A 224,656-nucleotide genomic window follows, 5' to 3' on the forward strand; every position below is an offset into this window, starting at 1 on the left:
CTCGTCTTCGACGCGCCCAAGCGCGGCCTGCCGCCGCGCCACCTCGCCGACCTCTCCGCCGACCAGCGTCGAGAGGCGGTCGCCGCGCTCGGTGAGAAGCCGTTCCGCGCCGCGCAGCTGTCGAACCACTACTTCGGCCGGTTGACCGTCGACCCCGACGCCATGACCGACATCCCAGCCGCCACCAGGGAACGCCTGGTCAACGACCTGATGCCGCCGTTGTGGACGGAGCTGCGCAGCGTCGAGGCGGACGGCGGCACGACCCGCAAGACGTTGCTGCGCGCCCACGACGGCACGTTGGTCGAGAGCGTCCTGATGCGCTACCCGGACCGCGCCACGCTGTGCATCTCGTCGCAGGCGGGCTGCGGCATGGCGTGCCCGTTCTGCGCGACCGGACAGGGCGGCCTGACCCGGAACCTGTCCACGGCGGAGATCGTGGACCAGGTGCGGCGGGGCGCGGCGGCCATGCGCGACGGCGAGCTGCCCGGCGGCCCCGGACGGCTGTCGAACATCGTGTTCATGGGCATGGGCGAGCCGCTGGCCAACTACAAGCGCGTCGTGGAGGCGGTCCACCGGATCTGCGACCCGACGCCGGACGGGCTGGGCATCTCGCAGCGCTCGGTGACCGTGTCGACGGTGGGCCTGGTGCCCGCGATCCGGAAGCTGACCGAGGAGGACCTCCAGGTCCGGCTGGCCGTGTCGCTGCACACGCCGGACGACGAGCTGCGGGACACGCTGGTGCCGGTCAACACGCGGTGGAAGGTCGCCGAGGTCCTGGAAGCCGCCCGCGGCTACGCCGACCGCACGGGTCGCCGGGTGTCGATCGAGTACGCCCTGATCCGCGACGTCAACGACCAGCCGTGGCGCGCGGACATGCTGGGCAAGCTGCTGCGCCGGCACCTGGGCCAGCTGGTCCACGTCAACGTCATCCCGCTGAACCCGACGCCGGGCTCGAAGTGGGACGCGTCGCCGAAGCCGGTGGAGCGCGAGTTCGTGCGCCGGGTCAACGACCAGGGCGTCGCGTGCACCGTGCGCGACACGAGGGGCCAGGAGATCGCGGCGGCCTGCGGGCAGCTCGCGGCCGAGGGCTGATTTCCTCGATCGAGTGGTTTCGGGGGCCAGGAGACCTGGCTCTACCGGACAACTTTCCTGGTTGAGCCACTTTCTTCTCAGAGGAAAGTGGCTGCAGCGGGAAAGGTTTCTTGCTCACCGTAACTCGCTGTGACACCGTATGGCCATGAACGGTCCGACCGGGACAGGGCTCGAGCTCCTGCAACAAGGTCTTGACCACCTGGCCAACGTGCTCGAACCGAACGTACGGCTGGTGCCACGCCTGGACGTGGCGCGGTACGGCGGTGTGGACGCGATAGTCGACCTGCTGCCATCGGACGGTGGTGCCCCGGCGCAGTTGGCGGTCGAAGCCAAGACGAAGTTGACCCCACGCCAGGTGGAGGACCACCTGCTACCGCGTTCGGAGCTCATCAAACAGCTCTACGGCACGAACCTGCTGGTGTTGGCTCCCTGGCTGGCCCGGCGAACCCGCGAACTCCTGCGCGAGCACGAGATCGGCTACCTGGACCTGACGGGCAGTGTCGACCTCCGCGTCTCACGTCCCACGATCGTCATCCACACCGAGGGAGCGGCCAGAGAACCTCGTGGCGGTAACGCGTCGAGCGTCGGGAGCCCGACGCTGGCCGGGCCGCGAGCCGGCCGCTTGGTCCGCGCGCTCGTCGACCACTCGCCGCCATACCGCGCGACGCAGCTCTCGGAAGCGACCGGGCTGAGCCTTCCGTGGGTCTCCAAGCTGCTGGCGCAGCTCAACGACCAGCTGCTGATCCGTCGTGACGGCAGGGTCGTCGTGCACGTGGACTGGGCGGACCTCCTTCGCGCGCGCGCCGAGGCATATGGCCTGCTCCGGCACAATCCGTACGTTTCGTTCGTGGCACCCAACGGGATCCGACGGGTGCTGGACGACATGGCATCGGGCGTGCTCGGAACGTCCGGTGACGAGCCCGAGGTGATCGTCACCGGTCACTACGCGGCCAGTGCGGTAGCGCCATTGGCTTCGGGCGGTCAGTTGATGCTCTACGTCCGCGCCGGCCTGGACACGGTGGACGGGGTGGCGGACCGGTTGGGGCTGCTCCGTGTCGACGCCGACGCCGACGCCGACGTGCTCGTGCTGCAAGCACACGACGATGTCGTCTTCACCGGCCGGCGGGACGTCGGAGGTGTGCCGCACGTGGCGCTGAGCCAACTGGTCGTCGACTGCTTGGCAGGACCGGGCCGGTTGCCCGCCGAGGGGGAGGCGGTGCTGCGGTACATGACCGAACACGAGCACGAGTGGCGTGACACCGAACTGTCGCGCGTCGAACCCCGGTAGGAGTCGCAGTCCATGTCGAAAGCCCCGGATGGTGTTGATCCGGACCAGCTCAACATCACCGCTCGCACAGTGCTGCTCGACGGGTTGGAGGCGCTTGCACCGCACCGGGTCGCCATAACGGTGATCGGTGCTCAAGCGGTATACCTGCGCACGACCCAGGCGACGCTCCGGAGCGCCGCTTACACCTCGGACGGTGACCTGGCCCTGGACCCCGACCTCCTCGGGGACGAGCCGCTGATCAACGAGGCGTTGGCGGAAGCCGGATTCACACTGCGGGACCCGAACCAACCCGGCCTGTGGGTCAGGTCCGAGGTCATCGCCGATCAGCGTGGAGGTCCACGTCGCGGGTCCGGTGGCCCTGCTCGTGGCCAAGGCGTTCAAGATCAGGGACCGTCTCTCGGACGCGGCAGGAAATCGGCCCGACCGTCTCGTCAACAAGGATGCGGCCGACGTGCTGCGGATCATGATGTCGATTCGACCTGCGGAGGTCGTCGCCTCGTTCGCGGCCTTGATCCACGATCCCCGGGTCGGAGAGGTCGCGACCGAGGGCTTGGCGCTGCTGCGGGCGCAGTTCGGCGGCGCGGACACGCCGGGTGTGCGGATGGCCATCGAAGCGCTGGCCGGTGACCTGAACGCGGAGCGGATCCGAGCGCTGGCGCCTGCGTACGTCCGCAGCCTCGACGCGGTATGACGCGGCCGGCCTCCAGCGGCCGTTCCAGCCTCGCGGAGCTCGGGCAGCCGAAGCCGGTGGAGCGCGAGTTCGTGCGCAGGGTCAACGACCAGGGCGTCGCGTGCACCGTGCGCGACACGAGGGGCCAGGAGATCGCGGCGGCCTGCGGGTAGCTCGCGGCCGAGGGCTGACCGGTCGGTCACGCCGGGCGTTCGACGCAGCGCGTCACGAGCGCCCGGCGGTGACGGCGTGGCACCGGCCCGTCGCCGGGGCGAGCGGCCGGGTGGGTCGGCCGCGCGGGGCCTAGCGGCGCCAGGAGGTGCGGCTGCGGACCTGGTCCCAGATCAGCAGGGCGGCCATGGCGGTGCCCGTGGCGATCACCCAGATGTTCTCGGTGCGGCCGTGGTGGTTGCCGATCAGCAGGGCGAACACGCCCAGGGTGGAGAGCCAGCCGGCGATCTTGATGCCCTTGGGGAACGTGCCGTGCCAACCCCACTCGGCCGAAGGCTCCTCGTGGGGGTCGACCGACGGACGCTTGTCCAGTTCCGAGGACGAAGACACAGCCGCACGACCTTCCTGCCCGATCACGTTCATCAACGGCGTCATCGTCCCACACAGCCGCGCCACCCGAGACGTGAGGTGCGCGGCACCGCCGCGGCGTCTACCCTCGGCCCTCGCGCGTGTTCGCCGCGTGTTCGCCGCACCCCGCCAGGCCGGAACGGGCACCTCGACTGCCCAGAAGGGCGACGAGGTTGACCGAACAGCCGGTAGCGGGCTTCCACCCGGCCGAGGGCCGCACGCCCGACACCTCCGCCCCCGTCGAAGTCGGCCTGCACGGCGTCACCAAGCGCTTCTCCGACCAGACCGCCGTGGACGGCGTCACGTTGCGGATCCACGAAGGCGAGTTCTTCTCCGTCCTCGGCCCGTCCGGCTGCGGCAAGACGACGCTGCTGCGCATGATCGCCGGGTTCGAGGACCCGACGGCGGGCCGGATCGAGCTGGACGGCGTGGACGTGGTCGGCGTGCCGCCCTACCGGCGCGACGTGAACACCGTCTTCCAGTCGTACGCCCTGTTCCCGCACATGTCGGTGTGGGACAACGTCGCCTACGGCGTCAAGCGCAAGGGCGTGCGGGGCGCGCGGCTCAAGCAGGTGGTGGGCGAGCACCTGGAGCTGGTCCGCCTCGACCGGTACGCCAAGCGGCGGCCCGCGCAGCTCTCCGGCGGTCAGCAGCAGCGCGTCGCGATCGCCCGCGCCCTGGCCGCCGGGCCGCGGTTGCTGCTCCTGGACGAGCCGCTGGGCGCGCTGGACGCGGTGCTGCGCAAGGAGTTGCAGATCGAGCTGATGCGCATCCAGCGCGAGGTCGGCACCACGTTCCTCTACGTGACGCACGACCAGGAGGAGGCGCTGGTGCTGTCCCACCGCGTCGCGGTGATGAACGCGGGCCGGCTGGCGCAGGTCGGCTACCCGGAGGACGTCTACGAGCGCCCCGCCACCCGGTTCGTGGCCGGGTTCATCGGCACGTCCAACATCCTCGACGCCGACGTGTCCGGTGTGGACGCCGGGTGGGCGCTGCTCGACGCCCCCGGCGTCACGGGCCTGCGGGCTCCCCTGAACGGACGCGAGGTCCGCCACGGGCAGCGCGTCGCCGCGACCGTGCGCCCGGAGAAGGTGCACCTGCACGACCTCGACGACGAGCCGCCCGCGGGCTGGTGCGTGCTCACCGGCACCGTCCGCGACGTCGTCTACACGGGCGTGTCCACGCAGTACGTGGTGGACGTGCCGGGCGGGGCGGAACTGGTCGCGTTCGTCCAGAACACCCGCCGCGTCGCCGACGCGGGCTCGCCGGGGCAGCCCGTGCGGATGGCCTGGGACCCCGACTTCACCGTGCTGCTGGGGAGCGCCGATGACTGAGCAGAACCTCCGGATCGCCCGCCTCTGGGACACCGGCAACGCCCGGGTCACCCGCCGCGCGGTGCTGCGCTCGACCGCGTTCTTCGCCCTGGCCGCCACCGGGGCGTGCGGTGTCGGCGACGCGCCGTCGACCGGCACCAGCGGCGCGGCGCCCACCTCGAAGGCGAGGGCGACCAACGCGGTGGCCGAGCCGAAGCTGAACTTCTACAACTGGACCGACTACATCGCGCCCGCCACGCTGTCCGGCTTCAAGGACGCCACGGGCATCGACGTCACCTACGACAACTTCAGCTCCAACGACGAGATGGAAGCCAAGATCGCCTCCGGCGCGGCCGGGTACGACCTGGTGGTGCCCAGCGACAACTTCCTGCGCCGGTTCCTGCGCTCCGGGCTGCTCACCCCGCTGGACCACGACCTGCTGCCGAACCTGAAGAACCTGGACCGGCGGTTCACCGAGGCCGACTACGACCCGGGCAACGCCTACTCGGTGCCGTGGGCCTGGGGCACGACCGGCCTGGCGTACTCGACGTCGCAGCTCGGCGACGTGATCGGGTTCTCGGCCTTCGACCTGGCCGCCGCGCAGGGCCGCAGCACGATCCTGGACGAGGCCCGCGACGCGCTGGCGCTCGGCCTGCTCAAGCTCGGCCACGACCCGAACACCACCGACGGGAAGCAGCTCGCCGAGGCCGTCACCGTCCTGCTGGAGCTGAAGAAGAAGCTCGGCCAGATCACCTCGGACGTGATCGAGCCGCTGACCTCCGGCCAGGTGCCGCTGGCGCAGGCGTACTCCGGCGACGCGTTCCAGGCCCGTGCGGCGAACGAGGACCTGGCCTACGCCATCCCGACCGAGGGCGGCCTGACCTACGTCGACCTGCTGTGCGTGCCGAAGGACGCGCCGCACGCGGAGAACGCGCACCGGTTCGTCGACCACGTGCTGGAGCCGTCGGTCGGCGCGGCGCTGGCCAACGCCATCCGGTACGGCAGCCCCAACGAGGCCGCGAAGCCCCTGATCGACCCCGAGCTGCTCAACGACCCGCTGGTGTACCCGCCGGCCGAGCTGCTGGCCAAGCTGCCGTTCACCAAGGACCTCGGCGCGGACGTGGAGGCCCGCTACGCCGACGCGTGGACCAGGGTCAAGACCGGCTGATGGCCCGGCCGCGGTGGCTGGTCGCCACCGGTCTGCTCGCGCCGACCGGGGTGTGGCTCGGCCTGTTCCTGCTCGCGCCGCTGGCGCTGGTGGTGCAGTTCAGCTTCGCCACCCGCGACACCGGCGTGGCGCGCGCCGTGCTGCCGTGGACGCTCCGGGCGTACGCGACCGCGCTGGACCCGGCGTTCCTGCCGATCTTCGGCCGCACGCTGGCGTACGCGGGCGTCACCACGGCGTTGTGCCTGATCCTGGGCTTCCCGCTGGCCTGGTTCATCGCCCGGCACAGCGGGCGGTACCGGACCGCGCTGCTGGCGGCGGTGCTGGTGCCGTTCTGGTCGAGCTACCTGGCGCGGATCTACGCGTGGAAGGCGCTGCTGGACGGTGACGGGCTGGTCAACCGGCTGCTGGGAGCAGTGGGGCTGGGCCGTGACGGCGGGTTCCTGCTGACGCACGGCGCGGTGGTGGTGGGGCTGACGTACGGCTTCCTGCCGTTCATGGTGCTGCCGCTGTACGTGGCGTGCGAGCGGTTCGACCACCGGCAGGTGGAGGCGTCCTACGACCTGGGGCACGGTCGGGCGTCGACGTTCCTCCGGGTGGTGCTGCCGGGCGTGTTCCCGGGTGTGCTGGCCGGGTCGTTGCTGGTGTTCGTGCCGGCGGCGGGTGATTTCGTCACGCCCAAGCTGCTGGGCGGGGTGGACCAGTCGACGTTCGGCAGCGTGATCGACGACCAGTTCCGCGGCGGCAACAACTGGCCACTGGGCTCGGCGATGGCGGTGGTGCTGCTGGTCTTGGTGGCGGTCGTGCTGGTGGCGCGCGGCCGACGCGGCGAGGACGTGCTGTGAACCGCCGCCCGTGGGCGCTGGGCGCGGTCGCCGCGCTGGTGTTCGCGTTCCTCTACGCGCCGATCGCGTGGCTCGCGCTGGTGTCGTTCAACGACTCGCGGTCGCTGAGCCGGGTGACCGGGCTGTCGCTGCGCTGGTACGGCGAGCTGGTGCGGGACGGGCGCGTGCTCGACGCGCTCGGGCTGAGCCTGCGGCTGGCGGCGGCGAGCGCGGTCGTCGCCACGGCCGTCGGCACGCTCGCCGCGTTCGGCCTGCGCCGCGCGTTCCCCGGCAGGGGCGCGTGGACGGTGCTGCTGAGCTTGCCGCTGGTGGTGCCCGAGGTGGTGCTGGGCGTGGCGCTGCTCGGGTTCTGCGTGAAGCTCGCGGGCATCCCGCTCGGGTTCGGCGCGCTGCTGGCCGCGCACGTCGCGTTCTCGCTCAGCTTCGTGGTGGTCGTGGTGCGGGCCCGGCTGGCGGGCACGGACCACCGCCTCGAAGAGGCCGCCGCGGACCTCGGCGCGAGCCCGCTGGTGGCGTTCCGCACGGTCACGCTGCCGCTGGTGGCGCCCGCGGTGGCGGCCGGCGCGGCGTTCGCGTTCCTGCTGTCGTTCGACGACGTGGTGACGTCGAGCTACCTGACCGGTGTCGGCTCGACCACGCTGCCGGTGTTCGTCTACGCCCAGGCCGGTCGCCGGGGCGTGTCGCCGGAGATCGTCGCGCTGTCGACGGCGATGGTGGCGGTGAGCGCGGCCCTGCTGGTCGCGGGCGTGCTCGTGGTCGCCTGGCGCGCCCGCCGCGCGTCAACTTTCGTCGGGGGTGGTCGAGACCAAGGAACGCGGCACGCGGTCGGGTAGGTCTCCTACCGTGGTGCCCTGTGACGTCTGTCGTTCAGCGGCTCCGGCCCGACCTGCCGGACCTGCGGGAGGCGCCCGCCGCGTTCCTGCGCGACCACGCCGAACGCCTCGGCCGGGTCACGCCGTGGCGCGTGGGGCGCGAGGTGCTGGCCGTCCTGGTGTTCCTCGGCCTGGACGTGTTCCCCGGCTGGATCTCGGGCGACTGGCGGGCGTCCGGCTGGACGATGATCGCCCTGGGCGCCGGGTACGTGCTGATCTACCTGAGCCGGCTGCTGTTCCCGGCGCTGGCCCTGCTGACGGCCACGTGGGTCGTCTTCAGCGCCGAGCACGGCGGGATCGCGCTGGTGGTCATGCTGTCCTACGCGGCCGGTTACCGGATCGCGCCGTGGCAGCGCTCGCTGCTCACCGCCGTCCTCGCGCTCGCCCTGCACATGTTCGCGTGGGGCGTGTCCACGCCGGGCCTGTCCGGGCCGTTCGGCCAGTGGGTGATGCTGACCGTCTACTGCATGGTGGTGGCGCTGCCGTACCTGGTCGGCCGGTACGCGGCGCAGCGCAACGCGCTGGTCGCGGCCCTCCAGGAGCGCGAGGAACGGGTGGTGCGCGAGCGGCGGATGGTGTCGCGGCAGGTGCGGCTGCGCGAGCGCAACCGGATCGCCCAGGACATGCACGACAGCCTCGGCCACCGGCTCAGCCTCATCTCCGTGCACGCGGGCGCGCTGGCCATGGACAGCGGCCTCGGCGAGCGCCAGCGCGAGGCGGTGCAGGTGCTGCGCAGCGCGGCCCTCACCGCGATGGAGGAGCTGCGCGGCGTCATCGGCGTGCTGCGGCGCGACGAGGGGCCGGAAGAGGACCAGGTGCGCCGGACCGTGGACGCGATCGACGAGCTGGTCGACGGCGCGCGGCGAGCCGGCGTGCGGGTCAGCCTGGTCCGCGGCGGCCAGCCCGTGCCGCTGCCGGTGAAGGTCAGCCACGCCGCGTACCGCATCGCCCAGGAGGGGCTGACCAACGCCAACAAGCACGCGCCGGGCGCGAGCGTGCAGGTGACCGTGAAGTACGAGCCGGACGCGCTGGTGGTGGAGGTGCGCAACAACCCGCCCCGGGCCAAGCTGCCCAGCGGCGGCGGTTTCGGCCTGGTCGGGTTGGGTGAACGGGTGCGGCTGGCGGGCGGCATGCTGCACGTCGGCGAGCTGCCGGCCGGTGGGTTCCGGATCGCGGCCGTGCTGCCCTACGAGGACACCGCCGCGGCGGACGACGAGCCGTCGGACGACCCGGTGGACGTCGAGGCGCCCGCCAAGCCGACCGGGATACGCAAGTGGGCGGGCGTGGGCTCGATCGTGCTCGCCGGGATCGTGGTGCTGGTGGTCGTCGGCGGCTACACGTGGATAGGGTCGCAGCCCATCACCAAGGTGGTGTCCGAGGAGCTGTACGACTCGGTGTCGGTCGGGCAGCCGGAGGCCGAGGTGATGGCGAAGCTCCCGGGCGGCGCCGAGCCGCCGCTGGGTGACATCAAGTCCGACTCCGAGCCCGAGCCCGCCGGGGCGACGTGCCAGTACCGCGTGGCCGACGTGCAGACCTACTCCTCGCGGGCGACGAAGATCGTGCGGTTCTGCTTCGCGGGCGGCAAGCTCGTGGAGAAGAAAACCCACCTCCAGGGGATGTGAGCGTTGATCCGGGTCCTCATCGCCGACGACGAGCCGCTGATGCGCGCGGGCATCAAGGCCATCCTCGGCACCGCCGACGACATCGAGTTGATCGCCGAGGCCGGTGACGGGCGCGAAGCCGTCCGGATCGCCCGGGAGCGGCGGGTGGACGTCGCCGTGCTCGACATCCGGATGCCGCGCCTGGACGGCCTGGCCGCGGCGCGGGAGCTGCGCACCGCGGCGCCGTCCGTGCGGGTGGTGATGCTCACCACGTTCGGCGAGGACGACAACATCGTCCGGGCGCTGTCCGACGGCGCGGCCGGGTTCCTGCTGAAGGACTCCGCCCCGGAGGAGTTGTTGCGCGCCGTGCGCGCGGTTCACTCGGGCGAGGCGTACTTGTCACCCATGGTGACGAGCCGGGTGGTGGGGATGGTGGCCCAGGTCGGCCAGCCGCGCCGGCAGGAGGCGATGCGCCAGGTGGAGGGGCTGACCGAGCGCGAGGTCGAGGTGCTGTCGCTGCTCGGGCTGGGGATGTCGAACGCCGACGTCGGTCAGCGGCTGCACATGAGCGAGGCGACCGTGAAGACGTACGTGAGCAGGCTGCTGGCCAAGCTCGGCCTCACCAACCGGGTGCAGGCGGCGCTGCTCGCGCGCGACGCGGGCCTGGCCAACTAGGCCGCCCACAGGGGTGTGCCCCGCCGATGTCTCGACGGGGCACACCCGAAGTGGTTATCTGCTCCGAGCGTCATGCCCGAGCGCGGTTGCCTCGGTTGCCGGTCACCATGCGGTAGATGCCGAGCACGATCAGCGAGCCGAGGATGGCGAGCAGCCAGGTGCTCAGGTCGAAGAACGTGTTGATGTCGGTCCCGAAGATGGCGCGGCCGACGAAACCGCCGATGATGGCGCCGACGATGCCGAGCAGCATCGTGATGATGATGCCGCCGGGGTCCCGACCTGGCATGATGGCCTTGGCGATGGCACCCGCGATGAGGCCGAGGACGATCCAACCCAAGATGCCCACGGGGGCTCTCCTTCCTGATGGCCGCGACGGGCGGATCCGTCGGGCGCTTGATCGAGGAATGCCCACGTTCGGGTGAGACCACGCCCCCGTTACCGTTCTGTTATCGAAGTACCGCTGTGCGGCCTATCAGGTCGGCTCGGCAACAATGGTCGGTGATGAGCACACCACGCACGGTCCTGGTCCTCGGGTCAACCGGGTCGGTCGGCACCCAGGCCCTCGACGTCATCGCCGCGAACCGCGACCGGTTCACCGTGGTCGGCCTGGCCGCGGGCGGTGCCGACCCGGCCGCCCTCGCCGCCCAGGCGGTCGACTTCGGGGTCGAGGCGGTGGCCGTCGCGCGCGCCACCGCGGTCGAGGACGTCACCCTCGCCCTCTACGCCGAGGCGCAGAAGCGCGGTTACGCCGAGGGCGCGTTCAAGCTGCCCCGCATCCTGGCCGGCCCGACCGCGATGACGGACCTGGTCGACTCCACGCCCGCCGACGTGGTGCTCAACGGCATCACCGGCTCCATCGGCCTGGCGCCGACGCTGCACGCCCTCAAGACCGGCGCCACGCTCGCCCTGGCGAACAAGGAGTCGCTGATCGCGGGCGGTCCGCTGGTGCTCAAGGCGGCCCGGCCCGGCCAGCTCGTGCCGGTCGACTCCGAGCACTCGGCGCTGGCCCAGTGCCTGCGCGGCGGCCGGGCCGACGAGGTCGCCAAGCTCGTCCTCACCGCCTCCGGCGGCCCGTTCCGCGGCCGCACCCGCGCCGACCTCGACGGCGTCACGGCGCGTGAGGCGATGGCGCACCCCACGTGGTCGATGGGCCCGGTCATCACCATCAACTCGGCCACCCTGGTCAACAAGGGCCTGGAGCTGATCGAGGCGCAACTGCTGTTCGGCGTGCCCTACGACTGCATCGACGTGGTCGTGCACCCCCAGTCGATCGTGCATTCGATGGTCACCTTCACCGACGGCTCCACGCTCGCCCAGGCCAGCCCGCCGGACATGAAGCTGCCCATCGCGCTGGCCCTGGGCTGGCCCGACCGCGTCCCGGACGCCGCCGCCGCGTGTACTTTCGACGTGGCGACGGCGTGGACGTTCGAGCCGCTGGACGACGAGACGTTCCCGGCGGTGCGACTGGCCAGGCAGGCGGGCTCCGGCGGCGGCTGCCTGCCGGCGGTCTACAACGCGGCGAACGAGGAAGCGGTCGCGGTCTTCCTCGACGGCGGCACGTCGTTCACCTCCATCGTGGACACTGTGGAACGGGTGCTCGCGGAGGCGGACGGCTGGGCGCACGAGCCGGTCGACGTCGACGAAGTCCTCGCGGCGGAGCAATGGGCCCGGGCGCGGGCGCGGGAACTCGTGGCCACTTCGGTGGGGTCTGGAAGGGACTGACGTGCTCGTTTTTCTGGGCATCCTGCTGTTCGCCCTGCTCATCGGCATCTCGATCGCGCTGCACGAGCTCGGCCACCTGGCCACGGCGAAGATGTTCGGGATGAAGGTGACCCGGTACTTCATCGGGTTCGGGCCGAAGATCTGGTCCTTCCGCCGCGGCGAGACCGAGTACGGCCTCAAGGCGATCCCGGCGGGCGGCTTCTGCGAGATCACCGGCATGACCGCGCTGGAAGAGGTCGCGCCGGAGGACCGGCACCGCGCGTTCAACCGGCAGAAGACCTGGAAGCGCGTGGTCGTGCTGTCCGCGGGCTCCATCACCCACTTCATCGTGGGCTTCGTCATCCTGTACTTCATGGCCTTCACCATGGGCATCCCGAACCTGCGCGACAGCGCGCTGGTCGCCGAGGTGGCCCCGTGCGTGCAGAGCAGCACCGACGCCGAGTGCGCTCCCGGCGCGCCCGCACCGGCCAGGGACGCGGGCTTCCAGGTCGGCGACGAGATCGTCGCCGTGGCCGGCGCGGCCACCCCCACCTGGGGCGACGTGCTGACCAAGACCCGCGAGCAGACCGGCCCGACCGAGTTCAGGGTGCTGCGCGACGGCGAGGAGCTGACCCTCACCGCCGACGTCGCCCGGGTCGAGCGCGAGATGCAGCGCAAGGACGGCAGCCGCTACACCTCCGAGGTCGGCGCGATCGGCGTCGTCCAGCAGCGCGTCTTCGAGTACAACGCGCTCACCGCGGTCGGCGGCGCGACGAAGTTCACCGGCGTGATGTTCGAGAACACCTGGCAGGGCCTGCTGCGGTTCCCGCAGAAGATCCCCGCCGTGATCGAGGCCATCGGCGGCGCGGAGCGCGACGTCGACAGCCCGGTCAGCGTGGTGGGCGCGAGCCGGCTCGGCGGCGAGGCCGTCGACCGGGGCCTGTGGCAGCTGTTCTGGCTGATGCTGGCGGGGCTGAACTTCTTCGTGGGTGTGTTCAACCTCCTGCCGCTGCTGCCGCTTGACGGTGGTCACATCGCCGTCAACCTGTACGAACGGGTGCGAAACTGGATTCGGAAGCTCCGCGGCCTGCCCGAGGGTGCTCCGGTCAACTACCTGCGGCTGCTGCCGCTGACCTACTTCGTGATCTTCATCGGCGGGTCGGTCACGCTGCTGACGATCACCGCGGACATCGTCAACCCCATCAAGCTCTTCCAGTGATCAACGTGAGAGGTGCCAGTTCATGAGTGACGGCGTCATGCTCGGTCTTCCGGCGATGCCTCCTCCGGTGTTGTCGGAGCGGCGCAAGACCCGCCAGCTCATGGTGGGGTCGGTCGGTGTCGGCAGCGAGTTCCCCGTGTCGGTGCAGTCGATGACCACGACGGTCACGGCGGACGTGAACGCGACGTTGCAGCAGATCGCGGAGCTGACCGCGGCGGGGTGCGACATCGTGCGGGTGGCGTGCCCGTCGCAGGACGACGCGGACGCGTTGGCGGCGATCGCGCGCAAGTCGCAGATCCCGGTGATCGCGGACATCCACTTCCAGCCGAAGTACGTGTTCGCGGCGATCGAGGCCGGGTGCGCGGCGGTGCGGGTGAACCCGGGCAACATCAAGAAGTTCGACGACAAGGTCAAGGAGATCGCGCAGGCGGCCCGTGACCACAACACGCCGATCCGGATCGGGGTGAACGCGGGGTCGTTGGACCCGCGGTTGATGGCCAAGTACGGCAAGGCGACGCCGGAGGCGTTGGCGGAGTCGGCGTTGTGGGAGGCGTCGCTGTTCGCCGAGCACGACTTCCACGACCTGAAGATCAGCGTGAAGCACAACGACCCGGTGGTGATGATCCGGGCCTACGAGCTGCTGGCCGAGCAGTGCGACTACCCGTTGCACCTGGGTGTGACGGAGGCTGGTCCGGCGTTCCAGGGCACGATCAAGTCGGCGGTGGCGTTCGGGGCGCTGTTGCGGCAGGGGATCGGGGACACGATCCGGGTGTCGTTGTCGGCGCCGCCGGTGGAGGAGGTGAAGGTCGGGCACCAGATCCTGCAGTCGCTCAACCTGCGCCCGCGCAAGCTGGAGATCGTGTCGTGCCCGTCCTGCGGTCGCGCCCAGGTCGACGTCTACACGTTGGCCGAGCAGGTCACGGCCGGTCTGGAGGGCATGGAGGTGCCGCTGCGGGTCGCCGTCATGGGGTGCGTCGTGAACGGGCCGGGCGAGGCGCGTGAGGCGGACCTGGGCGTCGCGTCGGGCAACGGCAAGGGCCAGATCTTCGTCAAGGGCAAGGTCATCAAGACCGTGCCCGAGCACCAGATCGTGGAGACGCTGATCGAAGAGGCCATGCGCATCGCCGAGGACATGGGCGAGACCGTCGAGGGCGGCGAGCCCGTCGTCACGGTCGGCTGAACGGCCCCGGAGTCGGCTGAGCGGGTGGCAGACGCGCGGGTAACGGTGTCCATCTGGCAGGCTTGACGGCGTGCTGAGGTTGGCTGGCGCGCGCTTGCTCGACGAGCGGGACCTGTCCGAGGTTCTCGCCGTGCTCGCGGCCGACCCGGTGGCGTCCTGCATGGTCGCCGCCCGGGTCGAGGTCGCGGGCCTGGACCCGTGGCGGCTCGGCGGCGAGGTGTGGGCGTACGACCACCGGTCGCTGCGCGGCGGCCGGGTCGACGCGCTCTGCTTCGCCGGGCCCAACCTGATCCCGCTGCGCGGCAACGCGACCGCGCTGCGCAGCTTCGCCGACCGGGCCCGCCGGCGCGGCCGGATGTGCTCGTCGCTGGTCGGGCCCGCCGAGCAGGTGCTCGGGCTGTGGGAGGAGCTGGCCCCGGACTGGGGCCCGGCCCGCGAGGTGCGCGCCGACCAGCCGCTGATGGCGCTGGGCGGCAGCCCGTCGATCCCGCTGGACCCGCTGGTCCGGCCCGTGCGACCGGACGAGCTGGACCGGTACCTGCCCGCCGCGATCGCGATGTTCATCGAGGAGGTCGGCGTCGACCCGTGCGCCGAGGACGGCGGCGTGTCCTACCGGGCGCGGGTGGCCGAGCTCATCGCGGGCGGTCGGGCGTTCGCCCGGTTCGAGGGCGGCGACGTGGTGTTCAAGGCCGAGATCGGGGCCATGTCGGCCCAGGTCGGTCAGATCCAGGGCGTGTGGGTGCGGCCGGACCGCCGTGGCCGCGGCATCGGCGCGGCGGGCACCGCGGCGGTGGCCGAACGCCTGGTCAGGGGACTGGGCCGGACCGCGTCGCTGTACGTGAACTCCTACAACGACGTGGCCAAGGCGGCGTACCGCAAGATCGGGTTCTCCCAGGTCGGCCAGTACGCCACCGTGCTGTTCTGAGCGTCGGGACCGCACGGCATACTCGGCGCCGTGATCGCGCGCAAGGTGGCCCTCGCCAGGGTGGTCCTTCCCGAGCTGGTCCTTTTTGGGGTGGTCCTGCTGCTCGTCAGCGGCTGCGGCCTGTTCTCCTCCCGCCCCGGACCCGAGCAGGTGGCGGGCGACTTCCTGGCCAAGCTGGCCGCGGGCGACGTGGACGGGGCGGCCGGCCTGACCGACGACCCGGGCGGCGCCAAGGACGTGCTGGGCAAGGTCCGCGAGGTGCTCAAGCCCGAGGGGCTGGACGCCCGGGTCGAGCAGGTGGGCTCGGCGGGCGAGTCGTCCAACGCCGACGCGACCGCGCGGCTGGACTGGGACCTCGGGCACGACCACGCGTGGAGCTACCAGACCAGGTTCGACCTGCGGCGCGCGGAGGACGACTGGAAGGTGCACTGGGCCCCTTCGGTCGTGCACCCCAAGCTCACCGTGCAGCAGACGCTGGGCGCGGCCGAGGTGAAGCCCGCGCTCGCGCCGGTGCTGGACCGCGACGGGACGCCGCTGCTCGCGCCCGAGCAGGTCGTGTCGATCCTGCTCGACGCCAAGGAGGCCGGTGACGTCGGCGCGGTGGCCGACGCGCTGGCCGCGGCGCTCACGCCGATCGACGCCGCGATCACCCGGGCGTCGATCGTGGACGGGGTGTCGAAGGTGCAGGCCGGGCAGGTCTACCAGGTCGCGGCGCTGCGTGACGCGGACTACCAGACCGTGAAGCCCGTGATCTACGAGCTGCCGGGCGTGCGGTTCACCACGCAGACGAGCCTGCTCGCGCCGTCGCGCACGTTCGGCTCCCAGGTGCTGCCCGCCGTGCGCAAGGCGGTGGAGGAGGAGATCGCCGGCAAGGCCGGGCTGCGCGTCTACACGGTGAACGCGGCCGGTGACGAGGTGGAGACCCTGCACGAGCAGGCGCCGGAGCCCGCGCAGGCGATCACCACGGCGTTGAGCCGGACCGCGCAGGCGGCGGCGGAGGACGCGCTGGAGCCCGTGCCGCAGGCGGCGATGCTGGTCGCGCTGCAGGCGTCGACCGGCGAGGTGCTGGCCGTGGCGCAGAACGGCCCGGCCGACGCGGAGGGCCCGGTGGCGCTGACCGGCCGCTACCCGCCGGGGTCCACGTTCAAGATCGTGACGGCGGCGGCGGCCCTGGCGTCCGGGCAGGCCACCGCGGACACGCCGCTGCCGTGCCCCGGCAAGGCGGTCATCGACGGGCGGCGGGTCGTGCCGAACGACCACGAGTTCGACAAGGGCACGATCCCGCTGCACTCGGCGTTCGCGTTCTCGTGCAACACGACGTTCGCGCAGCTCGCGGCCGGGATGGCGCCGGACGCGCTGACCAAGGCGGCGGAGGGGTTCGGCCTGGGCGTCGACTTCGAGGTCCCGGCGATCACCACGATCACCGGTTCCGTGCCGCCCGCCACCGACGTGGTGGAGCGGGCGGAGGACGGGTTCGGCCAGGGCAAGCTGCTGGCCAGCCCGTTCGGCATGGCGGTGGTGGCGGCGACGACGGCGACGGGCAAGATGCCGGTCCCGACGCTGCTGAAGGGCCGGGAGACGAAGGTCGACCGCACCCCGCCGCCGCCCGCGCCCGCCGTGCTGGAGCCGTTGCGGGCGATGATGCGGGAGGTCGTCGAGACCGGCACCGCGCCGCAGCTCAAGCCCTACGGCGACGTGCGGGGCAAGACCGGCACGGCCCAGTTCGGCGACGGCACCAACTCGCACGGCTGGTTCGTGGGCTACCGCGGTGACGTGGCCTTCGCGACCCTGCTGCTGGGCACGAACAGCTCCGCCCCGGCCGTCGACGCCTCCGCCCGCTTCCTGGCCGCGTTGGGCTGAACGGGGCAACACCGGTGTGAAGCCATGTGTCACATGGCTCGCATCGGGCTTCGCGAACTGCGCCACCACACGAGCGAGTACCGGTCGAGCTCGACCGGATGACCACGACCCCGGGCCTCCCGGGCGCGGTGGGCGCGTTGCCGCTGCCGCTCAAGCCCTTCGACGCCGGTTCGGCCGAGCGGACCGCGTAGGGGACACGTGGCGCATGCCTCATCACGCTGAGCCGTAACCTGGGGGCATGTCCGTGCGTGCCGTCCTCCAGCCAGGTGTGCTGTCCCCACGCCGTCCGGTGCCCGCCCACATCGAGCGGCCCGAGTACGTCGACCGGCCCGAACCCCAGCGCAACACCGATCCCTGGGTGCAGCCGCCCGAGGTGATCGAGGCGATGCGCGTCGCGGGCAGGCTGGCGGCGCAGGCGTTGCAGGAAGCGGGCAAGGTGATCGTGCCCGGTGTGACCACCGACGAGATCGACGCGGTGGCGCACGAGTTCCTGTGCGACAACGGCGCGTACCCGTCCACCCTCGGCTACCGCGGTTTCCCCAAGTCCTGCTGCACCTCGCTGAACGAGGTGATCTGCCACGGCATCCCCGACTCGACCGTGGTCGAGGACGGTGACATCGTCAACGTCGACGTCACCGCCTACATCGGCGGCGTGCACGGCGACACCAACGCCACGTTCCTCGCGGGCGAGGTGAGCGAGGAGGCCCGCCTCCTGGTCGAGCGCACCCACGAGGCCACCATGCGCGCCATCAAGGCGGTCAAGCCGGGCCGGCAGCTCAACGTGGTCGGCCGCGTCATCGAGTCCTACGCCAACCGGTTCGGCTACGGCGTGGTGCGCGACTTCACCGGCCACGGCATCGGCCGCACCTTCCACAGCGGCCTGGTCGTGCTGCACTACGACGCGCCGCACGTGCCCACGATCATCGAAGAGGGCATGACGTTCACCATCGAGCCGATGATCACCCTCGGTGGCATCGACCACGACCTGTGGGACGACGGCTGGACGGTCACCACCCGCGACAAGAGCTGGACCGCCCAGTTCGAGCACACGATCGTGGTCACCGCGGACGGCGCGGAGATCCTCACCGTCTGCTGAGCAGGGGCAGCAGCGCCGCGGCCACCTCGTCGGGTGACGTCACGGCGCCCAGGTGGTGGCTGTCCAGCTCCACCACCGGCCAGCCCAGCTCCCGCGCCGCCGCCGCGGCGGTGTCGTAGGCGGGGCTGAGCTTCAGGTACGCGCACGGCCCGGTCCACGCCACGGTGGGCCGGGGCTCCTTCAGGAACGCCAGCGGCACCTCGGGCGCCTCCGACACGATCTCCTCCAGCAGCCGCACGTCCGGCACCATCGCCGACAGCGCCTCGGGCGCGAACCACAGGTCCCAGCGCGGCATCAGCCCGTCGCGCGAGATGGTCTTCAGGCGGGCCATCCGCTCGGCGGGCGCGTCGTCGCGCCAGCTCCGCCCCGGCGTGGGCAGGTCGGCGTCGAGGAACACCAGCCCGCGCACGGGCGTCTCCAGCGCGTCGGCGAACGCGGGCAGCAGCGGTCCGGCGCCGCTGTGCCCCACCAGCACCAGGTCGCCCTCCGCCAGGTCGCCTTCGACCAGGGCGTCCTCGACGGCGTCGGCGAACACCCCGAGCAGCCGCTGGTGCACCGGCGCGGCGTTGACCGTGACCCGCACGTCCAGCAGCACGACGGGGTGGCCGAGCGCGGCCAGCGCACCGGCGAGCGGGCGCAGGCTCGCGGGCCCGAGGTAGGGGCTGTGCACCAGGACCGCCGTGGCGGGGACGTCGACCATGCCGTGGATGATGTCAGCCGGGACCGACAGCTAGGGGACATTGTGCGCAGTGCGTTGCTGGTGGCCGGCACGACCTCGGACGCCGGGAAGAGCGTGCTGGCGGCGGGTCTGTGCAGGTGGCTCACCCGGCGCGGGGTGCGGACGGCGCCGTTCAAGGCGCAGAACATGTCCAACAACTCGGTCGTGACGCCGGACGGCGGCGAGATCGGCCGGGCGCAGGCGTTGCAGGCGGCCGCGTGCGGGTTGGCGCCGAGCGTGCGGTTCAACCCGGTGCTGCTCAAGCCGGGCGGCGACCGCAGCTCGCAGGTCGTGGTGCTGGGACGGGCCGTGGGCGAGGTCTCCGCGCTGTCCTACCGGGAGCGCAAGGCCGAGCTGTTCGCCACGGTCCTGGAGACCCTGGACGGCCTGCGCGACGACTTCGAGGTGGTGGTCTGCGAGGGCGCGGGGTCGCCCGCGGAGATCAACCTGCGGGCGAACGACATCGCGAACATGGGGCTGGCGCGGGCGGCGGACCTGCCGGTGCTGGTGGTCGGCGACATCGACCGGGGCGGGGTGTTCGCGCACCTGTTCGGCACGCTGGCGCTGCTCGACCCGGCGGACCAGGCGCTGGTCGGCGGGTTCGTGGTGAACAAGTTCCGCGGCGACCCGGCGCTGCTCGAACCGGGCCTGCGGCAGCTGAACGCCCTCACCGGGCGTCCCGTGCTGGGCGTGCTGCCGTGGCGGGAAGAGCTGTGGCTGGACGCCGAGGACTCCCTGTCCTACGCGGCGGACGGCGTGATCGGCCGGCCGGAGCCCCCGCACGGCGACCAGTGGCTGCGGGTGGCCGTGGTGCGGCTGCCGCGGATCTCCAACGCCACGGACGTGGAGGCGCTGGCGTGCGAGCCGGGCGTGTCGGTGCGGTTCGTGACCGAGCCGTCCCGGTTGGCCGACGCCGACCTCGTGGTCGTGCCGGGGTCCAAGGCGACGGTGGCGGACCTGCGGTGGCTGCGCGCCACGGGCCTGGCCGACGCGATCGCCGCGCACGACGGGCCGGTGCTCGGCATCTGCGGCGGGTTCCAGATGCTCGGCCGGACCATCGAGGACGCGGTGGAGTCGCGCGCGGGCGTGGTCACCGGGTTGGGCCTCCTCGACGTGGACGTGCGGTTCGAGCCGGACAAGACGTTGCGCCGGCCGCACGGCGACGCGTTCGGCCAACCGGTGACGGGCTACGAGATCCACCACGGCGTGGTGACCCGCAACGCGGAGGACGGCCTGGTCACGCTGCCCGACGGCGCACCGGAGGGCGCGTTGCGCGGCCGGGTCGCCGGCACGCACTGGCACGGGTTGCTGGAGAACGACGCCTTCCGTCGCGCGCTGCTGCGCTGGGCCGCCGGCCACGCGGGCCGGGAAGGATTCACCCCCGCGCCGGACGTGGACTTCGCCGGGCGGCGGGCCGCGCAGCTCGACCTGCTCGGCGACCTGGTCGCCGACCACCTCGACACCGACGCGGTGTGGGAGTTGCTGGAACGGGGTGCGCCACCGGGACTGCCGGTGATCCCCCCGGCGGGTGCTCCGCCCGTCGCCTGACGACGTCCGACCGCGGTGCGCGCGACCGGCAAGTCGCGCGGTGTGCCACCGGTGGCGGGAGTCGGGTCGACGACCGGGTCGCGCGACGGTCCGCGGGTGGCAGCTCGACCGGCAAGCCGGGCGGACCTACCCGCGTCGGCCCGTCGGGGCCCGTGCGGTCGCATCCGTGCGTGGGAGAAAACGGCGTCGTCCGAGTGGGCGCGCGCTCAGTCGTCCGTGGTCACCGGGAGGGACAGGCGGAAGAAGGCGCACATGTCACACCTCCGCTCACGGGTAGTCACACAGTGAAGGTACCGGCGGCGAGCCGGGGGATACGTCGCCCGTTCGGGTCAAGGGGTGTCCCGGACGGCCGTGAGCACCGCCCAGTCCGGCTCCGCCGCCCGCTCCACCCACCCCGCCGGCCACTTCCGCCGCACGTCGCGGGTCCGCGTCCGGACGCCGGTCAGCTTGGCCGAGGTGCGCACGCCGAAGTCCGTGCCGCCCTCGAACTCCGCGCCCCGGAACACGGAGTCGCCGAACTCGACCCGCCGGAAGTCGGCCAGGTCGCGGAAGCGCGTGTCGCGGAAGTCGGCGGTGCCGGTGAACGCGGTGCCGCGGAACGTCGTCGCGCCGACGAACGTGGTGCCCGCGAACGACGCCGACCCGATCCGGGCGTGCGTCAGGGTCAGCTTCACCAGCGTCGCGTGGGACAGGTCGAGCGAGAGGTCGGCCCAGAACGCCTCGGGCCGGTCCGGGCGCAGGTGGGCGGCCAGCAGCGCGGTGGCGGTCTGGCGGACCTCCAGCTCCTGGAACCGGTGCGCGTCGCGCGGACCGACCCGCGTCCGGACCCGCGCCTCGGGCGGCGGGGTGAACGGCATCCGCAGGTAGGCGCAGATCAGGTGCACGATCGTCTGCCGGTGCGCCGGGTTGCCCTGCGCCAGGCGTTCCAGCGCGTACAGGCCGGCCAGCCGCACCGGCGCCTTGTCGCTGCCCAGCTGGTCGGCGGCCTTGCCGTACAGCTCGGTGACCCGGCGCTCGGTGGCGTCGTGGTCCTTCTGCACGAGGTCCAGCTCCGCGTACCGCTGGCGGCGCGCGGTGAGCAGCAACGCCGCCGCGCCGCCCGTGCCGAGCACGATGCTGGACGCGGTGCGGACCACGTCCAGCCGGACGCCGTCCTGCGGATCGCCGGTCCCGAGCGTGACCAGCAGGACCACCACGGACCCCGCCGCCACGACACCCAACCCGACCGCCCAGAGCACGATCGTCCTGGCCGACAGCACGCGGTGCTCCACGTCTCCCAGCCCAACGCACCACCGGCGGGTCGTCAATCACCGATGCGGGCGGTACAAAGGCGTGTGGTCGATCCCGGAGCCGGCGGTGCGCGCGGCGCACGACGCGGTCACCGTTGGTGTCGGCGTTGGGCGAGCTGTCGTTCGGCGACAGCTCGGGCGTGCACGCCGCGTTCGACCTGTCCTACCAGCGGCTGACGCCCACCGAGGCGCGGTTGTTCCGCCTGCTCTCGCTCAACCCCGGCCGGCAGGTGAGCATCGCCGCCGCGGCGGCGTCGGTGGGTCTGGCGGAGGGGGAGGCCGTGGGCGTGGCGAAGCGGATCGGCGACCGGGCCGCCGAGGCGCAGGCCGTGCCGGCCGGCCCGGCTCGCGCGCGAGACGCGCAAGCGCAGCGGCTGTACCGGGAGTTCCTGGCGTTCAGCCGGGAGCTGGGCGACCGGCCCGGCACCGCGCAAGCCCTGCACGACCTCGGCACGGTCGCTCGCGAACGCCGCCACCACGCCCTGGCCGACGAGTACTACACCGCGGCGATGCGGCTGGCGACCGAGCACGGAGACCGGCTGCGCGAGGCGCGGGTGGCGGTGTCGCGGGGCATCCTGGCCTGCCGGGTGCGGGACCACGAGCCGGCGCGCCGCTGGTGGCTCGACGCGATCGGGCGCTACGAGGAGCTCGGTCAGTACGACATGGTGCGCAGTGTGCGCAAGCGGTTGGCGAAGCTACGCCGCCGCTGAGCCGACCGGTTCCGGCTCGGGTCGCGGTGCGCGCGGTGCGCGGCGCTTGATCGTGGTCGCGGCCATGCCGGTGATCACGAGGGCGGCGGCGGCCAGCCGCACGGTGGTGACCGCCTCGTCGAGCAGCAGCCAACCGGACAGCATCCCCGCCACCGGGACCAGCAGGGCGAACGGGACGACGGCGCTGGCCTCGTAGGTGCGCAGCAGCAGGTTCCACAGGCCGAAGCCGAGCAGGGTGGACACCCACGCGATGAACAGGATCGCGCCCACCCCGGTCCAGCTCAGGCCGCGCAACGCGGCCAGGTCCGCCGCCGCGCCCTCGAACAGCAGCGACAGGCCGAACAGCGGCAGCACGGCGACCGCGCTGACCCACACGATGAAGTTGATCGGGTCCGGAGGGCGGGCGTGGCGGGTGGCGACGTTGGCGAGGCCCCACGCCACCGCGCCGAGGATGACCAGCAGGAAGGCCGAGAGCGGGCTGCGCACGCCGTAGTCGACCGCGATCACCACGATCCCCGTCGCCGCCACGCCCATGCCGGCGAGCTGCACGGGTCGCGGCCGTTCGCGCAGCAGCACGGCCGCGAACAGCACGGTGAAGAAGACCTGGCTCTGGAGCACCAGCGACGACAGCCCGGCGGGCATTCCGGCCGCCATCCCGACGAACAGCAACCCGAACTTGGCCACGCCGAGCGCGAGCGCGACCGCGACGACCCACTTCCACGCCACCTTGGGCTTGCCGACGAACCACAGCGCGGGCACGGCGGCGGCGAGGAACCGCAGCGCGGAGAAGAACAGCGGCGGGAAGTCGCGCAGCCCCACTTTGATGACGACGAAGTTGACCCCCCAGATGGTGGCGACGAGCACCGCGATCGCGACGTGGCGTGGTTTCACGCCTCCGAGTCTCAGCGCTCGGACGATTTAGCACCAGCGACGAGTTCTGAAGCTTTGGGTTTAGGATCGCTACATGCTTGATCTCGGACGCCTCCGCGCCCTGCACGCGGTAGCGCAGCACGGCTCGGTCGGCGCGGCGGCCACGGCGCTGGGCTACACGCCGTCGGCGGTCTCGCAGCAGATCGCCAAGCTGGAACGTGAAACGCGCACCACGCTGCTCGAACGCCGGGGCCGCGGCGTCGTGCTGACCGACGCCGCCCACCTGCTGGCGGCCACGGCCAAGCAGGTGCTCGCGCTGGTCGAGCACGCCGAGGTGGCGCTGGAGGAGCAGCGCGGCGCGGCCGTCGGGCAGCTGCGGGTCGGCGCGTTCGCCACCGCCGCGCGCGGCCTGCTGCCCGCGACCGTGGTGCGGCTGGCCGAGCGCCACCCGCAGCTGGACGTGCGGTTGGTCGAGCTCGACCCGCCGGACTGCCTGGAGGCGGTGGCGCGGGGCGAGCTCGACCTGGCCGTCACGCACGACTGGGTCAACGCGCCGCTGGCCGTGCCCGAGCCGGTGTCGCGGGCGCGGCTCGGCGAGGACGTCGCGGACGTGCTGCTGCCGGTGGCGCACCCGTTGGCGGACCGGGACCACGTGGTGCCCGAGGACCTGGCGGGTGAGCGGTGGATCTGCCAGCCGGAGGGCACGATCTGCCACGACTGGCTGGTGAACACCTTCCGCGGCGCGGGCATGGAACCCGACCTGGCCTACCGGATCGCCGAGTACGAGACGCAGTTGGCGTTGCTGGGCAAGGGGATCGGCGTGGCGCTGCTGCCCCGGCTCGGCCGCGGCGCGCTGCCGGACTCCGTGCGCGCGGTGCCGTTCCGGCCGACGCCGACCCGTCGCGTGTTCGCCGTGTGGCGCACGCAGGCCGGTCGTCGTCCCGCCGTGACCGCCACTTTGGCGGCGTTGCGCGACTGTTGGGAGCAACGGGAGACCGCGTGAGGTAACGATCGGGCATCCCGTGGTTGCGGCGGGCCGGAAAGCGACGACTATCGGGTGTGGGTCGTCGGGGGGCGGGGCGTCGTGCGGCCCGGTCAAGCCACTCACCAGGGGGCCTCCTGCGGAAATCCGCCGCCGCGGGGGGCCTCCGCCCCGGCCCGGAAGCCCTTACCGCGCCGGGAGTCCGGTGAAGAACTCCCGGATGTCCCCGGCCAGCAGCTCCGGCTGCTCCATCGCCGCGAAGTGCCCGCCCCGGTCGAACTCCGTCCAGCGCACGATGTTCTCCGTCCGCTCGGCGATCCGCCGCACCGGGAGCGTGATCTCGTGCGGGAACACGGCGACGGCGGTGGGCGTGGACGACGGCCGGGTCCGGCCCCAGGTGGCCGCGGCTTCCTTGTACAGCCGGGCGGACGACCCGGCGGTGCCGGTGAACCAGTAGACCGACACGTTGGTCAGCAGCAGGTCCCGGTCGACCGCGCCCCCGGGCCGGTCGGTGGGGTCGGTCCACTCCTCGAACTTCTCCGCGATCCACGCGAGCTGGCCGACCGGCGAGTCGTGCAGCCCGTACGCGACCGTGTGCGGCCGGGTGCCCTGGATCTGCGCGTAACCGGACTTCTCCCGGAACGCGTCGTGCCCGGCCAACCGCTCGAAGTCGGCGTCGGTGAGCTCGGACGCGTCACCGCCGGGGAACGTGAGCAGCATGGTGAGGTGCACGCCGACGACGTGCTCGGCGTCGATGATGCCGAGCTCCCGCGAGATCGGCGAGCCCCAGTCGCCGCCCTGCGCGCCGTAGCGGTCGTAGCCCAGGCGGCGCATCAACTCCGCCCACGCGCGGGCGATGCGCGGCACGTCCCAGCCGGTGTCGTTGGTGGGGCCGGAGAAGCCGAAGCCGGGGATGGACGGGATGACGAGGTGGAAGTCGCGCGACAACGGCTCGATCACGTCGAGGAACTCCACCACCGAGCCGGGCCAGCCGTGGGTGAGCACGATCGGCAGCGCGTCGGCCTTCGGCGAGCGCACGTGCAGGAAGTGCACGGTCTGGCCGTCGATCGTGGTGGTGAACTGGGGGTGGGCGTTGAGCCTGGCCTCCCAGGCGCGCCAGTCGTAGCGGTGCAGCCAGTGGTCGGCCAGCTCCCGCAGGTACGCCACCGGCACGCCGTAGTCCCAGCCCGCGCCGGGCAGGTCGGTCGGCCAGCGCGCGCCGGCCAGGCGTGCCCGCAGGTCGTCGATGTCGGCCTGCGGGATCTCGACCCGGAACGGCGTGATGGCCTCGGTCGCGGAAGTCGCTGCGCTCATGGCTCCGACTGTAGGCATGATCGCGGACGGTTCCGGTCCGTGATGACGGCGCTCGTGCGGCCCCGCGCGTCAGGGGCACGGGGCGGTCGGGCCTCGCGCGTCAGTCCTTGTGCCGCTTGAGCAGGTCCTCCAGGAAGCCGCCCGCTTCGGCGGCGGCCCGGGCCGCGTCGCGGTCGCGCACGGCGTCGAGCAGACCGGTGTGCGACACCTGGTCGTCCTCGTGGTCGGTTTCCACGGTGGCCGTGATGCTGGCCCGGACCGCTTCGGTGAGCCCCTGGTACAGCTCGGCCAGCAGGGTGTTGTGCGAGCACTGCACGAGCAGCACGTGGAACGCGGTGTCCCGCTCGACCAGCCGCGCCCAGTCCTTGGCGGTCAGCGCCTCGTCCCGCTCGGCCAGCAGCTCCTCGAGCCGGCGGAGGTCGTCCTCGGTGCGGTGGGTGGCGGCCAGTCGTGCGCCCTCGACCTCCAGCGTCCGCCGGACCTGGAGGACCTCGCGCAGCTCGCTGCCGCACAGCCGGCGGACCGCGCCGGACAGCTCGCTGGTCGCGCGGACGAACGTGCCGTCGCCCTGGCGCACCTCCAGCAGTCCCGCGTGGGACAACGCGCGCACCGCCTCCCGCACGGTGTTGCGACCCACGCCCAGGGCGGTGACCAGCTCCGGCTCCGGTGGGATGCGGCGGCCGACCGGCCATTCACCGGCGGCGATCGCCCCCCTCATCTGGTCGATCACCTGGTCGACGAGCCCGGCCCGCCGAGTAGTGGCCAACGGCACAGCGTCATCCTTTCATCCGAACATCCCATGTCTGCGATAGTAGCCGGGTGCCAATCCAGCAGACCCGGCCAGACTGGTCACCGTCGACTGCCCACACTGCCACCGATGGCGGTGCCAATGCGACGATTGCCGACCATCCTGGCCGCACGGCTGCCGGTGTGGTGCGCCGGAACCGCCAAGTTGCCCTGGTCGGCAGCACCTTGTTGGCGATCGGCGTAGCGCTGGCCGCCGCGAACCTCCGCCCGGCCGTCACGAGCCTGGCCTCCGTGCTGGGCGACGTGCGCGCCTCGCTGGGCGTCACGACCGCGTGGACCAGCGTGCTGACCGCCGTGCCGACGCTGTGCTTCGGCTTCGCCGCGTTCCTGGCCCCCTGGTTGGGCCGGCGGCTCGGGATGGCGCGCGCGGTCGCGCTGTCGTTGCTGGTGCTGACGGTCGGCCTGGTGCTGCGGGTCGTGGACGGCCCGGCCGCGGTGCTCGGCGGCACGTTCATCGCGTGCGCCGGGATCGCGGTGTGCAACGTGCTGATCCCGGTGGTGGTGAAGGAGTCGTTCCCGGGGCGCGTGGGGCTCGTGACCGGCGTCTACACGGCCGCGCTGGCGGCCGGGGCGGCGGTCGGCGCGGCCTTCACGCCGGGGCTGGAGTCGGCGTTCGGGTCGTGGCGGCTGGCCGTCGGCGCGTGGGCGTTCCTGTCGCTGGCGGCGCTGCTGGTGTGGCTGGCGGGCGCCCGGCACGGGTTGTCGACGCGCCCGGCGACCCGGTCGGTGAAGGCCGGTCGGTCGCTGCTGCGCAGCCCGCTGGCCTGGGTGATCACGGTCTTCTTCGGGTTGCAGTCGCTGCTGGCCTACACGGTGATGGGCTGGTTGCCGCAGATCCTGGTCGACTCCGGGGTGGACCGGACGACCGCCGGGCTGCTGCTGGCCATCACGATGGTGCTGGGCGTGCCGGTGAGCCTGATCGTGCCGCCGCTGGCGGCGCGCCGGGCCTCGCAGTCGTGGCTGGTGCTGGTGTTGGGCGCGCTGTCGGTGCTGGGTGTGCTGGGCCTGGCCCTCGCGCCCGCGGCGGCACCCGGGTTGTGGGTCGTGCTGATCGGCGTGGGCATGGGCATGTTCCCGCTCGCACTGGTGATGATCTCGCTGCGGACGTCCTCCGGTGCGGACACCGCGCGGCTGTCCGCGATGGCGCAGAGCATCGGCTACCTGATCTCGGCCGCCGGGCCGTTCGCGTTCGGCGTGCTGCGCGGTGCGACCGGGGCGTGGACGCTGTCGATGCTGGTCCTGGTGGGTCTGCTGGTCGCGCTGACGGCGCTGGGGTGGGTCGCGGGCCGGCCGCGGACCGTGTAACCGGCGCCGCGGACCTCGTAGCTGATAACGCCTCGTCTTCACCGTGCGATGTGTCGGTTACGGACACGAACGGGGAGACCCGGTCGCACGAGGGGTACGACCGGGTCTCCCGTTGATCGAGCGCTTGGGCGGCGCTGGTGGGCTCAGTGGGCCAGCGGCAGGTTGAGCAGCGCGTTCTCGATGACCTCGGGCATCGCCGGGTGGATCCAGTACTGGCCGCGGGCCATCGTCCGGGCGTCCAGGCCGAAGCTCATCGCCTGGATGACCGGCTGGATCACGCTCGACGCCTGCGGCCCGATCACGTGCGCGCCGAGGATGAGCCCGGTGTCCGGGTCCGCCAGGACCTTCGCGAACCCCGTGTCGTCCTCCATCGCCCAGCCGTACGCGATCGACGCGTACGCCTGCGACGCGGCCACGTACCGCACGCCGCGCTCGACGGCCTGCTCCTCGGTCAGCCCGACCGAGGCGATCTGCGGCGACGAGAACACGGCGGCCGGCACGAACCGGTGGTCCGACTCGATCGGCTCGTCCGGGTGCAGCAGGTTGTGCTGCACGACCCGCGCTTCGTGGTTGGCCACGTGCTTGAGCTGGTACTCCGAGCTGACGTCGCCCATCGCGTAGATGCCCTCGACGGACGTGCGCTGGCGGGAGTCGACGACCACGCGGCCGTCGGGGTGCACGTCCACGCCGGTGGCGGCCAGGTCGAGCAGGTCCGAGTTCGGCGTGCGGCCGACCGCCACCAGCAGCTCGTCGGACTCCACGACCTCCGCGCCGTCCGGGCCCTCCAGGTGCAGCCGCACCACGCCGTCGACCCGCTCGGCCCGCACCGCCTTGCGCTTGAGCCGCACGTCCCACTTCTCCGACGCGACCTGCGTGAAGCGGGTCGCGACCTCGCGGTCCTCGTGGCGCAGCAGCAGGTCGGACCGCCCGACGACGGTCACCTCCACGCCGAACGACGAGAACACGTGCGCGAACTCCGCGGCCACGAAACCGCTGCCCAGGATGGTGAGGCGACGGGGCAGGGCGTCGAGCCGCATGATGGTGTCGCTGGTGTGGTAGCCGGTGGTGTCGAGGTCGGCCACGTCCGGGATCACCGGGCGGCTGCCCGCGGCGAGCACGAACCGGTCCGCGGTGATCACCTCGCCGGTGCCCGTGTCCAGGGTCTTCGGGCCGGTGAACCGGGCCGTGCCCTCGTAGACGGTGACGTTGGCGTTCTCCTCGGCCCGCCAGTGGCGGCCACCCTCGGAGATGGGGTCGATGCGGCCGAAGATGCGGTCGCGCACGTCGGTCCACCGCACGCCGTCCAGGTGGGCGTCCACGCCCAGCCGCGCACCCGAGGCGGGCGCGGCGGCGACGTCGGCGGTGTGCACGAACATCTTGGTGGGGATGCACCCGACGTTCAGGCACGTGCCGCCGAAGACGCCCTTCTCGACGATCGCGATGTTCCAGCCGGCGAACCGCTCGTCCGCGATGGAGTTGCCGGAACCGGTGCCGATGATGACCAGGTCGAAGTGCCTCACGTCGTGCTGCAACCCGTGCGGTCGGACGCTTGTTCCCGGCGGTGTGACCGGGGTGCGGTCCGTGGTTCGGTCCGGGGGTGGGGTCCGGGCCGGGTTCGGGGCATCAGTGGGCGTAGGTCGGCGCGATGATCGCGCGGGCCAGGGTGTGGAACGCCAGGTTGAAGCTCACCACGGCGGGGGACGCGTCGCCGTCGACGTCGAGCTTCTCCACGTCCACCGCGTGCACCACGAAGTAGTAGCGGTGCACCTGGTCGCCGGGCGGCGGGGCGGCGCCGCCGAACGCGCGGGTGCCGAAGTCGCTGCGGACGTGGAACGCGCCGTCGGGCAGCCCGTCGTCCGACGCGCCCGCGCCGGTGTCGAGCGAGGTCACCGACGCCGGGATGTTCACCACGACCCAGTGCCAGAAGCCGGACGGGGTGGGCGCGTCCGGGTCGAAGCAGGTGACCACGAAGCTCTTGGTCTCCGGCGGGAACCCGGTCCAGCTCAGCTGCGGCGAGGTGTTGCCGGCCTCGAACACGTGCGCGTCCGCCAGGGGTTGGCCGTCGGACACGTCGGTCGAGCTGACCGTGAACGACGCCACCTGCGGGAGCAGCGAGTACGGGTCGGGCGCTACGGGGCGTTCGAGGCTCATCGGGTCCTCCACACGTGATCTTGCGGGACAGACCCGAACGACCCTATCGCCGGCGTGCGGGGGGCGCAGAGGGGTGGTGCGCTGGGGTGGTGCGGTGGACGAGTGGCGGATCGGTGGTGGGTCGGTGTGCGGAGTTGATGCGGAGCTGTGAGCAACCTGAGTGATCCGCTTGGCGTCTCACGTCGAGTGAGCGTCACCTGGATGGGTGACGCCTGGTCGAGGGGGAGCCCGGGATGAGACCCAGGGGAGTGGCGGTTCTGGTCGCCGTCATCGCGGTGGTGGTGGGTGGTTGTTCGGCGCGACCGGAGGCTCGGCAGGAGCCGTCCGCGCCGGTGAGCACCACTGCGACGACAACGACGACGACAACGACCACCGCGCCGCCCACGGCTCTGCCGGGGCCCGGTGGGACCACCATTCCCGTCTTCCAGCAGCCCTACGCCTTCGGCACACCCCAGCAGCAGGCGCCGGCCATCGTGGACGGGATGGTGCCCGTCGTCCGGCGGATCGAGACGGACCGGCCGTACGTGTTCATCACGATCGACGACGGCGCGGTCCGGCACCCGGCCGCGGTGGAGCTGATGCGCAAGAGCGGCGTCGAACCGAGCCTGTTCCTCAACTCCAAGCACGTGGACGGGTACGCGGAGTACTGGAAGGGGTTCGACGGGTTGGCGTCGGTGCACGCGCACACGGCGACGCACCCGGACCTGACCGGCACGTCGTACGAGTTCCAGCGCCAGGAGATCTGCGGCAACGCGGAGCTGCTCCGCACGCAGCTGGGCGCGCGGCCGAAGCTGTTCCGGCCGCCGTTCGGCAACTTCGACCTCACCACGCGGCGGGCGGCGGCCGACTGCGGGTTCACCGCCCTGGTGATGTGGACGGCGGCGGTCAACGACGGGGTGGTGCAGTTCCAGGCCGGTGGGCGGCTCAACGCGGGCGACATCGTGCTGATGCACTTCCGGCACACGTTCGTGGAGGACTTCCTGGCGTTCCTGGAGCGGTGCAAGGCCGACGGGTTGACGCCGGTGGTGCTGGACGATTTCCTGGCCGACCCGAAAGCAACCGTGTGACGTGTGACACGTCTGTTCGGGTGTACCGGTTCGAGCCACGTGCCGGAGCCCTGGAAGCCCCTTTGGAGGGCCGCCATGAACAGCCGTCCCAGAAAACTCGCACTGCTCGTGTTCGTCCTGGCCGCGGTCGGGGTCGTGGTCCCGGCCGCGTCCGTGTCCGCGTCCGCGTCCTCGACGACGCAGACGCCGGTGTTGACCGGCATCCGCACCGGCAGGCACGTCGACTTCGACCGGGTGGTGCTCGACCTCGTCGGCAGCCGCCCGGAGTTCTTCGTCCGGTGCGTCGACCAGCTCCGCTACGACGGGTCCGGTGAGCCGGTCCCGCTGCCGGGCGCGTACTTCCTGGAGGTGCGCCTCGCGCCGGCCGCCGCGCACGACGACGCCGGCAACCCGACCTACACCGGTCCCCGGCAGTTCGGGACGCCCGGGTTGACCAACGTCCAGGCGGTCGCGATCACCGGGGACTTCGAGGCCAACCTCACGGTCGGGCTCGGCCTGCGGAGCGACTCGTGGCACCGCGTGTTCCTGCTCGACTCGCCGACCCGGGTGGTGATCGACGTCGGCCACTGAGGTCGGTGACGTCGGGGTGAAACCACCGTGAACACCCGGTGGTGGTCCGGTTCTCGGTCGGTTCGCCGACCGAGAACCGGTGTGCAGGTGCTGCGGTCCGCGTTGGACTTCCTCGGTGGTCCCGGTCCGGTGCCGCTCGCGATCGGGCTGCTGTTCGCGACGCCGGTCATCGACCGGCTCTTCGTGCGCCGCAAGAGGCTCGGGTTCCGGGTGCTCTACAACTCCAGGATCGGTCTCGGGCCGGAGCGGTTGCACGACGGCACCGACCCGAACTCGCCGCAGCTGCGCGAGCTGGTGCGGGTGCTGGACCGGATGAGCATCGTGGTGATCCGGGTCCGCAACACCGGCAGCTACGACATCGACGCCGAGGACTTCGACAAGCCGCTGACGTTCACCTTCGGCGACCGGGTGGTCTGGAACGCGAGGGTGTCCGAGGCGGGCTCGGAGGAGATGAAGGCCGAGATCCGGCGCAGCCTCCAGTTCTTCGGGTCGGGGGCGAGCCCGGCGAAGGCGTCGCTGCCGACGGTGCGGGAGCGGATGGCGCAGCGCGTGGCCCGGTGGGGCGGGCCGGCGGTGACCGCGGACCCGCCGGGCGAGCCGGTGTGGCGGCGTGCGGCTGGAGAAGCTGGTGCTGCGGCGCAAGCAGAAGTTCAAGCTGCTGGTGGTGCTGCGCGAGCCGGACGCCAACCGGGACGGCGAGCTGGGCAAGGACGTGAAGGTCGTCGGGGACCTGGGCGGCACGGGGATCGTGCACGACGAGCGTCCGGAGCGGCTGATCACCCTGCCCAGGCTGACCGGCGGGCTGGCCGCGGTGTTGGTGGCGGTGCTGGTGCTGGCTTGGCCGCCCGGTTCGACGGACGCGACGGTGGCGTGCGCGACGGGGAAGGTGCGGGTGGAGGGGTCGAGCGTGTTCATGCCGACCATGGCCGCCATCGCCGAGCAGTACGAGCGGGCGTGCCCCGGCGCGGACATCACGACGACCGCGACCGGCAGCATCCAGGGTGTGCGCGAGGTGGCGGGCGCGGAGGGAGGGGAGGGGGTGGTGGCGTTGTCGGACGGCAAGCAGGACGTGCGGGGCGTGTTCGCCCAGCAGTTGGCGATCGTGGTCTACCACGTGGTCGTGCACAGCTCGGTCGGGCTCGACGCCGTCACGGTGGAGCAGTTGCGCGGGATCTACGCCGGTGCGTACACGGACTGGAGCCAGTTGCGGGGCGGGGCGTCGCTGCCGATCCGGATCGTGGGGCGGGGCGGCGAGTCGGGGACGCGGGAGCTGTTCGAGCGGCGGGTGCTGGGTGGGAGCGAGAGCGCGTTGTCGTCCAACGACCGCCGGGTGAAGGACCGGGCCCCGGAGGCGCCGGTGATCCGGTGCGAGCGGGACGAGAACGCCGATGTGGTGCGGGAGATCGGCGCGGTCGAGGGGGCGATCGGGTACGCGGACGCGCCTTCGGTGGCGGAGGCGCGCAAGACGAACGCGCTGACGGCGTTGGCGTTGGACGGGAAGGTGTTCGACGCGGCGGCGGGGGTGGAGGCCGGGTACCCGTTCTGGACGGTGGAGTACCTGGTCACGCGGTCGGAGCCGGCGGCGGGGTCGTTGGTGGGGCGGTTCGTGGGGTACGTGCGGGAGCACGACGGGGCGCGGGTGCGGATGAAGGATGCGGGGTACCTGCCGTGTTGGACGGCGGGCGGGGTGCCGTTGGAGCTGTGCAATTTGAGGTGAGGGTGGGGCGAGGCGGCTCGGGGGAGAGTCCGGCTCGATGTGACATCGGGCCCTTACGGGCACGATGTCACATCGAGCCTTGTGAGTTGGCTGCGGGTGCGTTGTGGGTGGGGTGATTAGGCGGCTGTGGTGGTGGAGATGGTGGTGGTGGCTGGTTCCAGGGCGAGGTTCAGGACTTGTTGGACGTCGGAGACGAGGTGGACGGTCAGTTCGGTGCGGACGGATTCGGGGACGTCGTCCAGGTCGGGTTCGTTGCGTTGGGGGATGAGGACGGTGGTGATGCCGGCGCGGTGGGCGGCGAGGAGTTTCTGCTTGACGCCGCCGATCGGGAGGACGCGGCCGGTCAGGGAGACTTCGCCGGTCATGGCGACGTCGGAGCGGACCGGGCGGCCCGAGAGCAGGGAGGCCAGGGCGGTGGTCATGGTGACGCCGGCGGAGGGGCCGTCCTTCGGGACCGCGCCGGCGGGGACGTGGATGTGGACGTTGCGGTTGGCCAGCGCTTCGGCGCGGTCGTCGTGGGAGCGCAGGTAGGACAGGGCGATCTGGGCCGATTCCTTCATGACGTCGCCCAGTTGGCCGGTCAGGGTGACGCCCGGCGCCCCGGTTTCGGCGGGGGCCAGGGATGCCTCGACGAAGAGGACGTCGCCGCCGGCTCCGGTGACCGCCAGGCCGGTCGCGACGCCGGGGACGGCGGTGCGCTCGGCCGACTCCGGGGTGTGCTTGGGCGAGCCCAGGTAGGTGCGGAGGTCGGGGACGTCGACGGCGACCGGGAGTTCGGTGTGGTCGAGGGCGACGCGGGCGGTGACCTTGCGGAGGATCCGGGCGAGGGAGCGCTCCAGTTGGCGGACGCCGGCCTCGCGGGTGTACTCGCCGGCCAGCTTGCGCAGGGAGGCTTCGGTGATCGTGACGTCGTCGGTGGTCAGGCCGGCTCGTTCGACCTGGCGGGGCAGGAGGTGGTCGCGGGCGATGGTGACCTTCTCGTCCTCCGTGTAGCCGTCGAGCTGGACCAGTTCCATGCGGTCCAGCAGGGGGCCCGGGATGGATTCCAGGACGTTCGCGGTGGCCAGGAAGACGACGTCGGAGAGGTCCAGCTCGACTTCGAGGTAGTGGTCGCGGAACGTGTGGTTCTGGGCCGGGTCGAGGACTTCGAGGAGGGCGGCGGTGGGGTCGCCCCGGTAGTCGGCGCCCACCTTGTCGATCTCGTCCAGGAGGACGACCGGGTTCATCGAGCCCGCTTCGGAGATGGCCCGGACGATCCGGCCCGGCAGCGCGCCCACGTAGGTGCGGCGGTGGCCGCGGATCTCGGCTTCGTCGCGGACGCCGCCCAGGGCGACGCGGACGAACTTGCGGCCCATGGCGCGGGCGACCGACTCGCCCAGGGAGGTCTTGCCGACGCCGGGAGGGCCGACGAGGGCCAGGACCGCGCCGGAACGGCGACCGCCCACGACGCCGAGGCCGCGGTCGGCGCGGCGGCGCCGCACGGCCAGGTATTCGGTGATGCGCTCCTTGACGTCGTCCAGGCCCGCGTGGTCGGCGTCGAGGACGGCGCGCGCGCCCGCGATGTCGTAGGCGTCCTCGGTGCGCTCGTTCCACGGCATGTCCAGGACGGTGTCCAGCCAGGTGCGGATCCAGCCGACCTCGGGTGACTGCTCGGCGGTGCGCTCCAGCTTGTCGACCTCGGCCAGGGCGGCCTTGCGGACGTTGTCGGGCAGGTCCGCGCCTTCGACGCGGGCCCGGTAGTCCTGCTCCTCGGTGGCGGGCTTGCCGTCGAGCTCGGCCAGCTCCTTGCGGATCGCGGCGAGCTGCTGGCGCAGCAGGAACTCCCGCTGCTGCTTCTCGACGCCTTCCTTGACGTCCTTGCGGATGGTCTCGGCGACGTCCAGCTCGGTCAGGTACTCGCGACCCCACTCGAGCAGCTTCTCCAGCCGCTCGGTGACGTCGCTGGTCTCCAGCAGCCAGACCTTCTGCTCGTCGCTGAGGTACGAGGCGTAGCCGGCCAGGTCGGCCAGGGCGGACGGGTCGTCCACCTGCTGGACCGAGTCGACCACCTGCCACGCGCCGCGCTGCTGGAGGATCGTGGTGACCAGCGCGCGGTACTCGCGGGCCAGTTCCCGGGTGTGGTCGTCGACCGGTGCTTCGTCGGTGATGGTGGCCTCGACCCACAGGGCCGCGCCGGGGCCCGTGGTGCCGGTGCCGATGCGGACCCGCTCCGTGCCGCGCACGACGGCCGCGCGCTCGCCGCCGGACAGCCTGCCGACCTGCTCGATCAGCGCCAGCGTGCCCACCTTCGCGTACTTGCCGTCCAGCCGGGGCACCAGCAGGACCTTCGACTGGCCGCCCGCGGCCGTCGCGGCTTCGATCGCGGCGCGGGCCTCGGCGGTGGCGTCCGAGCCGCTGATCCGGATCGGCACGACCATGCCCGGCAGCACGACCACGTCGTCCAGCGGCAGCACCGGCAGCACCAACGTCTCGCCCATGAGTCCCTCCAAAGTTGAGTCTGACTGGCTCAACCAAGGTGAGCCCGGGATTGTTTCCGGTAGGTGTTCGCCCAGAGCGAGCGTCCATTCGGGGGTTGTGCCCGGTTTGCGGCGCGGACACGATCACGCGGTCGACTCACGAGGAGATGGCGCATGGAGCAGGCGAGCTGGGTCCCGTCCTCGGTGGACCTGGACCGGCCGAGCGCGGCCCGGATGTACGACTACTTCCTGGGCGGCTCGCACAACTTCGCGGTCGACCGCGAGGCGGCCAAGTCGGTCGAGCAGATCTTCCCCGGCATGTCCGGCGCGGCCCGGGCCAACCGGTCGTTCCTGCGGCGGGCCGTGCGGTACCTGCTGTCCCAGGGCATCGACCAGTTCCTGGACCTCGGGTCGGGCATCCCGACCGTCGGCAACGTGCACGAGATCGCCCAGCAGACCAACCCCGGTGCCCGGGTGGTGTACGCGGACGTCGAGCCGGTGGCCGTCGCGCACAGCACGGCGCTGTTGGCGAACAACCCGCTGGCCAGCGCGATCCAGGCGGACCTGCGCGACCCGGACTCGGTGCTGGGCAACGAGGAGGTCCGGTCCGTGCTCGACTTCGACCGGCCGATCGGGTTGCTGATGGTCGCCGTGCTGCACTTCGTGCCCGATTCGGACGACCCGCACGCGGCGATCGCCCGGTACCGGGACGTGCTCGCGCCGGGCAGCCACGTGGCCATCTCCCACGCGACCTGGGACGGCGTGTCGCAGGAGGGGCGGGAGAGCGGTGAGCAGGTCAACGCCATCTACCGCCGCACGGACAGCCCGCTGGTGCTGCGCACGGGCGCGGAGGTCGCGGCGTTCTTCACCGGCTTGGACGTCGTGGAGCCCGGTGTGGTGCCGCTGAGCGAGTGGCGGCCGGACTCGGACGACGCCTACATCACCGCGTACGCGGGGGTCGGCCGGAAAGCCTGAGGTGTTCGACCGCCAGCCTGGCGGCCGTGCCGATCACCGCGTCCGCTCGGGGCAGGGTGAAGGCGGTGCTCGCGCTGCGGGTGAAGACGGCCACCGCGTAACGGCCGCCGTCGGGGTACTCGACCACGCCGACCTCGTTGCGGATCGTCGGCAGGGTGCCCGTCTTGCCCGCCACGCGCACGTCGTCGAACGGGAAGCCGGACGCCAGGCGGTGCGGCCAGACCTGGCGCGCCATGGCGTGGCGGATCGGCGCGCAGTCGTCGTGCCGCCACACGTGGCGCAGGAGGGTGGTCAGGTCGCGCGCGGTGCCGCGGTTGGTGTGAGCGGGGTCCAGCGCCCGCAGCCGGGACAGGACGACGGGGTCGGTGAACGCGGCCGGCGGTTCGTCGGGCGCGGCGTCCTCGGCCAGGGCGCGCATGAAGTCCCGCGCCCGGTGGACGACCAGCGTGCGGTGCAGGTCGAGCCGGTCGAGGGCGTCGTTGATCGCGTCGAAGCCGATCAGGTCGACCAGGGCGTCCGCGGCGGCGTTGTCGGAGACGGTGACGGCCAGGTAGGCCAGATCGCGCAGGGACATCGTGACCGGGTCGAGCATGCCCCCGATGCCGGTGGGGCCGGTGCTGCGGTCGTGGTCGAGGGTGATGCGGCGGGTCAGGTCGTGGTCGCTGTGGTGCAGGGCGACCAGCAGGGGGATCTTGAAGACGCTGGCCAGCACGACGGGGTCGTCCGCGCCGACGGACAGCTCGTGGGCCGGGTGGTCGAGGTCGACGGCGTGGAGCTTGCCGGTGACGCCCGCGTCGGCGAACGCGGCGCGCACCCGTGCGGCGGTCACGACAGGTACTCCGCGGCCGGGCGGGGATAGCGCGGCAGCGTGCCCTCGGCGTGGCGCATCCCCTGCGCGGTCAGGACTTCCGTGACGGCGTCGGAGAAGGCGGTGACGGCCGGGGTCTGCCGGCCGCGCGGCCAGGCGGCCGAGGTGCGCCAGAGCAGGGGAGCGCCGCGCAACGGCCGCCAGACCGCGTCCGGCGGTGGTGCGACGCCGTCGTGCAACGCCACCGCGCCGCCCGCCAGGACCAGGCCCAGCGCGAACTCGGGGTTGCCCGCCTGGTGGACCTCGGCGGGCGTGTAGCCGTGCCGGGCGCACGTGGTCAGCACCTCGTCGTGCAACGCGGGCGCGGTGGCGCGGGGGAACAGCACGAGCGCCAGGCCGTTCAGGTCGGCCAACCGGACCTCCGGCGCGGCGGTCAGCGGGTGGTCGCGCGGCAGCAGGACGCCCAGCGGGCTGGTCAGCACCGGGCCGAGGGTGAGCCACGAGACGTCGAACGGGAACCGCAGCACGCCGACGTCCAGGCTCCGGTCGGCCAGCGCGCGCAGCTGCTCGGCGGTGCCGATCTCGCGCAGCTTGAGCTCGACGGGGCTGCGGCGGCGGAACGCGGGCAGCAGCGCGGCCACCGCCCGTCCGCCGAGGTCCGGTGGCACGCCCGCGCGCAGCGACCCGGCCTCGCCGTGCCGGAACCGGCCGGCCAGCGCGCGCAGCCGGTCCTCGCCGGAGAGCAGGGCTCGGGCTTCAGCGAGGATCTGCCGTCCCGCGTCGGTCAGGGCGACGTGCCGGGCGTCGCGGTCGAACAGGCGCACGCCTAGCTCGCGTTCCAGGCGTTGGATGCTCTGCGACAGCGGCGGCTGGGACATGTGCAGCCGAGCCGCGGCCCGGCCGAAGTGCAGCTCCTCGGCCACGGCCAGGAAGTACCGCAGGTGGCGCAGGAGGTCCACGAGCTGCGATGATAGTCGTTCGGATATCGCAGTTGTGGCGATATCGGACTTGGACACGTGCGGTCGGGCGCTGGTCTTGTTGGTGGCATGTGCGTGAGCAGACGACAGGTGTTGATCGGGTCGGCGGCCGTCGCGGTGGCGGGTGCCGGGCTGCCGGGGGTGGCGTTCGCGTCGGGGCGCAGCGGGGTGGGCCTGCGCTGGCTGGGCGTGGCCGGGTGGGAGCTGGTGGTCGGCGGCCGGCGGGTGTTGATCGACCCGTACCTGAGCCGGTTGCCGGTGTTCGACGAGGACGGGAAGTTCATCCCCGACTACCCGTTGGCGGTGCGCGAGGAGCTGGTGGACCGGCACCTCGGCGAGCGGCCGGAGCTCGTGCTGGCCACGCACGGGCACTACGACCACCTGCTGGAGATCCCGTACGTGGTGCAGAAGCACGGATCGCGGGTGATCGGCACGGAGACCCACCGGCACCTGCTGACGGCGCAGGGCGTGCCGGGGGACGACGTCATCGTGGCGTCCGGCGGCGAGCACCTGGACTTCCACGGCTTCACCGTCCAGGTGTTCCGCAGCCTGCACAGCCAGTTCGGCTCGTACGGCTACTTCGCGCCGGGCAGCCTGACCGCGCCGCCGTCCCCGCCGACCACCATCAGCGACCTGGTGGAAGGCGGCTCGCTGGCCTACCTGGTGACCGCCGGGGACTTCTCGGTGCTGTTCCTGTCGGGCACGGCCAACTACGTCGAGCGGGAGATCGCCGGGCTGCGGCCGGACGTCCTCGTGCTCGGCATGAGCGGCCACGCCAACGTCTTCGACTACACCGCGCGGGCCTTGCGGGCGACCCGGCCCAAGCTGCTGATCCCCAGCCACCACGACGACATGGTGACCCAGCTGGACGACCCCGCCCTGCCCCCGCGCGGCAACCCCGCCGCGGCGGCCGAGCTGACCGAGGCGGCACGGCGGATCGGCCTGGCGGCCCGCGTGCTCGACCCGGAGCTCCTGCGCTGGTACGAGCTGTGAGCCGGCCCGTCAGAGCAGACCGGCGCGGGCGGCGGTGAGGGCGGTGAGGGCGGCGCGTTCGGCGGTGGCGCGGTCGACCGGTTCGCCCGTGATGAAGACCCGGTGGTACAGCGGGGCGCAGGTCAGGCGGATCAGTTCGACCGGGTCGGTGTGCGGTGGCAGTTCGCCCCGGTCGACGGCGCGGGTGACGACCTTGGCCGCTTCGGCGTGCCGGGCGGCGTAGAAGGCGCGCTTCGCTTCCTGCGCGCGGGGTGACTGGAGGGCGGCGACGACGATCGCGACCGGCAGGGGGTGGCGGGCGGGGTCGGCGAAGGTGTCCGCGACCTCGGTGGCGATGGCGATCAGGTCGCCTTCGACGGTGCCGGTGTCGGGGACGGGCCACTCGGTCTCGCGGGTGTGGTCGAGCGCGTCGGCGATGAGCACGTCGACCGAGCCCCAGCGGCGGTAGACGGTGGTCTTGTGCACGCCGGCGCGTTCGGCGACCTGCTCCACCGTGAGGCCGGGGTAGCCGCGTTCGACCAGCTCGGCGTGCACGGCGCGGAGGACGGCTTCGCGGACGCGTGCCGAGCGCCCGCCGGGTCGGGACGTCAAATGCAACTCCTGTTGCGTTAAGGGATCGGGTGTGCCACTCTAACGCAACACGAGTCGCGTTAGGAGCCTTCTGCGTTGATCCCCGACCCCACCGTCCTCCACCCGCTGCCGCACGCCGACCGCGTCGTCCAGCTCAAGCCACTGGTGACGTCGCCGAAGATCGAGGTCGGCGAGTACACGTACTACGACGACCCGGAGCACGCGCTGGAGTTCGAGACCCGCAACGTGCTCTACGGGTACGGCGCGGAGAAGCTGGTCATCGGCAGGTTCTGCGCGCTGGCGACCGGCACGACGTTCATCATGGCCGGCGCGAACCACCTCACCACCGGCGTGTCCACGTTCCCGTTCACGATTTTCGGCGGCACGTGGGCCGAGCGGACGATGGACCTGATCACGACCATGGGGACGCGCGGCGACACGGTGGTCGGCAACGACGTCTGGTTCGGCTACAACTCGCTCGTCATGCCGGGCGTCACGATCGGCGACGGCGCGATCATCGCCACCGGCGCGGTCGTGACGTCCGACGTGCCGCCTTACGCGGTGGTGGGCGGCAACCCCGCGCGGCCGGTGAAGCAGCGGTTCGGCGACGAGGACGTGGCCCTGCTGCTGCGCGCCAGGTGGTGGGACTGGCCGATCGACCTGATCACCGAGCACGTCCGCACCATCATGTCCGGCACCCCGGCCGAGATCGACCACATCGCCCGCTCACACCTCCCCACCCCGTGAGTCGAACCCCCAGGCCCCGCGTGTCGAACGCTCAGGACCCCCGAGTTCGACGTTCAGGTCCCCGCATGGGGGTCCTGAACGTGGAATTCAAGGGTCCTGGACGTTCGACACGCGGGACGTGAGCGTTCGACTCACGCGGGAGAAGCCGATTGGTCCAGCGCCACGCCGGCACGTCGCGGGGGATCATGGTGGTGGGAGGTTCGCCATGGCCGAGGACTTCAACCGGTACTGCGACCTGACCATGCGGGGTGGGACGGCCAGTGGGGTGGTCTACCCGTGGGCCGTGGTGGAGCTGGCCGAGCACTACCGGTTCCGGTCGTTGGGCGGGGCGTCGGCCGGGGCGATCGGGGCCGCGTTCACCGCCGCCGCGGAGAAGGGGCGTGACCAGGGCGGCTTCCGCAAGCTGAAGGAGGTCGTGGACTGGTTCGCCGCGCCCGGGTGGCGGCTGGCGCAGCTCTTCCAACCCAGCGAGCACACCCGCAAGCTGTACCGGATCGTGGCGGCCTCCATGCAGCGCCGCGACTCCACCGGCCGCAGCCCGCTCACCTGCCTGCTGCTGGCGCTGATCAGCGCGATCGGGTGGCGGGCCAGGGCATTCCTCGCGTTGGCGCTGGCGTTGTGGCTCGTCGGCCCCATTCTGTGGTTCCTCGCGGTGGAGTGGGGCTCGACGCCGACGTGGGTGCTCGTCGGCCTGACCGTCGTCGCGCTGGTCGCCGTGCCGGGGATCGTGCTGAGGGTCCTGCCGAGGGGCCGGGACGCGTGGTTGCGCCGCGTCGGCACCGCGCTGCTGCTGGTGCTCCCGCTGGTCCCGGTCGCCCTGAGCACCCGGTGGACGGCGCCGAGCCTGGCGAGCGCGGCCACGGCGGCGGTGTGGTGGCTGGTGCTCGGGTTCGCGTTCGTCAGCGCGGTCGCGGTCACCTGCGGCCTGGGTGCCAAGCGGTTCCTCGACCGGATGGCGACCACCATCCACTTCGGACTCGTGCCCGGCACCGGCGGGGTCCGGCCGAACTTCTGGGACCGGCGCTGCGGCGTGCCCGCGTCGACCGGCGTGCCGCCGCTGAGCGACTGGGTCGCCGACGTGCTGGACGAGCTGTCCGGCGCGACCGACCTCACGTTCGGCGACCTGACCACGAACCTGGTCCTGATGACGACGGACCTGTCCGAGGGCCGCCCCTACCGCCTGCCGTTCACCGCACCGCGCGCCGAGTGGCTGTTCTGCCGCACGTGCCTGCGGACCGTGCTGCCGCAGCGCACCGTGGACAAGCTCGGCCACGACGCCACCGCGCACCACTGCCCGCTGCACCCGGACGAGGCCGTCCACGTGCTGCCGGAGAACCTGCCGGTGGCCCTGGCCGTGCGGATGAGCATGCCGCTGCCCGGCCTGATCGCCGCGGTGCCGCTGGTGCGGGCCGAACCGGAGCCGCGGGTGCACTGGTTCTCCGACGGCGGCATCACGAGCAACTTCCCGATCCACTTCTTCGACCACCTGCTGCCGCGCTGGCCGACGTTCGGGCTGAGCCTCCAGTCCTACCCTCCCGGCGACGACCGGGACGTGTGGCTGCCCGAGCAGGACGCCTCCACCGCCGGCACGCCCTGGCGCGGCATCGGCCTGGCGCAGCAGTTCGCGTCGGCCATCCTGAACACGATGCTGGACTGGCGCGACACCATGCAGTCGGCGCTGCCGGGCTACCGGGGTCGGATCGCGCACGTGCGCATCGGCGCGCTGGAAGGCGGCACGAACCTGTTCATGCGCCCCGAGACGATCCTCGCCCTGGCCGAGCGCGGCGCCGAGGCCGGCCGCCTGCTGCGCACCCGGTTCACCGAGGACGACGCCACCAAGACCGACCGCTACCGCTGGATCCGGATGCGGCTGGCCATGCGCGAGTACCAGCAGCTGGCCGGGCAGGCCGACGAGCGCGCCGCCTTCTACCGCGACCTGACCGCCCGCTACCGCGTCCCGGAGGACCTGCACGCCTGGTTCGCCACCCCGCCCGCCGGCACGGACCCGCACGCGCGCGGGATCGGCCTCACCCTGGACGCCCTGGGCGCGGTGCCGGACGGCCCGTTCGACGGCGAGCCGCCGATCGACCCGGACCTCCGCCTCACCCCGCCGGAGTGATCGCCCGCGATCAGATCTCGTCCAGGAACTCGTCCACCTCGGCCAGCGCGCGCCGCCGCACCGGCTCGGCGGACAGGAACAGGTCGTGCATGCCGCCGTCCACCGGCACGATCCGCACCCGACCGCCGATCTTCGGCCCCCACACCCGCATGTGCTCGACGTCCAGCACGGTGTCCGCGGTCATCGCCTCGGGCGTCCACCGCTTCGCGTGCAGGTGGCTGCGGGCCGACCGCAGCAGCAGCACGGGCACCCGCACGTCCAGCCCGCGGTGCAGCCGGGCGTGGCCGCGGCGGATCGCGCGCAGCCACCCCGCGTGCACCGGGAACGCCTCGATCGGCTTCCACGCCGTGTCGAAGTCCCACTCGCCGTGGTGGTCGCGGTGGATGCTCTCGCCGTACACCGGGCCCAGGCCGGGCTTGAGCACGAGCTTCGGCGCGAGCCGGCCGACACCGCGGACCACCGCCGTGCCGACGGTCCGCAGCAGCCACGGCTCGGCCAGGTCCAGCCACGGGCTGTTGAGCACCAACGCGTCCAGCACGTCGTCCGAGCGGCGCTCGTGCGCCCACAGGCTGGTGATCAGCCCGCCGGTCGAGTGCCCCACCACGACGAGGTGCCGGTAGCCGTCCTCCTCGCGGATCACCCGCGCCGCGGCGTCGATCTCCTCGAAGTGCTCGGCCAGGTCGGTGACGAAGTTGGCCACCTGGCCCGGCCGCAGCGACCGCCCGTACGCGCGCAGGTCGAGGGCGTAGAAGTCGAAGCCGCGCGCGGTGAAGTGCTCGGCGACGTGCCGCTGGAAGAAGTAGTCCGCGAAGCCGTGCACGTACAGCACCGCGCCGCGCAGTGCGGGCTGCGCGCGCCGCCGGACCAGCGTCGCGGTGGCGTCGCCGCCGCCCAAGGGCAGCGCGCGGGTCTCGTAGTCGGTGCCGAGCACGTCTGCGTTCACCCGGTCAGTGTGCACGCAGATTCGTCCGATCGGGGACAGGCGGGGCTCGGGTCGTGGCACTGTGGGAGGCATGAGCAGCGAGGAGATCGAACGGTCGAGCGCGCGTGTGCGGTTCCCCGGCATCAGCCCGCGGGCGTACGAGCACCCGGTCGACCGGGGGGCGTTGGCGGTCTTGCGCGCGGTGCCGGGCATCGGCCCGGTCCTGCAGGCGGTGGCGGGCGCGTTCACCGAGCGCGGTGAGCGGTTGGGGTACCTGGCGTCGAGCATCCGGGTCGGCCCGAAGCAGTACCCGGAGCTGGACCGGCTCCGGTTGGAGGCGGCGGCGACGCTGGACGTCGACCCGGTGCCCGAGCTGTTCGTCAAGCGCGACCCGGTGCCCAACGCGATGACGCTGGGCATCGACAAGCCGTTCATCGTGCTCACGACGGGCCTGATCGAGCTGCTGGACGCGGAGGGCCTGCGGTTCGCCATCGGGCACGAGATGGGGCACGTGCTGTCCGGGCACGCGCTGTACCAGACGATCCTGCAGCGGCTGATGCAGTTGCAGTACGGCCTGGGCTGGATGCCGGGCGGCTACTGGGCGATCACCGCGATCATCGCGGCGCTGCGCGAGTGGTACCGCAAGACCGAGCTGTCCTGCGACCGCGCGGGCCTGCTGTGCGTGCAGGACCCGTCGGCCGCGCTGCGGGTGCACGTGGCCATGGCGGGCGGCATGGACCTCAGCGAGGTCGACACGGCCGAGTTCCTCAAGCAGGCCAAGGAGTACGAGCAGGTCGAGGACGTGCGCGACAGCGTGCTCAAGCTGATCCGCACGTGGCCGCTGACGCACCCGATGGCCGTGGTCCGCGCCGCGGAGCTGCAGAAGTGGGCGGCGGACGAGGAGTACCGGGCGATCCTGACCGGCGCGTACGCGCGGCGCGAGGACGACCGGCCGACCAGCTCGTTCACCGAGGACATCAAGTCGGCGGCCCGGTCGTACAAGGAGTCCGCGGCCCAGTCCGAGGACCCGCTGATGAAGGTGGTCAACGAGGTCGGCGACGTGCTGGTGGGTGCGGCGGGCAAGGTGCGCGACAAGTTCACCGGGGCGAACTAGTCCGCTTGGCCCAGCGGACTGGGCTGTTCTGGCTAACCTCCTCCTGACGCCTTTGATCAGGAGGAGGGGCCGATGCGGCTAGCCGCGTTGTTGATGACGTTGTTGATGGCCTTCGCGGGCACCGCCACGGCGGCGGACGTGGACGTGCGCGTGGTGGGCGGTGAGCGGGTGTCGCTCGCGGACCACCCGTGGGTGGTCTACGTGACCGACGCGAGCGGCAACCAGTTCTGCGGCGGCACGCTGGTCGCGCCGACCAAGGTGGTCACCGCCGCCCACTGCGCGACCATGCGGACGCCGCGCAACACGCGGGTGGTGCTGGGGCGCGAGGACCGCCAGAGCGCGGCGGGCGTGGTCGCCCGGCTCACCGACATCTGGGTGCACCCGGACTACGTGAGCGCCGACCAGGGCTCGGACGTCGCCGTGCTGACGTTGCGCGACGCGGTGGGCTACACGCCGCTGCCGCTGGCGGAGCCGACCGACGAGGTGCTGTACGAGCCGGGCACCAGCGGCCTGGTGCTGGGTTGGGGCCGGACCAGCGAGCAGGGCTCGTCGTCGCGGTACCTGATGGGCGCGACGGTGCCGGTGATGGACGACGGGCACTGCGAGAACGCCTACCCCCAGTTCGACCCGGAGGAGATGACCTGCGCCGGTTACCCGGAGGGCGGCGTGGACACCTGCCAGGGCGACTCGGGCGGCCCGTTCGTGGCTGGCGGGAAGCTGATCGGCGTCACCTCATGGGGTGAAGGGTGCGCCCGTGCGGGCAAGCCCGGCGTCTACAGCGAGATCAAGAGGTACGCCGACGCGATCGAGGCGCAGCTGCGGGTCTGACCGGGCGGCGTGCGGGCCCTCGGGTCGCGGGGGCCCGCACGCCGGCTTGTGGTCGGCCTACAGCACGAGCCCGATCGACATCGTCAGGAACACCGCCGCGCACACCGCGTCCAGCGCCGTGGTCACGCCGGGCCGCCGCAGCGATCCCGCGACGCGCGCCGCGGCCACCACGATGGTCAGCTCCCACAGCGCGGCCAGCCCGAGGAACACCGCGGCGAGCATCCCGAGCTGGAACGCGGGGTCGCCCGCGCCGATGAACTGCGGCAGGAACGCCAGCGAGAACAGCAGCATCTTGGGGTTGGTGATGTTGGTCAGGAACCCCTGCCGGAACGGCCGGGTCGCGGCGACCGGCGCCACCTCGCCGCCCGCGCGCCGCAGCAGCCCGCGGGTGATCGTCACGGCCAGGTAGAGCAGGTACGCCGCGCCGATCCAGCGCAGCCCGGTCAGCACGGCGGGGTAGCGGGCGATGACCACGCCCAGGCCGGAGATGACCAGCGCGACCTGGACGAAGGCCGCGGTGTGGATGCCCGCGAGCGCGAGCAGCCCGGCGCGGGTGCCGGACCGCATCGAGGTGCGCAGCAGGAGGAAGGCGTCAACGCCCGGGGTGAGCACGACCACCGCGCAGGCGATCAGGAACGCGGGTAGCTGGGTGAAGTCCAGGTGCATGGAAACCTCCCTCATGTTCCGGACAGACCTCCGTGATCTGTCTCACTGGCCGTCGAATCTTCGGCGCTGCAGCACTCTAACAACAGATTTTCCGGATCTCATACCCCGCTCTCCCGCTCCTGGGCGTTCCGCTACCTTCGGTGCCCGTTCGACCACATGTCGTAGAGGGGTGGTCCATGCGCATCAGCGCGCCGATCTTCGCCGTTCTCGTGCTGGTCCTGTCCGCGCTGCCCGCCGACGCGGTCGTGGGCGGGCGGGAAGCGCCGCCCACGCCGTGGGCGGTCGCGCTGTTCGACGGCGGCACGTTCTTCTGCGGCGGCGCGCTGATCGCGCCGGACAAGGTGGTCACGGCCGCCCACTGCACGCTCTCCCGCAGCGCGCTGGGCACCCGTGACCGACGCCCGGCCGACCTGACCGTCGTCGCCGGTCGCGCCGACCTGGACACCGCGGAGGGTCGGGTGGTGCAGGTCGCCGCGCTGTGGCGGCACCCGGCGTTCACCGGGGTGTCCGCGGGTGACGACGTGGCCACGCTCACCCTGGCCGCCCCGCTGCCGTACCGGCCGGTCCGCGTCGCGGACGCCGCGTCGGGCCTGGCCAAGGTCTATGGCTGGGGCCGGACCGGCGAGCTGGACGCGCCGAGCCGGCGGCTGCTGGAGGTGGACGTGCCGATCCGGTCGGACGCCGAGTGCGCCGCCGACGTGCCCGACTACCGGCCGGGGGGCATGCTGTGCGCGGGCTACCCGGAGGGCGGCAAGGACGCCTGCGAGGGCGACTCGGGCGGGCCGCTCACCGTGGCGGGCGAGCTGGTCGGCGTCGTGTCCTACGGTCGCGGCTGCGCCCGGCCCGGCCAACCCGGCGTCTACACGCGGCTGAGCCGGTACCGGGACGAGATCTGAGACTGTGGTACCACAGTGGGGTGCGCTCACACCCCTACCCGGCGACGCTGCGCCGGCAGTGGTCGGCCGACCTGACGCCCGACCAGCTCTACGCCGTGCTCAAGCTGCGCTCGGACGTGTTCGTCGTCGAGCAGAACTGCGTCTACCCGGAACTGGACGGGCGTGACCTGGAACCGGGCACCCGGCACTTCTGGCTGGACGCCGACGACGCACCCGGCCCGCAGGCTTACCTGAGGCTGCTGGAGGAGCCCGGTGGCACGTTCCGCATCGGCCGGGTCTGCACGGCCCGCGCCGCCCGGGGCCGCGGGTACAGCCGCCGGTTGATGGAGGCGGCGCTGGCTGAGGTGGGGTCGGTGGCGTGCGTGCTGGACGCGCAGACCTACGTGGCCGACTTCTACGCGTCGTTCGGGTTCGAGCCGCAGGGCGCGGAGTTCATCGAGGACGGGATACCGCACCTGCGGATGCGCCGGTCTCCGTGATCACCCGCACGGCCCGCTCGACGTCGCCCTCGGACAGGTCGGCGCGGGCGGTGAGGCGCAGCCGGGAGATCCGGTCGGGCACCGACGGCGGCCGGAAGCAGCCGACGACCACGCCCTGGGCCCGGCACGCCTCGGCCCACTCGAACGCCGCTTCGGGCGACGGCGCCTGCACGGACACGACGGCCGCGGTCGGCGAGCTGACCCGCAGGCCCTTCTCCTTCAGCCGGAACGCCAGGTCCTGGGCGACGTCCAGGGCCCGCGCGGGCCGGTCCGGCTCTTCGCGCAGCACCTTCAGCGCGGCCAGCGCCGCCGCCGCGCTGGCCGGCGCGAGCCCGGTGTCGAAGATGAACGTGCGCGCGGTGTCGACCAGGTGCTTGATCACCCGGCTCGGCCCGAGCACCGCGCCGCCCTGCGCGCCCAGCGACTTCGACAGCGTCACGGTGGTCACCACGTCGGGCGCCTTGGCCAGCCCGGCCGCGTGCACCGCGCCGCGCCCGCCCTCGCCGAGCACGCCGAGGCCGTGCGCGTCGTCCACGACCAGCGCCGCGTCGTGCTCGCGGCAGGCGGCGGCCAGCTCGGCCAGCGGCGCGAGGTCGCCGTCCACGGAGAACACCGAGTCGGTCACCACCAGCGCCCGCCGCTTGCCGCGCGTGGCCAGCGCGTGGGTGACCTGGCCGACGTCGCAGTGCCCGGCGACCACGACGTCCGCCTTGGACAGCCGGGTGCCGTCGATCAGGGACGCGTGGATGTGCTGGTCGGCGACGATCGCCGTGCCGGGACCGGACAACGCGGTCAGCGCGCCCAGGTTCGCCGCGTAGCCGGAGGAGAACACCAGCGCCGACTGCGCGCCGCAGAAGTTCGCGAGCTCGTACTCCAGCTCGGTGTGCAGCTCGGTGGAACCGGTGACCAGCCGCGACCCGGTCGAACCCGCGCCCCAGCGCAGCGAGGCCGCGGCGGCGGCGCCGGTCACCCGCTTGTCGCGGGCCAGGCCGAGGTAGTCGTTCGACGCCAGGTCGAGGTCGGTCGAGTCGGCCGGTCGCGGTCGGACCCGGCGGGCCAGGCCCGCCTTCGCGCGGGCTTCGGCACGCGTGTCGATCCAGTCGAACACCGAGTCACCTGTGCGCACACTCACGCCGGCAGTGTCGCATCCGACGGCTACCGTGCCGGCGTGGACCTCTTCCAGCCGGAGCCTGCCGACCTGCGCTCGTTGCGCGAGGACGCGCCGGTCCACCGCGACGAGCGCACCGGGATGTGGCTGGTCAGCCGGTACGACGACGTGCGCGCCGTGCTGGCCGACCCGCGCCGCTTCCACCCGGACAACGCGTTGACCGCGGTGGTCCCGATCGCCGGGCCGGTGCTGCGGGTCCTGGCCCGCGCCGGGTTCTCGCTGCCGCCGACGCTGGCCAACAACGGCACCACTACGCACGCCGACCTGCGGCGGCTGGTGGCCCGGTTCCTCACCCCGGCGCGGGTGGCGGCGGTGGGGCCGCGGATCGCGGAGCTGGTCGCCGAGCGGCTGGACGGGGTGAGCGGACGCGTCGACCTGCACCCGGCGCTGGCCCGGGACCTGCCCGCGATCGTGCTGCTGGAGGTCATGGGCATCCGGGACGTGGACGTCGACGCGCTCAAGGCGTGGAGCACGGCGTCGCTGGAGCTGTTCTGGGGTGACGTCACGCCCGAGCGGCAGCACGAGCTGGCCCGGCCCGCCGCCGCGTTCCACCAGTGGCTGACGGCCCGGATCAAGGCCGCCGACCCGGCCGGCGACGACCTGTTCGCCGCGCTGCGCGCGCAGGGCGTGCCGATCCGGGACGCGGCGGGGCTGTGCTACTTCCTGCTGATCGCGGGGCAGGAGACGACGACCCAGCTGCTGTGCGCGGCGTTCCACGCCGTGCTGCGCGAGGACGGGCTGTGGTCGCGGCTGGGCGATCCGGGCGTGGCCGCGGCGTGCGTCGAAGAGGTGCTGCGGCGCGACCCGCCGGTGAGCACGTGGCGGCGGGTCACCGCCGAGCCGGTCACGCTGTCCGGGGTGGCGGTCCCGGCGGGCGCGCCGCTGCTGCTGATGCTGGCGGGCAGCGGCTCGGACCCGGAGGCGTTCGCCGAGCCCGAGCGGTTCTGCCCGGCCCGGCCGAACGCCCGCAAGCACCTGGCGTTCGGCTTCGGCCGGCACTTCTGCCTCGGCGCCGGCCTGGCCCGGCTGGAGGCGGAGGTGGTGCTGCGGGAGACCGCGCGCCGGTTCCCGCGCCTGCGCCTGGCCTCGACCGCCCGGCCGCCGATGCTGGGCCTGCTGTCGTTCCGCGCGCCGTTGAGCGTGGAGGTCGAGCTAGGGGACCAGCACGACCTTGCCGGTGGTGGCGCGGCTCTCCAGCAGTTCGTGGGCGCGGGCGGCGTCAGCCAGCGGTAGCGCCTCGCCCAGCACCGGGCGCAGCCCGAGCGTGAACGCCCGCCGCACGTTGTCCGGCGTGGTGGGGATGCCGAACCCGAGCAGCGCGACGCCCTTGCGGAACACGTCCGCCGCCGTGACGTCCAGCGGTCGGCCGCCGGCGAAGCCGAACACGGCCATCCTGCCCACCCCGTCGCGCAGCAGCTCGAACGACTGCCTGCCGATCGCGCCGCCGACCGAGGAGAACGCCACGTCGACCGGCTCGACCAGGGACGGCCAGTCCGCTTCGCCGTAGTCGACCACCTCGTGCGCGCCCAGCTCCCTGGCCAGTTCGAGCTTCCGCTCCCCTCGGGCCGCGGCCACGACGGTCGCGCCCACGCGTGCCGCGACCTGCACGAGCAGGCTGCCCACGCCACCGGCCGCCGCCTCGACCAGCGCCCGCTCGCCCGCGCCGAGCCGGACCGCGTCCACCGCCGCGAACGCCGTCGCGCCCTGGAGGTACAGGGCCAGCGCCTCGTGGTCGGACAGGTCGTCGGGTACCTCGACGGCGTCCTCGGGCAGCACGGCCAGCTCGGCGTAGCCCTCGCCCAGCGCGAACCCGATCAGCCGCCGGCCGTCCGCGGTGACGCCGACCACCTCGCCGCCGAGCGCGCCGGGTGCGAGGTCGTACCAGGGCAGCACGTCGGTGACCCGGCCCGACCGGATGAGCGTCTCGCCGTAGTTCACGCCGATCGCCGTGACGCGGACCAGCACCTCGCCCGGACCCGGGACCGGGTCGGGCACCTCCTCGACCCCGAGCACGTCCGCCGGGCCGAACTCGTGGAACCGCACCGCTCGCACAACGCCTCCCGTGATTTCAAGCGGACCGCCGGTCCGCTTCCTCTCGGCTACCATACGGACTGCCGGTCCACTTTTGTCAAGGTCGAGGAGGTCGGCGATGCGGAAGGACGCCGAGCGCAACCGCGCCGCGATCCTGGCCACCGCCTCGCGCCTGATCGCCGAGCACGGGCCCGACGGTTTCTCGATGGAGGACGTCGCCGCCGCCGCGGGGGTGGGCAAGGGCACGGTGTTCCGCCGGTTCGGCGACCGCGACGGGCTCGTGCGCGCCGTCGTGGACGAGACGTCCGAGGCTTGGCGGGCCGAGTCCGAGGCGCTGCTGGAAGCGTCGGCGGTCCCGGCCGAGGAGCGGGTGATCACGTTCGTGGCCACCCTGTTCGACCACGTGCTGGCCGCGCTGCCCCTGGTGACCGCGCTGGAGCGGGTGTCCTCGCGCAGCATCGCCTGCGACTCGAACTCCGACCTCACCCACCGGCGCCTGGTGGCGCTGATCACCCGGGTCCGGCCGGGCGCGGACGCCGAGTACCTGGCCCACGCCCTGCTGGCCCAGCTCCGCGCCGACGTGCTGCACCACCTGGTCCACCAGTGCGGTCTCGGCGTGCCCCGGGTCCGCGCCGGCGTGCTCTCGCTGGCGCGGGACGTGCTGGCGGGCAGGTAGGTGGCCACGCCGCGCCGGTCGTCGGAACCGGGCCGGGGAACGGCACGGGATCGCCGGTGTGATCGTCCTCGCCCGCCCGGCGCTTGGACCACGCCCCCGGAAGTGCGACGATGCCCAGGCTGTAGAGGGGGTGCGCGAGGAAGCCGGTGCGAATCCGGCACGGTCCCGCCACTGTGACCGGACCGAGGAGCCGGGAGTCAGGAACTCGACCCCCGACTCATCGACCGGACACGGGCGTGGACACCCGAGGAAGGACACCGCCGCATGGGCGCGCGTTTCCCCTTTTCCGCTGTCGTCGGCCACGACGACCTCCGCACGGCTCTGCTGCTCAACGCCGTGCACCCCGGTATCGGCGGGGTGCTCGTCCGAGGGGAGAAGGGCACCGCGAAGTCGACCGTGGTCCGCGCGCTCGCCGCGCTGCTCCCCGGGTTGGACGTGGTGCCCGGCTGCCGGTTCGGCTGCGACCCGGCCGTGCCGACCGACTGCCCCGACGGGCCGCACGGCCACGCCGCCGAACGCCGTCCCGCGCGGCTGGTCGAGCTGCCGGTCGGCGCGACCGAGGACCGGCTGATCGGCTCGCTCGACCTGGAGCGCGCGTTGACCGAGGGCGTGCGCGCCTACCAGCCGGGCCTGCTGGCCGCCGCGCACCGGGGCGTGCTGTACGTGGACGAGGTGAACCTCCTGCACGACCACCTCGTGGACCTGCTGCTCGACGCCGCCGCCATGGGCCGCGCGCACGTCGAGCGCGAAGGCGTGTCCGTCTCGCACGCCGCGTCGTTCCTCCTGGTGGGCACCATGAACCCGGAGGAGGGCGAGTTGCGCCCGCAGCTGCTGGACCGCTTCGGCCTCACTGTCGCGGTGCGCGCGTCGCGGGACGTGCCGACGCGCACCGAGGTCGTGCGGCGGCGCCTGGCCTACGAGGCCGACCCCGAGGGGTTCGCCGCCCGCTGGGCCGAGGCCGACCAGGAGCTGGCCCGGCGGATCGTGGCCGCGCGCGAGCGGCTGGGGGACGTGGTGCTGCCGGACGCCGAGCTGCGCCGCATCGCCGCGATCTGCGCCGCGTTCGAGGTGGACGGGATGCGCGCGGACCTCGTGGTGGCCCGCACCGCGACCGCGCACGCCGCCTGGCGCGGAGCCGCCGAGGTGGCCGAGGAGGACGTGGAGGCGGCCGTGCGGCTGGCGTTGCCGCACCGCAAGCGCCGTGACCCGTTCGACGAGCCGGGCTTGGAGGAGGAGCAGCTGGAGGACGCGCTCCAGCAAGGCGCGGAAGCCGCCCAGGACGGCGAGCCCGAGGGTCCGGACGACGACGGTGGCGGCTCGTCGCTGCCCGACGAACCGTCGGAGTCCACATCGGACGGTGCCGGTGCCGGCGGTGGCTCGGCCGAGCGGTCGCACGCGCCCGCCCCCGCGTTCCGCGCCCGGTTGTTGCAGGTGCCGGGCGTCGGCGAAGGCGCGCCGGGCAAGCGGTCGCGAGCCCGCGCCCGCACCGGGCGGGTGGTCCGACCGTCCACAGTGGACGGAACGGGCCTGCACCTGGTCGGCACGCTCGCCGCCGCGGCCCCGCACCAGGCCGCCCGGGGCCGCAGCGGCCCCGGTCTGCGGTTGCGCGGTGAGGATTTGCGGCTCTCCGTGCGGGAGGGCAAGGAGGGCAACCTCGTGCTGTTCGTGGTCGACGCGTCCGGCTCGATGGCCGCCCGGCAGCGGATGTCCGCGGTCAGCGGCGCGGTGGTCTCCCTGCTCCGCGACGCCTACCAGCGGCGGGACAAGGTCGGCGTGGTCACGTTCCGCGGCCGTGAGGCGCAGGTCGCCCTGCCGCCGACGAACTCGGTGGACGCCGCGGCGGCCCGGCTGCGCTCCCTGCGCACCGGCGGCCGCACGCCGCTGGCCGACGGCCTGCTGCGCGCCCACCGGGTGCTGGCCGCCGAACGCGTCCGCGACCCGCGCCGCCGACCGCTGCTCGTGCTGCTCACCGACGGCCGCGCCACGGCCACCGGCACGGGCGGCGACCCGCTGCGCGACGCGTTGCGCGCCGCGGGCCTGCTGGCCGCCGACCGGGTCGCGTCGGTCGTGGTCGACTGCGAGCACGGACCGGTCCGGCTCGGCCTGGCCGCACGGGTGGCGGGCGCGCTGGACGCGGCGTGCGTGCGCTTGGAGGAACTGTCCGCAGACCAGGTGGCCGGCGTCGTGCGCGCGGCCCGAGCCGCGTAGGAGCGCCGAGATGCCCCAAGGTCAACCTTCCGTCGTGCCCACCGACGGCCTCACCACCCGGCAGCGCCGCAACCGACCGCTGGTCGTGCTGCACACCGGTGAGATGAAGGGCAAGTCCACCGCCGCGTTCGGCCTCGCGCTGCGCGGGTGGAACCAGGGCTGGTCCATCGGCGTCTTCCAGTTCGTGAAGTCGGCCAAGTGGAAGGTCGGCGAGGAGTCGGCGTTCCGCGCGCTGGGCCGCCTGCACGAGCAGACCGGCGAAGGCGGCCCCGTCGAGTGGCACAAGATGGGCGAGGGCTGGTCCTGGACCCGCAAGCAGGGCACCGAGGACGACCACGCCGCCGCCGCGCGCGAGGGCTGGCAGGAGATCCGCCGCCGGCTGGCCGCCGAGCGGCACGGCCTGTACGTGCTGGACGAGTTCACCTACCCGCTGCACTGGGGCTGGATCGACGTGGACGAGGTGGTCGAGGCGCTGACCGCCCGGCCCGGCCACCAGCACGTCGTCATCACCGGCAGGCACGCGCCGGACCGGCTCGTCGAGGCCGCCGACCTGGTGGTCGAGATGACCAAGGTCAAGCACCCGATGGACGCGGGCCAGAAGGGGCAGAAGGGGATCGAGTGGTGAACCGGCTGGTGGTCGCCGCGCCCGCGTCGGGCAGCGGCAAGACCACCGTGGCCACCGGCCTGATGGCGGCGCTGCGGCGCGCGGGCGACAAGGTCGCGCCGTTCAAGGTGGGCCCCGACTACATCGATCCCGGCTACCACTCGGTGGCCACCGGCCGGCCGGGCCGCAACCTCGACCCCGTCATGGTCGGCGAGCACCGGGTGGCGTCGTTGTTCGCGCACGGCGCCCGCGGCTGCGACCTGGCCGTGGTGGAAGGCGTGATGGGCCTGTTCGACGGGCGGGTGGACACCGAGGGCGTCGGGTCCACCGCGCACGTCGCCAAGCTGCTGTCCGCGCCCGTGCTGTTCGTGGTCGACGCGCGGGGCCAGAGCCGCAGCCTCGCCGCCCTGCTGCACGGCTTCCGGGGTTACGACCCGACCGTGCGGCTCGGTGGCGTGGTGCTCAACCAGGTCGGCTCCGCCCGGCACGAGCACGTGCTGCGCGGCGCGTGCGCCGAGGTCGGCCTGGAAGTGCTCGGCGTGCTGCCGCGCGACGACCGGTTCGCCCTGCCGTCCCGGCACCTCGGCCTGGTCACGGCGGCCGAGCACGGACCGGCCGCCACCGCCGCCGTGTCCGCCATCGCCGACGCCGTCGCGCGCCACGTCGACCTGGACGCCGTGCGCCGCCTCGCCGCCGAAGCGCCCGCGATGGCCGTGCCCACCTGGGACCCGCGCGCCGAGGTCGAGCCGGTCGGCGGCACGCCGACGATCGCGGTCGCGGGCGGCGCGGCGTTCACGTTCGGCTACGCCGAGCAGGTCGAGCTGCTCGACGCCGCGGGTGCGGAGGTCGTCGTGGTCGACCCGCTGCGCGACGAGACACTGCCCGACGGCACGACCGGCCTCGTGCTGCCCGGCGGGTTCCCCGAGCAGCACGCCGCCGAGCTGTCCGCCAACGAGGGGCTGCGCGCCGCCGTCGCCGCCCTCGCCCGCGGCGGCGCGCCGGTGCACGCCGAGTGCGGCGGCCTGCTGTACCTGGCGAACTCCCTCGACGGCGCGCCGATGTGCGGGGTGATCGACGCCGACGGCGCGATGACGCCCCGGCTCACCCTCGGCTACCGCGACGCCGTCGCGCCGCAGGACTCGGTGCTGGCCCGCGCGGGCTCCCGGATCACCGGGCACGAGTTCCACCGCACCGCGCTGAGCGTGCCGCACGGCGCGAAACCGGCCTGGCAGTGGCGCGGCCACGACCTGCGCCCGGTGGCCGAGGGATTCGTCCTCGGCCGGGTGCACGCGTCGTACCTGCACACCCACCCGGCGTCCGCGCCGGAGGCCGTGACCCGCTTCGTGCGGGCCTGCGCGAGCGAGTCCGTGCGCTCCGAGGCCACTCGTTAGTGGATCGCGCTCGCGCGGTACGGTCCTTGCCCACCAAGCCGAACACGTCGTGGGGAGCAGTTGTGATGACTGGTCGGGTCTCCTTCGTGGGCGCCGGTCCCGGCGCCGCCGATCTCATCACCGTGCGCGGCGCGAAGCGGATAGCCGAGGCCGACGTCGTGCTGTGGGCCCCGAGCGTGATCGAGGCGGAGTGCGTGCGCGAGCACGCCCGCCCCGACGCCGAGCTGGTCGACTTCTCCCGCGTCACCGACATCGACGTGGTCGAGGTGTACCGGCGCGCGTCGGTGAGCAAGCTCAAGGTCGTGCGGCTGCACGCGGGCGACCCGTCGCTGTGGGGCGGGTTGCGCGACCAGCAGGACGCGTGCCGCCGCCTCGGCCTGGAGACCGACGTCGTGCCGGGCGTGTCGCAGGTGTCCGCCGCGGCGGCGGCCGTCGGCCGGGAGCTGACCACTTCGGACGTCGCGCAGTCGGTGCTGCTGGTCGGGCCCGAGACCGCCGAGCACGTCGAGGAGTTCGCCGCGCACGGCACCACGATGGCGATCTCCGCGTCCGGCGCCCGTGCCGGTTTGCTGGTCGAACGGCTGCGCGCGGGCGGTTACGCCGATGAGACGCCGGTCGTGGTGGCGTACAAGGTTTCCCTGCCCGACGAGACGGTCGCGCAGACCACCGTGGGCGAGCTGGAGGCGTGCGTGAAGGAGCACAAGCTCTACCGCACCACGCTGTTCCTGGTCGGCGAGGTGCTGGCGCAGCCCGCGTCCCGCCGCCGCGTCGCCGTGGTCGAGGGCGACGAGCCGGTGCGCCGACCGCGGCCCTCGAAGTGGGTCAAGCGGGCGAGCCGGCCGGTGGTGAAGTCGGCGGGCGAGTCGCCGTCGGCGGCGGCGTGGTCGGCGGTGCACGACTGGCAGGAGACGGCGCGCACCAAGCGCTCGGCGGCGAGGCCGAAGCCCGAACCGGTCGGCGAGCCGATGCTGCACCTCGTCACGGACGCGCCCGAGCAGTCGGCGGACGACGAGGCCAAGCCGAAGGCCAAGCCCGTGGTGGCCGCCGCCGCGAAGCGCAACCCCGCCACCGTGCAGGCGAGCACGACCCCGCGCAAGCAGTCCGGGACGCGGGCCAAGAAGAACAAGCGCGTGAACTGACATGGACGTCGTCGCGCTGCACCGCTTCGTCGAGCAAACCGGTCGTTCCTGGGACGACGTCACCGTGGTGGACGCCGGGGCGCTCGGCCTGCGGCACGCGGTGAACGTGTGCCGGGCCCGGCCCGCCGTCGTCGTCTCCGGCGCCGACCCGGCCGAGCTGGCCCGGGACCTGGCCGGCTGGCGCCGTTCCCTGGTGGTCGCCTCGGCCGCCGGGCTGTCCACTGTGGACCCGGCGGACGCGGTCGCGCGCCGGTGGTCCGAGCCCGGCGCGATCCTGTGCCTGGCCGAGCAGAACTTCGCGCCGACCGGCGAGGGCTGGGCCCTGCCCGACGGCGACTTCGCCCAGCGCGACGGCATGATCGCCGTCGCCGAGGTGCGGGCGCTGGTGCTGGCCCGGCTCGCGCCGCGCCCCGGCGTGCTGGTGTGGGACGTCGGCGCGGGCCCCGGCGCGATCGGCGTCGAGTGCGCCCGGCTCGGCGCGGCCGTCGTCGCGGTGGAACGCGACCCGGTGCAGTGCGTGCGGATCATCGCCAACGCCTCCGCGCACGGCGTGGACGTGCGCGTGGTCGAGGCGGAGCTGGGCGAGGCGGGCGAGCTGCCCCGGCCCGACGCGGTGTTCGTCGGCGGCGGTGGCGCGGACGTGGTGCGGCAGAGCGTGCGGTCCGGCGCGCGGCGGGTCGTGGTGGCGACCCCCGACCTGGACCGCGTGCTGCCCGCCCGGGACGCGTTGCTGGAGGCCGGGTACGAGGTCGAGGGCAGCCAGGTGTCCGCCGCGCGGCTCACCGGCGGCACGCTGCTGGCCACCAACCCGGTGACCGTGCTGTGGGGGGTGAAGAAGGCGTGATCGGCGTGTTCGCCGCCGGTGAGCGCGGGCGGCGGGCCGCGGTCGAGCTGGCCGGCTTCCTCGGCCCGGACGCGGTCGTGCCGGACGGGCCGATCGGGCCCGCGCTGCGCGCGTTGTGGCCCCGGCTGGGCTCGGCGGTGTTCTTCCTCGGCACGGAACCGACCGTGCGGCTGGTCGCGCCGCTGCTGCGCGACGAACGGGCCGACCCGGGCGTGGTGTGCGTCGACGGCGGGTTCGCCGTGGCGCTGCTCGGCGGCGCGGACGCCCTGGCCGAACGGGTCGCCGACGTGCTCGGCGCGCAGGCCGTGGCCACGTCGGCGTCGGCGGGTTCGCCGCTGGACGAGCTGGTCGAGCTGCTGGACGCCACGGTCGAGGGCGACCTGGCCGCGTGCGGCGAGGCGGTGCGGCTGGGCGAACCCGTGCTGCTGGCCAACCCGCTCGGCTTCCCGCTGCCCGCGCTGCCGGACAACGTCGTCGGGTCCGGGCACGACACCGCGTGGACCGTGCTGGTGGACGACCGCGTGCCCAAGGGTCCGGTGGACGACCGCGTGGTGCGGGTCGTGCCGCGCACGCTCGTCGTGGGCGTCGGGTCGAGCACCGGCGTGTCGGCCTCGGCGGTGTCGGCCGCGTTGGCGCAGCTGGAGGAGAAGCGCGGGCTCGACCTGCGTGCGGTCCGGGCGTTCGCCACGCTCGACCGCAAGGTCGTCGAGCAGGGCATCGCCGACGCGCTGGAGGACTGGGGCTTCTGGCACGACTCGACCACCGCGCCGCTGCTGGCCTACCCCGGCGAGGAGCTGGCCGTGATCCCCGTGCCGAACCCGGCGGAGCTGGCCATCGGCATCCCCAGCGTGGCCGAGGCGGCGGCGTTGCGCGGCGCGATGGAGCTGTCGGCCGGCGGCCGGGTGGAGATCGCGGCGGAGAAGGTGAAGGGCGAGGGCGTGACCGTCGCCGCCGCCCGGGTCCTGCCGCGCGGCCGGCTCGCGCTGGTCGGCCTCGGACCCGGTGACGCGGACGAGCGCACGCCGCGCGCCGAGGCCGAGCTGAGGCGGGCGTCGGTCGTGGTCGGCCGCGCCGAGTGCGTCGACCAGGTGCGGCACCTGTTGCGGCCGGGCACGCGGGTCGCCGCCGACGGCGCGGTGCGGCTGGCCGAGGCGGGCGCGGCCGTGGCCTTCGTGGAGGCCGGTGCCGGGCCGGTTGTTTCCGGGCCGATTCGGGCGGATGTCGTCCGCGTGACCGGAGTCACTCGTCAACTGTGAAGTTCCGACGGACCGTCGAAAGGCGGTTGTCGCTTTCGTCGTCTTGGTCCTAGCTGGAGGAGCGCCCGCACAGGGCGTCCCCGCACCGGAAGGATCGACATGGCGAAAACCCTGCGTCGCCTGCTCACCGTCCTGGCCGCGACCGTGGCCGCGGTCGGTCTGATGACCACCGCGCCCGCCTCGGCCGAGCCCTCGTCCGACACCGGCGTGTCGCCGTTCATCGTGGGCGGCTCCCGCGTGTCCACCAGCACCTACCCGTGGGTGGTGTACCTGGCCACCAGCACCGGCGGCCAGTTCTGCGGCGGCACGCTCGTCAAGGCCAACAAGGTCGTCACGGCCGCGCACTGCGTCAGCGGGCGCAGCGCGTCGAGCACCCGCGTGGTGCACGGCCGCGACGACAAGCAGAGCACGGCCGGCACCGTGGCCACGGTGAGCTCCATCTGGGTGCACCCCAGCTACCGGACCGCCAGCTCGGGCTACGACGTCGCGGTGCTGACCCTCGGCACCAGCATCAACTCCACGTACCTGCCGCTGGCCACCCCGAACGACACCGCCCTGTACGCGGCCGGCACCAGCGCCCGCATCTACGGCTGGGGCACCACGTCCTCCGGCGGCTCGGCGTCGCGGTACCTGCTCGGCGCGACCGTGCCGGTCACGTCCGACTCGACCTGCCGCACGGCCTACTCCAACTACAGCCCGACCTCGATGGTGTGCGCCGGCTACCCGCAGGGCGGCACCGACACCTGCCAGGGCGACTCGGGCGGCCCGCTGGTCGCGGGCGGCAAGCTGATCGGCGCCACCTCGTTCGGCCGCGGCTGCGCGCTCGCGGGCTACCCGGGCGTGTACGCGCGGATCGCCTCGTACTACTCCGTGATCACCGCGCAGCTGTAACCACCCGCGACGTGCCCACGACCGGGTGTCTTGCCGGTCGTGGGCACGTCCGGCGTGTTCGATCCCGGACCATGCGCCAACTACTCGTGATGCTGGTCCTGCTCCTCGCCGCCCCCGGCGTGGCGGCCGCGGCCGAAGGGCTGCACTCGTGCTCCGCGGCGGTCGACGGCAAGTCCGCGATCGGACGCTGCGAGGGCCGCGGCTCGTTCCGCCTGGTCGCCTCCTGCGAGGACGGCACGACCGTCGACAGCTCGTGGCTCTCCATCAGCAACGGCACCGGCACCACCAAGGTCCGCTGCCGCTCGGCCGCCGCGAACGCCTGGATCGAACAGCGGTAGCGCCGGGACGGGGCCGGCCGGAGTTCGGGCGGCGGCCTCGCCACCACCGTCGAGGTTCCCGTGATGTGAAGCACCCGGGTTGGACAGGACATGTCTGGTGTGGATGCTTCTACCCATGCACGGTGAACAGCACTACCTCGTGGGCCTGGACCTGACCGGCCGGCGGGTCGTCGTCGTGGGCGGCGGCACGGTCGCGCAGCGCAGGCTGCCCAGGCTGGTCGCGGCGGGCGCCAGGGTGGAGGTGATCTCGCCCGACGTGACCCCGGCGGTCCAGGGCATCGTCGACGGCGGCGAGGCCGTCTGGCACGCCCGCGAGTACGCCGACGGCGACCTCGACGGCGCCTGGTACGTGCTGGCCTGCACCTCCTCACCCGAGGTCAACGCGCGGATCACGGCCGACGCCGAGGAGCGCCGCGTGTTCTGCGTGCGCGCCGACGTGGCCGTGAAGGGCACCGCCGTGACGCCGGCGGTCGGCGAGCACGACGGCCTGCTCGTCGGCGTCCTCGCCGGCGGGCAGCACCGCCGCTCCGCCGGGGTGCGCGACGGCCTGCTCACCGCGTTGCGCGACGGCTCGATCGCCGACCACCACGACCAGCCCGCGGGCGTCGCCCTCGTCGGCGGCGGACCGGGCGACCCCGACCTGATCACCGTGCGCGGTCGCAGGCTCCTGGCCAGGGCGGACGTCGTGGTCGCCGACCGGCTCGCCCCCCGCGAGCTGCTGGACGAGCTGCCGCCGCACGTCGAGGTCGTGGACGCGGCCAAGATCCCGTACGGGCGCGCCGCGACGCAGGACTTCATCAACACCACGCTCGTCGACCACGCCAAGGCGGGCCGGTTCGTGGTCCGCCTCAAGGGCGGCGACCCGTACGTGTTCGGCCGGGGCTTCGAGGAGCTGATCGCGTGCGCCGAGGCGGGCGTGCCGGTCACCGTCGTGCCCGGCGTGACCAGCGCGTTCGGCGTGCCGGCCCTGGCCGACGTGCCGGTGACGCACCGGGGTGTCGCGCACGAGGTCGTGGTCGTGTCGGGGCACGTCGCGCCCGACGACGAGCGGTCCCTGGTCGACTGGTCGGCGTTGGCGCGGCTGTCCGGCACGGTCGTGATCCTCATGGGGGTGGAGCGGGCGGCGGCGTTCGCGCGAGCCCTCATGACGGGCCGGCCGGGCGACACCGCGGTCTCGGTGATCCAGGAGGGCGGCACCCGCACGCAGAAGGTCGTGCGGTCCACGCTCGCCTCGCTGGCCGACGACATCGCCGAGCACGGCATCCGCCCGCCCGCGATCATCGTTGTGGGACCGGTTGCCGCGCTGGCGGCGGAACTGCCCTTCCGCTCCTGAGCACCAGGCCCGCCCCGGCGGCGACGACCACCACCAGCCCGCCCAGGGCTGCCCACGTCGTGCCGCCGGGGTGGACCAGCGGCTCACCGCGCAACGCCTGCCAGACCAGCAGGGCGAACAGCCCGCTGTACCCCAGCGCGGCCACCGCCACCAGCCGCGTGCGCACCCGTTCCGCCGGCCCCAGCGCCGCCAGGCCCAGCACCAGCAGCACCATGACCTGCAACCCGTGCATCCCGAAGAAGTGCGGCACCCGCAGGTCCCCGCCGGTCGTGCTCCACCCCGTGAGCGGCATGCCCGGCCCGCCGTCGGCCACGCCGACGCTGTGCCCGCCCACCAGCTCGACCTCGCGCCCACCGGCGTCGACCGCCGCGACGGGCTCGTGCGGCCCCACCATCAGGTACCCCGACGCCATGCCCAGGATCGCCAGGTAGAGCCCGCTGCGCACGGCCGACCGCACGTCCGGCCGCGCGAACCGCTGGAACGACAGCACCAGCGCCAGCACCACGTTGGTCAGGAACATCGCCGGGATCGCCGTGCCGAAGGTCACCTGCACGAACTGGTTCAGCGGGTCGTCGGAGCTGTTGTAGTGCGTGAACATGCCCCGCCCGGCCTGCACGGCGATGAGCCCGACCTCCACGAACATGATCACCGCGATCACCGTCGCCGCCCCGGCCGTCCACCTCCGCGCGCGGTGCGGCAGGGACAGCATCCACGACAGCGTCGCCGAGTAGACCGCCAACGACACGGCGAACTTGAACGGTTTGGCCCACACCGACGCGCCCTGGATCACCCTCCCGTCGAGCACCATCGCCACCGCGCACCCCACCGCGCCCACCGCCATCACCACGGCCAACCACAGGGTGGGCCGGTGCCAGGTCTTCGTCATGTCGCACAGCCTCGCCCGGTGCCCGCTCAAGATCACTGGTGCCGGCCGGACCATGCGAGGTAGGGCAGGCCACCGTCCGGATGGGACAATGGTCGCGGGAGGACGTCGTGGCGGTGTGGGTGCGGCTCGCCGGTGTGGGACTGGCCAGGCTGAGGTTCGCCTACTCCCCGGTGTTCGAGACCGTGATGGCCGTCGACGGCCTGCGCACCCCCGGCACCCACGCCGTCCACCTGCCCTGGGTGCGCTGGGCCCGGGAACGCCTCGACGGCATCCCCGACCTGGACCGCTTGCTGTCCCGGCTGGAAGGCCCGCGGAAACCCGCCGACCTGATGCCCGTCCCGGACGTCCGCATGCCCGACCTGGACACCGAACTGCGCCGCGTCCCGGAACCGGAGGCCACCACCCTCCGCCACTGCCACGACCGCCTCATCGCACCCCACTGGAAGCGCATCACTGCAGTCCTGGAAGCGGATATCGCCACCCGCGCCGCCACCCTGGCGGACAAGGGCGTCGAAGCCGTCTTCCACGACCTCCACCCGGAAGTCACCTGGTCCGACGGCGAACTGGTCCTGCACCGCAAACCGGAGCACCGCGTCGACCTGACCGAACACGGCCTCGTGCTGTGCCCCAGCGCCTTCTGCTGGCCGAAGGCGTGGATCGCCCTGGACCCGGTGGGCCAGGGCGTCCTGCGCTACCCCGCCCGCGGCATCGCCACCCTCTGGGAAGACCGCGAGACCCCCCAGGGCCTGGCCGCCCTGATCGGCCGCACCCGCGCGCACCTGCTCACCCTGCTCGAAGCCCCGAAGAGCACCACCGACCTGGCCACCGCCCTGGGCGTCACCGCCGGCGCGGTCTCCCAGCACATCGCCGTCCTGCGCGCCGCCCGCCTGGTCACCACCCGCCGCGAGGGCCGCCACGTGCTCCACATGCGCACCACCCGCGCCGACACCCTCATCACCTGACTCCCGAAACCTCCACCCGGCCCCGACCCGCCCCTACACCCCGGCCCCACCGCCGAGCCGCAACCCCAACTCCTTCCCCGCCTCCACCACGTGCCCGTGCTCGCACACCGGCACCAGCGACACCTTCCCCCCGCACCCCACGTGCTCCGGCTCCACCGGCGGCGGCCCGTCGGCCAAGTGCTTGTCGCCCCAAGCCATCAACGACATCAACACCGGCCACAGCTCGCGCCCCGCAGCCGTCAACGCGTACTCGTGCCGCTGCCGCGCCCCGAACTCCCGGTACGCGACCCGCTCCAGCAACCCGGCGTCCACCAACGACGACAGCCGACTGCTGAGCACGTTCCGCGCCACCCCCAGGTGCTCGCGCAGGTCCTCGAACCGCCGCACCCCGTTCGACACGTCCCGCACGATCTGCAACGACCACCGCTCACCGAGCAGCACCAACGCCCGCGCGATCGAACACCGGTCGTTCTCGATGACGACTCCCATGCCCCGACCCTACCGCAGGGTTGCCGAAGAAAACTCAGCCAAGCTAAGTTCAGCTGAGCAACTCAGCCTCTAGGGGAGCACGATGCGAATCGAAGACCACCCGACCGTGCGCCAGGTCCGGAAGGCCAACCCCAGCCCCGCCACCCCGAAACCCCCGCCCACCACCGCCTGGCTGCGCGACCTGGCCCACCGGGCAGGCGCCGACGACGTCGGCTTCGTCCCCGTGGACCTCCCGGAGCTGGCCGTCGACCGCGACCACGCCCGAACCGCCCTCCCCGGCGCCCGCACCTACATCGCGTTCTGCGTCCGGATGAACCGCGACAACGTCCGCAGCCCCCTGCGCAGCATCGCCAACACCGAGTTCCACCACACCCTGGACGACGCGGACGCGGTCGGTCACCGCCTCGCCAAAGCCCTCCAGCAGGCCGGCCACCGGGCCGTGCACCCGGCCTCCGCCTTCCCCCAGGAGATGGACGACTTCCCCGGCCGCGGCTGGGTGATCTCGCACAAGCTCGTCGCGCAGGCAGCCGGTCTGGGCCGGATCGGCATCCACCGCAACCTGATCCACCCGAAGTTCGGCAACTTCATCCTCCTCGGCACCGTCGTGGTGGACTTCGAGGTGGACGAGCACTCGACGCCGACCGACTTCAACCCGTGCCTGGAGTGCAAGCTGTGCGTGGCGGCGTGCCCGGTCGGCGCGATCTCCAAGGACGGCGCCTTCAACTTCCTCGACTGCTACACCCACAACTACCGCGAGTTCATGAGCGGCTTCACCGACTGGGTGGAGAACGTCGCCGACAGCACCGACCGCGAGGACTACCGCCGGCGCGTGTCGCCGGCGGAGTCGGCGTCGATGTGGCAGAGCCTGGCGTTCCGCCCGAACTACAAGGCGGCCTACTGCATGGCCGCGTGCCCGGCGGGGGAGGACGTCATCGGCCCGTTCCTCGACGACCGCAAGGGCTTCCTCGCCGAGGTCGTCAAACCCCTCCAGGACAAGGAAGAACCGGTCTACGTCGTCCCCGGCTCCCCCGCGGAGGCCCACGTCCGCAAACGCTTCCCCCACAAGACCGTCCGCCAGGTGTCCAACGGCCTCTCCTGACTTCGCCGCGCACGACAGCGGCACCCCGCCCAACCGGGCGGGGTGCCGCTGTCACATCGGAGAACTAGTGCTGCGCCACCCGACGCGGACGGCCGGCGCCGCTCCGGTCGCGGTCGGAACGGCCACCGCGGAACCCGCCGAAGCCACCCCCGGCGCCGCCGCCACTGCGACGAGGCCCACCGCCACCGCCGCCACGACGGGCACGCACCGGAACCTCCGGCTCGACCACGGGGATGCCGCTCGGCACGCGAGCGCCCGTGATGCGGACCAGCTCCTCGTCACCGGGGCGGACCTTGGTCGACGTCGGCCGGACGCCCGCCCGCGCGGTCAGGCCCTGCACGGTGCGCCGCTGGTCGTGCGTGACCAGGGTGACGACCGTGCCGGACTGCCCGGCGCGCGCCGTGCGACCGGCGCGGTGCAGGTAGTCCTTCGGGTCGGCCGGCGGGTCGACGTGCACCACTAGGCTCACGTCGTCCACGTGGATGCCGCGCGCCGCCACGTCGGTGGCGATCAGCACCGGCATGGTGCCCTCGCGGAACTGGCTCAGCACGCGCGTGCGGGCGCTCTGCGCCTTGCCGCCGTGCAACGCACCCGCGTGCACGCCCATCGACCGCAGCTTCTTGGCCAACCGGTCCACGTGGTGCTTGGTGCGCACGAACATGATCGTGCGGCCCTCGCGCGCGGCGACCTCGGTGACCACGTTCTGCTTGTCCTCGGCGGACACGAACAGCAGGTGGTGGTCCATGGTGGTGACGCTGCCGGTGGGCGGCGAGACCGAGTGGACCACGGGGTCGTGCAGGTACTGGCGGACCAGCTTGTCCACGTCGCCGTCCAGCGTCGCGGAGAACAGCAGGCGCTGGCCGTTCTGCGGGGTCAGGTCGAGGATGGCCCGGACCTGCGGCATGAAGCCCATGTCCGCCATCTGGTCGGCCTCGTCCAACGCGGTGAACATGACCTCGGAGAGGTCGGCCGTGCCCTGGCGCACGTGGTCGGACAGCCGACCGGGCGTGGCGATCAGCAGGTCGACGCCGCGGCGCAGCGCGTCGACCTGGCGCGGGAACGACGTGCCGCCGACGACCGTGCGGCACCACAGGCCCAGCGACCGGGCGAACGGGCTGAGGGCTTCCTCGACCTGCATCGCCAGCTCGCGGGTGGGCACGAGCACGAGCGCGCGCGGCTTGAGCGGCTTGGCCCGACCACCGGTCAGGCGGGACAGCAGCGCCAGGCCGAACGCCAGCGTCTTGCCGGAGCCGGTCTGGCCGCGACCGAGGAGGTCACGACCCGCCATGGCGTCCGGCAGCGTGGCGGCCTGGATCGGGAACGGATCGGTGATGCCCGCCTGCTCGAGCGCGCGGAGCAGCTCGTCGGACAGGCCCAGCTCGGCGAACGAGGGCAGCGGGCCCTCGGGCATGGTGCTCTCGACGTGTTCGGGGATGGTGGTCGTCAGCTCCACGCTGGGAGCGGGACGACGGTTGCCCTGGCCTGGGCGCCTGTTGCTGCGGGGCTTGCGGAACTGCGGGCGCTCGGAACGGCCTTGGGACATTGTCGGCAAAACAAACCTCCGGGACACGGCACGTCTCGAGGATTGCTCTGCTTGAGCAGGCGCGATCGCGGGGACGGGCCCGGCGCGCGGATCGCGCCGATAGTGGTTGGGAAGCACCACCGGCCACTCTGGCGGCCTGGGGCACTCTGTGGCGCCACCGGGCGGTGCACCACTCAGTCTAGCCGATCACCGGCCGTGGTTCGTCATCCCGGCGGTGTTCTCGCGCACACGGGTGGCGGAACGGGCGATCCAGTGCGCCGCGCCGACGATCACCGGGAACCACAAAAGCGCACGTGGGGAGGGGTGTACGGCAACCCCTGCCCGCTTGAGCCGACGGAGTGCCCACCAACTGAACGGAGCAACGACGATCGGCGCGGTGACGACCCCGGGCGTGTAGCCGCGGCACACCGCGCTGCTCGCCACGTGCGTGACGGCGTGCAGCCCGAAGCCGGTCAGCACCGTCTGGAAGAGCTTCGACTTCCCGCAGGTGCGGGCGCCGTCCGCGGCTGCCGCGGCCACCACCGCCCCGACCAGTCCGATGGCGATCGCGGCTTCGGGTGTCGTGGTCGTCGGCACGTGCTTGTGGGCTCGCGTCCAGCGAGCCATGGTCGCCAGCTCTTCGAGGTCGTGCACGACCCACGCGGCGAGCAACCCCCAGGTGACCTTCTTGCTGACCATGTATTTACGTTACATGATGTAACGCATGGCCGGACGACCCCGCAGCGCCGACATCGACCGCGCGCTCACCCAAGCCACCCTCGACCTCCTCCGGGAGATCGGCTTCGACGCGCTGACGCTCGACGCCGTCGCCTCCCGCGCCGGGGTGAGCAGGCCCGCCCTCTACCGCCGGTGGCCGACCAAGCTGCACCTCGTCGCCCACGTGCTGCTGACCGACGTCGTGCCCCTGGCCGACCCCGACACCGGCAGTGCCCGCGAAGACCTCCTGCGCCTGGCGAAAGCGCTGGTCGGCGGCTTGTCGTGGGTGGTGCTCGCGGTGCACGCCGAAGCCCGCCGCGTGCCCGGCCTGGTCGACGGCTTCCTCGCCGAGCGGCACGCGCTGGTCGACGAGGTGGTGCGCCGCGGGGTGGCGCGCGGCGAGCTCCGGGCCGGTGTCGACCCGGAGCTCGTGCGCGACCTGCTGTTCGGCCCGCTCGTCTACCACTGGCTGGCGACCGACGAGACCCGCCCGCCGGAGGAGCTGTTCGACCTCGTCTGGCCGCTGCTCAGCGCAGACCCGCCTCGTCCAGCAGCATCTCGGTGATCTCGCGCGGCTCCGCCAGCTCCGGCGACAGCCCGCGCGCGGTGAACCAGCCGGCCACGTTGCGCACGTCCCGCTCCAGGAACTCGGGCCCGCGCGGGTTCGCCACCAGGTCCACCACCTGCGGCAGGTCGATCACGACCAGCCTGCCGTCGTGCACCATCAGGTTGAACGCCGACAGGTCGCCGTGCGCCAGCCCGACGGACGCCATCACGCTCAACGCGTCCACCAGCTGCCGCCACAGGCCCAGCAGCTCGTCGGGCTCCGGCCGCAGCTGCGCCAGCCGGGGCGCCGCCGCGCCGTCCGTGCCGACGAACTCCAGCAGCAGCTCGGTGCCGTCCCGCTGCACCGGGTAGGGCACGGGCGCGCCGCGCTGCCACAGCGTCGTCAGCGCGGCGAACTCGGCCACCGCCCACCGCTCGGCGATGAGGTTGCGGCCGAACGCGCTGCGGGTCGCCATCGCGCGCATCTCGCGGGAGCGCCGCATGCGCCTGCCCTCGAGGTAGCCCGCGTCCCGGTGGAACAGCCGGTGGTCGTTGCTGCGGTACCGCTTCGCGGCCAGCAGGCACGACCGGTCGGTGCCGGGCATCGCGCGTTCCAGCAGGAAGACGTCCGCCTCCTTGCCGGTCTTCACGATCCCCAGCTCGCGGTCCACCGCGGACAGGTCGGTGACCAGCCACTCCGGGTGCGGCTTGGGGCCCTGGTCGGCGTCGCCCCAGGTGGACCAGCGGTCGCCGTCCGGCGGGGTGTCCGCCGCGACGGCGTCCTCGCGCATCTGGGCGAGGCGGTCCTTGGCCTCCTCGGTGAGCCGGCCGCGACGGCCCGGCTCGACGTCGCCCTCACGGCGTGCGGCGGCCTTCTTCGCCTTCTTGGCCCGCCACCGCAGGTCGTCGGCGTGGTCGAAGTCGGATTCGAACTCGGTGTACTGCTCGTGCTCGCGCACTGGATGGACTCCAGGTGAAGTGGGAGTGATCGCCCCCACCGGCGCGGTGTGGTCCTTCGCGCGGGTTCGCGTCAGGCGAGTGGGGCGAGCGGACGGGTCGGTGCCACGTCCCGGACAGCTGTCGCCATCTGGCACCTCCTCGACTCCGCCGTGGTCTGCCACCACCGGCGCTCTGCGCGTACGGGCAGAGGGTGCCCGGCCGCTCGGCGCGGGCGCAACCGATTTACCGCGTCTCCAGCCGGTAGCTGCCGCGCTCGCCCAACCAGGCGGCCCCGAGCTGGCGGATCACCAGCGAGTCGTGCCGCAGCACGCGCTCGTCGTGCCACTGCGTGGCGCGCGGCGCGACGGCCAGCATCCGCTGCCGGGCCGTGCCGCTGAAGTCGACCAGCGCGGCCACGGCGTCGTCCACCTCGTCCGCCGCGAGCGGGGCCGGGGCGGGGTCGTCGGGGAAGGTGAGCGCGGTGTCGGCGAACGTCGCCGACGTGCCGAGGTCGTGCGCGAGCTGGTGCTCCACCGACTCGGCGTTGAGCTGCCGCTGCTGCCAGGCCGGGGCGGACCGGGCCAGGCGCAGGCCGAGCAGCCGGGCCAGGCACAGCCCCGACCACACCCGCTTGAGCGCTTCCGGCGCGTCCAGCGCGTCCGTCCGCAGGTCCTCGGTGACCCCTCGCAACCGGGCCGGGGTCACCGGCTCCGGGACGGCGGGGAACGAGGTGTCGCCGGGTGTGTCGGGAGTCACCCGGCCATTCTGTCATCACCCTCACGACAGGTGACAAATCCCGACGCTCCGTCACGCAAACGGCGGTCAGCGGTGGGCGAAAGACCGCCGGTAATCCTTTGGCGGCACACCCACCACGGTCGTGAAGTGGTGGCGCAGCAACGCCGCGGTGCCGAAGCCGGAGCGGTGGGCCACGTCCTCCACGGTCAGCTCCGTCTCCTCCAGGAGCTGGCGGGCGCGCAGCACCCGCTGGGTGGTGAGCCAGCGGTGCGGTGTCGCGCCGGTCTCGGCGGCGAAGCGGCGGGCGAAGGTGCGCTCGGACATGGTCGCCCGCTCGGCCAGGCTCGCGACCGTGTGCTCCTGGTCGAGCCGGTCCTGCAACCACGCCAGCAGCGGCTGGAGGCTGTCGGCCCGGTTCGGCGGCGCGGGCAGCGAGATGAACTGGCGCTGGCCGCCCTCGCGCTGCGGCGCGACGACCATCCGGCGGGCGACGGCGGCCGTGGCGGTCGCGCCGAACTCGCGGCGGATCACGTGCAGGCACGCGTCGATGCCCGCGGCGGTGCCCGCGCTGGTGACGATGTCGCCGTCGTCCACGAACAGCACGTCCGGGTCGACCTTGGCGCGCGGGAAGCGCTCGGCGAGCGTGTCGGCGTGGCGCCAGTGGGTGGTGCAGGGCCGGTCGTCCAGCAGGCCCGCCGCGCCGAGCACGAACGCGCCGCTGCACACCGACAGCAGGGCGGTGCCTCGCGCGTGCGCCTCGCGCAGCGCCTCCAGCAGGCGGGGCGGGTACTCGTCCCGGAGCTTCACCGCCGCCACGGCGATCAGGTCGGCGTCGGCCAGCGCCTCGAGCCCGTGGTCGACGACCAGGGACGCGCCGACGTCCGCGCGGATCGGCTCGCCGGGGCGTTCGCCGCAGACCCGGAAGTCGATCAGCGGCACGCCGTCCTCGGTGCGGTCGACGCCGAAGACCTCGCAGAGCACACCGAACTCGAACGGCGCGAAGCCGTCCAGGACGACGGCGGCAACGGTGCGCAGCATGCCGTCACGGTAGTTGGCGGGATTTTGACGCACAACGGCAAGAGTGCCAATTGTGGCTGGATCTTGCGCATCGCACAGTTGGTGCCATGGCTTTCATCCTCATCGCCCTGGCCGTCGTCTCCCTGGTCGTCTACGGCCTGGAGCGCAACCACCGCCGTCAGCCCCACCTCGGCTCCCGCCTGGCCGGCAGCGCCGACGTCGAGGACCGGGACCTGGTCCGCGTGGCCGCGGACGTGCGCGTTGCGGCCACGCACCCGACCCCGGCCCGCGCGACGCGCCACCGCGCGGTCACGTCCGCGCGGGTGAGCCCGGCCTGCTAGTCCGGCACCGGGCCGGACGGCCACCCGGTCGACCTAGACGACCAGGTCGGCGGTCCGGGGGCCGGTCGGCTCCACCCGGAGCCCGGCCCGCACCGCGAGCTTGACCAGCCCCTTGAGGTCGGTCGGCTCGGACCGCGACTTCACGATCGCCTGCGCGAGCCGACCCTTGTGCGCCTTGTTGAAGTGGCTGACCGCGTTGCGCCGGCCCTTGCCGTCCTCGGTCACCACCCGGACCACGGCGGCGTGGGGGATGCGCGCCAACGAGGTGTACGGGCTCGACCGCAGGTCGACCACGAACTCGTCGGCCGCGGCCAGCACCGGCTCCAGCGCGGGCCGCCACAGCGCGCCCAGCGGCCCGACCGACGGCAGCGCGCTGCCACCGGACAACCGGTAAGCCGGGATCGGGTCGCCACCGCCGACCACGCCGAACAGCGCCGACGCGACGGAGAGGCGGGCGAACGCCCGCGACCTCTCGGTCTTCGTCAGCTCGGCGAGCCCGAGCGCGTCGTACAGCACCCCCGTGTACCGGGCCAGCGCGGGCAGCGTGGGGGAGCGGCGCAGCTCGGCGTTGCGCTCCACCTCGCCCGCCTGGCGCTCGGACAGGCCCAGCGCGGCCAGGCTCGCGGGCACGTCGGCGGCGAGGTCGACCAGGGCGTCGACCAGCTTGCCGCGCACCGGCGTCAGCTCGGGGTGCGACAGCCGGTCGAGGTCGAGCGGCGCACCGGAGCCGCCGAGGGCCTTGGTCTCCGACGGGGGGAGCAGTACCAACACGACGGGCAAGCCTATGCGCCCGCCCGGCGACCACCCGTCACGCCTCCTCGGCGCCGTCGCTCTGGCCGACGCAGAACTGGTTGCCGTCCGGATCGGCCAGGACGGTCCAGGTCAGCCCCGGCACGGTGTGCTCGCCGACCTCGGTCGCGCCCAGGGCCACCAGCCGCGCCACCTCGGTCGCCCGGTCGGGCACGTGCGCGTCGAAGTGCACCCGGTTCTTGCCCGGAGTCGGGTCGTCCACGCGCTGCAACCCCAGCTGGGGCCCACCCCCGGCGGGCGGCGCGAGGACCAGGAACTCGCCCCAGTCGTGCCGCACGGTCGTGCCCAGCGCCTCGGCCCAGAAGGCCGCGAGCCGGCGCGGGTCCGCCGTGTCGATGGTGATCATGCCGATGGTGAGGGTCATGGCCGGGCACGCTAGCCCGGACCACCGACAACCCCGGCCGCCCGCGCCCCGAGGGCCAACCCGTTGGAACTGATCAGGGCCGGTTCACTACCCTTTCCCGGACAACCCGCCCACGAGGAGCGCCCCACCGTGATCACGAGGATGTCGTCGCTGTTCCTCCGCACCCTGCGCGAGGACCCGGCCGACGCCGAAGTACCCAGCCACAAGCTGCTCGTCCGCGCCGGCTACGTGCGGCGCGTCGCGCCGGGCGGTTACTCGTGGCTGCCGCTGGGGCTGCGGGTGCTGCGCAACATCGAGCAGGTCGTGCGCGAGGAGATGGACGCCTTCGGCGCGCAGGAGATCCAGTTCCCCGCGCTGCTGCCGAAGGAGCCCTACGAGGCGACGAACCGGTGGACCGAGTACGGCCCCAACCTGTTCCGCCTGAAGGACCGCAAGGGCGCCGACTACCTGCTCGGCCCCACCCACGAGGAGCTGTTCGCGCTCACCGTGAAGGGCGAGTACTCCTCGTACAAGGACTACCCGGTCACGCTCTACCAGATCCAGACCAAGTACCGGGACGAGGCGCGTCCCCGCGCGGGCATCCTGCGCGGTCGCGAGTTCCTGATGAAGGACTCCTACTCCTTCGACCTCGCCGACGAGGGCCTGGCGCAGTCCTACCGGCAGCACCGCGAGGCTTACATCCGCATCTTCGACCGGCTGGGCCTGGAGTACGTGATCGTCTCGGCCACGTCGGGCGCGATGGGCGGCTCGGCGTCGGAGGAGTTCCTGGCGGTCGCGCCCACCGGCGAGGACACCTTCGTGCGCAGCACGGAGTCGGACTACGCGGCGAACGTCGAGGCCGTCGTCACGCCCGCGCCCGCCGAGCAGGACCCGGCGGCGCACCCCGAGGCGCAGGTGCACCACACGCCGAACACGCCGACCATCAAGACGATGGTCGACTTCCTCAACGCCAACACCGACCGCACCTTCACCGCCGCGGACACCCTGAAGAACGTCCTGGTGAAGACGAAGAAGCCCGGTGAGGCGGACTGGACGCTGCTGGCCATCGGCCTGCCCGGCGACCGCGAGGTCGACCTCAAGCGGCTGGAGGCGGCGCTGGAGCCCGCCGAGGTCGCGATGCTGGACGAGGCGGACTTCGCCCGCAACCCGTTCCTGGTCAAGGGCTACATCGGCCCGGCCGCGGTGCAGGCCAACGGCGTGGAGTACCTGGTCGACCCGCGCGTGGTGCGCGGCACGGCGTGGGTGACCGGCGCGGACAAGGCCGACCACCACGTGGTGGACCTGGTCGTGGGCCGCGACTTCACCCCCGACGGCACGATCGACGTGGCCGAGGTCCGCGAGGGCGACACGTCCCCCGACGGCAAGGGCGTGCTGGTCTCCGCGCGCGGCATCGAGATCGGGCACATCTTCCAGCTGGGCCGCAAGTACGCCGACGCGTTCTCGCTGGACGCGCTGGGCCCGGACGGCAAGCCGATCCGGATCACCATGGGGTCCTACGGCATCGGCGTGTCCCGCCTGGTGGCCGCCATCGCCGAGCAGAGCCACGACGACCGCGGCCTGATCTGGCCGCGCAACGTCGCACCCGCCGACGTGCACGTGGTCGTGGCGGGCAAGGACGAGACGCTGCTCGCGGGCGGCGAGAAGCTGGCCGGCGAGCTGTCCGCGGCCGGCCTGAAGGTGCTGCTGGACGACCGCAAGGCGAGCCCGGGCGTGAAGTTCGCCGACGCCGAGCTGATCGGCGTGCCGACGATCCTGGTGGTGGGCCGCGGCCTGGCGAACGGCCTGGTCGAGGTCAAGGACCGCCGCACGGGCGAGCGCGAAGAGGTGCCGGTCGCCGACGCCGTCGGCCACCTGCTGTCCGTCGTCAAGGGCTGAAGCACCACCCGTCCGGGGCGGCCGTGACCGCAGTATTGCCTACTGCCCGCGGCTGCCCGCTCGGGATCATCCCGGTATCGGCGAGCAGGGCGGGATCGAGAACTCGGTGCACGGGCGCGTGGACGCGGTCGTGCAGGCGGGGTCGGTCCGGGACGTCCGGATCGGCGACGACCACGACCGGCGCGGCGTGGTCGCGCTGCTCGTGGTGGTGGTCCTGCTGGTCGTCGCCGGTGTCGTCGCCGTCTGGCGGGTGACGGCCGAGGAGGAGCCGCCCGCGTCGCCGCTGGCCACGACCACCGACGTCCGGCTCAAGAAGAGCTGCCAGTCCGGCTGGGTGGTGCCGGACCCCGGTGACGTGCCGATCCCGATCTCCACCGACGAGCGGCCCGCCGGCGCCGTGCTGGGCAGCGGTGGTGAGGTGGTCGTGACGGTCCAGGGCCTGACCGGCGCGGCCGTGGTGCTGCAGTCGGCGCGGGTCGAGGTCGTCCGCCGGGCGCCCGCCATGACCGGGGCCTTCCTGCCCTCGCCCTGCGAGGTCGAGGTCGAGCCGCGGTACTTCCGGCTCGACCTCGGCGCCGCGGCCCCCGGGGTCGTCCCGTGGGACGACGGGGGCGACCCGGTGGCGCCGTTCCCGTACAAGGTCAACGACTTCGAGCCCGAGCTGCTCGTCATCCGCCCGTACTCGGAGACCGAGGACGTCGAGTGGCGCCTGCACCTGCGGTGGACCTCCGGTGGGCAGGAGGGCGAGCTGCTGGTGGACGACGGCGGCACGCCGTTCCGCACCACGGCGGTCGTCGCCGCCCGGCCGTTCTGCACCGACACCGAGGCGTTCGTCTGGCGCTCGTCGTGCTGAGGTCGGTCGTGCTGTCGCTGCTGCTCCTGGCGGGGTGCGCGGCGGCCTCCGCGCCGACCCCGTTCGAGGTGCCGCGCTGGTCGCCGCACGACCCGGTCGAGCTCCCACCGGCGCTCGCGTCGCTGTACGTGCTCGACGCGGCCGGGTGGGACGGCGGGCTCCTGGTCGCCGGGGAGTACCCCGCGCCGGCGCTGTTCGCCTCACCGGACGGGCACGCGTGGACCGTCCACGCCCCGGAGGGGTTCTCCCTGTTCCTGCGCGGTCGGTCGGTCGCCGCGCACGCCTCGACCGCGTACGTGCTCGGGGGAACGCAGGACGAGGTGGTGGTGTGGCGTACGGAGGACGGCGCGCGGTGGGAACCGGTGCCGCTGCCGGACAGCGCCCGTGACGACCCGTTCATGACGATCGCGGCCGGGCCGCGCGGCGTGGTCGTGATCGGCTACGACCACCCGGCTATGGGGTTCGGCGCGACGGACGACCCCGACGGCTTCCAGGGCTTCAGGGTGTGGCACGCCGAGGACGGGCGGTCGTTCCACCACGCGGCCACGATCGCCGACGACGAGCCCGCGGGCGTGCTCCCCCGGTTGACGGCCACGCGGGACGGCTTCCTCCTGCACGACTCCGACCTCGGCCTGAGCAACGGCACCCCGCTGTTCCGCTCGGCGGACGGGACGACGTGGACCTCCGTCGGCGACGGCCTGCCCGGGGGCTACCGCGATGCCGCGGGGCGGATCGGGTCGCTCACCTTCGTGCTCGGGCGGGACGCCGACGGTCTCCACGCGCGGTACCGGCGTGACGACGAGCCGGGGTGGAGCGCCGGCGGCATCGACCTCGGCCGGTTGCCGGACGCGGGTGTGACGGACCGGGAGCACCAGTGGGCGGTCGACGCGCACCCGTGGGGCCGCGGCGCCCTGGCCATCGGGCGCACCGACGACGGCGCGGCCGGACTGGTGTGGACCTCGCCCGACGGCATCACGTGGACCCGGATGCCGGTTCGGGACCACGGCTTCGACCGGCTCGCCCGGGTTCCCGCGGTCGCGTCGACCCGGGACCGGGCGTTCCTGTTCGGCGTGGTGAACGCGCCACCGCACCAGCAGGTGCGCGTGTGGAGCGCGCCCCTCAGCGGTTGAGGACGGCCCGCAGCACCGCGGCGGTGTCGGACAGGTCGTCCAGGACGACGTGCGCGCCCGCGTCCCGCAGGTCCGCGGCGGTGCTGCGGCCGGTCGCCACGCCGATGGCGATCGCGTCGTGGTGCAGCGCGGCGTCCACGTCGTGCGGCGTGTCGCCGATGACGACCGCGCGGAACTCGCGGGTGTGCTTGGCGGTGGCCAGTCGCACGGCCTCCAGCACCAGCGCGGGCCGGTGCTCGGACACCGAGCCGTAGCCGCCGATCTCGAAGTCCAGGTGCTCGTCCAACCCGAACGCGGCCAGCTTGTGGCGTGCGATCTCCACCAGGTTCCCGGTGACGAGCGACTGCACCACGTCCGGCCGCCGCGCGAACGCCTCCAGCGCCGCCGCCGCGCCCGGCAGCGCGTGGCCCCGGGCCGGCAGCAGCTCGCGTTCGCGGGTGGCCACGTCGATCAGCTCGGCGTGCAGCCGGGCCACCAGCTCCTCGGTCGGCTCCAGGTCGTGCGCGGTCAGCAGCTCGTGGGTGATGGCGCGCTCGGTGCGGCCGGGGAAGCTCGGCACGTGCACGAGGTCCAGGCCCGTGGTCGTCCGCAACGCGGTGCGGTACCAGTCGTGGCCGAGGCCCCGCGCGTCGATCAGCGTCAGGTCGATGTCCCACAGCACCAGCGTGTTCACGACAGCCGCACGCTTCCCAGGATGCGCTTCACGTCGTCCTCCGACGGTCCCTCGGCCACGTGCGGCCCGCCCTCGGCCACGTTGAGCACGAACACGCACACCTTCGCCCCGTCGCGCAGCGCCACCGCGCTGACCGTGGCCTTGGGCGCGTAGCAGGCGTTGGCCGACTTCGGCGTGACCTCGACGCTGAGCCGGACCACGTCGTCGTCGCCCGACTCGACCCGCGGCTCGCCGATCTCCGGCGGCGCGCCGTTGACGGTGTACCCGCCCGCCGCGATCCGGTTCACCAGCTCGGTGGCGACCTGCTCGGGGTCGTCGTCGACGACGGACCCGGCCATCGCCTGCGCCTGGATCATGCTGCGGCCCTGGCACTGGAACGGCCGCGACACGTAGGCGGTGTTCAGCCTGATCCGCCCGGACGCGCCGCCGCCGCTGGACTCCCACGTCGGCGGCAGCTCGTAGGCCAGGCCCGTCTGCTCGTCGTCCACCGGCTGCCAGTCCGGTTCCGGCGCGGCCGACGAAGCCGACGTCGTGGTCGGCGCCGCCCGGTCGTCACCCGTCTTGAGCAGCACGAAGGTCGTCACGCCGCCGCCGATGAGCACGACGGCCACGGCCAGCGCGATCCACAGCGGCGCGCGGCTCGGTCGCTTCGGCGGTTGCTGCTGGTAGACACCCAGCCCCGAGTAGCTCACCGGCTCAGCGGCTTCACGGAGTCGACCATGGCCTGGAGGTCTGCCTCCGTCGGCGGCTTCGGCTCGGCCGGCCCGCCTTCGAGGTCGCCGTTGGCCATGAACACGTGGAAGCCCTTGTCGCCCTTGAGGACCAGGACCTTCACCATGCCCTTGGTGGCCAGGCACGCGTCACCGGAGGTGGTGGCGGTGGCGTCGACCTGGACGCCCTCGATGGTGCCCACCTTCACCGGCTTGGGCTCGCCGAGCTTGACCTCGGACTTCGGCGCGGACTTGTAGTACTGGGTGGCGAGCTTCTGGGCGAAGTCCTTGGCCACCGCGGTCAGGTCGGTCTGCGGCACCACGACACCGCCCGCGCCGCCGCGGGTGTAGTCGTTGCCCTCGCAGTCGTAGGCCCCGGTGACGGTGAGGCCGATCAGCTTCACGTCGTCCATGCCCTCGACCGGCGCCGAACTGGACACGGGCGTCCAGCCCTTGGGCACGTCGTAGCTGTAGGACAGGTTCTGCACGGGCAGGCAGTTCCAGCCCTGCTTGGCGGGCTCGCAGGTGGGCGGTGGCGCGCTCGTCGGCGTCGACTTCGCCGTGGTGGACGGCTTGGTCGTGGTGGTGGTCGCCTGGCTGCTGCTCGTGCCCTGCCCGACCGGGGTCGAGCCGTCCGGTCGGGTCAGCACGTACGCGGTCACGCCGCCGCCGACCAGCACGACGACGACCGCGCCGAGCGCCAGCCACAGCTTGGTCCTGCTCTTCTTCGGCGGAGGCTCGTCACCGCCGGAGAAGACCCCGAGACCGCCGTAGGAACCGCCGTAGTTCTGCGGGTAGACCTGCTGCGGGTAGCCCTGGTCCTGCCGGCCCCAGTCGCCCTGGTTGGGCTGGCCGCCCCAGCCGGACTGCCCGTCACCTGGGTAAGTCACGGAGCGAACCGTACCCAATGAGGGCGACGACCCGGACTGCTCCGACTAATTCAGCGCGCGTTGACTTCATCACCCGATCGGCCGTAGCCTCCAATTCAACGCGTGATGAACTACTGAGGAGGCGCACCATGGCCGCACTGCACGACCGGCCGCCGGCCGTCATCGCGGTGGCCACCGCCGTCGTGGGCGCGGTGATCGCGCTCGTGCTGGGGCTGGTGACGTTCGGCGTCCAGGCGACGGCGCACCCCGAGGGCGTGCCGCTCGCGGTCGCCGTCGGGGCCGACGCGCCACCCCAGCTGCGCGGCGTCGCGGACAAGCTCGCCGGGAGCGGCGCGGCGGAGGTCTCGTGGCGGGTGGTGACACCCGACGAGGCGCGCGACCTGCTGTCCCGCCAGGACGTCTACGGCGTGCTGGAGCTCACGCCCGGCGGCGCGACCGTGGTGCTGTCCGGCGCGGTGAACCCCTCCGGCACGCAGGTCGCCCAGCAGGTGCTCGCCGGCGTCGCGCAGGGCGCGGGGATGAAGGCGGAGGTCGTCACGCTCGACCCGGCCTCGGCGGCGGGCCGCACCGCCCCGCTGGCCGCGACCGCCCTCCTGTGGGTCGCGGGCCTGGTCGCCGGCGCGGCGTTCACCGCCCTGGCCCGCGGGAAGACCGTGGTCGGCAGGCTGACCGGGGTGGCCACCACGACCGTGCTGGGCGTCGCCGTCGTGGCGGGCCTGTTCACCCTGTGGGACTCGTCGCCGCCGCTCGACCGGGACGTGCTCGGCTACCTCGCGCTGGTCGGGGCGGCGTTCGCGCTGGTGCAGGGCGCGCTGCTGCGGCTGCTCGGCCTGCGCGCGATGGCGCTGCTCGGTCCGCTGTACCTGATCGCACCCGCCGTCGCGGGCCAGGCGCCGGAGCTGATCGACCCGGTCTACCGGGCGCTGCTGTGGTCGTGGACGCCGTTCCGGTTCTCCACCGAGGGACTGCGCGCGCTGCTGCACGGCGGGTCGTTGGACACCGCGCAGTTGTGGGTCTTCCCGGGGTTGGCGCTCACCGGCCTGGTCGTGCTGCTGCTACCCGGCGAGGAAGGTCAGCCGGACCTTGCGGACGGGGTTGTCGACGTTGGTGTCGACCAGGCAGACCGACTGCCAGGTGCCGAGCGCCAGCACACCGCCTAGCACCGGGATCGTCGCGTAGGGCGGCACGAGCGCGGGGAGCACGTGGTCACGGCCGTGACCGGGCGTGCCGTGCCGGTGCCGCCACCGCCCGTCGGCGGGCAGCAGCTCGCGCAGCGCGGCCAGCAGGTCGTCGTCGCTGCCCGCGCCGGTCTCCAGCACCGCCAGGCCCGCGGTCGCGTGCGGCACCCACACGTGCAGCAGCCCGTCGCCGTCCACGTCGGCCAGGAAGTCCTCGCAGGCGCGGGTGAGGTCGTGCACGACCTCCGTCGAGCCGGTGCGGATCTCGATCTCTTCGCTGCGCATGCCTGAAGAGCTTAAAACGCGGTGCGGTCGCGCCGCTCGATCAGGCACGATGCCGTCCGTGATCCACACCGCGATCGTCACCGGGGCGAACCAGGGCATCGGCGCCGCGACCGCCAAGGCGCTCGCCGCCCAGGGCGTCAACGTCCTCATCACGTTCCTGCGCTTCGCCCCCGCGCCGGACCCGAGCCTGCCGGGGGAGTACTTCACCGCCCGCGAGTCGGACGCCGACGACGTGGTCGCGGCCATCACCGAGGCGGGCGGCCGGGCGCACGCGCTGGAGATCGACCTCACCGACCCGCTGGCGCCCACCACGCTGTTCGACACCGCGGAACGGCTGTTCGGGCCGGTCGACATCCTGGTCAACAACGCCTCCAGCTGGGTCCAGGACACGTTCCTGGCGGTGGAGACCGACCAGTTCGGCCGGGTGCTCCAGGCCGTGACGCCGCAGACGTTCGACGCGCAGTTCGCCGTTGACGCCCGCGCGGGCGCGCTGCTGATCGCCGAGTTCGCCCGCAGGCACATCGCCCGCGGCGGCAACTGGGGTCGCATCGTCGGCCTGACCTCCGGCGGGCCGCTCGGCTTCCCCAGCGAGGTGTCCTACGGCGCGGCGAAGGCGGCGCTGGACAACTACGCCATGTCGGCGGCGGCCGAGCTGTGGCCGCACGGCATCACGTCGAACGTGGTCAAGCCGGGCGTCACCGACACCGGCTGGGTCAACGACGCGGTGCGCGCCCAGCACGACGTGTCGCAGCCCGAGGACGTCGCGGGCGTCGTCGCGTTCCTCTGCTCGGACGCCGCCGGGAAGGTGACGAAGAACGTCATCACCCTGCACTGATTCCAGCCGACCCGACATTACCCGCTGGTAACATAGCCGCCGTGAAGGCATCCCGTCTGCGCCGCGGCATGAACCTGTGGCCACCGTTCCTGTTCGCCGGCATCCGCGTGGTCGAGCTGTCCGACGACTACCGCCACGTCAAGGTCCGGATGCGGATGCACTGGTGGAACCGCAACTACGTGGGCACCCACTTCGGCGGCTCGCTGTTCGCGATGACCGACCCGTTCTGGATGCTGCTCGTGCTGCACCACCTCGGCCGCGAGCACGTGGTGTGGGACCGGGCGGGCGAGATCGAGTTCGTCAAGCCCGGTCGCGGCACCGTGCACGCCGAGTTCCACCTGACCGACGAGCACCTGGACGAGCTGCGCGCGCGGGCCGAGGGCGACAACAAGGCCCTGATGTGGTTCGCCACCGACGTCGTGGACTCCGCCGGCGAGGTCGTCGCCCGCACCCGCAAGCAGGTCTACGCCCGGCGCAAGCACCGCAAATCGGTGGACGGCGGGGTCGTCGAGACCGTGTGATGATCCCATGCGTTCAGCCTTCGGCACGACCTTCGACGTCCCCCTCGGCTACCTGAACACCGCCAGCGTCGGTGTGCCTCCCACGCCCACCGCCGACGCCGTCGCGGACGCCGTGCGCCGGTGGACGGTCGGCGCGGACGGCCCCGGCGCCGCCGACGGGCACGCCGCCACGGCGCGCGGGGCGTTCGGCCGGCTCGTCGGCGTGCCGTCCGAACGGGTCGCGATGGGCGCGTCGGCCTCCCAGCTCGTCGCCCTGGTCGCGGCCGGGCTGCCCGCCGACGCCTCGGTCCTGGTCGCCCGCGGCGAGTTCACCAGCCTCACGTTCCCCTTCGCGGCCCGCGGCCTGCGGGTCACCGAAGTCGATCTCGACGAGGTGGTGGCCGAGGCGGGCCGGCACGACCTGGTCGCGGTGAGCGTCGTGCAGTCCGCCGACGGCCGGATCGTGGACCTGGACGGCCTGCGCGCGACCGGCGTGCCGGTGCTGCTGGACGCGTCCCAGGCGGTCGGCTGGCTGCCCCTGGACCTGGGGTGGGCCGACTGGGTGGTGGCCATCGGCTACAAGTTCCTGATGTCGCCGCGCGGCTGCGCCTGGCTCGCCTGCTCGCCGTCGGCCCTGGAGCGCACGGTCCCCGTGGCGGCGAACTGGCACGCCGGCGAAGACCCCTGGAGCACCGTGTACGGCCTCCCGCTCCGGCTCGCGCCCGACGCCCGGCGGCTCGACCTCTCCCCGGTCTGGCTGTCCCAGTTCGGCGCGGCCGTGTCGCTGCCCTACCTCGCCTCGCTGGACCTGGCGGCCGTCCGCGACCACGCCGTCGGGTTGGCGGACTCCCTGCTCAGCGCCCTCGGGCAGGCTCCGCGCGGCTCGGCGATCGTCTCGCTGGACCTGCCCGCCGCCGCGGACCGCCTCGCCGCCGCCGGGGTGAGGTCCAGCATCCGCGCCGGACGCGTCCGGCTGGCGTTCCACCTCTACAACACGGCCGAGGACGTCGATCAGGTGCTCAGGGCGCTCGCGTGACCCTCGTCCGTTACCGTGGGTCTTTGTGTCGGTTCCTCCCGAATCACCCGAAGAGGTGACGCAGCGGATCCCGCCCATCCGTCCGTCGGACACCGCGCCGCTGTGGCGGTCGGAGATCGGGCAGCTGGACTCGCTGCTCGGCTCGCCGCCCCCGCCGCAGCCCCCGCGCCGTCCCGCGCCCGCCGCGGCGCGGTCCCGCCGCGGCCTGGTGCTCAAGGGCCTGGGCCTGCTCGGCGTGGCCGTGGTGTCCGGCCTGGTCTGGTTGGTCGTGATGCCGAAGAACACCCAGACCGGAACACCGACCACCACGTCCGCGCAGGCGGGCGAGTTCGCGTTCGCCGTGTCACCGGACGTGCCCGAGCCGCTGAAGGACAGCGACTGCGCCTCGCACGCCTACGGGCAGACCAAGGCGTTCCTGACCGCCACGCCGTGCCAGCAGCTCACTCGCGGCATGTACACGACGACCACACCCGACGGGATGAAGGTCTACACGTCCGTGTCGATCGTGCGGATGAGGACCACCGAGGACGCGGCCAAGCTGAAGGACCTGACCACCCGCGACGGCACCGGCAACGTCAACGACCTGGTCAAGGATGGCGCGGTCAAGGTGCCGAACCTGACCACGCTGGCCAACGGCGGCTTCGCGGCCAGGCAGCAGGACCGCGACGTGATCATCATCGAGTCGGACTCGGTCAAGCACGGCCCCGACGAGGCCGCGCACAACCAGCTGATGAAGCGGATCAGCAACGACGCCTTCCGCCTCGCCGCCAACCTGACCGCCTGACCCGGGCGCCCGGCCGGGGCCTCACCCCACCCCGGCGCCCGGGAACGCGATCGCCGTCGGCGTCACCCCGGCCACCTTGCGCCACCGCGTGGCCCGCACCGCCGACACCGTCAGCGCGTCCAGCGCCGACGCCCGCAACGCCCCGTCGTCGGTCCGCTCCAGCACGCCGCGCCACGCCACGCACGCGTCCGTCTCCACCGTGATCAGCGCCGCGACCGCCGACGCCGCGCTGTCCACCGGCTGGGGCGGCAGGTAGGCCGCCGCCGGGGGCCGGGGCGTCGCGCCCGCGTCGCGCAACCACCGCTCCGTCGCGTCCCGCCGCGCCCGGTGGGCCGTCGCGCCGTCCGCCACCGCCGCCGACTGCTGCGGCGTCGAGATGAACGCGCTCACCAGCCCGTACGCCCACACCGCCGCGTGCTCGGCGGCCAACGCGTCCTGCACCGCGTCCACGCTCACGACAACGCCTCCACCAGGCTCGCGCACCCGGCCGCCACCGAGGCGACCAACCCCACCCGGTGCGACTCCACCGACGCCACCAGGTCCGCGGCCTGCTTGCGCGCCGCCTGCAACGCGGGCACCAGCGCCTCGCGCGTCGCACCCGCGGGCGGCGCCACCGAGGCCGACGTGGTCGGCGGCGCGGACGAGCCCGGCACCCGCGGCGTGGCCCGGTCGACCTCCGCCTGCAACCGCGTGGCGTGCTCGGTGCGGGCGGCGGCCGTCTCCGGCGCGCCCACGGCCGCGGCCAGCGCGGCGTCCGACAGCGCCGCCTTCACCAGCTCCGCCAGCGGGTCCGGTGGCGGCGGAGGGGGAGGGGGTGTGGTGCACGCGACTGCCAACGGCGCCGTGGCCGTCGCCAGCAGCACCGCGCGCCTGCTGAACGCCGTTCTTCCGATCACGTGTCCCGATCCTGCCAGAGCCGCGCGGCCCCCCGGTCGCCGCCGCGCGATCGCCCGTGGCACGTGGGAGGCCGCCGAACGAGATAGTCTGGGCGACCACGGCCGGCGAAGTGCAGCGTCGGCCGGGGTTGCCGTGCCCTCTGCACTCGGAGAGAACTTGGAGTCACCACGTGTCCAGCCCGCCGCGCGGAGAACTCGCCGCGCAGCTAGCACCCGTCGTGCGCGAGGCGGTCGAGGCGATCGGCTTCGACCTCGAGCTGCTCGACGTGAACCAGGCTGGGCGTCGCAGGCTGGTCAAGGTGGTCGTGGACGGCGACGAGGGGATCGGCCTGGACGAGGTGGCGCAGGCCAGCCGCGCCGTGTCCGCCGCCCTCGACGCGCACGAGCACCTGATCGCCGGGCCGTACACCCTCGAGGTCACCTCGCCCGGCGCGGACCGCCCGCTCACCAAACCGCGCCACTGGAGGCGCAACCGGCTGCGCCTGGTGAAGGTCAAGCAGCCGGAGCAGGTGGAGTGGTTCGGCCGCGTCGGCGATGCCGACGACACCGGCGTCGTGCTGCTGGTCAAGGGCGAGCTGCGCCGCGTCGAGTACCGGACGATCGAGCGCGCCGTCGTCGAAGTCGAGTTCAAGCAGCCGCCGGTCGAAGAGCTCGCGCTCCTCGAAGGCAAGCACCCGAAGGAGGAGTCGGAGTGAACGTCGACATCGCCGCTCTCAGGGCGATCGAACGGGACAAGGACATCCCCTTCGACACCGTCCTGGAAGCCATCGAGACCGCCCTGTTGACCGCCTACAAGCACACCGAGGGCCACCACTCGCACTCGCGCGTGGAAATCGACCGCAAGACCGGCGTGGTGCGCGTGCTCGCGCAGGAGCTCAACCCGGACGGCACCGTGGCCGAGGAGTGGGACGACACCCCCGAGGGGTTCGGCCGCATCGCCGCCACCACCGCCCGCCAGGTCATCCTCCAGCGCCTGCGCGACGCCGAGCACGAGCGCACGTTCGGCGAGTTCTCCGCCAAGGAGGGCGAGATCATCGCCGGCGTGGTGCAGCGCGACGCCCGCGCCAACGCCCGCGGCATGGTCGTGGTCCAGATCGGCGACACCGAGGGCGTGCTGCCGCCCGCCGAGCAGGTGCCCGGCGAGTCCTACGAGCACGGCTCGCGCCTCAAGTGCTACGTCGTGGGAGTGTCCCGCGGCGCGCGCGGCCCCCAGATCACCCTGTCGCGCACGCACCCGAACCTGGTGCGCCGGCTGTTCGCGCTCGAGGTGCCCGAGATCGCCGACGGCACCGTGGAGATCCCCGCGGTGGCACGTGAGGCAGGTCACCGTTCGAAGATCGCGGTCCGCACGACGGTGCCCGGCGTCAACGCCAAGGGCGCGTGCATCGGGCCGATGGGCGCCCGGGTGCGCAACGTCATGAGCGAGCTGGCCGGTGAGAAGATCGACATCATCGACCACTCCGACGACCCGGCCACGTTCGTCGGGAATGCCTTGTCACCGGCGAAGGTTGTCTCCGTACGGGTGCTCGACGAGCGCGCCAAGACGGCCCGCGTCGTGGTCCCGGACTTCCAGCTCTCCCTCGCCATCGGCAAGGAGGGGCAGAACGCCCGGCTGGCCGCGCGGCTCACCGGCTGGCGCATCGACATCCGCAGTGATGCGGAGGCCGGCGGGTCCGCTCCGGCGGGCGCGGCGACATCCGGTTCGGCTGAATAAGCAATAGGGGATAGACTTCTCAGTGGTTCAACGTCGGGGATCGGATCTCACGCACATCGGCCCGGTTCGTACGTGCATCGGATGCCGCGCTCGGACGTTGCCCTCCGAGCTGCTGCGCGTGGTGGTCGTGGACGGGGCTGTGGTCCCGGACACACGTCGACGGTTGCCCGGTAGGGGTGCATGGCTGCACCCCGATCCGGACTGCCTCCGCAACGCCGAGAAGCGGCGGGCGTTCCCCCGGGCCTTCCGGGTCCAGGGACCGCTCGACGTGGAACGCGTGCGCGGTCACCTCGTGCAGTGTGGGCAGGAGGTCATGGGATCGCCCCGTGACCAGCAGGAAGCAAGGAAGCAGGTCGACCCGTCATGAGTCAGCCGTGAAGCTGAAGACATGAACGCGCGACGTTAAGACGAGGTCGACGGGACTTGCCCGCCGGCCTCCCTCACAGAGGAGTGCAGTGGCAGGTAAGGCCCGCGTGCACGAGCTCGCCAAAGAGCTCGGTGTCACGAGTAAAGAATTGCTGAGCAAGCTCGCCGACCAGGGCGAATACGTGAAGTCCGCGTCCAGCACCGTCGAGGCCCCGGTGGCCCGCCGGCTGCGTGACGCCTACGCCAAGGGCGAGTCGAAGCCCAAGCCGGCCGGCGCCCGCCCGGCGCCGCCGAAGCCCGCGCCGTCGAGCACGGGTTCGGGCGAGACCAAGAGCGACACCCCGCGTCCGGCGGCTCCCGCCGGCAAGCCGGGCCCGCGCCCCGTGCCGGGTCCGAAGCCGATGGCGCCGAAGCCGGTGGCGAAGCCCGCCGCACCGGCGCCCGCGGCCCCGGCCGCGCCCGCCGCGCAGCCCCAGGCACCCGCTCCGGCCGCGGCCTCGGCTCCGGCGCCCACCCAGGCGCCCAAGCCGGCTGTCGCACCGCAGCAGCAGCAGCAGCCCCAGCAGCAGCAGCCGCAGCAGGCGCCGAAGACCGGTGGCTCCGGCCCCCGTCCCGGCCCCCGCGCGCCGCAGCAGCAGCCCGCGGCGGCGCAGAACACCCCGTCCGTGGTCCCGCCGCGCCCGCAGGCCCCCAAGCCCGCCGGTCCGCGGCCCCCGCGTCCGGGCAACAACCCGTTCGGTGTCGGCGGTGGCGCTCCGGCGCCGCGTCCGCAGGCGCCGCGCCCGGCCGCGCCGGGTGGCGGCGAGCGGCCGTCCGGCCCCAAGCCCGGTGACTCGCGTCCGGCCCCCCGTCCGGGTGGCTCGGGCGGCGCGCCCGGCGGTCCCCGGCCCAACCCCGGCAACATGCCGCCCCGGCCGAACCCGGGCATGATGCCCGGTCGTCCGGCGCCCCGCCCCGGTGGCGGTGGCGGCGGTCGTGGCCCCGGTGGTCCCGGTGGCGGCGGCGGTGGCCGCGGTCCCGGTGGCGGCGGCGGTCGTCCCGGTGGTGGCGGCGGCGCCGGTGGCGGCTTCCGTCCCGGTGGCGGCGGTGGCGGCGGCGGTGGCTTCCGTCCCGGTGGCGGCGGTGGCGGCGGCGGTGGCTTCCGCCCCGGCGGCGCTGGTGGCGGTGGCGGTGGCGCACCGGCCGGTGGTGGCGGCGGTTTCCGCGGTCGTCCCGGTGGTGGCGGTCCCGGTGGACGCGGCGGTGCCGCGGGTGCCTTCGGCCGTCCCGGTGGTCCGGCGCGTCGCGGCCGCAAGTCGAAGCGGCAGAAGCGCCAGGAGTACATGGACAACATGCAGGCGCCGTCGGTCGGTGGCGTCCGCCTGCCCAAGGGCAACGGCGAGACGATCCGCCTGCCGCGTGGTGCCTCGCTGACCGACTTCGCCGACAAGATCAACGCCAACCCGGCCTCGCTGGTGCAGGTGTTGTTCCACCTCGGCGAGATGGTCACCGCGACGCAGTCCGTCTCCGACGAGATCCTGGAGCTCCTGGGCTCCGAGATGAACTACAACGTGCAGGTCGTGTCCCCCGAGGAGGAGGACCGCGAGCTGCTGGAGACGTTCGACATCACCTACGGCGACGACGCCGGCGGCGAGGAGGACCTCCAGATCCGTCCGCCGGTCGTGACCGTCATGGGTCACGTCGACCACGGTAAGACGCGACTGCTGGACACCATCCGCAAGGCGAAGGTGGCCGAGGGCGAGGCGGGTGGCATCACCCAGCACATCGGCGCCTACCAGGTCCGCACGGAGCTGGAGGGCAACGAGCGCCTCATCACCTTCATCGACACCCCGGGTCACGAGGCGTTCACCGCCATGCGTGCGCGTGGTGCGAACTCGACCGACATCGCGGTCATCGTGGTGGCGGCCGACGACGGCGTGATGCCGCAGACGGTGGAGGCGATCAACCACGCCCAGGCGGCCAACGCGCCGATCGTGGTCGCGGTCAACAAGATCGACAAGGAGGGGGCCAACCCCGCCAAGATCCGCCAGCAGCTCACCGAGTACGGGCTGGTCGCCGAGGAGTACGGCGGCGACACCATGTTCGTCGACATCTCGGCGAAGCAGGGCATCAACATCGACGGCCTGCTGGAAGCGATCCTGCTGACCGCCGACGCCTCGCTCGACCTGCGGGCCAACCCGGAGATGGAGGCGCAGGGCGTCGCCATCGAGGCGCACCTCGACCGCGGTCGCGGTCCGGTGGCCACGGTGCTGGTGCAGCGCGGCTCGCTGCGCGTGGGTGACTCGATCGTGGCGGGCGCCGCTTACGGTCGCGTGCGCCGCATGGTGGACGAGCACGGCGTGGACGTCACGGTGGCGACGCCGTCGCGTCCGGTGCAGGTCATCGGTCTGACCTCGGTGCCCGGCGCGGGTGACACGTTCCTCGTGGTGGAAGAGGACCGGGTCGCGCGCCAGATCGCCGAGCGCCGCCAGGCGCGCAACCGCAACGCGATGAACGCCGCGAAGCGCAAGCGCGTCAGCCTGGAGGACCTGGACGCCGCGCTGAAGGAGACCAGCGCCCTCACCTTGATCATCAAGGGTGACAACTCGGGTACCGTCGAGGCCCTCGAGGACGCGCTCATGAAGATCGAGGTCGGCGACGACGTCGAGCTGCGGGTCATCCACCGCGGCGTCGGTGGCATCACCGAGGGCGACATCAACCTCGCCGTCGCGGGTAGCGCCATCGTCCTGGGCTTCAACGTCCGGGCCGAGGGCAAGGCCACCGAGCTCGCCAACCGCGAGGGCGTGGACGTCCGCTACTACACGGTGATCTACCAGGCGATCGACGAGATCGAGCAGGCCCTGAAGGGCATGCTCAAGCCGGAGTACGAAGAGGTCCAGCTGGGCCGCGCGGAGGTCCGCGAGGTCTTCAAGTCCTCCAAGGTCGGCACGATCGCGGGTTGCCTCGTGATGTCGGGCGAGATCCGGCGCAACGCCCGGGCCCGCCTGCTGCGCGACAACAACGTCGTGCAGGAGAACCTGCCGATCAGCTCGCTGCGCCGGTTCAAGGACGACGCGACCGAGGTCCGCGAGGGCTTCGAGTGCGGTCTGACGCTCGGCAACTACAGCGACCTGAAGGTCGGCGACATCATCGAGACGTTCGAGATGCGCGAGAAGCCGCGCGCCTGATCGTCCTCACCCGAGGTGCGGGGCCGTCGCAACCGGCGGCCCCGCACCCCCGGACACCCCTGGTGATCATCTGTGTTCGTCGGTGCCCTTGAGCTGGACGTGCTGTTCGGCGACGTCCACTCGTTGAAGCAGAAGCGGTCCGTGGTGCGGCCGATCGTGGCCGAGCTGCGGCGCAAGTTCGAGGTGTCGGTCGCCGAGGCGGGTCACCTCGACCTGCACCGCCGCGCCCTGATCGGAGTGGCGGTCGTCGCCGCCGACGCCGAGCATGTGAGGGACGTGCTGGCCGCGTGCGAGCGGCTGGTGGCCGGACGCCCCGAGTTGGAACTTCTCTCCGCCCGCCACAGGTTGGTCGGGCCGGAGGACGACTAGCAGACGTCGCCCCGCGGGCGACACAGCGCAACGACAGGAGGGGAGCGCCGTGGCCGACCAGGCACGGGCTCGCAAGCTGGCCAAGCGGATCTCGCAGATCGTCGCTTCCGCGTTGGAGCACGAGGTGAAGGACCCGCGGCTGGCCCGCGTCACCATCACGGACACGAGGGTGACCGGCGACCTGCACGACGCGACGATCTACTACACCGTGCTCGGCGAGAAGCTGGACTCCGAGCCGGACCTCGCCGGTGCGGCCGCGGCGCTGGAGAGCGCCAAGGGCGTGCTGCGCACGATGGTCGGCCAGCAGACCGGTGTGCGGTTCACGCCGACGCTGTCGTTCGTCACCGACACCGTGCCCGACGAGGCGCGCCGGATGGACGAGCTGCTGGCCAAGGCGCGGGAGCTGGACGCCGAGGTGGCGCGCATCGCCCACGGCGCGGAGCCCGCGGGCGAACCCGACCCGTACAAGCCCGCGCGCGAGGCCGAGGACGCCGACTAGCGTTCTCGTCGTGCACAACGATCCGAGCTTGATCGACCCGGGCCCGTCCGGCGGCGCCCGTCCATCCGACGACCTGGCCGCGGACCTCGCCGAGGCCGCTCGCGTCCTGTCCGCCGCCACCGACGTGACGTTGCTGGCGCACGTGAACCCCGACGCGGACGCGTTGGGCAGCGCGTTGGCGCTGGGGTTGGCGCTGCACCGCCGCGGTGTGGCGGTGCGGGTGTCGTTCGGCGCGCCGGACGAGGTGCCGGAGACGTTGCGGGGTTTGGACGTGGCGGGGCTGCTGGTGCCCGCTTCGGCGGTGCCCGCCGCGCCGCCCGTGCTGGTCGCGTTGGACACGGGCAGTGTCGGGCGGCTGGGTCCGTTGGCCGATCGGGTGTCCACCGCCGGTGTGGTGGTGGTGTTGGACCACCACGTGTCGAACCCCCGGTTCGGGCACGTGAACGTGGTGGACGACCGGGCCGAGGCGACCGCGCTGGTCGTGCTGCGGCTGCTGGACGAGCTGGGCGTGGAGCTGGACGAGCCGGTGGCCCGCTGCGTGTACGCGGGTCTGGTGACGGACACGCGGTCGTTCCGGCACGCGTCGGCGACCACGCACGAGGTGGCGGCCCGGTTGCTCGCGGCCGGGGTGGATGCCGAGGCCGTGGCGCGACCGTTGATGGACTCTCACCCGTTCGGGTATCTCGGGATGTTGGCGAAGGTGCTCAGCCGGGCGTCCCTGGAGCGCGAGGCGGCGGGCGGGCTGGGGTTCGTGCACGCGGTCGTGACGCTGGAGGACGCCGCCGGGCTGCGGCCCGAGGAGGTCGAGAGCGTGGTCGACCTCGTGCGCACCACGGCCGAGGCCGAGGTGGCGGCGGTGCTCAAGGAGCTGCGGCCGTCGTCGTGGTCGGTGTCGTTGCGCGCGGTGAGCCGGGTGGACGTGCGCGAGGTGGCGCAGCTGCTCGGCGGCGGTGGCCACCGGCTGGCCGCGGGCTTCACCGCCACCGGCCCGGCCGACGTGGTGCTGGCGAACCTGCGGGCGGCGCTGGAGACCGTGACCGCGTCCTGAGCGTTGAACTCGGGTGTTCCGAACGTAGGACTCTCGCGCTCCGAACGTAGGACTCTCGCGAGAGTCCTGCGTTCGGAACGCGCGTGTCGTGCATTGAGGGGATCGGGTGGAGGAGCGGGTTCCCGCGCGGCGGGTGGTCGGGTTGGCCGCGCCCGCGCTGGTGGTGCTGGCGGCCGAGCCGCTGTACGTGCTGGTGGACACGGCGGTCGTGGGGCACCTCGGCGCGCTGCCGCTGGCCGGGCTGGCGCTGGGCGGCGTGCTGTTCACGCAGGTCGCGACCCAGTTGACGTTCCTGTCCTACGGCACGACGGCGCGCACGGCACGGCTGTTCGGCGCCGGGCGGCGGCGCGAGGCCGTCGAGGAGGGCGTGCAGGCGACGTGGCTCGCGCTGGCCGTCGGCGCGCTGGTGGTCGTGCTCGGGCAACTCCTGGCCGGTCCCGCCGCACGCCTGCTCGCGAGCGGGGGCGAGGTGGCCGACAACGCCGTCTCGTGGCTGCGGATCGCGTTGTTCGGCGCGCCGTTCGTGCTGGTCACGATGGCGGGCAACGGGTGGATGCGCGGCGTGCAGGACACCCGCCGCCCGCTGCGGTACGTGCTGGTCGGCAACGGCATTTCGGCCGTGCTGTGCCCGCTGCTCGTGCACGGCGCGGGCTGGGGCCTGGAGGGCTCGGCGATCGCGAACGTGATCGCGCAGGTGCTGTCGGCCGGGCTGTTCTTCCGGGCGCTGCGCGCGGAACGGGTGAGCCTGCGGCCCGACCGGCACCGGATGCGGGCCCAGCTCGGCCTCGGCCGGGACCTGGTGCTGCGCAGCCTCGCGTTCCAGGCGTGCTTCCTGTCCGCCGCGTCGGTGGCCGCGCGCACGTCGGTCGGCGCGGTCGGCGCGCACCAGGTGGTGCTCCAGCTGTGGACGTTCCTCGCGCTGGTGCTGGACTCGCTGGCGATCGCCGCGCAGTCGATCGTGGGCGAGGCGCTGGGCGCGCGGCGGCGCGAGCAGGCGCGCCGGTTCGCCTGGCAGGTCACCGGGTACGGGCTGTGGTTCGGCGTGTTGCTCGGGGTGTTGTTCGCGGCGCTGTCCGGCCCGCTGCCGCTGGCGTTCACCACCGACCGGGCCGTGCTGGACGAGATCCCGCACGCCTGGTGGTTCTTCGTCGGGTTGCAGCCGATCGCGGGGGTGGTGTTCGCGCTGGACGGCGTGCTGCTCGGCGCGGGCGACGCGAGGTTCCTGCGGACCGCGACCCTGGCGTCGGCGGCGCTGGGCTTCCTGCCGCTGGTGTGGGCGTCCGCCGCGTTCGACTGGGGCCTGGTCGGCATCTGGAGCGGCCTGTCGGCGTTCATGGTGCTGCGGCTCGTGCTGGTGCTCGCGCGGACCCGGTCCGGGGAGTGGGCGCGCGTAGGGGCGGTGTGACCAGGCGTGATGTGGTGAGCGGCACCCTCCGGAATCGTTAACACCTGGCAAGTGTTTCTCGATACTGGGAGTGCTGCCGCACGGAAGCCTAGGAGACCCGCCTTGCCGGTCGATCGTGCCACCAAGCGAGCGTGGCTGATCTGGTCAACCGCCGTCCTCGTCTACATCGCCGCCCTGTTCCACCGGACCTCGCTGGGCGTGGCCAGCCTGGAGGCGGGCGACCGCTTCTCCGTCGGGCCCGCCGCGCTCGGCACGTTCACGGTCCTGCAGATCGGCCTCTACGCGCTGATGCAGATCCCCACCGGCCTGCTGGTGGACCGCTTCGGCCCGCGGCGCGTGCTGACCGCCGCCGCCCTGCTGATGGGTCTGGGTCAGGTCCTGTTCGCGGTCGCCGAGTCCTACCCGCTCGGCCTGGCCGCCCGCGCCGTGCTCGGCGTCGGCGACGCGATGACGTGGGTCAGCGTGCTGCGACTGGCCGCCGCGCACTTCCCGCCCCGCCGGTTCACCCTGGTCATGACGCTGTCCGCGGCGCTGGGCGGTGCGGGCAACCTGGTCGCGACCGTGCCGCTGACGTTGCTGCTGGACGGCGCGGGCTGGACGATGACGTTCCTGATCGCGGGCGTGGCCACGGCGGCGTACGCGGCGGTCGTCTCGTGGCGGGTCCGCGAGGTGCCCGACGGCGTGCCGCAGCCGGTGGTCGAGCCGGTGCCGCTGCGCGCGGTGGGCGCGAAGGTCCGCGACGCGTGGCGCGAGCCGAGCACGCGGCTCGGGTTCTGGGTGCACTTCACGTCGATGTCCACGCCCGCCGTGCTCGGCCTGCTGTGGGGCTTCCCGTACCTGGTCGAGGCGCAGGGCCTGTCGCGGCCCTCGGCGTCGGCGGTGCTGAGCACGCTGGTGCTGGTGGCGATCGTGACCGGGCCGGTGATGGGCACGGTGATCGGCGGCCGGCCGGAGTGGCGGATGCCGATCGTCGGCACGTACCTGGCCGTGGCCGTGCTGAGCTGGTCCGTGCTGCTGGGCTGGCCGGGCGGCGTGCTGCCGACGCCCGTGCTGTACGCGGTGTTCGCGGTGCTGGCGCTGGGCAACCCGGCGTCGGGCGTGGCGTTCGCGCTGGTGCGCGACTACAACCCGCTGCACCGGGTGAGCACGGCGACCGGCGTGGCCAACGTCGGCGGGTTCGGCGCGGTCACGTTCACGGCGCTGGCCGTGGGCGTGCTGCTGGACGTCGTGGAGCCGCACCTGGCCGCGCCGCAGGCGTACCGGGTCGCGTTCCTGTCCGTGGTAGCGGTGCTGCTGGTGGGCGTGTGGCGGACGGTGGTGTGGTGGCGTCGCGCGCGTGCCGCGGTGTTCGCCGCCGAGGACCGCGGCGAGGCCGTGCCGGTGCAGTTGCGCCGCCGCCGGTGGGACGTGCTGGTCGAGGCTTAGGATCCTCGACCGTGTCCGCATCTTCTCGTCCTCCCGTTCCCCCCGGCCTCGTCGTGATCGACAAGCCCGACGGCATGACCTCCCACGACGTGGTGGCCAGGGTCCGCCGCATCCTCGGCACCCGCAAGGTCGGGCACGCGGGCACGCTCGACCCGATGGCGACCGGCGTGCTCGTGCTCGGCATCGAGCGCGCCACCAAGCTGCTCGGCCACCTGGCGCTGGACAGCAAGGCGTACCTGTCGACCATCCGCCTGGGCTCGGCCACGACGACCGACGACGCCGAGGGCGAGGTGCTGTCCACGACCGACGCGTCCGAAGTGGACGAGGACGCGATCCGGGCGGGCGTGGCGAAGCTGACCGGCGCGATCGAGCAGGTGCCCAGCGCGGTGAGCGCGGTGAAGATCGACGGCAAGCGCGCCTACGCGCGGGTCCGGGCCGGCGAGGCCGTGGAGATCCCGGCGCGCCCGGTGACGGTGCACCGCTTCGACGTGCTGGCGATCCGCCGCGAGGAGGCGGCCACCGAGCTCGACGTGATGGTGGAGTGCTCGTCGGGCACCTACGTCCGCGCGCTGGCCCGCGACCTGGGCGCGGACCTCGGCGTCGGCGGCCACCTGGCGGCCCTGCGCCGCACCCGCGTCGGCCCGTTCGACCTGCGCGTGGCCAAGACTCTGGAGCAGCTGGAGAGCGCGCCGGGCCTGTCGCTGGACCTGGACGCCGCCGTGTCCACCGCCTTCCCCCGCCGCGAGATCGCACCGCGCGAGGCCATCGCCCTCTCGCACGGCCAGCGCCTGGCCGCGGGCGGCCTGGACGGCACGTACGGCGTCTTCGGCCCGGACGGCCACGTGGTCGCGCTGGCCAAGGACGAGGGCCCGATCGCCAAGCCGTTGGTGGTACTCGCGCCGGTCGGATGAGGCTTACCGTGGACGCCATGGCGAGATGGGTGTGGCCGGCCGCGGCCGGTGTGGTGACGTCGGCCACGGGGGTGGCGATCAACCTGGCCACGGACGGCGGGGGGAACCCGTGGGCGTGGGTGGCGGTCGGGCTGCTGACCGCGTTGGGCGTGGTCGTGGCGCTGCGCGTGCAGGCGGGGTCACCGAAGCCGCCCGCCCCGGAACCGCCGAGGTCGAGCGTGCGCAACTCCATCACCGGCTCCGTGACCGGGCCCGTGGTGCAGGCGGGCGACATCGACGGCGGCCTCACGGTCAACTCGCCGACGACCGTCAACCAGACCGCGGTCGCCCGCGACGGCGGCACGGTCCACCAGGCCGGCCGTGACATCCGCCGCGACTAGCCCGACCTCGGGCGGCACGGCGGGGCCGACCGCCTAGGCTTGCCCGCGTGCAACGCTGGAGAGGGCTCGACCACCTGCCCGGCGGCTGGGGCCGCTGCGTGGTGACCATCGGCGTGTTCGACGGGGTGCACCGCGGGCACCAGGCGCTGATCGGCCGGGCGGTCGGGTTGGCCGAGGAGAAGGGCGTGCCCAGCGTCCTGATCACCTTCGACCCGCACCCGTCCGAAGTGGTCCGACCGGGCAGCCACCCGGCGCAGCTCACCAGCCTGCGGCGGCGCGCCGAACTGGTGGAGGGTCTGGGCGTGGACGTGTTCTGCGTCATCCCGTTCACCGCCGAGGTGGCCCGCACCCCCGCCGACGAGTTCGCGCACGAGGTGTTGGTGGAGCAGCTGCACGTGGCGGCTGTGGTGGTGGGGGAGAACTTCACGTTCGGCCACAAGGCGGCCGGGAACGTGGAGCTGCTGCGAGCGCTGGGCAAGCGGTTCGGCTTCGTGACCGAGGGGGCGGATCTGGTGACCGACGACGGGGTGACGTACTCGTCCACCTACATCCGGGCGTGCATCGACGCGGGCGACGTGGCCGCCGCGGCGCAGGCGCTCGGCCGGCCGCACCGGCTGGAGGGCATCGTGGTGCGCGGTGACGGCCGGGGCAAGGAGCTCGGCTTCCCCACGGCCAACCTGTCCACCACGCGGTTCGCCGCCGTGCCCGCGGACGGCGTGTACGCGTGCTGGTTCGTGCACGGCTCGGGCCGCCGCCTCAAGGCCGCGGTCAGCGTGGGCACCAACCCGACGTTCTCCGGCCGGGAACGGCGGGTCGAGGCGTTCGTGCTCGACGTGGACGAGGACTTCTACGGCCAGCGCGTGGCGCTCGACTTCGTGGACCGGCTGCGGGACATGGAGAAGTTCGACGGCGTCGAGTCGCTGCTGGAGCAGATGCACCGCGACGTCGCCACGACCCGTGACCTCCTGACGGATCCGGGTGACGCCTGACGGGTTGAACCAGGTGGGTGGAACCGGCCGTGTGACGCCTGACGACCTGGCAAGATGCCTGACACGTCCGTCGGTCAGGGGAGAGGCGAAGGTGGAGGACCACAAGATCGTCCAGCGCAACCTCGCGTTGCAGCGGGAGTGGTACGGGGAACCCCTGGGCGACCGGGTGCGGCGGTTGGTGGTCGCGTTCAACGTCTCGCAGGCGCAGCTCGCCGACGTGCTGGGCATCAGCGCCCCGATGCTGAGCCAGGTCATGAGCGGCCGCCGGGCCAAGATCGGAAACCCGTCCGTGCTCGCGCGGATGATCATGTTGGAGCGCAAGGTCCTCACCCCCGACGTGGCGTCCGGCTCGCCCGAGGCGCTGCAGCTCGCCCTGGAGGACGTGCGGCAGTCCAAGCCGACCGTGAGCCGCGACTCACTGCCCGTGAACGGCAGCGCGGACGACGAGGCCGTGGTGTTCCCGTTCCTGCGCCGCCTGGCCGACCGCCGCGAGCTGTCGCAGGCCGCCGACGTGCTCGGCGAGGACTTCCCGGCCCTGGCCGAGCTGCTGCGCCGCGCGGGCAAGGGCCGCGACGCCTGACCGCCCGCCCCGACCGCTCGTGAGCCTGTTCTCCGCGATCTTCCCGCCCGCCGACGTCGTCGACGAGCTGCACGACGCCCTCCGCCCGTTCCGTCGGGCCCACCCGGGGCTGCGCTGGCAGCACCCCGCCCGCTGGCACGTCACCGTCCGGTTCTTCGGCGAGGCCGAACCCGCCGACCAGCTCGCCGGCCTGGACCGCGTCGCCGCGCCCGTCCTGCGGCTGCGCGGCAGCGGCACGTTCCGCCAGGTGCTGTGGATCGGCGTGGACGGCCCGCTGGCCGAGCTGGGCGAGGCGGCGCGCGTGCCGCCGGACTGGCACCCGCACCTCACCGTGGCCCGCGGGGCGCCGCTGCCGCACGTGGAGTTCACCGGTCGCGAGTGGACGGCGACCGAGGTCGCGCTGGTCCGCAGCGCCCCGGCCGAGGGCTACTCGGTGCTCGACCGAGTGCCCTTGAGCACGTCAAACGCGTAGCGCGTGGCCACTGCTGGTAACCTCGACATTTGGGTCTGGCTGCGGTCCGTGGCGGCCAGCACCGACTACCCCGCTCGCGGGCGGGGCCGCACGGCACTTAACCAGCACAAGGAGTAACGAACACGTGGCACTGACCACCCAGGAAAAGAAGACCATCCTCGCCGAGTACGGCGTCCACGACACGGACACCGGTTCCGCCGAGGCCCAGGTCGCGCTGCTGAGCAAGCGCATCGCCGACCTGACCGAGCACCTGAAGAAGCACAAGCACGACCACCACTCGCGTCGTGGCCTGCTCCTGCTGGTCGGCCGGCGTCGCCGGCTGCTGAACTACCTCCAGAAGGTGGACATCCAGCGCTACCGCGCCCTCATCGGGCGGCTCGGCCTGCGCAGGTGAGACGTGCCGAGGGGGAGTGACCGTCCGGTCACTCCCCTTCGGCGTTATCGAAAACAAGACGAGGGAAGCACGCGCGGCGAACGGGACGACAGTTCGCCGGTCCTCGGTAGTGGCCCCCTGGTGGACGACACCCAGGGGACTTCGATCGAAGACCGGCCTCGTCCGAACCGCGATCCCGCGCCACGAGCGCGCTGTGACCCGCATGACGAGGAGTACCCATATGACGGACATCGAGGTCCACGAGACTTCCGCTGTGATCGACAACGGTCGGTTCGGCACGCGCACCATCCGCTTCGAGACCGGTCGCCTGGCCCGCCAGGCGGCGGGCTCGGTCGTCGCCTACCTGGACGACGAGACGATGCTGCTGTCGGCGACGACGGCGTCGAAGCACCCCAAGGAGCACTTCGACTTCTTCCCCCTCACGGTGGACGTCGAGGAGCGCATGTACGCGGCGGGCCGCATCCCCGGCTCGTTCTTCCGCCGCGAAGGTCGCCCGTCGACCGACGCGATCCTGACCTGCCGGCTGATCGACCGGCCGCTGCGCCCGTCCTTCGTGGACGGTCTGCGCAACGAGATCCAGGTCGTCATCACGGTGATGAGCCTGAACCCGGCCGACCTGTACGACGTCGTGGCGATCAACGCCGCGTCGGCGTCCACGCAGCTCGCGGGCCTGCCGTTCTCCGGCCCCATCGGCGGCGTCCGGGTGGCGCTGATCGAGGGCCAGTGGGTGGCGTTCCCGACCCACGAGCAGCTCGAGAAGGCCGTGTTCGACATGGTCGTCGCCGGCCGCGTGGTGGGTGACGACGTCGCGATCATGATGGTCGAGGCGGAGGCCACCGAGAAGGCGATCGACCTGATCGGCGAGGGCGCGCAGGCGCCCACCGAGGAGGTCGTGGCCGCCGGTCTCGAGGCCGCCAAGCCGTTCATCAAGGTGCTGTGCGAGGCGCAGGCCCAGCTGGCGCAGGTCGCGGCGAAGGCCACCGGCGAGTTCCCGACCTACCCGGCCTACCAGCCCGACGCCTTCGAGGCCGTCGAGCAGGCCGGCGGCGGCGAGCTGGCGCAGGCGCTGACCATCGCGGGCAAGCAGGAGCGCGAGTCCCGCATCGACGAGGTCAAGGCGTCGGTGCTGGAGAAGCTGGCCGAGCAGTTCGAGGGTCGCGAGAAGGAGGTCGGCGCGGCGTTCCGCTCGCTGACCAAGAAGCTCGTGCGCCAGCGCATCCTGCGCGACAAGGTGCGCATCGACGGCCGCGGCCTCACCGAGATCCGGTCGCTGTCGGCCGAGGTCGAGGTCATCCCGCGGGCGCACGGCTCGGCGCTGTTCGAGCGCGGCGAGACCCAGATCCTGGGTGTCACCACGCTGAACATGCTGCGCATGGAGCAGCAGATCGACTCGCTGTCCCCGGAGACGCACAAGCGCTACCTGCACCACTACAACTTCCCGCCGTTCTCCACCGGTGAGACCGGCCGCGTGGGCTCGCCCAAGCGGCGCGAGATCGGCCACGGCGCGCTGGCCGAGCGGGCGCTGATGCCCGTGCTGCCCAAGCGCGAGGAGTTCCCCTACGCGATCCGCCAGGTGTCCGAGGCGCTGGGCTCCAACGGCTCGACGTCCATGGGCTCGGTCTGCGCGTCCACGATGTCGCTGCTCAACGCCGGCGTGCCGCTGAAGGCGCCGGTCTCGGGCATCGCGATGGGCCTGGTGTCCGACGAGGTCGACGGCAAGACGGAGTACGTCGCGCTGACCGACATCCTCGGCGCCGAGGACGCGTTCGGCGACATGGACTTCAAGGTCGCCGGCACCAAGGAGTTCGTCACCGCGCTCCAGCTCGACACCAAGCTCGACGGCATCCCGTCCGACGTGCTCGCGGGCGCGCTGGGCCAGGCCCGCGACGCGCGCCTGACCATCCTGGAGGTCATGGCCGAGGCCATCGACAGCCCGGACGAGATGAGCCCGTTCGCGCCGCGCGTGACGTCGGTCAAGATCCCGACCGACAAGATCGGCGAGGTCATCGGCCCGAAGGGCAAGATGATCAACTCGATCACCGAGCAGACCGGTGCCGACATCTCCATCGAGGACGACGGCACGATCTACGTCGGCGCGGCGGACGGCCCGTCGGCCGAGGCCGCGATCGGCCTGATCAACGCGATCGCGAACCCGCAGCTGCCGAAGGTGGGCGAGCGCTTCCTGGGCACCGTGGTGAAGACCGCGGCGTTCGGCGCGTTCGTGTCCCTGCTCCCGGGCAAGGACGGCCTGATCCACATCTCCAAGCTGGGCAACGGCAAGCGCATCAACAAGGTCGAGGACGTCGTCAACGTCGGCGACAAGCTCCGCGTCGAGATCGCGGACATCGACCAGCGCGGCAAGATCAGCCTGGTGCTGGTGAACGAGGACGCGGACGCGGCCCCGGCCGCCGACAACCCCGCCAAGGACGCCGCACCCGCCGAGGCCGAGGCTTCCGCGCAGTGACGACGAGCGTCAACGGGACGGCCGCGGGTGCTTCCAGCACCCGCGGCCGTCCGCTTACGCGCAGGCTCGGGCACCTGCAGAAGCCCGGCAGCACGGTCTCGCTGGAGCGCGGCGACGCGGGCCTGGCCGTGCGCCGCAGCGTGCTGCCGTCGGGGCTGCGGGTCATCACCGAGCGGATCCCCGGCGTGCGGTCGGCGTCGGTGGGCCTGTGGGTGCAGGTCGGGTCGCGCGACGAGCGGGTCGAGGTCGCGGGCGCCGCGCACTACCTGGAGCACCTGCTGTTCAAGGGCACGGCCCGGCGCACGGCGGCGCAGATCGCGGAGGAGATCGACGCGGTCGGCGGCGAGCTGAACGCGTTCACCGCCAAGGAGCACACCTGCTACTACGCGCACGTCCTGGACGAGGACCTGCCGCTGGCCATGGACCTGGTGTGCGACGTGGTGTTCGACGCGCTGTGCGAGCCGCGCGACTTCGAGACCGAGCGCGGCGTCGTGCTCGAAGAGATCGCCATGCGCGACGACGACCCGGAAGACCTGCTGCACGACGCGTTCCTGGACGCCCTGCTCGGTGAGCACGCGCTCGGCCGGCCGGTGCTGGGCACCGAGCAGTCCATCGGGGACATGGACCGCGACGCGCTGTTCGGCTTCTACAAGAAGCGCTACACGCTGCCGCGGATGGTGCTCGCGGTGGCGGGCAACATCGACCACGCGCAGGTGATGCGCTTGGTGCGCAAGCAGATCGGCGACCGGCTCGATCGCGTCGGCACGCCCGTCGCGCCGCGCGCCGGCCGGGCCCGCATCCCGGGGTCGCGCAAGCTGGTGCTGCACTCCGACGACACCGAGCAGGCGCACCTGATGCTGGGCGTGCGCGGCCTGGACCGGCACGACGAGCGCCGGTTCGCGTTGAACGTGCTCAACGCCGCGCTGGGCGGCGGGATGAGCTCGCGGCTGTTCCAGGAGGTCCGGGAACGGCGCGGCCTGGCCTACCAGGTGTACTCGTCGGTGGGGCTGTACGCGGACGCGGGCACGTGGTCGGTGTACGCGGGCTGCCAACCGGACCGGCTCGGCGACGTGGCCGGTGTGGTGCGCGACGTGCTGTCCACCGTGGCGCGCGAGGGGCTGGGCGACGCGGAGGTGGCCCGCGGCAAGGGCCAGCTGCGCGGCGGGCTCGTGCTGGGCCTGGAGGACACCAGCTCGCGGATGTCGCGCATCGGCAAGGGCGAGCTGAACTACGGCGACTACCTGTCGGTGGAGCAGACGTTGGCGCGCATCGACGCGGTCACCGCGGACGACGTGGCCGCGCTGGCGCGGGACTTGCTGCGACGCCCCGTCGCCGCCGCCGTGGTCGGCCCCTACGCTCACGCCGACGATCTGCCGTCCCAGGTGCACGAGGTGATCTCTTGAGTACTCAGTCCCCGCTCGACCCCCCGAGCAGGTCTTCGGCTGAACCGCTCCGCGTGGGCGTCATCGGCGCGAGGGGCCGGATGGGCGCGGAGGTGTGCCGCGCGGTCGAGGCCGCGGCGGACATGGAAGTCGTCGCGATGGTCGACGCGGGCGACTGGCTGTTCAACCTGGCCGACGCGGGTGCCCAGGTCGCGGTCGACTTCACCAGCCCCGAGGTGGTGATGGACAACATCCGGTTCTGCGTGGACAACGACATCCACGCGGTGGTCGGCACCTCCGGGTTCGACGCCCAGCGGCTGGGCACGGTCTCGGAGTGGCTGGACCAGAAGCCGGAGCTGGGCGTGCTGGTCGCGCCGAACTTCGCCATCGGCGCGGTGCTGTCCATGCGGTTCGCCGAGCTGGCCGCCCCCTACTACGAGTCGGCCGAGGTCATCGAGCTGCACCACCCGCGCAAGGTGGACGCGCCCTCCGGCACGGCCGCGCACACCGCCCGGCTGATCTCGCAGGCGCGGGAGGCGGCCGGTTCCGGTCCGATGCCGGACGCGACGACCCAGGAGGCCCCCGGCGCCCGTGGCGCGCTCGTCGGCGACGTGCGGGTGCACTCGCTGCGCGTTGCCGGGCTGATCGCGCACCAGGAGGTCGTGTTCGGCACCGAGGGCGAGACGCTGACGCTGCGGCACGACTCGATGGACCGCAAGTCGTTCATGCCGGGTGTGCTGCTGGCCGTGCGGTCGATCGCGAAGCACCCGGGGCTGTCCGTGGGGCTCGACAAGTACATGGACCTCTGATCCACCGATGAGGCCAGGCCCGATGAAGCAGGCGCAGTCGTGAAGACCCGCACCGTCGCGTTCCTCATCACCGCCGCCCTGGCGGTGTACTTCGTGCTGCTCGGCGGCCGGGCCGTGGTGCTCCTGGGCACCGGCGACCCGGTCGGCATCGGCCTCGGCGTCGGCGTGCTCGTGCTGCCGCTGATCGGCGCGTGGATCGCGTGGACGAACCTGAGGTTCGGCTTCACCACCGAGCGGATGGCGCGCCAACTCGACGCCGAGGGCGGTCTCCTCGACACGTCGGAGCTGCCGCGCCGCCCGTCCGGCCGGGTGGACCGGGACGCGGCCGACGCGTGGTTCGAGCAGCGCCGGGCGGACGTCGAGGCACGTCCGCAGGACTGGCGGGCGTGGTTCCTGCTGGCGCAAGCCTACGACCTGGCCGGGGACCGCGGTCGGGCGCGGGAGACGATGCGGAAGGCGATCGACCTCTACGAGTCGCCGAACAACCGGGTGTAGACCAGCCGGGTGAGATGCGATTCATTCGGACTTAACGTTCTCTTGCCTTGGATCGTTCGGCGGTCCTGGTTACCGTAGGTGACATGGTCAAAACCTGCGAGAACCTGCGGCTGACCGTCGCCTGCGTGGTCGTCGCCGTCGCCCTGGGCATCGCGCTGACTTTGGGTTAGCCGAGCCGATCTCCTGGGGAAGAATCAGGCGAACCGCCGCACGTCCTCCCCGGGAGTCCCCATGCACTTCGCTCGGATCGTCCGGGCGGCCCTCGCCGTCGCCGCGGCCCTGGTCGCGGTCGGCTCCGCCACCCCGACGGCCGCGGCGCGCGCTGCGGCGGGCTGCGACGTCGACTACTCGATCACCGACCAGTGGCGCAGCGGGTTCGGCGCGCGGGTCACGCTGACGAACCTGGGCGACCCGCTGTCGGGCTGGGCGCTGGAGTGGGTGTTCACCGCCGGGCAGCGCGTCACCTCCGAGACGTGGAACGGCACGTTCAGCCAGTCCGGCAGCACCGTGCGGGTGACCAACACCAACTACAACGGTGGCGTGGGCACGGGCCGGTCGGTGACGGTCGGCTTCAACGGCACCTGGTCGGGCAGCAACCCCGCGCCGACCTCGTTCAGCGTCAACGGCGTGCCGTGCACCGGGGCGCCGGTCACCACCGCCACGACCACCGTCGCGCCCGAGCCGTCGTCCGCGCCCTCGCTGACCACCGCACCCTCCGCCGCCACCACCACGACCACGACGACGACCACCAAGACGTCGGTGTCCTCGTCCTCGGCGTCGACCACGAGCTCGGCCGCGGAGTCGGCGGCGGCCTCCGGGACGTTCGACTGGCCGACCGCGTCGCCGAAGCCCGCGGTGGTGCTGTCCGCGGACGTCAGCCCCGACAGCGGGGTGGACGCGCTGCGGCTGGGCCTGGTCATCAGCCTGCTCGTGGCGACCGTGGGCGTCGCCGTGCTGCTGGTCGTGCGCCGCCACCTCGGACGGGTGGGTGACCACTCCGGCGAGGGACGGTAGGCGGTCACACGACCGGGTGGTTCGCCGTGCGATCGCCCGAATGGCCGGGTAGCCGAAGAGGCATGGATCGTTCAGCGGTGGACCGCCTCTACGACTGCGACGTGCTGGATCGGCACGGCCGGCCCATCGGACCGGTCGCGGAGCTGTGGCTGGCCGGTGGCCGCCCGCTGTGGGCCACCGTGCGCAGCGACTGCGGCACCACGCTGGTGCCGATCCGGGGTGCCCAGGTGCGCGACCGCAGGCTCGTGGTGCCGGTGGAGAAGCGGGAAGTGGAGGACGCCCCGAAGGTCGGCGACCGGGAGCTGTCCGAGGCCGAGCAGGCCGAGCTGCACGACCACTACGGGCTGACGCTGCCCGAGCAGCGGTTGGTGCGCCACCGGCGCGGTGCTAGTGGACCCACCAGCCAGCCACCGCGGCAGGCGAGGCGGCGAGCACGCTGAACCGGGCGAACCGGCCGATGACGCCGGTCGAGATGAACAACCAGGACGACATGCCCGCCAGGCCCGCCAGCACCGTGGTGAACATGAACGGCGGCAGGCCGACCACCGAGCTGACCGCGTGCGTGCCGAACATCCAGTGGGGGTGCCGGTGGCAGCGCAGGCGCACCCACTCCAGCCGCGCCTTCCACTTCAGCCGCCGCGGCGACAGCGGTTTGGCCGCCTTCTCCTTGCGCTTGAGGACCGCGGGCAGGCGCAGCGAACCGCGCGCGGCCAGGAAGTAGAACAACTTGCCCAGCACCTGACCCAGCGCCACCGCGAGCCCGATCCACCACCACGAGATGCCCGGCTGCTGGGTCACCAGGCCGAGCACGAAGAGCTCGATGCTGATCAGGGGTAACAGGGCGGAGCCGAAGGCGACGCTGAACGTGAGGCACAACCACGCGAGCACCCCGGCGACGCTACCCGTGCGGTCAAGGCTCCAGCAGTAGGGACAACCCCCCGGTAACCCTGATTTCGCGCAACGGTCGCCCGCCGGCGTCCAGCGTGCGCACCGTGCCGTCGGCCTCCCACTCGGCCCGGCCGTAGAAGCCGATCGACGCCTTGTCCGCCTCCGGGACCCACGCGACACCCCTGGTCGCACCGGCTTCCCGCAACCGCTGGGCGGCGGTGGCGAGCAACCTGCCGCCGTGCCCGCGCCGTCCCCAGCGCGGCTCCACGAGCAGGTGCAGCAGCGCCGTCGTCGCCGCGTCCTCGGGCAGCGAGCCGTCCGCGCGGGCCACCTCGTCCTCGGGCGCCAGCCCCGCGACGCAGAACCCGACGGTCCACTCGCCCTCGGTAGCCACGAACACCTGCCCGTGCGCGACCGCCTCGGCCCACGCGGGCGCTGTCGTCTCCACGTCGAGCGCGTCCAGCACTTCGGCGGGCACCAGGTCCCGGTAAGCGGTGCGCCAGGTGTCGCGGTGGATGCGGGCGATCTCCGCCACGTCGTCGGGCTGCGCGGTGCGCACGGTGGCGTCGGCCATGCCGGCACCCTATCGGCCGCTCAGCAGGCGGGGAGCGGAGGCAGGTCCGAGATCGGGACCACCGACGGGGCCGCCGCGCCGCCGGCGCCGGTGCGGGAGACGACCAGTCCACCGCCCGAGATCGTCATCGCGGTGGACATCCGGTCGTTGCGGTAGGTGCTGCCGGTCCGGACGTCGGTGACGAGGCTCAGCTCCGAGGTCCAGGCGACCAGGTCGCCGGACGGCTGCGGGAAGCCGATCCCCGGCACTCGACGCGTTCAAGGAAATCGAAGAAGGGGCCGTGCAGCCGTACGCGCTGGGTCGAACGGTCCTGTCGCCGGGGTCTCGGGGTCGCGGCGGAAAACCGCGTGATTCCAGGTGGGTCGGCATGACAGCGTCGGTGGGTGCGTTGGGCAGCGTTGGGCGTCGTGTACGTGGTCTGGGGTTCGACCTACCTGGGCATCAGGTTCACCATCGAGTCGATGCCGCCGCTGGTGTCGGGCGGCGCGCGGTTCCTCGCGGCGGGTGCGGTGCTCGCGCTGGTCGTGGCGTGGCGCGGCGGGTTGCGGATGACGCGGCGGCAGTTCGGGTCGGCGGTGCTGCTGGGGTTGCTGCTGCCGGCCTGGGGCAACGGGCTCGTGGTGCTGGCCGAGCAGTCGGTGGCGTCGGGGTTGGCGGCGCTGCTGGTGGCGGCCGTGCCGCTGTACGTGGTGCTGATGCGGCGGGTCGCCGGGGAACGGCCGCACCGCGTGACGTACGCCGGTGTGGCCATCGGGCTGGTCGGGTTGGCGGTGCTGCTGCTGGACGACATGGGTGACTCGTCGTGGTGGGGGCCGTGGGTGGTGCTGCTGGCGGCGTTCGGGTGGGCGCTGGGCTCGTTCCTGAGCAACCGGCTGGACACGCCCGCGAACCCGTTCGCGCTGTCGGCGGTGGAGATGCTCGCGGGCGGGGTGGCGTTGACGGTGGTCGGGCTGGCCGCGGGGGAACGGGTGTCGCTCGGGGAGATCACCACGTCGTCATGGGTGGCGTGGGGCTACCTGGTGGTGTTCGGGTCGCTGTTGGCGTTCAGCTCCTACGTCTACGTGCTGGGTGAGTTGCCGGTGTCGACGGTGGCGACATACGCGTACGTGAACCCGGTGATCGCGGTGGTGCTCGGCGTGTGGCTGGCGGACGAGAGGTTCGGGCCGTTCCAACTGCTCGGCGGCCTGCTGGTGGTGGTCGCGGTGGTGCTGGTGGTGCGGGCCGAGCGGAAACGTCGTACCCCGGTGGGAGGATCCGTCCGTGCAGAAGATGAGCGCTGACGTCGCCCGCCGCATCGCGCTGGGCGCACAGGGTTTCGCCGACCCCCGGCCCACCTCCGCGCCTTCCCGGCGGCACCTGCTCAAGGCGCTGTCGCGCATCCGGTTGCTGCAACTGGACTCGGTGAACGTGGCCGTCCGCGCGCACTACATGCCGTTGTTCAGCAGGCTCGGCGCCTACGCGCCGTCCCTGGTGGACGACGCGGCGTGGTCGCACAGCGCCCGCAAGCCGCGCCTGCTGGTGGAGTACTGGGCGCACGAGGCGAGCCTGGTGCCGGTGGAGGACTGGCCGCTGCTGCACTCCGGGGCCAAGCGGTCTGGCTGGTGGAAGAACTACACCGGGATCGCCGAGCGCTCGCCACAGCTAATGGACGACATCCTGGCGGTGGTGAAGGAGCTGGGGCCGGTCGGCGCGGGCGCGATCGAGCGGGCGCTGGCCGGTGGCGGGCCGCGGGCCAAGGAGCACTGGGGCTGGAACTGGTCGGAGGTCAAGAAGGTCTGCGAGTACCTGTTCGGCGAGGGCGTGCTGACGACCGGGTCGCGGCGCGGGTTCGAGCGGCTGTACGACCTGACCGAGCGGGTGCTGCCGCCGGAGGTGGTGGCGCGGCGGTTGTCGATCTCGGCGGAGGAGGGCGCGCGCGAGCTCGTGGCGCGGGCGGCGACGGCGATGGGCGTGGCGACGGAACCGGACCTGCGCGACTACTACCGGCTGCAACCGGCGCGCAGCCGGCAGGCGGTGGTCGAGCTGGTCGACGCCGGGGTGCTGGAGCCGGTCGAGGTGCAGGGCTGGGGCGCGCCCGCGTACCGGCACGTGGAGGCGCGGGTGCCGCGCCGGGTCACCGGGCGGGCGCTGCTGTGCCCGTTCGACCCGCTGATCTGGGAACGGGCCAGGACCGAGCGGATCTTCGACTTCTTCTACCGGATCGAGATCTACGTGCCAGCGCCGAAGCGGGTGCACGGCTACTACGTGTTCCCGTTCCTGCTGGACGGCGAGCTGGTCGGGCGGGTGGACCTGAAGGCGGACCGGGCCGCGGGCGTGCTGCGGGTGCAGGCGGCGTACTCCGAGCCGACCGCGGACGTGGGCCGGGTCGCGGTCGAGCTGGCCGCCGAGCTGCGGCACATGGCGGACTGGTTGGAGCTGGACGACGTCGTGGTGGTGCCGAAGGGCGACCTGGCGCCGGCGTTGGGAGCGGTGGTCGGGTGACGTGGTCGGGTGACGTCCGCCACCTGATGGGCTGACAGAAGTTGAAATCTGTCAGCCCAAGTCCCATAGTGGGGTTCATGACGAACTCCACCCCTCGCGTCACCCGCCGTCGGGTCCTCGGCACCACCGGTCCCGAGGTCTCCGCGCTCGGCCTGGGCTGCATGGGCATGTCCGACCTGTACGGCCCGGCCGACGAGGCGGAGAGCGTGGCCACCATCCACGCCGCCGTCGACGCGGGCGTGACGCTGCTCGACACCGGCGACTTCTACGGCATGGGCCACAACGAGCTGCTGATCAGCCGGGCCCTGCGCGACCGCGACCGCGACGACGTGGCGATCAGCGTGAAGTTCGGCGCGCTGCGCGACGCGGACGGCGGCTGGCGCGGCAACGACAACCGGCCCGAGGCCGTGCGCAACTTCCTGGCCTACACGCTGCGCCGGCTCGGCACGGACCACGTCGACGTCTACCGGCCGGCCCGCCTCGACCCGGCGGTCCCGATCGAGGAGACCATCGGCGCGATCAAGGAGGAGGTCGAGAAGGGCCGCGTCCGCCACATCGGCCTGTCCGAGGTCGGCGCGGACACGCTGCGCCGGGCGCACGCGGTCCACCCGATCGCCGACCTCCAGATCGAGTACTCGCTGATCTCGCGCGGCATCGAGGGGTCGATCCTGCCCACCGCGCGCGAACTGGGCATCGGCATCACCGCGTACGGCGTGCTGTCGCGCGGCCTGATCTCCGGCCACTGGACGGCGTCCAGGCAGGTCAGCGACTTCCGCGCCGTCTCGCCGCGCTTCCAGGGCGACAACCTCGACCACAACCTGTCACTGGTCGAGGCGCTGCGCGCGATCGCCGCCGAGAAGGGCACGACGGTCGCCCAGCTCGCCATCGCGTGGGTGCTGGCGCAGGGCGACGACATCGTGCCGCTCGTGGGCGCCCGCCGCCGCGACCGGCTGACCGAGGCGCTGGGCGCGCTGGACGTCACGCTCACCGAGGCCGACCTGGCCCGGATCGAGGCGGCGGTCCCGGCCGACGCCGCGGCGGGCGACCGCTACGCGCCCGCCCTGATGGCGCACCTGGACAGCGAACGCTGACCGGGGACGGGGCGGCCCGCCGGTGCGCGCACAATTGACCGGACGAGCGGGCGACACCAGGGGAGCGGCACGTGGCGGACGGCGCACTGACCGCTGAGGACATCCTCAGCACCACGGAGGACGTCCTGCGCCGCTTCGGCCCGGCCAAGGCGACCGTCGTGGACGTGGCCCGCGCGCTGGGCGTGAGCCACGGCAGCGTCTACCGGCACTTCCCGACCAAGACGGCGCTGCGCGAGGCCGTCACCCAGCGCTGGCTCGACCGGGCGCACGCGGGCCTGGCCGAGCTGGCCGCCGCCGACACCCCGGCGCCGCGGCGCCTGCGCGACTGGCTGGCGGCCCTGTTCGAGGCCAAGCGCCGGAAGGCGCTGGGCGACCCGGAGCTGTTCGCCACGTTCTCCGTGCTGGTCGACGAGCACAGCGCCGTCGTCGCGGCCCACATCGCCGCGATGGTCGAGGACCTGACCAGGATCGTCGCGGACGGCGTCGCGTCCGGCGACTTCACCACCCCGGACCCGGCGGTGAGCGCCAAGGCCGTGTTCGACGCCACGGCCCGCTTCCACGACCCGGCCCACGCCGCCGACTGGTCCGCCCCGGACGTCGACGCCGCGTTCGACGCCGTGGTGTCGCTCCTGGTGGCCGGCCTCCGGTCCCGCGACTAGGAAAGCCGCGGCGCGCGCATCGGGGGTGCGCACGCCGCGGCCTGGTTCGGGGCGGGTCAGGCCGTGGTCGCCGTGGTGACCAGGGCGTCGCCGCTGCCGGTGCGGCCGGTGATGAACAGGGCCGGCTCGTCGGACGGCGGGGTGTCGGAGACGTCCAGGTCGCTGCGCGCCGAGCCGGAGCTGGAGACCAGGTCGACCTGGGCCGCCACGCCGGGCCGCACGCCCACGCGCACGTCGCCCGAGCCGGTGCCCAGCTGGATCTGGCCGGAGGCGGCGTCGGCGATGGTGACGTCCCCGCCGCCGGTGCGCACCTGCACGTCGTTCTGCACGGCTCCGAGCCACACGTCCCCGGTGCCCGTGTAGATCACGGTGTTCCCGCCGACGGACGACACCTCGATGTCGCCGCTGCCCGTCTTCGCCCGCAGCCCGCCGAGCATCGGCCCGAGCCGCAACTTGCCCGACCCCGAGTTGACCTGCGACGACGCCTCCGCGCGGTCCGCGGTGACGTCACCGGTGCCGGTCTGGACCTCCAGCCGACCCGCCGCGCCGGTCACGGTCACGTCCGCCGACCCCGCCTTGGTGATCACGTGGGAGCCGGCCGGCGCGCGCACCGTGACGCCCAACGGCACCGCGCGCAGCGGCAGCGCCTTGGACGAGTGCACCTTCAGCCGGCCGCCGGACAGCTCGACGCGCGCGTCCCGCACCGCGTCCGCCGGTCCGCTCGGCTGCCCCTGCACGCCGCCGAACTGGTTGTTCACCCAGTTCAGCAGCCCGTTCAGGCCCGCCGTCCAGGACTCGCCCGGCGACGGGTCGTGCTTGACCTCGACGTGCACGCCCGGCTCGTCGACCAGGTGCACCCGCACCCGGCCGGCGAGCAGCGCCACGTCGACCTCCACCACACCGTCGACCTCGAAGCTCTGCTGACGCACGACATCCGATTCCATGATCCCCCCTCAGCCCTGCACCCAGCCGCGCACGCGCGAGGACGACTCGCGGCCCGCCTGCTCCTTCGGCGGCCCCCAGTGCTTGTGGCCGCCACCGCCGCCACCACGCCGACCACCCACCGCGCCCTGCACGGCCTGCGCGACGAACGTGTTCAACGACATCCCCTGCGCCGCGGCGGCCTGCTCGGCCTTGGCCTTCAGCTCGTCGAGCAGCCGCAGCGTGACGCGCGTGGCGTCACCGGCGGAGGGCCGGGGAACTTCCTGCGGCTCGGGTTCGTGTTCCTCCCGAGCGGCCGCGCCGGTGACGACCACCTGCACGTCCCGGCCGTCCAACCGCACGTCGACCACGGGGCCGTCGAGGGCCGCGGTGACCTCCGCGGCCAGGTCGGACAGTGCGTTCATGAGCGCCAGCCGCGCGGCGGGCTCCAGGGCTGCGGACAGCAGGGCCGCGGTGCGCCGGGTGTTGTCGTCCCCGGCGGACGCGGCCGTCGCGAGGTCCTCGCGCAGTGCTGCGATGTACGGCGACAGATCCATGACACCACCATGACGTCATTCCTGACATCAGTCAAGGACACCGGTGATGTCGTTCATGACGGCACGGTGCGGAGGCGCCGAGGGCGGGCGGACGGGAGCGATACGCTGGAAAATTGCCCTTGTTGCTCGACTAGGCTGCCCGGCGAAGCCAAGCTGCAAGGAAGGTTCGTCGTGACCGAAACGGTGTCTCCGCACGTCCAGCTGATCGCGAAGACGGAGTTCTTCCCGCCTGCGGACGTCCCGTGGTCGACCGACGCCGACGGCGGCGAGGCGCTGGCCGAGTTCGCCGGTCGCGCGTGCTACCAGTCGTGGACCAAGCCGAACCCCGCCACCGCCACCAACGCGGGTTACATCAAGCACATCATCGAGGTCGGCCACCTCTCGGTGCTGGAGCACGGCTCGGTCAGCTTCTACCTGACCGGCATCTCCCGGTCGCTCACCCACGAGCTGATCCGCCACCGGCACTTCTCGTACTCGCAGCTGTCCCAGCGGTACGTGCCCGAGCGCAACGCCGCCATGGTCGAGCCGGACGTCATCGCCAACGACCCGGAGCTGCACGAGAAGTTCCTCGCCGCCGCCCAGGCCGGCGTCGACGCCTACAACGAGCTGCTCAAGGGCCTGGAGGAGAAGTTCTCCGACGTGCCCAGCGCGACCCTGCGCCGCAAGCAGGCCCGCCAGGCGGCCCGCGCGATCCTGCCCAACGCCACCGAGACCCGCATCGTGGTGACCGGCAACTACCGCGCGTGGCGGCACTTCATCGCGATGCGCGCCACAGAGCACGCCGACGTGGAGATCCGCGCCCTGGCCGTGGAGTGCCTGCGCCAGCTCCAGAAGGCGGCGGCCAACGTGTTCGCCGACTTCACCATCTCCACCCTGGCCGACGGCACCGAGGTCGCCTCCAGCCCGCTGGTCACCGAAGGCTGACGGCCGGTGAAGCGGCTGATCGTCGACGTCCGGCCGGACGAGTACACGGTGGCGCGGCTGCCCGCCGACGCCGCCGTCCCGGCCGGGCTGCTCGACGCTCCGGGCCTGGTGTCGGTGACCAGGACCCCGGACGAGCTGTCGATCGTGTGCCCGTCCGCGCACGCGCCGGAGGCGGACACCGCGCAGCCCGGCTGGCGGCTGCTGACCGTGCGCGGTCCGCTGGAGTTCACGCTCACCGGCATCATGGCGGCCCTGTCGGGCGAGCTGGCCGCGGCGGGTGTGAGCCTGTTCGCGCTGTCCACATACGACACCGACCACCTGCTGGTGAAGGCGGGCGACCTGGCCCGCGCCGTGCAGGCGTTGCGCGCCTCGGGGCACGAAGTCACGAAACCGTGAAACCGGATCGGGCGGTGCGGGGTCTGAAGTAGCGTTCCGCCCGGTCCGCGGTCGGGGTTTCGAGGAGTGACGGTGACTGGTCCGACGCAAGGTGTGAGCGCCCACCCCCGCGTGATCGCGGGCAGGTACACCCTGCTCGCCGAGCTGGGGCGCGGCGGCATGGGCGTCGTCTGGCGCGCCCAGGACAACGTGATCGGCCGCCAGGTGGCCATCAAGGAGCTGCACCTGCCCGACGGCATCGCACTGGAGGAGCGCCGGGTGCTGGAGGAGCGGGTGCTCCGCGAGGCCCGCACCGCGGGCAGGTTGAACGACCCCGGCGTGGTCACCGTCTACGACGTGGTCGCCGAGCACGGCACCAACTTCATCGTGATGGAGCTGGTCGAGGCCGCCACGCTGTCCACTTTGATCAGCGCGCACGGCCCGATGCCGCAGGACCGCGTCATCTCCATGGCGATCCAGGCGCTGTCCGCGCTGGACTCCGCGCACCAGGCCGGGATCGTGCACCGCGACGTCAAGCCCGGCAACCTCATGGTCACGCCGAACGGCCGGGTGAAGCTGACCGACTTCGGCATCGCCCAAGCGGTGGACGACCCGCGCCTGACCACCAGCGGCAGCCTCATCGGCTCACCCGCCTACATGTCGCCCGAGCGCATCCACGGCAACGAAGCCTCACCCGCCTCCGACCTGTGGGCGCTGGGCGCGACGCTGTGCTACGCCGTGGAGGGCGCGAACCCCTACGAGCGCTCGACCACCGCGTCCACCCTGCACGCGATCATGAACGAGATGCCCCGCCTGACCAGGGCGCACGGCGTGCTCGGCGCGGTGATCACCGGCCTGATGATGCCCGACCCGAACGCCCGGCTCACCGGCCCGCAGGCCCGCGCCATGCTGGAGCGCGCGGCGGCCCAGCCGACGCCGCCGACCGGGTTCGGCGCGCCGACGCCGAACCCGACCATGCACTACACCCCGCCCACCGCGGTGCGGAAGCCGTGGCTGAAGAACCTGCTGATCACCGGCACGGCCGTGGCCGCGGTGGCGCTGCTGGTCGCCGGCGTCCTCCTGGGCCGGTGGTGGTTCACCGACCGGCCGCCCGCCGCGATGGCCGAGACGATCACCTACGGTCCCGGCGGCACGATCGAAGCCTCGCAGTTCAAGGCGGGCCACGAGCAGTGCGGCGACAACCTGGTCGACCCCAACACCACGGTCAACTACACCGACTGCGACGAGCCGCACCGGGTCGAGGTCTACGCGTCGGCCGAGCCGTTCGGGTCGGCGAAGATGGCCTACCCGGGTGACGAGTGGCTGCGCGGGTACGCGGAGAACTTCTGCACCCTGCACTTCATGTCCGACCGGGTTCCGGTGGAGGACAAGCAGTCCACGCTGCGGTACGTGGCGATCGTGCCGACCTCCGGCATCTGGCAGGACGACCCGGCGAAGGCGTCGTCGTCGGACAAGCGCTACCGCGACGTGGCGTGCGTGCTGTGGAACAAGGACGGCACCGCGCTGAACGACCAGGTCTACGCCAAGTAACGTGGGGCCATGGGCGTCGCGCAGGACGAACGCAGGCTGCTGACCGAGCTGTTCGCCGAGGTCGGGCCGGACGCGCCCACGCTGTGCGACCCGTGGCGCGCCCGCGACCTGGCCGCCCACCTCGTGCTGCGGGAACGCCGGCCGGACGCCGCGACCGGCATCCTGCTCAAGCCCCTGGCCGGCCACACCCGGCGGGTGCAGGACGCCTACGCCGCCAGGCCGTGGGACGAGCTGGTCGACCTGGTCCGCTCCGGGCCGCCCCGCTTCTCGCCCTACGCGCTGGTGGACGAGCTGGTGAACGCCGTCGAGTACTTCGTGCACCACGAGGACGTGCGCCGGGCCCGGGACGACTGGGAGCCGCGTTCACCCGATCCGGTACGAGACGCGGTGCTGTGGCGGCGGCTCGCGCCGACCGCCCGGATGATGTACCGCAAGAGCCCCGTCGGGGTGGTGCTGCGCCGCCCGGACGGTGAGGCGATCGTGGCCAGGCGCGGCGCGAACCCCGTGGTGCTGACCGGTCACGTCTCGGAATTGGTGGTGCACGTGTTCGGCCGGTCCGCCGCGCGCGTGGAGTACGACGGCCCGGCGGAGGCCGTGCGGCTGGTGCGCGGCCTCGACCGGAGCATGTAGTCGCAGCTTGCCGAGGGTGACGCGGTAGATTTCCGCACATGACCGCGAGTCCCACCGCCGCGCCCGGCCGACCTTTCGGCCGCGTGCTCACCGCCATGGTCACCCCGTTCGACGCGGAGGGGGCGGTGGACCTGGGCAAGGCGCAGCGGCTCGCCGAGCACCTGGTCGAGCTCGGCAACGACGGCCTCGTGGTCAACGGCACCACCGGCGAGAGCCCGACCACCACCGACGCGGAGAAGGCGGACCTGATCCGCGCCGTGGTCGAGGCGGTCGGCGACCGCGCCACCGTGGTCAGCGGCGCGGGCACGTACGACACCGCGCACAGCGTGCACCTGGCCGAGCAGGCCGAGGCGGCGGGCGCGCACGGCCTGCTGCTGGTCACGCCGTACTACTCGCGGCCCACCCAGGCGGGTGTGCTCGCGCACTTCACCACCGTGGCCGACCGGGTCGGCCTGCCCGTGATGCTGTACGACATCCCGCCGCGCTCGGTGGTGCCCATCGAGGTGGAAACGCTGCTGCGGCTCGCGGAGCACCCGCGTATCGTGGCGGTGAAGGACGCCAAGGGCGACCTGCTCGCGGGTAGCAAGGTCATCGCGGCCACCGACCTGGCCTACTACTCCGGTGACGACCCGCTGAACCTGCCGTGGCTGTCGGTCGGCGCGGTCGGCTTCGTCAGCGTCATCTCGCACATCGCCGCGGACCGGCTGCGCGACCTGCTCGACGCGTTCGAATCCGGCGACGTCGCCGGCGCGACCGCGATCCACCAGTCGCTGCTGCCGCTGCTGCGGCCCTTCAGCCGGATGCCCGGCGTGACCTACGCCAAGACCGCGCTGCGTTTGCGCGGCCTCGACGTGGGCGACCCGAGGCTGCCGCTGGTACCCGCTTCAACCGAGGACATCGAGGCCGTCGAGGCCGAATTGGGAGTCAACGCGTGATCAACCCGAGCTCACCCCCGCCCGCACTGCCCGACGGAGGTCTGCGCGTCGTCGCACTGGGCGGAATTGGCGAGATCGGCCGCAACATGACGGTGTTCGAGCACGCCGGCCGGCTGCTCGTCGTGGACTGCGGCGTGCTCTTCCCCGAGGACGACCAGCCTGGCGTCGACCTGATCCTGCCGGACTTCCGGGCCATCGAGGACCGGTTGGACGACATCGAGGCGCTGGTGCTCACCCACGGGCACGAGGACCACATCGGCGCGGTGCCGTTCCTGCTCAAGCTGCGCCCGGACCTGCCGGTGGTGGGGTCGCGGTTCACGCTGGCGCTGCTCGCGGCCAAGTGCAAGGAACACCGCCAGACGCCGAAGCTGATGGAGATCACCGACGGCGAGCGGCGCGCGTTCGGGCCGTACGAGCTGGAGTTCTTCGCCGTCAACCACTCCATCCCGGACGCGGTCGCGGTCGCCATCCGCACCGCGGCGGGCCTGGTGCTGCACACCGGTGACATCAAGCTCGACCAGCTGCCGCTGGACGGCAGGCTCACCGACCTGGCCGGGTTCTCCCGGCTCGGCGACGAGGGCGTCGACCTGTTCCTGGTCGACTCGACCAACGCCGAGGTGCCGGGGTTCGTCGCGCCGGAGCGCGAGATCGGGCCGGTGCTGGAGAACGTCATCCGCAAGGCCAACCAGCGGGTGATCGTGGCGTGCTTCGCCTCCCACGTGCACCGCGTGCAGCAGGTGCTGGACGTGGCCGTGCAGTACAAGCGGCGGGTCGCGCTGGTGGGCCGGTCGATGGTGCGCAACATGGGCATCGCGGCCGAGCTGGGCTACCTCAACGTGCCCGAAGGGCTGTTCGTGGACCTCCACGAGGCCATGGAGATGCCCGAGGACCAGGTGATGTTCGTGTCGACCGGGTCGCAGGGCGAGCCGCTGTCGGCGCTGTCGCGGATGGCGCGCGGCGAGCACCGGCAGATCTCGATCAAGGCCGGTGACACGATCGTGCTGGCGTCCTCGCTCATCCCGGGCAACGAGAACGCGGTGTTCGGCGTGGTCAACGGGCTGGCGCGGCTCGGCGCGACGGTCATCCACCAGGGCAACGCCAAGGTGCACGTGTCCGGCCACTCGCCGGCGGGCGAGCTGCTGTTCCTCTACAACGCGGTGCGGCCGTCGAACGTGATGCCGGTGCACGGCGAGTGGCGGCACCTGCGGGCGAACGCGGCGCTGGCCGTGGCGACCGGCGTGAACGCCGAGCGGGTCGTCATCGCCGAGGACGGCGTGGTGGTCGACCTGGTCGACGGCAAGGCGGCGATCAGCGGCAAGGTCGAGGTGGGCCACGTCTACGTGGACGGCCTGTCCGTCGGCGACGTCGGCGAGTCGACGCTGTCCGACCGGCTCGTGCTCGGCGAGGGCGGTTTCATCGCGATCACCGTGGCCGTGGACTCCAACAGCGGCCGGGCGGTCGCACCGCCGACCGTGTCCGGCCGCGGGTTCTCCGACGACCCGAAGGCGCTGGACCAGGCGGTGTCGCTGGTGGAGATGGAGCTGTCGCGCACGGAGGCCGAGGGCATCACCGACTCGCACCGCATCGCGCAGGCCGTGCGCCGCGTGGTGGGCCGCTGGGTGGCCGAGACCTACCGCCGCCGGCCGATGATCGTGCCGACCATCATCCCGGTGAACTGATCCGCGTGCGGCGCGTGGCGGGGAGGACCTGACGTGGCCGAGGTGCTGCTGTTCCACCACGCGCACGGGGTGACGCCCGGTGTCACGGCCTTCGCCGAGCGGTTGGCGGAGGCCGGGCACACGGTCCACGTGCCCGACCTGTACGAGGGTCGGGTGTTCGTGGACCTGGGCGCGGGCCTGGACTACGCGCACGAGGTCGGCTTCGGCACGATCGCCGAGCGCGGCAGGCTCGCCGCCGAGGGGCTGCGGTCCGATGTCGTGTACGTCGGGTTCTCGCTGGGCGTGCTGCCCGCGCAGATGCTGGCCCAGACCAAGCCGGGCGCGGCGGGCGCGCTGCTGGTCGGCGCGTGCGTGCCGGTGTCGGAGTTCGGCCCGGCGTGGCCCGCGAGCGTCCCGGTGCAGGTCCACGCCATGGCGGACGACCGCTCGTTCGTGGACGACGGCGACCTCGACGCCGCGCGCGCCCTGGTGGCGGGCGCGGCGGACGGGGACCTGTTCCTGTACTCCGGCGACAAGCACCTCTTCGCCGACCCCAGCCTGTCGTCCTACGACGAGGTGGCCGCCGTGCTGCTGATGGAACGCGTGCTCGCCTTCCTGAACTAGCGACCGGCCGCCGCTCGGACCGCGGCGCCCGCGGGATCGGCGCATCGCGGCGTGTCGCCGCTCCCGCGCTGCTAGCCTCCCGACCGGGTCGGGGGATCCGCGGGTCCTGGGGGGTTCAGTGCGGTTCGCAACCGCCGCCTTGATGGCGGCTGTCCTGGTCACGGTCGTTCCGGCGGGGTCCGCCGCGACCGCCGAGCCGCAGGGGGCTGCGGCGTCCGGTTCGACGTACACGGCGCTGTCGCCGACGCGGGTGTTGGACACCCGCGCGGGAGGCGGGCCGATCGGCGCCGGGGGCACGACGACGATCGACCTGGCCGGCTCGGTGCCGGCGTCGGCCACGGCGGTGGTGTTCACCCTGACCGGCACGGAGCCGACCGCCGACACGCACCTGACGGTGTCGCCGCACGGCGAGGACCGGCCGGAGGTGTCGAACCTGAACCTGCGGGCCGGTGAGACGCGGGCGAACCTGGTGACCGCGGCCGTCGGCGCGGACCGCGTCCTGGACCTCTACAACAACGAGGGCAGCACCCACGTCATCGCCGACCTGGCCGGGTACTACGCGACCGGCACCGGGGCGAGGTTCCTGCCCGCGCGGCCGAGCCGTGTGCTGGCCGAACCCGTCGGGGCGGGTTCCACCACGACGCTGGACCTGGCGCAGACCGTGCCGGCGTCGGCGACCGCCGTCGTGCTCAACGTGACCGCCGCCAACGCGACCGCGGACACCTACGTCACCGCGTGGCCCGCCGGCGGCGCCCGGCCGAACGCCTCGACGGTCAACGTGCCCGCGGGCGGCACCAACCCCGGCCTCACCACCGTCGCGCTCGGCGCGGGGCAGTCGGTCACCCTCTACAACAACGCCGGGCGACTGGACCTCGTGGTCGACCTCCAGGGCTTCTACACGCCGGAGTTCGGCGCGGTGTTCACGCCGGTCACGCCGCAGCGCGTCTTCGACACCCGCAACGGCACGGGCGTCTCGCGGCCCGGACCCATCGGGCCGCAGGACGAACGCGGCGTCTACGCCTCCGCGCTGCCGAGCGAGGCCATCGGCGCGGTCGTCAACATCACCGGCATCGAGCCGACGGCCGACACCTACGTCACCGCCTGGCAGGCCAACCGCTTCCCGCCGGAGACCTCCAACCTGAACCTGGGGCGCGGCCGCACCGCGGCGAACCTGGCCGTGGTGGAAACCCGGTACAACGCGGGCCAGTTCCGGTTCTTCGCCTACAACAACGCCGGAGACACCGACATCGCCATGGACCTGGCCGGGTACTTCTCGGTGCCGCCCGCGCCGTGCGCGCACGACTGCGCCTTCACGTGGGGCGGCAACCACGGCCAACTCGGCAACGCCACCACGACCGGCTCGTCCAGGCCGCAGCCGCTGCACGGGCTGTCCGGCGTGGTGTCGGTGGCCGCGCGCACCGCGGCGCTGGCCGACGGCTCGGTGTGGACGTGGGGCACCAACTGGTTCGGCAACCTGGGGCACGGCTGGCACGGCGCCGCGATCGTCCCGTTCCCGCTGCGCGTGCCCGGGATCGACGGGGTCGTCGCCGTCGCCGACACGTCCGGCGGCACGCACTACGCGCTGCGGTCCGACGGGACCGTCTGGTCCTGGGGCATCGACGCCGACGGCGCGCTGGGCACGGGAGGCGTGTCGCCCTTCCCGTCGCGGCCGCAGCAGGTCTCCGGGCTGGCGAACGTCACCGCCATCGCGGCCGGCAGCTCCACCGGGTACGCGTTGCGCGGCGACGGCACGGTCTGGGCCTGGGGCTGGAACCACGAAGGGCAGCTCGGCACCGGGTCCACCGCCGGGAACTCGGCCGTGCCGGTCCAGGTCCCCGGGCTGACCGACGTCGTCCGGATCGCCGCCGGCGGCAACAACGCGTTCGCCGTCACCTCCGACGGGGCGCTGCGGGCGTGGGGCGTCAACCGGAACGGCACCCTCGGCAACGGCACGACGGGCGGCCTGTCCCGCGTCCCGGTGCGCGTCGCCGGGCTGACCGGCGTGGTCGCGGTCGCGGGCGACGGCAGCAACAGCTACGCCGTTCTCGCCGACGGCTCGGTGTGGTCGTGGGGCTGGAGCGGGTTCGCGGGACTCGGCGACGGGACCGACTCGGTCGACGTGTTCAGGAACGTGCCGGGGCGCGTGGACGGCATCAGCGGCGCGGTCGACGTCGTCAGCCACACCAGCGGCGGGCAGGTGCTCGACTCCTCGGGGCGGCTGTGGATGTGGGGTTGGAACAGCGACGGCGACCTCGGCGTCGGGCAGCTCGGCGTCCCGGCGTTGCGCCCGGTCCAGGGCCCGACCTTCGCCGCCCGCGTCACCGCGCTGGGCGACGGCGGGCAGGCGCTGGTGCCGACCCCGTGACCCGGCGGTGCCCGCGGCGGTCCGCCGGCAGCTAGCGGACAGCGCCGCGGGGCCGTGACGCCGGCGTGGACATGCTGGCCGGGTGAGCCGTGCCGACGTGTCCATGACCGCCGTGTTCCGCGTGCGCGAGTTCCGGTTCCTGTGGGTGGCGGAGCTGCTGTCCGTCCTCGGTGACCAGCTCGCCCGGGTCGCGCTCGCGGTCCTGGTGTACGGGCGCACCGACTCGGCGTCGTGGGCGGCGGTCGTCTACGCGTTGACGTTCCTGCCCGCGCTGTTCGGCGGTGTGCTGCTGTCCCGGCTCGCCGACCGGTGTCGGCGGCGCGCGGTGATGGTGACGGCGGACGTGGCGCGGGCCGTGCTGGTCGGTGCGGTGGCGTGGCCGGGGCTGCCGTTGTGGGCGTTGTGCTCGCTGCTCGTGGTGGTGGTGCTGCTCGGGCCGCCGTTCACCGCGGCACAGGGCGCGGTGCTGCCCGACGTGCTGCCCGGAGAGCTGTACGAGCACGGCTCGGCCGTCCGGCAGATGACCGGCCAGGCCGCGCAGCTGGTCGGGTTCGCGGGCGGTGGGGTGCTGGTCGCGGCGCTGGACCCGGGGCTCGCGCTGGTGGGCGACGCGGTGACGTTCCTGCTGTCCGCCGCGGTGATCCGGGTCGGCGTGCGCGACCGGCCACGACCCGCCGCGGCCCCGGGCGACGCCGGTTCGGTGCGGGCGGTGGTCGCGTCGATCGCCGCCGACCCGCGGCGGCGCGTGCTGGTGCTGCTGGCGTGGCTGGTCGGCTGGTACGTCGTGCCCGAGGCGCTCGCCGCCCCGTACGCCGACCAGCTCGGCGCGGGACCGGCGGTGGTGGGCGTGCTCATGGCGGCCGACCCGCTCGGCAGCGTGCTCGGGGCGTGGCTGTTCGTCCGGCACGTGCCCGCGCACGTGCGCGCCCGGCTCGTCGGCGTGCTCGCGGTCGGCGCGGGGATTCCCCTGGTGCTGTGCGCTTTCCGGCCCGGTCTGGCGCTCGCCGTCGTGCTGTGGGGCTTGTCCGGCGCGGCGTCCGCGGCGTACCTGGTGCAGACCCAGTCCGGTTTCGTCCGCGCCACGCCCGACGCCGAACGGGGCCGTGCCATCGGGGTGGCCGCGTCCGGGGTCGTCGCCGGGCAGGGGGTGGCGGTGTTCGTCGGCGGGCTGTGGGCCGACCTGTGGGGCCCGGCGACCGCGGTCGCCGCGGCCGGTGCGACGGGCGCGCTGTGCTCCCTCGCGTGCGCGGTGGCGTGGCGGAGGGCGGACCAGCCACCGGCCGCCGACGTGGCGACGGGTGGCTGATCCGCGGGACTCACCAGCTCTTGTTGCGGGTGGCCCGGTTCTCGCCGCGCAGCGTCCAGTCCTCGTTCGTCATCGCGTTCCTCCCTGGTCCGGGCGGGCCGGGTTGCCCGCCCGCCACCCAGGTTGGGCCGGATCACGGTGTCGCGACGGGGCCTGGCCGGTTCCGGTCAGCCCTCGTCCGGCCGCCACGGGCTCTTGCCCGTCGTCGGCCGCGTCGGGTCGTGGAACCTCGGCAGGTCCGGCTCGTCGATCCGCAGTGGCACCAGGCCCGCCGTGATCGCGCGCATGATCCGCTCGTGCGCCCGCCGCGCGTCGCCCGGCTTGCCGTCCTCCAACCCGGACAGGTCCACCGGCTTGCCGAAGTGCACCTTGAACGTCGGCCGCTTGCGCAGGCCGCGCACGTAGGACGTGAGGTAGGGCTTGGCGTCGGCCCACCCGCCGACGTGGGTGTTGCCCCAGTAGACGGCCTCGTGCGCACCCCACTGGCTGACCGGGACCACCGGGATGCCACCGCTCAGCGCGAGCCGCGCCGCGCCGGTCTTGCCCCGTTCCGGCCACAGGCCGGGATCGAGGCTGATCCGGCCCTCCGGGTACATGGCGATCGGGTCGCCGCCGCGCCGCAACACCTCGACGGTGCGGTGGTAGGCGTCACCGACGTCCGCCGCCGAGCGGTCGACGCGCACGTGACCGGACGCCTTGAGCAGCGGTCCCAGGACCGGTGCGTCGAGCAACCCGCCCGCGAGCAGGAACCGCGGCGCGACACCGATCCGGCGGCACGCGGCGATCAGCACGAACGGGTCGAGGTTGCCGATGTGGTTGGACGCGAGCAGCAGGGGACGTCCCCTGAGGTCCGCCGGGATGTCGCCGGTGACTTCGAGTCGTCCGCTGAGACCGACGACACCCTGGTCGACTGCGGTCAGCACGCGCCACAGCAGTGGTGTGGGCACAGCGCGACAGGCTACGGCGTGTCGAGGTGTCGGCGCACCGACTTCGGGGCAACCATGGGCGTCTGGCAGCGCACGTCACGTCGCCCTGTGAACCGTGGGGCCGCTGAGGCTTGAGGGACTACCGTATACACCATGGCCGGCCGAACTGGGACCTCGCGCAAGGGCACGACCCGCCGCACCGGATCCGGGTCGAAGCCCCGTTCCAGCGCGTCCCGACCGGCCGCCAAGCGCTCGACCGCCCGGCGCGCGCCCGCCAGGAAGTCCTCCGGCTCCGTCGGCCGGGTCTGGGGCCTGCTCGGCCGCGGCGTCGGCTCGGTGGTCCGCGCGGTCGGCCGGGGCAAGGAGCTCGACCCCGCGCACCGCCGTGACGGGCTGGCGCTCGTGCTCATCTCGGTGGCCGTGATCACCGCCGCGGGCGTGTGGTGGCAGGCGGGCGGACCGGTCGGCCAGTGGGTCGACGTGGCCGTGCGCAGCTCCGTCGGCGGTCCTGCGGTGATCGTGCCCGTGGTGCTGCTCGCGGTCGGCGTGATGCTCATGCGCACCGACCCGAACCCGGAGGCGCGGCCCCGCCTGGTGATCGGCTCGATCCTGGTCATGGTCGGGTTCCTGGGCATGTTCCACCTCGCGGGCGGCCTGCCGATGGACCCGATGGCCCGCCGTGACGCCGGTGGCGCGCTGGGCTACCTCTCGGGCGGGTTCCTCGCCCAGGGCCTCACGTCGTGGGTCGCCGGACCGCTGCTCGTGCTGATCTTCGCCTACGGCTTGCTGCTGCTCGTGCACCTGCCGATCCGCGAGGTGCCCGGCAAGCTCGGCAGCCTGCTGCACCGCAGGACCGACCAGCTCGACGGCTTCGGCGCCGACGACGTCGACCCCGAGCCGGAGGTCGAGGAGAAGCCGGCCAAGCTGCGCCGCCCGTCCCGCAGCCGCCGCCAGGCCGCCGCCGCCGAGGTCGCCGACCAGCAGCCCGAGCTGCCGCTGGACGAAGAGCCGCCACCGCCACCGCCCCCGCCGGTCGCCAAGCCCACCCCCAAGCCCAAGGCCACCCCGGAGACCCCGAAGCCCGCCGCGATCGCCGTGCGCGCGGTCGAGGGCGACTACCGGCTGCCGCCGCCGACCATCCTCAAGGACGGCGACGCGCCGAAGGCCCGCAGCAAGGCCAACGACCTCATGATCGAGGCCATCTCCGGCGTGCTCGACCAGTTCTCCATCGACGCGCAGGTCACCGGCTTCACCCGCGGCCCGACCGTCACCCGCTACGAGGTCGAGCTCGGCCCCGGCGTGAAGGTCGAGAAGATCACCGCGCTGACCAAGAACATCGCCTACGCCGTCGCCACGGACAACGTGCGGCTGCTGGCCCCGATCCCCGGCAAGTCCGCGGTGGGCATCGAGGTGCCCAACAGCGACCGCGAGATGGTGCGGCTGGGCGACGTGCTGCGCTCGCCGTCCACGGTCAAGGACAACCACCCGATGGTCATCGGGCTGGGCAAGGACATCGAGGGCCACTTCGTCACCGCGAACCTGACCAAGATGCCGCACCTGCTGGTCGCGGGCTCCACGGGTTCGGGCAAGTCGAGCTTCGTGAACTCGATGCTGGTGTCGCTGCTGGCCCGCGCGACCCCGGACGAGGTCCGGATGATCCTGATCGACCCGAAGATGGTCGAGCTGACCCCGTACGAGGGCATCCCGCACCTGATCACGCCCATCATCACCCAGCCGAAGAAGGCCGCCGCCGCGCTGGCCTGGCTGGTCGAGGAGATGGAGCAGCGCTACCAGGACATGCAGGTCAACCGGGTGCGCCACATCGACGACTTCAACCGGAAGGTGCGGTCGGGCGAGATCACCGCGCCGCCGGGCAGCGAACGCGTCTACCGGCCCTACCCCTACATCATGGCGATCGTGGACGAGCTGGCCGACCTGATGATGACCGCGCCGCGCGACGTCGAGGACGCCATCGTCCGGATCACGCAGAAGGCCCGTGCGGCGGGCATCCACCTGGTGCTGGCGACGCAGCGCCCGTCGGTGGACGTGGTCACGGGCCTGATCAAGACGAACGTGCCGTCGCGGCTGGCGTTCGCCACGTCGTCGTTGACCGACTCGCGGGTCATCCTGGACCAGCCGGGCGCGGAGAAGCTGATCGGCATGGGCGACGGCCTGTACCTGCCGATGGGCGCGTCGAAGCCGGTGCGCATCCAGGGCGCGTACGTCGGCGACGACGAGATCGCCGAGATCGTCAACTTCACCAAGGACCAGGCGCAGCCCGAGTACACCGACGGCGTCACGGCGGCGAAGGCGGGCGAGAAGAAGGAGATCGACGCCGACATCGGCGACGACCTGGAGCTGCTGATCCAGGCGGCCGAGCTGATCGTCACCTCGCAGTTCGGCTCGACGTCGATGTTGCAGCGCAAGCTGCGGGTCGGTTTCGCCAAGGCGGGTCGGCTCATGGACCTGCTGGAGACGCGCGGGGTCGTCGGCCCGTCGGAGGGCTCGAAGGCGCGCGAGGTGCTGATCAAGCCGGACGAGCTGGACTCCGTCGTCTACCTGATCCGCGGCGGCTCCGGCCCGGATGACGACGACGTGGACGACGACTGACCCCGCGTTCTCCGCGGGGAAACACCGATTGTCGAATGCGCGGTCGAATGGCGCGGTCGAACAATCGAATGCGCGCGCGTCCGCTTTCCGGGCGTTGACCCGGTGACCATTGGGCTGCAATAGTTCGCTCATCCACCGCCGCGTCGCCAGGTATCCCCGTGCACGTCGAGTCGAAGCGATTCGACCGGATGTGCGCCGAGTGGGCAGCGTTGCCCGGGAAGAAGCGTCATGAACAGGATGCGTTCGGCCGCCTCGGCGGTCGCGTTGGTCGGGTTCCTCCTCGGCTCCACCGGTGTCGCGCAGGCCGCGACCTGGTCGTCCAGCGACCAGTGGGCCACGTGGTCCAACGGCGGGTACACGGTCCGCAACAACATCTGGGGCTCCGGCGCCGGGTACCAGTCGATCTGGGCGAACTCCTACAGCAACTGGGGCGTGTGGGCGAACCACCCGAACACCGGCGGCGTGAAGTCGTACCCGCACTCGGCGAAGATGGTCAACCGCAAGCTCAGCGCGATGACCAGGCTGTCGAGCTCGTTCAACGTGACCCGGCCGGGCGCGGGGGCGTATGCGACGGCCTACGACATCTGGGCCGACAACCACGCCTACGAGATCATGACCTGGATGAACAAGCAGGGCGCGGTCGGCCCGATCGGGTCGCGGCAGACCACGGTTTCGGTCGGTGGCCACACGTGGGACGTGTACCGGGGGTCCAACGGGTCCAACGCCGTGTTCTCGTTCGTGCGGACGAGCAACACCGACGCCGGCACGGTCGACGTGCTGGCCGTGCTGAAGTGGATCGGGTCGCGCGGCTGGTACGGCGACGTGACCGTGGGCGACGTCCAGTTCGGCTTCGAGATCACCTCTTCGTCCGGTGGCATGGACTTCCGGTCCAACAGCTTCTCCATCACCACCTGACCACTCCACCGCTCACGCGCGCCCTGAATTGTCGGACCCTTCGGGCACAATAAAAGCAGGGGTCCCCTTGCCGGGGACCTCCGCGAAGCGTTGCGGCGTCACGTGACGCGCGCCGGCGGGCGCGTTTCCCGTCCGCCGGAAAAGGGGATCAGCTCGCGCCGAACTCCCGCACGGCCTGGTAGTACAGGTCTGCGGTGCGGTTGCACGACCAGTTGCCCGCGCACTGGTGGTACAGGTCCGACTTGAAGTTGTTGTCGATGCGCAGCCGGGTCGTCTCGTTGAACCGCCCCTGCCGCTTGTAGTTGCGGTAGCCGAAGTCGTGCCGGTGGCAGGCGGGCAGGAACTTGAACCCGAACGGGTTGTCCGGCGACCACGAGCAGCCGTCCGACGACCAGTCGAGCTGGTCGCTGTACGGCCGCTGCGTGCGCAGCGAGCTGAACTGCGCCAGCGACTTGCTGAACAGGTAGTCGTCGGTCACGGCGGGCGCGTTGATGGCCGCCTGGCCGACACCGGCGCCGGCCAGCAGGGCGAGCGAGGCGACCACGACGGCGAAAGCGTTGCGCAGGGATTTCGCGAGCACTGTTATTCCCCTCGGTTCTTGGCTTGAGGGGTTCTTACCGGCCGGGGATCGACGCACAACAGCCCCGATCGGCTCATACCGCGTCAACGACGGGTGAACATCGCACCGCACGCGATCACCGCCGCCAGCCGCACCGGCTGACCGCGCAGTCCCAGCAACGCCAACACATCGGCGTCCGCCGCACCGCCCAGCAAGTACCCGCCGAGCCGCTGCTGGGCCATCCGGAGGCAGACCGACTGGGCCGCCGCGCCCGCTTCCAGCAGCCCGAACCGCCCACCGCGCTGCCCGTACTTGCCCAGCACCGGCTGGTCCGCCAGGACGAGCGCCAGCACGACCGCCGGTTCGGCGTCGGCGGCCAGCACTTCGCGCAGCCGCACCCAGTCCGGCGACGGCCCCACGTCCTGCACGGCGTGCCGCGTCGCGTCGTACCGGACCACCCGCCCGTTCAGCCCGTGCCGCACGTTGCGCAGGAACGCGTAGCAGCGCAGCGGGTGCAGGCCGCCGGCCGACGGGTACGACCGGCCGTCCTCCTCCGCCAACGCGGCCAGCACCGCGCCGAGCTGCCGCGCCGACAACGGCCGCGCACCGAACTCGCGCGTGCTGCGGCGGGCCCGGAACAGCCGTTGCAGCCGGTCGCGCGGCCGGTCGAGCGGCTGCGGCTCGGCCGGCAGCTCGAACGGGTCGGTGGTCACCGGGTCCGGCCGGAACTCGCGCAGGCGCGCCCCCAACCGGCGCTGGTGCAGCGCCGAGTAACCGCCGGCGGTCCAGAAGTCGTCGAACGGCGTCATGACGTCACCCCAGCGGATGCGGTGCGGGATTGGGGAACCGGCCGGAGCGGCCCGGGTAGCGCCACGCCACGTCCGCCGCGCGCCCGCCCAGGTGCGGCCACCGGTGGTCGGCGTGCAGCGGTGTGAGGTCGGGGGACAGCACGCGCACGCACCGCAGCCCCACGGCCGCGGCCTCGGGCGTGGTCAGCTCCCGGTACGCCAGGCGGACACCGAGCGCGTCCACCAGCTCGCGCAACTGGGCGGCGTCACCGCGGGCCTCGGAGTCGCGCGGCGGCGGACCGGGTTCGCCCCGCCACCACGGCAGCTCCCGCCACTCGTCCCAGTGGCCCGCGTAGTACAGGGCGTGCCGGTCGAAGTCGGTGACCTCGTCGCGCCGGTGAACCCGGGTGGTGGACCGCGCGGCGATGAACACCGTGCCCTGTGTCCACTCCAGCCACGCCTTGCGGATCGCCTCGGCCACCGTCGCGCGGCACGCCAGCCCGAGCGTCGGCCGCGGCCTGCCCGCGAGCGGCAGCGTCCCGGCGACCGCGACCACCGGGTGCGGGCTGTACGCGGGGGTGAGGTCGAACGCCCGCACGTCACCGGCTCGCAGCTCGTCCGGCAGCGCCAGCCGCGGCGGCGCGAGGCTGTGCAGCCAGGTGGTCGTGAACGCGTCCCGCTCCACCAGCTCCTGCGTGGCGCGCAGCAGCGCGTTCACCGCCGAAGGTCCCGCCGCCAGGCCGGACGACGTCCCCGGCAACCCGAGGTCGCGCAACCCGACCAGGCCCGCCGGCACCCACACCGGCTCGTTGCCCGGCAGCGTCCACGCCTTCGCGTAGCCGGTGTCCGCGTACCGGTACGGGAACCCGGGACGGGCCCGCTGCTCCGGCGTGTGCAGGCTGAAGTCGTCCAGCCGCCAGCAGTGCCCCTCCGGCTCGTGGACCGTCTCAAGTGGACTGCGCGCGGCCGAGTACCGCTCCACCGCCTCGGCGATCGCGGCCCGCTTCGCCTGCTCCGGCTCGAACGCCGCGCCGCCGGACGTGCCGCCGGTCGCGAACGGCTCCGGCACCGCGGCGAAGCCCGCGACGTCCACATCGGACAACGTGCGCGGCACGGGGTGCAGTCGCGACACCACGCCCTGCCGCCACCCGACGGCCCGTTCCAGCAGCGCGGACGCCGGCGTGATCACGTGGCACGCCTGCGGTAGTACTCCGACACCCACGGCCCGGCCAGGCACACCGCCGCCAGGTACGCGAACGCCGCCACGAACACCACCGGCCCCTCCGCCGCGGCGACCCGCGGCACCAGCAGGAACTCGGCGACGAACAGCAGCACCCAGAACACCAGCCGCTTCACGCCCGACCGCAGCGGGTGCCTGCCGATCGAGCGGTCGTACCGGTACCCCGCGCGCAAGCCCACCAGCGCGCCGACCAGCGCGATCACGCCGCCCTCCGCCCGTAGTGCCGGACGACCCGCCAGGCGACGACGGCCACCGCCGCGCCGTACCCCGAGATCGCGAACGGCGCGCCGAACTGGCCGAGCACGGCGAGCGCCGGCAACGCCAGGCACAGTTCGGCGGCGAACAACGCCATCCACACCACCAGCCGCTTCACCCCGCGATCGGGTTCGGCCGCACCGGCCCGCTTCGCGGCGAAGTAGGCCCACAGCAGCGCGCCGACCGCGCCCGCGAGGGCGTAGAAGGGCCAGAGCTCGCCGACCTCGAGGAACGGCGAGGCGAGCACCCAGGGCAGGAACAGCGACGCCGGCAGCACCCACACCGCCCGGCGTCGCGGCTGCCCCGCTTCGGCGAGGTCGCCGGCCAGTCCGGCCGGCAGCGCGATCGCACCGCCGACCGCCGAGACCGCGCAGCAGCAACAGCAGCAGCAACACGTCGGCGTCGCGGCGCTCGCGGTGGTCGTGTCGGGTGTGAACGGATCAGGCAGGCGCAGAGCGGTCGTCATCGGTCATCCCCCACGGCAGGTCGACCCGGCCCACTTCGAACCGGGGGCACGCTTCGCAGTCCGCCGCCGGCAGCACGTCCTCGGCGGTGGTGGTGAACTCGTCCAGGTGCAGCGTCACGACCCGGTCCAGCAGCGCCAGCGAACCGGCGGCGAGCCGGTCGAGCGCGTGCCGGGCCCAGCGCAGCGGGAAGTCGGCGGTCGTCGCGGCCGGCCGGCCGGGCGGCTCCGGATCACCCCACCTGTGCCGCGCGCGCACGGCCAGGCACCCGAGGCAAGCGCTTGCGCCCGGCACCACGAACGGGCCGAGCGACGCCGTGTGGTGGTAGGCGAGGTCCAGCAGCAGGTGCGGCCTCGGTTCCCGCATCGCGACCAGGTCGCCCAGCGTGCCGGTCGTGCGGACGACGAGCACCACGTCGATCTCGCCGTCGGGTGGCGGGAAGTGGTCGCCGAGCCCGGCGGGCTCCGCGCCGAGGACGCGCACGCCGACGTTCAGCGGCGCGTCCGGCACGGGCAGGCCCGCCGGGCGCAGCGCGCCCAGCGACCGCAGGTGCTGCCGGACCGGCGCGGTGAGCCGGTCCGGGTCGAGCGGGCGAGCCGAACCCCTCCGCACCGGCTCGAACAGCTCGACCAGCACCCGCGCCTCGGCGCCGGGCACATCGGGGAGGAGGTAGGCGAGGTCCGCCCCGGCGTAGACGACCACCCCACCGTCCTGGACCCGCGCCCGCCAGGCGGGGTCGGGCACGAGCGCGGTCACCTGATCGGCTCGTCGTGGTCGTCGCCCCGGTCGAGGAACCGCCGGATCGCGGGCTCGTCGGGGAACTCGTCGTCCTCACCGGTCTCGATGAGACGTTCCGCGATGGGCACCGGTTCCTCGACCCACGCGGGCTGGAAGTCGTCACCGGGCAGCAGCTGGTGGCGGCGGGCGAACTCCTCGGCTGCCTCGCGGATGGACTCGCGCAACGTGCCGATGACCACCGTCTCGGCGGTGTAGGTCAGCTCCACCAGCAGCGCCCGCATCCGGTCGAGCTGGTCGTCCTGGCCCGCGTTGTCGGCCAGCTGCGGCCACAGCCGCCGTTCGAAGACCTCCACGAAGTCGGCCGCGATGGCGTCGGTGGCCGTGCGCAGGTTGGCGAACTTGTCCAGCACGTCGTCGCTCGGGACGGTCAGCGCGGCCAGCCGGTTGCCCGCCTCCAGCGCCCACCGGCGGACGTGCGGCCACCCCCGGCGCCAGCGGACCAGGCCGAGCTGGGAGGCGCGGCGCAGGACGCGCGGCCGGACGTCGCCCAGCGGGACCAGGCGGCTGATGTCGCGGACCTTGATCCGGACCCAGTCGTCGGGCCCCTCGGCCTCGCCGACGCCCAGCACGGCCGCGACGCTCGCGCCCTTCTCCCGCGCCTTCACCAGCTCGGCGATGGCGGGCAGGGAGAAGCCGCGCGACTGGAGGCGCTGGACCAGGGTGAGGCGTTCCAGGTGGGAGGCGTCGTAGTAGGCGACGCGGCCCTGCCGGCGGGGCGGGTGCAGCACGCCCTTGGTCTGGTACATGCGGATGGTGCTGCCCGGCAGGCCCACCCGGACCGCGAGCTCGTCGACCGTCAGCTGCTCCACGCCACCGATCTTGGAGGTCGGCGCTCGTGGAGTCAAGACTGTTCGAGTTATTACTCGAAGAGTTACAGGTGCAGCAGCATGCGCGAGTTGCCCAGCGTGTTCGGCTTCACGTACGACAGGTCGAGGAACTCCGCGACCCCCTCGTCGGCCGACCGCATGATCTCCTCGTACACCTCGGGGGAGACCGGCGTGCCGTCGATCTCCACGAACCCGTGCTTGCCGAAGAAGTCGGTCTCGAACGTCAGCACGAACAACCGCCGCAACTGCAGCTCACGGGCGGTCTCGATCAACCGGTGCACGATCCGGTGCCCGATGCCGCGCCCCAGCGCGTGCGGCGACACGGCCACCGTCCGGATCTCCGCCAGGTCCTCCCACAGCACGTGCAGCGCACCGCACCCGAGCACCACGCCGCCCTCTTCGGCGACCCAGAACTCCTGGATGTCCTCGAACAGCGTGACGAGCGGCTTGGCCAGCAGCACCTTGCCGGCGTAGGCGTCGATGAGGGCCTTCATCGCCCGAACGTCGCCGGTGCGGGCGCGACGCACGTTGATCGAGTCGTTCACGGTGCAAACGTAACCTTCCGCCGTCGCCCACCTGTAGTCGGCGCTCGTCCCCGTGAAAGCCTCGCCGCGCGGACCCTACGGCCGCTTTTGTGCGGTTTACTGTCGCAGAACCAGCCGAAATGTCGCTGCCGGAGGTGTCAGGTGCTCAGGAGCTTCAGGATGGGCAACCACCGGTCGTTCCGCGACGAGCAGGAGTTGCTCCTCATGCCGGTGTACGCCGCGGATCGCGACGTGCTGCCCGTCGCGGCCGTGTACGGCGCCAACGCTTCCGGCAAGTCGAACCTCCTCGACGGGCTGCGGTTCATGGCCGACGCGGTGCACGAGTCGTTCGCCCGGTGGCGTCCGGGCGGCGGTGTGCCGCGCCAACCGTTCAAGCTCGACCCGGCGACCAGGGCCCAACCGTCCGTCTTCGTCGCGGAGTTCGTGCAGGACGGCGTGCGTTACACCTACGGCTTCCAGGTCGATGACGAACGAGTGCTCTCCGAGTGGCTCTACAGCTACCCGGAGAAGCGCAAACGCGTTCTGTTCGACCGGTCGGGCGACCGGATCAAGTTCGGCAAGGCGGTGGCTTCCGGCGCGGGCAAGACGGAAGCCCTGGAGGAACTCCTCCGTCCGAACGCCTTGTTCTTGAGCCTGGCCGCGCAGTCGAATGTCGCCGTGCTGCTGCCGCCGTACCGTTGGTTCACCGAGGGTTTGCACTTCCGTCCGGGTGAACGAGGTTCGGACCTGTCCGCGCACGTGGCCGAATTCGTCGACGGTGACACCGGTCGGCAGCGACGGCTGGTCGAGCTGCTCCGGGCGGCTGATTTCGGTATCGTCGACATCAAGGTCAACCGACCGGCCGTCCTGGACATGACTCCGGCGGAATTCCTCGCTTTCGCTGAGAAGATGGAAGAACTGCCGCAATCCCAGAAGGCGGCGTTGCGGCCGGATCCGGCGGTGCTCGCCGACCTCATGGCCCGGGTCGAGGCGACCATGACGCGAGGCGCGCGGCGTCGTGTCCGGTTGGTGCACGGCGCGGGCGAGCTCTTCGAGTTGCACGAGGAGTCCGCCGGAACGCGGTCGTGGCTCGCACTGCTGCCGGACGTGCTGCGCATCCTGGAGCGGGGAGGTGTCCTGGTCATCGACGAGATCGACGAAAGCCTGCACTCGCTCCTCACGGCTCGGCTGATCGCGCTCTTCAACGGGGCCGAGTCCAACACCGGTGGTGGGCAGCTCATCTTCACCACGCACGACGCGACCCTGCTGCACCCGCCGCTCGCCGACGAGGTGTTGGACCGCGACGAGGTGTGGTTCGTGGAAAAAGACGAAAACGGTGCCAGTTCGCTGTACCCGCTGTCCGACTTCAAGCCGCGCCGGGAGGACAACCTGGAGAGGCGGTACCTGGCGGGGCAGTACGGCGCCGTTCCGCGCGTGTACGAAGAGGACTTCGTCAGCGCGGTGCGGAATGGCGGGGTCGATGGTCAGGCGTGAGAACTCGCCGCGCCGCTCCAGCCGCCCCCTTCCCCCGCGTCGGAACAACGTCCTGGTCGTCAGCGGCGGCCAGCGGACCGAAAGCCAGCACTTCTCGGGACTGCGGCTCACCCGTCGAGTGCCGATCACGGTCAAGTGCAAAGTCGATGCGCCGCACAACCTGGTCAGGTACGCCGCCAAGCTGCGCGACCGGTACCGCGAAGAATTCCGAGCGGTCTGGTGCGTCGTGGACGTGGACAACTTCGACATCTCCGCCGCCGCCGAGGAAGCCGACCGCGCCAAGGTCAACCTCGCCGTGTCGAACCCGTGCTTCGAGCTGTGGCTCCTCCTGCACTTCGCGGACCACCGGGCGCACATCGACGACTACCGGGCCGCCCGGAACCTCCTGGCCCGCCACGTCCCCGGCTACGACAAGAAGCTCGACTACGCCTTGTTCGCCCCCGGTGTCGAGGTCGCTGTGGCGCGAGCAGCCCTCCTGGGACCGGGCAACCCCGCGACCGATGTCGGACGCCTCATCCGGGCGGTGCTCCCCTCCTGACAGCGTGACGGCGCACGGGCGGGTGGGGGAGGGGCGGGCGCCGGTTACGCTGAGCACCGTGTCTTCCCCCACCACGTCCAAGCGCGTCGCCATGCTGACCCTCGGGTGCGCCCGCAACGAAGTCGACTCCGAAGAGCTCGCCGGCCGCCTCACCGCCGGCGGGTGGGAGCTGGTCGACGACGAGGCCGACGTGGTCGTGGTCAACACCTGCGGCTTCGTCGAGTCCGCCAAGAAGGACTCCGTGGACACGCTCCTCGCCGCCGCCGACAGCGGTGCGAAGGTGGTCGCGGTCGGGTGCATGGCCGAGCGCTACGGCGCCGAGCTGGCCGACAGCCTGCCCGAGGCGAACGCCGTGCTCGGGTTCGACCACTACACCGACCTCGCCGACCGCCTCGACGACGTCCTGGCCGGTCAGGCCATCGAGTCGCACAAGCCGGTCGACCGCCGCACGCTGCTGCCGCTCACCCCGGTGCAGCGCCCGAAGGCCGCCGAGGAGGTGCAGGTTCCCGGGCACGGGTGGGGCCCGCGCGTGCTGCGCACCCGCCTCGCCGACACGCCCGTGGCGCCGCTGAAGATCGCCTCCGGCTGCGACCGCCGCTGCTCGTTCTGCGCGATCCCGTCGTTCCGCGGCGCGTTCGTCTCCCGCCACCCGGACGAGGTGGTGGCCGAGGCGATGTGGCTGGCCGAGCAGGGCGTCCGCGAGGTGTTCCTGGTCTCGGAGAACTCCACCTCCTACGCCAAGGACCTGCCGCGCGAGCTGGGCGGCCTGGAGCTGCTGCTCCAGCGGCTGGCGCAGGTGCCCGGCATCGACCGCGTCCGCGTCTCCTACCTCCAGCCCGCCGAGACCAAGCCCACGCTGGTCAAGGCCATCGCCACCACCGACGGCGTCGCCGACTACTTCGACATGTCGTTCCAGCACTCCAGCGAGGCCGTGCTGCGCCGGATGCGCCGGTTCGGCTCCACCGAGTCGTTCCTCGGCCTGGTCGAGCAGATCCGCTCCCTCGCACCGCGCGCGGGCATCCGCAGCAACGTCATCGTCGGCTTCCCCGGCGAGACGGAGGAGGACGTGGCCGAGCTGGAGCGCTTCCTGACCGCCGCGCGGCTGGACGCGGTCGGGGTGTTCGGCTACTCCGACGAGGACGGCACCGAGGCCGAGAGCCTGCCCGGCAAGCTGGACGCCGACACCATCGCCGAGCGCGTCGCCCGCATCTCCAACCTGGTCGAGGAGCTCACGTCCCAGCGCGCCGAGGAGCGCGTGGGCGAGGAGGTCGTCGTCCTGGTCGAGACCGAGGAGGACGACGAGAGCGACTGCGTCGGCCGGGCCGCCCACCAGGCGCCCGAGGTCGACGGCGAGTGCGTCATCACCAACGCCGACGGCCTCAAGGTCGGCGACCTGGTGCGCTGCCGGGTCGACGAGTCCGAGGGCGTCGACCTGGTCGTCTCCGCGATCGAGGTGCTCCCGAGGTGACCGAACCCGCGCGCGTGCCGGTGCTGAACATCGCCAACGTGCTGACGATGTCCCGGCTGGTGCTCGTGCCGGTGTTCCTCTACCTCCTGTTCGCCGAGGACGGCCACCAGCCGTGGTGGCGGCTGGCCGCCTTCGGGGTGTTCGCGGTGGCGTCGGTCACCGACCACGTCGACGGCAACCTGGCCCGCAAGCACGGCCTGATCACCGACTTCGGCAAGATCGCCGACCCGATCGCGGACAAGGCGCTGACCGGCGCCGCGCTGGTGGGCCTGAGCCTGCTCGGCGAGCTGCCGTGGTGGGTGACGGTGGTCATCGCGGTCCGCGAGCTGGGCGTCACCCTGCTGCGGTTCTGGGTCATCCGGCACGGCGTGATCCCGGCCAGCCGCGGCGGCAAGGCCAAGACGCTCGTGCAGATCGTCGCCATCGGCCTGTACGTGCTGCCGCTGCCCTCCTGGCTGGACGTGGTGTCGGTGGCCACGATGGGCGCGGCCGTGGTGCTGACCGTCGTCACGGGCGTGGACTACGTCATCCGCGCCTTCCGGCTGCGCGCCCGGGGCAAGCGGGCGGTGGCCGGGGCATGAGCGCCGCCGACGTCGTCCGCGCCCTCGCGGAGCGCGGCGAGACGGTCGCCGCCGCCGAGTCGCTGACCGCCGGCCTGGTGACCGCCGAGCTCACCTCCGTGCCCGGCTCCAGCGCCGTGGTGCGCGGCGGGCTGGTGGTCTACGCCACGGACCTCAAGCACGCGCTCGCGGGCGTGGACGCGGCGCTGCTGGCCGAGCACGGCGCCGTGCACCCCGAGGTGGCCCGGCAGCTCGCCGAGGGCGCGCGCGAGCGCTGCGGGGCCACGTGGGGCCTCGGGCTGACCGGCGTGGCCGGCCCGGACCCCCAGGACGGGGTCGCCCCCGGCACCGTCCACATCGGTTTGTCCGGTCCGTCTGTTTCTACCGTTCGGTCGCTCACTCTCGGTGGTGATCGTGACGAAGTCCGCAAGAGTTCGACAACGGCCGCGCTGACCCTCCTGCGTGACCACCTCAAGATCCCTGTCGAGTGACGTGAGCAGCGCGTTCCCCGTCACACCCGGACACGCACGCGGGAACTTACCGGCGAGTTCACTCGTTCGCCCTTGGCGGACGTGTCGGGAAGTCACTGCCCGTCGACGGGACGGGTCGGTAACGTGGTGGCACGGCCGGCCGGAAGGAGGCGCGCGATGACCGTGCTGCTACGCGAGGCGATCGGTGATCGGCTCCGCCATGCCCGCACCACCCAACGCCGCACGCTGCGCGAGGTCTCCAGGACCGCCCGCGTCAGCCTGGGGTACCTCTCCGAGGTGGAGCGTGGCCGCAAGGAGGCGTCCAGCGAGCTGCTGGCCGCGATCTGCGAGGCGTTGGACCTGCCCCTGTGGGAGCTGCTGCACCTGGTCGCCTCGGACATCGGCGCCGTCCAGCAGCCCGTGCCGACCCCGGCCGAGCTCGCCGAGCGGGCGCCCGCGTCCGCGTCGGCCGGCCTGGAGGGCGGCACCATGGTGCCCGCGGTGATCGGCAACGACCTGTCCGACCTGCGGTTGCAGCCCGTGCTCACGCACCGGCTGTCCACTTCGATCAGCAAGCCGCGCAACGCGGTGGTGGCGGCGTAACCCCAGCCCACACGTGCCGAAGCCGAGCCGGTCCGACCGGCTCGGCTTTCGGCGTTCACGACGGCCGGCGCGTGCAACGACTTGGCAACCCCGCATGGGGTCGCCGCGTCCCTCCAGGGGCGGGCGGGCAGGATGACCATGCCGACGAAAGTCGGGGGTGACTCAGGGTGATCCCGGATATCTCCCCAGGTCGGTGGAAGCAGCGCGGGACAACTGACACGATGGAACCAACACCGGCACCGGGTCGTTGCCAATCACGAGCGCGAGCCAGGGAAGTGCGGAGAAGGCAGGCGTAGGAGATGGCCAACCCTTTCGTGAAGGCGTGGAAGTACTTCATGGCGGCGTTCTCGTCCAAGATCGATGAGCACGCCGACCCGAAGGTGCAGATCCAGCAGGCCATCGAGGAGGCGCAGCGGCAGCACCAGGCGCTGTCGCAGCAGGCCGCCGCGGTGATCGGCAACCAGCGCCAGCTCGAGATGAAGCTCAACCGCCAGCTCGGCGAAGTGGAGAAGCTCCAGGCATCCGCACGCCAGGCGCTCGTGCTCGCCGACGAGGCCCGCGGCAAGGGCGACGAGCAGCGGGCGACGCAGTTCGAGAACGCCGCGCAGGGCTTCGCCACCCAGCTGGTGACGGCCGAGCAGAGCATCGAGGACCTCAAGACGCTGCACGACCAGGCGTTGCAGGCGGCGACGCAGGCCAAGCAGGCGGTCGAGCGCAACGCGATGGTCCTGCAGAACAAGCTCGCCGAGCGCACCAAGCTGCTCAGCCAGCTGGAGCAGGCGAAGATGCAGGAGCAGGTCTCGCACTCGCTGCGCCAGATGACCGAGCTGGCCGCGCCCGGCAACACGCCGTCGCTCGAAGAGGTCCGCGACAAGATCGAGAAGCGGTACACCACCGCGCTCGGTTCGGCGGAGCTGGCGCAGAACTCGGTGCAGGGCCGGATGCTGGAGGTCCAGCAGTCGACCACCGAGATGGCGGGCCACTCGCGGCTCGAGCAGATCCGCGCCTCGATGGCGGGCGGCAAGGTCGCGGGCGAGGTCACCAGCGGCCAGCCGGCCAGTGCGAGCGCGAGCATCCAGCAGGAGATCCAGCAGCGGGTGCAGCAGGCGCAGGCGCAGCCGACCCAGCAGATGCAGCAGAACCCGCCGGCGAGCCAGGGCTGAGAGGGTGGTGTCCGCGATGGAACCCCGGCGGAAGCTGGCGGGCGAGCTCGACCGGATCATCGGCGGCCAGCTCCAAGGGCAACTCGCGGACCAGGTGAAGCGGCGCTACGCCGCCTGGAACGACCCGCGCGCGAAGCTCGACCGGCGTTACCGCCGGTCGAGCCGCGTGCTCACCTTCTGGCTGATCGTGCTGGCCCTGCTCACCGCGGTCGGCACGCTCGCCGTCCTGGGCGTCATCGGTCCCGGCGCCGGGGTCGGCGCGGCCCTCGGGATCGCCGGCACGTCCGTGCTGGCCGTGCGCACGAACATCAGGATGCGGGGCATCAACGCCCAGCGGCGGGAGCTGGAGGTCGCGCCGGTGCGCGAGCCGCTGCCCGCCCGCTCCTCCGGGGCGCGCCAGCCGATGGAACGGCTGGAAGAGGCCGAGGACACGTTGCGGGAGCTGCTGCGCCAGCTCGACTCGGCGGCGTTGACGTCCGTCCCCACCGACTCGGTCGAGCAGGCCCGCGCCACCGGCGCGGAGGCCGCCGCCGCGATCCGGGCCGTGTCCCGCCAGCTCCAGGCCGTGGAACGGGCGCGCGACACCGCCCCGCCCCTGGACCGCGCCCCGCTGGTCGAGGGCGTGCGAAGACTGCGGGCCCAGCTGGACGAGGGCGTGGACGGGTACTGCGGCCTGGTCGCCGCGGCCGGCCGGGTGCTCGCCGAGAGCACCGCGTCCAACCCCCGGCAGGTGCTGGGTGACGCCGCGGACCACCTCGCCGGCCTGGCGTCGGCGCTGCGCGAGCTGTCGCGCTGAACGGCGCTGCGGAGATCCGCACCGCCGACCGCACGGCCATCTGCACGAACGCGATTACGTCACGTTGCGTAGCGGAGTTCGGCTGTTCTCGCAGCCGCAGTGGCGTACGCTGCTGCGATCGTGTGATTATCAGACCGTTATATAGCCGCAGCCACTACTTGGCGTGGCAGGATCCCTGGGTCGGACAGCGTGGTCCGTCCTGGTCGCCGGGGAGGTCATTGAGTGGCGTTGTGGACCGTGCGCGGCGATGGCCGCCCCACCGATGGTGATGCCATCGCGCCGCAGGAGCGGCTGAGCTGGCCGCGCACCATCGGTTTCGGCGTCCAGCACCTGGTCGCCATGGCAGGCGCCACGATCCTCGTCCCCGCCACCACCGGCCTCCCGGTCAGCACCACCCTGCTGTTCTCCGGCGTGGGCACCCTGCTCTTCCTGCTGATCACCCGCAACCGCGTGCCCAGCTACCTCGGCGCCTCGTTCGCGTTCATCGCGCCGCTGTCCGCCGCCCGGGACGAGGGCATCGCCGCGCAGCTCGGCGGCGTGCTCGCGGCCGGCCTCCTGGTGATCATCATCGGGGTGGCGGTGAAGGCTCTGGGCGTGCGGCTGCTGGAGGCCGTGATGCCGCCGGCGGTGACCGGCGCGGTGGTCGTGCTGATCGGCCTCAACCTGTCGCACCGGGCCACCGACTCGTTCTCCGAGCAGCCGCTGCCCGCCGCGGTCACGCTGGGCGTCATCCTGCTGTGCGGCGTGCTGGGGCGCGGCACGGCGTTCCGCTTCTCCGTCCTCATCGGCGTGGTCGCCGGGTGGGCGCTCGGCTTCTGGCTCGGCTTGGTCGACACGGCCGCGGTGGGCCGGGCCGCGTGGTTCGGGCTGCCCGAGTTCCACGCGCCGGAGCTGCGGCCGTCGGTCACCCTGCTGGTGCTGCCGGTGGTGATCGTGCTGGTCGCGGAGGGCGTCGGCCACGTGAAGGCGATCGGCGCGCTGACCGGCCGCAACCTCGACGGCAACGTCGGCGACTCGATCATCGCCAACGGCGTGTCCACCGCGTTGGCCGGGTTCGGCGGCGGGTCGGGCACCACCACCTACTCCGAGAACATCGGCGTGATGGGCGTGACCAGGGTGTTCTCCACCGCCGCGTACGCGGTGACCGGGGTGGCCGCGGTGCTGATGTCGTTCTCGCCGAAGGTCACCGCCGTGCTGGCGACCATCCCGGCGGGCGTGGTCGGCGGGGCGACGCTGGTGCTGCTCGGCCTGATCAGCCTGGTCGGCGTGCGCGTGTGGACGGACAACCGGGTCGACCTCGCCAACCCGGGCAACGCGCTGGTCGGCGGCGCGGCCCTGGTCGCGGGCGTGGGCGACCTGACGCTGGAGCTGGGCGACATGGAGCTGGGCGGCCTGGTCTGGGGCTCGCTGCTGGTGGTCATCCTGCACCCGCTGCTGCGCTGGCTGGGCACCGCCCGCAAGGTGTAGCCGTCAGCCGAGGTGCTGCTCCTCGTAGGCGAAGTGCGCCTCCAGGTCCTCCTCCAGCCGGTCCAGTTCGGGGCGCAGCCCGTCCGGGTCGTCGGCCAGCGCGGCGATCCGCTTGATCACGTCGGCCACCCCGTGGTGCTCCTCGCGCAGCCGCGCCAGCACGGGCGCCAGCGCCGGGTCGTGGTCCTCGAACGCGGTGAACGCGCCGTCCTCCCGGATGTGGTGCATCCGCAGGGTGTCGCAGAACGCGAGGCAGTGGTCGCGCAGGTCGCGGCGGCCGGTCGGGTCGGCGCGCAACCGCCGCAGCTCGGCCCGCAGGTCGTCGTGGTGGCGGCGCAGCTGCGCGCCGACCGCGGCGATCCGCGCCGGGTCGAGCCGCAGCACGGTGAGCGCGACCACCGGGATGACCCTCGTGGTCGCCTCGGCGTAGGCGCGGAACGCCGGCACGCGCCGCGCCTGGACCTCGAAGAAGCGGTCGCGCTCCGCGCCTTCGAGCGGCACGCCCCGCGCCGCGTGCCGGCGGACCCTGCCGTGCTCCCGGATCTCGATCGTCACCTGCGGGTCCTTCACCAGGTTGCGGTACCAGTCCGGGTGTCGCGGCCGGCCCGCGTTGGAACCGAACACCAGCAGCCGGTCGCCGTCGCGCAGGTACACCACGGGGGTCGTGCGCGGCTTGCCCGTGCGGGCGCCCGCGGTGGTCAGGAGCAGCAGGTCCGCCCCCTCGAACGGCCCGCCGACCAGGCCGCCGTTGGCCCGGAACTCCTCGATGATCGGCTCGTTCACGCGCGTGCCCCCGTTAGTCTGAGCGGTCGAGACCGCTTTGCTTTGAAAGCAAAGCCTCTTTGATCTCAAATGTAAGGAGGCCGGTGCCCGGTGTCAACCACCGAGGACGCCATCCGGGCGTTGCTGCTGCTCATGCCACGCATCGTCGGCCGGGCGAAGCGGCTCAAGGTGCCCGCCGAGCTGGAGTCGCTGGCGCTGGCGCCGCGACACCTGTCGCTGCTGTCCTACCTGCTGTTCGACGGCCCCACGACGGTGAACGACCTGGCCAAGCGGCTGGAGGTGGCGCCGACGACGGTCAGCCTGATGGTCGCCGAGCTCAGCCGCAAAGGCGTGCTGGAACGCCGTGAGGACGACGGGGACCGCCGCAAGCGGATCGTCAGCATCACCGACGCCAAGCGGCCCGCGATCGACGCGTGGCTGGCCAGGGGCGCGCGGGCGTGGCGGGCGGCGCTGGAGCCGTTGACGCCCGATCAGCGGCGCGTGTTCGTGGAGACCTTCAGGGCCTACGAGGACGCGCTGGACGAGTGAGGCCGCGTCACCGCAGCGCGCGGGTGATGCGGTGGACCAGTCCCGGGCCCTCGTAGATGAAGCCGGTGTAGACCTGGAGCAGGCTCGCGCCCGCGTCCAGCATCCGCTTGGCGTCGTCCGCGCCCGCGATGCCGCCGACGCCGATGATCGGCAGCTTGCCGTCGGTCTCCCGGCTGACGAACCGCACCACCTCGCGGGCCCGTGCCGCCAGCGGCTTGCCGCTCAGCCCGCCCGCCTCGTGCGCCAGGTGCCGGTCGGCGGGGGCCAGCCCGTCGCGCGACAACGTGGTGTTGGTCGCGATCAGGCCGCTGACCCCGTGCGCCGCGCACACCTCCAGCAGCTCGGCGATCGCCGGGTCGGTCAGGTCCGGCGCGATCTTGACCAGGATCGGCTTGACCGGCTCGGACCCGGCCAGCTCGCGCGCGGTGTCGTTCAGCGCGGACAGCAGCTCGGTCAGCGCGCCCCGGTCCTGGAGGCTGCGCAGGCCGGGCGTGTTCGGCGAGCTGATGTTGATCGCGAAGTAGTCGCCGTGCCGGTAGAGCGCGCGCAGGGACGTCCGGTAGTCCTCCACCGCGTCCTCGACCGGCGTCACCTTGGACTTGCCCAGGCTGATGCCCAGCGGCACGGACAGCGGGCCGAGGCGGTCGAGCCGGTTGGCCAGCTCCAGCGCGCCGTCGTTGTTGAAGCCCATCCGGTTGATGATCGCCTCGCTGTCGCGCAACCGGAACAGGCGCGGCTTCGGGTTGCCCGGCTGCGGGTGCCGGGTGACCGTGCCGACCTCGACGAACCCGAATCCGAGCGCGCCCCACGCGGGCAGCGCCCGGCCGTTCTTGTCCAGACCGGCGGCCAGCCCGACCGGGTTGGGGAACCGCACGCCGAAGACCGTGCGCCCGGCCGCCGGCTTGCGCCGCACGAGCTTCGCCGCCGGGCTCAGCGTCGCCAGCACGCCGAGGGTGGTCTCGTGGACCCGCTCCGCGTCGCCGCCGTGCATCCGGAACAACGCCTTGCGCACCACGCTCTTGTAGACCACGCCGGCAACCCTAAGCGATCGGTCCTGGCTGGCAGCGCGGGCACCAGTACGAGGGACGCTCCAGCACGCCCGCGCCCTGGCCTCCGACGCGCACCCTCGTCCCGCACCGCAGGCACGGCTTGCCGGCGCGCTCGAACACCCAGTGCTGCCGTCCCCGTCCCATCAGGCCGGTCGTGTTCTGCTCCGGCCGCCACGCGTTGGCCAGCAGCAGCTTGCGCGCCAACCGCACGACCTCCGCCGGGTCCGCCGCCGACACCGGGCTCCACGGCCAGACGCCGAGCAGGAAGCACACCTCGGCCTTGTAGAGGTTCCCCACGCCCGCCATCACGCGCTGGTCGAGCAGGGCCAGCCCCAGCTCGCGGTCCGGGTCGGCGACGAGCCGGGCGACCGCCTCGGCGGCCCGTTCGTCGTCCCACTCGCCGAGCAGGTCCGGCCCCAGGTGGCCGACCAGCCGCGACTCCTGGTCGGTCGGCAGCAGCTCCAGGTCGTGCAGGGCGAACCCCACCGCGACCCGGTCCGGCACCTCCAGCAGCGCCCGCACCTGGTGGCCGGGCCGCTTCCAGCGCTCGCCGGGCCGGTAGAGGTGCCACGCGCCGTCCATCCGGAAGTGGCTGTGCAGGCTCAGGTCGCCGGAGAACCGGGTGAACAGGTGCTTGCCGACCGAGCGCACGCCCAGCACGTCCCGCCCGCTCAGGTCCGCGGTGGCCCACCTCGGGTGGCGGAGCTCGCCGCGCAGCAGCGTGCGGCCGGCCAGCGCCTCGTCCAGGCGGCGTCCGGCGAGGAAGACCGTGTCACCCTCGGGCACCGCTGTCCAGAGCCACCTTCAGACCGAACCCGACCAGCACGGACGCGGTCAGCCGCTCGGTCCACCGCCGCACCGCGGGCTTGGTCAGCACGACCACCGCCCGCCCGGCCAACCACACCACCACGAGCTGCCACACCTGGCCGATGGCCACGTGCACGCCGACCAGCAGCGCGCCCCACCCGGCCGAGGGCTGGTCGGACGGCAGGAACTGGGGGAGCAGGCTCAGGTAGAACACGCCGATCTTGGGGTTGAGCAGGTTCGTGGTGAACCCGGTCCGCAACGCCTGCGCCGGCGTGGTGGACGGCACGTCGGTCGGCCGGTCGACCCGGCCGCGCCACGAGTGCCACAGCGCCGACCCGCCCAGCCACAGCAGGTAGGCCGCGCCCGCGTACCGCACGACGTCGTAGGCCAGTTCGGACGCCACCAGCAGCGCGGTCAGCCCGGCGATGCTCGCCGCGCCCCACACCAGGCAGCCCAACGTGGTGCCGAAACCGCCGACCACGCCAGCCTTGCGGCCACCGCCCAGCACCATCCGCAACAGCATCATGGTGTCCAGACCGGGCGTGATGGTGAGCAGGACGGCCGCGACGGTGAACGCCAGCAGAGCGGTGGTCGTCACGCGTCCACCGCTTCCTCGATCTCCTCGTCGTCGAAGTCGTGGTGCACGGCCCGGCGTCTGCTGCGGCTGATCCGCAGTATCCGGGCGAGCAGCAGGTTGAACGCCAGCGCCACCTCGCGCGCGCCCGGCGTGCCCCACTCGTGGATCGGCATGCACGCGCCCTGCGCCTGCTGCACCGCGAGCCGGTCCGGCAGCGCCACCGGCATCACCAGCGGCCCGAAGATGTCGCGCAGCTCGTCGATGCGGAACTGGTGCTCGTGCGACCTCGGCCGCACCCGGTTCACCACCACGCCCAGCGGCTGGAGGTCCTCGTTGTGCTCCCGCTCGGCCTGCACCGCCTCGAACGCCCGCTGCACACCCGCCACCGCGAACATCGTCGGCTCGGTCACCAGCAGCGCGCGGTCCGCCGCGACCAGCGCCGACCGGGTCAGCTGGCCCAGTGACGGCGGGCAGTCCAGCAGCACCAGCTGGTAGGGCTCCTCGTCGTCCTGGAGCAGCCGCAGCGCCTCGCGCAGCCGGCCGAGCCGCGTCTCGCCCGGGTCGGGGTGGTTCAGCGACTCCGCGTCCTCCGACCCGGCCAGCACGTCCACGCCGTCACCCCACGCGCTGGGCGCGATGGCCTTGTCCAGCGTGTCGCGGCTCGGGTCCTGCAACACGTCGTAGATGCTGGCCTCGGTGTCGTCGGGTTCGAGCGTCGAAGTGGCGTTGCACTGCGGATCGAGGTCGATGACCAGCGTGCGGACGCCGCGCCGCAGCGCAGCCGACGCCAGACCGAGCGCGACCGTCGTCTTCCCAACGCCACCCTTGAGGCTGAGCACCGCCACCGTATGCACGTAGTGCAGCCTACGGCCCTTACGCTCTACGTCCATGCGACCGGACGCCGTACACAGGGTGCTCGACGCCGAGCTGACCGCCGCGCGGGACCGCCGGGGCGGTGAACCGCCGCGCGTGCTCGACGTCGGCGGTGGCAGTGGCGTGTGGGCCGTGCCACTGGCCGTGGCCGGGTGCTCGGTGACGGTCGTCGACCCGAGCCCCGACGCGCTGGCGACGTTGCACCGCCGTGCCGCCGACGAGGGCGTGCTGGACCGCGTCACCGCTGTTCAGGGCGACACGGACGCGCTGGACCGGGACGCGTCGGCGGACCTCGTGCTGGGGCACGGGCTGCTGGAGGTCGTGGACGACGCGGGTGCCGCGCTGGCCGCCCTGGCCGCCGCCACGGTGCCCGGCGGCGCGGTGTCGTTGCTGGTGGCGAACCGGTACGCGGCCGTGCTGCACCGGGCCATCGCCGGCCGGCTGGTCGACGCCCGGCGGCTGCTCGACGACGAGGCCGGTCAGCTCGCGGGCACGCGCGACCCGCTGCTGCGCCGGTTCGACGTGGCCGGGCTGGAGGCGTTGGTGCTGGCCGCGGGCCTGAAGGTGGAGCTGGTGCAGGGGCACGGCGTGGTGTCGGACCTGGTGCCGGGCTCGGTCCTGGAGACCAACCCCGGCGCCGCGGAGGCGCTGGCCGAGCTGGAGCTGGCCGCGTCGACCCGTTCGCCGCTGCGCGACGTGGCCGCCCGGTTGCACGTCTTGGGCCGAAAGCCCGCCTGAGTGCGGTAGAACGGAGGTTCCGCCGCCTACCGCAGAGGACCCGTCATGGGAGACCCGCACTTAGCCGGGGCCGGCTGATGGCCGGACCCGCGCCCGAGAACCTGGAAGACGACGTCCGCGCCGCGGTCGCCGGTGACGAACGGGCGGTCGCCGCGGTGCTCGCCGCCGTCCGCCCGCTGGTGGTGCGCTACTGCCGCGCCCGCGTGGGCCGCCAGGAGCGGTCCGCCACGTCGGCCGACGACGTGGCCCAGGAAGTGTGCTTGGCCCTGCTGACCGCGTTGCCGACGTACCGGGACCACGGTCGGCCGTTCCTGGCGTTCGTGTACGGCATCGCGGCGCACAAGGTCGCCGACGCGCACCGGGCGGCGTTGCGCAACCGCGTCGAGCCGGTGCCCGAGCTGCCCGACGCCCCGGACGACGAGCACGTGGGGCCGGAGCAGTCGGCGCTGCGGGTGGAGCTGTCGCAGCGGATGGGCGAGCTGCTGCGGCTGCTGCCCGACAAGCAGCGGGAGATCCTCGTGCTGCGGGTGGTGGTCGGGCTCACGGCCGACCAGACCGCCGACGCCGTCGACGCGACGCCCGGCGCGGTCCGGGTGGCGCAACACCGGGCGTTGACCCGGCTCCGCCGGGAGATCGAACGAGCTCTCGTCACGCAGCGCAGCCGATAGCGAGTTTTGGTTACTCCTTTAGGGGTCCAAACGCGGCCATTCGGGGTAACTTCCTGTGAGTCGCGTCATCGGCGCGTGGGAGCGACGTCGCGTTCGCATGTGCCCCCGAGGGTCGTCCAGCGCGCGGACGCCGAGGAGCTCGCGATGACAGCTGTGGTAGTTGGGTTTTCGGTGGTGCCGGCACTTCGCGGCAACGCGAGGAGGGCGGTGGTGTCCGTGCAGGGCGAGGACGCGCCATCCTCTGCACCAGCACGTGCGGAAGGAGGTCCGGAGTCGTACGTCGAAGCGGCGGTCAGGGGTGACCGGCAGGCGGTCGGGGCGTTGCTCGCCCAGATCAGACCCGTGATCGTGAAGTACTGCCGGGCCAGGGTCGGCCACGGGCAGCGGTCGTCGGCGTCCGCGGAGGACGTGGCCCAGGAGGTTTGCCTCGCCGTGCTCAAGGCGCTGCCCAACTACCGGGAGCAGGGCCGGCCGTTCCTGGCGTTCGTCTACGGCATCGCGGCGCACAAGGTCGCCGACGCGCACCGGGCGTCGGCGCGCAACCGGGCCGAGTCCGTGCCCGAGCTGCCCGACAGCGCGGGCGTCGAGCCCGGGCCCGAGCAGCGGGCGCTGCACGGCGAGCTGTCCGAGCGGATGGGCCGGCTGCTCAACGTCCTGCCGGACCGGCAGCGCGAGATCCTGGTGCTGCGCGTCGTGCTCGGCCTGTCCGCCGAGGAGACCGCGACGGCCGTCGGATCCACGCCCGGCGCGGTCCGGGTGGCCCAGCACCGGGCCCTGACCAGGTTGCGCAAGGCGTTGGACGAGGCGCAGCACGGCGCGTGACCGCGCCTCAGTGCCGCCAGCGGGTCAGCGCGGCGACCTCCTCCGGTGAGCAGTCGGCGAACCGGGCGATCTCGCCGCGCCGCACGTCGACGATGGTCGCGGCGAACTCCGCGCCGAACGCCTCGGTCAGCACCTCGTCCGCCTCGAACGCCGCCACCGCCTCCTCCAGGCACGTCGGCAGGCGCTCGGCGTCCGGGACCGCGGCCGGGTCCACGCCGACCGGCTCGGGCAGCCGCGCCCGGTCCACGATCCCGGCCAGCCCCGCCGCCATCGTGGCCGCCACCACGAGGTACGGGTTCGCCGACAGGTCGTAGCACTTCACCTCCAGGTCGCGGCCCGCGACCAGGCGCAGCGCCGCCTCCCGGTTCTCCAGCCCCCACACCGCGAACGCGCCCGCCCAGTGCCGGGGCACCAGCCGCAGGTAGCCCGCCACCGACGGCACGCCGATCGCGCACAGCGCGGGCAGCCGCCGCAGCACGCCCGCCGCGAACGCCTCGGCGTCGTCGGTCAGGCCGAACCAGCCCTCGCCGCCGTCGAACAGGTTGCGGCCGTCGCGCCACAGGCTCAGGTGCAGGTGGCCGCCGTTGCCGACGCCGTCCGCGGTGACCTTCGGCGAGAACGACGGGCGCAGGCCGTGCCGCAGCGTGATGGCCCGCACCGTCTCCCGCACCAGCACCGACGTGTCCGCCGCGTGCACCGGGTCCTCGGGCGTGGTGGACAGCTCGAACTGGCCCGGCGCGTACTCGGGGTGGAACTGGAGCACCTCGACGTCCTGCTCGGCCAGCGCCGACAGCAGGTCCGCCGCGTAGTCCGACAGCTCGACCTGGCGGGCGTGGCCGTAGGCGGGCCCGGTGGCGGCGGGCCGGAACTCGTCGGTGTCGCCGTGCCCGACGACCCACTCCACCTCGAACCCCGCCTGCACCTCGTAGCCGTGCACGGTGAGCCGGTCGGTCACCGCGCGGGCCAGTCCGCGCTCGTCCTGCGGGTGCGGCTCGCCCTGCTGGTCGAAGCGGTCGGCCGGGGCCCACGCCCAGCCGGGCTGGCCCGCGAGCACGGTGAGCCGGTCCAGGTCCGGGCGCAGCCGCAGGTCGCCGACGGGGCCGCCCGCGTGCCGCCCGCTGACGATCGTGTCGTCCAGCAGGAACGCGTCGAACACCGGCGAGGCGCCGACGCCGTCCGCGGCGGCTCGGGGCAGCCCGGCGAGCGGTACGGACTTCACCCGCGTGATGCCGCTGTGGTCGACCCAGGTGAGCGCGACCGCGACCACGTCCTGCTCCAGCAGGTCGTCCACCAGCTCGGCCGCCAGCGCGCGACGGTGCTCCCGTTCGGCTGTGTCCATCTGGCGTGGTTACACCAGCTCGCTACTGTTCAACAAGTGGACCGGTTGCTGCCTTGCGCGGGGGCGTTGCGCCTCGTGGACCACCACTGCCACGGGGTGCTGGGCGTCGACCTGGACCGCGCGGGGTTCGAGTCGAACCTGACCGAGGCCGGGTCGGTGTCGCCGCTGGGCACGTCGTTGTTCGACTCGTCGCTGGGCCTGGCGGTGCGCCGCTGGTGTGGGCCTTTGCTGGACCTCCCGCCCCTCGCGCCGGCCGACGAGTACCTGGCGCGGCGGCGGTCGTTGGGGGCGGCCGAGGTGAACCGGACGCTGGTGTCGGCGGCCGAGATCTCGATGTTCCTGGTGGACCGCGGCACGTGGCCGGAGGGGTTCGCGGGGCCCGGCGTGTTCACCGGTTCGCGTGAACTTGCCGTGCTGCGGCTGGAGCGGTTGGCGGAGGACGTCGTGCCCGCGGGCGCGTCGGTGTTCCCGGCCCGGGTGCGGGAGGCGTTGAACTCGACCGGGGCGGTCGCGGCGAAGTCGATCGCGGCCTACCGGGTGGGGCTGGACCTGGACCCGGCCCGGCCGTCGGACGCCGAGGTGGTGGCGGCGGCGGACCGGTGGCTCACCTCGGGCCGGGGCCGGTGCGCGGACGCCGTGATCAGCCGGTTCCTGGTGTGGGAGGCGCTGGACCGGGGGCTGCCCGTGCAGTTCCACGTCGGGTACGGGGACGCGGACCTGACGCTGCACCGGTGCGACCCGTCGCTGCTCACGGGCCTCCTGCGGGCCACGGAGCCGCTGGGCGTGCCGGTGGTGCTGCTGCACAACTACCCGTTCCACCGCAACGCCGGGTACCTGGCGCAGGTGTTCCCGCACGTGTTCGTGGACGTGGGCCTGGCCACGCACGCGGTCGCGCACCAGGCGAGCCGGGTGTTGGCGGAGGCGCTGGAGATCGTGCCGTTCGGGAAGTTCCTGTTCTCCACCGACGCCTACGCGCTGGCCGAGCTGTACTACCTGGGCGCGTTGTTCTTCCGCCGCGCGCTGTCGGATTTCCTGTCCTCGGGGCTGCGGGACCATGCTTTCGCCCTGGCGGACGCGGAGCGGATCGCTCGCCTGATCGGGTGGGAGAACGCGCAGCGGGTCTACCGCTTGGAGTAGAGTCTCGAACGGGTGTTCGGCTCTGGACGGGGGTGGTCTGTGGGCCGCAGCGCCAACCTGCCGCGCGGTCTGGTGGACCGCTTCCGCGCGCGTGGCGACGTCTGGCCGGACGACACCGGCTGCTCGATGCTGCACGTCGACATGGACGCCTTCTACGCCTCGGTCGAGATCCGCGACCAGCCGGAGCTGGCGAGCAAGCCGGTGGTGGTGGGCGGCACGGCGAACCGGGGCGTGGTCGCGTCGGCCAACTACATCGCCCGCGAGTTCGGCGTCCGCTCGGCCATGCCCACCTCGCACGCGCGCCGGCTCGCGCCGCACGCGGTGTTCGTGCCGCCGAACTTCGCCCGGTACCAGGAGGTCTCGCGCGGGGTGATGGCGATCTTCCGCGACATCACGCCGCTGGTGGAGCCGTTGAGCCTGGACGAGGCTTTCCTGGACGTGAGCGGGGCGTTGAAGCGGATGCGGCGCAGCCCGGCGCAGATCGCCCAGCTGATCCGGGAGCAGGTGGAGCAGGCGCAGGGGGTCACCTGCTCGGTGGGCGTGGCGCCGACGAAGTTCCTGGCCAAGCTCGCGTCCGGGATGTGCAAGCCGGACGGGCTGATGGTCGTGCCGCGGGCCGAGGTGCTGTCGTTCCTGCACCCGTTGCCGGTGTCGGCGCTGTGGGGGGTGGGGCAGCGCACGGCCGAGCACCTGGACCGGGTCGGCCTGGAGACGGTGGCGGACGTGGCCGCCACGCCGCTGCCGCGCCTGCGCAGGCTGATCGGGGTGGCGCTGGCCGAGCACCTGCACGCGTTGGCGCAGGGGCACGACGACCGGCCGGTGGTGCCGTCCACGCGGGAGAAGTCGATCGGCGCGGAGGAGACCTTCGAGGTCGACCACTTCGACCGGGAGCTGCTGCGGCGGGAGCTGCTGCGGCTGTCGGAGCGCTCGGCGGCGACGTTGCGGGCGCGGGGGCTGCGCGGGCGCACGGTGTCGATCAAGGTGCGGTTCGCCGACTTCACCACGATCACCCGGTCGAAGACGTTGCGGGTGGCGACGGACGTGACGCAGGAGGTCTACAGGACCGCGTCCGCCCTGCTGGACGAGCAGGTGCCGCCGGGGGCGGTGCGGTTGATCGGGGTGCGGATCGAGCAGCTCGTCGAGGGCGACGACGGCGAGCAGCTGATGTTCGACGCGCCGGAGCGGGGCTGGCGGGAGGCGGAGCAGGCGGCCGACCAGGCGCGCTCCCGGTTCGGCACGGCGGCGATCCGCCCGGCGTCGCTGCTCAAGCAGGGCCCGGGTCGGTCGGGGCTGAAGGAGCCCGGGCCGGACCGGGGCGATTCGGCTTCCCGACCCGGGTGAGCGAGCCGTTCGGGTGGTCGCGGGCCTGATCGGGGCTCCGCGCGCGGATCACCGGGCACAGTGGAGCCCGTGGATCGGTTCTGGGGTCTGCTCTCACCCTCCGAGCACGAGGTGCTCCTGTCGACGGGTGTCGAGCGCGACTACCCGTCCGGCGCGGTGGTCTGCCACGAGGGCGAGGTGACGCGGCACGTCCTGGTGGTGCGCCGCGGCCTGCTGCGGGTGACCGCGACCACGGCGAACGGCAGCGAGAAGGTGCTGGCCGTGCGCGGGGCCGGGGACATCGTCGGCGAGCGCTCGGCGGTCGACGGGCGGCCTCGTTCGGCCACGGTGCGGGCGCTGGGCGCGGTGCGGGCGCTGGTGCTGTCCGCCGACGCGTTCGCCGCGCTGTGCCAGCGGCACCCGCGCATCGCGTGGACCGTGCTGATCGTGGTGGTGGCGCGGCAGCGTGACACGGACCGGCAGCGGATGCAGATCAGCGGCACGGCCACGCAACGCGTCGCCGCCGTGCTCATCGACATGGCGCTGGAGCGCGGCATCGCCGACCAGGGCGCGATCGCGTTGAGCCAGGAGGAGCTCGCGGGCATCGCGGGGACGTCGCGGGAATCGCTCGTGCGGGTGCTGCGCGCGCTGCGCGAGGAGGGCATCATCAGCACGGGTCGGCGGAAGATCGACATCCACCGGGTGAGCCGGCTCTACGACTTCACCAACTGATGTCCCCTTGTGCGTCATCTGACGCAGAACGCCGGCTCCGATCCTCCTACAAATGAGGCATCAGCCGAGTCAGAGGGGGAGTCATGAACCACATCGAGGAGCCCGCCAGGTCTCGCCGGCGGTTCACCGAGCGCCTCGCCAGCACCCTCGTCTTCACCGCCGTCATGCTCTGGGCGGCCGTGGTGATCATCGTCAAGTCCGATGTCGACGGTGTGGTCGCGCTCGCCGTCGCGTTCGTCCTCGCGGGCGGCCTGGTGGCGGTGTACGACGCCTGGCGCGAGGTGCGCTCCGTCCGCCGCGAGCTGGACGTGGAGATCCACGAGGACCTCGTGCGCCTGTAGACCAAGCGGCGGCCAACGAGGGGTGGCTGCCGTTCTCCGAGACCTTCCGCGGACTGGTCGGGTCCGCGGAAGGTCTCCTTACGGTCGGGTTGTCCACAGCCCACCGAGTTGTCCACAGTTCGCGATCTCCCCCTGGCCCACCCCGCCACCCCGGCCGATCGTGGACACATGCGAACCACCAACCGCACCACCATCGACCTGGACGCCCTGGGCGGCCTCTTCCCCCAGCGCGTGGCCACGGCCTCCGAGCTGCTGGCCCTGGGCCTGCCGAGCGCCGAACTCGCCCTCCGCTGCCGTCCGCAGGGCCCGTGGCAGCACCTGCTGCCCGGCATCCTGCTGCTGTCCCGAACACCGCCGAGCCGCGCCCAACTGGTGCGGGCCGCCCTGCGCTACGGCGGTCCGCAGACCCTGCTCACCGGCGTGGACGCCCTCCAGCTGCACGGCCTGCGCGCCCTGCCCGCCACCGGCCCGGTCCAGATCCTCGTGAACCGCCCGCTGGAACCGGCCGCCAAGGTCCGCATCACCCGGATCCGCCACCTGCCGGACCCGGTCCTGCGCCGGGGGTTCCTGACCGCACCCCTGGCCAGGGCCGCCGCCGACACGGCGAGGGTCCTGCGCCTGCCCGACGACATCCGAGCCGTGCTGACCGAGGTCGTCCGCCACGGCGGCGTGCCGGTGTCCGAGCTGAGGCGAGGTCTGGCCAGGGCGTCCGAACAGGTCAGGCACGTCCTCGCCGAACTGGCCGACGGCGTCCGGTCCGTGCCCCAAGCCTGGGCCAGGGCGGTCCTGGACGACCTGCCCCTCCCACCGCCGGCGTGGGGCGTGCCACTGGTCAACGCCGAGGGCCGCCACCTGGGCATCGCCGACGCCTGGTGGGACGACCGAGCCCTCGCTTGGCAGTTCAACACCCCCACACCCCGCCAAGACCTCCTGACCGCCGCCGGCGCCGTCGTCCTCCACACCACCCCCACCCGCCTGCGCCAATCCCCAACCTCCGTCGCCCAAGACCTCCTCACCGCCGCCACCGAAGCCACCACCCGCCCCAAACCCCGAATAACCCCCACCCACCGCCTCCCCCACCCCTTCCCGCCCCACTGCTAACCCGCCCCTGCCCCCACCAAATCCACAAGCCACCCCCCACCCCCTGCCTCACCGCCCCCTGCCCTGCCTGCCCTGCCCTGGCCGACCTGTCTGCCCGCCGACCTCCTGCCCACCGACCACTCGAACCGCCAGTCCGACCAGTCGACCGACCAACCGTCGCGACCCGGCCACCGGGCGAACTGGCTGCGGGCTCTCGACCGCCCAGCCTCCGACCGTGCCGGAGCCGACCGTGCCGGAGCCGACCGTGCCGAGGCGTCCGAGCACCCGTCCGCCCCCCGACCTCAACCGCTGGTCCCAAGCGATCCGCCGATACCCGAGCCGGCCGGTCGCCATCGGACCCGCTCCTGCACCAGAGAGGAGCTGATCCGGCCCCGCGTGGGCCAAGGCCGCCGCACGGCCCCCAGGTTCACACCCGACCGCAGGCTTCGTCGGCCGGCGACCACCCGACCCGAAAGGAGGAACGCGGCCCCGCCCGACCCGTCGCGCCTTGATCATCAGCGGCAGCCGGCGGTGGATGGCTTGATGATCGGCTTCGTGATTCCGTACCCGGCCGTTCGGCGGCACGAGGGCAGGCGGCCGGGCCGGCGCGTAGCTGTGATTTCGGTCTCGATCGGTCCCCTGGCGGGCGCGCGAGCGTAGTCACCGCCCGTAGTCGAACAGTCTGGAACGTGGGACGAAGGGAGGGTGAGGCAGGCGTCGGCGGGCTTCGGAGGGTGCGAATCGGTAGTCGAGGACCCTCGATCACCCGTGCAGGGGAGTGAACGACAGGGCTTTCCGGGGTCTTGACAGTTGACCTCGGGGCGACTTGTGCGACCTCACGGTGGTCTGACCGTTGACCCGTGAGGATGATGGTGACAGAACGAACCGCTTAGGGGCACGGACTGGGTAGTCGGCGAGCCTCCCGAATCGTATCCTGGTTGTGACGCCCCCAGGGCGGGGCGTCCGCCGGGACCGGCGGCAACCGTGATTACCCGGCGCCCGCGACCGCTGTGCCGGAGGAGGAGCCATGCCACTCTCCGAGCACGAGCAGCGACTGCTCGACCAGATCGAGCGCGCGCTCTACGCCGAGGACCCGAAGTTCGCATCCACTGTGCGCGGTGCCAAGCTGCGCAAGCCGTCACGACGGCGTCGCATCCAAGGCATCGCGTTGTTCGCCGTGGGTGTGGCACTGCTGGTGACGGGTGTGATGCTGCCGAAGCTCGCTGGTATCCCGGTGGTGAGCGTGGTCGGCTTCCTGTTGATGTTCTTCGGCGTGCTGCTCACCGTGACGACATTGCGTCGTGGTGACCAGGGTGCCGAGGAACCCAGCGAGGAGGGAAGCCGGCCCAGCCGCAGCTCGTTCTCACAGAAGATGGAAGAACGTTTCCGTCGCCGTTTCGAGGACGAGTAGTCCGCGCGACAGCCCGACCGCACGACTGAACAACGCACACGGCCCGCCCCGAATCCTCCGGGGCGGGCCGTGTGCATGTCGAAGGCCGAAGGGAAGCCGCGGGACCGCGCGAGGGCCGGGGGAGCGAACCCCCGACCCCGCGACCGACCGATCAGACAGATCACTACCGATCAGACCGGTCAGCACACCGCCGGAACTGCCCGGATCAGTCGTCCGGGTCCTGCTCGGCCGGCGGCTTCGGCTGGAGCACCGACCGCGGCAGCACCTTCGCCTTCAACGCGAGCGGCGCGTTGCGGTTCAGGCTCTGGCGGACGCTGTCCACCGCGCCCGGCAGGGACGGGTCCGCCGCCGCCTGGGTGCTGTACCAGGACCGCTCCACCGCGCCGACGACCGCGCGCAGCCCGTCACGCCCCTGCTCGTCCAGGTTGTGCGCCCGCACCAACCGCCGCGCGGCCACCCGCACGGTCTCCGTGCGCGGCACCCTCGTGCCCCGGTCCACCGACTCCGCGATCAGCTCCTGCCACGCCGCGCTCGCCGCGTCCGGACCCAGCCCGGCCACCGCCCGCAGCCGCTGCTGCCGCCGCCATGCCCGCACGGCCGCCGGCGTCGCCGCCGCCAGCACCAGCAGCACCACGACGGCCACCAGCCACGACAGCAGCGCCAGCGCCAGGGCCGCCGCGACCGCCCACCCCGCCACCGCGACCGCCAACGCCGCCGGACGCAGCCACACCGGCCGCGCCACCCGCGCCCCGCCGAACAGCACCGCCAACGTCGCCAGCAACGCGATCAGCGCCACCACCCCGAGCGTCACCAGGTGCCACGTGGGCGTCGGCTCCTCGGTCTCGGTCGTCCCGTCCTGCCCCTGCGCGTCCGGCACGGCCGAAGCCGACGCCGACGTGCCCGGAGCCGTCGTGGTGGTCGTCGTGGTCGTCTGGCCCGTGCTGGAGCCGTCCTCCTCGTCGTCCGCTTCCAGACCGGAGATGTACGGCGGCGTCACGCCACGACCGTCGGACAGCGGCGTGGGGTCGAACGTCATCCAGCCGTAGCCGGGGAAGTAGATCTCGACCCACGCGTGCGCGTCCTGCGACGTGATCGTCTGCACGTCACCGGTGGCGTACCCGGCGGTGAAGCCCAGCGCCACCCGCGAGGGGATGCCGACCGACCGGGCCATGATCGCCATCGCCGACGCGTACTGCTCGCAGAACCCCTTCTTGCCGTTGAGCACGAAGTCTTCCAACGCGTCCGCGGACGTGTCGGTGTCCGCGGTCTGGGTCGTGTACTGGAAGCCCTGCGTGCCGTCGGTGAAGTACCGGAACAGCGCGGTCGCCTGGTCGAACTGGTTGTTCTGGCCGGCCACGATCCCCCGAGCCAGCTCGGCCACCTGGCCGCCGACGCCCGGCGCTTCCAGGTACGCCGGGTCGATGTCGATCGGGCCCGCGGCCTTGCGCAGCGTGTCCGCCGACGGCGTGTCGAACACCGTCTCCAGCGTGTACGGCTCGGACTTGCGCGCCCGGACGCTGTAGACCATCCCGCGGCCCGGGTCGTACCGCCAGTTCTCGTCGACCTCCTGCATGGCGCGCGGCCTGCCGTAGACCGGCAGCCAGTTGTCCACCCAGTTGACCGGCTCGATCCGGACGTCGGTGACCTTCCCGTCGCCCCGGTCGCCGGGCTGCTCGGGCAGCGGCCCGTTCGCGGGCACGCCCTCCGGCATGTTCCCGCCCAGCTCCCAGCCCTTGTCCGGCACGTACTGGCGCAACGTCATCGCCCGCAGGTACGCCGAGGTGCCCGGCATGTTCCGCACCCGGAACAGCTCGCGCGGCGCGCCCTGGTTCAGCATGCCGCGCAGCTGCGTCATCGGGTCGATGCCCAACCCGCCGTTGCCGCCGCCGATCTCCTCGCCGGTGCCCGGCAGCCTGCCGACCGTGCCGACCAGGGTCAGGCTCGCGCCCGCGACCAGCGCCACCACCACGGCCAGGCCCGCCACGGCGGTCGCCGCCGGCCCGGAGCCGCTCTGCCCGCCACCGGGCAGCCTGCCGCGCCACGCCTCGTGCCGGTGCTGCCCGTCCACGGCCAGCAGCAGCGCGAACGCCGCCGCGCCGAACACGAACGTCCACAGCGGCAGCATCTCGTCGGCCAACGACGCCGGTACCGCGAACACGCACAGCAGCACCAGCCCGGACGCCGCCGGGGCGGCCATGCCGACCGCCAGGGCGTCCACCATGATCGCGACGACGCCGATCGCCACCATCACCAGGCACCGCATGGCCGGGCTGTCCGGCACCGGCGGCACACCGGTCTGCACCTCGCCCATCGCGTCGCCGAGCACCGACAGCAGGTCCTGCAACGACTGCGGACCCGGCAGCACGACCAGCACACCGCTGCGGGTGAAGATCGTCACCAGCAGGCACGTCAGCGCCAGCAGCTGCCCGAGGACGACCACCACGGCCGGCACCCGGGTCGCCCGCAGCAGCACGCCCGTGCCACCGATCACCGCGATCGCCACCGCCAGGTACACCAGCCACAGCACGCCGTCGAGCACGCTGGACAACGCCGTCGCCGCGCACAGCGTGGCCAGGCCGGCGACCGCGGGTGTCGCGCTCACCACCCAGTTGCCGTCGCCCGCCGCGGCCGTTCTCCCGGTCACCTAGCCCACCTCCGTGCGCACCACCGGGCCGCGGTTGCCCGCGCTGTGGCACAGCTCCTGCCAGACCTGCCCCATCGGCGTCGAGGGGCGCGCCACGACCACGCCCCACCCCGCGCCGCTCAGCAACCGCTGCGCCTCGGCGGGGTCCGGCGCCGGGTCCTCCGCCGCGGACGCCCACGCGCCGACGTCCATCACCACAGCCAGGCTGCGCATCCCGCGCGGCCGGTTGCGCACCAGCGCGTCCACCACGGCGGGCGTGCTGCCGCCGAGGATCGCGATGACCTCCTGGCCCGCGCCGGGATCCACCCCGGTGGCGGGCTCGCGGCGGTGCGACGGCGCCAGCGCGGCCAGCGCGTCGAGCACCACCGCGTCGCTGTACCCGCTGTCGCCCGGCCCGCCCGCCAGCACCCGTCCGTCGTCGCCGACCAGGCGCACCTGGTGGCCGTACCGGTGCAGGTGCAGGCAGATCGACGCGGCCAGCGACACCGCCCACTCCAGGCTCGCACCCGGACCGCTGCCGCGGTGCCCGACCAGCCGGTGGTCCAGCAGCACGGTCGTGCCGCCGCGCCACGGCCGCTCCTCGACCCGCACCATCAGCTCGTCGCGCCGCGCGGTCGAGCGCCAGTGCACCTTCCGCAGGTCGTCGCCGTGCCGGTAGGGGCGGACCACCGCGTCGTCCTCGCCCTGCCCGGCGCGCAGCCGGATCGAGCCGTCGTCGCCGGAACCCATGCCCGATCCGCTCGGCAGCCCGGCCAGCGCCACCACCCGGGGCACCACGACCAGCCTGCTGCGGCCCGCCATCTCGCGGTCGAACTCGGCCAGGCCGAACGGGTCGGTGATCCGCGCCATCAGCGGGCCGACCTGCTGGATGCCGCGCATCACCGGCTTGAGCGGGTACCGCAGCACGGTCACCGTGTTGCGCGGGAGCCGTTCCACCACGAACCGCGGGCGCGCGCCCAGCGCGTACGGCACCGCGTCCTCCAGCAGCAGCCCGCCGGTCGGCAGCCGGCCGGCGCTGCGCAGCTCCACGCGCACGTCCGTGGCCGAACCCACCTGGACGCGGCTGGGGTGCAGCATCCGGTTCGCGTGCAGGCCGACCCGGGCCCGCTGCGCCAACCACGCCGCCAGCAGCGGCAGCGCCACCACGAACGCGGCCACGCGCAGCAGGTCGCGCTCGTTGAGCACGATCGCGCACAACCCGGCCGCGAACCCCGCGGCCAGCAGGCACCGGCCCCGGGTGGTCAGCCCGGACAGGGCTCCGCGCATGTCAGCGGTGGTTGTTCGGGTTGACGCTGTGCAGGAACTGCCCGGTCGGGTCCAGCGCCGCCTGCGGCACCGGCACCCGTTGCAGCAGGTTGCGTACCAGGTCGGCGGACGAGCGGCGGGCGGCCTGCGCCTCCGCGGTCAGCACCAGGCGGTGCGCCAGCACCGGCACGGCGACGGCGTGGATGTCGTCGGGCACCACGAAGTCGCGGCCCGCCAGCGCGGCCTGCGCCCGTGCCGCCCGCACCAGCTGCAACGTCGAGCGCGGCGACGCGCCCAGCCGCAGCTCGGGCAGCCGCCGGGTCGCGCCGACCAGCTCCACCGCGTACCGGCGGATCTCCGGCGACAGGTGCACCCGCCGCACGACGTTGACCAGCCGCAGCACCTGCTCGGCGTCCGACACCGGCCGCAGGTCGGCCATCGGGTCGTGGCCCGCGTGCTCGTCCACCATGGCCAGCTCGGCCTGCGGGTCCGGGTAGCCGATGGAGACCCGCGCGGTGAACCGGTCGCGCTGGGCCTCGGGCAGGGCGTAGGTGCCCTCCATCTCGATCGGGTTCTGCGTGGCGATCACCATGAACGGCGAGCCGAGCGGGTAGGTCTGCCCGTCGACCGTGACCTGGTGCTCCTCCATGCACTCCAGCAGCGCCGACTGGGTCTTCGGCGAGGCGCGGTTGATCTCGTCGCCCACCACGATGTTGGCGAACACCGGGCCGGGGCGGAACTCGAAGTCGTTGTCCTGCCGGTTGTAGATCGAGACGCCGGTGATGTCGCTGGGCAGCAGGTCCGGGGTGAACTGGATGCGGCTCACGGTGCAGTCGATGGACCGGGCCAGCGCCTTGGCCAGCGACGTCTTGCCGACGCCCGGCACGTCCTCGACCAGCAGGTGGCCCTCGGCCAGCAGGGTGACCAGCGCGACCCGGACGACGTCGGGCTTGCCGACGATGACCTTCTCCACGTTCGCGGCGATCCGCCCGACCGCGGCGTGCAGCTCCGGGAGCCCGTCCTCGGTCCGGGCCGGTGTCGGGGTCGCGTTGTGCACGTGGTTCACCGCGGGCGCGCCGCTGCCGCCCCCGTAGGAGTGTTCTGGCAGCGCGGCTGGCTGTGTACTCGGAGTCACTCGACCTCCTGGAGCAGGGCGCGGCCCTACCGCGACCGGTTCGCGGTGGCGGTGAGCGTTTCACGCAGTGTGTCAAACCAGGGCGAAGCGCCCTACACCGATTGAACAGTTTCGTGCTCGTGGTTTCCACGGCCCGCGCGAACGCCCGGTTCACCGCACCCCACCACGATTCCCCACCTCGGCCCCCGGTGAACCGGTTTTGCCCGATTTCGTTGCGCCATCCGGGTGGAGTTCGGGCCGGATCGGCTCACCCGCGGAGGTGGTCGCGCGTCGCTTCCCCCACCACGCTCCACGGTGGCCATCTTCGCTCTACCTGCGCAAACGTCCCAGGAGGGGTCGTGCAACCACCCGTTTCAGCGTTGACTGTGGTGAAAAGTGGGGTACTGTGGCGGCCGGTGGGGCAGACGGGGGCTCCACTGCCGGTCGGAAGTGACGCTTCCGGCGTCGGGAGGTGGGCGCCGTGTTCCTGGGCACGCACTACCCGAGGCTGGACGACAAGGGCCGACTGACGCTGCCTGCGAAGTTCCGGGACGCGCTAGCGGGGGGTCTCATGGTCACCAAGGGCCAGGACCACTGCCTCTACGTGTTCCCTCGGGCCGAGTTCGAGCAGATGGCGCGCAAGGTGGCGGAGGCTCCTTTCACCAACGAGGCGGTCCGCGCCTACCAGCGCTACCTGTTCGCGGGGACCGACGAGCAGCGGCCGGACGGCCAGGGCCGGGTGTCGATCGCACCGGAGCTGCGGCGGTACGCGGGGTTGACCAAGGAGTGCGTGGTCATCGGCGCGATCAACCGCCTGGAGATCTGGGACGCGCAGGCGTGGCAGCGCTACCTCGAAGAACACGAGGACAGCTACGCCACGGCGCGCGAGGAGGTGCTGCCCGGCGTCTTCTAGATCGGCTGGCTCGGCCGTTGTTTCGAGGTTTCGGGTGCCGTGAGGCCTCGGTCCGCTCGGCTTTCGGCCCTGGCGCACCTTCCCCGGCGCCAGGTCCGACGGGCGGGCGGGGACCTGACGACACCCGAATTTCTTGTCTTTGTGAGGGGGGACCATCGAGGGAGGGGACATGGTGGAGCAGGCGCGTCACGTGCCGGTGCTGCTCGACCGCGTCCTCGACCTGCTGGCCCCCGCGCTGGCCGATCGGGACGCGGTCTTCGTGGACTGCACGCTCGGCCTGGGCGGTCACTCCGAAGCGGTCCTGCGCGCCCACCCGCGGGTGCGGCTGGTCGGGCTGGACCGCGACCCGCAGGCCATCGAGCTGTCGCGGCGGCGGCTGGCGCCGTTCGGCGACCGCGTGGAGTTCGTGCAGACCACCTACGACGGCATCGCCGAGGCGGTCGGCGGCGCGAAGGTCGACGGCGTCCTGATGGACCTCGGGGTGTCGTCGTTGCAGCTCGACGCCGAGGAGCGCGGGTTCGCCTACGCCAAGGACGCGCCGCTGGACATGCGGATGAGCGCGGGCACCGGGATGACGGCGGCCGACGTGCTCAACACCTACTCGGTGGACGACCTGACCCGCATCCTGCGCGACTACGGCGAGGAGCGGTTCGCCCGCAAGATCGCCGGTGCCGTGGCGCGGGAACGCGAGCGCGAGCCGTTCACCACCAGCGGTCGGCTGGTCGAGCTGCTCTACGCCGTGGTGCCGGCGGCGACCCGCCGCACCGGCGGCCACCCGGCGAAGCGGACGTTCCAGGCGCTGCGCATCGAGGTGAACCAGGAGCTGGAGTCGCTGCGCCTGGCGCTGCCCGCCGCGCTGTCGGTGCTGGCCGTGGGCGGCCGGATCGTCGTGGAGTCCTACCAGTCGTTGGAGGACCGGATGGTCAAGCGGGCGTTCACCGCGCTGGCCACGTCGACCTCGCCGCAGGACCTGCCGGTCGAGCTGCCCGGCCACGGCCCCCAGCTCAAGCTGGTGACCAGGGGCGCGGAGCAGGCGAACGAGCAGGAGATCGAAGAGAACCCCAGGGCCGCCTCGGTGCGACTGAGAGCGGCGGAACGCATCCGGGAGGCGACGTGACCGCACCGGCACGGGCCGGCGGCGTGCCGTCGTCGTCGCGGTCCTCCAAGCCCCGTGAGCGCGCGTTGAAGGCCGTGCCCGCGGAGCGCCGCCGTTCGGCCGCCGCGGAGCGGGCCTACGCCCGGCGCGACCGGCGCACGGGGGCCAAGCGCGGTCCGGCGGTGACCCGCCAGCCCACGGTGGCGCCCAAGGCGCCGTTCGTGGTGATGGTGATGATCGTGCTCGGGGTGGGCATCGCGGCGATCATGTGGCTGTCCACCCAGGCGACCGCGGACTCGTACCGGTTGCAGGACGCGCGGGCCGAGGAGACCCGGCTCGCGCGGCAGGTCGAGCAGTTGCGGCGGGAGGTCGCGCTGGCGGAGTCGCCGCCGAGCCTGGCCGACGCCGCGGCGAAGCTGGGCCTGGTGCCCGCGGGCGACCCGGCCCGGTTGCGGCAACTGCCGGACGGCTCGGTCGAGGTGTACGGCAAGCCGTCCGCGGTCCAGCCGCCACCGGCTCCCACCTCGTCCACGCCGCCGCCTTCCGGCCAGCCGGACCCGAACGCGCAGCAGCCGACCACCCAGCAACCGACCACCCAACAGCCGACCACCCAGCAGCCACCCGCCCAGGGCCAGACCGGCCAGGAGGCGGGTGGCCAGCAGCCGCCCGCGCAAGGCCAGCCGACCGGGCAGCCACCGCCGCAGGGCTAGCGAGCGCGACACCAGCGACACCGTGCAACAGCCCGTACCAGGAGGTCAGTGATGCCGGGGCCCAGCCGGGGCAGGCCCGTGCGACGCCCGTTGTCCGTCCGGGGGCCCGCCCCCCGCCGACGACGCGGCGGCAACAGCCGGGTCCGCCTCGTGGTGGGTCGGTTGCTGCTGGTCGGCGCGTTGCTGCTGGCCGGGGTCAAGCTGGTGCAGGTGCAGGGCTTCCAGGCCGAGGCGCTGTCGGCGCAGGCCGAGAAGCAGCGCGCCACCAAGATCGACATCCCGGCGCCGCGCGGCTCGATCCTGGACCGCAACGGCAACCAGCTCGCGTTCAGCGTGGAGGCGCGCGCGCTCTACGTCGTGCCGCACCGGATGCGCCAGGAGTGGGCGCAGGCGCTGGAGGCCGACCCGGACATCGGCAGCTTCGAGGACCGCATCGCCGCCATCGCGGCGTTCATCGAGCAGACGCTGGGCAAGGAGGTCGCCGGGCAGAAGACCGACCGGGACACCATGCTCGCGAAGCTCTCCCGGGACACCACCTACGTCGAGCTGGTGGACAACGTCGACCCGGCCAAGGCTGCGATCATCACCGAGAAGTACTACGACATCGGCTCGGAGTACCGGGCCGTGCGCGTCTACCCGAACGGCGAGCTGGCGTCGAACATCATCGGCGCGGCGAACTGGCGCAAGGACGCCGAACCGCCCGCCACGCACGGCCTGCTGGGGCTGGAGATCGCGCAGGACAACCTGCTCGGCGGCAGCAGCGGGCAGCGGGTCGTGGACACCATGCAGGGCAACGACGAAGTCGTCATCCCCGGCCCGGACCGCTCGCGCGAGCTGGCCGCCGCCGTCCCGGGCAAGAGCCTGGAGCTGACGCTCGACGTGGACACGCAGTACGCGTTGCAGCGCATGGTCACCGACTACACGACCAGGACGGCGGCGCGCAGCGGGTCCGCGGTGGTGCTGGACCGCCGCACCGGCGAGATCCTGGCCATGGCCAACGACAAGACGTTCGACCCGAACGACTTCGGCCGGGCGAGCGAGGACCAGCTGCGCAACATCGCGGTCACCTCGGTGTTCGAGCCGGGTTCGGTGAACAAGCTGGTGACCGCGGCGACGGCCATCGAGGACGGCATCTACCAGCCGGACAGCGTGCTGCGGGTCGACGACAACATCAAGGTCGCCGACCGGGTGATCGGCGACTGGTGGGAGCACGGCCCGCTGGACATGACGTTCACCGGCGTGTTCGCGCGCTCGTCCAACGTGGGCACGCTGATGACGGCGCAGAAGATCGGCCAGGACCGGTACTCCGAGATGCTGCGCAAGTTCGGCCTGGGCGAGCGGACCCAGTCGGGGCTGCCCGGCGAGGAGCCCGGCTACGTGCCGCCGCTGAACCAGTGGTCCGGGTCGACGTTCGGCAACCTGCCGATCGGCCAGGGCCTGAGCATGACGTTGTTGCAGATGACCGGGATGTACCAGGCGATCGCGAACGACGGCGTGCGCATCGCGCCGCGGATCGTGCGCGCCGAGGTGTCGGCCGACGGCAGCCGCAAGGAGATCGAGCCGGCGGAGACGGAACGGGTCGTGTCGCCGCAGACGGCCAAGACGGTCCGCGACATGTTCCGCGCGGTGACGCAGCACGTGCCGGGGCCGAACTCGTCCGCGCAGAGCGGCACGGGGGTGCCCGCGGCGCTGCCGGGGTACCAGATCAGCGGCAAGACGGGGACGGCGCAGCAGATCGACCCGAAGTGCGACTGCTACAGCAGCTCGCAGTACTGGATCACGTTCGCCGGCATCCTGCCCGCCGACAACCCCCGGTTCGTCGTCGGCATCATGCTCGACAACCCGACCCAGAGCCCCCAGTCGGCCGCGCCGCTGTTCCACGACATCGCCTCGTACCTGACCCAGCGCTACCAGATCCCGATGTCGGCGGAGCAGAGCCCGATCGTGCCGCTGGTGCACTAGCGGCCGGTTCCTGCCAAGGGCGGCCGGACGGGTCCGCCCGGCCAATACGGTCCTCGGCACGGGAAGACTCGGCCGGGCGATGTCGGCGGCGACGACGGGTGCGGCGGTGGTCGCGGTGGTGGCGTGCGGGTCCGGTTCCCCTGCCGATCCCGCCGCTGCCCGCTCCGGTTCCGCCGCCGAAGTGCCGGCGTCTTCGTTCGCATCGTCGTCCGCGTCACCGTCGCCGATCGGTGAATCGCTCGTCGAGCTGTGCTCGGACGTGAACGCGTTCGCGGTGGCCGCCGGATCGTCGTTCGACCTGGCCAGGTTCGCGCCGGCGGCCGGGGAGACGCCGGAGGAGCGGCGGACGGTGAGCGTCTACGTGCACAGCATGGCGGTGCACGGGGTGTTCCTGTCCGACCACCCGGACGTGGGCGGGCACTTCCGCACGGTCGCCCTGGCGGCGGCCGAGTCGAAGCGCAAGCTCCTGGACGGCGTGCCCGCTGCCGAGGCGATCGCGGCGTTGACCGACGACCGGGTGACCGCCGCCCGGAAAACCGCCGTCGCGTTCCGGGGCGACTGCTGATCCACGCCGTTCCACCCGCCGCCACCCCCACCAATGCGCAAAACAATTCAGGTTCGGTGGCGGGGCGGGCTGCGGAAACCGGTCCGGAGTGGACGTGCCGGATGACCACTCTCCGTGCGCCGGTAGCCTTCCGCGCGTGCCTGCCAAGCTAGAGGGCAAGGTCGCGACCGCTTCGCCTCGCCCTTCCCGCACCCAGCCCGTTGCCGTGTCCGAGCTCGCCACGACGGTCGACGCGCGCCTGACCGCCCCCGACCGGGCGCACGTCCAGGTCAGCGGCGTGACGTTGCGCGCTCAGCACGTGCGGCCCGGCGACCTGTTCGCCGCGCTGCCCGGCACGCGGGTGCACGGCGCCGACTTCGCCGCCCAGGCCGTCGAGCACGGCGCGGTGGCCGTGCTGACCGACGCCGAGGGCGCGGAGAAGGTCCACGGCGTGCCCGTGCTGGTGCACCCGGACCCCCGCGCGGTGCTGGGACGGCTCGCGTCACGGGTCTACGGCGACCCGTCCACCAAGCTCGCCGTGTGGGGCGTGACCGGCACGTCCGGCAAGACCACCACCAGCTACATGATCGACTCGGCGCTGCGCGCGGCCGGCCGCACCACCGGCCTCATCGGCACGGTGGAGACGCGCGTCGCGGGCGACCGCCTCGACAGCGCCCTGACCACCCCCGAGGCCCCGGACCTCCAGGCGTTGCTGGCCGTGATGGTCGAGTGCGGCACCACGGACGTGGCCATGGAGGTCTCCAGCCACGCGCTGCGCCTGGGCCGGGTCGGCGGCGTCGGGTTCGCGGTCGGCGCGTTCACCAACCTCTCGCAGGACCACCTGGACTTCCACCCGGACATGGAGGACTACTTCCGGACCAAGGCCGAGCTGTTCGACGGCCGGGCCCGCACCGAGGTGGTCTGCGTGGACGGCGAGTGGGGTCCGCGCCTGGTCAAGGACGCCACCGTCACGGTCGCGACCACCAAGCCCGCAGACTGGACGGCCACCGACGTCACCGTCTCGGCCACGGGCGAGCAGACGTTCACCGCGCACGGCCCGGACGGCGTCACGCTCGACGTGCGGCTCAGCCTGCCCGGTGACTTCAACGTCGCCAACGCCCTGCTCGCCATCGCCTGCCTGCGCTCCCAGGGCGTCGACCTCGACGCCATCCGCGACGGCCTGCGCGACGTCCAGGTGCCCGGCCGCATGCAGCGCGTGGACGAGGGCCAGGACTTCACCGCCGTCGTGGACTACTCGCACAAGCCCGCCGCCGTCGCGCTCGCCCTCGACGCCGTCCGCGCCCGCGCCACCGGCCGGGTCATCACGGTCCTGGGTTGCGGCGGTGACCGCGACACGGCCAAGCGCCCCCTGATGGGCGAGGAGGCCGCGCGCCGCAGCGACGTCCTGGTCGTCACCGACGACAACCCGCGCAGCGAGGACCCGGCCGTGATCCGGGCCGCGATGCTGCACGGCGCGCTGGCCGTGCCGGACGACGAGCGCGGCGAGGTCGTGGAGGTCGGCGACCGCCGTCGCGCCATCGAGCACGCCGTGTCCCTCGCGCGCACCGGCGACGTCGTCGTGGTCGCGGGCAAGGGCCACGAGACCGGCCAGGAGGTCGCGGGTGTCGTGCACCCGTTCTCCGACGTGGACGCACTGACCGAAGCGATCAGAGGAGCCACCCGGTGATCCAGCTCAGCCTCGCCGAGATCGCCGAGGTCGTCGGCGGCACCCTGCACCAGGCCACCGGCGACGAGGTCGTCACCGGCAGCGTCGAGTTCGACACCCGCGAGGTGACGCCCGGCGGCCTGTTCCTGGCGCTGCCCGGCGCCCGGGTCGACGGCCACGACTTCGCCGCCGCCGCCGTCGCCCGGGGCGCGGTCGGTGTGCTGGCGGGCCGCGCGGTCGACGCCCCCGCCGTCATCGCGCCCCCCGTCGACCGGGAGGCCGGCAACGCCTACGTGCTGTCCGGCGACACCGACGGCGCGGGCGCGGCCGTGCTGGCGGCGCTGGCCAAGCTCGCCCGGCACGTCACCGACCGGTTGGAGAACCTGACCGTCATCGGCGTGACGGGCTCGTCCGGCAAGACCTCCACCAAGGACCTCATCGCCCAGGTGCTCGCACCGCTCGGCGAGACCATCGCGCCACCGGGGTCGTTCAACAACGAGCTCGGCCACCCGTGGACGGCGTTGCGCGCCGACGAGGACACCCGGTTCCTGGTGCTGGAGCTCAGCGCCCGCGGCATCGGGCACATCGCCGAGCTGTGCAAGGTCGCCGTGCCGCGGGTCGGCGCGGTGCTGAACGTCGGCAGCGCCCACGTCGGCGAGTTCGGCTCGCGGGAGAACATCGCCCTGGCCAAGGGCGAGCTGGTCGAGGCGCTGTCCGAGGACGGCATCGCCGTGCTCAACGCCGACGACCCGCTCGTCGCGGGCATGGCCGACCGCACGAAGGCCAAGGTGGTCCTCGTCGGCGAGAACCCGTCCGCGCAGGTCCGCGCCAAGGACATCGTGCTGGACGAGCAGGCCCGCGCCCGGTTCACGCTCGTCGCGCCCCAGGGCGAGGCGGAGGTGCGCCTGGCCGTCCACGGCCCGCACCAGGTCGGCAACGCCCTCACCGCCGCCGCGATCGCGCTGGAGCTCGGCGCGACGCCGGAGCAGGTCGCGGCGAGCCTCGGCAACGCCGAACGGGTCTCCGCGCATCGCATGGCGGTCTCCGAACGTCCTGACGGTGTGACGGTCATCAACGACGCGTACAACGCCAACCCGGAGTCGGTGCGCGCGGCGCTGAAGTCGCTCGCGACGATCTCCCGGTCCGCGACGCCCGCCCGCCGCAGCTGGGCGGTGCTGGGCCCGATGGCCGAGCTGGGCGCGGACTCGATCCGCGCGCACGACGAGATCGGCCGGCTCGCGGTCCGCCTGGACATCAACAAGCTGGTCGTGGTCGGACAGGACGCCCGCGCGATGCACCAAGGGGCGCACCTGGAAGGATCTTGGGGCGAAGAAGCGATTCTGGTGCCCGACGTGACGGCGGCCGTCGAGCTGCTGCGCGACCAGGTGCGGCCCGGTGACGTCGTCCTGGTGAAGGCATCCAACTCATACGGCCTGTGGCGGGTTGCCGAGGCTCTCCTGGAGGCGGGCAGCAAGTGAAGAGCATCCTGATCGCGGCGGCCATCGCCCTGATCACGTCGATCATGCTGACGCCGTACCTGATCAAGATCTTCTCCCGGCAGGGTTTCGGCCAGGAGATCCGCGAAGAGGGGCCGCAGAGCCACAAGACCAAGCGCGGCACGCCCACCATGGGTGGCGTCGCGATCCTGGTCGCGATGTGGGCGGGCTACCTCGGCGCGCACCTGGTGAACTCCATGTCGGCGTCCGCGCAGGACCAGACGCCCAGCGCGTCCGGCCTGCTGGTGCTGATGCTGACCACGTCGCTGGGCATCGTCGGCTTCCTCGACGACTTCATCAAGATCCGCAAGCAGCGCAACCTGGGCCTGAACAAGACCGCGAAGCTCGTCGGCCAGTTCGTCGCCACGATCATCTTCGCGGTGCTGGTGATGCAGTTCCCGAACAAGGAGGGGTTCACCCCCGCCTCGGTGCACCTGTCGTTCGTCCGTGACATCACGGTGGTGTCGTTCGGCGTCGTCGGGTTCGTGGTGTTCTGCTACGCCGCGATCAGCGCCTGGTCCAACGCCGTGAACCTGACCGACGGCCTCGACGGCCTGGCCGGCGGCACGTCCGCGATGGTGCTCGGCACCTACGTGGTGATCAGCTTCTGGCAGTTCCGCTACAACTGCTCGAACCTGCTCGTGGCCGGCTGCTACGACGTGCGCGACCCGCTGGACCTGGCGCTGGTGGCCGCCGCCGCGATGGCCGGCTGCATCGGCTTCCTGTGGTGGAACGCCGCGCCCGCCAAGATCTTCATGGGTGACACGGGCTCGCTCGCGCTGGGCGGCCTGGTCGCCGGCCTGTCCATCGCCACCCGCACCGAGCTGCTGATGGTCGTCATCGGCGGTCTGTTCGTGGTCGAGGCGCTGTCGGTGGTGCTCCAGGTCGCGGTGTTCCGCACGTCGAGACGGCGGTTGTTCCGCATGGCGCCGTTCCACCACCACTTCGAACTCGCCGGGTGGGCGGAAACCACGGTGATCATCCGGTTCTGGCTGCTCGCGGGCATGTGCTGCATGCTCGGGCTCGGCCTGTTCTACAGCGAGTGGCTGACCGCGGTCGAGAGCTGACGATGGGATTCCTCGCAGGTCGTCACGTCCTCGTGGCCGGCGCCGGGGTGACCGGTAGGTCCGCGGCGGAGGCGTTGCTGGCGGCGGACGCGGTCGTCACGGTGACCGACGGCTCGGCCGACCGGCTCGCCGCGCTGGAACAGCTCCTGCCCGGCGTGACGCTGACCCCCGGGCTGGTGTCGCCGCCCTCGGGGACGGACCTGGTCGTGACCAGCCCCGGGTGGCGGCCGTCCAGCCCGCTGCCGGCTGCGGCGACGGCGGCGGGGATCGAGGTGATCGGCGAGGTCGAGCTGGCCTGGCGGATGGGCCTGGAGCTGGCCGACCCGCCGACGTGGCTCGCGGTGACCGGGACGAACGGCAAGACCACGACGGTCGGGATGCTGGAGTCGATCCTGCGCGCGGCGGGCATCGACGCGGTGGCGTGCGGGAACGTCGGGCTGCCCGTGGTGGACGCGCTGCTGGCCGGGCGGCGGGTGCTGGCGGTGGAGCTGTCGAGCTTCCAGCTGCACTGGTCGCCGTCCGTGCGGCCGTTCGCCGGGGTGCTGCTGAACCTGGCCGAGGACCACCTGGACTGGCACGGCACGTTCGAGGCGTACGCGACGGCGAAGGCCGGCGTGCTGACCGGTGAGGTCGCCGTCGGCGGGGTGGACGACCCCGTGGTGGCGGAGCTGCTGGCCGCCTCCCCGGCCGCCGCGCACGTCGGGTTCACCCTCGGGTCGCCGGAGGAAGGCCAGCTCGGGGTGCTCGACGGGCAGTTGGTCGACCGGGCGTTCGGGCCGTCCGACGAGGTGCTGCTGCCGGTCGCCGACGTTCATCCCGGTGGACCTCCCGGTATCGCCGACGCCCTCGCGGCGGCGGCTCTGGCCCGTGCGCACGGCGTGTCCGCGGCGGCGGTGGCCCAGGGGTTGCGCGACTTCACGCCGGGCGCGCACCGGGCCGTGCTCGTGGCGACGGTGGACGGGGTTTCGTACGTCAACGATTCGAAGGCCACCAACCCCCACGCGGCGGCGGCGTCGTTGCGGTCGCATGGGAGCGTCGTGTGGTTGGCCGGTGGGCTGCTCAAGGGCGCGTCGGTGGACGAGCTGGTGCGGGATGAGGGTCATCGGCTGCGCGGGGCGGTGCTGATCGGCGCGGACCGTTCGGTGATCGCGTCGGCGCTGGCCCGGCACGTGCCGTCGGTGCCCGTGGTGGTGTTGGACGAGGGCTCCATGGCCGACGCCGTGCGCGAGGCCCGTGCGATGGCGAAGCCGGGGGACGCCGTGGTGCTCGCCCCGGCCGCCGCGTCGATGGACATGTTCACCGACTACGCCCACCGCGGTCAGGCGTTCACCGACGCGGTGCTGGACATCGCCGGTCACGCCGAGTAGATGCTGTCCGGGTCCTTCAGGTAGGCGTGGCCGGAGTCGATCACGGCGCACGGCCAGGCGGTGCGGCAGGCGGGGCAGTCGCCGGAGGCGTCGGCTTTGTGCGTGGCGAGGGTGGCGCGCAGGGCGGCGACCAGGCGGGGGACTTCGGTGCGTGCGACGGCGAGGACGGTCTCGTCGTCGGTGTCGTGCTCGTTGGTGAGCAGCTCGACGGTGTCCAGGTAGCCGAGCATGTCCTGGTTCAGCAGGTGGTGGGCGCGAGCGAGCGCAGCGGAGATCATGGGGCAAAGGTGCACCTCATCGGGCCGCAGTGCAACACGGCAATCTGCGTATCCGCAGAAGTTCACCCGATCAGTGGGCCTGATCCCCGCTACTGTCGCCCCATGCCGCAGAACCAAGGCCCGGGAGTCCGGCGGCGCGTCCTCGCGAGCGCGCTGACCCAGCTCCGTGAGGAGGCAGGGCTCGACTTCGATGACGTGGTCGAGAACCTGGGTTACTCGAAGTCGAAGATCAGCCGCATCGAATCGGCGTACACCGGTGTGTCCATAGTAGACACCCGGGCGCTGGCCGAGCTCTACGGGGCGACTCCCGAGAAGACCGCTTGGCTGTTGCGGCTGGCCAAGGTCGCCAAGAAGCGCGGCTGGTGGCACGTGTACGGCGATGTCCTGTTCGACTGGTTCTCCGAGTACGTGGTCCTGGAGTCCGAGGCCACGGCGGTCAACATCTTCGAGATCGACCTCATCCCGGGCCTGTTCCAAACGCCGGCCTATGCCCGCTGGGTGATGAGGGCATACGCACCTGATGCGACCGATGAGGTCATCGACAAGCGCGCCGAGCTGCGCCAGACGCGACAACGTCGGGTTGAAGACGGTTCGCTGTCGGTTTGGGCGATTCTCGATGAAGCTTCGCTTCGCCGGATCGTCGGCGACCGGGAGGTACATGAGGCTCAGCTCGCCCACCTGCTCAAGCTGGCCGAACTGCCGAACGTGACGCTCCAAGCGCTGCCCTTCGGCAAGGGGCAGCACATGGCGATGGGTACCGCCTTCCACCTGCTGAAGTTCGTCGACTTCCCGAGTGTGGTCTACATCGACAACCTGACCGGCGGGCTCTATTTGGACGAGGAGGCCGAGGTCGAGCGGTATAGCCTGGTGTTGGATCATCTGCGTGCCACGGCGCTCGACCCGCAGGAGTCGGTTGCGCTGATCAGGCGGGTGATCGAAGACCTCTAGCCTGCCTGAGGAGAACGCGATGTGGTCGGATTGGCGCAAGGGCAGCCGGAGCAATGGCGCTGGCGCGTGTGTCGAGGTGGCCGTGTGGCGAAAGAGCAGCCGTAGCAACGGTACGGGCAACTGCGTTGAAGTGGCCGTTTCGGCCGACGCGTTCCGGGTCCGGGACAGCAAGAACGCCGCCGGGCCGGTCCTGGAGTTCGACGGCCGGGCCATGGCGAGCTTCCTGGCCGGCGTGAAGCGGCACGGCTAGCGGGCTGGGTCTAGTCGGTCGCCTTGGGGTGCGCGCCGGCGTACTGCACCCACACGGTTCGCTTGTCCACGTCCAACAGGTACCAGATGCGGTCACCGCCGGTCACCTCGATCTGCCAGCGGGGCAAGGATCGGCCGCCTTGCGTGCCGGTGGCCAGTCCGCCCTTGAGCTGGTGGTGCCGGTTGGTGGGCTTGCCCCGTCCGGGACCGGGATCGTGGCGCATGACGTCCCAGGCCCTGCGCAAGTTCTCCTCCGCCCGGGTTTCCAGGTCGTGCCAGCCCTTGATCGCGTCATTGGTGGCGAAGCGGATGCGCCACTCCGCGCCCACGGTCGGCGGGGCGACCGGGTCGCCTTTCTTCGGGCTCACGTGGAAGCTGCTCCTGGTGCGGGAACGTCACCGTGGTCCTCGCCGTCCTGCTGCAGCATCACGAGGAGCCGCGGATCGGCGTGCACCTCGGCGGTGTGCTGCCACTCGCTGATGAGCTGCGTGACCGGAGCCGGGGTGCCCAACGAGTCGGCCGCCTCCAACGTTTCCACCAGCTCCACGACGAACGCCTGCATGTCCTCGCGCGGCAGGAATCGCACCCAAGGGAACGCCTTGGGCATCACGTCTGTGACGAGTTCCCGAACGCTCTCGCTGTGCTGCATCAGAGCCACGAAGAGGGCGGTCGTGGTCGAGATGACCTCGCGCACCTCTTCGGCCCTGCTGACCGTGGTGAGCACCAGGTCCTCTTCATCACCGCGGCGGTGCACGAGCAGCGTCCGGCTCGGCGACTCCTGGAGCTTGCGCACGGAGTCGGCCGGCTTGTTCGACAGGTCGCTGAAGTTGATCTCGGACGCCGGTATGGGCATAGTTGCAAACTACCTTGAAACTCGCAGTGGTGTCATCTACCTGCACGGGTGATCGACCGTGATCGCGGTCGCGTTGGGCGACACGCGGCCGATTGGCGGGTTTCGCCGGGCCGCGCGGGAGACGATGGGCGCATGACTGCGGTGGACCGGAAGCCGGTGGGGGAGCGACCGCCCAGGGCGCAGCGCAAGCGCGCGGTCGCGGTGCGGACGTCGTTGACCGCTTGGCTCGGCCGTCCGCTGGCGGACTTCCACCTGCTGCTCGCGATCTTCGGCGTGCTGACCGTGCTCGGCCTGATCATGGTGCTGTCCGCGTCCGCGCCGGGCGAGGTGGCGGTGGGCGCGTCGGCCTACAGCGTGTTCAAGAAGCAACTGCTGTACGTGGGTGTCGGCGCGATCGTCTTCCTCGTCGTCCTGCGCATACCGCTGCGCACGATCCGGCACGGCAGCACGATGGCGATGCTGGTCTGCGTGATCCTCCTGGTCCTCGTCCTCACCCCGCTCGGGACGACCGACTTCGGCGCGCAGTCCTGGTTCAAGGTCGGACCGGCCTCGTTCCAGCCGATCGAACCGGCCAAGCTCGCCCTCGCCCTGTGGGGCGCGCACGTCCTGGTCACCAAGCGCGCCCTGCTGGACCAGTACCGGCACCTGCTGGTCCCGGTCGTCCCGGTGGCGATGCTGGTGTTCGCGCTGGTGATGCTGCAACCCGACCTCGGCGGGACGATCACGCTCGGTGTCGTGCTGATCAGCCTGCTGTGGTTCGTCGGCGCGCCGGCGCGGATCTTCGGGATCATCGCGATCGGCGCGGTCACCGGCGCGCTGGTGCTGGCGCTCGGCGCGGACTACCGGCTGGAACGCGTGCAGACCTTCCTGAACCCGGAGGCGGACCCGCAGGGCTCGGGCCTCCAGGCGTTGCAGGCGATGTACGCGCTGGCGGAGGGCGGGTTCTTCGGCAAGGGCCTCACCAACGGCAGCTCGAAGTGGCGCTACCTGCCGAACGTGCACAGCGACTTCATCTTCGCCGTCATCGGCGAGGAGCTGGGCTTCATCGGCTGCGTGCTGGTGCTGGGCCTGTTCGCCCTGCTCACCGTGGTCGGCCTGCGGATCGCGGCGCGCAACACCGACCCGTGGATCCGCATCGTGTCCGCGACCCTGACGGTGTGGCTGGTCGCGCAGGCCGCGATCAACATCGGCTACGTCGTGCGGTTGCTGCCGGTCACCGGCATCACGTTGCCGATGATCTCCTCCGGCGGCACGTCGGTCGTCACCACGATGTTCGTCTTCGGCATCCTCGCCAACTGCGCGCGGCACGAGCCGGAAGCGGTCTCGGCGTTGCGGTCGCTCGGGCCAGGTCGGGTGGGCGGGGTGCTGAAGCTGCCCGCGCCCGTGGTCTACAAGCCGCCGCCCAAGCGCCGCCCCGTGCGACCGTCACCGCCGCCCCGCACGCGCAAGGCCGCGCCCCCGCCCGTGGACGAGCGGAGGATGGCCGGCCGTCACGCTCCGCCGTCGGAGTACCGTCGTCGCGAATCCCGAAAGGCCGGCCAGGACCGGGACGCGCGGTCCAGGCGGCGTGACGGGCGTTAGCGGTACCGGTGTGAGCGGTACATCGACGCGAGGAGGAAATGCGTGACCGGGGTTCCCCAGCAGGCCGGACCGTGCGTGGTGGTCGCCGGAGGCGGCACCGCCGGGCACATCGAGCCAGCCCTGGCCCTGGCCGACGCGGTCATGCGGCTTCGGCCCGACGCGCGGGTCGTCGCGCTCGGCACGGAGCGCGGCCTGGAGACCAGGCTCGTGCCCGCCCGCGGCTACCCGCTGGAGCTGATCCCGCCGGTGCCGATGCCGCGCAAGCCGACGCCCGATCTGCTCAAGCTGCCGCTGCGGGTCCGCGGCGCGGTGAAGCACACGCGCGAGGTGCTGGAACGGGTCCGCGCGGACGTCGTGGTCGGCTTCGGCGGCTACGTCGCGCTGCCCGCCTACCTCGCCGCCCGCGGCCGGGTGCCGATCGTGGTGCACGAGGCCAACGCCAAGGCCGGCCTGGCCAACAAGGTCGGCGCGAAGTTCGCCGAACGGGTCGCCGCCGCCGTGCCCGACTCGGGCCTGACCGACGCCGAGATCATCGGCATCCCGCTGCGCTACTCGATCACCTCGCTCAAGCGCGCCGAGCTGCGCCAGCAGGCCCGCGCCCACTTCGGGCTGCACCCGACCGCGCCGACGCTGCTGGTGTTCGGCGGGTCGCAGGGCGCGCGGTCGATCAACAACGCCGTGTCGGGCGCCGCGCCCGCGTTCGCCCAGGCCGGCATCGCGGTGCTGCACGCGCACGGCCCCAAGAACACCGTCGCGGTGCAGTCGGTGCCCGGTGCGCCGCCGTACGTGCCGGTGCCCTACCTGGACCGGATGGACCTGGCCTACGCGGCGGCCGACGCGGTGCTGTGCCGGTCCGGCGCGATGACCGTGGCCGAGGTGTCCGCCGTCGGCCTGCCCGCGGTGTTCGTGCCGCTGCCGATCGGCAACGGCGAGCAGTCGCTCAACGCGGGCCCCGTGGTCGCCGCGGGCGGCGGTCTGCTGGTGCCCGACGACCAGCTGACGCCGGAGTGGATCTCGGCGAACGTCGTCCCGCTGGTGTCCGACCGCAACCGGCTGGCCGCGATGACCACGGCCACGCTGAGCACCGGCCACCGCGAGGCGGACGAGGTGCTGGCCCGCATGGTGCTCGAGGTGATCAAGAAGTGAGCAACGTCCTGGACCGAGTGCACCTCGTCGGCATCGGCGGGGCGGGTATGAGCGGCATCGCGCGGATCCTCCTGGCCCGGGGCGCGCAGGTGTCCGGCTCGGACGCCAAGGACTCGCGCACGGTGCTGGCGCTGCGGGCGCAGGGCGCGGCGATCGCGATCGGCCACGCCGGCGCGAACCTCGACCAGCTGCCCGGCGGACCGACCGCGGTCGTGGTGTCCACCGCGATCCGCGAGGACAACCCGGAGCTGGTGGAGGCGCGCGCCCGCGGCGCGGTCGTGCTGCGGCGGGCCGAAGCGCTGGCCGCGCTGATGCTCGACCACCGGGTGGCCTGCGTCGCCGGCACGCACGGCAAGACGTCCACCACCTCGATGCTCACCGTCGCCTTGCAGCACTGCCGCATGGACCCGTCGTTCGCGATCGGCGGCGACCTCAACGAGTCCGGCGCGAACGCCCACCAGGGCACCGGTGGAGTGTTCGTCGCCGAGGCCGACGAGAGCGACGGCTCGTTCCTCTACTTCTCGCCGTCGGTCGCGGTCGTGACCAACGTCGAGGCCGACCACCTCGACCACCACGGCACCGTCGAGGCGTACGTGGCGGTGTTCGACTCGTTCCTGGAGCGCATCCGGCCCGACGGCGTGCTGATCGCGTGCGCGGACGACCCGGGCTCGGCGGCGCTGGCCGAACGGGCCGCCAAGCTCGGCATCCGGGTCCGCGCGTACGGCCGCACGGCCACCGGCCCCGGCTCGGTCCGCCTGGTCGACTACCGGCCCGCCGACTCCGGCGGTGTGGCCAGGGTCGAGCTGGACGGCGAGGTGCTGGACGTGCGCGTCGCCGTGCCCGGCGAGCACATGGCGGGCAACGCCATCGCCGCCCTGATCGCCGCGCTGGAACTGGGCGCGGACCGCGAGGGCGTGCTGGCGGGGCTGGCCGCGTTCGGCGGGGTGCGGCGGCGGTTCGAGTTCAAGGGCCAGGCCAGGGGCGTGCGGGTCTACGACGACTACGCCCACCACCCCACCGAGGTCGCCGCCCAGATCGCCGCGGCCCGACCGGTCGCGGGCGACGGCAAGCTGGTCGTGGTGTTCCAGCCGCACCTGTACTCGCGGACCCGGCTGTTCGCCGAGGAGTTCGCCGCCGCGCTCAGCACGGCCGACGCGGTCGTGGTGCTCGACGTGTACGGCGCACGCGAGGAGCCGGAGCCGGGCGTCAGCGGGGCGCTGCTGTCGGGCCTGGTGTCGCTGGACGTCGGCAAGGTCGTCTACGAGCCGTCGTTCGACCGCGTGCCCGCGCTGGTCGCGAGCATGGTCTCGGAAGGCGACCTGGTGGTGACCATGGGCGCGGGCGACGTGACCATGCTCGGGCCGGAGATCGTCGGGGAACTGGACAAGGCATGAGCACGCAGGCGCCGCGTCGTCGTTCGGGCGGGGCCCACCCGGGTCCCCGCCCGGCGGCGGCGCGCCGCCGCCCGTCCCGCCGACCCACGCGGGCCGACCTGTACCGGCGCAAGGTGGTCCGCCGCCGGGTGGGCGCGATCCTCGGCATGCTCGTGGTGACCGTCGTCGTCTGCACGGTCTGGTTCACGCCCGCGCTCGGCGTCCGCGACGTCGAGGTGCTGGGCACCGCCAACCTGACCGGCGACGAGGTCCGCGCCGCCGCCGCGATCGAACCCGGCACGCCGCTGGTGCGGCTGGACGTCGACGCGGTCGCCGCGCGGGTCCGCGCACTGCCGCGCGTCGCCGGCGTCGAGGTGGAACGGGTCGTGCCCGGCACCGTGCGGCTCACCGTGGACGAGCGCGAACCGGTCGCCGTGATCAAGGTCCCCGAAGGGGTGCACCTGGTCGACGTGACAGGCAAGGACTACGCGACCGCCGTGCAGCCGCCGGACGGGCTGCCGGAGCTGAAGGTGACGCCGGACGCGCTCCCCGCGGCGGTGGCCGTGCTCACGCAGGTCCCCGAGTCGTTGCGCCAGGACGTGCTCAGCGTCACCGCGGACTCGCCGTCGGACGTCCGGCTGACCCTGGCCGGTGGCCGCGAGGCGCGCTGGGGCTCGCCCGCCGACACCGCTCGCAAGGCCGCCGTGCTGGAAGTGCTGCTGACCCGCAAGGGCAGCGTGTTCGACGTGTCCAGCCCAGAGCTGCCGACCGTCTCCTAAACACCGCGACGCGGTGAAACCCGCCACAGGACGTATCCGCGAAAGTCCGTCGTCCTGCCGCCGTCCCCCGGTGATACTTCGACGATGACGCAGACCCCGGTGGACAACCGGATCGAACTCCCGTACTCCGGCGACGAACGCGCGCTGCTGTGCGGGTTCCTCGACTTCCTGCGCGGGACCATCGAGTTCAAGTGCGCCGGGCTGTCGGACGCCGACGCGGCCCGTTCGGTGCTCCCGTCGCAGCTCAACACGGCTGCGGGCATTGTCAAGCACCTGCGCTGGGTCGAGCACTACTGGTTCGAGGTGGCGCTGTCGGGACGGCCGTCGCGCGCCCCCTACACCCGCGAGGACCCGGACGCCGATTGGCGCATCGAGCCGGGCGAGACGATCTCGGGATTGATCGCCGACTACGCTGAGCAGTGCGCGGTGAGTCGGGAACTCGTCGCGGGCCTCGACCTCGACCACGAGGTGGTGTTCCGCGGGGACAAGCGGCTTTCGGCGCGCTGGGTGCTGATCCACATGATCGAGGAAACGGGTCGGCACGCGGGGCACCTGGACGTGGTGCGGGAACTGCTCGACGGGGTGACCGGCGAGTAGAGACCGCTCACCCGGTCAGGACACAACACGGCGTGGCTGCTGGACCGAGGCATTCGCGATGCATAACGTCCAGCAGGAACATACGGGGTTGACATAACTCTGAACCTCTGGTTGAGAGTTTCAATCCGGGTGGAGATCCGTCCGGGCTGTGACACCGGTGGTCATCCACTCCAGCACATGAGCACGGACACGATCAGGAAGGCGGACCGATGACGCCCCCGCACAACTACCTCGCGGTGATAAAGGTCGTCGGCATCGGCGGTGGCGGTGTCAACGCCGTCAACCGCATGATCGAGGTCGGGCTCAAGGGCGTCGAGTTCATCGCGGTGAACACCGACGCCCAGGCGCTGCTCATGTCGGACGCCGACGTGAAGCTCGACATCGGCCGCGAACTCACCCGCGGCCTCGGTGCAGGCGCCAATCCCGAAGTCGGCCACAAGGCCGCCGAAGACCACCGCGAGGAGATCGAGGAAGTCCTCAAGGGCGCGGACATGGTGTTCGTGACCGCGGGCGAGGGCGGTGGCACGGGCACCGGTGGCGCGCCCGTGGTCGCCTCGATCGCCCGCAAGCTCGGCGCGCTGACCATCGGTGTGGTCACGCGACCGTTCTCGTTCGAGGGCAAGCGCCGCGCCAAGCAGGCCGAGGAGGGCATCCAGGCGCTGCGCAACGAGTGCGACACCCTCATCGTGATCCCGAACGACCGGCTGCTCCAGCTCGGCGACATCGGCGTCTCGCTGATGGACGCGTTCCGCTCCGCGGACGAGGTGCTGCTGTCCGGTGTCCAGGGCATCACCGACCTGATCACGACCCCCGGTCTGATCAACCTCGACTTCGCCGACGTCAAGTCGGTCATGTCCGGCGCCGGCAGCGCGTTGATGGGCATCGGCTCGGCGCGCGGCGAGGGCAGAGCGGTCCAAGCCGCGCAGAAGGCCATCAACTCGCCGTTGCTGGAAGCGTCGATGGAGGGTGCGCACGGCGTGCTGCTCTCGATCGCCGGTGGCAGCGACCTCGGGTTGTTCGAGATCAACGAGTCGGCCTCGCTGGTGCAGGAGGCGGCGCACCCGGACGCGAACATCATCTTCGGCACGGTCATCGACGACTCGCTCGGTGACGAGGTCCGGGTGACGGTGATCGCGGCGGGTTTTGACAGCGGCGGGCCGACGCACAAGAAGCTGGAGCCGCAAGCCCTGTCCAGCCCGCCGCGGGGCACGCCGGTCGCCACGGCCACGGCGGGGCAGGTCAACCAGCAGCCGGTCCAGCAGGTCCAGCAGCCGCAGCCGGTGCAGCAGGTGCCGCAGCCGGTGCCGGTGCAGCAGGTGGAGCAGCCGGTCGTGCCGCCGAGGCCGACCGTGCCGCAGCAGCCGCAGGCCGGCCAGGGCAACGGCCAGTCGCCCTACGCCACGCCGCAGCCGACCATGCCGCGGTCGTTGACGCCGGGCGTGCCGGGGAGCGGCAGCGGTTCGCTGCCGAACCGGGCCGTGCCGGTGACCGACGACCCCGACGACGAGGTCGACGTCCCCCCCTTCATGCGCCGCTGACCCGAGAGTCGAACGCTCGCGTCCCGCGAGTCGAACCTCCAGGACCCCCGAGTTCCACGTTCAGGACGGCACCCGCCGACGCGAACGTGGAACTCGGGGGTCCTGAGCGTTCGACACGCGGGTCCTGAAGGTTCGACTCGCGGGTCTGGGAAGCTTGGGGGGTGCGCATCCGTCGTGTCGTGACCACCCGCGAAGGCGGCGTGTCGAAAGCCCCGTACGACTCCTTCAACCTCGGTGACCACGTCGGCGACGACCCGGCCGCCGTCGAGGCCAACCGCAAGCGGCTCGCCGAGGGCATCGGGCTCGAACCGGACCGGCTGGTCTGGATGGAACAGGTCCACGGCCGCACGGTCGGCGTCGTGGACGGGCCGGTGACCGAGCCGCTGGAGGCCACGGACGCCGTGGTGACCACGCAGGAACGCCTCGGGCTCGTCGTGCTCACGGCGGACTGCGTGCCGGTGCTGCTGGGCGACCCCGAAGCAGGGGTGATCGCCGCCGTCCACGCCGGACGGGTCGGCGCACGGGTCGGCGTCGTCCCGGCCACCCTGGACCGCATGGTCGAGCTCGGTGCGCACAGGGAGAACGTCGAGGTGCTGCTCGGGCCCGCCGTCTGCGGCCAGTGCTACGAGGTCCCGGCCGCCATGCGCGACGACGTCGAGAAGCACCTGCCCGGTAGCGCCGCCAAGACCCGGTCCGGCAAGCCCGCCCTCGACCTGCGCGCGGGCATCTGGCAGCAGCTCGCCGACGCGGGCGTGAGCCGGATCGGCGTCGACCCCCGCTGCACGGTCGAGGAGAAGTCCCTGTTCAGCCACCGCCGCGACCCGGGAACGGGACGGCTCGCGGGTGTCATCTGGATGGAGTCGTGAACCGGCGCGAAGAGCTGGCCCTGTCGCTGGCCGAGGTCGAGGACCGCATCGCCAGGGCCTGCGCGGCCGTCGGCCGGTCGCGCGACGAGGTCGAGCTGCTGGCCGTCACCAAGACGTTCCCGGCGGAGGACGTCGCGATCCTCAGCGACCTCGGCCTCACCGCGTTCGCCGAGAACCGGGACCAGGAGGCGAGCCGCAAGACCGCCGAGTTCGCCGAGCTCCGCCCGGACGCGACGGCCACGTGGCACATGGTCGGCTCGCTCCAGCGCAACAAGGCCAAGTCCGTCCTGCGCTGGGCCGACCGGATCGACACCGTCGACTCCGCCCGGCTCGCCGACGCCATCGCGAAGGCCGCCACCGAACCCACCGAGGTGCTCGTCCAGGTCAGCATCGACGGCGACGAGACCCGTGGCGGTCACCCGATCGGTGACCTTCCGCGACTGGCCGATCACGTAGCTCGTTCGAGTGAACTTATTCTGCGGGGTGTGATGACCGTCGCACCCCTTGGGATGTCTCCACAGCAGGCGTTTGCTGCTCTATATGAAGCGGTAACCCGCTTGCGGGTCGATCATCCCGATGCCACCGTGATCTCGGCGGGGATGAGCGGTGACCTGGAGGATGCGATAGCGCACGGATCCACGTGCGTGCGTGTCGGAACAGCGTTGCTGGGCAGCCGGAGACTAGCCTCGCCGTAACTGTCTGGAACCTCTGGGACGGCCGCGACGTCCTTCGGGTAGGGATCTCGGCGGAGGAAGGGCTCGAGCCATGAGCGGGTTTCACAAGCTGAAGGCCTACTTCGGGATGGTTCCCGCCGAGTACGCCGACGACCCGGCCGCCTACGAGGACGACCGGCGCTACGCGGACTACCGGTCCGAGTACGCCGACTCGGACGACTACGAGCCGTACCCGGAGCAGCGCACGGCCCGTCGCCGCTCGTTCAACGGCTACCGGGCCGAGCTGGACGACGCGGACGGCTACGAGCCGGAGCGCGGCGCCCGCCCGCGCCGGCCGTGGACCCCGGACACCCACGGTGCGCTGGCCGTGGAGCCGCAGCGCGAGCCCGCGAGCAGGCTGCGGCCCGCCCCGGAGCCGGCGAGCACCCCCCTCGGCCGCATCACCACGCTGCATCCGCGCAGCTACAACGAGGCGCGGACGATCGGCGAGCACTACCGCGACGGCACGCCGGTGATCATGAACCTCACCGACATGGACGACGCGGACGCCAAGCGGCTGGTGGACTTCGCGGCCGGGCTGGCGTTCGCGCTGCGCGGCTCGATCGACAAGGTCACCAACAAGGTGTTCCTTCTCTCACCGCCCAACATCGACGTCACGGCGGAGGACCGCAGGCGACTCGCGGAGGGCGGGTTCCTCAACCAGGGCTGAGTGGTGGCACAGTTGAGCATGTGGATGCCCTCTGGCTCGTGGTCTACTACGTGTTGTTCTCGTTCTGGCTGCTGCTCACGGCGCGTGTCGTCGTGGAGCTCGTCCGTAGTTTCGCCAGGGGATGGCGGCCTGCGGGCGGGGTCGCGGTGGCGCTTGAGACCGTCTACACCGTGACCGATCCTCCGGTCCGCTTGCTGCGTCGGATCATCCCGACCGTGCGGATCGGCGGCATCGGACTGGACTTGTCCATTATTGTGCTGTTGCTGGTCGTTATCATTCTGATGCGAGTAGCCGATCCCAGGTGAGGGGACCAGGGATGTCCACAGCCCAGGAGTGCGTGAGGTGATCTGATGCCGTTGACCCCCGCGGACGTGCACAACGTCGCGTTCAGCAAGCCGCCGATTGGCAAGCGGGGCTACAACGAGGACGAGGTGGACGCGTTCCTCGACCTGGTTGAGGGCGAACTGGCCCGCCTGATCGAGGAGAACAACGACCTGCGCCAGCAGGTCGAGCAGCTCGACCAGCAGGTCGAGACCGCGCGTGCCGACCTCGAAGACGCCCGGGCGAAGGTTGCCGCAGGCGTCGGCCCGAGCCGCGTCGTGGACGAGCCCCGCAGGCTCGCACCGGTGCCGCCCCCTTCGGCGCTGGAGCAGACCTCGCCCGGCGGTGGTGGCGACCACCACGTCCAGGCCGCGAAGGTCCTGGGCCTGGCCCAGGAGATGGCCGACCGGCTCACCGGTGAGGCCAAGGCCGAGGCCGACGGGATGCTGTCGGAGGCCCGGACCAAGTCCGAGCAGCTGTTGTCCGAGGCGCGAGCCAAGGCCGACACGATGGTCAACGAGGCGCGCACGCGTGCCGAGACCATGCTCAACGACGCGCGGACCCGCGCCGAGACGCTGGAGCGGCAGGCCCGCGAGAAGGCCAGCGCGCTCGACCGCGACGCGCAGCGCAAGCACGCCGAGGTGATGGGCAACATCACCCAGGAGAAGAACACGCTCGAGAAGCAGATCGACAAGCTGCAGACCTTCGAGCGCGAGTACCGGACCAGGCTCAAGACGATGCTCGAGTCGTCGCTGCGCGACCTGCAGGACCGCGGCCCCGCCGCGCCGTCCGACGGCCGTCAGCAGGGTGGGTACTCGTTCGGGGCGCGCGCCGAGGCCGGCTGATCGGCGTTGCTGATCTAGTCTGCTGCACGTGCTCTACATAGTCCTGCTGTTGGTGCTGGCAGCCCTGGGGTTGCTCGTGCCCGCGCTGACCAGCGCCCAGACGCACTGGGCGTGGTTGTCGGTGGGTGCGAGCGGGGCCGCTGCCGCGGTCCTGGTGCTCGACTGGTGGCTCCGCCGCCGGTCGGGCCCCCGGGCTGCCGGCGCCGCAGTTGTTGATCACCAGGTTAGCGGTGGCGATCAACCGGCGGTGTCGGAGGGCGCCGGGGACGACAGCGCGAAAAGTCCACCTGATCAGGCACTTTCCGAGCCTGCCGAGGAGGACGTGGACGCGGCGGACGCCTTGGTCGTGAGCGAGCTCACGGACGAGGTCCGGGTGCTGGACGAGCGTCCCCGCTACCACCTGGCGGAGTGCTCGTGGCTCGCCGCCCGGCCGTCGCTGGGCTTGCCGATCAACGAGGCGCGCCAGCTCGGCTTCACGCCGTGCGCGGTGTGCGGGCCGGACGCGAGCCTCGCGGCGCGCAAGCGGGCGGCGGGGCTGGCGGACCGGCAGGCGGAACCCGAGCAGCCGGCCGAGCCCGGTTAGCCGAGCCGGTAGCCGGGCAGCAGGACGACCGCGCGAAGTGGTTTGCGTCATTCGCTACCCTGGGTGGTAGCACGGCGTTGATCCGGCCATCACCGGGGAGCCTCCGGAAGAACGGGCACGTCCCCAGCGGGCGGGCCCCAGTAGAACCGGACGGGAGCGGCCCGTCACAGCCGTCGAAGAGAGGCCAGTGCCTTCGCGCCCTGGCAAGCGGGGTGGTACCGCGGTGCGTCGTGACCGGCGTGTCGTCCCCGTGAGCCGGTTGACGCACGCGAGGAGCAGCACGATGGCCTACCCGAAGGCAGGCGAGGGTTCCGTTCCCTCCCAGCCGTCCTTCCCCGCCCTCGAAGAGGGCGTGCTCGACTTCTGGAAGTCCGACGGGACGTTCCAGGCGTCGATCGACGCACGGCCCGCCGGGGACAACGGGGCCAACGAGTTCGTCTTCTACGACGGCCCGCCGTTCGCCAACGGCCTGCCGCACTACGGCCACCTGCTCACCGGCTACGTCAAGGACCTCATCCCGCGCTACCAGACCATGCGCGGCAAGCACGTCGAGCGCCGCTTCGGCTGGGACACCCACGGCCTGCCCGCCGAGGTGGAGGCGGAGAAGCAGCTCGGGTTCTCGTCCAAGAGCGAGATCGAGGCGTTCGGCATCGAGAAGTTCAACGAGGTCTGCCGCACGTCGGTGCTGCGCTACACCGACCAGTGGCGCGACTACGTGACCCGGCAGGCCCGCTGGGTGGACTTCGACAACGACTACAAGACGCTTGACCTGGACTTCATGGAAAGCGTCATGTGGGCTTTCAAGACCCTGTGGGACAAGGGCCTGGTCTACGAGGGCTTCCGGGTGCTCTGGTACTGCTGGCGCTGCGAGACGCCGCTGTCCAACACCGAGACGAAGATGGACGACACCTACCGGGACCGGCAGGACCCGGCGGTGACCGTCGGCCTGCGCCTGGAGACCGGCGAGCTCGCCCTGATCTGGACGACCACGCCGTGGACGCTGCCGTCCAACCTGGCCGCCGCCGTGCACCCGGACGTCGACTACGTGACCGTCGAGGCCAACGGCGAGCGCTACCTGCTCGCCGAGGCCCGCGTCGCCGCGTACGCCCGCGAGCTGGGCGAGGAGCCGCCGGTCGTGGCCCGCTGCAAGGGCTCCGACCTGGTCGGGCGCAGGTACACGCCGCCGTTCGACTTCTTCGTCGGCCGGGAGAACGCGCACCAGGTGCTGGCCGCCGACTACGTCACCACCGAGGACGGCACCGGCATGGTGCACATCGCGCCCGCGTTCGGTGAAGAGGACAAGGTCGTCACCGACGCGGCCGGCATCGAGGTCGTCGTGCCGGTCGACGCGCACGGCCGGTTCACCGCCGAGGTGCCGCCGTACGAGGGCCTGCAGGTGTTCGAGGCGAACAAGTCGATCATCCGCGACCTGAAGGAAGCGGGCCTGCTGCTGCGCCACGAGACCTACGACCACCCGTACCCGCACTGCTGGCGGTGCGACAACCCGCTCATCCAGCGGGCGGTGTCGTCGTGGTTCGTCGCGGTCACTCGGTTCAAGGACCGCATGGTCGAGCTGAACCAGCAGATCAACTGGGTGCCCGAGCACGTCAAGGACGGCCAGTTCGGCAAGTGGCTGGAGAACGCCCGCGACTGGAACATCTCCCGCAACCGGTTCTGGGGCTCGCCGATCCCGGTGTGGGTGTCGGACGACCCGGCGTACCCGCGGGTGGACGTCTACGGCTCGCTGGACGAACTGGAGCGCGACTTCGGCGTGCGCCCGACCGACCTGCACCGGCCCACGATCGACGAGCTGACCCGGCCGAACCCGGACGACCCGACCGGGCAGTCGACCATGCGGCGGGTGCCGGAGGTGCTGGACTGCTGGTTCGAGTCCGGCTCGATGTCGTTCGCGCAGGTGCACTACCCGTTCGAGAACCGCGAGTGGTTCGAGGACCACTACCCGGGTGACTTCATCGTCGAGTACAACAACCAGACGCGCGGCTGGTTCTACACCATGCACGTGCTGGCGACGGCGCTGTTCGACCGGCCCGCGTTCCGCAACTGCGTGGCGCACGGGATCGTGCTGGGCGACGACGGGCAGAAGATGTCCAAGTCGCGCAAGAACTACCCGGACGTCAACGAGGTGTTCAGCCGCGACGGGTCCGACGCGATGAGGTGGTTCCTCATGGCGTCGCCGATCCTGCGCGGCGGCGACCTGGTGGTGACCGAGCGCGGCATCCGCGACGCGGTGCGGCAGGCCGTGCTGCCGTTGTGGAACTCCTGGTACTTCCTCGCCCTGTACGCCAACGCCGAGGGCGTCGAGGGCACCTGGCGGACCGACTCCGAGCACGTGCTGGACCGGTACGTGCTGGCGAAGGCGCACGACCTGGTGGTCGGGGTGACCGCGCAGCTGGACGTGTACGACGTCTCCGGCGCGTGCGCGTCCATCCGGGAGTTCCTGGAGGTGCTGACCAACTGGTACGTGCGGCGCTCGCGCGACCGGTTCTGGTCCGGCGAGAAGGACGCCATCGACACGCTGCACACCGTGCTGGAGGTCGTGTGCCGGGTGGCCGCGCCGTTGCTGCCGCTGACCACCGAGTCGGTGTGGCGCGGGCTGACCGGCGGCCGGTCGGTGCACCTGGCCGACTACCCCACGGCGGCCGACCTGCCCGCCGACGACGCCCTGGTGGCCGCGATGGACCAGGTGCGGCAGGTCGCGTCGACGGCGTTGTCGCTGCGGAAGTCGAACAAGCTGAGGGTGCGGTTGCCGTTGGCGAAGATGGTCATCGCGGCGGCGGACGTGGCGCAGCTGGAGGGGTTCACCGAGGTCCTGCGGGACGAGGTGAACGTCAAGGAGGTCGAGCTGACCACCGACGTGGACGCGCACGGCCACTTCCAGCTGGCCGTCAACGCGCGCGCCGCCGGTCCGCGCCTCGGGCCCGAGGTGCAGAAGGTCATCAAGGCCGTGAAGGCCGGTGACTGGCAGGAGGTGGACGGCCGCGTCGTGGCCGCCGGGATCGAGCTGTTCCCGGAGGAGTACGAGCAGCGGCTGGTCGCCACCGACCAGGGCGCGACGGCGGCGTTGCCGAACAGCGGCGGGCTGGTCGTGCTGGACACCGTGGTGACCGAGGAGCTGGCGGCCGAGGGCGTCGCGCGCGACTTGGTGCGCGTGGTGCAGCAGGCCCGGAAGGACGCCGGGTTGGACGTGTCGGACCGGATCGCGTTGACGCTGCAACTGCCGGCGGCGGTGCAGGACGCGGCGCGTCGGTTCGAGGCGTTCGTGAAGGAGGAGACGTTGGGCGAGTCGGTCTCCTACGGCGAGGTCGCCGAGGGTTCGGACGGCGTGGTCGGCGAGGGCCAGAAGGTCCGGGTCGCGGTCGTGCGGGTCTGACGGTCTGACGGGTCTGACGCGGTTGGCTTGGGTTTGCGCTGAACGCCCGGGTCCGGACGCTCGAGATTGAGCGTTCGGGCCCGGGCGTTTGTGCGTGGTAGGTAAGAGCTTGACAAGGTCAAAAGATTACAAGCGTCCTCGCCGGACGGGCAGATCAGCAGGATGACCCCGCCTACCTCCGGGATCTCCTGTTCCGTTGTGGGTCGGGTTCCGTGTCATCCCACCGACTTCCCTCCGGGCTACCACACGCGTCAAGGGGGCGACATCAGAAGCAGTGGGTCGTCATCAGTGGACTTCGCCCCCTTGACACGTGCGGTAGGGCAAAGCCAGGTCGGCGGGATGACACGAACCCCTCCCATGGGAGGGGTTCGTGTCATCGCGGCCCGACCGCGTCTTTGATTCCTTCTAGGTCCGCATCGCTCACCGGACATCGTCCTGCTCCAAGCGAGCCTTCAACTGAGTCAAGCACCGCCCCCGAGTCGGCCCTATCGACCCACGTGGCATGGACAGGGCTTCGGCCACGGCACGGTATTCCGCCCGGCCCGCCAGAACGGTCAGCCGGAGCAGTTCCTGACACCGACGGGGCATGGAGTTGAAAGCGCGCCAAAGCCGGCGATCACGGTCATCGCGCAACGCCTCAGGCTCGGGGAGCCAACGGTCGTCGGGCATGTCGACGGCCGAGTCGGTGGACAGTGCCGGGCGGCCGTTGAGGTCGCGCCACGCTCGTTGGGCCTCACGCCGGGTGGCGACGATCAGCCAGCCGGCCACGGCCTTGGGTTCGGCCAGTCGGTCCAGGTGGCGCAGCAGGCTCAGCCACACCGTCTGCACGACGTCCTCCGCCGTGGCCTGGTCCAGGCCGTTGCCCCTGGCCACGTGCCACACCAACGGGGTCAGCTCGGCGACGAGGGAGTCCAGCGCCTGCCGGGAACCGGCCTGAGCGGCCTCGACGAGCGCGGCCTGTCGTTCGTAGCGGGACGCCTGGGCCATGATCGCCGCCACGCCCAGGTCGTCCGTGCCGGGGTCCTCCGGGATGGCTTCGGCCAGTTCGGCGCGCAGGTGGTCGAGTCGGGGGTCCAGCTCGTCGGTCATGACGTCTCCTTCCCGCGCTGGGAGCCGCGCACCCGACGCTCCTCGTTGCCGACCTGCTCGCTGACCCGCGCCCGTGCCTGCGACACGTACCGCCGCACGGACGCCCGCCGGCAGCCCAGCACGTCGGCGATCTCGTCGTCGTCGAAGTCCCAGAACCGCAGCACCAGCGCGGTGCGCAGGTGGTCCGGCAGGTTCGCGACGGCGGCCAGCGTGCTGACCAGCTCGTGCCACGTCTCGGCGTCCCGCTGCTTGGGCACCAGGATCCGGTACGTGCCGCGCTGCCGGGCGACCACCTCGTCGGTCAGGTCGCCCGGCCGCTCCCGCCGGCGGGCCTGGTCCACCAGCAGGTTGCGGATCGTCTTCACCAGCCAAGCACGTCTGGACCCGGGGGCGATCACCGGCCAGTGCCGCCACGCGCCGACGAACGCCTCCTGCACCGCGGACTCGTGGTCCAGGTGGGGCGACATCACCGCCGCGAAGCGGAACAGCCGGGTGCGCTCCCGGTGGTAGAAGTCGCTGAAGGTGGCCGCGTGGTCGTCGGGGTGCTCCGGCGTCACGAACCCTCCCCCCTCTGGTCCCGGTACCGGGTAGACGGACGAGACCGGGGGTTGTGGAGGAAATCCGGTCAAGCGGGCTGCCGCGCCGCCCTCTTCCCGACCGCGCGCAGCAACCGCACCCAGGCCGACCACCGGGCCGGCCGCACGGGCAGGTGGCCGGCGGCGCGGGCCGCGTTGTCGAACAGGTCCTCGATCAGGGCGTCGTGCAGCCACCGGACGGCCAGCGGCCACCCCAGCCGCATCAGGCCGTGCGGCCGACCGGTCAGAGTGTGCCGCAACCCGCCCGGGACCGCTTCCAGCACGTGGGTGCCGACCACCCCGATCCGCGGGTCGAAGGCGAACTCGACGCGCTGACCGGGTACGTACGCGGTGCACCGGTAGCGCACGAAGTCGTGGCCGCCGTCCGCGCCGACGCCCAGCGGCCGGTCCAGCACGAGCGGTGGCCAGCGGTCGGACGGCCACAGCTCCACGACCCGGTCGACCAGGCCCTCGCTGTCGGGGAACAGCCGGGTGTGCACGTTCTCGATCATCACTACCCCCAACTTCCGTACGGCACCGTATGGTGCATCACCATACGGTAGCGTATGGAGGCATGGCACGGCGGACGCGAGACGACTGGACCGAGGTGGCCCTGCGAGCGCTGGCGGAGGGTGGCGTGGCCGCGGTCGCGGTAGAGCCGCTCGCAGCGCGCATCGGGGCGACCAAGGGCAGCGCCTACTGGCACTTCCCCAACCGGGAAGCCCTGCTCAAGGCCACCCTCGAACGCTGGGAGCGCGAGCACACCGAGGCCGTGATCGAGCTGGTCGAGTCGGCCGCGCAGCCCTTGGAGAAGCTGCGGCTGCTGTTCGCGACCGTGCTGGAGGACGTGGGGCACAGCGCGGTCGAGCTGGCGATGCTCGCGGCCAAGGACGACCCGGCCGTCGCGCCCGTGCTCGGCCGCGTCACGGAACGCCGCATCGGCTACATGGAGGAGCTGTTCACGGCCCTCGGGTTCGACGCCGACGTGGCCCGGCGGCGGGCCGTGCTCGCCTACTCGGTCTACCTGGGGCAGGCGCAGCTGCTGTCGGCGACGCCGGACGTCGTCGCGGCGCGGCGGGCGCTGCTGGAGGAGACGCTGACCGTGGTGCTGTGCCGTGGCTGAGCCGTTCCGGTTCGGCGTCCGGGTCAAGCCGGGTGCGAAGCGCGAGGTCGTCGGCGGCCGGTGGGGTGACGGCGCGCTGGTCGTCGCGGTCGCCGCGCCCGCGGTGGAGGGCAAGGCGAACGAGGCCGTGCGCAAGGCGCTGGCCAAGGCGTTCGGCGTGCGCAGGCAGGACGTGGAGGTGGTCGCGGGCGAGCGCGGCCGGGACAAGGTCGTGCAGGTCGACCCCGCCCCGGCCGGCGCCGCCGAGGTGCTGGCGCGGCTGCTGGACGGCTAGGCCGCCAGCGTCCACACCGCGTGCGCGATGGCGTCGGTGTTGCGGTCCAGCGCGGTCGCGTTCACGTTCGACGAGGTGTCGCACGAGCGGTGGTAGCAGCGGTCGAACGCCACGCCCGCCGAACCGCCCCACTTCTGCGCCTGGGCGGAGGTCTTGATGCCCTCCGCGCCGGTGAACGTGCCGCCGACCGGGATGCCCGCCCGCGCGAACGCCGCGTGGTCGGACCGCCCGCCCACGCTGGTCAGCTCGGTCGGCACGCCGATCGAGCTGAAGTAGCCCTGCAACGTCTGCTGGAGCGCGAGCGAGCCCGACGGCTGACCGGACGCGCTGTAGACGAAGTAGCCGGGGTTCGGCGAGCCGATCATGTCGAAGTTCAGGTACGCGTCGATCCGCGAGCGGTCCGTTGTGGACAGCGAGTTCACGTAGTAGGTGGAACCGACCAGGCCCAGCTCCTCCGCGCCCCACCACGCGAAGCGCAGGTGCTTGGTGGGCTGGAACCCGGTGGAGCGCACGGCCAGCGCGACCTCCAGCAGGCCGGCCGAGCCGGTGCCGTTGTCGTTGATGCCCGGACCGGCCGACACGCTGTCGAGGTGCCCGCCGAGCATGACCACGTTGTCCAGGTCGCCACCGGGCCAGTCGGCGATGAGGTTGTAGCCGGTGGCGCCGTTGCTGGTGAACGACTGCACCCTGGTGGTGAACCCGGCGGCGTCCAACTTGGACTTCACCCAGTTCACCGAGGCGAGGTAACCCGGACGGCCGTGCGCCCGGTTGCCGCCGTTGGCGGTGGCGATGCTCTGGAGCTGGCCCAGGTCGGCCTGGACGGCGGAGACCGGGATGTTGGGCCCGGCCAGGGCGGAGGGTGGCGCGGCGGTGGCCGAGCCGAGGCCGGAGCCGAGGAGCGCGCCGGTGGTGACCAGCGCGATGGAGATCGTTCGCAGCTTCACGGTGTCTCCCGCAGGGGGTGGAGGTGACCGGGGCGGCGGACCCGGTAGTCAACATGCACGGTTCCGCATGGTTCGCGCTAGCGACGTTCGGCTGGTGACGCTGCGTGGGGTGCCGGATTCGTCCATTTCGGTGTCGTCGGGGGAGAATGACACCGTCGAGTGATGTCGCAGGACGACGGCCTGGAGGTCGAGTGGGCGGTGTGACGGGCTACCTGGGCATCGCCGCCGGCGTACTCCTGCTCTCGGTCATCGCGGTGAGGGTGTCGATCAGGCTCGGTCTGCCGTCCCTCCTGCTCTACCTCGGCATCGGGCTGCTGCTCGGCGAAGCCGTGCTGGGCATCCAGTTCGAGGACGCCGACCTGACCCGCTCGCTGGGCACGGTCGCGCTCGTGCTGATCCTCACCGAGGGTGGGCTGACCACCCGGTGGAGCGCGGTGAAACCCGCGCTGGGGCTGGGCATCGCGCTGTCCACGGTGGCCGTCGGCGTGAGCATCGCGGTCACCGGGTTCGCGCTGCACTTCCTGCTGGACATGGACTGGCGCACAGCCCTGCTGTGGGGCGCGGTGCTGTCGTCCACCGACGCGGCGGCGGTCTTCAGCGTGCTGCGCGGGATCGGCGTCGGCAAGCGGCTGATCGGCGCGCTCGAACTGGAGTCCGGCATCAACGACGCGCCGGTCTACATCGCCGTCGTGCTGCTGGCCGCACCCGACCCGATCACGTGGACCGCGCCGCTGCTGATGGGCTACGAGCTCATCGCGGGCGCGGTGATCGGCGTCGCGCTCGGCTGGCTCGGCGGCATCGGGCTGCGCCGGGCCGCGCTGCCCGCCACCGGCCTGTACCCGCTGGCCACGGTCGCGGTGTGCCTGCTCGCCTACACCGTCGGCGACATCGCGCACGCGTCCGGGTTCCTGGCCGTCTACATCGCCGCCCTCGTGCTCGGCAACGCCCGCCTGCCGCACCGGGCCGACACCCTGTCGTTCGCCGAGGGGCTGGGCTGGATCGCGCAGATCGGGCTGTTCGTGCTGCTCGGCCTGTACGCCTCACCCGATCGGCTGCTCGACGCGCTGGTGCCCGCGCTGGTCGCGGGCGCGGTGCTGGTGCTGCTGGCCCGGCCGCTGTCGGTGCTGTTCGCCGCGCTGCCGTTCCGGGTGCCGTGGCGGGAGCAGGTGTTCGTCTCCTGGTCGGGGCTGCGCGGCGCGGTGCCGATCGTGTTCGCCCTGATCCCGCTGATCCAGGGCGTGCCCGGCGCGCAGCGGCTGGTGGACGCGGTGTTCGTGCTGGTCGTGGTGCTGACCGTGGTGCAGGGCACGACCCTGCCGTGGCTGGCCAAGTGGCTGGGGCTGGTCAAGTCCGGCGAGGCGCACGAGGTGCAGGTCGACTCGTCGGCGCTGGACCAGCTCGGCGCGGAGCTGCTCCAGGTCCGCATCCAGCCCGGCTCCAAGCTGCACGGCGTGTACCTGTCGGAGCTGCGGCTGCCGCCGGGCTCCTCGGTCAGCCTCGTGGTGCGCGACGACAACGGCTTCACGCCGCAGCCGACGACCCGCCTTCAGGAGCACGACCAGCTGCTGGTGGTGTGCACCGAGGCCATGCGCACGGCGACGGAGCAGCGCATCCGGGCGGTGGACCGGGCGGGCCGCTTCGCCCGCTGGAAGGGCGACGTCGGGCTGCCGTGACGCTCCCAGGATGTGAACGCCACTCGACGGGACCGCGCGGCCTGGGTTAGCTTCGAGTCGAAGGTCATGAGTGCCAGCGCGAAGCCCAGGCTCGCTGGCCGGCAACCCTCCTCCGCGGTGGGGTGCCCCTGGTGAGGACCTGGCCGGCGCGCAGGGCGTCCGGCAAGCGCGGGCTCCCTCTCGGGTGGGGTCCCGGACCCCCGGAGGGCGTCATGACGATCGCAGTTCCCGCCACCACCACCGTTGCCCGTCCTGAGCAGGCGCTGCCCCGCGTGGTCGGCTCGTCGCTGCGCGTGCCGCTGGTCACCGGCGAGCGCGTCGAGTACGCCAACCTCGACCACGCGGCCAGCGCCCCGTGTCTGGAGCAGGTGCGCGACGCCGTGGACGAGGTGCTGCCCTGGTACGCCAGCGTGCACCGCGGGGCGGGCTTCGCCTCGCAGGTCAGCACCAGGGTCTACGAGCAGGCCCGCGCGTCCGTGCGCCGCTTCCTCAACGCCCGCGAGACCGACGCCGTGGTGTTCGCCCGCAACACCACCGACGCGCTGAACCTGCTGGCCAGGAGCGTGCCCCGGCACACCGCCGTGGTCCTGTTCGACACCGAGCACCACGCGGCGCTGCTGCCGTGGCGCGGCCCGAACGTGCGCCGGCTGCGGACGCCGTCCTCGCCCGCCCAGGCGGTGCTGGAGTTGGACCGGGCGCTGCGCGCGGCCCCCGTCGGCCCGAGGCTGGTCGTGGTGACCGGCGCGTCCAACGTGACCGGTGAGCTGTGGCCCGTGGCGGAGCTGGCCCGGGTGGCCCGCCGGCACGGCGCCCGCATCGCCCTGGACGCCGCCCAGCTCGCGCCGCACCGGCCGGTGGACGTGCGCGCGCTGGACGTCGACTACACCGTGCTGTCGGGGCACAAGGTCTACGCGCCGTTCGGCGCCGGTGTGCTGGTCGGCCGGTCCGACTGGTTGCAGGCTGCCGAGCCGTACCTGGTGGGCGGCGGCGCGACGGCCCGCGTCACCGACCACGGCGACCGGCTGGGCGTGGCCTGGTCGGCGGTGCCCGAGCGGCACGAGGCCGGCACGCCGAACGTGGTGGGCGTGCACGCGCTGGCCGTGGCGTGCGACGTGCTGGGCAGGCACTGGGAGCAGACCACCGCCCACGAGCGTGCCCTGCTGGCACGGCTGCGCGCGGGTCTGAAGACCGTGCCCGGAGTGCACGAGCTGACGTTGTTCGGCTCGGACCAGGACCGCGTGGGCGTGGTCAGCTTCACCGTCGGCGGTCAGGACGCCGGCTACCTGGCCGCGGCGCTGTCCGCCGAGCACGGCATCGGCGTGCGCGACGGCGCGTTCTGCGCCCACGTGGCCGTGCACCGGCTCGCGCACGGCGAACGGGCCCTGCGCGCCTCGATCGGGCTGGGCACCACCGAGGAGCACGTAGACCGGTTCGTGGCCGCGTTGCGCACCCTCGTGGTGGAGGGCTCGCGGTGGGAGTACGAGGTCCGGGACGGCCGCTGGACCCCGCTGGACGACCAGCGCGCGCTCCCGCCGTTCCTGCGCTGACGTCGATACTGGACAATGGCCCGGTGAGCACCGATCCCAACACCGAGCCGGACACGCCGGACCAGCCGGACGCACCGCTGCCGAAGCGACGGGTCCTCCTGCTGGCCGTGATCGCGCCGCTGGTGTTGGCGCTCGACCTGGTCACCAAGATCATCGCGGTGGACAAGCTCGAGGGCCGCGACCCGGTCGAGCTGTTCGGCGGCCTGCTCTACCTGCCGCTGATCCGCAACACCGGCGCCGCGTTCGGCCTGGCCGAGGGCTGGACGGTGATCCTCGCCCTGATCGCGTCGGGCGTGGTCGTGTTCATCCTGTGGATCGCGCGCCGGCTGCGGTCGGTCGGCTGGGCCATCGGCCTCGGCCTGGTCCTGGGCGGCGCGCTGGGCAACCTGGTCGACCGGATCTTCCGCGCGCCCGGCCCGCTGCGCGGCGGCGTGGTCGACTTCATCTCGGTCCTCGACCCGTGGGGCAACTTCTTCCCCGTGTTCAACCTGGCCGACTCCGCGATCTGCGTGGGCGGCGGCGTGATCGTGCTGATGGCGTTGCTCCAGCGCGACTACGACGGCACCCGCGTGGAGAAGAAGACCAGCGAGAAGGAAGCGGGCGCATGAGCGGCGACTACCGGACCCTGCCCGTCCCCGACGGCTTGGACGGGATGCGGGTCGACGCCGGTCTCGCCAAGCTCCTCGGCCTGTCCCGCACGGTCGTCGCCGCGCTGACCGAGGCGGGTGACGTGGTGCTCGACGGGCGGCCCGCGGGCAAGTCGGACCGCCTGGTCGCCGGGTCCGTGCTGGAGGTCACCCTGCCCGAGCCGGAACGCCCGGTGCAGGTGCAGGCCGTGCCCGTGGAGGGCCTGATCGTCCTGCACGAGGACGACGACGTGATCGTGGTCGACAAGCCGGTCGGCGTGGCCGTGCACCCCAGCCCCGGCTGGACCGGTCCGACCGTGGTGGGCGGCCTGGCCGCGGCCGGCATCCGGATCGCCACGTCGGGCGCGGCCGAGCGGCAGGGCGTCGTGCACCGGCTGGACGTCGGCACCACCGGCGTGATGGTGGTCGCGAAGAGCGAGAGCGCCTACTCGGCGTTGAAGCACGCGTTCAAGGAACGCACGGTCGACAAGCTCTACCACGCCCTCGTGCAGGGCCACCCGGACCCGATCAAGGGCACCATCGACGCGCCGATCGACCGGCACCCCAAGCACGACTACAAGTTCGCCGTGATGGCCAACGGCAAGCCCAGCATCACCCACTACGAGGTGGTGGAGGCGTTCCGGGCCGCGTCGCTGCTCGACGTGCACCTGGAAACCGGCCGCACGCACCAGATCCGCGTGCACTTCTCCGCGCTGAAGCACCCGTGCGTCGGCGACCTGACCTACGGCGCCGACCCGTCGCTGGCCAAGCGCCTCGGCGTGACGCGGCAGTGGCTGCACGCCCGGACCCTGGGCTTCCACCACCCGGCGGACGGCCAGTGGGTGTCGTTCACCAGCGAGTACCCCGACGACCTCGCGGACGCGCTGGAACTGTTGCGCTCAGAGGGTTACTGACCTTTTCAGCCGAAAGTCTTGCGCTGAGCGCGTGATGTGTGCCATATCGCTTTTCCCGGGATCGTTTGGCTTGCGAAGCTTTTGCCAGACGAGCCCGGGGAGCGTGCGGCATGGACAACAGAGCCAGACTGGTCGTGCTGCTGGGCACGCTGTGCCTGCTCGGTCCGCTCTCGATCGACGCCTACCTGCCCGCGTTCCCGTCGATCGCCGGTGACTTCGGCGCGACGGAGTCGCAGATCCAGCTGTCGCTGACCACGTTCATCATCGGCCTGTCGGTCGGGCAGCTGCTGGTCGGTCCGCTCTCCGACTCGTGGGGCAGGCGGCGTCCGCTACTGGTCGGGATCGGCAGCTACGTCGTGATCTCGCTGGTCTGCGCCGTCGCACCCAGTGCGCTCGCCCTGGCCGGCCTGCGGCTGCTCCAAGGGCTCGGCGTGGCGGCCGGGTTCGTGGTGGCGATGGCGGTGGCGCGCGACCGGTTCGAGGGTCTCGCGATGGCGCGCTTCATGTCGGTGATGATGCTGATCAACAGCCTGGGGCCGGTGGCGGCGCCGGTGCTGGGCGGCCAGTTGCTGCGGTTCACCAGTTGGCGCGGCACGTTCGTCGCGCTCGCCGTGATCGGCACGGCCCTGCTGGTCGCGCTGGCGGTCGGCCTGCCCGAGACGCTGCCGCGGGCCAAGCGGCGCCCGGCGAACCTGCTGCTCACGATCAAGGTGTTCGGCGGGCTGCTGGCCGACCGCAAGTTCGTCGGCTACGCGCTGGCGTCGGCGCTGGCCCTCGGCTCGCTGTTCGGCTACGTCGCGGGCGCGTCGTTCGTGCTCCAGGGCGTGTACGGGTTGAGCCCGCAGCAGTTCAGCCTGGTGTTCGGCGCGAACTCGGTGGCGATCGTGCTGGCCGGGCTGCTCAACACCAGGCTGACCGGGCGGGTCATGCCCCGCCCGCTGCTCAAGGCCGGGCTCGCGGGCGCGGCGGTCGGCGGGGTCGGGCTGCTGGTCGGCGGGCTGGTCGGCGGTGGGCTGGCGACGTTCCTGCCGCCGCTGTTCGTGCTGACGATGAGCGTGGGGCTGCTCATGCCGAACGCCGGGTCGCTGGCGATGTCGCGGCACCCGGAGGCGGCGGGCAGCGCGTCCGCGGTGCTGGGCGTGACGACGTTCCTGGTGGGCGGCCTGATGGCGCCGCTGGTGGGCGCGGGCGGGTCGGCGAGCGTGCTGCCGATGGTGACCGTGATGGCGGGCGCCACGACCCTGGCGGTGCTCGTGTTCGCCACCCTGACCAGGGGTGACGTCGGCATCACCCGGGATGGTGAACCGACGCCCGCCCCGGCCTGACGCACCGCTCAGCCCTTCAGCGTGGCCAGCGGGTCGAGGCTGTCCTCGGTGAGGTCGCCGAAGTCGGTGGACACCGACAGCCCGCGCCACCGCGCGTCGGACTCGGCGCGGGCCCGGTCCACCCGCCCGGCGAACCCGACCGCGTCGCTGCCCAGCAGCAGCCGGACCGGCGGCTCGTCGAGGTCGACGACCCGCAGCACGACGTCCGCGACCTTCGCCGGGTCGCTCGCCGCGCGCGCCATGAGCGTGGTCCGCAAGGCGTTCACCGCGCCGACGGTCCGCTCGTAGGCCGGTGAGACCGGGTGGACGGTCATGGACGCGCCCGCCCAGTCGGTCCGCATGCCGCCCGGTTCCAGCACGGTCACCTTGATGCCCAGCGGCGCGACCTCCTTCGCGAGCACCTCGGAGAAGCCGCCGACCGCGAACTTGGCCGCCTGGTAGGCCGACAGCCCCGGCGTGGTCGCCCGACCGCCGACCGACGACACCTGGACGACGTGGCCCGAACCCTGCTCGCGCAGCACGGGCAGCGCGGCCTTGGTGACGTTGACGACGCCGAACAGGTTGGCCTCGACCTGCGCGCGGAAGTCGTCGTCCGGCGTGTCCTCGACCGAGCCGGAGTTGGCGTACCCGGCGTTGTTGACCACCACGTCGAGCCGGCCGAACGCGGTGACCGCGGTGTCGACGGCGGCGCGCGCGGCCTGCGGGTCGGTGACGTCCAGCGCCACGGCGCGCACCCGGTCGCCGTACCGCTCGACCAGGTCGGCGAGCTGCTCGGGCCGGCGGGCGGTCGCGACCAGCGAGTGGCCGGCGGCCAGCACCTTCTCGGCGATCTGCCGGCCGAGCCCGCGCGAGCTGCCGGTGACGAGGAAGACCTTGCTCATGTCGTCTCTTAACTGACTGGTTGGTTAGGTGTTGTCACCAGGGAAGCACTCCGACCCCACGCTGTCAACTAGACGGTTAGTCAGGTAGCGTGGCGGCCATGGCTGGTGATGCGGAGGCAACCCGGCGGCGGCTGCTGGACGCGGCGGCCGCGGAGTTCGCCGAACACGGGATCGCGGGCGCGCGGGTCGACCGGATCGCGGCGGCGGCGAAGAGCAACAAGGCGCAGATCTACCACTACTTCACCAACAAGGACGGCCTGTTCGACGCGGTGATGAGCGACCTGGCGCAGGACACGCTGCGCGAGGCCCCGATCGACCCGGCGAACCTGCCCGAGTACGCGGGCAGGCTGTTCGACCGCTTCACCGACGACCCGGTCAAGGAGCGGCTCGCGAAGTGGTACCGGCTGGAGGGCGCGGGCTACGCGGCCGTCGAGGTCGTGGTGGCCGGCACCCGGGACAAGATCGCGGCGATCGCCAAGGCCCAGGACGAGGGCCTGGTCACGACCCGGTTCACGCCGGTGGAACTGCTCGCGCTGGTCGTGCACCTGTCCGCGCTGTGGGGCTCGACCACGCCGGAGCTGGCCGGGCACGCCGCCGACATCCCGCGCGACCGCCGCCGTCGGGTCGTGGTCGACGCGGTGGCCGCGGTCCTGCGGGACTGACCGGCGTCAGTCGTCGATCGTCCAGACCAGGGTGTTCAGGTCGGTCTCGGGCCGCGAGCTCCAGCGCACCGAGAAGATCACCGTGTCCTCGGGCAGCACGTAGACCGTGTGCCCGCCCGCCGTCTCGCCCGGCTGCACGCCGATCTTGTGCGGCGGTCGCGACGACAGCGACACCGGCGCCTTGCTCACCGTCTCGCCCTTGTTGGTCATCAGCACGAGGTACATGTCGGGCAGGGCGTTGAACGGCACCTGGCCGATGTTCGACAGCTCGGTGTGCACGACCACGGCGCGCTCGCCGTCGGCCAGCTTGTAGCCCGCCGCGGTGAACAGGAAGTCCGCCGGGTCGACCACCTCGACCAGCTGGATGGTGAACCGGGCGCCCTCCAGGCCCTCGGTCTCCAACGTGCTGCCGATCTTGCCGGTGCGCGCGCGCGGCGCGGGCGCCTGGTCGCCGCGCGCCCACCCGGACGTGCCGGGCACGCCCCACGTGCTGATCGGCTCGGGCACGCGCACCGGGCCCGACGGCACGGGCTGCGGGCCGGTGCCGGGCTGCGCCGGGAACGGCGTGCTGGGCGGGCCCTGCGGGACGGGGTAGCCGGGGTAGGAGCCGGACGGCGTGCCGTGCGCCGCGCCGGGCGAGGGCGGGTACGGTCCGCTCGGCGTGCCGCGCACGGCCTGGCCGCCGGGACCGTTGTAGTTGCCCCACGCCACGCTGTTGGCCAGCGCCTTGCGGATGCCGTTCGGGTCGCACTCCACGCCGACGAGCAGCGGCAACCCGCTGCCGGACAACGTGATCAGCCGGGTGGCGGCCTCGCGCGGGTCCATGCCGAGCCGTGCGGCCACCTCGTGCACGGCGGCACGGCCCATCTCGGCGATCATGGCCAGGAGACGGGCGTCGACGGGGTCCGGCGCTACCACACCTCGAACGCTACCCGCCTGGGGAGATCTTCGCCCCATCGCCCCGCAGACACACCCCTGGTGTGGGGCCACCGCGAGATTCTCGGTGGGATAGGCTCGCCGACGTCTTGCCCGCGCTCTGTCCCGGGCCCGCTGCGATCTTCAGGGGGGTTTGGGTGTCCGACTCGTTTGTGCACCTCCACGTGCACACCGAGTACTCGATGCTCGACGGCGCGGCCAAGCTGAAGGACATGTTCGCCGAGTGCGAGCGGATGGGCATGACCGCCGCCGCGATCACCGACCACGGCAACATGTACGGCGCGTACGACTTCTACAAGCAGGCGACCGCCGCGGGCATCAAGCCGGTGATCGGCATCGAGGCGTACCTGGCGCCGGAGTCGCGCTTCAACAAGAAGCGCGTGCTGTGGGGCGACCCCGGCCAGAAGGCCGACGACGTCTCCGCCAGCGGCGCGTACACCCACCAGACGATCTGGGCCCGCACCAACGAGGGCCTGCACAACCTGATGAAGCTCTCCAGCCGGGCCTCCACCGAGGGCCAGCTCGGCAAGTGGCCGCGGATGGACTCCGAGCTGATCGCCGAGCACTCGGCGGGCCTGATGGCGACCACCGGCTGCCCGTCCGGCGAGGTGCAGACCAGGCTGCGGCTGGGCCACGAGAAGGAGGCCCTGGAGGCCGCCGCGAAGTGGCGCGACATCTACGGCGCCGACAACTTCTTCGTCGAGCTGATGGACCACGGCATCGAGATCGAGAGCCGGGTCCGGGGCGGGCTGCTGGACATCGCCAAGAAGCTCAGCATCCCGTTCGTGGTGACCAACGACTCGCACTACACCTACGCCGAGGACCGCGACGCGCACGCGGCGCTGCTGTGCGTGCAGACCGGCAAGACGTTGCAGGACCCGACCCGGTTCAAGTTCGACGGCACGGGCTACCACCTCAAGTCGCCGGACGAGATGCGCGCGATCGACTCGTCGGACGCCTGGCAGGAGGGGTGCCGCAACACCCTGCTGGTGGCCGAGAAGGTCGACACGACCGGCATGTTCGCCTTCCAGAACCTGATGCCGCGCTACCCCGTGCCCGAGGGCATGACGGAGGCCGACTACTTCCGCGAGCAGGTGTGGGAGGGCATGCGCCGCCGGTTCCCCGAGGGCGTGGACGAGGTGCACCGGCAGCAGGTCGAGTTCGAGATCGGCGTCATCCTCCAGATGGGCTTCCCGTCCTACTTCCTGGTGGTCGCCGACTTCATCAACTGGGCCAAGGCCAACGGCATCCGCGTCGGCCCCGGTCGTGGTTCCGCCGCGGGCGCGCTGATCGCCTACGCGATGGGCATCACCGACCTCGACCCGCTGGCGCACGGCCTGATCTTCGAGCGGTTCCTCAACCCCGACCGCGTCAGCCCGCCCGACATCGACATCGACTTCGACGAGCGCCGGCGCGGCGACGTGATCCGGTACGTCACCGAGAAGTGGGGCGTCGACAAGGTCGCCCAGGTGATCACGTTCGGCACGATCAAGGCGAAGGCGGCGATCAAGGACTCCGCCCGCGTGCTGTACGGGCAGCCGGGCTACGCGGTGGCCGACCGGATCTCCAAGGCCATGCCGCCCGCCGTGATGGGCAAGGACATCCCGCTGGCGGGCGTGTTCGACCCGGCGCACAAGCGGTACTCCGAGGCCGCCGAGGTGCGCGCGCTGTACGAGACGGACCCGCAGGTCAAGGAGATCATCGACACCGGCCGCGGGCTGGAGGGCCTGATCCGCAACGCGGGCGTGCACGCCTGCGCGGTGATCATGTCCGCGGAGCCGCTGACGGACCACATCCCGGTCTGGATGCGCCCGCAGGACGGGTCGATCATCACCCAGTTCGACTACCCGACGTGCGAGACGCTCGGCCTGCTGAAGATGGACTTCCTCGGCCTGAGCAACCTCACCACGATCGACGACGCGCTGAAGAACATCAAGCTCAACGGCAAGGGCGACGTCGACATCTCGACCGTGCCGCTGGACGACCGCAAGACCTACGACCTGCTCGGCCGCGGCGACACCCTGGGCGTGTTCCAGCTCGACGGCGGCGCGCTGCGCGACCTGCTGCGGCTGATGCGCCCGGACAACTTCGAGGACGTCTCGGCCGTCATCGCGCTGTACCGGCCCGGCCCGATGGGCGCGAACTCGCACACGAACTACGCGCTGCGCAAGAACAAGCAGCAGGAGATCGTGCCGATCCACGAGGAGCTGCGCGAGCCGCTGGCCGAGATCCTGGACACGACGTACGGCCTGATCGTGTACCAGGAGCAGGTCATGGCGATCGCGCGGAAGGTGGCGGGCTACTCGCTGGCCCAAGCGGACCTGCTCCGCCGCGCGATGGGCAAGAAGAAGAAGGAGATCCTCGACAAGGAGTACGAGGGCTTCGAGGCGGGCATGATCGCCAACGGCTACTCGCCCGAGGCGATCAAGACGCTGTGGGACATCCTGGTCCCGTTCGCCGACTACGCGTTCAACAAGGCGCACTCCGCCGCGTACGGCCTGATCGCGTACTGGACGGCGTACCTCAAGGCCAACTACCCGTCCGAGTACATGGCGGCGCTGCTCACCACGAACTCGGACAACAAGGACAAGTCGGCCGTCTACCTGGCCGAGTGCCGCCGGATGGGCATCACCGTGCTCCCGCCGGACGTCAACGAGTCGGAGCGGGAGTTCGTCGCGGTCGGCGACGACATCCGGTTCGGCCTGGGCGCGATCCGCAACGTCGGCGCGAACGTGGTCGACGCGATCATCAAGACCCGCACGGAGAAGGGGAAGTTCGCCGACTTCTCCGACTTCCTGCGCAAGGTCGACGTGCAGGCGTGCAACAAGAAGGTCGTCGAGTCGCTGATCAAGGCGGGCGCGTTCGACTCGCTCGGCCACCCGCGCAAGGGCCTGCACATGGTGCACGTCGAGGCGGTCGACGCGATCATGCTGACCAAGAAGGAAGAGGCGCGCGGCCAGTTCGACCTGTTCGGCGACGGCAGCGGCGACGGCGACGGCGCCTCGGTGTTCGACGTGAAGATCCCCGACGAGCACTGGGAGTCCAAGCACCAGCTCACGCTGGAGCGGGAGATGCTGGGCCTGTACGTGTCCGGCCACCCGCTCAACGGGGTGGAGCAGGTGCTCAGCTCCTACTCCGACACCACGATCCCGCGCATCCTGGAAGGCGACGTGCCCGACGGCACGCAGGTCACGCTGGGCGGCATCCTGGCCTCGGTCACCCGCCGGGTGAACAAGAACGGCGAGCCGTGGGCGTCCGCGCAGCTGGAGGACCTGGCCGGTGGCATCGAGGTGCTGTTCTTCCCCAAGAGCTACATGGTGCACGGCATGTCGGTCGCCGAGGACGCGATCGTGCTGGTGAAGGCGCGGGTGGCCAAGCGGGAGGACCGGATCTCGCTGATCGCGAACGACCTGGTCGTGCCGGACCTGTCGGAGCTGGGCGCGCAGGCGTTGCGGCTGAAGGTGGCCGCGTCGCGCTGCGACCCGAAACTCGTGACGTCGTTGAAGGAAGTGCTCTCCAACCACCCGGGCACGACCGAGGTGCACCTGAACCTGGTCATCAACAGCAGCCGCAACACGTTGCTCAAGCTGGACGACGCCCTTCGGGTTACTCCCACCCCATCCCTTATGGGTGATTTGAAGGCTCTGCTCGGACCGGGGTGCTTGGGCTGATCGGGTGACAAACCCAGCAATCGGGGACAAGAGGAAGCCTCGGATCGTTTGAGTGAACAGGGTTAACTCAAACGAGGAGGGGGTCCCCGTGGGGGAGAAGATCGCCGGTCTCGACGTGCTCGGCGAGGAGTACTTCGCCGACCCGCACGCCTACCACGCGCGGCTGCGCGAAGAGGCGGCGGCCACCGAGATCGTGCTGCCGCGCGGCACGAAGGCGTGGCTGGTCACCCGGTACGAGGAGGCGCGGTCGGCGCTGGCCGACCCGAGGTTCAGCAAGCACTGGGAGCGCTTCCCCGAGGTCATGGAGCGCAACCGGATCGGCGGCGGCGACGCGCCCAAGTTCGACGAGTCCCTGGTGCAGCACATGCTGAACATGGACCCGCCGCACCACACGCGGCTGCGCAAGCTCGTCACCAAGGCGTTCACCGCCCGGCGGGTCGAGCAGCTGCGGCCCCGCATCCGGGAGATCACCGACCGGCTCCTGGACGAGGCGGGGGAGAAGGGCGACGTCGACCTGGTCGACGCGCTCGCGTTCCCGCTGCCCATCACGGTGATCTGCGAGATGCTCGACGTGCCCATGGACGAGCGCGACGAGTTCCGCGTGTGGTCCAACGTCCTGGTCGCCGGCAACGGCGAACCGGAGCAGCTCCAGCAGGCGGGCGCCCAGATGGCGGGCTACCTGGCGAAGCTGGTCGAGCACAAGCGGACCGCGCCCGGCGACGACTTCTTCTCGGCGCTGGTGCAGGCCGACGAGGACGGCGACCGGCTCGACCAGATGGAGCTGATCGCCATGGCGTTCCTGCTCCTGGTCGCCGGGCACGAGACGACGGTCAACCTGATCGCCAACGGCGTGTACCACCTGGTGCGCAACCCCGAGCAGCTGGCGGCGCTGCGCGCCGACCGGTCGCTGCTGCCCGGCGCGGTCGAGGAGGTCCTGCGCTTCGAGAGCCCCGTCAACCAGGCGACGTTCCGCTACACGAACGAGGACGTCGAGCTGGGCGACGTGGTGATCCCGAAGGACAGCGTGGTGGTGGTCTCGCTGTCCGGCGCCAACCGCGACGCCTCCCGGTTCCCGGACCCGGACCGGCTCGACATCACCCGGCAGGCCACCGGGCACCTGGCCTTCGGCCACGGCATCCACTACTGCCTGGGCGCGCCGCTGGCCCGCATGGAGGGCGAGATCGCCATCGGGGCGTTGATCGACCGGTTCGACGTCGCCCTCGCCGCGGACCCCGACGCGCTGACGTGGCGGCAGGGCACGCTCATCCGCGGCCTGGAGAAGCTGCCGGTTAGCCTGACGCCTCGTGGAGCGCGATGAGCTGCTGAAGCTGGACCAGGCGCACGTCTGGCACCCGTACGGCCCGATGCCGGGCACCCACGAGCCGCTGGTGGTCTCCTCGGCCGAGGGTGTCCGGCTCCGGCTGGACGACGGGCGCGAGCTCGTCGACGGCATGTCGTCGTGGTGGGCCGCGATCCACGGCTACCGCCACCCCGTGCTCGACGCGGCGGTGCGCGACCAGCTCGGCCGGATGAGCCACGTCATGTTCGGCGGCCTGACCCACGAGCCCGCGGTGGCCCTGGCGGCACGGCTGGTGGAGATCACGCCGGAGCCGTTGCGGCACGTGTTCCTGTGCGACTCGGGCTCGGTGTCGGTCGAGGTCGCGATCAAGATGGCGTTGCAGCACTGGCGGTCGCGGGGCCGGCCGGAGAAGCGGCGGCTGCTGACGTGGCGCGGCGGGTACCACGGCGACACGTTCCAGCCGATGGCGGTGTGCGACCCGGAAGGCGGGATGCACTCGCTGTGGCGGGGCGTGCTGCCGGAGCAGGTGTTCGCCTCCGCGCCGCCGCGCGAGCTGGACACCGCGTACGTGCAGGAGCTGGCCGACCTGGTCGAGGCGCACGCGGGCGAGCTGGCCGCGGTCATCGTGGAGCCGGTGGTGCAGGGCGCGGGCGGGATGCGCTTCCACGACCCGCGCTACCTGCACGTGCTGCGCGAGCTGACGCTGGCGCACGACGTGCTGCTGATCTTCGACGAGATCGCCACCGGCTTCGGCCGCACCGGCGAGCTGTTCGCCGCCGACCACGCCGGGATCAGCCCCGACATCATGTGCCTGGGCAAGGCGCTGACCGGCGGTTACCTGTCGATGGCCGCGACCCTGTGCACGCCCCGGGTGGCCGACGGCATCTCGCGCGGAGAGGTGCCGGTGCTGGCGCACGGGCCGACGTTCATGGGCAACCCGCTGGCGTCGGCGGTCGCGCTGGCGTCCACGGACCTGCTGCTGGCGCAGGACTGGCGGTCGTCGGTGCGCAGGATCGAGGCCGGGCTGCGGTCGGGCCTCGCGCACGCGCCCGGTGACGTGCGGGTGCTCGGCGCGATCGGCGTGGTGCAGCTCGACCACCCGGTGCACATGGCCGCCGCCACCGCCGCGGCCGTCGACCACGGGGTGTGGCTGCGGCCGTTCCGCGACCTGATCTACACCATGCCGCCGTTCATCAGCGGTGACGACGACGTGGCCGCCATCGCCGCCGCCGTCGTCGCCGCCGCCGAGGCGTCACAGGCGCAGCAGGGTTGAGCCCCACACGAGCAGCAGCGTCGCGTACCCGACGCAGATCCAGCCGACCGCCTGGTTGCTCGGCTCCTCCTTGTGCCCGCCGAGCTTGTTGACCAGCAGCCACCAGCCCAGCGCCACCACGCCGAGGGCCACCGGGCTGAGGAGCACGCCGTAGGCGCCCGCGTACACGCCCGCCCAGAAGTCCACCGGCAGGCTGATGCCGTTGGCGTACCCGGTCGGGAACAGCTCCACCGCGACCGCCGACCACACCCACGCCACGACGCGCAGCCGTGCCACCGTCTCCGGCTTGGCGGTGTCGTGGTTGATGGCCACCACGCCCCACGCCAGGAACGCGCCGCCGCCGAACAGCCAGCCGGTGGCGGTCGACACGACCGGCACGCGGCCGACCGCCGCGCCCAGCGCCGGGAAGATCGAACCCCACAGCACGAAGTGCCCGACGACCACCGATGCGGTGACACCCAGGACGATGAGGGTCTGCACTCCGCCGTGCTGCCGCTGGAACCAGTTCTTCGGCTTGTCGGCCGGCCGGGTGGCGGTGCGCACCGACGCGGCGTCGCGGGCGCGCTGGGAACCCTGTTGCCGGCGCCTGCGCCTGCCGTTCTTGCCCACGTCAGCCGTGGACCGCGGCGGCGAGCTCGGAGTTGGTCGGCTCCACCAGGACGCGGCCGTCGGGCAGCACGACCACCGGGATGTTCTTGCGCCCGCCGGCGATCTCGATCGCCTTGTCGCGCGCCGCGTCGTCGTGTTCGACGTCGACCTCGGTGAAGGGCACTTCGTGCTCCCGCAGCCACGCCTTGGCCCGCCGGCAGTCGCCGCACCAGTTCGCCCCGTAGAGAACGATCTCACTCATGGTGGTGACTGTAGAACGCGGAGGACCGCAACGCTCCGCATAGGCTTAGGGTGAGTGGCCGTGAGCGTCCTCGTGATCACCGGCACGGGCACCGAGGTCGGCAAGACCGTGGTCGTCGCCGCCCTGGCGGCGTTGGCCGCGGCCGAAGGTCGACGGGTCGCCGTGCTCAAGCCCGCGCAGACCGGCATCGCCGACGGCGAGCCCGGCGACCTCGCCGAGGTGGTCCGCCTCGCGGGCCCCGTCACCACCCGGGAGCTGCGCCGCTACCCCGAACCGCTGGCCCCCGCCACGGCCGCGCGCCGGTCCGGCCTGCCCACCGTGCACCCCAGCGAGGTCGCGTCGGCGGCCGTGGCGCTGGACGAGACGCACGACCTCGTGCTCGTCGAGGGCGCGGGCGGGCTGCTGGTCCGGTTCGACGACGCGGGCTCGACCATCGCCGACGCGGCGTGGGCGCTCAACGCGCCGGTGCTCGTCGTCGCGCACCCCGGCCTGGGCACGTTGAACATGACGGCGCTGACCGCCGAGGCCCTGCTGCGCCGCGGCCTGGAGTCGGTCGGGGTGGTGGTGGGCCGCTGGCCCGCCGTCCCCGACCTGGCCACCCGCACCAACCTGGTCGACCTGCCGGAGGCCGCGGGCGCGCCGCTGCTGGGCGTGCTGCCCGACGGCGCGGCGGCGCTGGGGCGCGACGAGTTCGTGGCGACGGCCCGGGAAGGTCTCTCGCCGTGGTTCGGCGGCACGTTCGACCCGGAGAAGTTCGCCGCGCCGCACACGTGCTGACGCGGTCCGGCGCGGGTTGACCGAACCAGTGACGCACGTCGCTGGGGCGCGCCGGGCTCCGTGCGGCAGACTGCACGGCGGACCACCGCCGGAGTTGACGAGGAGAAGTCGTGACCGCAGCCCCCGAACAGGTCGATGTCCTCGGCGTAGCCCGCGAGCAGGTGCTGGAGCAGGGCGTCGGGCTGTCCGAGGAGCAGGTGCTGGAAGTCCTGCGACTGCCCGACGACCGCATCCCGGAGCTGCTGGAGCTCGCGCACGCGGTGCGGATGCGCTGGTGCGGGCCGGAGGTCGAGGTCGAGGGCATCGTGTCGCTCAAGACCGGCGGGTGCCCCGAGGACTGCCACTTCTGCTCCCAGTCGGGGCAGTTCCCCTCGCCGGTGCGCTCGGCGTGGCTGGACATCCCCGGCCTGGTCAAGGCCGCCCGGCAGACCGCCGAGACCGGCGCGACCGAGTTCTGCATCGTGGCCGCGGTGCGCGGGCCGGACAAGCGGCTGCTGTCGCAGGTCCGCGACGGCATCAAGGCCATCCGCGAGGACGGCAACGACATCCAGATCGCGTGCTCGCTCGGCATGCTCACCCAGGAGCAGGTGGACGAGCTGGTGGAGATGGGCGTCCACCGCTACAACCACAACCTGGAGACGGCCCGCTCCCACTTCCCGAACGTGGTCACCACGCACTCGTGGGAAGAGCGCTGGGACACGCTGAAGATGATCCGCGCGGCGGGCATGGAGGTCTGCTGCGGCGGCATCATCGGCATGGGCGAGACGCTGGAGCAGCGCGCCGAGTTCGCCGTGCAGCTCGCCGAGCTGGAGCCCGACGAGGTGCCGCTGAACTTCCTGATCCCCAACCCCGGCACGCCGTACGAGAACTACCCGGTGGTCGAGGGCCCCGAGGCGCTGCGGACCGTCGGCGCGTTCCGGCTCGCCCTGCCGCGCACGATCCTGCGCTTCGCGGGCGGCCGGGAGCTGACCTTCGGCGACCTCGGCGCCAAGCAGGGCATGCTGGGCGGCGTCAACGCGATCATCGTCGGCAACTACCTGACCAACCTCGGCCGGCCCGCGCAGCAGGACCTCGACATGCTGACCGAGCTGTCCATGCCGATCAAGGAACTGAGCAAGACCCTGTGACCACGGGACTGGGTGCGGTGACGTACTGCGGGTATTGCGGCAAGGCGCGCGCGGAGGGCGACCACTCCGCGTGCGCCTCACGGCTGGGCGTGATCGACCCGCCGAGGTTCTGCGCGGAGTGCGCGCGGCGGATGGTGGTGCAGGTGACGCCCGCCGGGTGGACGGCCACGTGCAGCCGTCACGGCGAGATCACCTCAGCGCGGTAACCTGCCCTGCATCTGGTCACGGGTGCAGGGAGGTCGTCGGGTGGCGGAGCAACCGGTGGACGAGCGGGCGACGCCCGTTCGGGTGCCACCCGCGCCGGCGTTCGAGTACTACTACGTGGTGCAGCGGCCGGGCGTCGTGGTGAAGCGCGACCTGCTGCCCGCGTTCTCCGTGCTCTCGGCGATCTCGCTGTTCGGCCTGCCCCTGGGGTGGCTGTGGGCGCGGCTGGCGCCGCCGCAGAACGTGGTGGCGCAGCAGGACGGGGCGCTGATCCCGGTCACCGGCGAGAGCTACCACCGGCTCGACGGGCTGATGCTGTTCGTGCTCATGGGGCTGGCCGCCGGGCTGGTCACCGGCATCGCGGTGTGGTTGCTGCGGGAGCGGCGCGGCCCGGTCGTGATGCTGGCGGCCACGCTCGGCGGTGCGGCGGCGGCCTACCTGGCGCAGCTGACCGGCAAGGGCGCCGCGGGCAGCCGGTACGCCGTCGACGCCGCGCCCGCGGTGGGTGACGTGATCGCCCTGGCCCCGGTGCTGGAGACGTGGTGGGGCTTGCTGGCGTGGCCCTTGGGCACGGCGCTGGCGTACGGCTGCCTGGCCGCGTGGAACGGTCTGGACGACCTCGGCCGTCGGCTCGGCTAGAGCCGGTAGGCGGTGTCCGGCACGTCGGTGACGAACATGTGCCCCGGCGCGTGGGTGATCGCGAACGGCGGTTTCGAGGCCATCACGGCCGCCTGCGGCGTCACGCCGCACGCCCAGAACACCGGCACGTCGCCCTCGTGCGGTGCGGTCCGGTCGCCGAAGTCGGGCCGGTCCAGGTCCGCGATGCCGAGCGCGCCCGGATCGCCCACGTGGACCGGCGCGCCGTGCACGGCGGGCATCCGGGCCGTGACCTCCCGCGCGGTCTCGACCAGGTCGGCCGGGACGTAGCGCATCGAGACGACCACCGGGCCGTGCAGGCGCCCGGCGGGGCGGCACTCGCGGTCGGTCACGTACATCGGCACGTTGACGCGCTGCTCGACGTGCCGCAGCGGGACGTGCGCCTGCTTGAGCGCGGACTCGAACGTGAAGCTGCACCCGATGAGGAACGCGACCAGGTCGTCCCGCCAGTACCCGGAGGCGTCGGTGGGCTCGTCGACCAGCTCGCCGTGCTCCCAGACCCGGTAGCGGGGCAGGTCGCGCATCAGGTCGGCGTTGTCCGCCAGGACGGTCGTGGTGCTGCCCGGGTCGGTGACGTCGAGGACCGGGCACGGCTTGGGGTTGCGCTGGGTGAACAGCAGCACGTCGTAGGCCCAGTCCGCGGGGACCGCGATGAGGTTGGCCTGGGCGTGGCCGTCCGCGAGCCCGGCCGTCGGGCCGTCGTGGTGCGCGCGGACCTGCGCCGGTGTCATCGTCGTCATCGCAGCTCCACGCCCTTCGTCTCGGGGAGGCCGAACAGGGCGAGGACGGCGATGCCGTAGCCGACCGCGCCGAAGATCATCGCGCCGCCGACGCCCATGCTCCCGGCCAGGAACCCCACCAGCGCGGGGAAGAACGCGCCGACGCCGCGGCCGAAGTTGTAGGTGAAGCCCTGGCCGGTGCCGCGCAGCTCGGTCGGGTACAGCTCGGCGAGGTAGGAGCCGAACCCGCTGAAGATCGCCGAGGTGGTGAACCCGAGCGGGAACGTGACCAGCAGGATCAGGCTGTTCGCGCCGGTCGGGATGTTGGTGAACAGCACGATGAGCAGCGCGCTGAGCACGGCGAACAGGGTGAACGTGCGCTTGCGGCCCAGCCGGTCGGTCAGGTAGCCGCCGGTGAGGTAGCCCGCGAACGCGCCGCTGATCAGCAGGGCCAGGTAGCCGCCGGTGCCGACGACGCTGAGGCCGCGTTCGGTCTTGAGGAACGTGGGCACCCAGCCGGCCAGCGTGTAGTAGCCGCCCTGGACGCCGGTGGCCAGGAGCGCGGCGAACAGCGTGGTGCGGCCGAGCTCGCCTCGGAAGACGTCCCGGAAGCGGCCCCTGGTCGGGCCGGTCGCCGGCGCCCGTTCGGCCCGGGGCGCGTCCTTGACGTTGCGGCGGACGTAGAAGACGAGGACCGCGGGGATCGCGCCGGTCCAGAACAGCACGCGCCAGGCCAGGTCGGGCGGCAGGAAGCTGAACACGGCGGTGTAGACGACGACGCTCAGGCCCCACCCGACGGCCCACGAGCTCTGGATGAACGCGACCGTGCGGCCCCGGTACCGCGGCTTGCAGTACTCGGCGACGAGGATCGCGCCCGCCGCCCACTCGCCGCCGAAGCCCAAGCCCTGCAGGGCGCGGAAGACCAGCAGCGTCTCGTAGCTGGTGGCGAAGCCGCACAGGACGGTGAAGACGGCGTAGGTGATGACGGTGATCATCAGGGTGCGGACGCGGCCGATGCGGTCCGCGAGGATGCCCGCGATCGCGCCACCGAGGGCGGAGACGACCAGCGTGACGGTGGTGAGCAGGCCCGCTTCGCCCGTGGTGAGGCCGAAGTAGGCGGTGATGGCGACCAGGCTCAGGGGCAGGACCTGGAAGTCGTAGGCGTCCAGTCCGTAGCCGCCGAACGCGCCGACGAACGCCCGCTTGCCGTTGCGTCCCAGCGTGTGGAACCAGGCGAACGGGCCTTGGTCGTCCTTGGTGGTGTCGGTGTCCGTGTTGCTCATGTCCGGGGTGCTCATGTCGGGGTCACCTCGCAGCCGAGAGGGTGTGCCGTGGCCCACACGCTAGAGGATTGTTGAACAATCCCACTAGGGGGCAATAGGACGAATCAACACCCCGGATCTCGCGCACGCTCCCGCACGCCCGCGCGAGTCGTCCCCTCGCGTCGGGCGTGTCCTACGCCCAGAACGACCGTGTCCTACGTCCACGACCCCCGAGTTGAACGCTCAGGCGTCGACGGCGCCCTTCCGCTCGTCGTACGCGGGGTAGAACTTGCGGATCAACGCCGACGTCTCGGCGTAGTCGAGCTGACCCGACGTGGGCTGGTGGCCGATGAACGTGTAAGTCAACCGGGAACCGAGCGCGGGGAAGAAGATGCGCGACGCGGTACCAATCCCGCCCATCGCGATGACAATCATCTCGGTATCACCGGAATTCACCAGCAATGACGCCAACCTCTTCAGGTCGGCCGCCGTCGTGGCCATCGTGGAAATCTTCACGATATCCGCGCCGACCTCTTTCGCCCCGCGCACGACGGCGTCGAGCTCACCGATTTCGGGAGTGTGGTCGAAATCGTGGTACGACACGATCGCCAGCGCGTCGTGCGCGTGCGCCGCAGCCACCACGTCGGCCACGACCTCCCGTGCCGACAGCTCCACGTCCACCGCGTCCACCAGGGGCGCCACCTCGCGGAACAGCTCGAGCCGGGCCTCCTCGCCGCCGCTCCACCCGCCGCCCTCCGCCGCCGAGCGCACGGTCGCCAGCACCGGCAGCCCGTCGAACGCCCGCACCTGCGCCAGCACGTGCCCGACATCGGTCCGGGAGAACCGGTCGATGCGCAATTCGGCCACGTCGACCCCGACCGAACGGGCCTGTGCCGCCGCCCGCTCGCTGTCGTCGTCGGAGAAACTCACCGCGATCAGGGGCAGGTCGAGTCCGAGCAGCGCGCGCATGCCGTTCATTCGCGGCATCCTACACCGGTCGCCCGGACGGTCAGTTGCGATGAGGCAGGGTGCCCAATTCCGACAACGGCGCGGGCACCGCGCTCAACGCGTCCAGAATGCCCGCTTCGCGGTGCAGCACCTTCCGCACCATCCGCAACCGCCGCGCGGGCGAGGTCTCCTCCAGCAGCCGCTGCCGGTCCTCCAGCGTCAGCAGGCAGTCCCCGGCCAACGCGTACGCCAGGTCCGCCACCGCCGTGTCCGGGCCGGGCGGTCGCCCCACGCTCTGGTACGCCGCCTGCCGGTAGCGCTCGTGCGCCGCCCGCGCGCTCTCCGCCAGCAGCGGCAGCACCGCCTCCACCTCCGGCGGCGCGGCCGTGTCCGGCAGCCACTGCACCGTCGCGACGAGGTACGGCGCGCTCTCCTCGTCGACCTCCAGCAACCGGAACCGCCGGCCGCCCTTCGTGGTCAGGTCGAACCGGCCGTCCGGCAGCCGCCGCGCCTCCTGGAGCACGGCCGTGCACCCGACGTCGGACAGCGCCTCGACGTTCTCCGCGCCGACCTCCCACCCCTGCTTGATCGACACCACGCCGAACGTCTTCTCCGGCACCGCGCCCGTCACGAGGTCGACGGTCAACTGCCGGTACCGCGGCTCGAACACGTGCAGCGGCAGGGACGCCCCGGGCAGCAGCACGGTGCCCAGCGGGAACAGGGGGAGCGTCGTGGTCACGAACTCAAGCTACGGGTGGACGGTGGCCGCAGCACGGCGAACGGGTCGGTGACCCGCATCTCGCCGGACACGAACCGGAACAGCGCGGCGGGCCTGCCGCCGGACGGCCCCGGCTGCACGGTCCCGCCGGTGGGCTCCAGCAACCCCCGCCGCGACAGCACGCGTTGCAGGTTGGTCGCCGACACCTTGTAGCCCAGCGCCGCCGAGTACAGCGCGCGCAGCGCGGAGATGGTGAACTCCGGCGGCGCCAGCGCGAAGCCGAGGTTGGTGTAGGACAGCTTCGACGCGAGCCGGTGCCGGGCGCGGCGGCAGATCGCCTCGTGGTCGAACGCGGTCGCGGGCAGCGCGTCCACCGGGTGCCACGCGGTGTCCGTCGGCACCACCGGGTCGATGTGCGACGGCACCAGGCCGAGGAACGCGGTCGCCACCACGCGTGGTCCGGGCACCCGCGAGGGCGTGCTGAACACGGCCAGCTGCTCGACGTGTGACAACTGTCGCACGTCGACTTTTTCCGCCAGCTGACGGCGGATCGAAGCCTCGACGTCCTCGTCGTCGCCCAGTCCGCCACCGGGCAGTGACCAGCGGTGAGCGTGCGGTTCGCGGGCGCGCTCCCACAGCATGACCTGGAGTGATCCGGCTCTCACCTGGAGCACCGCGGCCAGTACTTCATGTTCCGCCAGTCCCACTCGGCTGATACTATCGGCCACGTTTTCGACCGATAGGCGAAAACCTGGCTCTAGGGAGGAACCCATGGTCGCTACCGCCTACGTGGAGCGAACCTCGGACGGCGCCTACGACGGGATCGCGCCGGACGCCGCATGGCGGGACGAGGTGCTGGAGCTGGCGCGGCAGCGGGACGCGGTCATCCTGGCGCACAACTACCAGCTGCCCGAGATCCAGGACATCGCCCACCACACCGGGGACTCCCTGGCGCTCAGCCGCATCGCGGCCGCGAGCGACGCGTCCACCATCGTGTTCTGCGGCGTGCACTTCATGGCCGAGACGGCGAAGATCCTCGCGCCGCACAAGACGGTCCTCATCCCGGACGAGCGGGCGGGCTGCTCGCTGGCCGACTCGATCACGGGCGAGCAGTTGCGCGCGTGGAAGGCCGAGCACCCCGGTGCGATCGTCGTCTCCTACGTCAACACCACGGCCGAGGTGAAGGCGGAGACCGACATCTGCTGCACCTCGTCGAACGCCGTGGACGTGGTGCGGTCGATCCCGGCCGACCGCGAGGTGCTGTTCCTGCCGGACCAGTTCCTGGGCGCGCACGTCAAGCGCGAGACGGGCCGGGAGAACCTGCACATCTGGGCGGGCGAGTGCCACGTCCACGCGGGCATCAACGGCCCCGAGCTGGCCGAGCGCGCGGCCGCGAACCCGGAAGCCGACCTGTTCATCCACCCCGAGTGCGGCTGCGCCACGTCGGCGCTCTACCTCGCGGGCGAGGGCACCGTCCCGGCGGAGAAGGTCAAGATCCTCTCCACCGGCGACATGATCACCGCCGCGCGGCGGACCAGTGCGAAGACGGTGCTGGTGGCCACCGAGATCGGCATGCTGCACCAGCTGCGCCGGGCCGCGCCGGAGATCGACTTCCGCGCGGTGAACGACCGGGCGTCGTGCCGGTACATGAAGATGATCACCCCGGCCGCCCTGCTGCGCGGGCTGCGCGAGGGCAAGGACGAGGTGCACGTGGACCTGGAGACCGCGAAGCGGGCCCAGGGCGCGGTGCAGCGCATGATCGAGATCGGGCAGCCCGGCGGCGGGGAATGAACACCCCCCTGTGGGAGGCCCGCGCCGACCTGCTGGTCGTCGGCACGGGTGTGGCCGGTCTGACGGCGGCGCTGCGCGCGCGTGAGCTGGGGCTGCGGGTCCTGGTGGTGACCAAGGCCGCCGGCGAGGACGGCAACACCCGGTGGGCGCAGGGCGGCGTGGCCGTCGTGCTGCCCGGCGAGCACGACGAGGGCGACACGGTCGACGCGCACGTGCGCGACACGCTGGTGGCCGGGGCCGGGCTGTGCGACGAGGCCGCGGTCGACGCGATCATCTCCGGCGGGCCGGCCGCGGTGGCGCGGCTGCGCGAGCGCGGCGCGGTGTTCGACGCCGCGCCGACCGGTCGGCTGGCCCGCACGCGGGAGGGCGGGCACAGCGCGTTCCGGGTAGTGCACGCGGGAGGTGACGCGACCGGCGCGGAGGTCGAGCGCGCGTTGCTGGCGGCGGCGTCCGACGGTCGGGTGCCGGTGCTGGAGAACCACGTGGCGGTGGACGCGGTGCGCACGCCGCTCGGCCAGGTGTGCGGCCTGCTGGTGCTGGACGGCAACGGCGTGCCCGGCGTGCTCGGCGCGCCCGCGGTGCTGCTGGCCAGCGGCGGCCTCGGCCAGCTCTACCAGGCCACGTCAAACCCGGAGGTCGCGACCGGCGACGGCTTGGCGCTGGCGCTGCGCGCGGGCGCGGTGGCGGCGGACGTCGAGTTCGTCCAGTTCCACCCGACCGTGCTCTACACCGGTCGCGGCGCGCGTGGCCGCTGCCCGCTGGTCACGGAGGCGGTGCGCGGCGAGGGCGCGGTGCTGGTCGACGCGACCGGCGCGCGGGTCATGCGCGGCGTGCACCCGTTGGAGGACCTGGCGCCGCGCGACGTGGTGGCGGCGGCGATCACCCGGCACATGGCGGGCGGTCCGGGCGGAGTGGACGACCACGTGTTCCTCGACGCCACGGGCATCTCCGACTTCGCGCGCCGGTTCCCGACCGTGCACGCGGCCTGTCTCGCGGCGGGCGTCGACCCGGCGGGCGAGCCGATCCCGGTCGCGCCCGCGGCGCACTTCGCGTGCGGCGGTGTCGTGTCCGATGTGGACGGACGAACGGGCGTGACCGGCTTGTACGCGGCGGGCGAGGTGGCCCGCACCGGGCTGCACGGCGCGAACCGGCTGGCGTCCAACAGCCTGCTCGAAGGTCTGGTCGTGGGCACGCGGGCGGCCGAGGCGGTCGCGGCGGACCTGGCGCTGGGCGTGCTGGCCAAGCCGTCGGCGTCGGGCGCGGTGGAGCTGCCGACGGCGCCGGTCGCGGCCCGGGACTCGTTGCAGCGCGTCATGTCCCGGTACGCGGCGATCGGCCGTGACGCGGAAGGCTTGGCGGTGGTCGGCTCGGTGCTCGACCTGTCCACTGCGGACCGGAAGCTGGACAGCCGGGAACTGGTCGAGGACGCGGCGCTCACGGTGGCCGCGCGGGCGCTGATCGCGGCGGCGGCGCAGCGCGAGGAGTCGCGCGGCTGCCACGTGCGCACCGACTTCACCGAGCGGGACGAGGTGCGCTGGCAGCGCAGCCAGGTGGTCCGGCTCAACCCGTCCGGCCAGCCGGTGCTGGCCGATCCGGCAGTGGCCAGGGGAGTGGCATGAACCTCGAACTCGATCTGGACGACGCGCGGCGCGTGATCGCGACGGCGCTGGAGGAGGACCTGCGGTACGGCGCGGACGCGACGACCGAGGCGACCGTGCCCGCGGACGCGGTGGCCGTGGCGGAGCTGACGCCCCGCGCGGCCGGTGTGCTCGCGGGCATCCCGGTGGCGCTGGAGGTGTTCCGGCAGGTCACCGACGTGGACGTGCTGGAGCAGCGACGGGACGGCGACAAGGCCGTGCCCGGCGAGCCCGCGCTGGTGCTGCGCGGCCCGGTGCGCGGCCTGCTCACCGCCGAGCGCACCGCGCTGAACCTGCTGTGCCACCTGTCCGGCGTGGCCACGCTCACCGCCGCCTGGGTGGACGAGGTCGCGGGCACCAAGGCGCGGGTGCGCGACTCCCGCAAGACCCTGCCGGGCCTGCGGCTGCTGGAGAAGTACGCGGTGCGCTGCGGCGGGGGCGTCAACCACCGGCTCGGCCTCGGCGACGCGGTGCTGATCAAGGACAACCACGTGCGCGCCGCGGGTTCGGTGCGGGCGGCGCTGGCCGCCGTGCGCGCCCACGCGCCGCACCTGCCGTGCGAGGTCGAGGTCGACTCGCTGGACCAGCTGGACGAGGCCGTCGCCGAGGGCGCGGAACTCGTGCTGCTGGACAACTTCACCGCCGCCGAGTGCGCGGAAGCGGTGCGCCGGGCGGGTGGCGTCACGCTGGAGGCGTCCGGCGGGCTCACGCTGGACGTGGCCAGGTCCTACGCCGAGACCGGCGTGGACTACCTGGCCGTCGGCGGCCTCACGCACTCCGCCCCGGCGCTCGACCTGGGGCTGGACCTGCGCTAGCCGCCGACGTCGGGCAGCGCCCGCGCCCGGGGCACGGGGCGCGGGCGCGCCCGGATCAGGAGTCGCGCCGCCTGGTCTGCTCGTCGCGCTCCACGTCCACCCGTTCCTTGCGGACCTCGCCGCCGACGTGCTGCTGCTCGGTCACGGTCTGCTTGTCGAGCCGCACCTTCTCCACCGGCTTGGTCCTCTTCTCGACCACCGGCTCCTCGCGGCGCAGCGTGACCTCGGCCTCCTCGTCGGCGAACGCGCGGTCGGTCGGCGCGCCGTCGGCGGGCTCGCGCACCACGCGCACCTCTTCGTGCGACACCGGCACCGTCACGTCCTTCTGCTCGGTCACGGTGTGCTTGACCAGCCGGACTCGGCCGGCCTCGACGTCGCGGGTGCCGACGTCCAGCTCCTCCTCGTAGCGGGTCACCGAGTCGCCGGAGCGCGCCTCGTGACGGCCGCGCTGCCCGGGGGCCGCGGGCTTGCCCGTGGTCGTCGCCTCGCCGCGCACGTTGCCGAGCCCCTCGGCGCGGGTCTCACCGGGCATCCCGCCGCCGCGCATCTCGCCGCGGGTCAGCCCCGACGTCCGCCCGGCGCCCGGCATCGGCGTGGGTTTGGTCTCGCCGCGCCCGCGGTTCGGCAGCCGGTCGTGGTCGCCGGTGCGGTGCGACGGGATGAGGCCGTAGTACTCGTACAGCTCGTCCTGCTGCTTGTCGGACATGTGCTCGTCGGACACGTCGATCCGCGGCGCGTCCTTGACCTGCTGCTTGTCCACGGGGACGGTGATCACCCCGTTGCCCAGGGTCGCGTCCTGGATCGGCACGAACGACTCCTTGAGGCCGAACAGGCCCGTGTGCACCGACGCCCACATCGGCCGCCCGTCCTGATCGTCGAGCCACACCTGTTTCACCGAGCCGATGCGCTCACCGTGCTCGTCGATCACGTCGCAGTCGTACAGGCGGTCCACTTCGGCCTGGTTGATCATGGCCGGGTCCCTTCGCGTGTCGTTTTGGTCCCGCAGAAGGCTTCCCGGCGCGAAGGGCCACCTATTCGGCTGCCACCCGTTCGTGTGAGGCAACGTCCTCCGAAAGAACTTCAGAGTCGGCGATTGGCCAGGACGGGCAAGGCATTCCTCGCCCGCGTGACACTCTCCGTGTCCACTTCGGTCAGCACGAGGCCCGGCTCGCCCGCCAGCTGCTCGACGACCTCGCCCAGCGGCGACGCGACCGTGCTGAAGCCGATGCCCGTGGGCGCGCCGTGGTCCACGCCGGGATCGGCCTGGCCGCAGGCCAGCACCCACGACGTGCAGTCCAGCGCGCGGGCGCGCACCAGCAGCTCCCACTGCTCCCGCTTGCCCGGTCCCGCGCCCCACGACGCGCACAGCAGCACGGCCGTCGCGCCGCGGTCGGCCAACGCCCGGAACAGCTCGGGGAACCGCACGTCGTAGCAGGTGGCCAGGCCGAACGTGACGCCGTCGACCTCGACGGCCACCGGCGCGGCGCCGGGCGCGACCGTGCGCGACTCGGTGAACCCGAACGCGTCGAACAGGTGGATCTTGTCGTAGCCGACGTGGTGGCCGTCGCCCGTGACGAGCAGGGTGTTGGTCACCCGGCCGTCGGGCGCGGGCGTGAACATGCCCGCCACGACGACCACGCCGTGCTCGTCGGCGATGTCGCGCACCGCGCTCGCCCACGGGCCGTCCAGCGGCTCGGCCACCGGGCCCAGGGGCACGCCGAACCGGCACATCGTGGCCTCGGGGAACACGACCACGCGGGCTCCGGCAGCCGCCGCGGCCCCGGTCTGCGACCGCACCAGGTCGAGGTTCGCCGCCGGGTCGCTGGACGAGGTGATCTGGCAGAGGGCGACACGCATGTGGCCCACTCTAGGTAGTGTCGGGTCTCGTGCGCTCCCTCCTGCCCCCGCTCGTCCTCGTCGCCCTGCTCGCCGCCGCGGGGTGCACGGGCACGACGACACCGAGCGCGGAGGGCACCTCGGACAACAGCGCGCTCGTGCTGGCCGACCCGATCGAGCCGACCACGCTGAACCCGCTGCTCGGCTACGGCCGCGAGGGCGTGTCGAAGCTGTACGACGGCCTGGTGGAGCACCGCGCGGACGGCTCGGTGCGGCCCCAGCTCGCGGCGGACGCCCCCACGCCCGCCCCGGACGGGCTGAGCTGGACCGTGGGGCTGCGCGACGACGTGAAGTTCGCCGACGGCACGTCGTTCGGGCCCGAGGACGTGGTGGCGACCTACCGGGCCCTGCTGGACCCGGCGTCCGGCTCGACCGAGCGGGCCGCGTACGCGGAGCTGACCGGCGTCGAGCAGCTGGACGTGCGCACGGTCCGCTTCACGCTGTCCCGGCCGTGGGCGGCGTTCCCGCACACGCTGGTGCTCGGCATCCTGCCCAGCGAGGCGCTCGGCGGGCCGTTGCGCGACGTGAAACCGGTGGGGACGGGCCCGTACAAGCTGGTGGAGTGGCGCAAGGGCGACCGCATGGTGCTGGAGGCCAACGCCGCCTACTTCGGCGGCGAGCCGAAGATCCGCAAGCTGACCGTGGTGTTCGTGCCCGACGACAACACGCGCGCGCAGCGGATGCAGGCGGGCGAGTTCGACGGCACCGAGCTGCCGCCCCGGCTGGCCGCGTCGTTCGGCACCGCGAACGGCATGAGGGTGATCACGCACCGCACGGCCGACCTGCGCGCCGTCACCCTGCCGGGCGGTCCCGTGACGGGTGACAGCGCGATCAGGATGGCGTTGAACCACGCGGTCAACCGCAAGGGCGCGGTGGACAACCTGCTCGGCGGCAAGGGCGCGGTGGCGACCACGCCGGTGCCGGACGCGCTGCCGGAGTTCGTGGAGACCGGCGCGCGGTTCGCCTACGACAAGGCGCTGGCCGAGCTGCTGCTGGACCAGGCGGGCTGGGTGCGCGGCGCGGACGGCGTGCGGGCGCGCGACGGCGTGGCCGCCCGGTTCACCCTGATGTACCCGATCGGCGACGTGGTGCGCGCCGACCTGGCCACCGCGTTCGCAGCGGACGCCAAGGCGGTGGGCATCGACGTGCAGCTGGCCGGCCTCGGCTGGGACGCCGTCACGCCGAGGCTGGGCGCGGACGCGCTGCTGCACGGCGGCGGCACGCCGTTCGACCCGGACCTGATGACCTACGAGGAGCTGCACACGCCCAACCCGTGGGGCTACTCGAACCCGCAGGTCGACGCGGCCCTGGACATCGGGCGCACGGTGCTGGACCCGCCGCAGCGCGCTGCGGCCTACAAGCAGTTCCAGCGGGCGTACGTGGCCGCGCCGGGCATGGTGGTGCTGGCCTCGGTGCAGCACACGTACGTGGTGCGGGAGAACTGGAACGGCTACCAGGAGGTCGTCGACCCGCACGCGCGCGGCGCGCTGGGCTGGGGTCCGTGGTGGAACCTGGAGAAGTGGACGCCCCGCTAGGGCCGGTCCTGCTGCATCCTTGTGGCGACAGTGGTGCCGTCCACGAGCTAAGGGGACGCCGTGACGATCTTCCTCGACTCCGCCGGGTCCTCCCTGCCGCCGCGCGAGGTGCTGGACGAGGTGATCGGCCACCTGCGGCGGGAGGCGGAGGTCGGCGGGTACGTCGCCGCGCGGGAGCGGGCCGACGACCTGGAGGCCGGGTACGGGGTGTTCGCCGAGCTGCTGGGCGCGCGGCCGGACGAGGTCGCGTTCACCGACAGCGCCACCCGCGCGTGGCTGACCGCGTTCGACGCCGTGCCGCTGGCCGCGGGGGACCGGGTGCTGTTCAGCGAGGCCGAGTACGCGGGCACGGCCATCCCCATCCTGCGCCGGGCGCGCGAGGTGGGCGCGACGGCCGAGGCGGTGCCGTCCGACGCGTTCGGGCAGGTCGACGTGGACGCGCTCAAGGAGATGCTGGACGAACGGGTGAAGCTGGTCTCCCTGGTGCACGTGCCGACCAACAGCGGGCTGGTCAACCCGGCGCGCGAGGTCGCCGAGGCCGCGCACGAGGTGGGCGCGCTGGTGCTGCTGGACGCGTGCCAGTCGATCGGGCAGCTGCCCGTGCGGGCCGACGAGCTGGGCGTGGACCTCATCGCGGGCACGGGCCGCAAGTGGCTGCGCGGGCCGCGGGGCACCGGTGTGCTGGTGGTGCGCCGCGAGGCCGCCGCGCGGATGCGGCCGAGGCTGGTCGACCTGCACAGCGCAGAGTGGGTCGCGCCCGAGGAGATCCGGCTGCGCGACGACGCGCGGGTCTACGAGATCTGGGAGTGCGGCGTCGCCGACCGGCTCGGGCTCATCGCGGCGGCGCGGTACGCGCTGGCCAAGGGCATCGACGTGATCGAACGGGAGGTCGGCGAGCGCGCGCAGCGGCTGCGCGACGGGCTGGGCGCGCTGCCGGGCGTGACGGTGCGCGACCCGGGCGTGCGCAAGGCCGGCCTGGTCACGTTCACGGTGGACGGGGTCGCGGCGGCCGACGTGCGGGACCGGCTGGCCCGCGACGGCGTCACGGTCACCGTCAGCGGCGCGTCGTCCACGCTGCTGGACATGACCCGGCGCGGGCTCGACGAGGTCGTGAGGGCCTCGCCCCACTACTTCGTCGAGCCCGCGCTCATCGATCAGGCCGTGGCGGCCGTCAGCAGGTGCGCCCGGTGATGCGCGGGACGCAGTCGGAGTAGTCGAGGAACAGCTGCACCGCGGTGTCGTTGCGCGAGGTCTGCGCCGCGATCACGGTGTCGCGCGGGTAGAAGCCGCTGGTGCCGCTCGCCGAGGCCGGGTACATCTCGAACGTGTAGCTCCAGATCTTGTGCGCGGCCCACATCCAGTCGTCCACGCTGCCGTCGGTGATGTAGAGGTCGCTGGCCTGCTGCGGCGTGTAGCCGTTCAGCGACGCCATCCGCTTGCCCATGGTCTGGAACACGTTGGCCTGGGTGGCGTCCAGGCCCGCCGCGGTGTCGTTGTAGGTGTAGCCGTAGGGCCACAGGATCAGCTCCGAGAACGTGTGCCAGTCGATGTGCGACTTGATCTGCTGCACACCGCCGACCACGCGGCCGTTGACGAAGTCGCGGACGCGCGCGGTCTCCGGCGCGGAGAACGCCGACGGGCCGCGGTAGGTCTCGCTCGACCCGCTGCCGCTGGAACCGCCGCAGCAGCCCCACTGGTGACCCCAGTTGCGGTTGGGGTCGGTGCCGGTCGAGGTCGAGTTCGGCTGCCGGTTCTTCCGCCACGCCCGGAACGAGCCGGTCGCGATGTCGTACTCCGAGCCGTCCGGGTTGACGCTGGGGATGACCCAGATCTCCCGGCTGTCGACCGCGCCCTTGATGGCCGCGTTGGAGGCGTAGTTGTCCGTGTACCGCTTGATGATGTGCAGGCACATCTCCACGGTCAGGTGCTCCCGCGCGTGCTGGTTGCAGGTGAACAGCACCTCGGGCTCGGACTCGTCGACCGACGGGTTGTCGCTGATCTTGATCATCCACAGGTCGCGGTTCTGGTACGACTTGCCGATGCTGCGCAGCGTGACCAGGTTCGGGTGGTCCGAGACGGTCTGGTTCAGCTCGGCGACCATCTCCGCGTAGTTGTGGTAGCCGGTGTAGCCGGACGGGAAGTCCAGCGTGCCGAGCTGCGGGTCGGCGAAGTCCGCCTTGCCCAGGCCCGCGAGCTGGGCGTCCGCGTCGCCGGTCGCGCGCAGGGGCAGGCCGGTGGCCCGCAGCAGCCACTGCTGGCGGGGTTCGGCGAGCACGGTGAGCGTGTCACCGCTCTGGCCGAGCACGTCGACGCCGGTCCGGGCGACCTTCGTGCGCGCCTCGGGGGTGGTGGCGGTGACCTCGAACACGGTCCGCTCGGTGGATTGCGCGGTCGCCGTCTGAGCGGACCCGGGGTGCGCGGGGAGCACCAGGGCCACGCTCGCGACCAGCGCGGCGGCCACAAGGCCGCGCCGCTTGGTGAACATCAAGCCTCCATCATCAGCAGGGTTTGCGACGGATGCGTACGCAGCGTGGCGCGCCGGTCACGGATCGAGGTAGCCGCCGTTTGTCGGGTTCACAACTCGGGGCCGGGCTGACAGTTGACGGAATTGGCGACGCCTTACCCTTGAGGGCATGCTCAACCGCATCGACCTGCGAGGTCGTGTCCCGTCACCCGCCGAACTGCGCGCCGCGCTGCCGCGCGCCGAGGTCGACGTGGACGCGGTGCTGCATCAGGTCCGGCCGCTGGTGGACGACGTGCGCGAACGGGGCGTCGAGGCTGTGCTGGAGCACGGCGAGAAGTTCGACAAGGTGCGCCCGGAGTCCGTCCGCGTGCCCGCCGCCGAGCTGGAGCGCGCGCTGTCCGAGCTGGACCCGGCCGTGCGGGCGGCGCTGGAGGAGTCCATCACCCGCGCCCGCAAGGTGCACGCCGACCAGCGCCGGGTCGACACGACCACCCAGGTCGTGCCCGGCGGCACGGTCACCGAGCGCTGGGTGCCGGTGTCCCGCGTCGGCCTGTACGTGCCCGGCGGCCTGGCCGTCTACCCGTCCAGCGTGGTCATGAACGTGGTGCCGGCGCAGATCGCGGGCGTCGAGTCGCTCGTGGTGTGCTCGCCGCCGCAGGCGGAGTTCGGCGGCCTGCCGCACCCGGCGATCCTGGCCGCCGCCGCGCTGCTCGGCGTCACGGAGGTGTGGGCGGTGGGCGGCGCGCTCGCCGTCGCGCTGCTGGCCTACGGCGGCACCGACACCGACGGGCGGCTGCTGGAGCCGGTGGACCTGGTGACCGGTCCCGGCAACATCTACCTGACCGCGGCCAAGCGGCTGCTGCGCGGCCTGATCGGCATCGACTCCGAGGCCGGGCCGACCGAGATCGCGATCCTGGCCGACGGCACGGCCGACCCGGTGCACGTGGCCGCCGACCTGATCAGCCAGGCCGAGCACGACACGCTGGCCGCGAGCGTCCTGGTGACCACGTCGGTCGAGCTGGCGGACGCCGTGGACGCCGAGCTTGACCGCCAGGTCGGCGCGACCAAGCACCGCGAGCGCGTGCGGACGGCGCTGACCGGCCGGCAGTCCGGCACCGTGCTGGTGTCGAGCCTGGACGAGGGGCTGCGGGTGGTGGACACCTACGCCGCCGAGCACCTGGAGGTCCAGACCGCCGACGCCCGCGAGGTGGCCGCCCGCGTGCGCGCGGCCGGTGCGGTCTTCGTGGGCGCGCACTCGCCGGTGTCGCTGGGCGACTACTGCGCGGGCTCGAACCACGTGCTGCCCACCGCCGGCTGCGCGCGGCACTCGTCGGGGCTGTCGGTGCAGACGTTCCTGCGCGGCATCCACGTCATCGACTACAGCGAGGACGCGTTGCGCGAGGTCGCGCCGCACGTCGTGGCGCTGGCGAACGCCGAGGACCTGCCCGCGCACGGCCAGGCGGTCACGGCGAGGTTCGGCGGATGAGGCCCCTCGGCGACCAGGTCGAGATCGGCGACCTGCCCCTGCGTGACGACCTGCGCGGCCGTACGCCGTACGGCGCGCCTCAGCTGGACGTGGCCGTCCGGCTGAACACCAACGAGAACCCGTACCCGCCCACGCCCGCCCTGGTGGAGGACGTCGTGCGCGAGGTGGCGGCGATCGCGGGCGAGCTGCACCGCTACCCGGACCGGGACGCGGTGGCGCTGCGCGAGGACCTGGCCGCCTACCTGTCCTCGTCCACGGGTGTCCAGCTGACCTCGGCGAACGTGTGGGCGGCGAACGGGTCGAACGAGGTGCTGCAGCAGATCCTGCAGGCGTTCGGCGGGCCGGGCCGCTCCGCGCTGGGCTTCGAGCCGTCGTACTCGATGCACCCGATCATCGCCGCGGGCACGCGCACCGAGTGGGCTCCGACACCGCGTCGCGCGGACTTCTCGCTGGACGTGGCGCGGGCGGCCGAGATCGTGGCCGAGCGCGCGCCCGACGTGGTGTTCGTGACCAGCCCGAACAACCCGACCGGGCAGAGCCTGCCGCTGGACGACCTGCGCGTGCTCATCGAGGCCGCGCCCGGCATGGTCGTGGTGGACGAGGCGTACGCGGAGTTCTCGTCGCGGCCGAGCGCGGTCGCGCTGCTGGCCGACCACCCGGCGAAGCTGATCGTCAGCCGC

At 72.5% G+C, this 224,656-nt stretch carries 228 protein-coding genes, 1 pseudogene and 2 riboswitches (2 of these 231 cut by a window edge); of the genes and pseudogenes, 155 read left to right on the forward strand and 74 right to left on the reverse strand.

The annotated features are described in order from the left end of the window. From rlmN to ACIQMJ_RS14945, 4 genes are all read left to right on the forward strand, one after another. Positions 1-1,092, forward strand: the 3' portion of a protein-coding gene (gene rlmN, locus ACIQMJ_RS14930) for a dual-specificity RNA methyltransferase RlmN (protein ID WP_499761517.1). The gene continues 15 nt to the left of window position 1, outside the view; only the last 1,092 of its 1,107 coding nucleotides appear in the window; its start codon lies off the left edge, out of view; the stop codon is at positions 1,090-1,092. A 145-nt stretch (positions 1,093-1,237) separates the two neighbouring features. Continuing rightward, positions 1,238-2,380 carry a hypothetical protein gene (locus ACIQMJ_RS14935; protein ID WP_499761518.1) on the forward strand — a complete coding sequence of 381 codons (1,143 nt, stop codon included), beginning with the start codon at positions 1,238-1,240 and terminating at the stop codon, positions 2,378-2,380. Between the two features lie 328 nt (positions 2,381-2,708). Then, entirely contained in the window at positions 2,709-3,071 is a 363-nt protein-coding gene (locus ACIQMJ_RS14940) for a hypothetical protein (RefSeq protein WP_499761519.1), read from the forward strand. After that, positions 3,068-3,223, forward strand: a complete 156-nt coding sequence (locus tag ACIQMJ_RS14945; protein WP_499761841.1) for a hypothetical protein — start codon at positions 3,068-3,070, stop codon at positions 3,221-3,223. Before ACIQMJ_RS14940 ends, ACIQMJ_RS14945 begins: the two co-directional genes overlap by 4 nt. Positions 3,224-3,353: 130 nt before the next feature. Here the strand turns inward: ACIQMJ_RS14945 and ACIQMJ_RS14950 are convergent, their stop codons facing one another. Next, the gene (locus ACIQMJ_RS14950) at positions 3,354-3,611 is read right to left on the reverse strand and encodes a DUF2631 domain-containing protein (RefSeq protein WP_499761520.1); all 258 of its coding nucleotides are present in this window, start codon (positions 3,609-3,611) and stop codon (positions 3,354-3,356) included. A gap of 191 nt (positions 3,612-3,802) precedes the next feature. Between ACIQMJ_RS14950 and ACIQMJ_RS14955 the strand changes: the two genes are divergently transcribed. Genes ACIQMJ_RS14955 through ACIQMJ_RS14980 form a run of 6 tightly spaced genes read left to right on the forward strand, consistent with a single transcriptional unit; the run spans position 3,803 to position 10,100 of the window. Next, positions 3,803-4,963, forward strand: a complete 1,161-nt coding sequence (locus ACIQMJ_RS14955; RefSeq protein ID WP_499761521.1) for an ABC transporter ATP-binding protein — start codon at positions 3,803-3,805, stop codon at positions 4,961-4,963. Continuing rightward, positions 4,956-6,110, forward strand: a complete 1,155-nt coding sequence (locus tag ACIQMJ_RS14960) for a polyamine ABC transporter substrate-binding protein (RefSeq protein ID WP_499761522.1) — start codon at positions 4,956-4,958, stop codon at positions 6,108-6,110. Before ACIQMJ_RS14955 ends, ACIQMJ_RS14960 begins: the two co-directional genes overlap by 8 nt. Further along, positions 6,086-6,952, forward strand: a complete 867-nt coding sequence (locus tag ACIQMJ_RS14965; RefSeq protein WP_499761523.1) for an ABC transporter permease — start codon at positions 6,086-6,088, stop codon at positions 6,950-6,952. The genes ACIQMJ_RS14960 and ACIQMJ_RS14965 overlap by 25 nt, the downstream gene beginning before the upstream one ends. Then, entirely contained in the window at positions 6,949-7,785 is an 837-nt protein-coding gene (locus tag ACIQMJ_RS14970) for an ABC transporter permease (RefSeq protein ID WP_499761524.1), read from the forward strand. Before ACIQMJ_RS14965 ends, ACIQMJ_RS14970 begins: the two co-directional genes overlap by 4 nt. Positions 7,786-7,805: 20 nt before the next feature. Further along, the gene (locus tag ACIQMJ_RS14975) at positions 7,806-9,446 is read left to right on the forward strand and encodes a sensor histidine kinase (protein WP_499761525.1); all 1,641 of its coding nucleotides are present in this window, start codon (positions 7,806-7,808) and stop codon (positions 9,444-9,446) included. A gap of 3 nt (positions 9,447-9,449) precedes the next feature. Then, positions 9,450-10,100 carry a response regulator gene (locus tag ACIQMJ_RS14980; RefSeq protein ID WP_499761526.1) on the forward strand — a complete coding sequence of 217 codons (651 nt, stop codon included), beginning with the start codon at positions 9,450-9,452 and terminating at the stop codon, positions 10,098-10,100. Between the two features lie 70 nt (positions 10,101-10,170). Here ACIQMJ_RS14980 and ACIQMJ_RS14985 read toward each other — a convergent pair whose 3' ends face one another. Beyond that, a complete protein-coding gene (locus tag ACIQMJ_RS14985; protein WP_141981159.1) occupies positions 10,171-10,446 on the reverse strand; it encodes a GlsB/YeaQ/YmgE family stress response membrane protein in 276 nt (91 codons plus the stop codon). A gap of 155 nt (positions 10,447-10,601) precedes the next feature. Between ACIQMJ_RS14985 and dxr the strand changes: the two genes are divergently transcribed. The 6 genes from dxr (at position 10,602) to map (ending at position 18,081) form a co-directional block, all read left to right on the forward strand. Then, positions 10,602-11,822, forward strand: a complete 1,221-nt coding sequence (gene dxr / locus ACIQMJ_RS14990; protein WP_499761527.1) for a 1-deoxy-D-xylulose-5-phosphate reductoisomerase — start codon at positions 10,602-10,604, stop codon at positions 11,820-11,822. A 1-nt stretch (position 11,823) separates the two neighbouring features. Further along, the gene (locus tag ACIQMJ_RS14995; RefSeq protein ID WP_499761528.1) at positions 11,824-13,020 is read left to right on the forward strand and encodes a M50 family metallopeptidase; all 1,197 of its coding nucleotides are present in this window, start codon (positions 11,824-11,826) and stop codon (positions 13,018-13,020) included. Positions 13,021-13,042: 22 nt separating this feature from the next. Beyond that, positions 13,043-14,200, forward strand: coding sequence for a flavodoxin-dependent (E)-4-hydroxy-3-methylbut-2-enyl-diphosphate synthase (ispG, locus tag ACIQMJ_RS15000; RefSeq protein WP_499761529.1), 1,158 nt, complete (start codon positions 13,043-13,045; stop codon positions 14,198-14,200). A gap of 70 nt (positions 14,201-14,270) precedes the next feature. After that, positions 14,271-15,125 carry a GNAT family N-acetyltransferase gene (locus ACIQMJ_RS15005; RefSeq protein ID WP_499761530.1) on the forward strand — a complete coding sequence of 285 codons (855 nt, stop codon included), beginning with the start codon at positions 14,271-14,273 and terminating at the stop codon, positions 15,123-15,125. A 30-nt stretch (positions 15,126-15,155) separates the two neighbouring features. Further along, positions 15,156-16,985: a penicillin-binding transpeptidase domain-containing protein gene (locus ACIQMJ_RS15010; protein WP_499761531.1), complete on the forward strand. Its 1,830-nt coding sequence runs from the start codon at positions 15,156-15,158 to the stop codon at positions 16,983-16,985. A 238-nt stretch (positions 16,986-17,223) separates the two neighbouring features. Next, a complete protein-coding gene (gene map / locus ACIQMJ_RS15015; RefSeq protein WP_499761532.1) occupies positions 17,224-18,081 on the forward strand; it encodes a type I methionyl aminopeptidase in 858 nt (285 codons plus the stop codon). Here the strand turns inward: map and ACIQMJ_RS15020 are convergent. Continuing rightward, complete coding sequence (locus ACIQMJ_RS15020) at positions 18,068-18,781, reverse strand: alpha/beta fold hydrolase (protein WP_499761533.1); 714 nt, start codon at positions 18,779-18,781, stop codon at positions 18,068-18,070. The two genes, map and ACIQMJ_RS15020, sit on opposite strands and share 14 nt — an antisense overlap. Positions 18,782-18,823: 42 nt before the next feature. Between ACIQMJ_RS15020 and ACIQMJ_RS15025 the strand changes: the two genes are divergently transcribed. After that, positions 18,824-20,347 carry a cobyric acid synthase gene (locus ACIQMJ_RS15025; RefSeq protein ID WP_499761534.1) on the forward strand — a complete coding sequence of 508 codons (1,524 nt, stop codon included), beginning with the start codon at positions 18,824-18,826 and terminating at the stop codon, positions 20,345-20,347. A gap of 329 nt (positions 20,348-20,676) precedes the next feature. Here ACIQMJ_RS15025 and ACIQMJ_RS15030 read toward each other — a convergent pair whose 3' ends face one another. Further along, complete coding sequence (locus ACIQMJ_RS15030) at positions 20,677-21,618, reverse strand: pentapeptide repeat-containing protein (RefSeq protein WP_499761535.1); 942 nt, start codon at positions 21,616-21,618, stop codon at positions 20,677-20,679. 116 nt (positions 21,619-21,734) lie between these two features. Here ACIQMJ_RS15030 and ACIQMJ_RS15035 point away from each other — a divergent pair, with 116 nt between their 5' ends. Further along, positions 21,735-22,346 (forward strand): hypothetical protein, encoded by a 612-nt coding sequence (locus ACIQMJ_RS15035; protein WP_499761536.1) that lies wholly within the window; start codon positions 21,735-21,737, stop codon positions 22,344-22,346. Here the strand turns inward: ACIQMJ_RS15035 and ACIQMJ_RS15040 are convergent. Beyond that, positions 22,332-23,237, reverse strand: coding sequence for an EamA family transporter (locus tag ACIQMJ_RS15040; RefSeq protein ID WP_499761537.1), 906 nt, complete (start codon positions 23,235-23,237; stop codon positions 22,332-22,334). The two genes, ACIQMJ_RS15035 and ACIQMJ_RS15040, sit on opposite strands and share 15 nt — an antisense overlap. A 73-nt stretch (positions 23,238-23,310) precedes the next feature. Between ACIQMJ_RS15040 and ACIQMJ_RS15045 the strand changes: the two genes are divergently transcribed. Beyond that, positions 23,311-24,219 (forward strand): LysR family transcriptional regulator, encoded by a 909-nt coding sequence (locus ACIQMJ_RS15045; RefSeq protein WP_499761538.1) that lies wholly within the window; start codon positions 23,311-23,313, stop codon positions 24,217-24,219. Between the two features lie 165 nt (positions 24,220-24,384). Here the strand turns inward: ACIQMJ_RS15045 and ACIQMJ_RS15050 are convergent, their stop codons facing one another. Together ACIQMJ_RS15050 and ACIQMJ_RS15055 are read right to left on the reverse strand one after the other, a co-directional pair. Next, on the reverse strand, positions 24,385-25,512 hold the full coding sequence (locus ACIQMJ_RS15050; protein WP_499761539.1) for an epoxide hydrolase family protein: 1,128 nt from the start codon (positions 25,510-25,512) through the stop codon (positions 24,385-24,387). A gap of 100 nt (positions 25,513-25,612) precedes the next feature. Beyond that, positions 25,613-26,284: a FadR/GntR family transcriptional regulator gene (locus tag ACIQMJ_RS15055; RefSeq protein WP_499761540.1), complete on the reverse strand. Its 672-nt coding sequence runs from the start codon at positions 26,282-26,284 to the stop codon at positions 25,613-25,615. A 161-nt stretch (positions 26,285-26,445) separates the two neighbouring features. Here ACIQMJ_RS15055 and ACIQMJ_RS15060 point away from each other — a divergent pair, with 161 nt between their 5' ends. Further along, positions 26,446-27,624, forward strand: a complete 1,179-nt coding sequence (locus tag ACIQMJ_RS15060) for an MFS transporter (RefSeq protein ID WP_499761828.1) — start codon at positions 26,446-26,448, stop codon at positions 27,622-27,624. Positions 27,625-27,767: 143 nt separating this feature from the next. On the opposite strand, the gene ACIQMJ_RS15065 is transcribed toward ACIQMJ_RS15060, so the two are convergent. Both ACIQMJ_RS15065 and ACIQMJ_RS15070 read right to left on the reverse strand, forming a co-directional pair. After that, the gene (locus tag ACIQMJ_RS15065; protein WP_499761541.1) at positions 27,768-29,144 is read right to left on the reverse strand and encodes a mycothione reductase; all 1,377 of its coding nucleotides are present in this window, start codon (positions 29,142-29,144) and stop codon (positions 27,768-27,770) included. Positions 29,145-29,247: 103 nt separating this feature from the next. Further along, positions 29,248-29,775 (reverse strand): YbhB/YbcL family Raf kinase inhibitor-like protein, encoded by a 528-nt coding sequence (locus ACIQMJ_RS15070; protein WP_499761542.1) that lies wholly within the window; start codon positions 29,773-29,775, stop codon positions 29,248-29,250. Positions 29,776-30,008: 233 nt separating this feature from the next. Here ACIQMJ_RS15070 and ACIQMJ_RS15075 point away from each other — a divergent pair, with 233 nt between their 5' ends. The 3 genes from ACIQMJ_RS15075 (at position 30,009) to ACIQMJ_RS15085 (ending at position 33,129) form a co-directional block, all read left to right on the forward strand. Continuing rightward, the gene (locus ACIQMJ_RS15075) at positions 30,009-30,842 is read left to right on the forward strand and encodes a polysaccharide deacetylase family protein (RefSeq protein ID WP_499761543.1); all 834 of its coding nucleotides are present in this window, start codon (positions 30,009-30,011) and stop codon (positions 30,840-30,842) included. Between the two features lie 75 nt (positions 30,843-30,917). Then, positions 30,918-31,412 carry an AMIN-like domain-containing (lipo)protein gene (locus tag ACIQMJ_RS15080; protein ID WP_499761544.1) on the forward strand — a complete coding sequence of 165 codons (495 nt, stop codon included), beginning with the start codon at positions 30,918-30,920 and terminating at the stop codon, positions 31,410-31,412. Between the two features lie 610 nt (positions 31,413-32,022). Next, positions 32,023-33,129: a PstS family phosphate ABC transporter substrate-binding protein gene (locus tag ACIQMJ_RS15085; protein WP_499761545.1), complete on the forward strand. Its 1,107-nt coding sequence runs from the start codon at positions 32,023-32,025 to the stop codon at positions 33,127-33,129. 116 nt (positions 33,130-33,245) lie between these two features. Here the strand turns inward: ACIQMJ_RS15085 and lon are convergent, their stop codons facing one another. Then, positions 33,246-35,606 (reverse strand): endopeptidase La, encoded by a 2,361-nt coding sequence (gene lon, locus ACIQMJ_RS15090; RefSeq protein WP_499761546.1) that lies wholly within the window; start codon positions 35,604-35,606, stop codon positions 33,246-33,248. Positions 35,607-35,759: 153 nt separating this feature from the next. On the opposite strand from lon, the gene ACIQMJ_RS15095 reads away from it, so the two are divergent. Beyond that, complete coding sequence (locus tag ACIQMJ_RS15095) at positions 35,760-36,560, forward strand: SAM-dependent methyltransferase (RefSeq protein WP_499761547.1); 801 nt, start codon at positions 35,760-35,762, stop codon at positions 36,558-36,560. On the opposite strand, the gene ACIQMJ_RS15100 is transcribed toward ACIQMJ_RS15095, so the two are convergent. Both ACIQMJ_RS15100 and ACIQMJ_RS15105 read right to left on the reverse strand, forming a co-directional pair. Next, positions 36,526-37,389, reverse strand: a complete 864-nt coding sequence (locus ACIQMJ_RS15100; RefSeq protein WP_499761548.1) for a serine hydrolase — start codon at positions 37,387-37,389, stop codon at positions 36,526-36,528. The genes ACIQMJ_RS15095 and ACIQMJ_RS15100 overlap by 35 nt on opposite strands. Beyond that, positions 37,386-38,327: a LysR family transcriptional regulator gene (locus ACIQMJ_RS15105; RefSeq protein WP_499761549.1), complete on the reverse strand. Its 942-nt coding sequence runs from the start codon at positions 38,325-38,327 to the stop codon at positions 37,386-37,388. Before ACIQMJ_RS15105 ends, ACIQMJ_RS15100 begins: the two co-directional genes overlap by 4 nt. Positions 38,328-38,420: 93 nt before the next feature. Between ACIQMJ_RS15105 and ACIQMJ_RS15110 the strand changes: the two genes are divergently transcribed. After that, positions 38,421-39,338 (forward strand): MBL fold metallo-hydrolase, encoded by a 918-nt coding sequence (locus ACIQMJ_RS15110; protein ID WP_499761550.1) that lies wholly within the window; start codon positions 38,421-38,423, stop codon positions 39,336-39,338. Between the two features lie 9 nt (positions 39,339-39,347). Here the strand turns inward: ACIQMJ_RS15110 and ACIQMJ_RS15115 are convergent, their stop codons facing one another. After that, complete coding sequence (locus ACIQMJ_RS15115) at positions 39,348-39,929, reverse strand: TetR/AcrR family transcriptional regulator (RefSeq protein WP_499761551.1); 582 nt, start codon at positions 39,927-39,929, stop codon at positions 39,348-39,350. Positions 39,930-40,004: 75 nt separating this feature from the next. Between ACIQMJ_RS15115 and ACIQMJ_RS15120 the strand changes: the two genes are divergently transcribed. Beyond that, on the forward strand, positions 40,005-40,655 hold the full coding sequence (locus ACIQMJ_RS15120; protein WP_499761552.1) for a CatB-related O-acetyltransferase: 651 nt from the start codon (positions 40,005-40,007) through the stop codon (positions 40,653-40,655). A 205-nt stretch (positions 40,656-40,860) separates the two neighbouring features. Continuing rightward, the gene (locus ACIQMJ_RS15125) at positions 40,861-42,774 is read left to right on the forward strand and encodes a patatin-like phospholipase domain-containing protein (RefSeq protein ID WP_499761553.1); all 1,914 of its coding nucleotides are present in this window, start codon (positions 40,861-40,863) and stop codon (positions 42,772-42,774) included. 10 nt (positions 42,775-42,784) lie between these two features. Here the strand turns inward: ACIQMJ_RS15125 and ACIQMJ_RS15130 are convergent, their stop codons facing one another. Further along, positions 42,785-43,717, reverse strand: a complete 933-nt coding sequence (locus ACIQMJ_RS15130; RefSeq protein ID WP_499761554.1) for an alpha/beta hydrolase — start codon at positions 43,715-43,717, stop codon at positions 42,785-42,787. A 70-nt stretch (positions 43,718-43,787) separates the two neighbouring features. Between ACIQMJ_RS15130 and ACIQMJ_RS15135 the strand changes: the two genes are divergently transcribed. Then, complete coding sequence (locus tag ACIQMJ_RS15135) at positions 43,788-44,810, forward strand: M48 family metallopeptidase (RefSeq protein ID WP_499761555.1); 1,023 nt, start codon at positions 43,788-43,790, stop codon at positions 44,808-44,810. Positions 44,811-44,882: 72 nt separating this feature from the next. Then, positions 44,883-45,638: a S1 family peptidase gene (locus tag ACIQMJ_RS15140; RefSeq protein WP_499761556.1), complete on the forward strand. Its 756-nt coding sequence runs from the start codon at positions 44,883-44,885 to the stop codon at positions 45,636-45,638. Positions 45,639-45,695: 57 nt separating this feature from the next. Here ACIQMJ_RS15140 and ACIQMJ_RS15145 read toward each other — a convergent pair whose 3' ends face one another. Then, positions 45,696-46,304, reverse strand: coding sequence for a LysE family translocator (locus ACIQMJ_RS15145; protein WP_499761557.1), 609 nt, complete (start codon positions 46,302-46,304; stop codon positions 45,696-45,698). A gap of 176 nt (positions 46,305-46,480) precedes the next feature. On the opposite strand from ACIQMJ_RS15145, the gene ACIQMJ_RS15150 reads away from it, so the two are divergent. Both ACIQMJ_RS15150 and ACIQMJ_RS15155 read left to right on the forward strand, forming a co-directional pair. Next, positions 46,481-47,200 carry a S1 family peptidase gene (locus ACIQMJ_RS15150; RefSeq protein ID WP_499761558.1) on the forward strand — a complete coding sequence of 240 codons (720 nt, stop codon included), beginning with the start codon at positions 46,481-46,483 and terminating at the stop codon, positions 47,198-47,200. A 20-nt stretch (positions 47,201-47,220) separates the two neighbouring features. Beyond that, on the forward strand, positions 47,221-47,679 hold the full coding sequence (locus tag ACIQMJ_RS15155) for a GNAT family N-acetyltransferase (RefSeq protein ID WP_499761559.1): 459 nt from the start codon (positions 47,221-47,223) through the stop codon (positions 47,677-47,679). On the opposite strand, the gene ACIQMJ_RS15160 is transcribed toward ACIQMJ_RS15155, so the two are convergent. Further along, entirely contained in the window at positions 47,633-48,811 is a 1,179-nt protein-coding gene (locus ACIQMJ_RS15160; RefSeq protein WP_499761560.1) for an 8-amino-7-oxononanoate synthase, read from the reverse strand. The two genes, ACIQMJ_RS15155 and ACIQMJ_RS15160, sit on opposite strands and share 47 nt — an antisense overlap. A 36-nt stretch (positions 48,812-48,847) precedes the next feature. On the opposite strand from ACIQMJ_RS15160, the gene ACIQMJ_RS15165 reads away from it, so the two are divergent. Continuing rightward, a complete protein-coding gene (locus tag ACIQMJ_RS15165; RefSeq protein WP_499761561.1) occupies positions 48,848-50,080 on the forward strand; it encodes a cytochrome P450 in 1,233 nt (410 codons plus the stop codon). Here ACIQMJ_RS15165 and ACIQMJ_RS15170 read toward each other — a convergent pair. Next, complete coding sequence (locus tag ACIQMJ_RS15170) at positions 50,000-50,899, reverse strand: quinone oxidoreductase family protein (protein WP_499761562.1); 900 nt, start codon at positions 50,897-50,899, stop codon at positions 50,000-50,002. The two genes, ACIQMJ_RS15165 and ACIQMJ_RS15170, sit on opposite strands and share 81 nt — an antisense overlap. 97 nt (positions 50,900-50,996) lie before the next feature. On the opposite strand from ACIQMJ_RS15170, the gene ACIQMJ_RS15175 reads away from it, so the two are divergent. The 10 genes from ACIQMJ_RS15175 (at position 50,997) to cobA (ending at position 61,558) form a co-directional block, all read left to right on the forward strand. Next, complete coding sequence (locus tag ACIQMJ_RS15175; protein WP_499761563.1) at positions 50,997-51,554, forward strand: TetR/AcrR family transcriptional regulator; 558 nt, start codon at positions 50,997-50,999, stop codon at positions 51,552-51,554. A 136-nt stretch (positions 51,555-51,690) separates the two neighbouring features. Next, a riboswitch (cobalamin riboswitch) is annotated at positions 51,691-51,761 on the forward strand. Between the two features lie 57 nt (positions 51,762-51,818). Then, entirely contained in the window at positions 51,819-53,762 is a 1,944-nt protein-coding gene (locus ACIQMJ_RS15180) for a putative cobaltochelatase (RefSeq protein WP_499761564.1), read from the forward strand. A 10-nt stretch (positions 53,763-53,772) separates the two neighbouring features. Continuing rightward, on the forward strand, positions 53,773-54,387 hold the full coding sequence (gene cobO, locus ACIQMJ_RS15185; RefSeq protein ID WP_499761565.1) for a cob(I)yrinic acid a,c-diamide adenosyltransferase: 615 nt from the start codon (positions 53,773-53,775) through the stop codon (positions 54,385-54,387). Further along, a complete protein-coding gene (locus ACIQMJ_RS15190) occupies positions 54,384-55,757 on the forward strand; it encodes a cobyrinic acid a,c-diamide synthase CobB (protein ID WP_499761566.1) in 1,374 nt (457 codons plus the stop codon). Before cobO ends, ACIQMJ_RS15190 begins: the two co-directional genes overlap by 4 nt. Before the next feature lie 65 nt (positions 55,758-55,822). After that, positions 55,823-56,896 (forward strand): cobalt-precorrin-4/precorrin-4 C(11)-methyltransferase, encoded by a 1,074-nt coding sequence (locus ACIQMJ_RS15195; RefSeq protein WP_499761567.1) that lies wholly within the window; start codon positions 55,823-55,825, stop codon positions 56,894-56,896. A gap of 1 nt (position 56,897) precedes the next feature. Further along, the gene (locus ACIQMJ_RS15200) at positions 56,898-57,740 is read left to right on the forward strand and encodes a bifunctional cobalt-precorrin-7 (C(5))-methyltransferase/cobalt-precorrin-6B (C(15))-methyltransferase (protein WP_499761568.1); all 843 of its coding nucleotides are present in this window, start codon (positions 56,898-56,900) and stop codon (positions 57,738-57,740) included. Beyond that, positions 57,737-58,996 (forward strand): cobalamin biosynthesis protein, encoded by a 1,260-nt coding sequence (locus ACIQMJ_RS15205; protein ID WP_499761569.1) that lies wholly within the window; start codon positions 57,737-57,739, stop codon positions 58,994-58,996. The genes ACIQMJ_RS15200 and ACIQMJ_RS15205 overlap by 4 nt, the downstream gene beginning before the upstream one ends. 99 nt (positions 58,997-59,095) lie before the next feature. Next, entirely contained in the window at positions 59,096-59,887 is a 792-nt protein-coding gene (locus ACIQMJ_RS15210) for a S1 family peptidase (RefSeq protein ID WP_499761570.1), read from the forward strand. 71 nt (positions 59,888-59,958) lie between these two features. After that, positions 59,959-60,225 (forward strand): hypothetical protein, encoded by a 267-nt coding sequence (locus ACIQMJ_RS15215; protein WP_499761571.1) that lies wholly within the window; start codon positions 59,959-59,961, stop codon positions 60,223-60,225. A gap of 115 nt (positions 60,226-60,340) precedes the next feature. Continuing rightward, positions 60,341-61,558 carry a uroporphyrinogen-III C-methyltransferase gene (gene cobA, locus ACIQMJ_RS15220; RefSeq protein ID WP_499761572.1) on the forward strand — a complete coding sequence of 406 codons (1,218 nt, stop codon included), beginning with the start codon at positions 60,341-60,343 and terminating at the stop codon, positions 61,556-61,558. Here the strand turns inward: cobA and ACIQMJ_RS15225 are convergent. Further along, positions 61,503-62,444, reverse strand: coding sequence for a hypothetical protein (locus ACIQMJ_RS15225; RefSeq protein ID WP_499761573.1), 942 nt, complete (start codon positions 62,442-62,444; stop codon positions 61,503-61,505). The two genes, cobA and ACIQMJ_RS15225, sit on opposite strands and share 56 nt — an antisense overlap. A gap of 80 nt (positions 62,445-62,524) precedes the next feature. On the opposite strand from ACIQMJ_RS15225, the gene ACIQMJ_RS15230 reads away from it, so the two are divergent. Beyond that, entirely contained in the window at positions 62,525-63,406 is an 882-nt protein-coding gene (locus tag ACIQMJ_RS15230; protein ID WP_499761574.1) for an ArsR/SmtB family transcription factor, read from the forward strand. A 33-nt stretch (positions 63,407-63,439) separates the two neighbouring features. Here ACIQMJ_RS15230 and ACIQMJ_RS15235 read toward each other — a convergent pair whose 3' ends face one another. Continuing rightward, on the reverse strand, positions 63,440-63,895 hold the full coding sequence (locus ACIQMJ_RS15235; protein ID WP_499761575.1) for a winged helix-turn-helix transcriptional regulator: 456 nt from the start codon (positions 63,893-63,895) through the stop codon (positions 63,440-63,442). 82 nt (positions 63,896-63,977) lie between these two features. Here ACIQMJ_RS15235 and ACIQMJ_RS15240 point away from each other — a divergent pair, with 82 nt between their 5' ends. Continuing rightward, positions 63,978-64,994: an epoxyqueuosine reductase gene (locus ACIQMJ_RS15240; RefSeq protein ID WP_499761576.1), complete on the forward strand. Its 1,017-nt coding sequence runs from the start codon at positions 63,978-63,980 to the stop codon at positions 64,992-64,994. Between the two features lie 64 nt (positions 64,995-65,058). Here ACIQMJ_RS15240 and ACIQMJ_RS15245 read toward each other — a convergent pair whose 3' ends face one another. Together ACIQMJ_RS15245 and ACIQMJ_RS15250 are read right to left on the reverse strand one after the other, a co-directional pair. After that, positions 65,059-66,537, reverse strand: coding sequence for a DEAD/DEAH box helicase (locus ACIQMJ_RS15245; RefSeq protein ID WP_499761577.1), 1,479 nt, complete (start codon positions 66,535-66,537; stop codon positions 65,059-65,061). A gap of 186 nt (positions 66,538-66,723) precedes the next feature. Further along, on the reverse strand, positions 66,724-67,215 hold the full coding sequence (locus ACIQMJ_RS15250; protein WP_499761578.1) for an HXXEE domain-containing protein: 492 nt from the start codon (positions 67,213-67,215) through the stop codon (positions 66,724-66,726). Positions 67,216-67,240: 25 nt separating this feature from the next. On the opposite strand from ACIQMJ_RS15250, the gene ACIQMJ_RS15255 reads away from it, so the two are divergent. After that, on the forward strand, positions 67,241-67,798 hold the full coding sequence (locus ACIQMJ_RS15255; RefSeq protein ID WP_499761579.1) for a TetR/AcrR family transcriptional regulator: 558 nt from the start codon (positions 67,241-67,243) through the stop codon (positions 67,796-67,798). On the opposite strand, the gene ACIQMJ_RS15260 is transcribed toward ACIQMJ_RS15255, so the two are convergent. The 3 genes from ACIQMJ_RS15260 to ACIQMJ_RS15270 form a co-directional block, all read right to left on the reverse strand. Continuing rightward, positions 67,761-68,738 carry a serine protein kinase RIO gene (locus ACIQMJ_RS15260; protein WP_499761580.1) on the reverse strand — a complete coding sequence of 326 codons (978 nt, stop codon included), beginning with the start codon at positions 68,736-68,738 and terminating at the stop codon, positions 67,761-67,763. The genes ACIQMJ_RS15255 and ACIQMJ_RS15260 overlap by 38 nt on opposite strands. A 223-nt stretch (positions 68,739-68,961) precedes the next feature. Beyond that, a complete protein-coding gene (locus tag ACIQMJ_RS15265) occupies positions 68,962-69,474 on the reverse strand; it encodes a hypothetical protein (RefSeq protein WP_499761581.1) in 513 nt (170 codons plus the stop codon). Positions 69,475-69,540: 66 nt separating this feature from the next. Then, complete coding sequence (locus ACIQMJ_RS15270; RefSeq protein WP_499761582.1) at positions 69,541-70,491, reverse strand: helix-turn-helix domain-containing protein; 951 nt, start codon at positions 70,489-70,491, stop codon at positions 69,541-69,543. Positions 70,492-70,577: 86 nt separating this feature from the next. Between ACIQMJ_RS15270 and ACIQMJ_RS15275 the strand changes: the two genes are divergently transcribed. Further along, positions 70,578-70,811, forward strand: coding sequence for a hypothetical protein (locus ACIQMJ_RS15275; protein WP_499761583.1), 234 nt, complete (start codon positions 70,578-70,580; stop codon positions 70,809-70,811). A gap of 33 nt (positions 70,812-70,844) precedes the next feature. Here the strand turns inward: ACIQMJ_RS15275 and yaaA are convergent, their stop codons facing one another. Together yaaA and ACIQMJ_RS15285 are read right to left on the reverse strand one after the other, a co-directional pair. Next, positions 70,845-71,582, reverse strand: coding sequence for a peroxide stress protein YaaA (gene yaaA, locus ACIQMJ_RS15280; RefSeq protein WP_499761584.1), 738 nt, complete (start codon positions 71,580-71,582; stop codon positions 70,845-70,847). Positions 71,583-71,619: 37 nt separating this feature from the next. Beyond that, positions 71,620-71,985, reverse strand: a complete 366-nt coding sequence (locus tag ACIQMJ_RS15285) for a VOC family protein (RefSeq protein WP_499761585.1) — start codon at positions 71,983-71,985, stop codon at positions 71,620-71,622. A 129-nt stretch (positions 71,986-72,114) separates the two neighbouring features. Here ACIQMJ_RS15285 and ACIQMJ_RS15290 point away from each other — a divergent pair, with 129 nt between their 5' ends. The 3 genes from ACIQMJ_RS15290 to ACIQMJ_RS15300 all read left to right on the forward strand — a co-directional run bounded on the left by ACIQMJ_RS15290 (position 72,115) and on the right by ACIQMJ_RS15300 (position 75,843). Beyond that, positions 72,115-73,860: a proline--tRNA ligase gene (locus ACIQMJ_RS15290; RefSeq protein ID WP_499761586.1), complete on the forward strand. Its 1,746-nt coding sequence runs from the start codon at positions 72,115-72,117 to the stop codon at positions 73,858-73,860. 106 nt (positions 73,861-73,966) lie between these two features. Then, positions 73,967-74,713, forward strand: coding sequence for a hypothetical protein (locus ACIQMJ_RS15295; protein ID WP_499761587.1), 747 nt, complete (start codon positions 73,967-73,969; stop codon positions 74,711-74,713). Beyond that, the gene (locus ACIQMJ_RS15300; RefSeq protein ID WP_499761588.1) at positions 74,707-75,843 is read left to right on the forward strand and encodes a hypothetical protein; all 1,137 of its coding nucleotides are present in this window, start codon (positions 74,707-74,709) and stop codon (positions 75,841-75,843) included. Before ACIQMJ_RS15295 ends, ACIQMJ_RS15300 begins: the two co-directional genes overlap by 7 nt. Here the strand turns inward: ACIQMJ_RS15300 and ACIQMJ_RS15305 are convergent. Genes ACIQMJ_RS15305 through ACIQMJ_RS15315 form a run of 3 tightly spaced genes read right to left on the reverse strand, consistent with a single transcriptional unit; the run spans position 75,833 to position 78,116 of the window. Then, positions 75,833-76,516 carry an HAD family hydrolase gene (locus ACIQMJ_RS15305; protein ID WP_499761589.1) on the reverse strand — a complete coding sequence of 228 codons (684 nt, stop codon included), beginning with the start codon at positions 76,514-76,516 and terminating at the stop codon, positions 75,833-75,835. The two genes, ACIQMJ_RS15300 and ACIQMJ_RS15305, sit on opposite strands and share 11 nt — an antisense overlap. Further along, positions 76,513-77,208: a DUF8017 domain-containing protein gene (locus tag ACIQMJ_RS15310; RefSeq protein WP_499761590.1), complete on the reverse strand. Its 696-nt coding sequence runs from the start codon at positions 77,206-77,208 to the stop codon at positions 76,513-76,515. The genes ACIQMJ_RS15305 and ACIQMJ_RS15310 overlap by 4 nt, the downstream gene beginning before the upstream one ends. Continuing rightward, positions 77,205-78,116, reverse strand: a complete 912-nt coding sequence (locus ACIQMJ_RS15315) for a DUF8017 domain-containing protein (protein ID WP_499761591.1) — start codon at positions 78,114-78,116, stop codon at positions 77,205-77,207. The genes ACIQMJ_RS15310 and ACIQMJ_RS15315 overlap by 4 nt, the downstream gene beginning before the upstream one ends. 128 nt (positions 78,117-78,244) lie before the next feature. On the opposite strand from ACIQMJ_RS15315, the gene ACIQMJ_RS15320 reads away from it, so the two are divergent. Beyond that, the gene (locus tag ACIQMJ_RS15320; protein ID WP_499761592.1) at positions 78,245-79,276 is read left to right on the forward strand and encodes a YhgE/Pip domain-containing protein; all 1,032 of its coding nucleotides are present in this window, start codon (positions 78,245-78,247) and stop codon (positions 79,274-79,276) included. Here ACIQMJ_RS15320 and ACIQMJ_RS15325 read toward each other — a convergent pair. Continuing rightward, positions 79,172-79,579 (reverse strand): YjbQ family protein, encoded by a 408-nt coding sequence (locus tag ACIQMJ_RS15325; protein ID WP_141981267.1) that lies wholly within the window; start codon positions 79,577-79,579, stop codon positions 79,172-79,174. The genes ACIQMJ_RS15320 and ACIQMJ_RS15325 overlap by 105 nt on opposite strands. Before the next feature lie 49 nt (positions 79,580-79,628). Between ACIQMJ_RS15325 and ACIQMJ_RS15330 the strand changes: the two genes are divergently transcribed. From ACIQMJ_RS15330 to ACIQMJ_RS15345, 4 genes are read left to right on the forward strand one after another with little or no spacing between them, the layout of a single operon-like run. Beyond that, positions 79,629-80,414 carry an SDR family oxidoreductase gene (locus ACIQMJ_RS15330; protein ID WP_499761593.1) on the forward strand — a complete coding sequence of 262 codons (786 nt, stop codon included), beginning with the start codon at positions 79,629-79,631 and terminating at the stop codon, positions 80,412-80,414. Positions 80,415-80,455: 41 nt separating this feature from the next. Then, a complete protein-coding gene (locus ACIQMJ_RS15335) occupies positions 80,456-80,935 on the forward strand; it encodes a DUF4442 domain-containing protein (RefSeq protein ID WP_499761594.1) in 480 nt (159 codons plus the stop codon). 7 nt (positions 80,936-80,942) lie between these two features. Next, positions 80,943-81,950, forward strand: a complete 1,008-nt coding sequence (locus ACIQMJ_RS15340) for an aminotransferase class V-fold PLP-dependent enzyme (RefSeq protein WP_499761595.1) — start codon at positions 80,943-80,945, stop codon at positions 81,948-81,950. Positions 81,951-81,975: 25 nt separating this feature from the next. Then, the gene (locus tag ACIQMJ_RS15345; RefSeq protein ID WP_499761596.1) at positions 81,976-82,734 is read left to right on the forward strand and encodes a hypothetical protein; all 759 of its coding nucleotides are present in this window, start codon (positions 81,976-81,978) and stop codon (positions 82,732-82,734) included. Positions 82,735-82,755: 21 nt separating this feature from the next. On the opposite strand, the gene ACIQMJ_RS15350 is transcribed toward ACIQMJ_RS15345, so the two are convergent. Continuing rightward, positions 82,756-83,190 carry a ferritin-like domain-containing protein gene (locus tag ACIQMJ_RS15350; protein WP_499761597.1) on the reverse strand — a complete coding sequence of 145 codons (435 nt, stop codon included), beginning with the start codon at positions 83,188-83,190 and terminating at the stop codon, positions 82,756-82,758. Then, on the reverse strand, positions 83,187-83,630 hold the full coding sequence (locus ACIQMJ_RS15355) for a hypothetical protein (protein WP_499761598.1): 444 nt from the start codon (positions 83,628-83,630) through the stop codon (positions 83,187-83,189). Before ACIQMJ_RS15355 ends, ACIQMJ_RS15350 begins: the two co-directional genes overlap by 4 nt. Before the next feature lie 170 nt (positions 83,631-83,800). On the opposite strand from ACIQMJ_RS15355, the gene rimP reads away from it, so the two are divergent. The 21 genes and pseudogenes from rimP to ACIQMJ_RS15460 all read left to right on the forward strand — a co-directional run bounded on the left by rimP (position 83,801) and on the right by ACIQMJ_RS15460 (position 103,953). Further along, a complete protein-coding gene (gene rimP, locus ACIQMJ_RS15360) occupies positions 83,801-84,325 on the forward strand; it encodes a ribosome maturation factor RimP (protein ID WP_499761599.1) in 525 nt (174 codons plus the stop codon). Then, positions 84,322-85,344 carry a transcription termination factor NusA gene (gene nusA / locus ACIQMJ_RS15365; RefSeq protein ID WP_073899520.1) on the forward strand — a complete coding sequence of 341 codons (1,023 nt, stop codon included), beginning with the start codon at positions 84,322-84,324 and terminating at the stop codon, positions 85,342-85,344. Before rimP ends, nusA begins: the two co-directional genes overlap by 4 nt. 22 nt (positions 85,345-85,366) lie before the next feature. Continuing rightward, positions 85,367-85,711 (forward strand): YlxR family protein, encoded by a 345-nt coding sequence (locus ACIQMJ_RS15370; protein ID WP_499761600.1) that lies wholly within the window; start codon positions 85,367-85,369, stop codon positions 85,709-85,711. 88 nt (positions 85,712-85,799) lie between these two features. Then, positions 85,800-88,877 carry a translation initiation factor IF-2 gene (infB, locus tag ACIQMJ_RS15375; RefSeq protein ID WP_499761601.1) on the forward strand — a complete coding sequence of 1,026 codons (3,078 nt, stop codon included), beginning with the start codon at positions 85,800-85,802 and terminating at the stop codon, positions 88,875-88,877. A gap of 72 nt (positions 88,878-88,949) precedes the next feature. After that, complete coding sequence (locus ACIQMJ_RS15380; RefSeq protein WP_499761602.1) at positions 88,950-89,246, forward strand: DUF503 domain-containing protein; 297 nt, start codon at positions 88,950-88,952, stop codon at positions 89,244-89,246. Between the two features lie 28 nt (positions 89,247-89,274). Next, a pseudogene (gene rbfA / locus ACIQMJ_RS15385) lies at positions 89,275-89,745 on the forward strand (30S ribosome-binding factor RbfA); the annotation flags it as partial. Positions 89,746-89,818: 73 nt separating this feature from the next. Next, complete coding sequence (locus ACIQMJ_RS15390; RefSeq protein WP_499761829.1) at positions 89,819-90,793, forward strand: DHH family phosphoesterase; 975 nt, start codon at positions 89,819-89,821, stop codon at positions 90,791-90,793. A gap of 106 nt (positions 90,794-90,899) precedes the next feature. Beyond that, positions 90,900-92,198: an MATE family efflux transporter gene (locus tag ACIQMJ_RS15395; RefSeq protein WP_499761603.1), complete on the forward strand. Its 1,299-nt coding sequence runs from the start codon at positions 90,900-90,902 to the stop codon at positions 92,196-92,198. Between the two features lie 102 nt (positions 92,199-92,300). Further along, entirely contained in the window at positions 92,301-93,623 is a 1,323-nt protein-coding gene (locus tag ACIQMJ_RS15400; RefSeq protein ID WP_499761604.1) for an MFS transporter, read from the forward strand. An 11-nt stretch (positions 93,624-93,634) separates the two neighbouring features. Continuing rightward, entirely contained in the window at positions 93,635-94,534 is a 900-nt protein-coding gene (gene truB, locus ACIQMJ_RS15405) for a tRNA pseudouridine(55) synthase TruB (RefSeq protein WP_499761605.1), read from the forward strand. 17 nt (positions 94,535-94,551) lie between these two features. Continuing rightward, entirely contained in the window at positions 94,552-94,914 is a 363-nt protein-coding gene (locus ACIQMJ_RS15410) for a hypothetical protein (RefSeq protein ID WP_499761606.1), read from the forward strand. Between the two features lie 47 nt (positions 94,915-94,961). After that, positions 94,962-95,903 (forward strand): bifunctional riboflavin kinase/FAD synthetase, encoded by a 942-nt coding sequence (locus ACIQMJ_RS15415; RefSeq protein WP_499761607.1) that lies wholly within the window; start codon positions 94,962-94,964, stop codon positions 95,901-95,903. Positions 95,904-95,994: 91 nt separating this feature from the next. Next, complete coding sequence (locus tag ACIQMJ_RS15420; RefSeq protein WP_141981298.1) at positions 95,995-96,483, forward strand: helix-turn-helix domain-containing protein; 489 nt, start codon at positions 95,995-95,997, stop codon at positions 96,481-96,483. 19 nt (positions 96,484-96,502) lie between these two features. Beyond that, positions 96,503-96,955: a 2'-5' RNA ligase family protein gene (locus ACIQMJ_RS15425; RefSeq protein WP_499761608.1), complete on the forward strand. Its 453-nt coding sequence runs from the start codon at positions 96,503-96,505 to the stop codon at positions 96,953-96,955. Between the two features lie 124 nt (positions 96,956-97,079). Further along, on the forward strand, positions 97,080-97,349 hold the full coding sequence (gene rpsO / locus ACIQMJ_RS15430) for a 30S ribosomal protein S15 (RefSeq protein ID WP_141981300.1): 270 nt from the start codon (positions 97,080-97,082) through the stop codon (positions 97,347-97,349). A gap of 220 nt (positions 97,350-97,569) precedes the next feature. Next, positions 97,570-99,813: a polyribonucleotide nucleotidyltransferase gene (locus tag ACIQMJ_RS15435; RefSeq protein WP_499761609.1), complete on the forward strand. Its 2,244-nt coding sequence runs from the start codon at positions 97,570-97,572 to the stop codon at positions 99,811-99,813. A 74-nt stretch (positions 99,814-99,887) separates the two neighbouring features. Further along, positions 99,888-101,216: a M16 family metallopeptidase gene (locus tag ACIQMJ_RS15440; protein WP_499761830.1), complete on the forward strand. Its 1,329-nt coding sequence runs from the start codon at positions 99,888-99,890 to the stop codon at positions 101,214-101,216. Between the two features lie 53 nt (positions 101,217-101,269). After that, positions 101,270-102,004 carry a 4-hydroxy-tetrahydrodipicolinate reductase gene (dapB, locus tag ACIQMJ_RS15445; RefSeq protein WP_499761610.1) on the forward strand — a complete coding sequence of 245 codons (735 nt, stop codon included), beginning with the start codon at positions 101,270-101,272 and terminating at the stop codon, positions 102,002-102,004. A gap of 39 nt (positions 102,005-102,043) precedes the next feature. Beyond that, positions 102,044-102,499 (forward strand): tetratricopeptide repeat protein, encoded by a 456-nt coding sequence (locus ACIQMJ_RS15450; RefSeq protein WP_499761611.1) that lies wholly within the window; start codon positions 102,044-102,046, stop codon positions 102,497-102,499. Between the two features lie 231 nt (positions 102,500-102,730). Then, on the forward strand, positions 102,731-103,513 hold the full coding sequence (locus tag ACIQMJ_RS15455) for a cellulose-binding domain-containing protein (protein ID WP_499761612.1): 783 nt from the start codon (positions 102,731-102,733) through the stop codon (positions 103,511-103,513). Between the two features lie 62 nt (positions 103,514-103,575). Continuing rightward, positions 103,576-103,953 carry a PRC-barrel domain-containing protein gene (locus ACIQMJ_RS15460; RefSeq protein ID WP_499761613.1) on the forward strand — a complete coding sequence of 126 codons (378 nt, stop codon included), beginning with the start codon at positions 103,576-103,578 and terminating at the stop codon, positions 103,951-103,953. Here ACIQMJ_RS15460 and ACIQMJ_RS15465 read toward each other — a convergent pair. From ACIQMJ_RS15465 to ACIQMJ_RS15475, 3 genes are read right to left on the reverse strand one after another with little or no spacing between them, the layout of a single operon-like run. Next, positions 103,901-104,401, reverse strand: coding sequence for a hypothetical protein (locus ACIQMJ_RS15465; RefSeq protein ID WP_499761614.1), 501 nt, complete (start codon positions 104,399-104,401; stop codon positions 103,901-103,903). The two genes, ACIQMJ_RS15460 and ACIQMJ_RS15465, sit on opposite strands and share 53 nt — an antisense overlap. Positions 104,402-104,423: 22 nt before the next feature. After that, the gene (locus ACIQMJ_RS15470) at positions 104,424-104,975 is read right to left on the reverse strand and encodes a GNAT family N-acetyltransferase (protein ID WP_499761615.1); all 552 of its coding nucleotides are present in this window, start codon (positions 104,973-104,975) and stop codon (positions 104,424-104,426) included. A gap of 20 nt (positions 104,976-104,995) precedes the next feature. Next, on the reverse strand, positions 104,996-105,223 hold the full coding sequence (locus ACIQMJ_RS15475; RefSeq protein ID WP_499761616.1) for a hypothetical protein: 228 nt from the start codon (positions 105,221-105,223) through the stop codon (positions 104,996-104,998). 135 nt (positions 105,224-105,358) lie between these two features. Between ACIQMJ_RS15475 and ACIQMJ_RS15480 the strand changes: the two genes are divergently transcribed. The 4 genes from ACIQMJ_RS15480 to ACIQMJ_RS15495 all read left to right on the forward strand — a co-directional run bounded on the left by ACIQMJ_RS15480 (position 105,359) and on the right by ACIQMJ_RS15495 (position 109,206). Continuing rightward, positions 105,359-106,255: an EamA family transporter gene (locus ACIQMJ_RS15480; protein ID WP_499761617.1), complete on the forward strand. Its 897-nt coding sequence runs from the start codon at positions 105,359-105,361 to the stop codon at positions 106,253-106,255. Next, the gene (locus ACIQMJ_RS15485) at positions 106,245-107,456 is read left to right on the forward strand and encodes a winged helix-turn-helix domain-containing protein (RefSeq protein ID WP_499761618.1); all 1,212 of its coding nucleotides are present in this window, start codon (positions 106,245-106,247) and stop codon (positions 107,454-107,456) included. The genes ACIQMJ_RS15480 and ACIQMJ_RS15485 overlap by 11 nt, the downstream gene beginning before the upstream one ends. Before the next feature lie 77 nt (positions 107,457-107,533). Then, positions 107,534-108,547: an aldo/keto reductase gene (locus ACIQMJ_RS15490; RefSeq protein WP_499761619.1), complete on the forward strand. Its 1,014-nt coding sequence runs from the start codon at positions 107,534-107,536 to the stop codon at positions 108,545-108,547. 71 nt (positions 108,548-108,618) lie between these two features. After that, positions 108,619-109,206 carry a TetR/AcrR family transcriptional regulator gene (locus ACIQMJ_RS15495; RefSeq protein WP_499761620.1) on the forward strand — a complete coding sequence of 196 codons (588 nt, stop codon included), beginning with the start codon at positions 108,619-108,621 and terminating at the stop codon, positions 109,204-109,206. A 56-nt stretch (positions 109,207-109,262) separates the two neighbouring features. Here the strand turns inward: ACIQMJ_RS15495 and ACIQMJ_RS15500 are convergent, their stop codons facing one another. After that, positions 109,263-110,150, reverse strand: coding sequence for a DUF4097 family beta strand repeat-containing protein (locus tag ACIQMJ_RS15500; protein WP_499761621.1), 888 nt, complete (start codon positions 110,148-110,150; stop codon positions 109,263-109,265). Between the two features lie 9 nt (positions 110,151-110,159). Then, positions 110,160-110,684 (reverse strand): toxin-antitoxin system HicB family antitoxin, encoded by a 525-nt coding sequence (locus tag ACIQMJ_RS15505; protein ID WP_499761622.1) that lies wholly within the window; start codon positions 110,682-110,684, stop codon positions 110,160-110,162. Between the two features lie 171 nt (positions 110,685-110,855). Between ACIQMJ_RS15505 and thyX the strand changes: the two genes are divergently transcribed. The 9 genes from thyX (at position 110,856) to ACIQMJ_RS15550 (ending at position 121,052) form a co-directional block, all read left to right on the forward strand. Further along, complete coding sequence (thyX, locus tag ACIQMJ_RS15510; RefSeq protein WP_499761623.1) at positions 110,856-111,608, forward strand: FAD-dependent thymidylate synthase; 753 nt, start codon at positions 110,856-110,858, stop codon at positions 111,606-111,608. A gap of 6 nt (positions 111,609-111,614) precedes the next feature. Continuing rightward, positions 111,615-112,004, forward strand: a complete 390-nt coding sequence (locus tag ACIQMJ_RS15515) for an ACT domain-containing protein (protein WP_499761624.1) — start codon at positions 111,615-111,617, stop codon at positions 112,002-112,004. 72 nt (positions 112,005-112,076) lie between these two features. After that, positions 112,077-113,534, forward strand: coding sequence for a serine/threonine-protein kinase (locus ACIQMJ_RS15520; RefSeq protein ID WP_499761625.1), 1,458 nt, complete (start codon positions 112,077-112,079; stop codon positions 113,532-113,534). A gap of 9 nt (positions 113,535-113,543) precedes the next feature. Next, on the forward strand, positions 113,544-114,164 hold the full coding sequence (locus ACIQMJ_RS15525) for a TIGR03085 family metal-binding protein (RefSeq protein WP_499761626.1): 621 nt from the start codon (positions 113,544-113,546) through the stop codon (positions 114,162-114,164). 38 nt (positions 114,165-114,202) lie between these two features. Next, positions 114,203-115,099, forward strand: a complete 897-nt coding sequence (gene dapA / locus ACIQMJ_RS15530; RefSeq protein ID WP_499761627.1) for a 4-hydroxy-tetrahydrodipicolinate synthase — start codon at positions 114,203-114,205, stop codon at positions 115,097-115,099. Continuing rightward, a complete protein-coding gene (locus ACIQMJ_RS15535) occupies positions 115,096-116,778 on the forward strand; it encodes a ribonuclease J (protein ID WP_499761628.1) in 1,683 nt (560 codons plus the stop codon). Before dapA ends, ACIQMJ_RS15535 begins: the two co-directional genes overlap by 4 nt. Before the next feature lie 33 nt (positions 116,779-116,811). Then, positions 116,812-117,381, forward strand: coding sequence for a dienelactone hydrolase family protein (locus ACIQMJ_RS15540; protein WP_499761629.1), 570 nt, complete (start codon positions 116,812-116,814; stop codon positions 117,379-117,381). A 142-nt stretch (positions 117,382-117,523) separates the two neighbouring features. Beyond that, positions 117,524-119,746 carry an RCC1 domain-containing protein gene (locus ACIQMJ_RS15545; RefSeq protein WP_499761630.1) on the forward strand — a complete coding sequence of 741 codons (2,223 nt, stop codon included), beginning with the start codon at positions 117,524-117,526 and terminating at the stop codon, positions 119,744-119,746. 82 nt (positions 119,747-119,828) lie between these two features. Further along, positions 119,829-121,052, forward strand: a complete 1,224-nt coding sequence (locus ACIQMJ_RS15550; RefSeq protein ID WP_499761631.1) for an MFS transporter — start codon at positions 119,829-119,831, stop codon at positions 121,050-121,052. Positions 121,053-121,219: 167 nt separating this feature from the next. Here the strand turns inward: ACIQMJ_RS15550 and ACIQMJ_RS15555 are convergent, their stop codons facing one another. After that, positions 121,220-121,999 (reverse strand): lysophospholipid acyltransferase family protein, encoded by a 780-nt coding sequence (locus ACIQMJ_RS15555; RefSeq protein WP_499761632.1) that lies wholly within the window; start codon positions 121,997-121,999, stop codon positions 121,220-121,222. A gap of 132 nt (positions 122,000-122,131) precedes the next feature. Here ACIQMJ_RS15555 and ACIQMJ_RS15560 point away from each other — a divergent pair, with 132 nt between their 5' ends. Beyond that, positions 122,132-124,588: an FtsK/SpoIIIE family DNA translocase gene (locus tag ACIQMJ_RS15560; protein WP_499761633.1), complete on the forward strand. Its 2,457-nt coding sequence runs from the start codon at positions 122,132-122,134 to the stop codon at positions 124,586-124,588. Between the two features lie 228 nt (positions 124,589-124,816). Further along, positions 124,817-125,503 carry a glycoside hydrolase family 12 protein gene (locus tag ACIQMJ_RS15565; RefSeq protein ID WP_499761634.1) on the forward strand — a complete coding sequence of 229 codons (687 nt, stop codon included), beginning with the start codon at positions 124,817-124,819 and terminating at the stop codon, positions 125,501-125,503. A gap of 148 nt (positions 125,504-125,651) precedes the next feature. Here ACIQMJ_RS15565 and ACIQMJ_RS15570 read toward each other — a convergent pair whose 3' ends face one another. The 8 genes from ACIQMJ_RS15570 to ACIQMJ_RS15605 form a co-directional block, all read right to left on the reverse strand. Then, the gene (locus ACIQMJ_RS15570) at positions 125,652-126,083 is read right to left on the reverse strand and encodes a phospholipase (protein ID WP_499761635.1); all 432 of its coding nucleotides are present in this window, start codon (positions 126,081-126,083) and stop codon (positions 125,652-125,654) included. A gap of 83 nt (positions 126,084-126,166) precedes the next feature. Then, positions 126,167-126,871, reverse strand: coding sequence for a SagB/ThcOx family dehydrogenase (locus tag ACIQMJ_RS15575; RefSeq protein ID WP_499761636.1), 705 nt, complete (start codon positions 126,869-126,871; stop codon positions 126,167-126,169). A gap of 4 nt (positions 126,872-126,875) precedes the next feature. Next, positions 126,876-128,039: a YcaO-like family protein gene (locus ACIQMJ_RS15580; RefSeq protein WP_499761637.1), complete on the reverse strand. Its 1,164-nt coding sequence runs from the start codon at positions 128,037-128,039 to the stop codon at positions 126,876-126,878. Further along, positions 128,036-128,293 (reverse strand): hypothetical protein, encoded by a 258-nt coding sequence (locus tag ACIQMJ_RS15585; protein WP_499761638.1) that lies wholly within the window; start codon positions 128,291-128,293, stop codon positions 128,036-128,038. Before ACIQMJ_RS15585 ends, ACIQMJ_RS15580 begins: the two co-directional genes overlap by 4 nt. Continuing rightward, a complete protein-coding gene (locus tag ACIQMJ_RS15590; protein ID WP_499761639.1) occupies positions 128,290-128,811 on the reverse strand; it encodes a hypothetical protein in 522 nt (173 codons plus the stop codon). The genes ACIQMJ_RS15585 and ACIQMJ_RS15590 overlap by 4 nt, the downstream gene beginning before the upstream one ends. Continuing rightward, entirely contained in the window at positions 128,786-129,565 is a 780-nt protein-coding gene (locus ACIQMJ_RS15595) for a hypothetical protein (protein ID WP_499761640.1), read from the reverse strand. Before ACIQMJ_RS15595 ends, ACIQMJ_RS15590 begins: the two co-directional genes overlap by 26 nt. Next, complete coding sequence (locus ACIQMJ_RS15600) at positions 129,562-130,416, reverse strand: MerR family transcriptional regulator (RefSeq protein WP_499761641.1); 855 nt, start codon at positions 130,414-130,416, stop codon at positions 129,562-129,564. Before ACIQMJ_RS15600 ends, ACIQMJ_RS15595 begins: the two co-directional genes overlap by 4 nt. A 62-nt stretch (positions 130,417-130,478) precedes the next feature. Next, complete coding sequence (locus ACIQMJ_RS15605; RefSeq protein WP_387498686.1) at positions 130,479-130,979, reverse strand: amino-acid N-acetyltransferase; 501 nt, start codon at positions 130,977-130,979, stop codon at positions 130,479-130,481. Positions 130,980-131,183: 204 nt separating this feature from the next. On the opposite strand from ACIQMJ_RS15605, the gene ACIQMJ_RS15610 reads away from it, so the two are divergent. From ACIQMJ_RS15610 to ACIQMJ_RS15650, 9 genes are all read left to right on the forward strand, one after another. Continuing rightward, complete coding sequence (locus ACIQMJ_RS15610; protein WP_499761642.1) at positions 131,184-132,452, forward strand: AAA family ATPase; 1,269 nt, start codon at positions 131,184-131,186, stop codon at positions 132,450-132,452. Continuing rightward, a complete protein-coding gene (locus ACIQMJ_RS15615; protein WP_499761643.1) occupies positions 132,439-132,990 on the forward strand; it encodes an RloB family protein in 552 nt (183 codons plus the stop codon). Before ACIQMJ_RS15610 ends, ACIQMJ_RS15615 begins: the two co-directional genes overlap by 14 nt. A gap of 91 nt (positions 132,991-133,081) precedes the next feature. Beyond that, a complete protein-coding gene (rimO, locus tag ACIQMJ_RS15620) occupies positions 133,082-134,458 on the forward strand; it encodes a 30S ribosomal protein S12 methylthiotransferase RimO (protein WP_499761831.1) in 1,377 nt (458 codons plus the stop codon). A gap of 47 nt (positions 134,459-134,505) precedes the next feature. Next, entirely contained in the window at positions 134,506-135,039 is a 534-nt protein-coding gene (gene pgsA, locus ACIQMJ_RS15625) for a CDP-diacylglycerol--glycerol-3-phosphate 3-phosphatidyltransferase (RefSeq protein ID WP_246108307.1), read from the forward strand. After that, positions 135,036-135,509 carry a CinA family protein gene (locus ACIQMJ_RS15630; RefSeq protein WP_499761644.1) on the forward strand — a complete coding sequence of 158 codons (474 nt, stop codon included), beginning with the start codon at positions 135,036-135,038 and terminating at the stop codon, positions 135,507-135,509. The genes pgsA and ACIQMJ_RS15630 overlap by 4 nt, the downstream gene beginning before the upstream one ends. 156 nt (positions 135,510-135,665) lie before the next feature. Continuing rightward, the gene (locus tag ACIQMJ_RS15635; RefSeq protein WP_387498690.1) at positions 135,666-136,091 is read left to right on the forward strand and encodes a helix-turn-helix domain-containing protein; all 426 of its coding nucleotides are present in this window, start codon (positions 135,666-135,668) and stop codon (positions 136,089-136,091) included. Positions 136,092-136,390: 299 nt separating this feature from the next. Next, on the forward strand, positions 136,391-137,254 hold the full coding sequence (locus tag ACIQMJ_RS15640; protein ID WP_499761645.1) for a PspA/IM30 family protein: 864 nt from the start codon (positions 136,391-136,393) through the stop codon (positions 137,252-137,254). Positions 137,255-137,270: 16 nt separating this feature from the next. Then, positions 137,271-138,050: a phage shock envelope stress response protein PspM gene (gene pspM, locus ACIQMJ_RS15645; protein WP_499761646.1), complete on the forward strand. Its 780-nt coding sequence runs from the start codon at positions 137,271-137,273 to the stop codon at positions 138,048-138,050. Positions 138,051-138,272: 222 nt separating this feature from the next. Further along, positions 138,273-139,517: a uracil-xanthine permease family protein gene (locus tag ACIQMJ_RS15650; protein WP_499761647.1), complete on the forward strand. Its 1,245-nt coding sequence runs from the start codon at positions 138,273-138,275 to the stop codon at positions 139,515-139,517. A gap of 3 nt (positions 139,518-139,520) precedes the next feature. Here the strand turns inward: ACIQMJ_RS15650 and ACIQMJ_RS15655 are convergent, their stop codons facing one another. Further along, the gene (locus ACIQMJ_RS15655; protein ID WP_499761648.1) at positions 139,521-140,300 is read right to left on the reverse strand and encodes a nitroreductase/quinone reductase family protein; all 780 of its coding nucleotides are present in this window, start codon (positions 140,298-140,300) and stop codon (positions 139,521-139,523) included. 132 nt (positions 140,301-140,432) lie between these two features. On the opposite strand from ACIQMJ_RS15655, the gene ACIQMJ_RS15660 reads away from it, so the two are divergent. Beyond that, positions 140,433-140,828: a MarR family winged helix-turn-helix transcriptional regulator gene (locus ACIQMJ_RS15660; protein WP_499761832.1), complete on the forward strand. Its 396-nt coding sequence runs from the start codon at positions 140,433-140,435 to the stop codon at positions 140,826-140,828. Between the two features lie 7 nt (positions 140,829-140,835). Here the strand turns inward: ACIQMJ_RS15660 and ACIQMJ_RS15665 are convergent, their stop codons facing one another. Genes ACIQMJ_RS15665 through ACIQMJ_RS15680 form a run of 4 tightly spaced genes read right to left on the reverse strand, consistent with a single transcriptional unit; the run spans position 140,836 to position 144,115 of the window. Continuing rightward, entirely contained in the window at positions 140,836-141,858 is a 1,023-nt protein-coding gene (locus tag ACIQMJ_RS15665; protein ID WP_499761649.1) for a quinone-dependent dihydroorotate dehydrogenase, read from the reverse strand. Positions 141,859-141,868: 10 nt separating this feature from the next. Beyond that, positions 141,869-142,663, reverse strand: coding sequence for a DNA-formamidopyrimidine glycosylase family protein (locus tag ACIQMJ_RS15670; RefSeq protein ID WP_499761650.1), 795 nt, complete (start codon positions 142,661-142,663; stop codon positions 141,869-141,871). Then, positions 142,650-143,282: a LysE family translocator gene (locus tag ACIQMJ_RS15675; protein WP_499761651.1), complete on the reverse strand. Its 633-nt coding sequence runs from the start codon at positions 143,280-143,282 to the stop codon at positions 142,650-142,652. The genes ACIQMJ_RS15670 and ACIQMJ_RS15675 overlap by 14 nt, the downstream gene beginning before the upstream one ends. Further along, the gene (locus ACIQMJ_RS15680) at positions 143,279-144,115 is read right to left on the reverse strand and encodes a ParA family protein (protein ID WP_170232214.1); all 837 of its coding nucleotides are present in this window, start codon (positions 144,113-144,115) and stop codon (positions 143,279-143,281) included. The genes ACIQMJ_RS15675 and ACIQMJ_RS15680 overlap by 4 nt, the downstream gene beginning before the upstream one ends. Before the next feature lie 34 nt (positions 144,116-144,149). Between ACIQMJ_RS15680 and ACIQMJ_RS15685 the strand changes: the two genes are divergently transcribed. From ACIQMJ_RS15685 to ACIQMJ_RS15695, 3 genes are all read left to right on the forward strand, one after another. Then, positions 144,150-144,872 carry a class I SAM-dependent methyltransferase gene (locus ACIQMJ_RS15685; protein WP_499761652.1) on the forward strand — a complete coding sequence of 241 codons (723 nt, stop codon included), beginning with the start codon at positions 144,150-144,152 and terminating at the stop codon, positions 144,870-144,872. Between the two features lie 77 nt (positions 144,873-144,949). Further along, positions 144,950-145,540: a sigma-70 family RNA polymerase sigma factor gene (locus ACIQMJ_RS15690; protein ID WP_499761653.1), complete on the forward strand. Its 591-nt coding sequence runs from the start codon at positions 144,950-144,952 to the stop codon at positions 145,538-145,540. A gap of 210 nt (positions 145,541-145,750) precedes the next feature. Next, a complete protein-coding gene (locus tag ACIQMJ_RS15695; protein WP_499761654.1) occupies positions 145,751-146,362 on the forward strand; it encodes a sigma-70 family RNA polymerase sigma factor in 612 nt (203 codons plus the stop codon). 7 nt (positions 146,363-146,369) lie between these two features. Here ACIQMJ_RS15695 and ACIQMJ_RS15700 read toward each other — a convergent pair whose 3' ends face one another. After that, positions 146,370-147,701, reverse strand: a complete 1,332-nt coding sequence (locus ACIQMJ_RS15700; protein WP_499761655.1) for a glutamine synthetase family protein — start codon at positions 147,699-147,701, stop codon at positions 146,370-146,372. A 36-nt stretch (positions 147,702-147,737) separates the two neighbouring features. Between ACIQMJ_RS15700 and ACIQMJ_RS15705 the strand changes: the two genes are divergently transcribed. From ACIQMJ_RS15705 to ACIQMJ_RS15730, 6 genes are all read left to right on the forward strand, one after another. After that, the gene (locus tag ACIQMJ_RS15705; protein ID WP_499761656.1) at positions 147,738-148,838 is read left to right on the forward strand and encodes an amidohydrolase family protein; all 1,101 of its coding nucleotides are present in this window, start codon (positions 147,738-147,740) and stop codon (positions 148,836-148,838) included. Between the two features lie 72 nt (positions 148,839-148,910). Next, entirely contained in the window at positions 148,911-150,179 is a 1,269-nt protein-coding gene (locus ACIQMJ_RS15710) for a DNA polymerase IV (RefSeq protein WP_499761833.1), read from the forward strand. Between the two features lie 69 nt (positions 150,180-150,248). Next, positions 150,249-150,890, forward strand: coding sequence for a Crp/Fnr family transcriptional regulator (locus ACIQMJ_RS15715; RefSeq protein WP_499761657.1), 642 nt, complete (start codon positions 150,249-150,251; stop codon positions 150,888-150,890). An 83-nt stretch (positions 150,891-150,973) separates the two neighbouring features. Continuing rightward, on the forward strand, positions 150,974-151,231 hold the full coding sequence (locus ACIQMJ_RS15720; protein ID WP_499761658.1) for a hypothetical protein: 258 nt from the start codon (positions 150,974-150,976) through the stop codon (positions 151,229-151,231). Between the two features lie 168 nt (positions 151,232-151,399). Next, the gene (locus tag ACIQMJ_RS15725; protein WP_499761659.1) at positions 151,400-152,332 is read left to right on the forward strand and encodes a hypothetical protein; all 933 of its coding nucleotides are present in this window, start codon (positions 151,400-151,402) and stop codon (positions 152,330-152,332) included. Between the two features lie 1,006 nt (positions 152,333-153,338). Further along, positions 153,339-153,722 carry an SCO2097 family morphological protein gene (locus tag ACIQMJ_RS15730; RefSeq protein ID WP_033437744.1) on the forward strand — a complete coding sequence of 128 codons (384 nt, stop codon included), beginning with the start codon at positions 153,339-153,341 and terminating at the stop codon, positions 153,720-153,722. A 205-nt stretch (positions 153,723-153,927) separates the two neighbouring features. Here the strand turns inward: ACIQMJ_RS15730 and ACIQMJ_RS15735 are convergent, their stop codons facing one another. Genes ACIQMJ_RS15735 through ACIQMJ_RS15745 form a run of 3 tightly spaced genes read right to left on the reverse strand, consistent with a single transcriptional unit; the run spans position 153,928 to position 158,668 of the window. After that, on the reverse strand, positions 153,928-156,366 hold the full coding sequence (locus ACIQMJ_RS15735; protein ID WP_499761660.1) for a transglutaminase TgpA family protein: 2,439 nt from the start codon (positions 156,364-156,366) through the stop codon (positions 153,928-153,930). After that, the gene (locus ACIQMJ_RS15740) at positions 156,367-157,632 is read right to left on the reverse strand and encodes a DUF58 domain-containing protein (RefSeq protein ID WP_499761661.1); all 1,266 of its coding nucleotides are present in this window, start codon (positions 157,630-157,632) and stop codon (positions 156,367-156,369) included. A 1-nt stretch (position 157,633) separates the two neighbouring features. After that, positions 157,634-158,668, reverse strand: a complete 1,035-nt coding sequence (locus tag ACIQMJ_RS15745) for an AAA family ATPase (RefSeq protein ID WP_499761662.1) — start codon at positions 158,666-158,668, stop codon at positions 157,634-157,636. 538 nt (positions 158,669-159,206) lie between these two features. Between ACIQMJ_RS15745 and mraZ the strand changes: the two genes are divergently transcribed. The 9 genes from mraZ (at position 159,207) to murD (ending at position 169,546) form a co-directional block, all read left to right on the forward strand. Next, a complete protein-coding gene (gene mraZ / locus ACIQMJ_RS15750; protein ID WP_073899631.1) occupies positions 159,207-159,638 on the forward strand; it encodes a division/cell wall cluster transcriptional repressor MraZ in 432 nt (143 codons plus the stop codon). Between the two features lie 169 nt (positions 159,639-159,807). Beyond that, entirely contained in the window at positions 159,808-160,755 is a 948-nt protein-coding gene (gene rsmH, locus ACIQMJ_RS15755; RefSeq protein WP_499761663.1) for a 16S rRNA (cytosine(1402)-N(4))-methyltransferase RsmH, read from the forward strand. Then, positions 160,752-161,444, forward strand: coding sequence for a cell division protein FtsL (gene ftsL / locus ACIQMJ_RS15760; protein WP_499761664.1), 693 nt, complete (start codon positions 160,752-160,754; stop codon positions 161,442-161,444). Before rsmH ends, ftsL begins: the two co-directional genes overlap by 4 nt. A 51-nt stretch (positions 161,445-161,495) precedes the next feature. Beyond that, the gene (locus ACIQMJ_RS15765; RefSeq protein ID WP_499761665.1) at positions 161,496-163,406 is read left to right on the forward strand and encodes a peptidoglycan D,D-transpeptidase FtsI family protein; all 1,911 of its coding nucleotides are present in this window, start codon (positions 161,496-161,498) and stop codon (positions 163,404-163,406) included. A 259-nt stretch (positions 163,407-163,665) separates the two neighbouring features. Next, a complete protein-coding gene (locus tag ACIQMJ_RS15770; protein WP_499761666.1) occupies positions 163,666-163,971 on the forward strand; it encodes a hypothetical protein in 306 nt (101 codons plus the stop codon). Positions 163,972-164,107: 136 nt separating this feature from the next. After that, on the forward strand, positions 164,108-165,637 hold the full coding sequence (locus ACIQMJ_RS15775) for a UDP-N-acetylmuramoyl-L-alanyl-D-glutamate--2,6-diaminopimelate ligase (protein ID WP_499761667.1): 1,530 nt from the start codon (positions 164,108-164,110) through the stop codon (positions 165,635-165,637). Then, positions 165,634-167,094: a UDP-N-acetylmuramoyl-tripeptide--D-alanyl-D-alanine ligase gene (locus ACIQMJ_RS15780; protein WP_499761668.1), complete on the forward strand. Its 1,461-nt coding sequence runs from the start codon at positions 165,634-165,636 to the stop codon at positions 167,092-167,094. The genes ACIQMJ_RS15775 and ACIQMJ_RS15780 overlap by 4 nt, the downstream gene beginning before the upstream one ends. Beyond that, positions 167,091-168,179 carry a phospho-N-acetylmuramoyl-pentapeptide-transferase gene (mraY, locus tag ACIQMJ_RS15785; RefSeq protein ID WP_141981410.1) on the forward strand — a complete coding sequence of 363 codons (1,089 nt, stop codon included), beginning with the start codon at positions 167,091-167,093 and terminating at the stop codon, positions 168,177-168,179. The genes ACIQMJ_RS15780 and mraY overlap by 4 nt, the downstream gene beginning before the upstream one ends. 2 nt (positions 168,180-168,181) lie before the next feature. Next, positions 168,182-169,546, forward strand: a complete 1,365-nt coding sequence (gene murD / locus ACIQMJ_RS15790; RefSeq protein WP_499761669.1) for a UDP-N-acetylmuramoyl-L-alanine--D-glutamate ligase — start codon at positions 168,182-168,184, stop codon at positions 169,544-169,546. Here the strand turns inward: murD and ACIQMJ_RS15795 are convergent. Then, complete coding sequence (locus ACIQMJ_RS15795; protein WP_499761670.1) at positions 169,534-169,824, reverse strand: hypothetical protein; 291 nt, start codon at positions 169,822-169,824, stop codon at positions 169,534-169,536. The genes murD and ACIQMJ_RS15795 overlap by 13 nt on opposite strands. 102 nt (positions 169,825-169,926) lie before the next feature. Here ACIQMJ_RS15795 and ACIQMJ_RS15800 point away from each other — a divergent pair, with 102 nt between their 5' ends. Together ACIQMJ_RS15800 and ACIQMJ_RS15805 are read left to right on the forward strand one after the other, a co-directional pair. Next, positions 169,927-170,772, forward strand: a complete 846-nt coding sequence (locus ACIQMJ_RS15800) for a helix-turn-helix domain-containing protein (RefSeq protein WP_499761671.1) — start codon at positions 169,927-169,929, stop codon at positions 170,770-170,772. Positions 170,773-170,791: 19 nt separating this feature from the next. Continuing rightward, positions 170,792-171,022: a DUF397 domain-containing protein gene (locus tag ACIQMJ_RS15805; protein WP_499761672.1), complete on the forward strand. Its 231-nt coding sequence runs from the start codon at positions 170,792-170,794 to the stop codon at positions 171,020-171,022. 10 nt (positions 171,023-171,032) lie between these two features. Here ACIQMJ_RS15805 and ACIQMJ_RS15810 read toward each other — a convergent pair whose 3' ends face one another. Together ACIQMJ_RS15810 and ACIQMJ_RS15815 are read right to left on the reverse strand one after the other, a co-directional pair. After that, entirely contained in the window at positions 171,033-171,389 is a 357-nt protein-coding gene (locus ACIQMJ_RS15810; RefSeq protein WP_499761673.1) for a hypothetical protein, read from the reverse strand. Continuing rightward, positions 171,386-171,874 carry a hypothetical protein gene (locus tag ACIQMJ_RS15815; protein ID WP_499761674.1) on the reverse strand — a complete coding sequence of 163 codons (489 nt, stop codon included), beginning with the start codon at positions 171,872-171,874 and terminating at the stop codon, positions 171,386-171,388. The genes ACIQMJ_RS15810 and ACIQMJ_RS15815 overlap by 4 nt, the downstream gene beginning before the upstream one ends. Before the next feature lie 132 nt (positions 171,875-172,006). On the opposite strand from ACIQMJ_RS15815, the gene ftsW reads away from it, so the two are divergent. From ftsW to ileS, 13 genes are all read left to right on the forward strand, one after another. Continuing rightward, on the forward strand, positions 172,007-173,455 hold the full coding sequence (ftsW, locus tag ACIQMJ_RS15820; protein ID WP_499761675.1) for a putative lipid II flippase FtsW: 1,449 nt from the start codon (positions 172,007-172,009) through the stop codon (positions 173,453-173,455). 42 nt (positions 173,456-173,497) lie between these two features. Continuing rightward, positions 173,498-174,601, forward strand: a complete 1,104-nt coding sequence (murG, locus tag ACIQMJ_RS15825; RefSeq protein WP_499761676.1) for an undecaprenyldiphospho-muramoylpentapeptide beta-N-acetylglucosaminyltransferase — start codon at positions 173,498-173,500, stop codon at positions 174,599-174,601. After that, the gene (gene murC / locus ACIQMJ_RS15830; RefSeq protein ID WP_499761677.1) at positions 174,598-175,995 is read left to right on the forward strand and encodes a UDP-N-acetylmuramate--L-alanine ligase; all 1,398 of its coding nucleotides are present in this window, start codon (positions 174,598-174,600) and stop codon (positions 175,993-175,995) included. Before murG ends, murC begins: the two co-directional genes overlap by 4 nt. Further along, on the forward strand, positions 175,992-176,753 hold the full coding sequence (locus tag ACIQMJ_RS15835; RefSeq protein ID WP_499761678.1) for a cell division protein FtsQ/DivIB: 762 nt from the start codon (positions 175,992-175,994) through the stop codon (positions 176,751-176,753). Before murC ends, ACIQMJ_RS15835 begins: the two co-directional genes overlap by 4 nt. A gap of 84 nt (positions 176,754-176,837) precedes the next feature. Then, positions 176,838-177,350, forward strand: coding sequence for a DinB family protein (locus ACIQMJ_RS15840; protein WP_499761679.1), 513 nt, complete (start codon positions 176,838-176,840; stop codon positions 177,348-177,350). 209 nt (positions 177,351-177,559) lie between these two features. After that, positions 177,560-178,888: a cell division protein FtsZ gene (gene ftsZ / locus ACIQMJ_RS15845; RefSeq protein WP_499761680.1), complete on the forward strand. Its 1,329-nt coding sequence runs from the start codon at positions 177,560-177,562 to the stop codon at positions 178,886-178,888. Positions 178,889-179,049: 161 nt separating this feature from the next. Next, positions 179,050-179,754, forward strand: coding sequence for a peptidoglycan editing factor PgeF (gene pgeF / locus ACIQMJ_RS15850; RefSeq protein ID WP_499761681.1), 705 nt, complete (start codon positions 179,050-179,052; stop codon positions 179,752-179,754). Next, positions 179,751-180,449 carry a YggS family pyridoxal phosphate-dependent enzyme gene (locus ACIQMJ_RS15855; RefSeq protein WP_499761682.1) on the forward strand — a complete coding sequence of 233 codons (699 nt, stop codon included), beginning with the start codon at positions 179,751-179,753 and terminating at the stop codon, positions 180,447-180,449. The genes pgeF and ACIQMJ_RS15855 overlap by 4 nt, the downstream gene beginning before the upstream one ends. Positions 180,450-180,519: 70 nt before the next feature. After that, on the forward strand, positions 180,520-181,137 hold the full coding sequence (locus tag ACIQMJ_RS15860; protein ID WP_499761683.1) for a cell division protein SepF: 618 nt from the start codon (positions 180,520-180,522) through the stop codon (positions 181,135-181,137). A 20-nt stretch (positions 181,138-181,157) separates the two neighbouring features. After that, positions 181,158-181,442, forward strand: a complete 285-nt coding sequence (locus tag ACIQMJ_RS15865) for a YggT family protein (protein ID WP_033437765.1) — start codon at positions 181,158-181,160, stop codon at positions 181,440-181,442. A 45-nt stretch (positions 181,443-181,487) separates the two neighbouring features. After that, the gene (wag31, locus tag ACIQMJ_RS15870) at positions 181,488-182,303 is read left to right on the forward strand and encodes a DivIVA-like cell division protein Wag31 (RefSeq protein ID WP_073899667.1); all 816 of its coding nucleotides are present in this window, start codon (positions 181,488-181,490) and stop codon (positions 182,301-182,303) included. A 28-nt stretch (positions 182,304-182,331) separates the two neighbouring features. Continuing rightward, on the forward strand, positions 182,332-182,886 hold the full coding sequence (locus tag ACIQMJ_RS15875; protein WP_499761684.1) for a hypothetical protein: 555 nt from the start codon (positions 182,332-182,334) through the stop codon (positions 182,884-182,886). Positions 182,887-183,169: 283 nt separating this feature from the next. Beyond that, positions 183,170-186,277, forward strand: coding sequence for an isoleucine--tRNA ligase (gene ileS, locus ACIQMJ_RS15880; RefSeq protein WP_499761685.1), 3,108 nt, complete (start codon positions 183,170-183,172; stop codon positions 186,275-186,277). Positions 186,278-186,697: 420 nt separating this feature from the next. Here the strand turns inward: ileS and ACIQMJ_RS15885 are convergent, their stop codons facing one another. The 3 genes from ACIQMJ_RS15885 to ACIQMJ_RS15895 form a co-directional block, all read right to left on the reverse strand. Further along, positions 186,698-187,264 (reverse strand): RNA polymerase sigma factor, encoded by a 567-nt coding sequence (locus ACIQMJ_RS15885; RefSeq protein ID WP_499761834.1) that lies wholly within the window; start codon positions 187,262-187,264, stop codon positions 186,698-186,700. A gap of 98 nt (positions 187,265-187,362) precedes the next feature. Next, the gene (locus ACIQMJ_RS15890; RefSeq protein WP_499761686.1) at positions 187,363-187,923 is read right to left on the reverse strand and encodes an RNA polymerase sigma factor; all 561 of its coding nucleotides are present in this window, start codon (positions 187,921-187,923) and stop codon (positions 187,363-187,365) included. 68 nt (positions 187,924-187,991) lie between these two features. Continuing rightward, positions 187,992-188,453 carry an SRPBCC family protein gene (locus ACIQMJ_RS15895; protein ID WP_499761687.1) on the reverse strand — a complete coding sequence of 154 codons (462 nt, stop codon included), beginning with the start codon at positions 188,451-188,453 and terminating at the stop codon, positions 187,992-187,994. A 62-nt stretch (positions 188,454-188,515) separates the two neighbouring features. On the opposite strand from ACIQMJ_RS15895, the gene ACIQMJ_RS15900 reads away from it, so the two are divergent. Both ACIQMJ_RS15900 and ACIQMJ_RS15905 read left to right on the forward strand, forming a co-directional pair. After that, positions 188,516-189,064: a TetR/AcrR family transcriptional regulator gene (locus ACIQMJ_RS15900; protein WP_499761688.1), complete on the forward strand. Its 549-nt coding sequence runs from the start codon at positions 188,516-188,518 to the stop codon at positions 189,062-189,064. Further along, positions 189,057-189,338: a DUF167 domain-containing protein gene (locus ACIQMJ_RS15905; RefSeq protein WP_499761689.1), complete on the forward strand. Its 282-nt coding sequence runs from the start codon at positions 189,057-189,059 to the stop codon at positions 189,336-189,338. The genes ACIQMJ_RS15900 and ACIQMJ_RS15905 overlap by 8 nt, the downstream gene beginning before the upstream one ends. Here ACIQMJ_RS15905 and ACIQMJ_RS15910 read toward each other — a convergent pair. Next, positions 189,335-190,282: a M28 family metallopeptidase gene (locus ACIQMJ_RS15910; RefSeq protein ID WP_499761690.1), complete on the reverse strand. Its 948-nt coding sequence runs from the start codon at positions 190,280-190,282 to the stop codon at positions 189,335-189,337. The two genes, ACIQMJ_RS15905 and ACIQMJ_RS15910, sit on opposite strands and share 4 nt — an antisense overlap. Positions 190,283-190,482: 200 nt before the next feature. Here ACIQMJ_RS15910 and ACIQMJ_RS15915 point away from each other — a divergent pair, with 200 nt between their 5' ends. From ACIQMJ_RS15915 to ACIQMJ_RS15935, 5 genes are all read left to right on the forward strand, one after another. Beyond that, the gene (locus ACIQMJ_RS15915; protein WP_499761835.1) at positions 190,483-191,955 is read left to right on the forward strand and encodes a potassium/proton antiporter; all 1,473 of its coding nucleotides are present in this window, start codon (positions 190,483-190,485) and stop codon (positions 191,953-191,955) included. A gap of 62 nt (positions 191,956-192,017) precedes the next feature. Then, positions 192,018-192,130, forward strand: a riboswitch (SAM riboswitch). A 37-nt stretch (positions 192,131-192,167) separates the two neighbouring features. Then, positions 192,168-193,502, forward strand: coding sequence for an aminotransferase class V-fold PLP-dependent enzyme (locus ACIQMJ_RS15920; protein ID WP_499761691.1), 1,335 nt, complete (start codon positions 192,168-192,170; stop codon positions 193,500-193,502). A 23-nt stretch (positions 193,503-193,525) separates the two neighbouring features. Next, positions 193,526-194,110 (forward strand): signal peptidase II, encoded by a 585-nt coding sequence (gene lspA, locus ACIQMJ_RS15925; protein WP_499761692.1) that lies wholly within the window; start codon positions 193,526-193,528, stop codon positions 194,108-194,110. Beyond that, a complete protein-coding gene (locus ACIQMJ_RS15930; RefSeq protein WP_499761693.1) occupies positions 194,107-195,042 on the forward strand; it encodes an RluA family pseudouridine synthase in 936 nt (311 codons plus the stop codon). Before lspA ends, ACIQMJ_RS15930 begins: the two co-directional genes overlap by 4 nt. 110 nt (positions 195,043-195,152) lie before the next feature. Beyond that, positions 195,153-196,367 (forward strand): multidrug effflux MFS transporter, encoded by a 1,215-nt coding sequence (locus ACIQMJ_RS15935; protein ID WP_499761694.1) that lies wholly within the window; start codon positions 195,153-195,155, stop codon positions 196,365-196,367. Between the two features lie 8 nt (positions 196,368-196,375). On the opposite strand, the gene ACIQMJ_RS15940 is transcribed toward ACIQMJ_RS15935, so the two are convergent. Then, complete coding sequence (locus tag ACIQMJ_RS15940; protein ID WP_499761695.1) at positions 196,376-197,248, reverse strand: oxidoreductase; 873 nt, start codon at positions 197,246-197,248, stop codon at positions 196,376-196,378. Between the two features lie 98 nt (positions 197,249-197,346). On the opposite strand from ACIQMJ_RS15940, the gene ACIQMJ_RS15945 reads away from it, so the two are divergent. Continuing rightward, positions 197,347-197,910 (forward strand): TetR family transcriptional regulator, encoded by a 564-nt coding sequence (locus tag ACIQMJ_RS15945; RefSeq protein WP_499761696.1) that lies wholly within the window; start codon positions 197,347-197,349, stop codon positions 197,908-197,910. Positions 197,911-197,916: 6 nt separating this feature from the next. Here ACIQMJ_RS15945 and ACIQMJ_RS15950 read toward each other — a convergent pair whose 3' ends face one another. Then, positions 197,917-198,828: an AsnC family protein gene (locus ACIQMJ_RS15950; protein WP_499761697.1), complete on the reverse strand. Its 912-nt coding sequence runs from the start codon at positions 198,826-198,828 to the stop codon at positions 197,917-197,919. Positions 198,829-198,983: 155 nt separating this feature from the next. Here ACIQMJ_RS15950 and dnaE point away from each other — a divergent pair, with 155 nt between their 5' ends. The 3 genes from dnaE (at position 198,984) to ACIQMJ_RS15965 (ending at position 205,090) form a co-directional block, all read left to right on the forward strand. Next, a complete protein-coding gene (gene dnaE / locus ACIQMJ_RS15955; protein ID WP_499761698.1) occupies positions 198,984-202,517 on the forward strand; it encodes a DNA polymerase III subunit alpha in 3,534 nt (1,177 codons plus the stop codon). 88 nt (positions 202,518-202,605) lie between these two features. Continuing rightward, a complete protein-coding gene (locus ACIQMJ_RS15960) occupies positions 202,606-203,835 on the forward strand; it encodes a cytochrome P450 family protein (RefSeq protein WP_499761699.1) in 1,230 nt (409 codons plus the stop codon). Next, entirely contained in the window at positions 203,822-205,090 is a 1,269-nt protein-coding gene (locus ACIQMJ_RS15965) for an adenosylmethionine--8-amino-7-oxononanoate transaminase (RefSeq protein WP_499761700.1), read from the forward strand. The genes ACIQMJ_RS15960 and ACIQMJ_RS15965 overlap by 14 nt, the downstream gene beginning before the upstream one ends. Here ACIQMJ_RS15965 and ACIQMJ_RS15970 read toward each other — a convergent pair. Next, the gene (locus tag ACIQMJ_RS15970; protein ID WP_499761701.1) at positions 205,070-205,699 is read right to left on the reverse strand and encodes a hypothetical protein; all 630 of its coding nucleotides are present in this window, start codon (positions 205,697-205,699) and stop codon (positions 205,070-205,072) included. The two genes, ACIQMJ_RS15965 and ACIQMJ_RS15970, sit on opposite strands and share 21 nt — an antisense overlap. A gap of 1 nt (position 205,700) precedes the next feature. Continuing rightward, on the reverse strand, positions 205,701-205,940 hold the full coding sequence (locus tag ACIQMJ_RS15975; protein WP_499761702.1) for a glutaredoxin family protein: 240 nt from the start codon (positions 205,938-205,940) through the stop codon (positions 205,701-205,703). Positions 205,941-206,000: 60 nt separating this feature from the next. Between ACIQMJ_RS15975 and bioD the strand changes: the two genes are divergently transcribed. From bioD to ACIQMJ_RS15995, 4 genes are all read left to right on the forward strand, one after another. Further along, entirely contained in the window at positions 206,001-206,717 is a 717-nt protein-coding gene (gene bioD, locus ACIQMJ_RS15980) for a dethiobiotin synthase (protein ID WP_499761703.1), read from the forward strand. A 110-nt stretch (positions 206,718-206,827) separates the two neighbouring features. Continuing rightward, positions 206,828-207,844, forward strand: a complete 1,017-nt coding sequence (bioB, locus tag ACIQMJ_RS15985; RefSeq protein WP_499761704.1) for a biotin synthase BioB — start codon at positions 206,828-206,830, stop codon at positions 207,842-207,844. Next, positions 207,841-208,050: a biotin synthase auxiliary protein BsaP gene (gene bsaP / locus ACIQMJ_RS15990; protein ID WP_246108029.1), complete on the forward strand. Its 210-nt coding sequence runs from the start codon at positions 207,841-207,843 to the stop codon at positions 208,048-208,050. Before bioB ends, bsaP begins: the two co-directional genes overlap by 4 nt. 40 nt (positions 208,051-208,090) lie before the next feature. After that, complete coding sequence (locus ACIQMJ_RS15995; protein WP_499761705.1) at positions 208,091-208,687, forward strand: DUF2567 domain-containing protein; 597 nt, start codon at positions 208,091-208,093, stop codon at positions 208,685-208,687. Here ACIQMJ_RS15995 and ACIQMJ_RS16000 read toward each other — a convergent pair. The 5 genes from ACIQMJ_RS16000 to ACIQMJ_RS16020 form a co-directional block, all read right to left on the reverse strand. Beyond that, entirely contained in the window at positions 208,684-209,445 is a 762-nt protein-coding gene (locus tag ACIQMJ_RS16000) for a putative hydro-lyase (RefSeq protein ID WP_499761706.1), read from the reverse strand. The two genes, ACIQMJ_RS15995 and ACIQMJ_RS16000, sit on opposite strands and share 4 nt — an antisense overlap. Then, on the reverse strand, positions 209,442-210,722 hold the full coding sequence (locus ACIQMJ_RS16005; RefSeq protein ID WP_499761707.1) for an MFS transporter: 1,281 nt from the start codon (positions 210,720-210,722) through the stop codon (positions 209,442-209,444). Before ACIQMJ_RS16005 ends, ACIQMJ_RS16000 begins: the two co-directional genes overlap by 4 nt. A gap of 207 nt (positions 210,723-210,929) precedes the next feature. Continuing rightward, on the reverse strand, positions 210,930-211,664 hold the full coding sequence (gene aroD, locus ACIQMJ_RS16010; RefSeq protein WP_499761708.1) for a type I 3-dehydroquinate dehydratase: 735 nt from the start codon (positions 211,662-211,664) through the stop codon (positions 210,930-210,932). Positions 211,665-211,695: 31 nt separating this feature from the next. Continuing rightward, a complete protein-coding gene (locus ACIQMJ_RS16015) occupies positions 211,696-212,373 on the reverse strand; it encodes an LON peptidase substrate-binding domain-containing protein (RefSeq protein WP_499761709.1) in 678 nt (225 codons plus the stop codon). Then, a complete protein-coding gene (locus ACIQMJ_RS16020) occupies positions 212,370-213,059 on the reverse strand; it encodes an NUDIX hydrolase (protein ID WP_499761710.1) in 690 nt (229 codons plus the stop codon). The genes ACIQMJ_RS16015 and ACIQMJ_RS16020 overlap by 4 nt, the downstream gene beginning before the upstream one ends. A gap of 64 nt (positions 213,060-213,123) precedes the next feature. On the opposite strand from ACIQMJ_RS16020, the gene nadA reads away from it, so the two are divergent. The 3 genes from nadA to nadC are packed head-to-tail and all read left to right on the forward strand — an operon-like array spanning position 213,124 to position 216,595. Continuing rightward, a complete protein-coding gene (nadA, locus tag ACIQMJ_RS16025) occupies positions 213,124-214,143 on the forward strand; it encodes a quinolinate synthase NadA (RefSeq protein WP_499761711.1) in 1,020 nt (339 codons plus the stop codon). Continuing rightward, on the forward strand, positions 214,140-215,762 hold the full coding sequence (locus ACIQMJ_RS16030) for an L-aspartate oxidase (RefSeq protein ID WP_499761712.1): 1,623 nt from the start codon (positions 214,140-214,142) through the stop codon (positions 215,760-215,762). The genes nadA and ACIQMJ_RS16030 overlap by 4 nt, the downstream gene beginning before the upstream one ends. Further along, a complete protein-coding gene (nadC, locus tag ACIQMJ_RS16035; protein ID WP_499761713.1) occupies positions 215,759-216,595 on the forward strand; it encodes a carboxylating nicotinate-nucleotide diphosphorylase in 837 nt (278 codons plus the stop codon). Before ACIQMJ_RS16030 ends, nadC begins: the two co-directional genes overlap by 4 nt. A gap of 55 nt (positions 216,596-216,650) precedes the next feature. On the opposite strand, the gene ACIQMJ_RS16040 is transcribed toward nadC, so the two are convergent. Continuing rightward, positions 216,651-217,565 (reverse strand): DUF2382 domain-containing protein, encoded by a 915-nt coding sequence (locus ACIQMJ_RS16040; protein WP_499761714.1) that lies wholly within the window; start codon positions 217,563-217,565, stop codon positions 216,651-216,653. A 110-nt stretch (positions 217,566-217,675) separates the two neighbouring features. Next, on the reverse strand, positions 217,676-218,452 hold the full coding sequence (locus ACIQMJ_RS16045; protein WP_499761715.1) for a carbon-nitrogen hydrolase family protein: 777 nt from the start codon (positions 218,450-218,452) through the stop codon (positions 217,676-217,678). A 29-nt stretch (positions 218,453-218,481) separates the two neighbouring features. Between ACIQMJ_RS16045 and ACIQMJ_RS16050 the strand changes: the two genes are divergently transcribed. Both ACIQMJ_RS16050 and ACIQMJ_RS16055 read left to right on the forward strand, forming a co-directional pair. Continuing rightward, positions 218,482-220,026: an ABC transporter substrate-binding protein gene (locus tag ACIQMJ_RS16050; RefSeq protein WP_499761716.1), complete on the forward strand. Its 1,545-nt coding sequence runs from the start codon at positions 218,482-218,484 to the stop codon at positions 220,024-220,026. A gap of 60 nt (positions 220,027-220,086) precedes the next feature. Then, entirely contained in the window at positions 220,087-221,217 is a 1,131-nt protein-coding gene (locus tag ACIQMJ_RS16055) for an aminotransferase class V-fold PLP-dependent enzyme (protein ID WP_499761717.1), read from the forward strand. Here the strand turns inward: ACIQMJ_RS16055 and ACIQMJ_RS16060 are convergent. Then, on the reverse strand, positions 221,198-222,511 hold the full coding sequence (locus ACIQMJ_RS16060) for a M14 family metallopeptidase (protein WP_499761718.1): 1,314 nt from the start codon (positions 222,509-222,511) through the stop codon (positions 221,198-221,200). The two genes, ACIQMJ_RS16055 and ACIQMJ_RS16060, sit on opposite strands and share 20 nt — an antisense overlap. Before the next feature lie 148 nt (positions 222,512-222,659). On the opposite strand from ACIQMJ_RS16060, the gene hisD reads away from it, so the two are divergent. Both hisD and ACIQMJ_RS16070 read left to right on the forward strand, forming a co-directional pair. Next, the gene (hisD, locus tag ACIQMJ_RS16065) at positions 222,660-223,976 is read left to right on the forward strand and encodes a histidinol dehydrogenase (RefSeq protein ID WP_499761719.1); all 1,317 of its coding nucleotides are present in this window, start codon (positions 222,660-222,662) and stop codon (positions 223,974-223,976) included. Further along, positions 223,973-224,656, forward strand: the 5' portion of a protein-coding gene (locus ACIQMJ_RS16070) for a histidinol-phosphate transaminase (protein WP_499761720.1). Its footprint extends 420 nt past the window's final position; 684 of the gene's 1,104 nt are visible here — the first part of the coding sequence; the start codon lies at positions 223,973-223,975; its stop codon lies beyond the right edge, outside the window. The genes hisD and ACIQMJ_RS16070 overlap by 4 nt, the downstream gene beginning before the upstream one ends.

This window comes from Actinosynnema sp. NPDC091369, assembly GCF_044757065.1.
Taxonomy (GTDB): Bacteria; Actinomycetota; Actinomycetes; order Mycobacteriales; family Pseudonocardiaceae; genus Actinosynnema.

Coding starts and splice junctions, on each gene's coding strand:
- ACIQMJ_RS14935 (WP_499761518.1), top strand. CDS start 1,238: ATGAACGGTCCGACCGGGACAGGGCTCGAGCTCCTGCAACAAGGTCTT.
- ACIQMJ_RS14945 (WP_499761841.1), top strand. CDS start 3,068: ATGACGCGGCCGGCCTCCAGCGGCCGTTCCAGCCTCGCGGAGCTCGGG.
- ACIQMJ_RS14960 (WP_499761522.1), top strand. CDS start 4,956: ATGACTGAGCAGAACCTCCGGATCGCCCGCCTCTGGGACACCGGCAAC.
- dxr (WP_499761527.1), top strand. CDS start 10,602: ATGAGCACACCACGCACGGTCCTGGTCCTCGGGTCAACCGGGTCGGTC.
- ispG (WP_499761529.1), top strand. CDS start 13,043: ATGAGTGACGGCGTCATGCTCGGTCTTCCGGCGATGCCTCCTCCGGTG.
- map (WP_499761532.1), top strand. CDS start 17,224: ATGTCCGTGCGTGCCGTCCTCCAGCCAGGTGTGCTGTCCCCACGCCGT.
- ACIQMJ_RS15020 (WP_499761533.1), bottom strand. CDS start 18,781: ATGGTCGACGTCCCCGCCACGGCGGTCCTGGTGCACAGCCCCTACCTC.
- ACIQMJ_RS15045 (WP_499761538.1), top strand. CDS start 23,311: ATGCTTGATCTCGGACGCCTCCGCGCCCTGCACGCGGTAGCGCAGCAC.
- ACIQMJ_RS15050 (WP_499761539.1), bottom strand. CDS start 25,512: ATGAGCGCAGCGACTTCCGCGACCGAGGCCATCACGCCGTTCCGGGTC.
- ACIQMJ_RS15070 (WP_499761542.1), bottom strand. CDS start 29,775: ATGAGCCTCGAACGCCCCGTAGCGCCCGACCCGTACTCGCTGCTCCCG.
- ACIQMJ_RS15075 (WP_499761543.1), top strand. CDS start 30,009: ATGAGACCCAGGGGAGTGGCGGTTCTGGTCGCCGTCATCGCGGTGGTG.
- ACIQMJ_RS15080 (WP_499761544.1), top strand. CDS start 30,918: ATGAACAGCCGTCCCAGAAAACTCGCACTGCTCGTGTTCGTCCTGGCC.
- lon (WP_499761546.1), bottom strand. CDS start 35,606: ATGGGCGAGACGTTGGTGCTGCCGGTGCTGCCGCTGGACGACGTGGTC.
- ACIQMJ_RS15095 (WP_499761547.1), top strand. CDS start 35,760: ATGGAGCAGGCGAGCTGGGTCCCGTCCTCGGTGGACCTGGACCGGCCG.
- ACIQMJ_RS15125 (WP_499761553.1), top strand. CDS start 40,861: ATGGCCGAGGACTTCAACCGGTACTGCGACCTGACCATGCGGGGTGGG.
- ACIQMJ_RS15135 (WP_499761555.1), top strand. CDS start 43,788: ATGAGCAGCGAGGAGATCGAACGGTCGAGCGCGCGTGTGCGGTTCCCC.
- ACIQMJ_RS15140 (WP_499761556.1), top strand. CDS start 44,883: ATGCGGCTAGCCGCGTTGTTGATGACGTTGTTGATGGCCTTCGCGGGC.
- ACIQMJ_RS15145 (WP_499761557.1), bottom strand. CDS start 46,304: ATGCACCTGGACTTCACCCAGCTACCCGCGTTCCTGATCGCCTGCGCG.
- ACIQMJ_RS15150 (WP_499761558.1), top strand. CDS start 46,481: ATGCGCATCAGCGCGCCGATCTTCGCCGTTCTCGTGCTGGTCCTGTCC.
- ACIQMJ_RS15175 (WP_499761563.1), top strand. CDS start 50,997: ATGCGGAAGGACGCCGAGCGCAACCGCGCCGCGATCCTGGCCACCGCC.
- ACIQMJ_RS15180 (WP_499761564.1), top strand. CDS start 51,819: ATGGGCGCGCGTTTCCCCTTTTCCGCTGTCGTCGGCCACGACGACCTC.
- cobO (WP_499761565.1), top strand. CDS start 53,773: ATGCCCCAAGGTCAACCTTCCGTCGTGCCCACCGACGGCCTCACCACC.
- ACIQMJ_RS15195 (WP_499761567.1), top strand. CDS start 55,823: ATGACTGGTCGGGTCTCCTTCGTGGGCGCCGGTCCCGGCGCCGCCGAT.
- ACIQMJ_RS15200 (WP_499761568.1), top strand. CDS start 56,898: ATGGACGTCGTCGCGCTGCACCGCTTCGTCGAGCAAACCGGTCGTTCC.
- ACIQMJ_RS15210 (WP_499761570.1), top strand. CDS start 59,096: ATGGCGAAAACCCTGCGTCGCCTGCTCACCGTCCTGGCCGCGACCGTG.
- ACIQMJ_RS15215 (WP_499761571.1), top strand. CDS start 59,959: ATGCGCCAACTACTCGTGATGCTGGTCCTGCTCCTCGCCGCCCCCGGC.
- cobA (WP_499761572.1), top strand. CDS start 60,341: ATGCACGGTGAACAGCACTACCTCGTGGGCCTGGACCTGACCGGCCGG.
- ACIQMJ_RS15225 (WP_499761573.1), bottom strand. CDS start 62,444: ATGACGAAGACCTGGCACCGGCCCACCCTGTGGTTGGCCGTGGTGATG.
- ACIQMJ_RS15230 (WP_499761574.1), top strand. CDS start 62,525: ATGGGACAATGGTCGCGGGAGGACGTCGTGGCGGTGTGGGTGCGGCTC.
- ACIQMJ_RS15235 (WP_499761575.1), bottom strand. CDS start 63,895: ATGGGAGTCGTCATCGAGAACGACCGGTGTTCGATCGCGCGGGCGTTG.
- ACIQMJ_RS15240 (WP_499761576.1), top strand. CDS start 63,978: ATGCGAATCGAAGACCACCCGACCGTGCGCCAGGTCCGGAAGGCCAAC.
- ACIQMJ_RS15245 (WP_499761577.1), bottom strand. CDS start 66,537: ATGTCCCAAGGCCGTTCCGAGCGCCCGCAGTTCCGCAAGCCCCGCAGC.
- ACIQMJ_RS15250 (WP_499761578.1), bottom strand. CDS start 67,215: ATGGTCAGCAAGAAGGTCACCTGGGGGTTGCTCGCCGCGTGGGTCGTG.
- ACIQMJ_RS15255 (WP_499761579.1), top strand. CDS start 67,241: ATGGCCGGACGACCCCGCAGCGCCGACATCGACCGCGCGCTCACCCAA.
- ACIQMJ_RS15270 (WP_499761582.1), bottom strand. CDS start 70,491: ATGCTGCGCACCGTTGCCGCCGTCGTCCTGGACGGCTTCGCGCCGTTC.
- ACIQMJ_RS15275 (WP_499761583.1), top strand. CDS start 70,578: ATGGCTTTCATCCTCATCGCCCTGGCCGTCGTCTCCCTGGTCGTCTAC.
- ACIQMJ_RS15285 (WP_499761585.1), bottom strand. CDS start 71,985: ATGACCCTCACCATCGGCATGATCACCATCGACACGGCGGACCCGCGC.
- ACIQMJ_RS15320 (WP_499761592.1), top strand. CDS start 78,245: ATGGCCGCACTGCACGACCGGCCGCCGGCCGTCATCGCGGTGGCCACC.
- ACIQMJ_RS15325 (WP_141981267.1), bottom strand. CDS start 79,579: ATGCGCAGCGAAGAGATCGAGATCCGCACCGGCTCGACGGAGGTCGTG.
- ACIQMJ_RS15330 (WP_499761593.1), top strand. CDS start 79,629: ATGCCGTCCGTGATCCACACCGCGATCGTCACCGGGGCGAACCAGGGC.
- ACIQMJ_RS15340 (WP_499761595.1), top strand. CDS start 80,943: ATGCGTTCAGCCTTCGGCACGACCTTCGACGTCCCCCTCGGCTACCTG.
- ACIQMJ_RS15410 (WP_499761606.1), top strand. CDS start 94,552: ATGGCGAGATGGGTGTGGCCGGCCGCGGCCGGTGTGGTGACGTCGGCC.
- ACIQMJ_RS15435 (WP_499761609.1), top strand. CDS start 97,570: ATGACGGACATCGAGGTCCACGAGACTTCCGCTGTGATCGACAACGGT.
- ACIQMJ_RS15455 (WP_499761612.1), top strand. CDS start 102,731: ATGCACTTCGCTCGGATCGTCCGGGCGGCCCTCGCCGTCGCCGCGGCC.
- ACIQMJ_RS15460 (WP_499761613.1), top strand. CDS start 103,576: ATGGATCGTTCAGCGGTGGACCGCCTCTACGACTGCGACGTGCTGGAT.
- ACIQMJ_RS15470 (WP_499761615.1), bottom strand. CDS start 104,975: ATGGCCGACGCCACCGTGCGCACCGCGCAGCCCGACGACGTGGCGGAG.
- ACIQMJ_RS15485 (WP_499761618.1), top strand. CDS start 106,245: ATGAGCGCTGACGTCGCCCGCCGCATCGCGCTGGGCGCACAGGGTTTC.
- ACIQMJ_RS15490 (WP_499761619.1), top strand. CDS start 107,534: ATGACGAACTCCACCCCTCGCGTCACCCGCCGTCGGGTCCTCGGCACC.
- ACIQMJ_RS15500 (WP_499761621.1), bottom strand. CDS start 110,150: ATGGAATCGGATGTCGTGCGTCAGCAGAGCTTCGAGGTCGACGGTGTG.
- ACIQMJ_RS15505 (WP_499761622.1), bottom strand. CDS start 110,684: ATGGATCTGTCGCCGTACATCGCAGCACTGCGCGAGGACCTCGCGACG.
- ACIQMJ_RS15525 (WP_499761626.1), top strand. CDS start 113,544: ATGGGCGTCGCGCAGGACGAACGCAGGCTGCTGACCGAGCTGTTCGCC.
- dapA (WP_499761627.1), top strand. CDS start 114,203: ATGACCGCGAGTCCCACCGCCGCGCCCGGCCGACCTTTCGGCCGCGTG.
- ACIQMJ_RS15545 (WP_499761630.1), top strand. CDS start 117,524: ATGGCGGCTGTCCTGGTCACGGTCGTTCCGGCGGGGTCCGCCGCGACC.
- ACIQMJ_RS15560 (WP_499761633.1), top strand. CDS start 122,132: ATGGCCGGCCGAACTGGGACCTCGCGCAAGGGCACGACCCGCCGCACC.
- ACIQMJ_RS15565 (WP_499761634.1), top strand. CDS start 124,817: ATGAACAGGATGCGTTCGGCCGCCTCGGCGGTCGCGTTGGTCGGGTTC.
- ACIQMJ_RS15575 (WP_499761636.1), bottom strand. CDS start 126,871: ATGACGCCGTTCGACGACTTCTGGACCGCCGGCGGTTACTCGGCGCTG.
- ACIQMJ_RS15590 (WP_499761639.1), bottom strand. CDS start 128,811: ATGACGACCGCTCTGCGCCTGCCTGATCCGTTCACACCCGACACGACC.
- ACIQMJ_RS15610 (WP_499761642.1), top strand. CDS start 131,184: ATGCCGGTGTACGCCGCGGATCGCGACGTGCTGCCCGTCGCGGCCGTG.
- ACIQMJ_RS15615 (WP_499761643.1), top strand. CDS start 132,439: ATGGTCAGGCGTGAGAACTCGCCGCGCCGCTCCAGCCGCCCCCTTCCC.
- rimO (WP_499761831.1), top strand. CDS start 133,082: ATGCTGACCCTCGGGTGCGCCCGCAACGAAGTCGACTCCGAAGAGCTC.
- pgsA (WP_246108307.1), top strand. CDS start 134,506: ATGTCCCGGCTGGTGCTCGTGCCGGTGTTCCTCTACCTCCTGTTCGCC.
- ACIQMJ_RS15630 (WP_499761644.1), top strand. CDS start 135,036: ATGAGCGCCGCCGACGTCGTCCGCGCCCTCGCGGAGCGCGGCGAGACG.
- ACIQMJ_RS15635 (WP_387498690.1), top strand. CDS start 135,666: ATGACCGTGCTGCTACGCGAGGCGATCGGTGATCGGCTCCGCCATGCC.
- ACIQMJ_RS15640 (WP_499761645.1), top strand. CDS start 136,391: ATGGCCAACCCTTTCGTGAAGGCGTGGAAGTACTTCATGGCGGCGTTC.
- pspM (WP_499761646.1), top strand. CDS start 137,271: ATGGAACCCCGGCGGAAGCTGGCGGGCGAGCTCGACCGGATCATCGGC.
- ACIQMJ_RS15660 (WP_499761832.1), top strand. CDS start 140,433: ATGCCACGCATCGTCGGCCGGGCGAAGCGGCTCAAGGTGCCCGCCGAG.
- ACIQMJ_RS15685 (WP_499761652.1), top strand. CDS start 144,150: ATGCGACCGGACGCCGTACACAGGGTGCTCGACGCCGAGCTGACCGCC.
- ACIQMJ_RS15690 (WP_499761653.1), top strand. CDS start 144,950: ATGGCCGGACCCGCGCCCGAGAACCTGGAAGACGACGTCCGCGCCGCG.
- ACIQMJ_RS15700 (WP_499761655.1), bottom strand. CDS start 147,701: ATGGACACAGCCGAACGGGAGCACCGTCGCGCGCTGGCGGCCGAGCTG.
- ACIQMJ_RS15720 (WP_499761658.1), top strand. CDS start 150,974: ATGAACCACATCGAGGAGCCCGCCAGGTCTCGCCGGCGGTTCACCGAG.
- ACIQMJ_RS15725 (WP_499761659.1), top strand. CDS start 151,400: ATGCGAACCACCAACCGCACCACCATCGACCTGGACGCCCTGGGCGGC.
- ACIQMJ_RS15730 (WP_033437744.1), top strand. CDS start 153,339: ATGCCACTCTCCGAGCACGAGCAGCGACTGCTCGACCAGATCGAGCGC.
- ACIQMJ_RS15740 (WP_499761661.1), bottom strand. CDS start 157,632: ATGCGCGGAGCCCTGTCCGGGCTGACCACCCGGGGCCGGTGCCTGCTG.
- rsmH (WP_499761663.1), top strand. CDS start 159,808: ATGGTGGAGCAGGCGCGTCACGTGCCGGTGCTGCTCGACCGCGTCCTC.
- ACIQMJ_RS15765 (WP_499761665.1), top strand. CDS start 161,496: ATGCCGGGGCCCAGCCGGGGCAGGCCCGTGCGACGCCCGTTGTCCGTC.
- murD (WP_499761669.1), top strand. CDS start 168,182: ATGGGATTCCTCGCAGGTCGTCACGTCCTCGTGGCCGGCGCCGGGGTG.
- ACIQMJ_RS15795 (WP_499761670.1), bottom strand. CDS start 169,824: ATGATCTCCGCTGCGCTCGCTCGCGCCCACCACCTGCTGAACCAGGAC.
- ACIQMJ_RS15800 (WP_499761671.1), top strand. CDS start 169,927: ATGCCGCAGAACCAAGGCCCGGGAGTCCGGCGGCGCGTCCTCGCGAGC.
- ACIQMJ_RS15805 (WP_499761672.1), top strand. CDS start 170,792: ATGTGGTCGGATTGGCGCAAGGGCAGCCGGAGCAATGGCGCTGGCGCG.
- ACIQMJ_RS15815 (WP_499761674.1), bottom strand. CDS start 171,874: ATGCCCATACCGGCGTCCGAGATCAACTTCAGCGACCTGTCGAACAAG.
- ftsW (WP_499761675.1), top strand. CDS start 172,007: ATGACTGCGGTGGACCGGAAGCCGGTGGGGGAGCGACCGCCCAGGGCG.
- ACIQMJ_RS15835 (WP_499761678.1), top strand. CDS start 175,992: ATGAGCACGCAGGCGCCGCGTCGTCGTTCGGGCGGGGCCCACCCGGGT.
- ACIQMJ_RS15840 (WP_499761679.1), top strand. CDS start 176,838: ATGACGCAGACCCCGGTGGACAACCGGATCGAACTCCCGTACTCCGGC.
- ftsZ (WP_499761680.1), top strand. CDS start 177,560: ATGACGCCCCCGCACAACTACCTCGCGGTGATAAAGGTCGTCGGCATC.
- ACIQMJ_RS15860 (WP_499761683.1), top strand. CDS start 180,520: ATGAGCGGGTTTCACAAGCTGAAGGCCTACTTCGGGATGGTTCCCGCC.
- wag31 (WP_073899667.1), top strand. CDS start 181,488: ATGCCGTTGACCCCCGCGGACGTGCACAACGTCGCGTTCAGCAAGCCG.
- ileS (WP_499761685.1), top strand. CDS start 183,170: ATGGCCTACCCGAAGGCAGGCGAGGGTTCCGTTCCCTCCCAGCCGTCC.
- ACIQMJ_RS15885 (WP_499761834.1), bottom strand. CDS start 187,264: ATGGCCCAGGCGTCCCGCTACGAACGACAGGCCGCGCTCGTCGAGGCC.
- ACIQMJ_RS15895 (WP_499761687.1), bottom strand. CDS start 188,453: ATGATCGAGAACGTGCACACCCGGCTGTTCCCCGACAGCGAGGGCCTG.
- ACIQMJ_RS15900 (WP_499761688.1), top strand. CDS start 188,516: ATGGCACGGCGGACGCGAGACGACTGGACCGAGGTGGCCCTGCGAGCG.
- ACIQMJ_RS15920 (WP_499761691.1), top strand. CDS start 192,168: ATGACGATCGCAGTTCCCGCCACCACCACCGTTGCCCGTCCTGAGCAG.
- ACIQMJ_RS15930 (WP_499761693.1), top strand. CDS start 194,107: ATGAGCGGCGACTACCGGACCCTGCCCGTCCCCGACGGCTTGGACGGG.
- ACIQMJ_RS15935 (WP_499761694.1), top strand. CDS start 195,153: ATGGACAACAGAGCCAGACTGGTCGTGCTGCTGGGCACGCTGTGCCTG.
- ACIQMJ_RS15940 (WP_499761695.1), bottom strand. CDS start 197,248: ATGAGCAAGGTCTTCCTCGTCACCGGCAGCTCGCGCGGGCTCGGCCGG.
- ACIQMJ_RS15945 (WP_499761696.1), top strand. CDS start 197,347: ATGGCTGGTGATGCGGAGGCAACCCGGCGGCGGCTGCTGGACGCGGCG.
- ACIQMJ_RS15975 (WP_499761702.1), bottom strand. CDS start 205,940: ATGAGTGAGATCGTTCTCTACGGGGCGAACTGGTGCGGCGACTGCCGG.
- ACIQMJ_RS16000 (WP_499761706.1), bottom strand. CDS start 209,445: ATGACGACGATGACACCGGCGCAGGTCCGCGCGCACCACGACGGCCCG.
- ACIQMJ_RS16005 (WP_499761707.1), bottom strand. CDS start 210,722: ATGAGCACCCCGGACATGAGCAACACGGACACCGACACCACCAAGGAC.
- aroD (WP_499761708.1), bottom strand. CDS start 211,664: ATGAACGGCATGCGCGCGCTGCTCGGACTCGACCTGCCCCTGATCGCG.
- nadA (WP_499761711.1), top strand. CDS start 213,124: ATGGTCGCTACCGCCTACGTGGAGCGAACCTCGGACGGCGCCTACGAC.
- ACIQMJ_RS16030 (WP_499761712.1), top strand. CDS start 214,140: ATGAACACCCCCCTGTGGGAGGCCCGCGCCGACCTGCTGGTCGTCGGC.
- nadC (WP_499761713.1), top strand. CDS start 215,759: ATGAACCTCGAACTCGATCTGGACGACGCGCGGCGCGTGATCGCGACG.
- ACIQMJ_RS16040 (WP_499761714.1), bottom strand. CDS start 217,565: ATGATCAACCAGGCCGAAGTGGACCGCCTGTACGACTGCGACGTGATC.
- ACIQMJ_RS16045 (WP_499761715.1), bottom strand. CDS start 218,452: ATGCGTGTCGCCCTCTGCCAGATCACCTCGTCCAGCGACCCGGCGGCG.
- ACIQMJ_RS16060 (WP_499761718.1), bottom strand. CDS start 222,511: ATGTTCACCAAGCGGCGCGGCCTTGTGGCCGCCGCGCTGGTCGCGAGC.
- hisD (WP_499761719.1), top strand. CDS start 222,660: ATGCTCAACCGCATCGACCTGCGAGGTCGTGTCCCGTCACCCGCCGAA.